The sequence below is a fragment of the Bacillus sp. MN7755 genome (genome assembly GCF_054771475.1).
The window spans coordinates 138,832-369,517 of the sequence record NZ_BTRL01000012.1 but is presented as its reverse complement, the minus strand read 5'-3'; the positions used below and the strand labels follow the sequence as shown (position 1 = coordinate 369,517).

The following is a 230,686-nucleotide window of genomic DNA, read 5'->3' as shown; positions in this document are numbered from 1 at the left end:
AGATAGACAGGAAACGTGGAAGCAAATTGGTTTTACAGTAATGAATATCGTATCTTTTTGGATTATTGCTTCTATCTTAATAGTGAATAACGGAATTCTACAGATTTCACTTATTCAGTGCATTGGCTATAGCTTTACATTGATCGTAGCTGTAATGGGGCCTAATTTTCTACTTCGTAAAATGACCTTCGTAACAAGCTTTACAAAAACATGGTTTTCTATGTGGTTTTTAGTCATGATTGCGCCAATGTTTTTAATAGGAGTTGTTACGATATTAGATGTAATATATCCTACCAAAATGTTTACATTCACCGAAATGCAAAGTTATATATTAGCTGGTGGGATTTTTATTATCACAGTGGCGATAAATATGTATTTTGAAGGATGGTTTAAAAACTTATATTTAATCATTCCGCTTTCGATTATGTTAGTGTTTAAAACATTTACATCAGAAGACCTCGTTCCAATATTATTTCAAATTATATGTTTATACGGAAGTTTGTTTATTTTAATTTTCCTTGAAATTATGATGAAGACAAATAGAAGAGAAGCGGTTAAATAAGGGAGGGGTTATCATGCAGATTTCTAAAGAAGGAGAAAAGTTTTTAATCGATACGAAAGTGTATTTAATAACAAAAGGAATTAAAGAAGAAGATGTGGACGCTTTTATAGAAGATGCAGAACTTCATTTAATAGAAGGCGAAAAAGAGGGAAAGACGGTAAGTGATATATTTGGTGATTCGCCAAAAGAGTATGCGGAAGAATTAGCGAAAGAGATGGAGAAGGATAAAGGCGGGAGTATAAAGAGTATTCTTGCGATGATAATTGGTATTGGTGGGTATTGGATATTAACTCATATTTTATTTAATAATCCGAATCAGCAATTCACACTAACAAATATACAGTTAATCGGCTATCCTATCGTCTTAATCATTACAATTATTGGAACAATTGTTGCATTTAGAATGTCTTCTTTTAAAAATAAGTTTGTAGAGTTCGGGATTATTTACGTAATAGTAATGGTCCCCATCTTATTATTAGTATTATTGATGTTTATTGATAAATGGTACGGTGCACCTATTTTGCAATTGTCGACAATACAAACATATATATTAGCAGCAAGTATCTTTTTATTACTTTTCGTTGGAGAAGTGTACGTTCTTGGTTGGATGGGTGTTTTAGTGCTAATTGTTCCTTTAGCGATTATGTTTATATTTAAAGACTTAGAAGAAAGAAATGTATTTTGGGGAATTGCAAAGATATTATTTATGTATGGAAGTATATATGGATTAATGCGATGGTCTTTAAGAATTGAAGAGAGAAAAAGTGTGAACTAGAAGTTCAATAAAAAGTGGCTGCTCTGGATATGCAAAAAAATTATTTCCAAAGAAATATTATATAGAGATTTTTAGAGTAATTGTATTTATGTTTAGTTGTATATTTGCATCCGTTGCAGCCGGAATTTAGTTTATTGATTGGAATATATTGTTTTAAACAGTAACAATGTCGTTACTGTTTTTTTCTTTGCAATAAAGAGCTTTGTAAAGAGAGTGCTTTTTGTTCGTTCGTTAATAGAGACTGAATATGAACATTTTCTGGGCGCGGGACTATCGGATACATAAGATTTGTTGGAGAAGGATGGTGCTCCGAACCAATTGGGGAATGAGGATCAGCGTGAGTAAGTTTTCCGTGAACACGTCTTGTAAATAAAATATGACCGATTTCGTGAGCGAGCGTATATATATTTTTTATGGGAGCAGCCGAGTTTGTTAAAACGATATACCCTGTAAGTTGCTGCTGTTTTGCTAAAGAGTAAGCACAGGCAATTACTGCTGTTTCTTTAAAATAATCACTGCCAATATAACAAATGTAAAGGTCGCATTCAGGAGCTTCATTTACACATGTTTGGAAAAAGGATGCTAATTTTTCCTGACTTTGAATAGAATTTTTATAACTAATTTCACGGTCAGAAAAACGGAAAAGCTCATTTAAAACAATTACTTCTTGAATTTGAAATGTAATGGGGTGCCAAATTGATTCTGCAACAGCTAAATCTTTTGCAATACGATCATCAGAAATATCGGCGCCTGGAGTAATGCAAATACATATATTGACGTATGGATCCATAAGGAACACCTCAACTGAAAAAATTCTTCCTATAATATATGTGGAAAAAAGGTGCTATGTATGGATAAACGCCTTTTTTATTACATGAATATATAGATGACAAGTCGAAAAATTTTCATAGTTCTATAACATGGTGTAGCTGTCTTTTTGATATAGTAAAGGAAAGGGGGAGAATATATGTATACATTAAAAATCGTTTCAGACAGAGAAGCACTTTATCAATTTGCAAGTTATGTAAGAGTTGTACAAGGGGTTGAAGATGTATATGTAGAGGTGGGAGAACCTTTATATGAACATCCTTTAATGAAGTTTTATGTACATATTAAGCTGAAAGAAACATATGAGCAGCATAAAGTTTTACAGGAAATAGCAAGATTAGTAGAATTAGGTCGTTTTACATATGTCCATTATCGTAATGATGAAATAGAAGAAGCTTTTGAAGCTGTAAAATATGAAAGTTTTAAGAAATAAAGGTAAAAAAAGGAGGCGGAAGCTTCCTTTTTTCTTTAAAATTACATCAACAAAAGGAGAAAAATTTTGTTATGATAAGGGAGGGTGAGGAAAGGAGAGTTTACATATTGGGGTATATTGAAGAGTTACGCAAAGTCGTTGGTACAAGGCCGCTTATTCTAGTAGGGTCAGCAATTATTATCTTAAATGATAATCAAGAAGTATTGCTTCAATATCGTTCAGATACATATGATTGGGGTGTACCTGGCGGGGCGATGGAGTTAGGAGAAACGACAGAAGAAACTGCTCGCAGAGAACTATTTGAAGAGACGGGACTAAATGCGAAAATTATGCAATTTATCGGGGTTCTTTCGGGAAAAGAAGTGTACTTCCAATATCCAAATGGAGATGAAATTTTTAATGTCATTCATCTGTATCAGGGGCATCATGTGAGTGGGGAAGTTAAACTTGATCATGAAGGATTACAGCTTCAATATTTTCCGGTAGATAAGTTACCGAATTTGAATAAAACAACAGAGAAAATTTTACAAAAATTCCTATATGCATTAACAGAATAGAAGGGTAATTCCTTCTATTTTTATTATATTAAATATTTTGATTTTTTAGTATGTTTATAGTATGATAGTTGTAGACATACATCTTATGGAATTTCACCTAAAAACTGACTAGGGTACATAAGAGAGGGGCAAGTGCAAAATGCATAATGTTGTTATTACAGCTGCAGTTCGTTCGCCAATTGGAACTTTTGGAGGAGCGCTAAAAAATGTAACGCCAGTAGAATTAGCGGTTCCTGTACTTCAGGAAGCTGTAAAACGAGGCGGGGTAGAACCACATGAAGTTGATGAAGTGATTTTAGGTCATTGTATTCAAAGAACTGATGAAGCAAATACGGCGAGAACGGCTGCATTAGCGGCAGGATTTCCTGACACAGTTACGGGTTATACAATCCAACGCCAATGTTCTTCAGGTATGCAAGCAATTATGTCAGCTGCAATGCAAATTCAATTAGGTGTAAGTGATGTTGTTATTGCAGGTGGAGTAGAAGCAATGAGTTCAAGCCCTTATGCATTGAAACAGCACCGCTGGGGACAACGTCTACAGCACGGAGAAATTCGTGATACGGTGTGGGAAGTGTTAGAAGATCCGATTCATCATATTATGATGGGGGAGACAGCGGAAAACTTAGTTGACCAATATGAAATTACAAGAGAGGAACAAGATGAAGTTGCGCTTCGCAGTCATACATTGGCACTGCAGGCAATCGAGTCTGGATACTTTGACGATCAGATTGTTCCTATTACGATAAAAGAACGTAGAAAAGAAGTAGTATTTTCGAAGGATGAACATCCACGTGCTGACATTACAGCGGAAAAATTAGCAGGGTTAAAACCAGCTTTCCGTAAAGATGGATCTGTAACGGCAGGGAATGCATCTGGTCTGAATGACGGAAGTGCGGTTCTAGTATTAATGAGCGAAGAAAAAGCGAAAGAAAAAGGCTTACAACCGTTAGCTAGAATTGTTGGCTATTCAGTAGCTGGAGTAGATCCAAAAATTATGGGTATTGGACCAGCACCAGCAATTCGTAAAGGATTAGAAAAAGTAGATTGGTCATTAGAAGATGCAGATTTACTTGAAATTAATGAAGCTTTCGCTGCACAATACCTAGCTGTAGAGAAAGAATTAGGTTTAGACCGTGAGAAAGTAAATGTAAACGGTAGTGGTGTAGGACTTGGGCATCCAATCGGTTGTACAGGAGCTCGTATCACTGTAAGTTTAATTCATGAATTGAAGAGACGCGGGTTAGAAAAAGGAATTGCCTCTCTATGCGTCGGCGGCGGTATTGGGGTAGCATTATTTATAGAAGCACTATAAAAAAGAAGCAGCAATCGCTGCTTCTTTTTTTTTAAGAATCAAATAAATGATGGAATAATCGATCGCGATTTTCAAAGAAAAGTTTCGTCGTTTGGTAATGCTCTGTTTCTTCTAATGTGGATTCGTGAATCCCTTCTTGTGTTAAAGAATATATAGTGGATTCAGGATAAGCCATTAAAATAGGCGAGTGAGTCGCGATAACAAATTGTGAACCTTGTTCCGCTAATTCGTGCATTCGAATGAGCATGGAAAGTTGTCTCATCGGTGATAAAGCTGCCTCAGGCTCATCTAAAATATATAAACCTTGTCCTGAAAAACGGTTCATGAATAATGAAAAGAATGATTCACCGTGTGATTGTTTGTGTAGTGAGATACCACCATAGGAGTTGATAACTGGATTCCCACGTGCTTCTCTATCGGCATCTATTTCATCTATATAAGAAGCAACGTTATAAAATGATTCAGCACGAAGAAAGAAACCGTCGTTTGGTGTATTGAAACTTTTGGAAATTCGAAGGTATTCATGTAAAGATGAATGTGAATCGTTTGTGCTAAAGCGGAAATTCCTCGTTCCACCTTCTGCATTAAATCCTAAAGCGATTGCAATTGCTTCGAGTAATGTTGACTTACCCGTTCCGTTTTCTCCAATAATGAATGTTACATTTGGATGGAAAGCTAGTGACCGTAATGTTCGGATAGCGGGTAAACAGTAAGGATATGCGGAGAAACTAGGGATATTTTCTTTTTTTAATGTGACATTTCTTAAAAAGGGTACGTCAATCAATATAAAAACCTCAATTCATAACGGATTTTGATTGTAACAAAGCAACAAATACAAGGGTAATAATGAAACCGACTAAGTCCGGAATGTATACTACTACTTTAAAATGCTTCCATAGAAAAAAGCCGATGTATGTACTTACATAGAAGATAAACGGAACAGGAAAAAAGACAAGTGTTAAGAATATGCAACGCCTTATTTTCTGAATATTTTATGTGGATTATAACATGTAAACTATCATATTCCAATGTGAAAATAAATATTGCATCAAGATCAATTCTCTCGTTATGATAGATGGTATTCTATTGAAAATATGAAGAGGAGTTACAACATGCCGTTTACATTTGCACATCCAGCAGCAATTCTTCCTTTTGCGAAAAAGCATTCTCAATATATTTCAGTAACGGCTCTTATATTAGGGAGTATGGCGCCTGACTTTGAATATTTTTTACACTTTAGACCGTATGGTGTTATTGGCCATACATGGCTTGGGTTCGTATATTTAAATTTACCGCTCGTATTTTTGTTAACATACATATATCATTACATTTTAAAAAAGCCGTTTATAACGCATTTACCTAAACCATTTGCTGGCTACTATATATATGCAGTAGATGAAAGGTGGGGGCTTCATACATGGAAGGATTTCTTTGTATTTTGCTATTCCGCTTTATTTGGTATGCTTACGCATGTCGTTTGGGATGCGTTTACTCATAACACGGGCTACTTCGTTATGAAAATACCATTTTTACAAAGAGAATTACATAGTATTCCAGTGTATAAATATATGCAGCACGGGAGTACATGTGTTGGTTTATTATTACTAGTATACGTACTATGGAAGTATAAAGATGAAACAGGGAAAGATATTATTATAGCTTCAGAAAAAAGGAAGTATTGGATTTCGGCAATCATTGTGGCAACTATTACATTTATCGTTCACGCGTTCGTAAATCCCTATTTTCATATTTTCCAAATAGGGGGTATAATAGTATCTGGACTGACAAGTTCGTTTTGTGGACTTCTTATTGTTTCTATAGTTTACAAGGCTAGGGACTAATTTTATATTAATGAATGATAGTGTTAGGAGAAATTAAATGATGAAAGCATGGAAAAGTATTTTTGTTTTATGTAGTTTTCTTCTTATGTTAAGTGGTTGCTTCCATCAAGAAGAAAAGAAAGTTGAACCGAAGAAGAAAGAATCTATTCCTGAGACGAAAGAATATGGTGGGCGTGAGCTGAAAAAAGTAGGACAAAAAGTGAAAGAAACAGGATGGGGTACTTTTAAGTTAGAGCAGATTCATTCTGTAAATCAAACATTTGAAGTAGCACCAATGAAAATTCATGTACAAGAGGTGAAAGTAATCTCTTTATCACAGATGAGTGAAAAGGCAAAAAATACATTAAAAGTATATACGGCATTAACTCCTGAAGAAGTAAAGCGTAGATTAGGAGATAAAGTAAGTCAAGAAGATGCAGAATTATATGCATCGCTAAGTGGAACAGAGATTAGTGATACGATTCGTTACGTTGAAATTACATATAAGGTGGAAAATAGCGGGAATAAAAATATGCAATTTTTCTCTATGAATGATGTTGTGATTAACGATAAGCAACATTTTAAAGTAGCGACTCAAAACTTTTTATATGATGAGGATACGCTAGTTGGTACGAAAAATGTATCAAGAGAAGACTATAAGCCTGGTGAAACAAGAGATGGTATTGTCGGTTTAATACTTGATGATGGAAAAGAAAAGGTAAAGGATATTAAGTTTACAACAGATGGTGCAGTGGCAGGAGATACAGAAACACAAGATGTTGTAAAAGAGCCAGAAACTTTTAACATCTCACTTTCTGAGTAAAATGTTTTTAAAAACATGTAAGAAAAAACAGTCAGCACTTAAAATGTTATGCTGACTGTTTTTTCTGTTCTTTTATGTATGAATCTACATTTTGAAAAGGTACCTTAATTTTAAACGCATCTTTTTGTTCATTAAATTGCTTTTCATTATAGGGGCCGAAACGTTTATTATGCTTTACGTCAATAATCCAATAATGCTCACTTTTTTTATTTGCAATTGCAGCGTCAGGGTTATTCGGATCTGACTTTTCCTCGGTTTGTTTTGCAATAATGTATTTATCATCCCAAGCAATGTCTGTAATTTTTGCAGGAATGTATTGTGTGGCATATACAGCATCTTGCGATGGGAAAAGTTCAAATGCATTTCCAGAAGTACGTATGAGTTCGTATTCATCGTTAATCGTATAAGTTATATGATTTGTATTTCCAGCACAACCGGCTAATAGGAATGCGACGAATAGGATTATCCATTTTTTCAATATGGGAACCTCCTTTACAATGCTGTTGTAACACATTGTACAAGAAAAGTAAGAGAAACGCTAGTTTACAATGTTTTTTAGAAGTGGTACGATGAGACGGGTAAAGAAGGATATGAAGGAGTCGACATAAAAATGAAGTTAAAGATGCATCGTCCAGCGCTTGTAATGAATCGCATAGGTGCTTCCCTAATTGACATGTTTTTAATCTCGGTTATGTATGGTGCAGTAGTAGCTATTATGACCGGAAATTATAGTGCTATTTTTAATCGCTTTAATATTAGTTTTGGTGATTATAGATATGATCTTGCAGTAGTTTTTATATTAATGGCGATATATTTTATTTTGCTACCCTTTATTTGGAACGGTGTTACACTTGGTAAAAAGGTAACGAGAATAAAATTAATTTCATTGAAGAGTGAAAAGTTAACATTACAAACATTAACAATACGATTTTTTGTATTGTTATTACCAAACATATTACTACTTGGAATTCCGATATTATGTAACGTATATATGATGTTATTCCGCAAAGATAATTGTGGTTTTCAGGATTTAATTACAAAAACGAAAGTAATAAGTCTTGTATAACAAAAAAGAGACCTTTTTATATATAAAATAAGAAGGTCTTTCTTTATTATACAAATATATTTTAATTGATATATAATAAGGAAAAAGTTAATCCATATCATTTTTGAATTTAATAGATTGAAAATTAAGAAAATGTTATAATAATTGAAATAATATCTTTATATAATAAGGGGGAAATCGAAATGACTGGAGGTAGCGTAATCTTTTGGGGGATTTTAATTTTCATCGGTTTAGTTTTCGATCAGCGTAATAGTAAGAAAAAAGAAGGAGCAAAAGAGTAATCGCTTACAAATGGATGCGCAACTTTTCTTGCTTGCAGACTAATCTCATAAAGGAGTATACTGAATGACGGTAAGACTTATAGAAGGGGTAATGAGAATGAAGCTTGCAGGAAAAGTTGCCATCGTAACTGGCGGCGGCATCGGTATTGGACGTAATACAGCTCTTTTGTTGGCTAAACAAGGCGCAAAAGTAATTGTGACGGACATTGATCAAGAAAGTGGACAAGCAACAGTGGAGGAAATTACGAATCTAGGCGGAGAAGCACTTTTTGTATCCTATGATATGGGAAAGCAAGGAGATTGGCAACGCGTTATCAGTATTACTTTGAATGCATTCAGCCGTATTGATATGCTTTTTCAAAATGCTGGTCTATATAAAATAGATTCTATTTTTTCACGCCAACAAGAGAACGATTCCAATGTACTTTGTATTAATGACGTATGGATAGAGATAAAACAATTAACGTCATCTTTTATGAAACAGCAAGAAGAAGTGGTGCTAAGTGATTTACCGATATTCGGCATTATTAGCACGAAAGGACAATCATTTCATACAGTTGAAGCCCTAGTATAATAATGAAAACCGCCCTCAGTATAAATGTGGACGGTTTTTTTGTGTGTTATTGTAGAAGGAAATTATTTTTTAACGAATACGTTGTTCAGTTTGACTATCAAAGAAATGCGCTTTATTCATATCGAATGCTAGTTTAATTTGGTCACCAGGTGAAAATGTATGTCTTGCATCAACACGTGCTGCAAAGTCTTGGTCTCCAAGTTTCATATATAAAATAGATTCAGCACCTAATAATTCAGCAACTTCGATTTTTGTTGTGAAAACAGTAGATTGTGAAGCTTCTAAAAATAATAGTTCATCATGAATGTCCTCAGGACGAATACCTAAAACGATGTCCTTATTTACATAGCCTTGTTCACGTAATAGTTTCATTTTTCCTTCAGTTACTTTGATTTTTATTACATTGTCTATAACGAAATCGGTTTCAGTTAATTTACCACGGAAGAAATTCATCGCTGGAGAGCCGATAAATCCACCAACGAAAATGTTTTCAGGTGTTTCATATACTTCTTTTGGAGTACCGATTTGCTGAATCTTTCCGTCTTTCATAACAACAAGTCGAGAAGCCATTGTCATTGCTTCAGTTTGATCATGCGTTACATAAATTGTTGTCGTTCCAAGGCGGTGGTGTAACTTAGAAATTTCTGATCGCATTGCAACACGGAGTTTTGCATCTAAGTTTGATAATGGCTCATCCATTAAGAACACTTTCGCGTCTCGAACAATTGCTCTACCTAACGCAACACGTTGACGTTGTCCACCCGATAACGCCTTCGGTTTTCTATCTAAATATTGTTCCAGTCCTAAAATTTTTGCTGCATCTTTCACACGACGATCGATTTCATCTTTTGGTATTTTTCTAAGTTTTAATCCAAACGCCATATTATCATACACACTCATATGTGGATATAGAGCATAGTTTTGGAAGACCATTGCGATATCGCGATCTTTTGGAGGGACATCATTCATTAGCTTACCATCAATTGAAAACTCTCCTTTTGAAATATCTTCAAGTCCAGCTACCATTCGTAATGTTGTAGATTTTCCGCATCCAGAAGGACCGACAAATACGATAAACTCTTTATCTTGAATGTGTAAATTGAAGTCTGTTACAGCTGTTACGTTATTATCATATATTTTATAAATGTTTTCTAATTTCAGTTCTGCCATGGTATTTCCTCCTAGAAATAATTATGCAAACGTTTTCTTTGAGTTCATTATAAACTAATAGATTCAAAAAATAAACAAAAAAATAAAACGTTTTCATACATTAGAAGAATATTAGTAAATTTCTTATGTTTTCTTAGAAAAATAAGAATAAAAGTTGTAAGCGCTATTTTAAATTAAGATAGAATCTGTTATCATTCATTAATGAAAACGTTTGCGCCTTAAAAAAGAGAAAATCGAATTATTAATGAAATGGGGTAGCATAATGGAAAAACAGTGGTGGAAAGAAAGTGTAGTATATCAAATTTATCCTCGTAGCTTTATGGATAGCAACGGTGATGGTATTGGTGATCTTCGCGGTATTATTTCAAAGTTAGATTACTTAAAAGAATTAGGGATTGATGTAATTTGGTTATCGCCAGTCTATGAATCTCCAAATGACGATAATGGTTATGATATAAGTGATTATTGTAAAATTATGAATGAGTTCGGAACAATGGACGATTGGGATAAGCTATTACATGAAATGCATGAACGTAATATGAAACTTATGATGGACTTAGTTGTTAATCATACTTCTGATGAACATAATTGGTTTATTGAATCACGTAAATCAAAAGATAATAAATATAGAGATTACTATATATGGCGCCCTGGAAAAGAAGGAAAAGAGCCGAATAACTGGGGAGCAGCCTTTAGTGGATCAGCATGGCAGTATGATGAGATGACAGATGAATATTATTTACATCTGTTTTCTAAAAAACAGCCAGATTTAAATTGGGATAATGAAAAGGTAAGACAAGATGTTTATGAAATGATGAAGTTTTGGTTAGAAAAAGGAATTGATGGCTTCCGCATGGATGTTATTAATTTTATTTCTAAAGAAGAGGGGTTACCTGCTGTTGAAACAGAAGAAGAGGGGTATGTTTCAGGTCATAAGCATTTTATGAACGGTCCAAACATTCATAAATACTTACATGAAATGAATGAAGAAGTATTGTCTCATTATGATATTATGACGGTGGGTGAAATGCCTGGTGTAACGACAGAAGAAGCGAAATTGTATACCGGGGAAGAACGAAAAGAACTGCAGATGGTATTCCAATTTGAACATATGGATTTAGATTCAGGAGAAGGCGGAAAATGGGATGTAAAACCATGTTCACTCCTTACTTTAAAAGAGAATTTAACGAAGTGGCAAAAAGCATTAGAGCATGCAGGATGGAATAGTCTGTATTGGAATAACCATGATCAGCCTCGCGTTGTATCTCGTTTTGGTAATGATGGAATCTATCGTACTGAATCAGCAAAAATGTTAGCGACAGTTCTCCATATGATGAAGGGAACGCCATATATTTATCAAGGAGAAGAAATTGGAATGACGAACGTTCGATTCGAATCAATTGATGAATATCGAGATATTGAAACATTAAATATGTATAAAGAAAAAGTGATAGACCATGGTGAAGATATAGAAAAAGTAATGGAATCTATTTATATAAAGGGTCGTGATAATGCTAGAACTCCGATGCAGTGGGATGATCAGAAACACGCTGGATTTACAACAAGTGAACCTTGGATTACTGTAAATCCTAACTATAAAGAGATTAATGTGAAACAAGCACTCCAAGACGAAGATTCAATTTTTTATTACTATAAGAAATTAATTGAGCTACGCAAAAATAATGAAATAGTTGTGTATGGATCATATGATTTAATATTAGAGAATAGTCCTTCTATTTTTGCATACGTAAGAACATATGGAGAAGAAAAACTTCTTGTTATTGCAAACTTTACTGCGGATGAATGTGTATTTGAATTACCTAAGGACATTGTTTATAGTGAATTAGAGTTATTAATACACAATTACGATGTAGAGAATGGACCGGTAGAAAGCATACCATTACGCCCGTATGAAGCAATGGTATTCAAATTGAAATAAGAAAAATCCTTATACCACTTCGGTATAAGGATTTTTTGGTTACCATTTTAATATGGAGAATCCATATGGAGGAAGTGTAACTTGTAATACACTTGCTTCCGCTGAAAATTCTTCGTCTGTATAAATGTTAATGATTTTCTTTCCAGTAACATGGAGAGGTAGTGAAGTTGTAATATCACTACCAGTCGGATTTAAAACGAAAAAGATAGTTTCATCTTCATATGTTTTCGTATAAGAAATATAATTATGTTCATCATTTGCTTCGATAAATTGGAAAGTACCATGTCCGCCAAATGCTTTATATTGCTTTCGTAATGAAATTAATGTTTGTACATGTGTAAATAATAGATGGTCTTGTTCTTTCGTGTCCCAAATCATACATTTGCGGCAATCTGGGTCCATACCGCCGTCCATACCAATTTCGTCTCCATAATAAATACAAGGAGAGCCGATGAAAGAAAGGTGGAATATATAAAGTAACTTTAACTTGTTTTTATCTCCATTACATGTTGTCAATATTCTCGGTGTATCATGACTGTCTAATAAATGAAATGCTGCTTCATTTACATTCATAGAGTAGGAATGTAGAGATTCTGTAATTTGTTTCATAAATTCATTTGCTTTAATGGAATCGTTAGCAAAGTAAGACAGTAGAGCATTTGTAACAGGATAGCTCATTACAGCATCAAATTGATCCCCTTGTAGCCATGGAAGTGCATCGTGCCAAATTTCGCCTAAAATATATACTTCAGGATTTAATGCCTTAATCTCACTCCGGAATTCTCTCCAAAAGCTATGGTCGACTTCATTTGCCACATCAAGGCGCCAACCGTCTATATTGAATTCTCTTACCCAATAACGCCCAACTTCAAGTAAGTATTCTTTTACATCCGGGTGTGCTGTATTTAATTTAGGCATATACGGTGTAAACGCGAAAGTATCATAATTCGGAAGTGGCTCAGTTCTAATTGGGAACTCATGAATATGGAACCACTCTTTATATGCTGACTGCTCACCATTTTCTAGTACGTCTTGAAATTTATCGAAAAAGTATCCACTATGATTAAATACGGCATCGAGCATTACTTTTATACCGTGTTTATGACATGCCTGAACGAGTTCTTTGAAAGTTTCTTTTGTGCCAAATTGTGGGTCGATTTCCATGTAGTCGATTGTGTCATACTTATGGTTTGAATGTGCTTTGAAAATAGGTGTGAAATATATTCCAGAAATTCCAAGCTTAACAAGGTAATCAAGGTTTTGGATAATACCAGCAAAATCTCCTCCGAAAAAATTAGTTGGAGTTGGTTCAGTGCTGCCCCAAGGGAGGGTATTTTCTGGATTTAGTATACGATCTCCATTTGCAAATCGTTCTGGGAAAATTTGATACCAAACAGTATCTTTAATCCAGGAAGGCGCTTTGAATACATCATTTGCATGAATAAATGGAAAACAGAAAAAGTTACCAACGTCATCATTTGGAATGGTAGAAAAAAATCCTCGCTCTGCATAAATAAGAGTGTCTGCATCGTTTTTTAATTCGAATCCATAACGTAAGCGCTTAAATTTTGGCTCAATGGAAATGGACCAATAATCAAACAATGTAGTAGAACCAGTTTTTTTCATCGGTGTACTTGATGTAATCCATTTCCCGTCTTTCCATTCATAAGGATCACCGTAAATAAGAGTGGCGCTTTGAACATCGTCTTTTTTAGTACGTATTCGGATGTGAATCGTTTTTTCATCGTAAGCGTATGCATAATTATCTTTTGGCCTATGATAAATGGCTTCTTTAAGCATATAGAAAATCCCCCTTTACTATCTCCATGCATATTGTTCCCTTAAGTATAATAATAAAGTATATGTTGCAAACGATTGCTTTTTGCATAACTTTAATATTGCTTATAAGAGTAGTATTCATTTCATATAAAGTCAATGTATAAAGAGTATAGTAAATAATATTTTTAAATTAATATTTGCAAAATGAATAAAAGAATGTATAATGATAGACAAATAGCGCAAACGTTTTCATAGATTGAGATATTGTTTGCGCTTCTATTAAACTATTCAATGCAAACGTTTTCAATTATTAAGGTACATATACAATTTAGGGAGGTTTTTGGGATGAAGAAAGCATTATCATTATTAACGGTTTCGGCATTATCAATTGGTATGTTATCTGCATGTGGGCCGAAAGATTCGGGGAAAAAAGAGGAAAGTAAAGCGAAGAAAGACTATGATCTTCTTGTTTGGGAAGATGATAAAAAAGGCGTTGGTTTAGAACCAGCAGTAAAAAGCTTTGAGGAAAAATATAAAGTAAAAGTAAAAGTTGTTGAAATGCAAATGACGGATCAAGTGAAGAAGTTACGTCTTGATGGACCAGCGGGGACGGGACCAGATGTTGTAACATTACCACATGATCAAATCGGAAACGCAGTAACAGAAGGTTTACTTTCTGAAGTGAAAGCTGATGATGCTGTAAAGAGTAAATTTACTGATTTATCAATACAAGCACAGACATATAACGGAAAATTATATGGTTTACCAAAAGCAATTGAGACACCAATCTTTATTTACAATAAAAAATTAATGCCAAAAGCACCAGAAACGATGGACGAGCTGTTTAACTTCTCAAAAGAATTTACGAAGGATGGCAAGTACGGATTTTTAACATTAGGAGATAACTTCTACTTTGCTAATGCATTCATGGCAGGTATGGGTGGTTATGTGTTTGGTGAAAAAGATGGAAAGCCAAATGCAAGTGATGTTGGATTAAATAATAGCGGAGCAGTGCAAGGTGCTGAATACCTTCAAAAATGGTACAAAGAAAAGTTATTCCCGAAAGGTATTATCGGTGAATCTGGTGGACCTGCTGCTGATGGACTATTCAATGAAGGGAAAGCAGCATCTATTATGAATGGACCATGGGCATTCCAAGCGATGGAAAAGAACGGAATTGATTATGGGGTTGCTCCAATGCCGAAATTACCAAATGGTCAACCAATGAAAACGTTTGTTGGGGTTAAAGGATGGCATGTAACAAGTTTCTCTAAAGAAAATGATTTAGCTACAAAATTCACTGAATGGGTAACGAATGAAGAAAACGCAAAAATTCGATTTGAGAAAACAAAAGAAATTCCTCCAGTAAAAGCAGTAATGGAAGATCCAATTATTAAAGATAATGAAGCTGCAAAAGCAGTTGCGACACAATCTGAAAATGGGATTCCAATGCCGAACATTCCAGAAATGCAAGAAGTATGGAAACCAGCTGGAGATGCGCTTCAATTAGTTGTTACGGATAAAGAGGCACCAAAAGCAGCGCTTGATAATGCAGTGAAGCAAATTAAAGGTAATATTGAGGCAAATCATAGTAAGAAAAAATAAGGTGAAATTCGTGCCTCTAATATGAGGGGCACGAATTCTCTCCCAGAAAAAAGGGGGAAGGAACATGCAAACATCTATGGAACCAGCAAACGGCTTAAATGGTTCAAAGCATAGGAAAATGGCAACCATGTTATCTATCATTCCAGGCGTGGGCCAAATGTATAATAAACAATTTGTAAAAGGTCTTATTTTTCTAGTATTAACAGGTTCATTTATTGTAGCCTTTGCTGATTTATTAAATATGGGATTATGGGGAATTGTAACGCTTGGTACAGAAGTTCCACGTGACCATTCTGTCTTTCTATTAGTAGAAGGAATCTTAGCACTCATCGTCATCGTGTTTGGCCTCGGAATATATGGGTTTAATTTATATGATGCATACCAAAACGGGAAGAAACGTGATATAGGAACACCGTTAAACTCTGTAAAAGAGCAATACCGTAATTTACTAGATCAAGGTTTTCCATATTTAATGGTTTCACCAGGTTTTCTATTACTTATCTTTGTAGTTGTATTCCCAATCATTTTCGTAATTTTAATTGGATTTACGAACTATGATTTATATCATTCTCCTCCAGCTAAACTAGTAGATTGGGTAGGGTTTAAAAACTTTATTGATATCTTTACATTACCGATGTGGAGAGAGACGTTTTTAAGTGTATTTTCTTGGACTGTCATTTGGACATTCGTTGCAACGACATTACAAGTTGCGCTTGGTATTTTCTTAGCGATTATCGTAAATCAGCCTGGTATTAAAGGGAAGGCAATTATTCGAACAATCTTCATTTTACCGTGGGCGGTCCCAGCATTCGTATCTATTCTTGTTTTCTCTGGTATGTTTAATGAGACATTTGGAGCAATTAACAATCAAGTATTGGCTTTATTCGGAATTGAAAAGATTGCTTGGATGACAGATCCATTTTGGGCGAAGGTAGCTTTAATTATGATTCAAACGTGGCTTGGATTCCCGTTCGTCTTTGCAATGACGACAGGTATATTGCAATCGATTCCAGGAGAATTATATGAAGCTGCTACAGTAGACGGAGCTACAGCTTGGCAACAGTTTCGAAAAATTACATTGCCACTTGTTCTATATGCAACAGCACCAATATTAATTACGCAATATACGTTTAACTTTAATAACTTTAGTATCATCTATCTATTTAACGGCGGAGGTCCTGCTGTAGCTGGACAAGACGCAGGTGGAACGGATATTTTAATTTCATGGATTTATAAGTTAACGATGACTTCAGCGCAGTATGGGAAAGCAGCAGCTCTTACAATGATATTATCGTTAATCGTTATTACAGTTGCGTTATGGCAATTTAAGAGAACAAAATCATTCCAAGAAGAGGATATGATGTAAATGAATATTAAAAGACAAAAGATGTTACGTCTCTCATTAAGTTATTTCGTTATTTTCGTAATGTGTGCCATCATTTTCTATCCATTATTATGGATTATTGGCTCATCGTTTAATCCGGGTGATAGTTTATCTGGATCAAGTATTATCCCACAAAATGCAACGTTAGATCATTATCGTAAGTTATTAGATTTAGAGAATAGTAATTATTTACTATGGTATAAAAACACATTAAAAGTAAGTGTTTTAACGATGATTTTCTCAGTGTTAGCAATTAGCTTTACTGCTTATGCATTTTCAAGATACCGTTTTGTAGGAAGAAAAAATGGTTTATTAACATTTTTAATTCTGCAAATGATTCCAAACTTTGCAGCGTTAATCGCTCTATATGTATTAGCGCAGTTAACAGGATTAATTGATACGCACCTTGCATTAATTTTAATTTATGTAGGCGGGGCAATCCCAATGAATACATGGCTTATGAAGGGATATTTTGATACAATTCCGAAAGAATTGGATGAGTCAGCTCGTATGGATGGGGCAGGACATTTCCGTATTTTTTGGCAAATCATTATGCCACTTGCAAAGCCAATCGTAGCAGTTGTAGCGCTATTCACTTTCATCGGTCCATTTACAGATTTCATTTTAGCGAGTATTATTTTGCGCACACCAGAAAATTATACTTTAGCAGTTGGATTATATGAAATGGTAGCGAAGAAATTTGGTAATGAATTTACAACGTTTGCAGCGGGTTCAGTATTGATTGCAATCCCAATTTCAATTTTATTCCTATCACTACAAAAATACTTTATCTCTGGTTTAACTGCTGGAGGTACGAAAGGATGAAAAATGGGACATTACGTCCCATTTTTCTTTTCATCTCCCTATAAAATATTTTATAGGGAGATGAAAAGAGATTTGACATCATATGTGAAAAGAAGTGAAATAAATAGTATATTATAGTATAGGAAAAAAGAGCTATATCCCTTACAATACATGGAGAGGGAGAATATGATAGGTTTTGCAAGATAGAATCAATGAAAGTTTATGACTTCTCCTATAACTTGCAACGGGTGCAAGATAAAAATATATGAAAAATGGCAGAGAATTGAGAGGAGGGGGATTTTTATGACAGTTACAATTAAAGATGTGGCGAAGAAGGCGAATGTAGCACCATCTACCGTTTCTCGTGTAATTGCTGATAATCCAAGTATAAGTGAAAAAACAAAGCGTCGTGTTCGGAAAGTAATGAGTGAACTAGGGTATCATCCCAATTTAAACGCAAGAAACCTAGCTAACCAAACAACAAAAACACTTGGTCTTGTGATGCCAAGTTCTGCAAGTAAAGCTTTTCAAAATCCGTTTTTCCCAGAAGTTATAAGAGGGATTAGTTCATTTGCACATGTGGAAGGGTATGCACTTTATATGTCGACAGGTGAAACGGAAGATGAAATTTTTAATGGTGTTGTAAAGATGGTGCAGGGGCGCCAAATTGGTGGCATTATTCTTTTATATTCAAGAGAGAATGATCGGATTATTCAATATTTGCATAAACAAAATTTCCCGTTTGTATTAATTGGGAAACCATATGATCGAAAAGAAGAAATTACATATGTAGATAATGACAATTATACAGCTGCAAGAGAAGTAGCAGAATATTTGATTTCATTAGGTCATAAACAAATCGCGTTCATCGGCGGTGGATCTGATTTACTTGTAACGAGAGATCGTTTGGCTGGAATGAGTGATGCTTTGAAATTAGCTGATATTATATTGCCGAAAGAGTATATTTTACATTTTGATTTTTCAAGAGAAAGTGGTCAACAAGCCGTGGAGGAATTAATGGGGCTGAAGCAACCGCCGACAGCAATTATCGCAACGGATGACTTGATTGGACTTGGTGTGTTAAGTGCACTTTCTAAAAAAGGCTTCGTTGTACCGAAGGATGTCTCTATTGTAAGCTTCAACAATGCTTTATTATCAGAAATTGCGAGTCCGCCACTTTCGACAGTTGATGTGAATATATATCAACTAGGATATGAAGCAGCAAAAGCTTTAGTTGATAAAGTAGAGAATGCAGAATCTACTGCAAAGTGTATTATTATTCCGCATAAATTACTGAAGCGTCAAACTTGTGATCATTATGCATAAAAAAGCTAAGAGTTTAACTCTTAGCTTTTTGTTGTAGGAAGGCTTCTAAACGGTCACAGCCTTCTTTTAAAGTTTCGATACTATACGCATAGGATAAGCGAAGATAACCCTCACCATATTCAGAAAATGCTGTTCCAGGAACGACGGCGAGTCCAGCTTCTTTGACAAGGTCAAGTGCAAAATCAAATGATGAAGATGTTAAATGTCCAACATATGGGAATAAGTAAAATGCACCTGTTGGCTTTTCAACTGTTAAGCCCATTTGGATGAGTCTATTATATACGTAATCACGGCGTTTTTTGTATTGGTGGCACATCATTTTTGGTGCATCTTTAGCAGCTGTTAATGCTTCAATTGCAGCATATTGAGCAATTGAAGTAGCGCACGTTACGTTGTATTGATGAACTTTTAATATATGTCCAGCTAAATAGCTTGGTGCGAATAATAGACCGATACGCCAGCCAGTCATAGAGTGAGATTTTGATAAACCGTTAATGACGATAGTCTTTTCACGCATTTCTGGGAAATGAGCAATAGATGTATGCGTTTGTTCATATACAAGTTCGCTATAAATTTCATCAGAAAGGACGAAAATGTTTTTATCTTTTAAAACATCTACAATATCTTGCAGTTCTTCTTTCGATAAAGTTACACCAGTTGGATTAGAAGGATACGGCAGTACGACGCATCTTGTTTTTTCAGTAATAGCATTTTCTAGTGCTTCGGCTGTTAAACGGAAGCCAGTTTCACGAACATCGATAAAAATAGGTGTAGCGCCGCATAAGCGAATAATCGGTTCGTATCCTGGATAAATAGGGGCAGGTAAAATGACTTCTGTTCCTGGCTCTAAAATCGTTCGAAATGCAACATCAATTGCTTCACTGGCACCGATTGTAACGATGGTTTCGTTTTCAGGTGAATAATGTAAATCGTAGTTATCTTTTACAAAGTTACAAGCTGCCTTGCGCAATTCTAGTAAACCAGCGTTATGTGTATAGCTTGTATAATTTTCTGTAATAGCCCGTTTTGCCGCTTCTTTTACAAGAGAAGGTGTAGGAAAATCAGGTTGACCAATTGTTAAAGAGATAAGATTATCATAGTTTTGAATCATGTTAGAGAATTGACGGATTCCAGAAATTTGGATGTCCTTCACTCTAGGGTTAATGAATTGTTCCATTGTATCTCCCTTTCTTCCGTTTGAAAATTAAGTCCATTTTATCATATTTTCTATAATTTCGCTTGCGTATATGTTATGTAGAAAGAGAGGGATAATAGAAAAAAAGCCGCTGTAAGCGACTTTTTAATATCCGTACTCCCAATCTATTTCATCTTCATTCCAAAGTACAGAGGATACTTTGCCAAGGTGAACAACGGATTCATTAACAGCACATGTGCAATTTTCTTCTCCTGTTTTATGCTGTAACTCTTCATATACTGATTTTTCAACATTTTCTAGAACGACCAAATTTTCTTCTTTTAAAACAAGCGTAGTACCCGCCATATTTATCTTCCTCCTACTAAAATAATGATCACTTATTTGTAAACATAGATAGTATGGATTATATGCTGTATTTTGCTATAGTTGTCCGTCTCATGAAGTATTTTTTATTTTCTTTGTAATCCGTATTCATTGTATACTGCCGGGCAGAAATTTGGTACAGGGTTTACATTCATTTCGAAAATCTGTAACAATTATTATGTGTTGTTAACAAAGAATTAACAAATATGTTAAGAAAAATCAAAATTTTAAAACAAATAAACCCGTAAAATGATATAATCATATCAAAATACATATAGGGGATGAAAGGCTATGGAGCTGATCCGTGATCTAATGATCCAAATTGCCATCATTATTTTGCCGCTATTTTTATATGAAGCGATTCGTTTAAATCGTTATCAAGAAATGCCTCCGAAGCCTAACCGCTACTTTATTATGTTTTTATCCAGTATTACACTCGTTCTCTCCATGACATACTCTATTTGTTTTGGTGACGTTTGTGGGTATAACTTTCACCCAATCCCGATTGTTAGTGGTTTTCTATATGGTGGGATTGTTGGTTTAGTCCCGGCCGTTATTTTTGTTGCATATGAATGGGCGCTAAAGGGAATGAGCCTTCTTCCAATCATAGAAGTAATATTTCTATTGATAGTTCCATTATTTTTATCAAAGAAATGGTCTCTATTTTCAAGGGAGAAGAAACTAATTTTTGCATTTATGATTTCATCATTGTACGTACTTGTTTCTTTAGTAATTGGAATGATTACCGTTCTGTTAGAAACGGGGTTTACACCGTATATTTCGCACCTATATAGCGGATATATATTTGCTTCGCTTATTATGGTTATGACAATGGTATTTCAGGTGTACTTAACAGAATATTTAAATGAAAATGCAATACTACGTACAGAGATGCAAAAGTCAGAAAAGCTTAATATTGTAAGTGAGTTAGCAGCAAGTGTTGCACATGAGGTTCGAAACCCGCTCACTGTTGTTCGTGGTTTTATTCAATTGCTAGAAAGTACGGAAGATGTGAAGAATAAGGATTATATGCGTCTCGTATTAGCCGAATTGGACCGGGCAGAACAAATTATTTCAGATTATTTGAATTTAGCAAGGCCACAAATTGAGAAAAAGGAACACATTTGTTTATCAGCACAATTAATAGAAATGACTACACTTATGTCATCATTTGCAGCGATGCAAGGTGTATATTTGCAAGTTGAGATTTCTGAAAGCCTTTATACGATTGGTGATAAGGCGAAATTAAAGCAAGCAATTATGAATGTTGTTAAAAATGGTATTGAAGCAATTCAAGGAAATAAAGGATATTTAAAAGTAACGGCTATTCAAAAAGATGAAACGATTGTAATAAGGGTTAAAGATAGTGGTGTTGGAATGACGAAAGAACAGTTAGCAAGGCTGGGACAACCGTATTATTCTTTAAAAGAAAAAGGAACAGGATTAGGGCTTATGGTAACTTTTAGTATTTTACAAGCGCATAATGGTACGCTGGAATATAAAAGCGAAAGTGGGAAAGGCACTGAAGCGATTATTATATTGCCAGCTGTAAGAAATAAGGAATAAAAGTTACCGTTGAAAGGTAACTTTTTATTTTATATTGTTTATTCATTTGTTTTTTCTTGTTTTGTTCGGCTAAATAAGCTTCTAAATGATTGCAAGAATCCTTGCTCTTTTGAGGCAGCAACCATTCTTTTTGTTTCTTGAATTTCACGAATAACTTGCATAAGTTGTGCATCACGATTACTATCTTTGTTATAAATTTGATTTACGAGTTTATTCATTTTTTCTTCTTGCTTAGATTCTCGTTTATACATATGATTCATTAATAAGTCCATCTTTTCTTTCTGCAGGGCATCTGTTTGAGCAGCATGATCCACTAATTCTTGTAGCATTTTTTCTTGAGAGCCTTCTTTTACATAAACTTGTTGCATTAATTCATCTAGCTTTTCATCTTTTAAACGATTTTGGGTAATAAGGGTAGAATTTTGATGAATAATTGCTTCATTTAATTGAGCGAGCATTTCAAGTTTTAACATGAACTCCTCAAAGTTACGCCCATCTTCTTTTTCTTTCGGTTGTATTTCTTGCTTATCTTGTATAACTGGTACAGGTGGGGCCTCTTTTTCTTTTAAAATAATTGGTATCGTTTCTGAAATATCTTCTTGCAATGTAGCAGCTCTTTCATGTATAGATTTCAATAGTTTTAAATCATCCAGTTTATAAATACGGGCATCAGCTGTTTTGGAAATCATATAACCATGTTCCTCTAACAGTTGACTATATTTGCGAACTATATGTTTTGGGATGCCTGTTTTATTCGTGACATCTTTCGTTTTATAGATAGCTTCCATGATATTTCCTCCCCAAAAAGTATCGTATATATCATTTCAATCTTTTATGAGGACTTCCTTTGAAAAAGAATGTCGGAAGGTTATTAGTTTTCTACAGCATTAGTGAAAAGGTGAAGAAAAATGAGAGTTTTTGGCGGAATAGCGGAGAAGAGCTAAAATAATGTCTGAAAACATATACGGGAGAAGTTTGTTATAATAACTGAGGAAAAGAAACTGGTAGAATCATGGAGGTATACATGAAGCAATTAAAAGGTATTATCATTTCAATTATTGCAATTCTTTCTATTGTAGTAGCGGTTTATGAAGTACTTATTCCAGAGGAAACAAGTACAAAAAAAACAAATGCGTATGATCAAGTTCTAGAATTTCCGAAAGAGAGATATCCAGAAACCGGGAAACATATTACGGATGCGATAAAAGAAGGACATTCAGAAGTTTGTACAATCGACCGTGGTGGTGCTGCGGATAGAAGAAAATTATCGTTAGCTCCATACCCATCAAAAAAAGGGTATGATCGTGATGAATGGCCAATGGCGATGTGTAAAGAAGGCGGAAAAGGAGCACATATCGAATATATAAGTCCAGCAGATAACCGCGGAGCAGGGTCTTGGGTAGGGAATAAGCTAGATAAATACCCAGATGGTACGCGTGTGAAATTTGACGTAAAGTAGTAGTTGTATATTTCATAATGAAGGAGAAGGGGAATGATGGAGTTAACAATTTCGTATTCGCAATTAATGTTGATGAACTATGACGGTGAGCAGCCTTATGTTGACTGGACGGATGAAGATTTTGAAAGAGGTTATGCGAAGGCGGATGGAACTGTTATTTTTGAAGCACTTTCTGATTATACTTGTGAAATAAAAGTAACTTGCGGGAAACATATTGAGAAAGAAGAAGTGGTTAGAACGGTTACAGTTCCTTTTACAGTTGAAAATGAATGTATCGTTGTAACAAGTATTCTTTCAAATAAATTTCAAATCCCTATTCCAAATGGTGAGTATACAGTTGTCTTACAAGCAACTCCTCTTGAAGAACCAATGGATGATGAATTATATAAAATACAATACGAATTCTTTTTTGAAAGTAAAGAATAAAAAATGGGTTATCCTTTTTGAGGATAACCCATTTTTGTTATGCGTTTGTTTTTAGTAGGGAACGAGCATCTTTTGCTGCTTGCACCATATGTTCTAGAGCTGGAATAACTTCTTCTGTTCTTCTCGTTTTTAAACCACAATCAGGATTAATCCAGAAATATTTAGGATCGCATACTTTTAAAGATTGTTCTACGATTTTATACATTTCATCTTTGCTTGGTACACGTGGGCTATGAATATCATATACACCTAGACCGATGCCTTTTTCATATGTTGTATGTTTTAATGTATCAATAAATTCGCCGTGGCTTCTTGATGTTTCAATAGAAATCACATCTGCATCTAATGCGCGAATCGCGTCAACAATATCTTCAAAGTTACTGTAACACATATGAGTATGAATTTGTGTTTCATTTGCTACAGAAGAAGTTGCTAAAAGGAAGGATTGTACTGCCCATGTAATATAAGCGTCCCAATCTTTTTCTTTTAGTGGCATTCCTTCACGAAGTGCTGGCTCATCGACCTGGATTACTCGAATTCCGGAAGATTCAAGTAGTTCAATTTCATGACGAAGAGCTAATGCGATTTGATACGAAACTTCTTTTCTTGGAATGTCATTTCGAACGAAGGACCAATTTAAAATCGTAACAGGTCCAGTTAACATTCCTTTTACAACTTTCTCTGTTAAGCTTTGTGCATAAACAGTTTCCTTAATAGTCATTCCGTTAATAAAGGCTACATCACCATAAATAACAGGTGGTTTTACGCAGCGGGAACCGTATGATTGTACCCAACCGTTTTTAGTGAATGAGAAACCAGCAAGGCGCTCGCCGAAATATTCAACCATGTCAGTTCTTTCAAACTCGCCATGAACAAGAACATCAAGACCAATTTCTTCTTGGTAACGAATCCATTTTTCTGTCTCTTTTTCAATAAATTGTTCATATTGTTCATTTGAAATAACACCGTTACGCCATTCTTTTCGCGTTTGACGAACTTCAGTTGTTTGCGGGAAGCTACCGATAGTTGTCGTTGGTAACAACGGTAACTCTAGGGCAACTTGTTGTAATTCATATCGTTTTTCAAATGGAAGAGGACGTGAAAAATCTTCTTCTTTTAGTGCTGTTCGTGCTGCTTTAACATCTTCTCGGTTACGTGCAGCAGATGAACGAATTGTATGATGTACGTTTCGATATGTTTCCAGCTCATTACTAATGCTTTCTATACCTTGAGTCAGAGCAGAATGAATGAGAACTAGCTCTTCTAATTTTTGATTTGCAAATGCTAACGCATCAAATAGCTCGGTCGATAAGTGAATTTCTTCTGTTTTATCGATTGGTGTATGCAATAAGCTACAAGAAGGCTGAACGATGAAATCTTTCGTTTGGACTTGTTTTTGTAACGTTGTAAATAACGTAAGAACTTCATCAAGGTCAGCTCTCCAAATGTTACGGCCATCTATACAACCGACAGCTAAAGTTTTATCAGCTGGGAATCCATATTTTGAAATAGCATGTAGATTTCCTTCTTTACCATGAATGAAATCTAATCCAATACCTGATACTGGGAATGTAATAATTTCTTCATAGTTTTCTTCTACACTATCAAAATATGTTTGTAAAAGAAGAGTCGCATTTGGAACTTCTTTACGAATAGCTTCATAAATTTCTTTTGCTTGTTGAATTTCTTCTTTCGTTAAAGAAGCGAAAATTGGTTCATCAACTTGAATGACTTGTGCACCAGCTGCATGTAGTTCTGAAAGCAGTTGTACGTAAGGTGCAACTAACTGTTTTAAAATAGTAGCAAATTGTTCTTGTGTATAACCTTTAGCTAATTTCAAGAAAGTATATGGTCCTAAAATAACAGGCTTTCCATCTACTCCTAATTCTTGTTTTGCCTCTTCGTATAAGCGAAGTGGACGGTTATCTTTTAAAGAGATTTGTAATCCCTCTTCATATTCAGGAACGATATAATGATAGTTTGTATTAAACCATTTTGTCATTTCGGAAGCTACGTGATCTTTAGAGCCACGCGCCATTGCAAAATATACATCAAGGTAAGATGTAAACTCAGAAAAACGTGATGGGATAAATCCTAGCATATAAGCAGTATCCAAAACGTGATCATAATATGTAAAATCGCCAATTGGAATGAGTTCAATCCCTTTTTCCTGCTGTACTTTTACGTGTTGAAGGCGAATTTCTTTCATCGTTGTTAAAAATTGTTCTTTATCAATTTTATTGGACCAAAAAGCTTCCAATGTTTTTTTCCACTCTCGTTGTAGTCCGATACGTGGATAACCTAAGTTACTTGTTTGAATTGCCATTTCAAATTCCTCCCTAATTGAAAGTAAGCATTTCCGTTTACTAGGAAATACCTATAACAAAAAGTACAAAGGCACAGAAAATAAGCCTTCCTTTTTGTTTTAACACCTCATCATCATCCGTGAATCTATCAGTGTTGTTAAAACAGGCAGGTCTCCTGACTTATGCGTCATATAATTTCTTTCACCTTCCCGTTTTCACAGTGGCTCTAAAAAAGAAATCTCAGCATTTACAGTGGCGGGACCGTGTTGGAGTTTCACCAAGCTTCCCTTTTAAACACGAAACGAAATGTTCGTGTACCTATTTTCCTTTTGAAAGGAAGTTAACAAGCAATATGATATTGAAACAAATTCTAACACAATTTTTGGAATTTTGTCTACTGTTTTGAAATAAGAAAATTCTAAAGTTTTTCATTTTTATTTTTCTGATTAATGAAGAGGAGTGGATTGGATTAAACTTATAAAAAAGTGTGTACTTGTACAGAGGTAAGACGCTGGTTGTGTTGTTTAACAATTAGTCCGTATTCTGGAATAAGGAAGAGGATTGGATGGTTCATTTCGAAATAGTATCTTATATCGAAAATTAAACAATAATATGATAACCCCGTCCTAAATTAGAACGGGGTTATGCTTATTTTAGGTTTTAAAATTAAATAACCTTATTGTCTTTTTACAGCTTTTTCTTTATCTTCATCTATATCAATTTCTGAAAGCCGCCCTGCAACTGCATCTGTAAGGAGGGTGTTTAACCATTGCAATTCAACTGTAATATGTTCAATAACGCTTTGTAAAATATATAATTGAGCACGTGGAATTTGTCCTTTGCTACAATCATAAATAGTTTGCATATTATGTAAATATTGAATGGTATCATTTTTCTTCTTTTCTAAAATAGGAACTAACTCTTGATCGTCACCAAAATGAGCGAAAGAGAGTGCTGAATAAATTGGTTTATATATTTGATTTTTTGCTTCGAATTGCTTTAATAGTAACGTGTGAAATAACCGTTTACCTTCTTCTGTTATATGAAAGATTGTTTTATCTGGTCTATTCGTATCTCGAACAATAGTTGTAATACTAATTGCACCTTGCTTTTCTAATTGCTCGAAGGCGTAGTAAAGTGATCCTTTTGCATATTTAATATAACAATCCATTTGTCTTTCTTTCATGATGTGTTGCACTTCATATGGATGTTTATCCCCTTCGAGTAGCAAGCCGAGAATGACTAATTTCATGCTCATTCTGTTTCAACTCCTGTATATAGAAACTTTATCCCGATTGGTGAGGGATAATAATCAGTGGGAATGGTTCCTTACTGATTAAAGATTTACTTTATATATTATAAACGGCATACCCTTTTTCATAAAGGATATGCCGTTTCTTTTTTCTATACTAACTTACCTGCTTTTGTTTTTGTTTCGTTTTTGGACCTGTAAAGAGGCGTTCATTTCCCATAAGTAAAATACAAATAATGCTTAGTACAGCCGGGATAAGTGCCCAGAAGAATGTACTGGCAATAGATGTAGCGAGAGCTTCTTTAATACCAGTTAATATTTCAGCTGGTATTTTATCGGTAGCACCTGGTGATAATAAGAAACTTGTGTCTCCGCCCTTTGGTGCTAATTTAGCTAGTTCAGGAGGGAACAAAGTGTTTAGTTTATCTGTAAAAATATGATTTTGAATTGTACCGAAAATCGTTACACCAAGAGTCATACCGAGTGAACGGAAGAATGAGTTTGTTGATGTAGCAGAACCACGGTCTCTCATTTCTAATTTGTGGATAGAAGACATACTTAAAACTGAGAATGAGAAACCAACTCCAAGTCCAGCGAGAACCATAAATAGCGTTACGAGTAGACGTGGTGTGTCCATTGTTAAAGTACTTAGTAAATAAATACCAAGAACGAAGAAAACGCCAGATGCCATCATGATGTTACGATAACTTGTTCGAGAAGCTAACTGTCCACCTGTTTGACTTCCAATTACAGAGCCGACCATCATAGGTGTTAAAATCAATCCAGCATTTGAGGCTGAACCGCCGAGAACACCTTGAACGAAGATCGGAATATATACGGTACAGATGATAAAAGCGGCGCCATAGAAAAAGGCAACTCCTTGGCTAGCTGCGAATAAAGGTTTTTTAAATAGATGGAACGAAATGATAGGCTCAGTTGCTTTTCGTTCGACGAAGAAGAAAATAATAAGCATAATAACAACTGTTGTAAATAAACCGATAATTACAGTGGAATTCCATGCGTATTCTTTACCACCAAGTTCTAAGGCGAACATTAAGCAAACGATACTAATAACAAGTGTAATAGCGCCGGCCCAATCAATTTTTTGTTTTCTAAATTCTAGAGATTCACTGTAGTATTTCGTAATGAAGAAGAAGGAGATAAGTCCTAATGGAATATTAATATAGAAGACCCAATGCCAACCTATATAGTCTGTAATATAAGCACCTAATAAAGGTCCAAATACACTAGATGTCCCAAAAACCGCACCGAATAGCCCTGTCATTTTTCCACGCTTTTCTGGTGGGAATATATCGTACATAATTGTGAAGGCGATAGGCATAAGAGCGCCGCCACCAATCCCTTGAATTGCTCTATAAATACTTAGCTGCTCAATACTAGATGCTGTTCCGCAAAGTGCAGAACCGAATAAGAAAAGAATGAGGCCACCAATATAAAAACGTTTCCGTCCGTACATATCAGAAAGTTTTCCAAAGATTGGCATCCCTGCCATTGTTGCTACCATATATGCAGACGTTACCCAAACGAACTTGTCAAATCCTCCTAGGTCTCCAACAATCGTTGCCATTGCTGTTGCAACGATTGTATTATCCATTGCCGCCATTAAAATACCAAGTAGTAAACCAGCAACAACAAATTTTGTCTTGTTGGAGTCTTTTTTTGATAATTGAGATTCCAAATATAACCCTCCTTTAATAATAAGTAAACTATATTAAGTTTTGAGTGCAGTGCATAAAAAATTAATATAGTTCTTTCAAATCAATTGCCACAAGTGCACTGACAAAGCCATAAAGAATATTATAGTCAAATTTGACTAAAAGGCAAACTTTTTCTTCCGTCAAAATATTCTGTTGTATGGGCAGCGAAAGAGTGAGTAATACTTATTATTGGTATAAAGTGAAACTTTAATCAGTGGAGGTTTTGTTCATCCCCCACCTAGCTTCTTTACTTTCTCTGAGTTTTGAGATGGGGTCTTACTGCCCGGCAAATAGTGGGATAAAGTCAATGAAGGAAATTGTAAAAAAATATTTCAGTAAGAATACCTTCTGTTAACAGAGGAAAAATGGTTTTTTCTTTATATTGTCGAATAGGATAAAAGGAAGAGTAATAACTATATACAATTTGTAACAAGCTTTATTAATATCGTGTAGAGAGGCAGAATAAGGTCGTATGGATGATGCATCTGAAATGAGGTGAATATTATTATGAAAATATGGAAACGAATTTCGGATCAAGGAAGGCGTTCAATACCGCTACAACCGGTATTATGGATTGATGGCTCAAAAAAGGAAAACGAATGTCCTAATCTAGCAGTTACATTACAAATCCGTAGTATGTATAAAGAAAAATTTTCATATGAACTGACCTATGATGTAAACGACATACTTATTATTCGAATTGAAGTCGAAAATAAAGGGATGGAAATGATTTCACGAGTTGTAGTAAGTCATATGATTCGAGATTATTTTGCCTATATTCCAAATTCATTAAAGGTTGATAAGGGGATGAGCGAGTTTCTGTTCCAGCTTGTAAGGTGGCGAATCGATAATTTATTACCGAATGAGAAGGTAGAACTAATTTGTAAAATAAAAGCAAATAAAGATAAAGCACTCAAAAACGCATTATTTCAGGCTACATATACATTTCAATATAAAGGATTATCATATGGTCCGCTGCAAACCAATGAAGTTGTTGTGCGGCAATGATAAAAAGGAACCTGTATGAAAGGTTCCTTTTTTAGTGAAGGTTGTGCTTTTTGAGTACTTTTTTTTGCTCGATTCCTTTTTTTCCTACATAATTATTTTTATAACCAAAATATAGAATGAAAAGGAAGGAAGCAACATTTACAATAGCGTCAATTTGATCGTTTGTAATAAAGTTTATTCCGAAAGAGTTAAATAGTAATTTTAATGATAACAGAAAACCTGCTAGTAAACGCATAATATCTGATAGATTTTCTTTTTGCAGCATATAGGTCACCCCTTTCTAAAAATGATATATAGTATATATATGAAATAGAATAGAAATGGTAGACAAGTTTAAGCGAAAATGTACACCCAATATGTACATTTTTTATTTTGTAGAAAAACATAATTGCTATAGAAACATATATTGGTATAGAAGGGAGGAGAAGTATGAAACATAAAGGAAAAATTAGTGGATTACTACTTGGGAATACAGTGGCAGTTACAGAATGGATTGCACTTCAGGATGTAATTACAAAACTGGATTCGCGATCGTTTTATACCGTCTTTATTATTTATATATTGCAAATGATACTCAGCTATTATTTTGGACATTGGTATGATAAAAGAGCGAGTGGGCGCATGGATACGGAAGTAGGGGGAATGGCGAGTAATGATTTTGTAGTTGATTTCTTTGAGAAAGTAGCTGCGTTATCAGAACGGGATTCTCATAATATTACAGTGTACATTCTTTCTGTGAAAGAATGGAAAGAACTAAAAGAAACAGTGCAAGAAAAAAAATTGGAGGTGTTAGTACAAAAATTGGAGAGTACGATTGTAAAGACAATTCGTAAAGGGGATGTCGTTACTAGGTGGGATGAAAATAAGTATGTTATTGTGGCGATTGATAACGGACATGAAAAGTCGACAATAACAAATCGTTTAATGAAAAATATTGAAAGTGAAATAGAAAATGGCTTGTTAAGTATGACCCTATTATTTGGAGCAGCTAGTTATCCAATAGAAGGAAAAACTTTTGAAGAATTGTTAAGAAAGGCACAAAATCAATTGTACCAGCATAGGAATTTGTAAGGAAATAAGAAAAACTTCGATTTAAAGAAATATGAAATGAAGAAGTTTTGAATGTAACATTTTTTTGACTTTTATTACAAAAACAACTTTTTTTGTAATAAAAGTCTTTAAAAATATATGGAATAAGCATATAATTATGATGGATGTGTCAATGCATTTTGCACAATGTGTTTCATTTTAAAAGTGTAGAGGAAAACATACTCTACACTTTTCCTTTTTAGGGAATGACAAGAGTAATTGTAAGTTGTTGCAAGATAGCGTTTATACTGTGTAAAATGAACGAAGAGATTATTTGATAGAAAGCGGGAAAGGGAATGATAGAATGATAGACGTGAGAGAACAACGATCATCTTTTATCAGGTGAATGATTACTGTTGTTCTTCAAATTATGATGGCTGTGATGAATTCCGTTGTACTTTTATGTAATACATAGTATGAACAGGTTTTAAAAAGTGCCTAGTAAAAGATGGATATGAAACTGCTATTGAGTTCAAAAACGTAAAATGTAATTTTAAGTAATACAATTTGTACAAGCATTACAAACAATATAAATGATTTTCGTAAAAAAGGTGCGAGTGTGGAGTTTATAGAAGGATATATAATTTCATAGCTTTTTACACGATGATCGTATATAAGTAGGAGGAAAAAGATGTTGAAATATAGTAAATTAGCAATTGTAACTGCATTATCAATGACTTTACTAGCAGGTTGTTTCGGACCGAAACCAGAAGAGGAATTATATGTTGCTTTTGAAAATGCTGCAAAGCAAGAAAAAACAATGTTTGAAGATGCAAAGAAACTTGAAACTTTAGAAAAAGAGGGACAAGAATTATATAACCAGATTGTTCAAGAAGGAAAAGATAATAATCAAACTGTTAAGGAAAAATTGAACCAAGCAGTGAAAAATACAGATGAACGAGAAAAAGTGCTTAAAAAAGAAAAAGAATCTTTAAATAAGGCACAAGAAGAAGTGAAATCAGCAGATAAATATGTGAAGAAAATTGAAGATAAGAAATTGAAAGAGCAAGCGGATAAAGTGAAAAGCACATATGAGAAACGACACGATTCATTTAACAAGATGTATGATAGTTATAATAAATCGTTAAAACAAGAAAAAGAATTATATACAATGTTACAAGATAAAGGTACAAAATTAAAAGATATAAGTGAAAAAGTAAAAGTAGTAAATCAATCTTATAAGGATATTGAATCAGAAAAAGATAAGTTTAATGAATTCACGAAATCTTATAATACAGAAAAAATAGCTTTTTATAAACAAGCAAATATTAAAATTAAAGAAGAGAAAAAATAAAACAGTTTGGCCTACAATGGGCCAAACTGTTTTATTTTTTTGTATAAGTACGACTATACCATGGAACAGGTTCACTTAATTTTTTTTCTTGTTTCAGTGCTTCAGGACCAATGTAATCTTGAAGTGTCTTTTTTGCTACTGTTAAAGATAAGGTTGTTTTCGGATTTCGATAGGAGGATTCAAGATGGCCAAGATGTGGTAGGATTCGAAAATCTTCTTTTGTAGGAGGAATATGGAAAAAATAATCACCTAAACGTATAAGAACATCAGATTGTTGTTGGCTAAAACGTGGATTTCTAGAAAAATGCAATCCTTCTTTAATAGCTTTTTTTTCAGCAATTAAGCGTTCTAAAGCAGTCTTTTTTAACCAGTATAAATACTTCGGGTTAGTTGCAGCTTTAGCATGACGATTCACAACGAAAATAGATTGAGCTAGTCGATTAATAGAATGTTGGTTTTGTAATTGAGATTGTGGTTGTGAAGGTTTCATATTGAATCTCCTTTCAATTTTTCATTATTATACCATAAATAAAATAGGTTTTTATTATATGCAAAAAGTGATTGTATATATTTTCAATATTAAAGCAATATTGTTACAAAAAACAACTATTTTGTATAATAGTAATAGAATGTGTTTTAGAAATTTGATAATGAAAGAGTGAGAAGTTTGAAAGAAATATTAAAACAACAATATGCCATTATAGATATTGGATCTAATACAATGCGTTTAGTTATTTATGAAAAGCAAAACGGAGGTTTTTATAAAGAGATTGAAAATACGAAAGTGGTCGCTCGGTTAAGAAATTACTTAGTCGATGGTATGTTAATTGAAGAAGGAATAGAAGTATTGTTACAAACATTATTTCAATTTCAAGAAAGTACACGATTCCATCAGTTGCATCATGTACTTTGTGTTGCAACAGCGACAATTAGACAGGCTGAGAACCAAGATGCAATTAAAAAACTTGTTGAAGGACAAACAGACTTTACTCTTAGAGTATTATCAGAATATGAAGAAGCACGTTACGGCTATTTAGCAGTTATGAATTCAACTTCGTTCTCTGAAGGAATTACAGTAGATATTGGTGGAGGGAGTACGGAAGTTACATACTTTCGTAATAGAGAGATTTTAGAGTATCATAGCTTTCCTTTTGGGGCACTTTCTTTAAAGCAACAATTTATTAAAGAGGATATACCTACTGAAGAAGAGTTGGAAAAGATTCAAACGTACTTAGAACATCAATTTCGAACATTACCATGGTTAATTGATAAGAAATTGCCTCTTATTGCAATTGGTGGTAGTGCGAGGAACTTAGTAAAAATTCATCAAAATTTAATTTGTTATCCTATAGCAGGGGTACATTTATACAAGATGAAAGAAGAAGATATTAAAAATGTGAAAGAAGAATTGGAAGCATTGTCGTTCATAGAACTTCAAAAAATGGAAGGATTGGCAAAAGATCGAGCAGATACAATTATTCCAGCAGTCGAAGTATTTCATACGCTTGTTAATGTTATAAAGGCACCAGCATTTGTATTAAGTAGAAAAGGGTTACGAGAAGGTGTTTTCTATGAAGAGTTGACAAAAGATTTGGGGATTTCATATTATCCGAACGTAGTTGAAGAAAGTTTGTATTTATTATCACATGAATATGAAATGGATATGGAATTTGTAATGCAGCTTATAAAGCAGGGAAGATTGATTTGTCAACAGCTTGAAGAAACAGGATTGATTTCAATGTCGGTAAAAGACTGGGAAGTATTCCATCAAGCAGCGAAAGTATTTAATATAGGTAAATATATAGACGAAGAAGCGAGCCGCTTACATACGTTTTATTTATTAGCGAATAAAACAATTGATGGTATGATGCATAAAGAGCGAGTTAGATTAGCGCTTATTGCGTCTTATAAATCAAAAATGCTATTCAAACAACATTTGTCTCCATTTGAAGGATGGTTTGATAAAAACGAACAAAAGAAAATTCGCCTATTAGGGGCTGTTTTACAATTTTCAGCAGCTCTAAATATAAGACAAAGATCACTTGTGGAATCAATATCTATAACAGAAAATAAAGAAGGATTAACATTTAAAATTGTATGTGAGCAATCAGCATTAGCGGAAAAAGTGCAAGCTGAAAAGCAAAAAAAGCAGCTAGAAAGAGTATTGAAAACGACTATTAACTTATCCTTCGAATCAAAACGTTAAGTTGTACGGATGTCTTTACGAAAAATTAACACTTTGGAATATTGTAATTTGCTAAAATAAAAGTAACTAAATTATAGTAAAAAAGTTTCAAGGGGAAGTGTGAAGGGGATGGAATTATTGAAGGGGAATACAGTAAATTTAAATGATACAGCTTATTACAATAATAGAGAATTAAGTTGGTTAGCATTTAATGAACGTGTACTACAAGAAGCACAAGATGAAACGAATCCGCTCTTAGAAAGGTTAAAGTTTATTAGCATTTTCAGCTCAAATTTAGATGAATTCTTTATGGTACGCGTGGCAGGATTGAAGGATCAAGTGAGTGCTGGGTTTAACCAACCAGAAAATAAGGCCGGCTTAACACCAAAAAAGCAATTAAATAAAATTGCGATAAAAGCACATGAATTAATGACCGTACAATATGGTACGTTTAAAAATTATGTGTTGCCAGCGTTGGAGCTAGAGGGGATTGAGCGTTTAACGTTCCATGATTTGACGAAAGAACAGAGAGAATTTATAGAAGAGTATTTTGATGAACAAATTTTCCCAGTCTTAACACCTGTGGCTATCGATGCATATCGTCCATTTCCGATGTTATTAAATAAAAGTTTAAATTTAGCTACTCTTTTATATGATGAGAAACAAGTGGAAGAAGAAAACCGCACGAAGTTAGGAATTGTACAAGTTCCTTCACTACTTGAACGTTTCATATTTTTACCGAGTGAAGGGCAAAAGCATAAATTTATTTTATTAGAAGACGTAATTAGTAGTTTTACTCATAAATTATTTACAGGATATAAAGTATCATCTGTTACTCGTTTCCGTATTACACGCAATGCGGATTTAACAATTCACGAAGAAGGTGCGAGAGATTTATTAAAGGTAATTGAAAAAGAATTAAAAAAGCGTAAGTGGGGAGCTGCTGTACGTTTAGAAGTTGGCAAAGAGCATATTGATGAAAGAGTATTAGCATTATTATATGAGGTGTTGGAAGTAAAGGATGAAGATGTGTATATAATGGATGGACCGTTAGATTTAACATGTCTATTTTCTTTATATAAAAAACTAGCTCCTTTATATGAACATCTAGTATATCCGGCTCTTATTCCGCAACGGCCTCAAGACTTAGGTGATGCGGAAGATGTATTTGAAAAAGCGATTGAGCATGATATTTTATTACATCATCCTTTTGAATCGTTTCAGCCAGTAGTTGATTTTGTCCGTGATGCGGCAGACGATCCGAATGTACTTGCAATTAAACAAACATTATATCGAGTAAGTGGGGATTCGCCGATTATTCAGGCGCTAAAGGTAGCGGCTGAAAAAGGGAAGCAAGTGACAGTATTAGTTGAATTAAAGGCAAGATTTGATGAAGAAAATAATGTGCATTGGGCTAAAGAGTTAGAAAAGGCAGGCTGTCATGTTATTTACGGTGTAAGTCATTTGAAAACACATAGTAAAATTACGCTAGTTGTAAGAAGAAAAAACGGAAAAATTGAAAGGTTCGTACATCTTGGGACCGGAAATTATAATGATGCAACCGCAAAGCTATATACTGATTTTGGCTATATTACATCACGAAAAGACTTTGGGGTCGATGCAACAAATTTCTTTAATTATTTGAGTGGTTATACAACAAAACCGCATTTTCATCATTTATCGGTTGCGCCATTTGATATAAGAGAGCAATTTATGGATTTAATAGATGAGGAAATCCGTTACCATAGACAATATGGAAATGGATATATTATCGCTAAGATGAATTCGTTAACTGATAAACCACTCATTAAAAAAATGTATGAAGCATCACAAGCTGGAGTAAAGGTTGAACTCATCGTTCGAGGAACATGTTGTTTAAGACCTGGTATTCCAAATGTAAGTGAAAATATTCGGGTAGTTAGTGTTGTCGGGAGATATTTAGAACATAGCCGAATTTATTATTTCCATCATAATGGGGAAGAGAAAATATACTTATCTTCAGCTGACTGGATGACGCGGAATATGGAGAAGCGCGTAGAAATATCTTTCCCGATATTAGATATTGAAATGAAGGCGCGAATTAAGGCGATTTTACAGCTTACTTTAGCTGATAATGTGAAAACACGTGAACAAAATAAAGACGGTGACTATTATTATGTTATTAATAATGGTGCAGAAGAGATTGATAGCCAAGTGAAGTTGTTTAAGATGGCGTATCAAAACACAGATGCTGAATAATGAGAACGAAGTAAAAACCTCTTTTTAAAAAGAGGTTTTTACTTCGTTCTCTACTTATTGTATGTTCTCAAAATAGAAGCATGAGTAGAGAGAATAGTTTTTATTGTAAGCATGTTAATGGATTATGAATCGGTTAAGAGAGGGAATAACATTGGTAGAATTGTTGCGGTACATTAATAATAGTATGGTTGTTGACAAGGTCCACCATAACAAGGATAAGGTGCTGGCGGTGGGAAAGGTGGTGGATATGGTGGGTAATACGGTCTAGGACCGAAAGCTAATGCTCCGCCGAGCAGTCCACCAGCAATGCCAGCTAGAAATGGAACGCCAAAAAACGGAAAGAAGCGTGAGTCGCCTACTGGACCAATAGGTGCTGAACGGACTGGGATTGGTTGATAATATGGATACATGAACAAACCTCCTTTATTGGACTCACTTTTATCATATGGTAAATGAAACGTGGATGAGCGCGTACAAGAAAGGATATGTAAGAAAATAGGCGAATTATTACGAATGTTGGAGCGTGAAAATCGTAATTTCAGGTTTTGACATAAATCGGAATGGGACACGTGTTCTTCCAAGGCCTCGATTGACATAGAGAGTTAAATCTTGAATCGTATAGAAACCTTCAACATAGTTTTTAGCAAGTGCTGGGGTAATAATAGCGCCTAAAAAAGGAATTTGTACTTGTCCGCCATGGCTATGACCAGAAAGTTGTAAGTTAACTGGATAGTTAGCAATTTGCGGTGCAATATCTGGCTCGTGAACAAGAACAATGTTATAAGTGTTTTGCCTCGCGTGTTGTAGTGTCTCCTCTATTTTTGGTTTGCCTAGTAGTATATCATCAAGACCGAAAATTGAAATTTCACTATTATCCAGTAGACGAATTCTCTTTTCGCCATTTAGTAATAGTTCAAATCCAGATTCACGCATGATGTGTTCGTAGTATTCTGTTCCATATCCGCCGTGATCATGGTTACCATAAATATAAAATTTACCGAAGGGTCCTTGTATATTCTTTAAAATGGATGCAACGAAAGGAGTGTCAGTATATGTTTGATAATTATCAATGAGATCACCAGTGAAAAGAACAATATCGGGCTTTACAGCATTAATTTTAGAAACGATTTGAGATAAATGGTGGAGAGAGAAATAGTATCCGAGATGTAAATCGCTGAATTGAAGAATCTTCATACCGTGAAAACTTTTTGGTATGAGTTGTGATTTAAGTGTATGCTCTGTAAAAGAGAGTAGATGTGGCTCAATATATTTAGCGTAATAGTATCCGATGCTAGTGGTTATAAGTGAATATAGAAAAGTGCGCATTCCAGTTTTTAAAAAATCTCTTCTTGTAATTTTCTTCATAAAAATATGAGTATACCTATTTGATTTATAGCACATGCTTTTGTTACATATACAGGTTACTCAAATCTCCTTTCAGTTTATTAAAAATATATTTTAAATAATAAAAAAGTAGTATAGATTACGAAAAAAATGAATGAAAAGACACCTCTTTACGTTAAAATATCAGAAAAGTTTAAAAATATAAAGATTTCTATTAAATAAAATGATAAAATGAATGTGTATTCATTTTTTGGAGGGGATGTATGTGAAAGAAAAGGTAGTTATTATAACAGGTGGATCAAGCGGAATGGGAAAAGGAATGGCGACTCGCTTTGCAAAAGAAGGGGCACGAGTAGTTATTACAGGACGTACAAAGGAAAAACTAGAAGAAACAAAGTTGGAAATTGAACAATTTCCAGGACAAATATTACCTGTACAAATGGATGTAAGAAATACGGAAGATATTCAGAAAATGATTGAACAGATTGATGAGAAGTTTGGGCGAATTGATATTTTAATAAATAATGCAGCTGGAAACTTTATTTGTCCAGCAGAAGATTTATCCGTGAATGGCTGGAATTCGGTAATTAATATTGTGTTAAATGGTACATTTTACTGTAGCCAAGCTGTCGGGAAATATTGGATTGAAAAAGGTATAAAAGGGAATATCATTAACATGGTAGCAACATATGCATGGGATGCAGGTCCGGGAGTTATTCATTCGGCTGCAGCGAAGGCTGGAGTGTTAGCAATGACGAAGACGCTTGCTGTTGAGTGGGGACGTAAATATGGAATACGAGTTAACGCTATCGCGCCAGGACCAATTGAACGTACGGGTGGTGCTGATAAATTATGGATTTCAGAAGAAATGGCTAAGCGTACGATACAAAGTGTTCCGCTTGGAAGGCTGGGTACGCCAGAAGAAATCGCAGGTCTAGCTTATTATTTATGTTCAGATGAAGCTGCCTACATAAATGGAACTTGCATGACAATGGATGGAGGACAACATTTGCATCAATATCCATTTTAAAAGGGGTAAAAAAATGAATGTTTGATTCATTTTTTTACGGTTAAATGTGACGGAATTGTGACATATGAAAGAAAAGTATTTACAAGAGGTCATATGTACGTTATATTTAAGACCTCTTTTTTCTTCATAGTAGAATTGCTAATTCCCCTTAGCATTTTACCCCTCTAATCCCTTCAGGAAAACTGAAGGGATTTTTTATTATTTTTCCGTAAATATCATGTTATAATTTTTGAAAAGTAAAGGGAGGGAAGCACGTTGATAGATGCATTAGATGTAATGAGTAACTTGGATAAAGTCCTTCCTTATTATCAAGCTATTTTTAGTGCTGATGAGCATACTGTAATTGGATATGAAGTAGTAGGACGTATTCAAACAGAAGAGGGCATACAAAGTTTAGCTTCTTTCTTTCATGATGATTCTATTCCGAGTGAGTTTCAACTGGAAGCCGATAACATTATAGTAGAAAAAGCTTTAAATCGTTATTTAGAAAGTGATCAAAAATTATTATTATTTATACATCGGAATGCTAACGTATTAATGAACGATGATGATGAAAGTTTGCTTCAACTTTTATTGATGTATGAAGAGCAAGGTTTAAATTTGAAACACATTGTTTTAGAGATTACAGAACATGAATGTAAAGAAGATATAGAGCAATTTAATCATTTACTTATGTATTATCGTACATATGGTATTCAAATTTCGATTAATAAAGTCGGAACGGGTACAAGTAATTTAGAACGTATTAGCGTGTTAGCACCGGATATTTTAAAAGTAGATTTAACAAACTTAAGGCAAACTGCACTTTTACAATCTTATCAAGATATTTTATATTCTTTATCATTACTTGCTAGAAGAATTGGTGCGACATTGTTATATGAAGAAATAGATGCTTTTTATCAACTACAATATGCTTGGAAAAACGGTGGCAGATACTATCAAGGGAATTATTTGAAAGAATGCTTGCCTGATTTTATTGAAACGAACGTTTTGAAAGAACGACTTGGTAATGAGTGTCATCAATTTATTCAACATGAGAAGAAGAAGTTACAAAAAATTTATAATTTAACAGAAATGTTACGCGATCGAATTGGTGATGTTCTAGCCAAACAGAAAAAGAATGAAGATATAAACGATTGGTTATTACAATTTAGCCAAAGTGTATCACAGTGTAGTTTTCGCATATTTATTTGTAACGAAGATGGTTTCCAACAATCAGGAAACGTTATGAAAAAAGATGGGGAATGGATTGTGATGCCTGAGTATTATATGAAGAACTGGAGTTGGCGTCCGTATTTTCTAGAAAATATTATGAAAATGCGTTTTGAGAATAAGGCAAGACTATCAGATTTATATGCTGATATTGAAACTGGTGAGATGGTACGAACATTTTCTTTCCCAATTGATGATGAAAACTTTTTATTTATAGATTTATCGTATGAATATTTATATGAAGAAGATGTTTTATTTTAATGCACGAAGAAATTCGTGCATTTTTTGTTTGTTTTTATCATAAATTGGAAATAGTGAAAATGGTGATGAAAATGCTGTCTATCGTTGTAAAGATTTTACGAACGAAACCAGCCCTGTCTGTGCATAATCATTGTTACAATGAATACTACAAAGACAAGTTTTCTTAAAAGGAAGGTGAGAAAATGAGGAAATATGGAATATGGTTAGTTCTATTTGTATGCATTGCCTTTCTAGTTGGTTATAGTGTTACAACTGTTTTAGGAAAAGAGGAAGTGAAGGTCGATCGGAAAGAAGTGTTTACAACGATACAAAATGGCTATGAAACCCAATTTTCAATTCGTGGGAAGCATTGGCCGATGAATAAGATGATAGAAACGTTATCACCGTATTTTACAGAGAATTTCCTTCAAGTATTTACAGATGAAAATAGTAGAAGTGATAAACAAAGTGGTGAATATTTACTTCCAGCAAAAGAAGCGCCGTTTTCTTTTAATTCAGAAACGAAAATGTCATATGATGAAGAGCATAAAATTTTATATGTATATGAGCGGGCGAAAAGTGGACAATATCAAATTGTAACATTGCAAAGAGATCAAGGGAAATGGAAATTGGCCGGATATCATGAGAGCCAAGAACTTTTAACTGAAATAAAAAGATTACAACAATTATAAAGTGAAACTTTAATCAGTGGGGTTCATCTCCCGCTGATTATTATCCTGCCTCAATCGGGTGTTTATTTTCCGAAAATAGCGGGATAAGAATAGGAATAGGTCTTTACACCTATTCCTATTCTATATTGAGTAGCTGTTGTAATTTTTCAATTTGAAAACCAGCAACAACTTCGCCATCAATTACAACTGTTGGAGTTGAATAAGAATCATAGTCATATAAAAGACGATTGCGTGCAGCGGCGTCTTTTTTTACGTCAAATTCTTCATATACAACATTATTATGCTTTAAAAATTCTTTCACAATGACACATGGCGGACAATCAGGTTGTGTGTAAACCTCAATTTTTTTCATTGTAATTCCTCCTTTTTTCTGTTTTTTATTATATTCTTCCAGTATAAAAATCGCAATAAAGAAGGGAAAAGATGTTCTTTCTGTTTTTTTCCTTTGTATTTCGACAAATTTTTAGTTGAGTTTCTGGCCAATAACCTTTATCCTAGAGTGTGGAACATTTTTTCTGTTATGACGGATAGAATGAGTATAGCTGTAAAACCTATTGTTAGGAAGATCAGAGAAAGGAGAGATTTCATGTCTCTACTCCAAGGAATTTTAACTCGACTTGTTAGTCTACAAGAACAAGCTGAAAGCGGTGAAGTAGCACAACGCTATTTTGAAGTGAACGGTGAGCGCAAATGTAGCGTGAAATTTTTCGATAAAAGTGAAATGTATGAGTTAGAAGTGTATCAACAAGGTGAAAAACCTCAAGTGTATCAATTCGATAATATCGATATGGTTGCAATTGAGATTTACGATATCATTTCTTGATACATATAAAAAAGGTGTTGCCATATGGCAGCACCTTTTTTAGTTCTATTACTTTTTAGTATATATGTATAGGGATTTTTAATTTTTCCTACAATGGTAATAAAGTGAAATTGTAATCAGTGGAGAATCTTCGTCCTATAATGTTTATTAGCCATCACTAATGGGATAGTAAATAGAGGGATGAAAATAATGAGGAGGTGTGCTGTATGGAACGTTTACCAGTGGTGATTTGTCCTAATTGTCACAATTCTACTGAGATTATTCATGTATTAACGGCTCAATCTAATCAAAATGTAATTTATACGTGCCAGGTTTGCCATTATGTAATTCGGAATATTGAAACGAATAAAGGGTAGGAAGTTATAATTTTTGTTTTTGTCCCATACAATGAGAATACGAAAAGTCTGTCTAATTGAAAGGACGTGACTATGTGGCCGGGGAACATAAATTTTATAATGTTTCAGAGAGACATTTAAATTTTGATATGGTCTTTACCCGTATTTGTAATTTCATTGAAAAGGATCCACGAAATTTATATCGCTTATCCATTGGGACAGACTCACAAGCACATCAAAAGGATACGAGGTTTATTACGGCAATTCATATTCATCGCGTTGGAAAAGGAGCTTGGGGGTGCTTACACCATAAATCAGTAAAAGATAAGCCAGCAACTTTACGTGAGAAAATATATTTAGAGACGCAATTTAGTCAAGAAATCGCATGTCTATTTACTCCAAACCATATACAAACAATATGGGATTTATTGCATCCATATGCGCAAGATGGTGCTGGATTTATAATGGAAATTCACTTGGATATCGGAAATGATGGTTTAACAAAAGAATTTATTCTAGATATGACAACGAAAATTCAAGCGATGGGATTAACTGCAAAAATTAAGCCGGATGCTTACGCGGCATTTAGTTATGCAAATCGATATACGAAATAAAAACAATTTTTATATATCTTTCACTAAAAACTGAATATTACATCTATTAAATAGGCTGGAAATTTTATATAATAAGAGTAACGATGCGAGTATAAGGAGAGGGGTATATGAAAAGGGAATTTGTTTTAACTGAAGAAGAGGAAAGTTTGTTACTAGATATTTTATTTCAGCAAAATTATGCGAGTGAAATTTTATCTGTGGAACTTACAGATATTGAGAATGGTTTAAAAAAGACAGATGTGATGCAATATAAAAAAATCACAAGGTTATTTTACAGATTAAAAAATAAAGGGTATTAAGCGCTACCGAAATGGTAGTCTTTTTTTTGTGTTGTATGCTAAAATAGCTGTGTAATTTTGTTTTTATTGAAATAATGTAAGGACAAAATAATAATATGAAAACGCTGTCATAAAATATGGATAGAGCCGGTGATTATAAGCAGGAAAAAGGAAAAATGGGGGATGTAACATGATTAGTATTCCGAAAGACGAGTTTCAACAAATTTTTGTGAAAGATTTAATCATTTCATCAGAAAAAGTAGCACATGTCCAAATAGGGAATGGTTTAGAGCATGCGTTACTCGTACTTGTGAAATCTGGATATTCGGCGATACCTGTTTTGGACCCGATGTATAAATTGCACGGATTAATTAGTACTGCTATGATTTTAGACGGTATGTTAGGGCTAGAACGCATTGAGTTTGAAAGACTTGAAGAAATGAAAGTAGAACAGGTGATGAAGGAAGACATTCCGGTACTTAAGTTAGAAGATTCGTTTGCAAAAGCTTTAGAAATGACAATTGATCATCCTTTTATTTGCGCTGTCAACGAAGAGGGGTATTTTGAGGGGATTTTAACACGTCGAGCTATTTTAAAATTGTTGAATAAAAAAGTAAGGCAACATAATCGATAATGTGAGAAAAGTGACTTCATAGAAACTGAGAAGTCACTTTTTTTTCGTGCATATCAGTTGTGTATGTATTATATTTAAAAAGATAAAAAATATAAGAGTATGTAGTTAAATTAAGGATGAAAAGCTTATTGAGATAAGGTGTATGGAAGCTAAGGAAAGAGGGAGAAAGTTGCAAATTGATGATTTTCAAATGATGGTTGTGTTAGCTCAGGAATCAAATATGAGAAAAGCGGCGGAACGTTTATTTGTTTCACAACCTGCGCTTAGTCAACGATTACAATCTATGGAGAAACAATGGGGAATGAAGTTTTTTATTCGCTCGCAAAAAGGATTGACAATTACACCTGAAGGGGAAAAAGTCGCAAATTATGCAAAAGAAATGTTACAAAGGGAAGAGGATATTAAAAGTGAGCTAGCTGTTTTTAGAACAGAAACTCACGGAACGTTAAAAATAGCTGTTGCATCAGTTATTGGTCAATATTGGCTTCCTCCTGTTTTGAAGAAGTTTGTGCATAAATATCCTTCTGTGAAAATATCGCTGTTTACTGGCTGGAGTAGTGAAGTGCAAAAGCAATTTTATGAAGGAGACGTTCATGTTGCTATATTGAGAGGAACACAAGAATATAAAGGTCAGAAGCAACAATTATTTGAAGATGAACTTTATTTAGTGGATAAAGAAATAAAAGATATTTCGATGTTAAAAGAAACAAATAGACCATTTATTCAATTTAAAAGTGATTCGACTTATTATGGACAAATACAAAATTGGTGGTATGGTTTATTTTCTAATCCACCTAAGAGAACAATTGTCGTTGATCAAATTGAGACGTGCAAACAACTCGTTTTAAATGGTATAGGTTATGCCCTTTTACCCTCTACTGTTTTAAAAGAGGTACAGGAAAATATGTATAAAACACCTGTTCAATTAACGAGAGAAACATGGTTATTGACGAGTGAATCAGCTAGACAATTAAAGCAAGTACAAGCATTTTTAGAAATTATAGAAGAAATTCAAATGGAAAAATAGGATTATTATCTTGCTACTCGCTCTATCGTTTGGTAGAGTAACATTATAAATGGATTTAGGAGGCAACAAGAATGAAAATGATGGACGCTAACGAAATTATTTCGTTTATACAAAAAAGTGAAAAGAAAACTCCTGTAAAGGTATACATAAAAGGGGATTTAAAAGAAGTAACATTCCCTGAAACGGTACAAGCATTTGTAAATAAAAAGTCTGGTGTATTATTTGGAGAATGGTCTGAAATTAAGACAATTCTTGATGAAAATAGCAAGAACATCGTTGATTACGTTGTTGAAAATGACCGTCGTAATTCTGCAATTCCAATGCTTGATTTAAAAGGTATTAAAGCTCGTATTGAGCCAGGCGCGATTATTCGTGACCACGTTGAAATCGGCGACAACGCTGTTATTATGATGAATGCAACAATTAATATTGGTGCTGTAATTGGTGAAGGTTCTATGATTGACATGAACGCGGTACTTGGTGGACGTGCAACTGTTGGTAAGAACTGTCACGTAGGTGCAGGTGCAGTACTTGCAGGTGTTATTGAGCCACCTTCAGCAAAACCAGTTATCGTTGAAGACGATGTTGTAATTGGTGCTAACGTAGTTGTGTTAGAGGGAGTTACAGTAGGTAAAGGTGCAGTTGTAGCAGCAGGAGCTGTTGTAACAGAAGATGTACCTCCATATACAGTTGTTGCGGGTACTCCAGCACGCGTAATTAAAGAGATTGATGAGAAGACAAAAGCAAAAACTGAAATTAAACAAGAGCTTCGTCAATTAAACCCAGAGAAATAAAAACAAAAAAGCGTAAGAGCATAAAAGGGCTCTTACGCTTTTTATAGATAGAGGTGCAAAAATGGCAGTAAGCAAATTCATTCAAATTCGTAGAGACCTACACAAAATACCGGAAATTGGATTTAAAGAGTGGAAAACACAACAGTATATTTTAGATTACATAGGAACGCTTTCGAATGAAAATGTGGAAGTGAAAGTATGGAAAACGGGTGTCATTGTTAAAGTAAATGGGAAAAATCCAGAAAAAATTATAGGTTATCGAGCAGATATAGACGGTTTGCCAATTACAGAAGAAACTGGATATGAATTTGCTTCTATTCATGAAGGAATGATGCACGCATGTGGACACGATCTGCATACAACAATCGGTTTAGGCCTTCTGACAGCAGCTGTAACAGAAAGAATAGATGATGACCTTGTGTTTCTATTCCAACCAGCTGAAGAAGGACCAGGAGGGGCTCTTCCTATGTTAGAGAGTGAAGAGTTAAAAGAATGGAAGCCGAATATCATCCTTGGTCTTCATATTGCACCGGAATACGCTGTAGGAACAATTGCGACAAAAGAGGGGCTATTATTTGCGAATACATCTGAGTTATATGTTGATTTAAAAGGGAAAGGTGGACATGCAGCCTATCCGCATACTGCAAATGATATGATTGTTGCAGCAAGTCACCTTGTTACACAACTTCAATCCGTTATTAGTCGTAATGTGAATCCTCTTGATAGTGCAGTGATTACAATCGGAAAAATAACAGGCGGTACAGTTCAAAATATCATAGCAGAAAAGTCTCGGTTAGAAGGAACGATCCGAACATTATCAGTGGAATCAATGAGTCGTGTTAAAAGTAGGATTGAGGCGATTGTTGCAGGTATAGAAGCTTCTTTCCAATGTGAAGCGGTTATTGACTACGGAGCAATGTATCATCAAGTATATAACCATGAAGCATTAACGAGAGAGTTTATGCAATTTGTAAGTGAACAAACTGATATGAATGTAATTACATGTACTGAGGCAATGACAGGTGAAGATTTTGGTTATATGCTTCAAGAGATTCCTGGATTTATGTTTTGGCTTGGGGTAAATTCAGAATATGGTTTACACCACGCAAAATTAAAACCAGATGAAGAGGCAATTGAGAAAGCTATCGTATTTTTAGATCAATATGTGAAGTGGAAAGGAACTAGAAAGTGAACTTGCTCACTAACTTTGCAAAAATTTAAAGTGGGTACGTGTTAGTTTCAAGGCGAAAACATCTTTCATATTTGCTTCGCATAGACATCGGCATACAAATGGATAAAATAATGAGCAGTGGTTTTGAGCCGCTGCTCATTCTTCATTATCGCTTATTGAGAAGATGATTAGTTAACTAGCTTATATATGTTTACATTTCGTGTGGAAAATGTGTAAAATCAAGGTGAAACATAGAAAAAAGGGTGGGGAATTACGTGCAAATTAGCAGTGCAATGTTGTGTTTCGTCTTATATGCGTATGTTATTATTGCGGCGGTGTATTTTGGGATAAGTTTTTATGCCTACCGTTTAGTAGATAATCATGAATATGACGAAACATATAAATGGGTGAAGAGATATTTATCACCTGTATTAGAAATTATGAATGGATTTGTTCTCTTTTTATTTATTGGATTAATTGCTTTCTCAACGAGCTTAGTAGGGAATAAAACGACATTATTTGTACTAGGTATCATTATTTTTATGTTGTTAGGAATACGGATTGGTAACACGGTATTTTGGAATGAAAGAAAAGTAGATGGTTGGACGGGAATGCTAATACCGTGTATGCTAGCTGCTATCGTGACGAATATAGAACATGAATATTATCAGTTGCATTTTTGGCTCATAATTGTTTTAACAATTTTCTCTGTTTTGTATATAAGTACTGTCGTGCTAACATACATTGCAAATGAAAAGGGAGATGTAAAAGGTACGCAATTTTTTAGAGGGCGTGCATTGTTATGGAGTGTGCCAACGATGGCTGTTATAGGAATTATTGCAATATTAGTGAATGGATATCAATTTACTAATTGGCAACTGTTTTTAGAAAGTTGGTGGATTTTCATCATTTCGTTTATCGCTTTTTTAGGCGCAACGCATTATTTATTCCATCAACATCATTATATATTGGCATTGCTATTCGCATTTATACAACTATTGTTTGCTTTCTTCGGACAAGAAACGTTATTATTCGTTTTTGAAACATTTAGTTCATTTGGAAACATATTTGTATTTGGAATGTTAATTTTCAGTATCGCATTTTATTTACAACAGTATTTTTATATGCAAAAACAAAAATAAGCATGATATACAGGTTTTTGTAGCAAATATAAAGTATGTTACAATAAAAATACATAGTATTCGATGTTATTGGAGGAATTCCTGTGGGTGAAAAAGAGAAAGAATTTGCTGTCATTGGGCTTGGACGTTTTGGTGGAAGTATTTGCCGGGAACTCGCTCAATTAGGTATGGAAGTAATGGCAATTGATTCAGATGAGGATAAAATTAATGAGTTTGCAAATATAGCTTCGCATGCTGTAATTGCAGATTCAACAGATGAGATGGTATTAAAAAGTCTTGGTATTCGTAATTTTGATCATGTAGTCGTTGCTATTGGAGATAATTTAAATTCAAGTATTTTAACAACGTTAATTCTGAAAGAGTTAGGGGTAAAAAATATTACTGTAAAAGCTCAGAATGATTATCATGAAAAAGTTTTGAGTAAAATAGGTGCAGATCACATTGTGCATCCAGAGCGTGATATGGGAAAAAGGATTGCTAATAATATTGCATCAAGTAATGTATTAGACTATCTTGAGCTTTCAGATGAGCATAGTATTGTAGAGATTATTGCAAATAAAAAAATTGATGGTCATTCTTTAATCGAATTAGATATTCGTGCGAAGTTTGGATTGAATATTGTAGCAATTAAACGTGGTAAAGAAGTTATTGTATCTCCTCGAGCTACGGAAAATATTCAAGCGGGAGATATATTAATTGTAATTGGTCATGATGATGAAGTGGATCGTTTTAAACACTTTTTAAGATAAGAGAAAAGGACAATACCATGAAGGTATTGTCCTTTTTCTTATATTTCCATAATGATTGGTAAAATCATTGGGCGACGCTTCGTTTTTTCGTATAGGAATGGTGCTAATGTATCTGTAATTTCATTTTTAATTTCAGACCACTGTGTTGTTTTGCGTTCCATTACTTTTTCTAAATGAGTTGTAATTAATGTTTGAGCATCGTTAATTAAATCACTACTTTCGCGCATATAAACGAAACCACGTGAGATAATATCAGGTCCTGCTGCAACTTTAAACTCTTTCATATCAATGCTTACAACTACAATAACAAGTCCTTCTTCAGAAAGAATACGACGATCGCGTAATACGATATTACCGATATCTCCAATACCATTTCCGTCAATATAGACAGATCCAGATGGTATTTTACCAGCTACACTTGCTTCATCAGAACGCAAGGCAAGAACATCTCCATTATCCATGATGAAACAGTTTTCTTCTGGAATACCACAATCATTTGCTAACTTCATATGCATACGTTGCATACGATATTCACCATGAATTGGCATGAAATACTTTGGTTTAATTAGACGAAGCATTAGCTTTTGTTCTTCTTGTCCGCCATGTCCACTCGTATGAATGTTTGACAGTTTTCCGTGGATTACATCGGCACCAGCACGATACAACATGTTAATTGTACGGCTTACGCTAATTGTATTACCAGGGATTGGTGAAGAAGAGAAAACAACTGTGTCGCCAGGAATGATTTGAATTTGACGATGAGTACCATTAGCAATACGTGAAAGTGCTGCCATTGGTTCGCCTTGACTACCTGTACATAAAATAACAACTTTATTAGCTGGTAGGCGGTTTAGTTGGGAAGTATCTATGAATGTATCTTTTGGACAGCGAATATAACCGAGGTTTTGTCCAATTTCAATAGCTGCTTCCATACTTCGACCAAATACAGCCACTTTACGATTATTTTCAACTGCTGCTTCAACAACTTGTTGTAGACGATGGATATTTGATGCAAAGGTTGCGAAGATAATACGTCCTTCTACTTTGCGGAAAATATCTTGAATACTCTCACCAACACGGCGCTCAGACATTGTAAAGTTTGGAACTTCACTGTTTGTACTGTCAGATAAGAGACAAAGCACACCGTCTTTTCCAATTTCAGCCATTTTTGTTAAGTCCGCTGGTTCACCAACTGGAGTGAAATCAAATTTGAAATCGCCAGTATGAACCACTTGTCCTTGAGGTGTTTTCACAACAACTCCGTATGAATCTGGGATACTGTGAGTTGTACGGAAGAAGGAAACAGATGTCTTTTTAAATTTAATAACATCATCTTCTTGAATTTCATAAAGTTTTGCTTTACGAAGTAATCCGTGCTCTTCTAATTTGTTTTTGATTAGTGCAATTGCTAATTTTCCGCCATAAATCGGAATGTTCACTTGACGTAATAGGTAAGGAATTCCACCAATATGATCTTCGTGACCATGTGTAATGAATAATCCTTTAATTTTATCTTCGTTTCGCACAAAATAAGTGTAATCTGGTATTACATAATCGATTCCGAGGAGTTCGTCTTCTGGAAACTTAATTCCAGCGTCAATTATAATAATTTCATCTTGAAATTGAACAGCATATGTATTTTTACCGATTTCACCAAGTCCACCTAAAGCAAAAACGGCAGCCTGATCATTCTTTAGAAATTTCATATGACTATACGATTTCCGCTAATATTAAATCAGCGTTTTGTTTTTCATATTCAAGATGATTACCAGTAACAGACTGAACAAACTCAATATTATATGCGAACTTATTTAATTTTTTACGAACATCCTTTTGAGACGTAGCCTCTAAGTATAAAACTTTTGTATTTTCACGTACTGGAACCTCAGTTAATTTTTCTTGATAAAATACTTTAAAAATCATTTGGAAAACCTCTCCTTGTCTATGTTTTGCATTATCTGTTACTTATTATAAAGCAAACAGTCACGATTTTCATGTTTTTTCGAATGAGAATGAAGAAAAAGCCCGAAATGGGCACAATTTAAGCGATTGTCTTTTTACGGACTAGATCATTTAAATAACGCTTGAGCTTTTTCTTCAGCTTCTTCAGCATGATTACTCCTTCCTTTCCTTATTTTAAACATGCATATTACTAGTGAAAACTCCGTCTCTGATATAAGAAAGAGGACAAAAGTGAATGTTGAATCTTGTCCTTTCTCATACAGGGAAAGTTATTCTATAGTAACGATTAGTAGCCGTTAGTTATAGGTATAGTATGAGAAAGAATAGAAAAGAAAATTCATACGAACAAGTATCCACATTTTTTACTAATATATATATGCAGGTTTCGTAAATAAGGTCAGAAAGTGAACGCTTTCTTCACAGATGTTTAATATGTTATACTTTTTTTTAGCATTTGAAAAGCGATAATCAAAATAGGAATATAGAGTAACAGAAAGGATTTTGAAAAATGAATGATAAAATTGTTTTTTTTGATATTGATGGAACATTATTAGATCATGATAAAAAAATTCCGCAATCTACACGAGATGCAGTAAGACATTTACAAGAAAAAGGTGTGCATGTAGCAATTGCGACAGGACGTGCGCCATTTATGTTTGAAGATATTCGTAAGGAACTTAATATACATAATTATGTTAGTTTTAATGGACAATACGTTGTATTTGAGGATGAGGTAGTATTTAATAATCCGTTACATCCGGCTGCCCTGCATAAGTTTACTCAGTTTGCAAAACAAGAAGGATATCCACTTGTATATCTTGATCATCAAGAAATGAGAGCGTCAGTAGAATATCATGATTATGTGAAAGAAGGTTTTGGGAGTTTAAACTTTGAACATCCGGCATATGAACCTGATTTTTATGAGGAGCGTAATATTTATCAAACTCTGCTTTTCTGTGAAGTCAATGAAGAGGAAAAGTTTATTAATGAGTACCCGGACTTTCATTTTATTCGCTGGCATGCGTATTCAATGGATATCATTCCAAATGGTGGATCTAAGGCAAAAGGGATTGAGAAATTCATTGAGAAGTTAGGGTTTAACCGTGACCAAGTGTATGCATTTGGAGATGGCTTAAATGATTTAGAAATGATTGAAGCAGTTGGGACAGGTATTGTCATGGGGAATGGTCATGAGGACTTAAAAAAACTGGCAAATCACGTGACAAAGGATGTTAGTGAAGACGGCATATATCATGGATTAAAATGGGCTGGATTGTTATAAATGAATATGAAACCCATTTCATATAAAAAAGGCGGAAGATTAACTCCGCCTTTTTTTATTATCGCTCCAGAGGTTTTGAATCGTCAGGAGCAGCAAATGGATTTTCTTTATTAATGTGGTCATAGAACATAACACCGTTTAAATGGTCAATTTCATGCTGGAATACGATTGCTGGTAAACCTTTTAAACGTAATTTTACTTCTTCACCGCTGATAGATGTTGCTTTCACTGTAATTCTTGTATAACGAGGGACATAACCAGGTACTTCACGGTCTACAGATAGACAGCCTTCACCACTTTGTAAATATGTACGTTCAACAGAATGACTAATGATTTTTGGGTTGAATAATGCATGACTATATAACGTACCGTCCGTATCTGTTACATGAACCGCAATCATTTTCTTTGAAATACCGATTTGTGGAGCTGCTAATCCGATTCCAGGGCGTAAACTATATTTTTCAGCCATTTCAGGATCTTGGCTATTTATTACAAATTCAATCATTTCTTTAAGTGTATTTGAATCTTCTTCGCTCGCTGGCATTACTACCTCTTCTGCAACGTTTCGCAAAATAGGATCTCCTTCGCGAATTACATCTTTCATTGTAAGCATATGTAATCTCTCCTTTCCCCCTTAGTCTACCAAAGGAGATGGAAAAAGTCATCGGCAAGTAAGGGGAAGCGCTTTGGAAAGCGTTCTACTATAGAATATGTATGTAATAAAAAGAAAAGACGGCAAAGCCGTCTGTTTCTTTCCATAGTTGTTTCGTTTTACATTAGCGAATGCAAGCAGCACCAACGATAATTAAAAGAATAAACAACACAACAATTAAGGCGAAGCCGCGTCCAGACCCGCCACAAGAACCGCCATAACCGTAGGAAGGATATGAACAAGTTGGATAGCAATAAGAGTATCCGTACATGAGATGACCTCCTTTATCATTTCCCGCTAATACTGCGGTTACTATAATGTATGGAGGGAAAGGGAGAAATGTATGGGTAATTACCTATAAAAGGAAGAAGAGTTTGTATATTTTTGTTAAGAAGAGAGAAAAACTAAAGAGAATTAAATCGTTTACATATTATTCTAAGAGAAAAAACAAGTTAAAAAGGGAATAATATAACAGTAGGTCAATGCTTACTAATACAGATGTGAAAAATAAAAACACGTTTGTGTAGAAGAAACCTGCAGATTATTTATAAAAAAACGTATTCAAAGTAATTGACATCGTAATTAGAATAGTTGTAAACTAAAAAACGTGATCAAGATTGTATTAATATGTTTCTGAAAAAACATTAGTACAGATTGTTAGGTACACAAAATTATTCTCAACCGACAAATAAATTTGTTGGTTTACATTGTTGCGTTTTCAGTCTAGCTAATAGATAGTGAAAGCGTTTCAGAATATGGTTCAAGAGAGGAAGAGGTGAACGGAATGGGTACTAAAACAAAAAAGACCCTATTTAATGTTGATGAGCAAATGAAAGCTATCGCAGCTCAATTTGAAACATTACAAATTTTAAATGAAAAAGGCGAAGTTGTGAATGAAGCAGCTATGCCTGAATTATCTGATGATCAATTAAAAGAATTAATGCGCCGTATGGTGTATACTCGCGTACTAGATCAACGTTCTATTTCTTTAAACCGTCAAGGACGTTTAGGTTTCTACGCACCAACAGCTGGACAAGAGGCTTCTCAATTAGCAAGTCATTTCGCACTTGAAGCAGAAGATTTCATCTTACCAGGATATCGTGATGTGCCACAATTAGTATGGCACGGTTTACCATTATACCAAGCATTCTTATTCTCTCGTGGACATTTTATGGGTAACCAAATGCCTGAGAACGTAAATGCACTTGCTCCACAAATCATTATCGGTGCGCAAATCATCCAAACTGCTGGTGTTGCGTTAGGTATGAAACTACGTGGTAAAAAATCTGTTGCAATTACTTACACTGGTGACGGTGGTGCTTCACAAGGTGACTTCTACGAAGGTATGAACTTTGCGGGTGCATTCAAAGCTCCAGCAATCTTCGTTGTACAAAACAACCGTTATGCAATCTCTACTCCAGTAGAAAAGCAATCTGCAGCTAAAACTGTAGCTCAAAAAGCAGTAGCAGCAGGTATTTACGGAATTCAAGTAGACGGTATGGATCCATTAGCTGTATACGCAGCAACTGCTTTCGCTCGTGAGCGCGCAGTAAATGGTGAAGGTCCTACTTTAATCGAGACTTTAACATTCCGTTACGGTCCACATACAATGGCTGGTGATGACCCAACTCGTTACCGTACAAAAGATATCGAAAACGAATGGGAACAAAAAGATCCAATCGTACGTTTCCGTGCTTTCTTAGAAAACAAAGGCCTATGGTCTCAAGAAGTTGAAGAGAAAGTAATCGAAGAAGCGAAAGAAGATATCAAACAAGCAATCGCTAAGGCTGACCAAGCTCCAAAACAAAAAGTTACTGATTTAATGGAAATCATGTACGAAAAAATGCCTTACAACTTAGCTGAACAATATGAAATTTACAAAGAAAAGGAGTCGAAGTAAGCCATGGCTCAAATGACAATGATTCAAGCAATCACTGATGCTTTACGCGTTGAAATGAAAAATGATCCTAACGTACTTGTGTTTGGTGAAGACGTTGGTGTAAACGGCGGTGTATTCCGTGCTACTGAAGGTTTACAAGCTGAATTCGGTGAAGATCGTGTAATGGATACTCCACTTGCAGAGTCTGGTATTGGTGGACTTGCAGTTGGACTTGCACTTGAAGGATTCCGTCCAGTTCCAGAAATCCAATTCTTCGGTTTCGTTTATGAAGTAATGGATTCAATTTCTGGTCAATTAGCTCGTATGCGTTACCGTTCTGGTGGACGTTGGACTGCTCCAGTAACAGTTCGTTCTCCATTCGGTGGCGGCGTTCATACTCCTGAACTACATGCTGATAGCTTAGAAGGATTAGTGGCTCAACAACCTGGTCTAAAAGTTGTTATTCCATCAACTCCATACGATGCAAAAGGTCTTTTAATCTCTGCGATTCGTGACAACGATCCAGTTATCTACTTAGAGCATATGAAATTGTACCGTTCATTCCGTCAAGATGTACCAGAAGGCGAATACACAATTGATTTAGGCAAAGCTGATATCAAACGTGAAGGTACAGATGTATCTGTTATCGCTTACGGTGCTATGGTTCACGCTGCATTAAAAGCTGCTGAAGAACTTGAAAAAGAAGGTATCTCTTTAGAGGTTGTTGACTTACGTACAGTTCAACCATTAGATATCGAAACAATCATCGCTTCTGTTGAAAAAACAGGCCGCGTAGTTGTAGTTCAAGAAGCACAAAAACAAGCTGGTATTGCAGCTAACGTTGTAGCGGAAATTAACGACCGTGCAATCTTAAACTTAGAAGCTCCAGTTGTACGTGTTGCAGCTGCTGATACAGTATTCCCATTCTCTCAAGCTGAGAGTGTATGGTTACCAAACCATAAAGATATTGTTGAAGCTGTTAACAAAGTAATGAACTTCTAATTTTTAGCTTTTCATGTGCAAAAGAAATCAGCACATGCTGGTTTCTTTTGCACATATTCCATAATAATGAAATGAATCAGGGGGCTGAATTCCGTGGCATTTGAATTTAAACTACCAGATATCGGTGAAGGTATCCACGAAGGTGAAATCGTAAAATGGTTTATTAAACCAGGCGATGAAGTAAACGAAGACGATGTACTTCTTGAAGTACAAAATGATAAAGCAGTAGTAGAAATCCCTTCTCCTGTTAAAGGTAAAGTACTTGAAGTACTTGTAGAAGAAGGAACAGTTGCAATTGTAGGAGATACATTAATTAAATTTGATGCTCCTGGATACGAAAACCTTAAATTTAAAGGTGACGACCATGATGCAGCTCCAAAAGCTGAAGAAGCAGCAGTAGAAGCTCCAGCAACGGAAGCTACTCCAGCAGCAACTGCAGAAGTAGTAAATGAGCGCGTAATCGCTATGCCATCTGTTCGTAAATATGCTCGTGAAAAAGGTGTAGACATTCATACAGTAGCTGGTTCTGGTAAGAACGGTCGTATCGTAAAAGCTGACATCGATGCATTTGCAAATGGTGGACAAGCAGTAGCAGCAACTGAGGCTCCAGCAGCAGTAGAAGCTACTCCAGCAGCAGCGAAAGAAGAAGCACCAAAAGCACAACCAATCCCAGCTGGTGAATATCCAGAAACTCGTGAGAAAATGAGTGGTATCCGTAAAGCAATTGCGAAAGCAATGGTTAACTCTAAACACACAGCTCCTCACGTAACATTAATGGATGAAGTAGATGTAACAGAACTTGTTGCTCACCGTAAGAAGTTCAAAGCTGTTGCAGCTGACAAAGGTATTAAATTAACTTACCTTCCATACGTTGTTAAAGCTTTAACATCTGCATTACGTGAATACCCAATGTTAAACACTTCTTTAGATGATGCTTCTCAAGAAGTAGTTCATAAACATTACTTCAACATCGGTATCGCAGCTGATACAGACAAAGGTCTATTAGTACCAGTTGTTAAAGATACAGATCGCAAGTCTATCTTCACAATTTCTAACGAGATCAATGATCTTGCTGGTAAAGCACGTGAAGGTCGTTTAGCTCCTGCTGAAATGAAAGGCGCTTCTTGCACAATTACAAACATTGGTTCTGCAGGTGGACAATGGTTCACTCCAGTTATCAACCACCCAGAAGTAGCAATCCTTGGTATCGGCCGTATCGCTGAGAAACCAGTTGTGAAAAACGGTGAGATCGTTGCAGCTCCAGTATTAGCATTATCTCTAAGCTTTGACCATCGTTTAATTGACGGCGCAACTGCTCAAAAAGCATTAAACCAAATTAAACGTCTATTGAATGACCCACAATTATTAGTAATGGAGGCGTAATAACAATGGTAGTAGGAGATTTCCCAATTGAATTAGATACAGTCGTTGTTGGTGCAGGTCCTGGTGGATACGTTGCGGCAATTCGTGCAGCACAATTAGGTCAAAAGGTAGCAATCATTGAAAAAGCTAACCTTGGTGGCGTATGCTTAAACGTTGGATGTATTCCTTCAAAAGCGTTAATCAATGCAGGTCATCGTTATGAGAATGCAATGCATTCTGATGACATGGGTATCACTGCAGAGAACGTAAAAGTTGACTTTACAAAAGTTCAAGAATGGAAAAACGGCGTAGTTAAGAAATTAACTGGCGGTGTTGAAGGCCTTCTTAAAGGTAACAAAGTTGAAATCATTCGCGGTGAAGCTTACTTCGTAGATGCTAACACATTACGCGTAATGACTGAAGATGCAGCTCAAACTTATACGTTTAAAAATGCTGTTCTTGCAACTGGTTCTACACCAATCGAAATTCCAGGATTCAAATACTCTAAACGTGTTATCAACTCTACAGGCGCTTTAAGCTTACCTGAAATTCCAAAAAAACTTGTTGTAATCGGCGGCGGTTACATCGGTATGGAATTAGGTACTGCATATGCTAACTTCGGTACAGAAGTTACTGTAGTAGAAGCTGGCGACGAAATCTTAGCTGGTTTCGAAAAAGCTATGAGCTCTGTTGTTAAACGTGCTCTTCAAAAGAAAGGTAACGTAAATATCCATACAAAAGCTATGGCTAAAGGCGTTGAAGAAACAGAAACTGGCGTAAAAGTTAGCTTCGAAGTTAAAGGTGAAATCCAAACTGTAGAAGCAGATTACGTATTAGTAACTGTAGGTCGTCGTCCAAACACTCAAGAAATCGGTCTTGAGCAAGTTGGAGTTAAAATGACTGACCGCGGCATCATCGAAATCGATGAGCAATGTCGTACAAACGTACCAAACATCTATGCAATCGGTGATATCGTTCCTGGACCACCATTAGCTCACAAAGCTTCTTACGAAGGTAAAGTAGCTGTTGAAGCAATTAGTGGCCATGCATCAGCAATCGATTACATCGGAATTCCTGCAGTATGCTTCACTGATCCAGAATTAGCATCTGTTGGTTACACTAAGAAACAAGCTGAAGAAGCAGGAATGACAGTATCTGTATCTAAGTTCCCATTCGCTGCAAACGGTCGTGCGTTATCATTAAACAGCACTGACGGTTTCTTACAACTTGTAACACGTAAAGAAGACGGTCTTCTTGTAGGTGCTCAAGTTGCAGGTGCAGGCGCTTCTGATATTATTTCTGAGATTGGTTTAGCTATCGAAGCTGGAATGACAGCAGAAGATATCGCTCAAACAATCCACGCTCACCCAACATTAGGTGAAATCACAATGGAAGCAGCTGAAGTTGCTCTTGGAATGCCAATTCACATTGTAAAATAATTTAAGTAATGAAAATAGCCCATCTCTTATTTAAAGAGATGGGCTATTTTTTATTTTAATAAAATGGCTTGCAAGGTCTTTATATGTACTTGTCGAATGAATATATAATACTTTAAATGAATCGTTAGAACATATATTAATCTAAAAGCTGTATATATGCTTTCGTATAATATGTAATTGATTCAAACTTAATCCCATATATTAATAAAATAGAGCATGTCAAAGGAGAAGGTTCCATGAGAATATTACATGTTATATTTTATCATTTTTTATTATGGAGTGGTTTTTCCGTTGTATTAACGTTATCGAATGGTGATAAGTTTCATTATAAAGTTATTCTTTTTTTCGTATTCCTTTACTTAGCATATGTGATAGCATGTTTTGTATTACACATAAGGAAGCAAGCTTTATTTCTTACATGTTCGAATTGTATACTCTTTTTAATAATATTTTCTATTTTTTAAATTAACGTTTATAGAAATACATTGTTCTTCCATTAAATAGTTGTAACTCTCCTTCTAATTTCTTCGCTAGAAAACGGCAAAATTCATTTGCTTTTCCTTTATCACCAAATGTTGCATTAGGTGGTAAAGAAATCTGAATAAAAGATTGTTCCTTTTCTATACCAACACCAACATACATGGAGTCATATCGATCGTGAGTAGATTGTAGTTTTAATGTTGTTGCTGATGTATCTAAAATTTCATAAGGAAAAGCGGTATTTGTATAAGTGTAATTAATTTGAACACCAGTTTTGGAAGTAACTGTTTTATAATAATGAAAAAGTTGTTTTATATCATCTATTGAAACAGATTGTTGATTGGATTTAGGTACAAGCGTAATAAAGGCATGTTGCATATAAGTTCCCCCTAACTTAGTAGAATACTATTATTTTACATCCTACTGAATTTTTTGACAATTAAAAGGAGTATTCCTTTTTTTGTTTAATATACTAATGAAAGGTGATGTGGAAAGGTGGAAACCAATGTTTGAAAAATTGTATGATGAGCATGAAAGTGTGAAGGTACGATTTTTGGGGTTTATGACACATGATACTCGTTATGATTTTGGTATTATTTATACAAATATGTTTTTTGGAAAGCCACTCATTGTTTGCATGCAAACAGGAAGATCTACTTTACTTGGACGAGATGATGTAGAGAATGTTCAATATTTGCAGGAAATTTTCAAATTAGGATCAGAAGGTGAAGCGGCGGAATTAGCTCAGTTTTTCTCATTCCTAGTTCCATCTACTTCTTTGCATGCGGAATATGAAGAATAATTAATGTAAAACAGTCGTACGTATAAATATGGCTGTTTTTTTATTTTAATATCGCATACTAATTAAAAAATAAAATATTTAATGTGTTATACTAAAAACCTATTGACGTAAAAAGTATAACATATTAAAATAAAGGCAGAAAGTTAAGCGGTTACAAAAGTTTTTGGGATTATAAACTTAGGGGGAAATGAAAAATGGGAACGATCGTATGTCAAGAATGTGAAGGTACAATTGCGCACTTCGAGGATGAAAAAGTAACGGTACTTTACGGGAAATGTGGATCTTGCGGATGTGATCACACAGAGCATACAAAAGCCCAATAATGGATAGGAAATGGACAGCTAAAAGTTTTTAGGACCATAAACTTAGGGGGAAATGAAAAATGGGAACAATCGTATGCCAAGTATGTGAAGGAACAATCGGACATTTTGAGGATGAGAAAACGACAGTACTTTACGGAAAATGTGGAACAAATTGTGACTGTGCTAATAGAGATAATGCGAAAGCTTAATGATAAATAAGTAGATTACTATAAAAACTCAGGGGGAAATGAAAAATGGGAACAATCGTATGCCAAGTATGTGAAGGAACAATTGGACATTTTGAAGATGAAAAATCAACAGTGCTATACGGGAAATGCGGATCTCATTGCGACTGTACCCATAAAGAACATACAAAAGCTTAATAATAAGAAAAAAAGCGCCTACATGTGTAGGTGCTTTTTTTAATAAATTGTAGTCGTATGACCTACTGTTGCAACGATTGCATCATCTCTAATCGGAATAAATCCTATGGATGTCTGTGGAGTGCTAGGAGAGGTGTAGTGGCTCATGAGACGGCTATCAATACGGGTGATAGTATCTGTCAAGAAAGCCGAAATAAAAGCATAAGGGACTCGTCGTTCATTTAACGAGTATATAATTTCCTCTTTTGTTTTTACACCTACGCCATGTCCGTAAAAAAAGAAATTTCCTAGATAGATTGTATTTTCTCCTTGCCACTCAATTGTAGCTGGATTCACTTGTGGATTTTTAAAATAAACGAGATCACCTGGGACAAGATCGCCACCCATTTTTGTTATGAGCTTTAAATCTTGGTCGTAGTCCCACGTATAAAGTAAAAGATTTGCAAAGAGACGATTGAAAGTTTCTTCCTCATACAATGAGAGTAAAGCTTTGTAAAAAATAATGATCATAGCGGTGGCGCATTCAGTTCCATATAGTTTTCCGTTTTTGAAAATATCTTGTATGGCAATGGAAGGGGGTATGTTTGGAAGGAGCTCGAATCCTCCAAGGGACGTTCTTTTCCAATACTGAGGGTTGCAAAAGGATTGCTGAAATGTGCGAAACTGAAATCCACTTTGAAAAAGTTCTAATGCAGAAGTAATAATATTAACTCGTAAATTTAGGTCAAAGCTGAGTTCATCAGATGTTCGGAAGGAATAAATTTCTTGATTTCCTGCCATTATAGATAAAATTTGTTGTTTCTCAGCTGCAAATGGCTCATATTCATTTGTGATATAAGGATGTACAATAGAACGGCCTATTACAATCATAATAGTATCCCCACCTATACATTACATTACTCAATATCGTATGAGAAAAGGGAAAAAGGGTGAAAGAAAAGCCTATCAACTGATAGGCTTGTACTCTTTAATCACACGTAATGTTTGTAATGTCATATCTTCAGGACCTTGTACAGGTAAACCCGCTTCTAAGTTTTTACGAATATACTCTAAGTTATCTTGTGTAATAATTTCCCCCGGAGTAAAGATTGGAATCCCTGGCGGATAAACCATAACGAAATCAGCTATAATACGACCTGCTGCATTTTCAAATGGGATGACTTCTGTTTCTGAATAAAAAGCATCTCGAGGAGAAAGTGCTAGCACTGGTATTTCTGGAATTTCTACTTGTATTTGAACACCTTTATCAGCTTTATTTCTAAATGTTGCTGCTAAATCTTGTAATGCTGCAATAAGTGTATTTGTCTCACTTTCTGTATCCCCGAAAGTGACAAGACATAGTATGTTGTATAAATCTGAGAGTTCTACTTCAATGTTATATTGCTCTCTAAGCCATACTTCAGCCTGATGGCCTGTAATACCTAAATCTTTCACAGATACAATTATCTTTGTAGGATCATAGTTAAAAGTAGCATCCGTACCTAGCATTTCCTTACCAGGACAGTAAAGATGCTCAATAGCATTTATAGCATCACGAACTTGTTCCGCTAATTGTATTGTTTGTTCTATGAGTGCCGTTCCTTCTGTAGCAAGACGTTTTCTAGCAACATCTAGGGATGCTAACAAGATGTAAGAAGTTGATGTAGTCGTAAGCATGCTAATAATAGATTGAACATGTTTTACGTTTACAAGACCTTCTTTTACATTAAGAATAGAACTTTGAGTTAAAGATCCACCTAATTTATGAACACTTGTTGCTGCCATATCTGCACCGGCTTGCATCGCTGACATCGGTAGTTCATCGTGAAAATGAATGTGAACACCATGTGCCTCATCAACTAGTACAGGGATATCGTAAGAATGTGCTAATTGTACAATCTGTTCTAAGTCTGCAGCAAAGCCAAAGTATGTTGGATTAATAACAAGTAAGCCTTTCGCATCTGAGTGCTCTTCAAGTGCCTTTTTGACAGATTGAATTGTGATTCCATGTGAAATACCAAGTTTTGGATCGATTTCAGGATGCATGAAAATAGGTTTTGCACCTGAGAAAATAATAGCTGACATTACTGATTTATGCACGTTTCGTGGCACTAGTATTTTGTCACCAGGACCGCAAACGCTCATCACCATTGTCATTATTGCGCCACTTGTACCTTGAATAGAAAAGAAAGTATGATCCGCACCAAATGCAGCGGCTGCTAAATCTTGTGCTTCTTTAATCATACCTTTTGGATGATGTAAATCATCGAGCGGCGCAATATTAATTAAATCAATTGCTAATGCATTATGCCCAATAAATTCGCGAAATTCAGGATCCATGCCCTGTCCTTTTTTATGACCTGGAATATGGAATTGAATTGGATTTCGCTTACTGTGCTCAACTAAAGCGGTAAACAATGGTGTTTCGTATTGGGACAATCTATACACCCCTTCTTTTTTTTATATTTATTAGAGTTTGTTTTATATAATCTTGTTCTAAAAAAGTTAAGTTCTTTTTTAGAATGAGACTTGTTTTTCTGCCATTCACAAAAGCTTTTCTGAGATGGGAGCTTCACTTTATTTTCTATAAAACAAAAGCATTATATCACCAATAATTATAGATGTATAGCAAAAAATATTTTTACGGTGAGTATGTTAAATAGTTGTTCCCTACTAACTTCTAGAGGAAGACAATTCCATTAGAATGAATAAATAGTGTATAATGCAAAGTGGCTATAGTGAAGAAGAAAAAATCTCTTTAAAATAGCGTATTGAAATAAGAAGAAATGATAAATGAGGTGCAAAATGGAATATCAATATCCGTTAGATTATGATTGGTCAAATGAGGAAATGGTTGCAATTGTGAAGTTTTATGAAGCGATTGAGAAAGCATATGAAAAAGGAATTATAAGAGAAGAGTTAATGGGATTATATCGTCGTTTTAAAGAGATTGTTCCATCGAAAGCAGAAGAAAAGAAAATTGATAAAGAGTTTCAAGAAGTAAGTGGGTATTCTATATACCGTGCGATTCAAAGGGCTAAAGAAATCGAAGAACAAAAGCTTGTAAAAATGTAAAAATATTTTGAAAAATAAAAACTGAAGTGATATAATGTGATAACAACTAAAAACGGACAATATAAATTGTCCGTTTTCTACTATCGATTACAAAGTGCATATAAAGGAAGGAGTGATTGCATCGTAGATTCAATCTTAGCAAGGAATTGTTCGTTGGTCATTGCTGAAAACTCCTCTGGTGATATATGAATACCAACTAATAATTCTGCTTTTTTCACAGTAGCTAGACGCTCAACCATCTTTTGTAAGTCTTCTGTTTCAAGTGTTTTATGTAATTTTACACTTGGTTTAGTATGGTCAATGGACCAAACGAAGTCATTTGGAATATTTGTTTTTAAATCATTTAAATGTTCTAAGAAGGCGTGAGCCGTCTCCACTTTTTGTGGACACTCATAGATTAAACCAAAGTATATGAAGGCATGAGTACCCCATAGTCCAATTTGGAAATGTGGTAGCATTTTATATCCGCGTTTATTTGTTGAAAAAGCAACCCAAGTATCGTTTGGTGGATTGACTTTGCGACGTGCATGTTTTGCTACATGATAAAAAAAGTTCTCATCAGTTTGTTTGGATAAATACGTTGCAAACTGTTCCCCTAAAGCTTCTAGCTTAGGATGAATGTTCGTTTTAATTGCACTCATTCGTTCTTCGAGACCATCAACTGTAAAGACCTCAAAATCAGTTGATTTGAATGTTTCTAGTGTCATGATTGTTCCTCCAACTCCTATTTTGCTTTTATTTTAGCATAGCTTGTACTATTCATAAAAAGAACAGCACAAAAAAATTTAAATAAAAAAATATAATTTTGTTGCATAGATGATTTCTCCAACATAGTATAGTATAAAACAAAAAATCAGAAAATTAAATCAATTCTAGTCCGAGGGCAGACGAATATTGGGAGGAGGCAAATAATATGAGACAGGTGATTAATGCGTTAAAGAGAACAGATGCTGAAAAGAGAATACCGGTGCTACGTTTGGAGCTAGATTATGAATTAGCGACTTTATACGATGCGATGATGGAAAATGATAAACAGAAAAAAGAAGAGTGTGTACAAAAGTTAGAAGTGTTAAGACTTGAAATGATTCGTTTAGAAGCGTAATAATAGTATATGTATAAAAAATTAGTTGGTGCGAACCTTATAAAGGGTTCGTTTTTTCTGTGAACAGTATAGATCGGAGTGTTTAAACATGCAAGAAGTATGGAAAGACATCGATGCACACGCCAAGCAGTGGATTCGAGATGCGGGAGAGCGTTTAATGGCATCAATGAAAAAAGCACTTATTATAGAAACGAAATCCAATGCAGCTGATTTAGTAACAAATATGGATCGAGAAATAGAACAGTTTTTAATTGGGAAAATTAAAGAAACATTCCCGAATCATAGTATTTTAGGGGAAGAAGGTTATGGAGATGAGGTAACTTCTTCTGATGGGGTTGTTTGGTTAATTGATCCAATTGATGGCACAATGAACTTTGTTCATCAAAAGAGAAATTTTGCAATTTCAATTGGAATTTATGAGAACGGTATCGGAAAGATTGGACTTATTTATGATCCAGTTCATGATGAATTATATCATGCGTTAAAGGGGACTGGAGCATTTTGTAATGAAGTACCAATAACTTTATTGGAAAAAGGGACTGTAGAGCAAGGTATTGTAGCTTTAAATGCGATATGGCTTACCGATAATCCATTGCTTAATATGGAAAATATGATGGCACTTGTTAAGAAAGCAAGAGGCACGAGATCATATGGCTGTGCAGCGTTAGAGATGGTATACGTTGCAACAGGAAGAATAGATGCATATGTAACGCCGAGATTATCACCGTGGGATTTTGGCGGGGGACAGATAATTGTAGAGGAAGTTGGGGGCAAGGTGACAACATTTTCTGGAGCCCCGCTTTCTATCGTAGAGAAAAGCAGCGTATTAGTTGCAAAACCAGGGGTGTATGAAGAGGTGTTACGATTTATATCTAAGTAACAAAAAAAGTAAGAGGCTGTATACACGCTTCTTACTTTTTGACGTTATTGCGATTTACGCATTTTTCTTTTTGTTACAAAACCGTATCCAACTGTAACAAATGTACCGATAATGCAAATAATAATACCGATGGGACTATTTTCAGCAACCATAATGCCGATACCGATTAAGAAAATAACACCGATAATTGCAGTTAATAAAAAGCGATATTGAATGTGTTCCATTTCTTCACCCTCCAATCTCATTTTACTTTCACAAAAGTAAGAATACAACTATATTTTCATTCTTGATTTTATTTTAATTGCTATTGTATCCCCTTCGCTCTTATAATAGAGAAGGATTAAAAAGACATTAGGAGTTGGACATGTTGAAAAAACGACAAGATTTACGTAATATAGCAATTATTGCCCACGTTGACCATGGTAAAACAACACTTGTTGACCAGTTATTACGTCAAGCGGGGACTTTCCGTGCGAACGAACATATTGAAGAACGCGCAATGGACTCAAACGATCTAGAAAGAGAACGTGGTATTACAATTTTAGCGAAGAATACTGCGATTCACTATGAAGATAAACGAATTAACATTTTAGATACACCTGGTCACGCTGACTTCGGTGGAGAAGTAGAACGTATCATGAAAATGGTTGATGGTGTTCTACTTGTTGTTGATGCATATGAAGGCTGTATGCCACAAACACGATTTGTTTTAAAGAAAGCTCTTGAGCAAAACTTAACTCCAATCGTTGTTGTAAACAAAATTGACCGTGACTTCGCTCGCCCTGATGAAGTAGTTGATGAAGTAGTTGACTTATTCATCGAACTTGGTGCAAACGAAGATCAATTAGAGTTCCCAGTTGTATTTGCATCAGCAATGAACGGAACAGCAAGCTTAGATTCAAATCCAGCAAATCAAGAAGAGAATATGAAATCATTGTTTGACACAATTATTGAACATATTCCAGCACCAGTTGATAACAGCGAAGAGCCACTTCAATTCCAAGTAGCACTTCTTGATTACAATGACTATGTTGGTCGTATCGGGGTTGGCCGCGTATTCCGTGGTACAATGAAAGTAGGACAACAAGTTGCATTAATGAAAGTTGACGGAAGTGTAAAACAATTCCGCGTAACGAAATTATTTGGTTACATTGGATTAAAACGTCAAGAAATTGAAGAAGCAAAAGCTGGAGATTTAGTAGCTGTTTCAGGTATGGAAGACATTAACGTAGGTGAAACGGTATGTCCGGTTGAGCATGAAGAGGCTTTACCATTATTACGTATTGATGAGCCAACACTACAAATGACATTCCTTGTAAATAACAGCCCATTTGCAGGTCGTGAAGGTAAATTCATTACATCTCGTAAAATTGAAGAGCGCCTTCGTTCACAGTTAGAAACAGATGTAAGTTTACGTGTAGATAATACAGATTCTCCTGATGCATGGATCGTATCTGGACGTGGGGAACTACATTTATCTATCTTAATTGAAAACATGCGTCGTGAAGGTTATGAGTTACAAGTATCTAAACCAGAAGTAATCATTAAAGAAGTTGATGGCGTAAGATGTGAGCCTGTAGAGCGCGTACAAATCGATGTACCTGAAGAATACACTGGCTCTATTATGGAATCTATGGGTGCACGTAAAGGTGAAATGTTAGATATGGTGAATAATGGAAACGGTCAAGTTCGCCTTACTTTCATGGTTCCAGCACGTGGTTTAATTGGTTACACAACAGAATTCTTAACATTAACTCGTGGTTACGGTATTTTAAACCATACATTCGATTGCTACCAACCAGTACACGCTGGACAAGTTGGTGGACGTCGCCAAGGTGTTCTAGTTTCACTTGAAACAGGAAAAGCATCTCAATACGGTATTATGCAAGTTGAAGACCGTGGTGTAATCTTCGTTGAACCAGGTACAGAAGTATATGCTGGTATGATCGTAGGAGAACACACTCGTGAGAACGACTTAACAGTTAACGTTGTGAAAATGAAACAACAAACTAACATTCGTTCTGCAACGAAAGATCAAACTTCAACAATGAAAAAACCACGCTTAATGACTTTAGAAGAGTCATTAGAGTACTTAAACGATGACGAGTTCTGTGAAGTAACTCCAGAATCAATTCGTTTACGTAAAAAGATTCTTGATAAGAGCGAGCGTGAAAGAGCTGCTAAGAAAAAGAAATCTGTAGAAGCGTAAAAAATAGAACAGCTACCTTAAATTAAGGTAGCTGTTTTTTCGTATTTATTTTTAGAATATTTACTCTTTTTAGTGGACAGTATTTTTTTCGCGGGTTACTCTTGTATTAAGTACATAAAGAAATTTTGTTTTTTATGAGAAGGGGGATAAATAGTGTTAGAAAGAATGTCATTTTTTGCGAAATTATGTAAAGTTGATGAAAACCCAGAACTAGGGATGTGGTTACTGTATGGCATCATTATTATATTAAGTGCACTTGTGTATAATTTAGGTTTTGCAAGAAAACTATCAATAATAAAAAATATAGTGATATATATATCGTTAGCGATAGGGTGTACAGTGTTAACTTTCTTTGCAGTTTTTTTACCTGTTGGGGAGGGGCTTGTTGTAGCGGCAATTGTACTTGGGATTTATAGGTTGCGTTTACATCAAGCAAGACAACAAAAAGCAGGATGAGGGGGCGAAGTTTTATGCGTTCAGTACAAGATGCATTATATAATTGGTTAACAATTAAAACAGTTGCAGAAGCACGTCCGGATGATAGTGCTGCAAAAGAAACGTATTTGTTATTTCAAAATATGATATATGAAGAACACAAATTGAGGAATGTGGAAGTTAAAAAGAACGAGGAAATGTATTTGATTACATATGAAATGAATGGAGAAAGAAAATCTGCAAGGTTTCCGTTAGAAGCTATTGATTGTTTCTTGGATCAGATGAATCGTGAGCCTGAAAAATATAAATAAGTCCTTATCTATATGATTAAGGACTTATTTATATTTTACCAATCGTCTTCGACTTTTTTATCACGGTATAATCGGAAACTACCACTTGCATGACGTTCCATCGTACGTTCTGCAATTCGTTCCGAACATTCCATGCACATATATGTATGAATAGGGCGATTACGCAGTTTTTTTGCCATAGGATTTTCATCATCTAACATATCTTTTTTATCACAAATCATACATTTGACTCTCATGTCGTCACCTCAATACGAATTCTATCAGTATAAGTATATCATGGAAGTGTAATGTTTTTGAATAATAGCGGGAAAAAATAATATTTTCGCAATTCGAAAAATAAGTTATGATAAGGATATATTAAGTATATTTGGAGGTGGAAATATGGCGAATGTAGTAGAGCCTACATTAACAGATGATTTAGTACAATCGTTACGTAAAGAGTGTATTGTTATGGTAGCAACAACAGATTTTGAAAAACAAGTTCCTAACGTAAGTGCTATTTCTTGGGTGTATGCAGTGAGTAAAACTAGTATTCGATTTGCAGTAGATCAACGTTCACGTATTGTGGAAAATATGCGGCATAGTACAGGGGTGGTATTGACTATAATGGCGAATGATTCCGTATTTTCCATAAGTGGTGCAGGTGAAATTTTGACTGATAGAATGGAAGGCATTCCTCTAAAATTAACTGTAATAGAAGTAAATGTACAAGAAGTACGTGATGTTATGTTTTATGGTGCAAAACTTGCAACTGAACCAACATATGAAAAAACATATGATCTTCGGGCAGCAAAAAAGCTCGATAACCAAGTGTTAGTAGGAATGAAAGAATTATAAATGTGATAAATAAGAAAGCCAGTTAGTAACTTTTGTAATTAGTTATTGTGATTTTATGTTAATAATTATAATTAAAAGTAATATATTGAATAGAAATGAATAAAAAATAAATAAAAGGTTTAATGGCTATAAATTTCGATTCTACCTCGTTTATACGGTACATATAATTATAACAATGGTTCGTCCATATTTTTTGGATGAAACCCTTGTTCTACAAATTTAAAAGTGGAGTCAGGGGGTAACAGGTTGGATAAAATTTATGTGTTAGATACGAATGTACTTTTGCAGGATCCTTTATCTATTTTTTCATTTGAAACCAATGAAGTAGTGATTCCAGCAGTTGTATTAGAAGAGGTTGATTCGAAAAAACGTTATATGGATGAAGTAGGACGAAACGCTCGTTATGTATCTAAGTTAATAGACAAATTTCGTGAAATAGGAAAGCTGCATGAAAGTATTCCGCTAGAAAACGGCGGTACATTTCGTATTGAATTAAATCATCGTTCATTTGTTCAACTACAAGATATTTTTGTAGAAAAAACAAATGATAATCGAATTTTAGCTGTAGCAAAAAATCTATCTTTAGAAGAACAAGAAAAAGAGGACGGGAAGTCTGTTATTTTAGTAAGTAAAGACGTGCTCGTAAGGGTAAAAGCTGATGCAATTGGTTTGAAGGCGGAAGATTATTTAAGTGATCGTGTAATTGAAGTAGATAATATATATTCAGGATTTTTAGAAGGGTATATATCAAAAGAGCAATTGGATTATTTTTATGAAAAAGGTGAATTGCCTTTATCTGAAATTGCAAATCATCCTTTTTATCCAAATCAGTTTGTAGTAATGAAAGATGCATTAGGGGGATCTAGTTCAGCACTTGGCATTGTGGATCACTTAGGTAAGAAGGTAAAGAAACTTATTTTTCACAATGAACAAGTATGGGGGATACGACCACGAAATGTGCAGCAAATTATGGGATTAGAATTATTACTTCGTGAAGATATTCCGCTAGTAACATTAACAGGGAAAGCTGGTACAGGAAAAACATTACTAGCGTTAGCTTCGGGGCTTATGCAAACGGAAGATTTAGGACTATACAAAAAACTACTCGTTGCAAGGCCAATTGTTCCAGTCGGAAAAGATATCGGTTATTTACCAGGAGAAAAAGAAGAAAAGTTAAGACCGTGGATGCAACCGATTTTTGATAATCTAGAGTATTTATTTAATACGAAAAAGCCAGGAGAGTTAGATGCTATTTTAGCTGGAATGGGTTCGATTGAAGTAGAAGCTCTTACGTATATACGCGGAAGAAGTATTCCAGATCAGTTCATAATAATTGACGAAGCGCAAAATTTAACGAAGCATGAAGTGAAAACGATATTAACAAGGGTAGGAGAAAAAAGTAAGATCGTATTAATGGGAGATCCTCAGCAAATTGATCATCCGTATTTGGATGAATATAATAACGGTTTAACATATGTTGTAGAGAAGTTTAAAGAGCAACGTATTAGTGGTCATGTAAAGTTTGTTAAAGGGGAGCGATCTAATTTAGCTCAACTAGCTGCAGATTTATTATAAAAAGGAGTGAGCCGAGGCTCACTCCTTTTTTCTTTCAAGTATACACTTTAAATAATTGTAAATTTACGGATGTTACGGATTGGATTTTGTCTATTAGATCCATCATTGTAATATAAATGAACAGGTCCATCTTCTTTTAATGGTTTTCCTTCTTTTGAAAAACCAAGAATAGCATCTTTGACAGTTTCTAGTGGAAGCGTTATTGTATGATCTACTGTTTCAATCTCGACTTGCGTAGCGTCATCTGAAATTTCGGCGTTAGCAAGAAAAGGATGGAATGGTATACCGAACGTTCCAGTAATTAACTGTTCTTTTTTATATTTCTTTACACTTTGTTGTATCGGCGGGAAGGCAGCACCATCACGGATTTCGCGATCCCAATGTTCTGAAGTGTTTTTTAAATAAGCTTCTAGTTCTGAAGTGTTTTCTCTCGTTTCATCAAAGTAAGTTGTCAAATCTACTTTTCGATCATCAAAGATCCAAACGGTTGGATCGATAGTGATTGGAAAACGAACTTTTCCATTGATAAATAAAATTTCGCTCATTGTTGTTCCCCCATTTGTGTTATACTCCCACTTTTCAGTATAATAGTATTAGACACTATTGTCACAAAAAATGTTTCTATTGCAATTTATTAAAACTATCGCTAATATTAATAGATAGGAGAGAGTAGGACGGAAACGGAGGGAATCAATTTGGCGTCTGAGACAGTATCAAATCATCAGGAAAAGGCACTAGCCCTTCTACAAGCGGATGCGGAGAAGATTTTAAGACTTATTAAGGTGCAAATGGACCATCTTACAATGCCGCAATGTCCATTATATGAAGAAGTGTTAGACACACAAATGTTTGGACTATCCCGCGAAGTCGATTTTGCAGTTCGCCTTGGTCTTATTGCAGAAGAACAAGGGAAAGCAATGTTAGGAGAGCTTGAACGTGAGTTATCTGCACTTCATGAAGCATTTACAAACAAACAACAATAACGGGTTCAAATAAGGGGGCTCAAACTGAAAAAGTTTGGGCTTTTTATTTGTATAATAAAGCAGGAAGAATCAATGTACATATGGAATACAACAATAATTAAATTGAAACAGAGAGAGGAAATGAAATGAAAAGAGTATGGAAATCAATGGATTATTCATTATTACTTCCTCTTGTTATCTTATGTGTGTTGGGAGTTATAATGGTATATAGTTCTAGTTCCATTGTCGCGATTTCGTCGAAAAATAACTGGCCAGCAGATCACTTTTTTAAAAAACAATTAGTTGCTCTTGCTATTGGAACGGTAATACTTGTGATTGTAGTTATAATCCCTTACAAATTGTGGAGGAAAAAAATAGTTCTTGCAGCGATGGGGTTAGGAAGTATTGGTTTACTAACAGCAGCTTTCCTTTTCGGTAAGGTAATCAATGGTGCAAAAGGATGGATACTAGGTATACAGCCAGCTGAGTTTGTAAAAATAGCAGTTATTATTACGCTAGCAAGTTTTTTTGCTAAGAAACAAGAGAGGCAAACCCCTTTTTTTCAAGGGATAATACCTCCCTTATTTGTTGTCGGTGGATCGATGGTATTAATTTTATTACAAAATGACTTAGGGACTGACATATTAATAGGTGGAACAGTGTTAATTATGTTCTTCTGTTCAGGAGTTAATGTTAACTTGTGGATAAAAAGATTTTTATTAACATCTGTCGTGTGGATTCCAGCGTTGTATTTTATTGGAAACTATAAATTGAGTCAATACCAAAAAGCGCGATTTTCAGTTTTCCTTGATCCATTTAGTGATCCACAAAAGGATGGATTTCAATTAATAAATTCATTTGTTGGAATTGCCTCAGGTGGGTTAAATGGTAGAGGATTAGGAAATAGTATACAAAAGTATGGCTACTTACCAGAGCCGCAAACGGATTTTATTATGGCGATTATATCTGAAGAACTGGGTTTTATAGGTGTAGCTATCATTTTAATCTGTTTACTACTTATTATCATTCGTTCGTTTAGAGTGGCACAAAAATGTAAAGATCCATTTGGAAGTTTAATTGCAATCGGAATTGCAAGTTTAATTGGAATACAAACATTTGTTAATGTTGGTGGTATGTCCGGATTAATACCACTTACAGGAGTGCCTTTGCCGTTTATTAGTTATGGCGGTAGTTCCTTGTTAGCTAATCTAATCGCGATGGGTATATTATTAAATATTGCTAGTCATGTAAAACGACAAGAGAAACAGCAAAATGAGGAAATGAAAGAAAGAGAACAAGATGGACCACGTCTTGTAGTTGTAAAATAAAAAACACATTGTGCTTTAGAGCGCGATGTGTTTTTTATTTTTTAGAAATATTAAATATGATATATTAATTGGTATTTATAATAAAAAATATATCACATTAAATCAAATGTGATATACAATTAAGTTGTTAGAAAAGGAAGAGGTATGCTATACTATTTTTGTGAAACAAATTAATCAGAAAACTTATCATTTGTTAAAAAATAAGGTATGATGGATAAAAATAAAGTGAAGCTTTCTAAGTATAATATAATGTAGAAAGTGAAGAACTTCACGCTCTTTAGGGTGTGTATATATTTTATCTCTAGAGTGGTAGGAAAGTAGAGGGGGAAAATCATGACAAAGCTGCAACGTATTCAAAAAGTATTGGTAGCTAACCGTGGAGAGATTGCAATTCGTGTGTTTCGAGCTTGTTCGGAACTTGGATTAAAAACAGTTGCAATCTATTCTAAAGAGGATAGTGGTTCTTATCATCGTTATAAAGCCGATGAATCCTATTTAGTTGGGGAAGGGAAAAAGCCAATTGATGCTTATCTAGATATTGAGGGCATTATTGAGATTGCGAAAAGTAATCATGTAGATGCAATTCACCCTGGATATGGTTTCTTGTCAGAAAATATTCAATTCGCAAAACGTTGTGAAGAAGAAGGAATTATCTTTATAGGTCCAAAAAGTAAGCATTTAGATATGTTTGGAGATAAAGTGAAAGCAAGAACACAAGCGCAGCTAGCACAAATTCCAGTTATTCCTGGTAGTGATGGTCCAGTAGATTCGGTAGAAGAAGTTAAAGAATTTGCTGAAAAGTATGATTACCCGATTATAATTAAAGCTTCCCTTGGTGGTGGCGGCCGTGGTATGCGTATTGTACGTACTAGTGAAGAATTAAGAGAATCGTATAATCGAGCGAAGTCAGAAGCGAAAGCAGCCTTTGGTAATGATGAAGTATACGTTGAAAAATTCGTTGAAAAACCTAAACATATAGAAGTTCAAATTTTAGCAGATGAAGAGGGAAATGTTGTTCATTTATACGAGCGAGATTGTTCTGTACAACGTCGTCATCAAAAAGTTGTAGAAATAGCACCAAGTGTATCACTTTCAGATGATTTACGTCAGCGTATTTGTGATGCTGCTGTTAAGTTAACGAAAAATGTAAATTATTTAAACGCAGGAACAGTTGAATTCCTTGTGAAAGATGATAATTTCTATTTCATTGAAGTAAATCCGCGTGTTCAAGTAGAACATACAATTACAGAAATGATTACAGGAGTTGACATCGTTCAATCACAAATTTTAATAGCTGATGGACATGCATTACATAGCAAATTGGTAGGTGTTCCAAAGCAAGAGGAAGTTGTTGTACATGGATTTGCAATACAATCTCGTGTAACGACTGAGGATCCACTAAATAATTTCATGCCGGATACTGGAAAAATTATGGCATATCGATCAGGTGGTGGCTTTGGAGTTCGTCTTGATACAGGTAATAGTTTCCAAGGTGCTGTTATTACACCGTACTATGATTCTTTACTTGTAAAAGTTACAACATGGGCGCTTACTTTTGAACAAGCTGCTGCAAAAATGGAACGTAACTTAAAAGAATTCCGTATTCGTGGTATTAAAACTAATATTCCATTCCTAGAGAATGTAGTAAAACATAAAAACTTCTTATCAGGGGAATATGACACTTCATTTATTGATGCGTCACCTGAATTATTCTTGTTCCCGAAACGTAAAGACCGCGGAACGAAAATGTTAAATTACATCGGGACAGTAACAGTAAATGGCTTCCCAGGAGTAGGGAAAAAAGAGAAACCAATTTTCCCGGATGCTCGTATACCGAATGTATTACACTCAGAGCCGATCCAAAATGGAACGAAACAAATTTTGGATGAGCGTGGAGCAGACGGATTAGTAAAATGGGTACAAGATCAAAAACGTGTACTTTTAACGGATACAACATTCCGGGATGCGCATCAGTCATTACTTGCAACGCGTATTCGTACAAAAGATTTACATCAAATTGCAGAGCCGACAGCGAGAATGTTACCGAATTTATTCTCAGCGGAAATGTGGGGCGGTGCAACGTTTGATGTTGCATATCGTTTCTTAAAAGAAGATCCATGGGAACGATTACTAGATCTTCGTGAAAAAATGCCAAATGTTTTATTCCAAATGTTACTTCGTTCTTCAAACGCAGTTGGTTACAAAAACTATCCGGATAATTTAATTCAAAAGTTTGTGGAGTGTTCTGCTCAAGCTGGAATTGATGTGTTCCGTATTTTTGATAGCTTAAACTGGGTAGAAGGTATGAGAGTTGCAATTGATGCTGTACGAGATACTGGTAAAATTGCAGAAGCAACGATGTGCTACACAGGGGATATTCATGATCCGTTACGTAGTAAATATGATTTAAATTACTATAAAAATTTAGCAAAAGAATTAGAAGCATCAGGAGCTCACATTTTAGGTATTAAAGATATGGCGGGCTTACTAAAACCAAACGCAGCATATGATTTAGTTTCAGCATTAAAAGAGACGGTATCGATTCCGATTCACCTGCACACACACGATACGAGTGGAAATGGTATATTAACGTATACGAAAGCAATTGAAGCAGGTGTTGACATTGTCGATGTAGCAGTAAGTTCTATGGCTGGGCAAACGTCACAGCCAAGTGCGAACACGCTATACTATGCGTTAGGTGGAAACGAAAGACAGCCAGATGTTAATATAGATTCATTAGAAAAACTATCTCATTACTGGGAAGATGTACGTAAATACTACGCACCGTTTGAAAGTGGTATGAATGCTCCTCATACAGAGGTATATATGCACGAAATGCCAGGCGGACAGTATAGTAATTTACAACAACAAGCGAAAGCGGTTGGCTTAGGAGATCGATTCGATGAAGTGAAAGTAATGTACCGCCGTGTGAATGACATGTTTGGTGATATTGTTAAAGTAACGCCATCATCTAAAGTTGTCGGTGATATGGCATTATTTATGGTTCAAAATCACTTAACAGAACAAGATGTTTTAGAGCGTGGGCATTCTATGGACTTCCCAGGGTCTGTCGTTGAAATGTTCTCAGGAGATTTGGGGCAGCCATACGGTGGTTTCCCGAAAAAGTTACAAGAAATTATTTTAAAAGGGAAAGAACCATTAACAGTAAGACCAGGTGAATTATTAGAGCCAGTAGATTTGGATGCGTTAAAAGAAGAGCTATTCCATAAACTTGGGCGCGAAGTGACGATTTTTGATGTCGTTGCATATGCATTATATCCAAAAGTATTTATGGATTACGAAAAAGTTGCTGAGCTTTATGGAAGTGTATCTGTGCTTGATACACCGACATTCTTCTATGGTATGAGACTTGGTGAAGAAATCGATGTGGAAATTGAGCAAGGTAAAACATTGATGGTTAAACTAGTGTCAATCGGAGAGCCTCAGGCAGATGGAAATCGTATTCTTTACTTGGAGTTTAATGGTCAACCACGTGAGATTGTTGTGAAAGACGAAAGTGTGAAAGCAACAGTTGCACAACGTGTGAAAGGAAACCGTGAAAATCCAAACCACATTAGTGCAACAATGCCAGGAACGGTTATTAAAGTCGTTGTAAAAGAAGGCGATGAAGTGAAAAAAGGCGATTCTATGGCAATTACTGAAGCGATGAAAATGGAAACGACAGTTCAAGCGCCGTTCAATGGTAAAGTGAAAAAAGTATATGTTAACGATGGAGATGCAATTCAAACGGGTGACTTACTCATTGAATTAGATCACTAAAATAGAAAAGAGCTGTGGAAATGCAGCTCTTTTTCTTTATTGTAAAAAAATACCTTGCCAATTCGGCAAGGTATTTTAATTTATTTTGTTTGTTTAGAAGTTGATTCAGCTTCTTTTGCATTCACTTTACTTCTTGTTCCTAACATAACTAAATAGCATAGTACAGCAAACAAGCAAGAAATGAATAGGGAATGTAATAATGCCATTGCTAAACTAGCATTTGTAAATACGACTAAAATTCCTACTATGGCTTGAAGTGTAACAAGGATAAATGAAATGATCCATCCCCAGTATACGACAGGCTGCTGCTTGTAATGGCGAATAGCGAGAATCATCGCGTATAGTATCCAAACAAAGATTAACATGGCTGCCAATCTATGTCCCATTTGAACCCACTCATGTAGTTGAGTCGGCATAGGTCTATTTTTGCTACATAAAGGGAAGTCTGGACAGGCTAAGCTAGCTCGTTCGTGACGTACTAAAGCTCCTGTGTAGACAACGAGATAACAGTAAATTGTTACACCATAAATATGAAATTTCATTTTTTTGTCCATAATAAGTGAACGTGCATCAAATTTCTGGTCAATTTCAAAGATGAGACACGTTAATAAAATGACAGAAGCAAATGAAATTAAGGAAATACCAAAATGGATAGCAAGTACAGCTGGCATTTGCCCCCAGACAACTGCAGCGGCTCCCATTAATGCTTGTGCAACTAAAAATACGAAGGATAAAATTGCTAACGTTTTTGTTTCGCGCACATGTTTATAATATTTCCAGGACAAAATACAAAGGAGAGTGACAAGAATTCCTGCTGATCCTGATGTAAGGCGGTGACTTAGTTCAATAATAGTTTCCATTGATAAATTAGATGGAACAAATTCACCGTTACAAAGTGGCCATGATTTACCGCAGCCTTGGCCGGAACCTGTTTTTGTAACTAAAGCGCCTCCTAATAAAACTATTAATAAATCAAGACTTGTAATGACTGCTAACCATTTAATAAAGCGTTGCAATCTCTTTCACCATCTTTCTGCTATGAAGTTATTGCGAAATATTTTCATTCCATTATGTATAGAATAAAACGCGCTAGTTCCTATGATATATAAAAAATAATAAAATAGCAAAGAAATGGCGGGGGTAGACAGGGGAGAGAAAATCGGTGTGGAAATAGAATGTATAAGGGGATTTTTGGTTGAAAAACAGGCTATTTTGAAAAGAAATGGGGAGAATACGTGTTAAATATGACAAAAAAGTTTATTATAGAAGGTAACATCATGTTATGATAAGGGTAAGTCAGAATTCAGTTTTTTATATTCGACACAAAAAGTTCATGTTTTCTTCACAAAATGTTCGGGAAATATGATTTAATATATTGGAGTATGGGCGTAGATTAGTAGTAGAATGGGTTAACAATATTTCTACTGTAATAATATTGCTATATAAAAGCGAATTATTTCATTCGAAATAGACGCAAAAAAGAAAGATGAAAGTTTTAAGAGGGGGTTAAAGTGATGAACCATGCAACAACTGAGCTGCATGATGAGTCTGCTGTTACAAGCGTACCGGAAACAACTCGGCTACAAGATTTAAAAGCACTCGTTAAAATGGGGATTGTAAACTCAAATACACTTACTGTATTTACAGGATTTTGGTTGGCGTTACACTTTAATGGATTAAGTGTAATGGATAATCTGGATAAGCTATTTTTTACAATCGTTGGTTCTGGATTAGTTATGGCAGGGGTATGTTGTTTAAACAACTACATTGATCGAGACATCGATCCATTAATGGAAAGAACAAAGACCCGTCCAACGGTTACTGGAAAGTATAAACCAGGATTTGCACTTACATTTGGATTAGTTATATTACTTCTTGGGTTTGTATTTTTATTATTAACAACACCAATGGCAGTGTTAATGGGATTTATTGGTGCTTTCACATATGTTGTTCTATATACTTTATGGACAAAGAGAAAGTATACACTAAATACTGTTGTAGGTAGTATATCTGGGGCAGTTCCACCTTTAATTGGATGGGCAGCAATCGATCCATCTTTAGGCCATCCAATTGCTTGGATGCTATTTTTAATTATGTTTATTTGGCAAATCCCACATTTCCTTGCATTAGCGATGAAACGTGTTGATGAATATCGAAATGCAGGAATTCCAATGCTTCCTGTAGTTCATGGATTTGAAATTACGAAACGCCAAATTATGATTTGGACAGTATGTTTATTACCACTACCATTTTATATGAGTGGACTAGGGATAACATTTATGGTAATTGCAACATTGCTTAACATCGGTTGGATCGTTTTAGGATTTTATGGCTTCCGTAAGCAAGATGACATCAAATGGTCTGTACAAATGTTTGTTTATTCCCTAAATTATTTAACAATCTTATTTGTATTAATGATTGTAGTTACATTCTTCTAAGACAACGACATAATTGGATTTCTTTACGTTGAGATTTACTTTACTTAACTATAAAGTACAATCTAATTCACAAGGAAAGTGGGGGTTGTTTGTATGAAGAAACAGTGGCGACTGCTTTCGTTCGTTTCACTGCTGGCTTTACTGTTAGGGGGATGCGGTAAAGCCTTTCAATCTACTTTAATTCCGCAAGGAGAAGTAGCAAAAATGCAATATGATTTGCTCTTATTAGCGAGTGCAATCATGGTAGGAGTAGTACTAGTAGTTACTATTATTTTCTTGTATGTAATTGTGCGTTTCCGACAAAAGAAAGGTCAGGAAGATTATATTCCAGAGCAAGTTGAAGGGAATCACAAGCTAGAAATTATATGGACAGTTATTCCGATTATTCTTTTACTAATCTTAGCTGTTCCGACGGTTACATATACATTCAAACTTGCTGATGTAAGTGCGATGGAGAAAAAGAATATTGATAAAGATACTATCGTTGTTGATGTAACAGCGAATCTTTATTGGTGGGAATTTTCTTATAAATCAGAAAAAATAGTAACTTCTCAAGATTTAGTCATCCCCACAGGTAAGAAAGTGTATTTGAATTTGAAGGGTGCCGATATTAAACACTCATTTTGGGTTCCGTCTTTAGCTGGAAAAATGGATACAAATACAGACAATGTGAACAAAATGTGGTTAAAGGCAGATAAATCGGGCACTTATAATGGTTTTTGTACAGAATTTTGCGGCCCATCACATTCTTTAATGCAATTCAAAGTGAAAGCTTTAGATGAAAGCGAGTACAAAAAGTGGCTTGCTGATATGAAGAAGATTGATGGGAAGAAAGAAGTAGCTTCAACAAAGGCGCAAGAGGGCCAAGAAATATTTAATAAAAGCTGTATTGGTTGTCACGCAGTTGGATCTAATGATAGTAGACCACCTTCCGCTCGTATCGCACCAAACTTAGCAAACTTTGCGGATCGCGATACAGTTGCCGGCATTGCCGAAAACAATGAAGAAAACTTAAAAAAATGGCTGAAAGATCCTGAAAATATGAAACCAGGAAATAAAATGACTGGTAAATATGGCAACTTAACGGATGATCAAATTGATGCATTAAATGCATACTTACAAACGTTAAAAGTTGAAAAGTAAAGAGGGATTATTCGCGAAGGGGAGGTTGAAAACGTGAGTTCTGTAGCAAAAAAACAGGGGATGGGTGCTGTCATATGGGATTATTTAACGACAGTAGACCATAAAAAGATTGCCATTCTCTATTTAATTGCAGGTGGATTGTTTTTTATAATAGGCGGAATAGAAGCTTTATTTATTCGCCTTCAATTAGCGATTCCTAACAACGCTTTTCTTGTTGGGGATGCTTATAATCAAGTATTAACCATGCACGGTACAACAATGATTTTCCTCGCAGCTATGCCACTCGTGTTTGCATTTATGAACGCCGCTGTACCACTTCAAATTGGTGCACGTGATGTAGCGTTCCCGTTTTTGAATTCACTCGGATTTTGGTTATTTTTCTTTGGTGGAGTATTTTTAAATTTAAGTTGGTTTTTAGGTGGAGCACCTGATGCAGGATGGACATCTTATGCATCTTTAGCTTTAGCCTCTAAAGGCCATGGTGTTGATTTTTATGTACTCGGCTTGCAAATCTCCGGTATAGGTACATTAATTGGAGGTATTAACTTCCTTGTAACCATTATTAATATGCGTGCGCCAGGGATGACATATATGCGTATGCCGATGTTTACATGGACGACATTTGTAACATCTTCACTAATATTATTCGCTTTTCCGCCGTTAACTGTAGGATTAGGACTTTTAATGTTAGATCGTTTATTTGGAACAAGTTTCTTTAATCCAGCACTGGGCGGGAATACAATTATATGGGAGCATTTATTCTGGATTTTCGGTCATCCAGAAGTATACATTCTTATACTCCCAGCTTTCGGAATATTCTCAGAAATCTTTGCCACATTTTCGAAAAAACGATTATTTGGTTATTCGTCAATGGTGTTTGCGACAGTATTAATTGGATTCTTAGGATTTATGGTATGGGCGCATCATATGTTTACTGTTGGGCTGGGTCCAGTTGCGAATGCTATTTTCTCAGTTGCAACAATGGCGATTGCGGTTCCGACCGGTATTAAAATATTCAACTGGCTCTTTACAATGTGGGGCGGAAGTATACGTTTTACGACACCGATGATGTGGGCAGTAGCTTTCATTCCATCATTCGTAATGGGGGGAGTTACAGGTGTTATGCTAGCATCTGCACCAGCTGATTATCAATTTCATGATAACTATTTCGTAGTAGCTCATTTTCATTATGTAATCGTCGGCGGTGTTGTATTTGGTTTACTTGCAGGAGCTCATTATTATTGGCCACTCATGTTTAATAAAGTATTAAATGAAACGTTAGGAAAGATAACATTTTGGCTATTCTTTATCGGTTTCCATTTAACGTTCTTCATTCAGCATTTCCTTGGGTTGATCGGTATGCCGCGTCGTTACTACACATACCTTGAAGGTCAAGGGTTGGAAATGGGGAATATGATTAGTTCTATTGGAGCGGTGTTTATGGCTCTTGGAACGATTGTTCTTCTATTCAATGTAATTAAAACAACAGTATCAAAAGAAAAGGCTGGTCGTGATCCATGGGATGCACGAACGTTAGAATGGACGATGCCAGCACCTACACCAGAATATAACTTTAAACAATTACCATTTGTTCGCGGGTTAGATCCGTTTTGGATTGAAAAACGTGAAGGAAATAAAGAGATGACAGCGGCGGAACCAGTTGGTGATATTCATATGCCAAATCCATCATTTTCACCATTTATCATTTCTTTAGGATTGTTTATAGCGGCATTCGGTGCAATGTATATGCAGGGTGGAAAAGATAAGTTTTGGTTATTAGTAGCAATTATTGGTTTAATTATCACATTTGGCGCAATGTTCCTACGTTCAGTAATCGATGATCATGGATATCATATTCATAAGGAAGATTTAGAAGATAAGGGGGGCAAGGCATAATGCATGTAGATGAAAAATTAACGAATGAAACATTTCCAGCAGAGCCTGAAAAAGCAACCCTTGAGGGAAAAAATAAGTTTGTCGGTTTTTGGTTATTTCTTGGAGGCGAAACAGTATTGTTCGCTTCCTTATTTGGCACATATTTAGCGTTAAAGAATTCTACAAATGGTGGACCAACATCTCAAGAGATGTTCCAAATGCCACTTGTTTTCATTATGACGATGCTTTTATTAACGAGTAGCTTAACGAGCGTATATGCGATGTATCATATGAAAAACTTTAACTTTAAGAAAATGCAACTTTGGCTGTTAGTAACAGTGTTGCTAGGTTTAGGGTTTTTAGGGTTTGAGATATATGAGTTTTATCATTATACGCATGAATTTAAGCATACTATGAGAAGTAGTGCGTTTGGTTCCGCGTTTTATGCTCTTGTTGGTACACATGGACTCCACGTATTGTTTGGGTTGTGTTGGATTTTAACATTAATCTTTAGAAATGCGAAGAGGGGTCTAAATTTATACAATGCACCGAAGTTTTATGTTGCATCGATTTATTGGCACTTTATTGACGTAGTTTGGGTGTTTATTTTCACTGTAGTATATTTAATGGGAATGGTGGGATAAACAAATGGCGATAAAGCAAACGAATAATCCTAAAGTTGATCTTGTTTATCGGAAGAGGAAAAGTGCAGAGGAAATGAAGCATCAAGTTATTACATTTGCATTAATGATTTTTTTAACATTAGTTGCGTTTGTAGCAGTAGCATATCCGAAAACGTTTAGTCCGACTTTCTCAGTACCATTTATTTTACTATTAGCAGTGGTACAAGTAATTTTTCAATTGTATTATTTTATGCATATGAGTCATAAAGGACATGAAGCGGCAAGTTTCTTTCTTTATTCTGGTCTGTTAATCGGGTTAATTACAATTTTAGCTTTTATGACAATTGTGTGGATTTGAAAAGTGAAGAATAAGGGAGCTTGTGTTGTCACAGCTCCCTCTTCATATTATGTGAAAGGATAACCTTAAGAAGGTAGGTGTGACAATGAGTAACTTGTGGATATTTGGTTTTCAAGCTCTATGGAGTCCAATCTTTTTATTATTTATGCTTTCGATCCTTATTGGGTACTTTTTAATTATTGGGCCATATAGAATGCGATTTGAACAAGCGACGAAGGTAAGTAAGAAGCAAGTTTTCTATTTTACGACCGGTATTGTTCTTTTGTATTTTGTAAAGGGAGGGCCTATTGATTTAATTGGTCATATTATATTTAGTGCACATATGTTTGAAATGGCAGTTATGTATATTGCAGTTCCGCCGTTATTGTTGCTTGGTATACCAGTTTGGTTATATCGTTATATTACTTCCTTTAAGTTCGTTCAAATTATATTAAAGGTATTTGCTAAGCCACTTATTGCATTGTTTGTATTTAATGGCCTGTTTTCTTTTTATCATTTACCAGTTGTTTTTGATACAGTAAAACAAAGTCAAATTGCTCATCCTATTTGTCTAGCTATATTGTTCTTTACGGCGATCATGATGTGGTGGCCGATGCTAAATCCATTACCAGAATATCAAACGTTAAGTGATATAAAGAAACTTGGTTATATGTTTGCTAATGGTATATTATTAACGCCAGCTTGCGCGTTAATCATTTTTGCGACTGCACCGTTGTTTGCAACATATACGGATCCGGCTGCTTGGATGAAGGCGATGGAATTATGTGTACCAGCAGGAACTTTATCAGATTTAAATATAACTGGACCAGAATTTTTACACTGGATGCCAGTTGTACAAGATCAACAAACAGGCGGCATCATCATGAAAATTGTCCAGGAAATAGTGTATGGTACAATTATCGGCTATGTATTCTTTCGATGGGCGCGTCGAGAGCGTGAAAAGGATAAAGAGCAGTTGCAGCAATTACCGCCGTATTTACAAACGAAATAAAAGTGAGTGCATCAATATGATGCACTCACTTTTATTTTATTCAATGATTTGGAATTCTTTTAACTCTTTTTCGATATTTTGTAGGAGCTGTTCACTTTTTTGAAGTACATTCGTTGGGAAAGTTTCGCCATCACCATATTCAACGCCGTGAGGATAATAATGTTTACCTAATAAGGGAGGAAGTAGCTTTATTTCAGCGTGTCTACTACCAATGTCACCTTCAACAGCTAAACCTTGTACACGCAAATAATAAACATCATTTAATATTTCAAATTTATAATCGTATGTAACTCGTTCATAATCCCACTGTCCAGCAAGTACAAAATGGTTCTTTTCCATAATCTCTGTTAATAGTGTTAAATCAACGACTGCCCCATTAAATTTCGTATTTGTAAATTGCATATAATACCTCCTCTTTTAATGTTACATCATTATTTTTATAATAGTATGAATAATAAGAAAGTGCAATTCATATTGAGAGAAAAGGGATAATCCAGACTTTTTTTGCGAAAATATGATATAGTGAAAAGAGTACGGTACACACAAAAAAGGAAAGAAAAGGATTTGTGTATATCTCAATTTTATGTTTTGTGCAGGAGGTATATCGATTGAAGAAATTATTGCGTATCGTAATGATTACATTTTTAATTTTAGCTGTTGATTTATACGGGAAATTACTCGTTTCACAATATATATTAACCCCATCTCAATTAAAGCAAGAAAATAAAATTGTGAAAAAGAAAAAACAAGTAAATGAAGACTCTTCCGATACTGTTTTAAATATGATTGGTGGGGACTCTGAAAATTTATTAGCAAAATGGGGCGAACCTTCTCGAATAGAGCCATCTGCTTACGGATATGAATGGTGGGTATACAGTCAAGATTTAGCTCAGTATGTTCAATTTGGGGTTGCTGAACGTAAAGTTGTAACGGCGTATGTTGCTGGTGAGCAAGTTAAGGTGCCGCCTTATTATATAAATGAAAAGTATGAAGACGTGTATAAAAAGAATCCACTCTCTCATGAGATTTCGTTAAAAAGAGGGAAAAATAGTTATCAATTTGAGTTATCTGATACCGAAGTGATGGAACAACCATTAATACCTGTAGAAGATGGCTGGGCACAATTATATTTTGATCATTTTACACATGAGCTTGTTGGTGTTCGTTATATGGATGACGAAACATTATTACGTCAAAGACCGTATCAGCTTGTTTATTCAGGTGAATTACTAGCAGAGCAACCATTGACTCCAGATAAACTGAAACAAATAGAGAATGGGAATATGCAACAAATTTTTGATTTAACAAATATTATTCGAAGCCGTCATAAGTTACCGTTGTTAGCTTGGGATCAACAAACAGCAGATGTGGCAATTGGTCATAGTAAAGATATGAAGGATAATAATTACTTTTCACATGATTCACCTACATTAGGTACGTTAGGAGATCGTTTGCAGCGCGGGAAAGTAGGATTTCAACTTGCTGGTGAGAACATAGCGGCGCAACATAGTGATGGAATTGCGGCGTTGCAAGGTTGGTTAAATAGTGAGGGACATAGAAAGAATTTATTGAATGAACAATTTACAGGATTAGGTGTTGGTGTATACGATAAGTTTTATACACAAAACTTTATTCGGAAGTAAAGTGAAATTGTAAGTTGTGGCTGGGACACCTCCCGGATAATTACTTTGTATTCAATGAATTGTAGGTGCGAAACTTATCCTATGCAAATAGAAGAATAAAAAGGTGCATGAATCGTCTAAAAATAGGCGAACCATGCGCCTTTTTTTTCTTACTATATAGTAGATATACATGAAGAGGTGAGGATTATGCCAACAACAAAAGGACCGTTACATCCATCGGTTCAACAGTTTAAAGAGTTTGTAAACCATCACCCTAAAATGGTTCATGAAGTTAGAAGTGGTCACAAAACTTGGCAACAGTTTTATGAGGAATGGTACTTACTTGGTGAAGAAGATCCGATATGGGCAACTTTTAGACCTGATGGAGCCCCTGCTTTTTCTTCGGTAAAAGAAAATAAAAAAGAAAAAGAAAAAGAAAAAGAAAAAGATAATCGAACTGAAGAGGAAAAAACTGCTGATGTGATGGGACAAATGCTTTCTTTCTTTAAAAAGCTAGATGTAGAACAAATGCAACACCATTTAGCCAATGTAACGAGTGCTATTGGTAGTGTGCAACAAGTTTTTCAACAATTTCAAGGAAAGCGCACACAGCAAGAAAAAAGTACTTCCGAAAATAATCCATTTTTCTTTCAGAAGGATTAGGGGGAAAGCGGATGAGAGCAGAAATTATGGAGTTTATAAAGGCTGATGAGGATTTATCTCGCTATATTAGGGAGCAACCGTACTGGTATAGAAAACTAACGCGAAACCCTGAAGAAAAAGAGGCATTTGAGTTAGCGGCCATGCAACATTTCAAAAAAACGATACCAGATAAAGTTGAGAAATTTCAAAATCAATTGGCAGTTGCTTCCATTATGATCGATATGTTTCAGTATATGAAGCAGCAAAATACAACATAATTGGAAGGGAAAACTATGTCCGTCATGCAGAACTTTTGATACAATAGAAGCGGATTATTTAAAAAGGAGTTGCAGCATGAGCATGACGGAAATTTGTTTAGTACGACATGGGCAAACTGATTGGAATTTTCAAGAGATTATTCAGGGACGTGAAGATATTCCACTTAATGAAGTAGGGAAGAAGCAAGCGAGCCAAAGTGCGGCTGCTTTGCAAGCAGAGGCATGGGATATAATTATAAGTAGCCCATTAATTAGAGCGCAAGAAACAGCTAAGGAAATTGCAGGGGCTACTGGGTTACAATCGATTTTATTAGATGAGCGATTTGTTGAACGTAATTTTGGTGAAGCTTCTGGGAAGCCGGTTGCGACTGTTAGGGAATTAATTGCAGAAGGTAAAGTAGAAGGTATGGAGCAAGATGAAGAGATTGTAGCTCGTTGTTTTGCTGCGGTAAAAGATGTTGCAGAAACTCATTCTGGCAAACGTATTATCATTGTAGCCCATTCACATGCGATAAAAGCAATTTTACATGCAATTGCACCAGAAGATATTACGTTTAAAACACCGTTAAAAAACGCATGTATTAGTTATGTGAACGAAAATAGTGGGAAATGGGATGTTCTTAAATATAATATTGCGGAACATATTAACGTATAAGTGTGTGCTGACATTATATAAAAAATAGTTAGAATGATATCTTTCTATTTAGTGAGACACTTCAATTAGTAGTTCTATTCTAAATGTGGTATGATGAATACTCGGAGGTGTCTCTCATGATTGTAGCGACGCTAGAAAGCGTATTAATATTAGATAAGGCAGAGCAGCTTGCAAAAGCGATCATCTGTTCAGATATAGCAGAAGATTATCGTAAGTGTTATAAAGAATTGCATGAAGATATGGAAGTTCAGACGTTAATTCAGCAATTTACAGCGATGAAAGAACGATATGAAGAAGTGCAACGTTTCGGTAAATACCATCCTGACTATACTTTTGTTTCGACGAAAATGAGGGAGTTAAAGCGTTCTGTAGACTTACATGATAAGATTGCAGCTTTTAAACGAGTAGAAACGGCTTTGCAAAAGTTGTTAGATGAAGTTAGTGTAGCAATCGGTTCTGAGGTGTCTTCTTCCATCAAAGTTCCAACAGGAAATCCATTTTTTGATGCTGGTGGCTGTGGTGGCGGTTGTGGTACCGGCGGAGGTTGCGGCTGTAAAAAAACGGGGTAATTTACCCCGTTTTTTAGAAGATAGAAGAAAACGTATACAGAGTTTGTCCTGTAATGTCATAAATCTCTGATTGGTTTTCATAAAATATAAAATATATGTTTTTAAAAGGAGAAGATGGAGAAGATTATGTTCGGGCAACGACAAAGTATGATTGTTTATTTACATTCATTGAAACATGCCAAGATTTTAAGGAAATATGGTAACATACATTACATATCAAAACGCTTAAAATACGCAGTAGTATATTGTGATATGGAACAAATTGAGCATATGATGCAAAAGTTGAATAAACTTCCTTTTGTGAAAAAGATAGAACAGTCGTACCGCCCGTATTTAAAAACGGAATTTGAAAATTCACGTCCTGATCGGGCAAAGGAATACGATTATAGCTAATAGAAAAAATCCCCTGCTAATTTTAGTGGGGGATTTTTCACTTGAAATAACACTTTATTTCATTGGAGGAATGAAATTATTCATTCGTAAAATACCAATTAAATGGTTGAAAAACAGTTCTTTTTCTGGGAAAGTTGTGGATGGTTTTACCGTAAAGGTAGTTACTTTTTTCCCTAGTTGTTCTGCCGTTTCTTCAAATAAAATGACGCGTTTACTTTTTTTATTTTCAAGTACAGGAATGCCTTCACGACATATGTATAATGGTTGGAAATCACCAGTAGTAGTTGGTTTTAATATTACAACAAGTGAGCACACTTTTTTTTCATTTTTAATCGTTTCAAATTGTAACATATGTGCTATACGTTCTTGATTTGCTTTGGCAATTTCAAGTAATTCATATAAATCAGAGTAGCCTTCTCCGAGTTCTATAAAGCGTTGAATCATATTTTTTCCTCCTCTTTCTTTTACTGTATCATCTCGCTTTTTAAATGAAAAGTAGACAAATAAAAAAAACCCTGCAAAGCAGGGCCCTTCTTATACTAGCATGTACTAGTAAGAAGGCAAAGGGAGAGGAGAAACCGGAGGAAGAACTTATGGGGAAACGTAAGTCTTCTCCGCGGTTGGCAACAACATCGAAGGTGATGTTGTTATAATTATTTATGTCCAATCTAAATGAAGATATACATCATCAAATTAAATTTTATGTTGGGCTTTTTATTTTTCTTTTTTTTATTTTATGATAGGATAAAAAAGGTAAAGTGAAACTTTAATCGACGGGGTATTCCTTGCTGATTATTAGCCTTCACCAATTGGGCGTTAACGCGGGATAAAGTGAAACGAATATACATAATGGATTCGTGTTAGCGAATGGTGAGATGAATACATAAAAATGCAGAGCGGTTATTTTAAGCTAAGTTCTCTTAGTGTTCGTTGAAAGATGAACAGACTAGTATGGTTTGGTAGCGGTTACTGAATGGAGAAGGGTTTTCTATAATTGCTCGTTAGATTGAAATAAAGGTAGTGACAACAGATGAGAGTAGTTTCAGGAAAATGTAAAGGGCACCCACTTAAAGCGGTGCCAGGTAATACAACACGTCCAACGACAGATAAAGTAAAAGAATCAATTTTTAATATGATAGGTCCTTATTTTGATGGTGGTACCGCTCTTGATTTATTTGGCGGTAGTGGTGGTCTTGGAATCGAAGCGATAAGTAGAGGGATTGATAAAGCGATCTTTGTTGATCGAGATAATAAAGCGATAAAGGTCATTCATCAAAATTTAGAAAGTTGCAGAATACAGGAACAAGCTGAAGTATATCGAAATGATGCAGAGCGTGCGGTCAAAGCGCTCATAAAGCGTGAAATGTCATTCGACCTTATACTAATAGATCCTCCATATAAAGATCAAAAAATTGTATCTTTAATTAGTGTGATGGATCAACATGGATTGCTACATAGAGATGGATTAATTATGTCAGAGCACGGTAATGATGTGGTTTTACCTGATTCTATAGGTAATCTTGTAAAAGTAAGAGCTGAAAATTATGGGATTACAGCAATATCGATTTATAAGTATGAAGGTGAGGAGACAGAATGACAAGTATAGCTATTTCTTCAGGGAGTTTTGATCCAATTACCCTTGGACATCTGGATATTATTAAAAGGGGAGCGAAAGTGTTTGATGAAGTGTACGTAGTCGTTTTAAACAATTCATCAAAAAAACCGTTCTTTTCGGTTGAAGAACGCCTAGATTTAATTCGTGAAGCAACAAAGGATATCCCGAATGTAAAAGTAGATTCACATAGTGGACTACTAGTGGAGTATGCAAAAATGCGTAATGCAAACGCGATTTTACGTGGGTTGCGAGCGGTTTCTGATTTTGAATATGAGATGCAAATTACTTCTATGAATCGAAAATTAGATGAAAACATTGAAACATTTTTCATTATGACAAACAACCAATATTCATTTTTAAGCTCGAGCATTGTGAAAGAAGTTGCGAGATATGGAGGAAGCGTAGTAGATCTTGTGCCTCCTGTTGTAGAACGTGCTTTAAAAGAAAAGTTTCAAACCCCGTTAAAGTGAACGGGGTTTTTCTTTGTGGCTACGAAAAAATAATAAGATAACATATACATATAAACAAAATAATGTAAATATCGGTCCATAGTGTATAAAAGATGTCCAAATTTCATGCAGTATAGAAGAATGATTCGATAAAAAGACGGGGATATCTTTTTGCATAGGTGAAAAAGAGCTTACTTTTTCATAAAATGGTTTCCAAAATATAAAAGTAAAAATAGGGGCAAGAATACTTTGGATAATTCGTGCGAAAAAATAGGGCTTAAATCGGATATCTGTTTCAGCTAATATGCTAGCAACTTGTGCCTGAATAGAAAGGCCACTAAATGCTAAAATAAAGCTTGTTACCATAGCTTGCTGCAGGAGGGGTGTTTCATTTATTTGACTAATCATTTGGCTTCCGAGAGTCATTTCAAAAATGCCGGATAATATCGGAATACTAAATTCGGTAGTTAGTTGGAAGAATGATAAAATATGTTGCATAATAAAAGAGAGGGCTGCTGTAATATGAAATACAGTAATCATTTTATTTAAAACAGAGAATAAAATAATAAATCCACCAATCATAAGTAGCGTTTGAATAGAAGAAACGATAGCGTCCCCAAGTAATTTTCCTATTGGCCTTTTTTCTTGCATGCGTGTCTCGTGTAGGATTGAAAAAGGGTTTTGAAAAGGGCGTTTTTTAGTAGTATGTTGATCATTCTTGGAAATGTTGTTATTGCCGTAAAAACGCATCAGTAACCCAACGGCAAAGTTACTTAAATAATGTGCAGCAGCTAATACGATTCCTAATTTCGGATTATTGAAAAAACCGATAGAAACAGCTCCAAAAATAAAAAGTGGATTAGATGAGTTTGTAAAAGACACAAGGCGCTCTGCTTCGATTTGTGTTAGTTGATTGCTTTTACGCAGTCTAGCGCTTAATTTGGCGCCAGCAGGGAATCCTGAAGCCATTCCCATTGCCCAAACAAATCCACCTATCCCTGGAACGCGAAAAAGTGGTCGCATGAGTGGTTCTAATATAACGCCTATAAATTTTACAACACCAATACTAATTAGAAGTTCCGCAATGATGAAAAAAGGTAAAAGTGAAGGGAATACAACTTCCCACCATATATTTAACCCTCGAATGGAAGCTTGCAAAGCAGCTTGGGGGTGGAGTACAAGAGAAAAGGTTAAAAACAATGTTGATATGGTAAGGAAAGCCGTTTTCCATTTTTCATACATGTAAGTAAATCCCCCTTTGTCCCAAAAAACGTTCATTTCAGTATACGTGGATACGTAGTGAATTTAGACCATAAGTATGAAAAAGGAATGAAAAAAATTAAAGGGTGAGAAAAATGAAAGAACCGAAAATTGGCTTAGCTCTTGGATCTGGGGGCGCAAAAGGGTTTGCTCATATTGGTGTTATAAAAGTTTTAAGAGAAAATGGTATACCGATTCACATGATTGCAGGAAGTAGTATGGGGGCTTTAGTAGGTACATTTTATGCAGCGAGCTCAAACGTTGAAAGACTGTATAAACTGGCAAATGTTTTTAAGAGGAAATATTATTTAGACTTTACGGTTCCGAAAATGGGATTTATTGCTGGAAAACGTGTCAAAGATATGATTAAAATGTTTACATATAATAAAAATTTAGAAGAGTTAGATATCCCGACGGCTGTTGTGGCTACTGACATCTTGAAGGGGGAAAAAGTAGTTTTTACAAGTGGTCCTGTTGCAGAGGCGGTGAGAGCTAGCATATCTGTACCTGGAGTGTTTGTACCAGAGAAAATAGATGGACGGTTATTGGTGGATGGCGGAGTGATTGATCGTATTCCAGTATCGGTTGTGAAAGAGTTAGGTGCCGATATTGTAATTGCTGTTGATGTATCCCCAATTGAAGTAAATGGAGAGGTTACGTCTATTTATGATGTGATTATGCAGAGTATTGAAATTATGCAACATGAGCTTGTGATGAATCGGCAAATTGCATCTGATTTAATGATGCGACCAGCTGTAGAACAGTTTAGTTCACGTGCTTTTACAAACATTGAAGACATTATTCGAGTTGGAGAGGTAGAAGCAGAAAAACATGTTGCAAATATTTATTTATTAATTGAGCAGTGGAAGGAGAAACATAATGTTTAAGCGTTTTCGGTTTATATATGCAATTTTAATAGGGGTTATATTGGCGATGTTACTTGTTTACGTACGCCTGCCGTATTATGTAACAAAACCAGGAATGGCTGCCAAACTAGAGCCTTACGTTCAAGTTGAGGGGGGAACAAAAGAATCTGGTGATTTTATGCTTGTTACGGTTTCAATGGGACCGGCAAATGTAGTGAATTTAATAGCGGCACAGTTTAATAAATATACACATATTTCGAAAGCGGAAGAAATATTGCAAAAAGGTGAGAGTGATGAAGAATATCAATTCCGCCAAAATTATGCGATGAAAGATTCGCAAAATGCAGCGATCTATAATGCCTATAAACGTGCAAATCGTACTGTTTCTTTTGAAAATCAAGGTGTATTGGTTGCTGGTGTAGCGAAAGGGATGCCGTCAGAAGGAAAGCTTAAACTTGGAGATGTTATCATAGCTGTTGACGGAAAAGCATTTGAAAAAACAGAGCAATTTATTGAATATATGAAAGGGAAAAAAGAAGGAGACACAGTAAATATTGAGTACAAGAGGAATGGAAAACAATTAAAAGAAAATTTAAATGTAAAGACCATTCCAAATGGAAATGGACGTGTTGGTATAGGTGTTTCTATCGTTACGGAAAGAGAATTAGTGGTAGATCCGAAAGTGAAAATTGATTCTCATGAAATAGGCGGACCATCGGCAGGCCTAATGTTTACATTAGAAATATATAATCAACTTGTGGAAGAAGATTTAACAAGAGGGCATGAAATAGCTGGAACAGGTACGATTAATGAAAAAGGAGAAATTGGCCCGATTGGTGGTATTCAGCAAAAAGTAGTTGCCGCAAGTGACGCTGGTGCTGAAGTGTTCTTTGCACCAAATGAAAAAGGTGCGGAGAAATCGAATTATAAAGATGCGCTTGAGGCTGCGAAAGATATTAAAACAAAAATGAAAGTTGTGCCAGTTGATACACTGGATGATGCATTGAAGTATTTGGAAAAAATGGGTGAGAAAAAATAAACCTCTCTGAAAAAGAGAGGTTTTTTTATAGGAATTTTGCAGTTGTTTCATCATAACGAATTGGATGATGTGTTGCATCTTGTTTTAGTAGTTGTGTTCGTAATGGTTCTTGCATGATGGAGAAATATACAGAATTGGCTTTTCGCTCTATGTGTAAAGTAGGATGATCAAATGTTTTTGTATGGGTAAGGATTGGGAGCCCTATTTTTTTCTTGTTTTTTGAAAGGTAAGTTTGTCCTTTTTGTGACATGCCTAGTAGACGAATGTACGGTGCATGCTGTTCTGTATTTGCGCTATGTATTTCTTCTTTTGTTGTATTTGTTAAAATGTGTGTACAAGCTCTTTGTAATCTAGTCCACGTATAACGTTTCGTTTTTAATGCTTCCATGAATGAATGGAAGGAGGAGCTGGTTTGTATTTTTGATAAAATACGATGCTCTAAACCTTCCTCTATTTCATATATATGTCGTAAATCCCCTGGAGACATCGTCATGAGTTTGTATTTAAAAAATGAAAAGTATTGTTCCCAATTATGTAATATACCGTAGTTTTGTTTGTAACTTGCTAAAAGAGAAGCAGTCGCTTTTGGGATAAAAGGCTCAATTTCTGTAAAGGAACTATTTTCGCTAAAAAGTTGTTTGCGAATACTTGTTGCACTTGCAATATGTTGGTCGTTAAATGTTTCATCATGATAATGAGATGCGAATCTTTTTATCGTTTGTGCCTGCATAGAACTATTTTGCATCAGAATTGCTTTCATGTATTGGAAGCCTAAAATATTATTCGGTTGTGACATATCTATGTTTTTTTCAGAAGGTAAAATGTGTAGAAAAGCTTCAGAAGTAGCCTTTGCGTAACTATTACCTGCGTTCATAAATTGCTTTACAAGACGATTAAAAGTCTCTTCTTCAGTTTGTTGCACAGAGATGGTGTTATAAAAATTTTCGATTTGTCCATCTTCACTACCGAAACAAATTTCAGAAACGTGCAGGGCGTTTAAAATAGAAATAGCACCATTTGCAAAGGTTTCAGCCTTTTGTGTTGAAAAGGCATATGGAAGCTCTACAACAAGGTCTACACCGCATGCTAAGGCCATTTTGGTGCGATACCATTTGGATATGAGTGCCGGCTCACCACGCTGCAAAAAAGGGCCACTCATAACAGCGATTGTAATATCAGATTGTGTTAACTTTTTTGTTTGTTGCACATGATAATCATGACCGTTATGAAAAGGGTTATATTCAACAACAATACCACTGGCTTTTATGGGAATCTCTCCTTTCGATGTAGCATCTTTTTGGAAAACGTGATACTCTATATATTATTTACTATGATGACTTCATTATAGTGTAAAGAAAAAACATTGACAAATATAAAATGGCTAGCTATAATTTTGTTTGTTGCCTTGAGGTGATATGATATGAAATGGTCCATCCATCAATTGAATAAATTGAGAAATAAAGGATTGACACTGGATGAGATGGTAGATGTAAGTGAGCTAAAAGAGGTCGAGAAAGATATTCGTGAAATTAATCCTGTTCATGTAACAGGAAGAGTTGATTTTGGCTCCGGCAAGTTTACGTTCCATCTACATATAACTGGAAGCATGGTTTTACCATGTTCTCGCTCTTTAGTAGATGTGACATTACCATTTGACATTAAAACAACTGAGGTGTTCCAAACTTCACAAGAAGAATTTGAAACTGAAGCTGAAATTCATTGTTTAGAAGGAGAAGTACTTGACTTACTGCCCGTAATCAAGGAAAATATACTTTTGGAGATTCCAATGCAAATTTTCAGTGATGATGTTTCTGGTGGAGCACCGATGCAAGGTCAAGACTGGCAAGTGATTTCGGAAGAAAACAAAGAAAAGACTGTTGATCCAAGATTGGCAGGACTTGCGAAGTTTTTTGACAAATAATCGGAAGACTGGTTCAGGCCTTCATATGAAAATAACTATTTCTTTTAAGGAGGTGGGAAGAATGGCTGTACCTTTTAGAAGAACTTCTAAAACAGTAAAAAGAAAGCGTCGTACGCATTTCAAATTATCAGTACCTGGTATGGTAGAGTGCCCAAGCTGTGGTGAAGCGAAATTAGCTCACCGTGTATGTAAAGCATGCGGTACTTACAAAGGTAAAGAAGTAATCAGCAAGTAATTGCGGGAAAATAAACGTAGAAGATATCTTCTACGTTTATTTTTTTTTTGTCTTATTCTTTATTTGTTGTATTCTATCTTTTCTAGTAACTGCATATGCTTAATAAAAAATGCATAGGGAGGACTAGAGAGATGGCGACAACAAGACAAGATGCTTGGACTGATGATGAAGATTTGCTTCTGGCAGAAGTAGTACTCCGGCATATTCAAGAAGGCGGAACGCAATTATCTGCCTTTAAAGAAGTGGGAAGACATTTATCTCGTACACCAGCAGCATGTGGCTTTAGGTGGAATTCTTATGTTAGAAAGCAATACAAAGAACGTATTGAAGAAGCGAAGCAACTGCGTAAAGTAGAAAATTATGAAGTGAAAGAGACGAAGGTATTGGAGCCTACGTCAATTACATTAAATGATGTTATTGATTTCTTGCAAAATTATAAAGATGAAAACTCTTTACTGGTGTTGCAACAGCAAATTGAATCGTTACAAACAGAGAAAGAGCGTCTTTTGGAGCGATTATCAGTATATGAGGAAGAATATAGAACATTGCTCGATTATATCGATCAAAAAAGAAGTGTAATAGTAGCAGAAAGAAATAGTGTTCGGTCAAATGGGAAATTAGAGAAGTTAAAGAAATAAAAAAACAGCTGCTATGTAGCTGTTTTTTTTATTTCTTATGCAGATTCTTCATTTGTAACCGCATTCAAATTTGTTTCTGGTTGCCAAACATAAAAATCACCATCAGGTACTGATATAGGTTGGAAATTTAATTTATCCCAAAAACCAGCTGAATGGATACGTGCGATCGTTTTAATCGGGAATTGTAGCCCCTTCGCATAATTTACAAGCATTTCTCCGAATCCTTGTTTTTGGAAAGTTGGTAACACTTCAAGTTTATAGAGTTCTAGGTAAGTACCTGTAATTTCGAATGGTTCCCCGCCGTTCCTTTTCATATATAAACTCATACGTGCAATTAGTGATCCACCATAATAAATACCGTAAAATGGAGATTCACTATCGTTTTCGATAATGTTTGCTTGTAATTCTTCTAACATGGATAGTTCTTGAGCTCCGCAACCTTTAAATTTTTTAAATTCGTCTAATGTTTTATAATTGATGAGCAAGCGCTCAACTTTTGGGAATCCCATAACATCACATCCTTTTCTTGTCTCGTTGAATGCAGAAAAGTAAAAATATTTATAATTATATTATAACTCATTTTTTTATTTTTATGAAGATGATAGTATATTTCTTTTATTATTTTTTTGAGGATTTGTTAAACTAAGAGTAGAAGCATATTAATAAGTAGTATATACATATTGAAAGATGAGATTGCATTTGTTTAGTAAAGAGCAATGAAGTTGTAAACTGTGTTAATGTAATTTAGGAAGATAAAGTAAAACTTTCATAGGTGGAATTTGTTTGTCCTTAGTTAAATTATTATTCCGCACCAAGTGGACGTTTGCGTGATAAAAAGGGGGAGGGAAAGGGACTTATATATCGTGTTCATATGAGTTCCTTGTGTGAAAATGAAAATCGGAGTTGTGGGACCAGGAGCTATCGGTCTATTGTATGCATTTTATTTACAAAAAAGTAATCAAGATGTTACGTTGTTTACAAGGACAGCTAAACAGGCTGAGGAATTGAATGCAACGGGTATAACTTGTATTAGGGAGGGGAAACGTGAAACGGTATTCCCGCCTGTTTTATCAATAGAAAGCATGCTAGACCAGCAGCTAGATTATATATTTATTGCTGTTAAGCAATATCATATAACTGACATACTACCTTTTGTACGAGGGGAATCCTCATTAATCTTTTTACAAAACGGAATGTCGCACCTTCATGCTATGCAGAAAATAGGGAATGAAAATATTGCAGTTGGAATTGTAGAGCATGGTGCAAAAAAAGAAGAAAGACATACCGTTTATCATACAGGGATAGGTGTAACGAAGTTTGGAATCGTGCACGGCCGGTCTATACATTTTGAAAAAATATTTAATTGCTTTCCTTTTCCTCATTTTCCGATTCGAATAGAAGATGATTGGAAGGATGTTATGCATAAAAAATTAGTAGTTAATGTATGTATCAATCCGTTGACAGCATTATTACAAGTCCAGAACGGAGAGCTGATTACGAACCCATTTTTTCATCGGATGATGGAGCAAGTGTTTCAGGAAGTCGTTTTTCTTGTTAAAGAAGAAAAAGAAATGGTATGGGAAATGGTACGTCACGTATGTGAAAGAACGTCTCATAATACATCGTCTATGCTAGCGGATGTAAGAGCGAATAGACAAACGGAAATTGGTGCGATTGTTGGATATGTATTAGAAGAAGCTAAGAAACAACAACAATCCGTTCCGACACTTCAATTTTTATTCGATGCAATAAAAGGATTAGAAGTAAAAGTATAAGTGTAATTCTTTGCTTTTACGTGAAACATTGACTACAATGTGGATTGGTGAGAGAACAGGATACGAAAGGAAGAATTATATGGAGATAAAAGAAATCTCTGTTCCGCAACAAGGTGTTGTAGCGGACTATATGAACGGTAAAAAAGAGATACAGTCGTGTTTTGATTATATGTTAACAGAAGATGCTTTTAAACAGCGTGTACAAGATTTGCGTGAGAGGGAGTTTTTCCGCCAAGATTTAGTAGCGCATTTATTAGAATATAATACAAAATTACAAGCGGGAGAAGCTACAATTCAAAATGTAAAAGCGCTTGGAGATGAAAATACATATGTTGTTATAGCTGGACAACAAGCCGGGTTATTAACTGGACCACTTTATACAATTCATAAAATTATTTCAGTTTTACAGCTTGCGAGGGAAAAGGAAGAAAGTTTAGGTGTTAAAGTTGTTCCTGTTTTCTGGATTGCTGGTGAAGACCATGATATGGATGAAATTAATCATACTTTTGTAACGAAGAATAAAAAAATAAAAAAGACTATTTTTCATGATCGTAATCCGAAAAAAGCGAGTGCTTCAGAGTCCGAGCTTTCTCTGGAAGACTGTAGAAAGTGGATTGAAGAAATTTTCAAAACATACCCTGAAACGAATTTTACAAAGGATGTACTGCAATTTATTGATGATTCTTTGGGGAAATCGAATACGTATGTAGATTTCTTTGCTCATCTTATTATGCAAATGTTCGTGAATTCTGGTTTAATTCTTGTCGATTCGCATCATCCAGAATTAAGAAAATTAGAATTGCCGTTTTTCAAACAAATTGTAGGTAAGTATAAAGAAGTGCAAGAGGGGCTTCATAACCAACAGGAAGTAATTAAAGAATTAGGATATAAACCGATTATTGAAACGAAGTCTAATGCAGTGCATATATTCATGGAAATTGATGACGAGCGAGTGTTACTTGAAGACGATCAAGGGAAGTTTGTTGGGAAAGATGGAGCGTATTCCTTTTCGTATGAAGAATTGATTGAAGAGATGGAAAGAAGCCCGGAACGTTTTAGTAATAATGTTGTAACGCGCCCTCTTATGCAAGAGTATGTATTCCCTACGCTGGCGTTTATTGGAGGTCCGGGGGAATTAGCTTATTGGAGTGAATTGCAACAAGTCTTCCATACTATCGGTTTCCGAATGCCACCTGTCGTTCCGCGTATTACAATCACTTATATAGAGAGGGATATAGCGACAGATTTACACGATTTACAATTGCAAGAGAGTGATCCGTTTGTAAATAACATAGATAATTTGCGTGAAAACTGGCTATCTAATCAAATAGAGGAACCGATAGATGAACGATTTGTAGAGGCGAAAAAAGAAATAATGGATATTCATGCGTCATTACAACAGTTTGTGAAGAAAATAGATCCGGGGTTAAGTGGGTTTGCAGGGAAAAATGAATTCAAAATTAATGAACAAATTGAGCTGTTGGAAAGAATGTTGAAAAGAAATGTTGAGAAAAAACATGAAGTACAGCTAAATAAATTCCGCCGCATACAATTTGCACTTCGTCCATTAGAAGCGCCGCAAGAGCGAGTGTGGAATGTATGTTACTATTTAAATCAGTTCGGCTTGGATTTCATTGATCGTGTAATGGAAAAAACGTTTTCTTGGGATGGAAAACATCATGTGATAAAACTATAGAATCTTGCTCTTCGGAGCAGGATTTTATTTTTATCTCGTTGAATTTACTGTGAAGTGAAATTTTTCTGAATTATCAATCTGAAAATGGTGAATATCGTAATTATGCAGGATACTTAAATATATGACAAAATAGCACAAAATGTAAACGTATTATTATCTTTTTCGACAGTTTTTTGTTTAAATTCCCGCAAAAGATGATAAAATTTAGTATATAATAAAAGAAAATAGCGATTTGTATAGTATGCTGCCTTTGTAGGCAAGTTAAATGAGTCGTTCTTTCATAGTATGTCGTTCTCTAATCGTGAAATATGCGTTTAGAGGAGGAGATGCATTCAACATAATTAATTGGAAAAAGAGTAGGTGCAACAATGTTTAAACACGTAACAGTGCTTTTGAAGGAAACAGTAGACGGCTTAGATATAAAGCCAGATGGTACATATGTAGATTGTACACTGGGGGGAGGAGGACATAGTTCTTATTTATTATCCCAATTAACTGAAGGTGGAAAATTAATCGCGTTTGATCAAGATGAGATAGCAATTCAAAATGCGAAAGAAAAATTTTCTTCATACGGTGAGCAATTCATAACAGTAAAGAGTAATTTTCGTTATTTATCTGAAAAACTACACGAATTAGGTATAACAGAAGTAGACGGTATTTTATTTGATTTAGGAGTTTCATCTCCACAATTAGATACACCAGAGCGTGGCTTTAGCTATCATCATGATGCACCGTTAGATATGCGAATGGATCAAGATGCCCCATTAACAGCATATGATGTTGTAAATAGCTGGTCATATGAACAACTTGTAAGAATTTTCTTCCAGTATGGTGAAGAGAAATTTTCAAAACAAATAGCAAGAAAAATTGAAGCATATCGTGAGAATAAAGCTATTGAAACGACAGGAGAATTAGTAGAACTAATTAAAGAGGGGATTCCAGCTCCTGCTCGTAGAACGGGCGGACATCCTGCGAAGCGAGTGTTCCAAGCAATCCGTATTGCTGTAAATGATGAATTGAAAGTATTTGAGGAAGCGTTGGAATCTGCAATTGAGATGGTTAAGCCAGGTGGAAGGGTTAGTGTTATAACATTCCATTCTTTAGAAGATCGTATTTGTAAAACAACGTTTAAGAGAAATAGTACAACGCCACAATTGCCGCCAGGATTACCAATTATTCCTGATGAATTTAAACCGAAATTAAAGCTTATTACAAGAAAACCGATTTTACCTTCTGATATAGAGTTAGAAGAAAATAATCGAGCGCGTTCTGCGAAATTGAGAATCGCTGAAAAACGATAAAAAGGGGAGAGAGGTATGAGTAACTTAGCTGTAAAGTACAAACAACAAGCGCAAGAAGAGGTACAGATTCAAACGCCCCCACAGCAGATGGCCCAGCCAAAAGCTAAAGCGAAGATTACAAGAATCGAAAAACTGTTGTATGTAGCGTTTATTGGCTTTTTATTGTATGCCTGTGTAGCGTTTATTGGAAATAAAGCAGGCCTTTATCAAGTTAATGTAGAAGCAGCGACGATAGAACAAAAAATTGTGCAGCAACAAAAAGAAAATCAAGAATTACAGGCTGAAGTAGAGAAGTTAAGTCGTTATGAACGAATCGCTGAAGTTGCAAAAAAACATGGGCTAGAAATTAATGCGAATAATGTGAAAGGCCTCAAATAAGGCAATAGGTGTGAAGGGAAAATGAATAGAAATATGACTAAATTTCATACCAATAAGGGAGCAGGGTATTTTATGATTTTATTCCTCCTGCTCTTTTTGCTGTTATTAGCCCGATTTTTTTACATACAAGCGACAGGAACAGTGCATAATCAGGATTTGAATGAACTTGCTAAGCAAAAACATAGTAAAACAGGAGTACTGGAAGCAAACCGCGGGACGATTTATGATCAAAACGGTCATGTGTTAGCGCAAGATGCAAACTCTTATAAACTTGTAGCGGAACTAAAAGGTGCGAAGCCGGTTGAGAATAAAGAGGACACTGCAAAGAAAATTGCGGGAGTACTCGGAAAAGATGAAGAGAAGATTTTAGCTACATTAAATAAAAAAGATAAAAGTCAAGTCGAATTTGGAACGCTAGGTAAAGATTTGACGAAAGAACAGAAAGAACAAATAGAAGCATTGAAATTACCGGGAATATCTTTTATTACTGAAAATGCAAGAGTGTATCCAAACGGTGATTTTGCATCTTACGTTATAGGTCATGCGAAGCCGAATGAAAAGGGAACCTCGGTAGGTCAATTTGGCTTAGAACAAAGTTTGGATAAATATTTAAGTGCTTCTAACGGGAAAGTAGCTTATACAGGGGATCGTAAGGGTGTATCGCTAGATGGTGGAAAAGTGAACGTAGAGGCACCTAAAAACGGAGATAACGCGTATTTAACGATAGATCAACGTATTCAAAGTTATTTAGAAGATGCGATGAAAGAAGCGAGTAAACATTATGAACCAGAAAATTTAATAGGGATTGTTGCGGATCCAAAAACAGGAAAAATATTAGGGATGTCTAGTAAACCTAGTTATGATCCAAATGATCGTCAAATTGAATATTTCTTCAATGACGCAATTGCAAATGCATTTGAACCTGGATCAACAATGAAAATTTTCACGCTAGCAGCAGCTATTAATGAAGGTGTGTATAAGGGACAAGATTATTATCAGTCTGGTACATATCCTGTCGGGAACCGAAAAATAAAAGATCATAACGGCGGTGCTGGATGGGGATCTATCACGTTTGATGAAGGGGTAGAGCGTTCTTCCAACGTAGCGTTTGCAATTTTAGGGGATCAAAAACTTGGTCCAGAACGTTTCCGGAAATATATTCATAGCTTTGGATTAGATGAAAAAACGAATATTGATTTACCTGGTGAAGGTTCAAATACCATTGTATTCGAGCAGCAAATACAGCAGGTAACAACAGCTTTTGGACAAGGTTCTACTGTAACACCAATTCAGCTTGTACAAGCTGCAACTGCTATTGCAAATGATGGGAAAATGATGAAGCCTTATACAATTGATAAAATTGTAGATCCAATAACAGGAGAAGTAAAATTAGAACATAAGCCAGAAGAAGTGGGAAAACCTGTTACAAAAGAAACAGCAGCGCAAGTAAGACAGTTATTAGAACGCGTTGTTACATCGCCGAAAGGAACAGGAACCGCTTATAAAGTCGATGGATATTCAGTTGGTGGTAAAACGGGGACAGCACAAATTCCGGATGGAAAAGGTGGCTATATGACAGGAAGAGAGAATTATATATTCTCATTCTTAGGGATGGCACCTATGGACGATCCACAACTTGTTGTGTATGTAGCTGTTAAACAGCCAAAATTGAAAGATGATGAGAATGGCGCACAGCCTTTAGCTGATATTTTTAAATATGTAACAAAAAATAGTTTAGAGTATTTAAAGATTAAGCCTAATGAAGTGAAAGATCCGAAGAAATATGTGAAAGAGCAGCAAACTGCTGTTCCGGATGTAACAGAAAAAACGATGGAAGAAGCGAAAAAAGCCATTGAAAAGGCAAAACTTCGTCCAATCGTATTAGGTGAAGGGAAAGTACAGCAACAAGTACCGAAAGCGACTGAGCAAACATTGAAGGGTGACCGAGTTTTCTTAGTAGGAGATAAACCTACAATGCCAAATATACAAGGCTGGGCACTGCGTGATGTTATGAATTTAGCAAAAACATTAAAGCTTAACCTAAAACCTACTGGTACCGGATATGTAACCGAACAAAGTGTGGCAGAAGGAACATTGTTACAACCTGGTACAGAGTTAGGGGTAACACTTGTACCGCCACTTGAACCACAACAAGAAGCAGAAAAACCGTAATGGTAAAAGAGAAGAAGTTCTAATTAAATAAGTACAAGCATATATTTGGAACAAGCTAGGCGTAAGGGAGGCTTGTTCCAATATGCGTGTATCAAATGTAACAGTTAGAAAACGACTTATTTTTATACTCATATCAGGTATACTTATTTTCACTATCATCGATATTCGTCTTGGATATGTGCAATTTTTTCTTGGCAATATGTTAACGGATCGTGCGAAGGATTCATGGAGTCGTAATATTACTTTTGAACCTGAACGTGGGAAAATTTTAGACCGAAATGGTGTGGAACTTGCCACAAATAAAAGTGCCCCAACTGTCTTTGTTGTACCGAGGCAAATTGAAAAACCAGCAGAGACTGCAGAGAAGTTAGCTGCAGTATTAGGTGTGGAAAAAGATGAGGTTTATAAGCGAATTACAAAAAAAGAATCGATTGTAAGGTTAGATAAAGGCGGAAGGAAAATATCACATGATAAAGCGAAAGAGGTACGAGGATTAAGTTTGAAAGGTGTTTATATCGCAGAGGACTCTATCCGGTACTATCCATTTGGAAACTTTCTATCACACGTATTAGGGTTTGCAGGTAGTGATAACCAAGGTCTTATGGGACTAGAAAAATATTATGATAAAGAGCTAAATGGTGATGATGGTCATGTGCGTTTTTTTGCGGATGCAAAAGGACAAAGGATGCCTAATGTTGGCGATGATTTCAAAAAACCAGAAGCTGGTTTGAATTTAGGTTTAACAATTGATGCACGTATTAATAGAATTATGGAAAGAGAAATGAATATTGCAGAGTCGACATATAATCCAGATGGTATGATTGCGATCGCAATGAATCCGAAAAATGGTGAAATTTTAGGTATGTCGAGTCGGCCGAGCTTTGATCCAGCGGATTTTCAAAGTGTTTCTCCAGAAGTGTATAATAGAAATTTACCGGTATGGAGTACGTATGAGCCTGGTTCAACATTTAAGATCATTACGTTAGCCGCAGCCTTGAATGAAAATTTAGTAGACTTAGAGAAAGATACGTTTTATGATGATGGAGCAGCTGAAGTTGGTGGAGCTAGATTGAAATGCTGGAAAGCGGGAGGCCATGGTAGCCAAACGTTTTTAGAAGTAGTTCAAAACTCTTGTAACCCGGGATTTATTGAACTGGGTGATCGTCTTGGTAAAGACCGATTGTTTAAATACATTCGTAATTTCGGTTTTGGGCAGAAAACCGGAATCGATTTGCAAGGTGAAGGTAGTGGGATTTTATTTAATTTAGATAAAGTCGGTCCGGTCGAACAAGCAACCACTTCATTCGGTCAAGGCGTTTCTGTAACACCAATTCAACAAGTAGCAGCAGTAGCAGCGGCTGTAAATGGTGGAACATTGTATCAACCGTATATAGCTAAAGAATTTATTGATCCGAAAAATAATCAAGTTGTAAGTAAAAAGACACCTGTGGAAAAAAGAAAAGTTATTTCCAAGGAAACTTCAGAAAAAGTTCGGTATGCATTAGAGAATGTTGTAGCAAAGGGATCTGGTAAAGGTGCTTTCATTGATGGGTATCGTGTAGGTGGAAAAACAGGTACGGCTCAAAAGGTGAAAGATGGTAAATATTTAGAGAATAATTATATAGTATCTTTTATCGGCTTTGCTCCAGCAGATGATCCGGAAATTGTTGTCTATGTTGCTGTTGATAATCCGAAAGGTGTAACGCAATTTGGTGGAGTAGTAGCAGCTCCAATTGTTGGGAATATTCTTCGGGATGCACTTCCTGTTATGGGAGTGAAACCGAGAAAAGAACAAGTTGAGAGAGAATATAAATGGGGCGATATACCAACTGTGGAAGTTCCGAATTTAATTGGTATGAAAAAGAAAGACTTACAGACGCAACTCGTCGATTTGAAGCTTGATATAAGTGGAGATGGAGAGAAAGTCATTAAACAATCCCCAGAAGCAGGAGCTAAAGTGAAAGAAGGCTCAAAAATTAGAATTTACTTCGGGAATTAAAGGTAACCTAGTACGTTTTATGGTACAATTGGTGGAAGTGAGTTCTTTATAGAAGAGTTACTTAATTTGAGGCCGTAAGGGTTTCAGTTATAAATAGGTCTATTTATTAGACACAGTAGCACCTACCTCCTATTTCACATAATTAGGAGGTAGCGTGTTGCTTATTAAAAAAAGAGATAAATACACAATGTAGAGAGGGTTTAGTGAAATGAAGTTGCATACACTTGTATCATGTTTGCATGATTTTCCAGTTGTTCCAAAAGAAAATCCAGAAATTACATCTATAGAAGCTGATTCACGTAAAGTGAAAGAAGGAAGCTTATTTGTATGTATGAAAGGGTATACGGTTGATAGCCATGATTTTGCTAAGCAAGCAGCGGCACAAGGAGCGGCTGCTATTGTTGCGGAAAGACCAATTGATGTTGACGTTCCAGTTGTACTTGTGAAAAATACTTTTCGTTCGTTAGCGGTTTTAGCTGATTATTTTTATGGTCAACCAACGCACAAGTTACATTTAATCGGAATTACAGGTACAAATGGAAAGACAACAACATCGCATATTATGGATGAGATTATGCGCGCACATGGTCATAAAACAGGGCTAATTGGAACGATTAATATGAAAATCGGTGATGAAACATTTGAGGTGAAAAATACAACGCCAGATGCACTAACACTTCAACAGACGTTTTCAAAAATGGTTGAACACAGTGTGGATAGCACAGTAATGGAAGTTTCGTCGCATGCTTTAGATCTTGGTCGTGTACACGGATGTGATTACGATGTAGCAGTGTTTACAAATTTAACACAAGATCATTTAGACTATCATAAAACGATGGAAGAATATAAACATGCAAAAGGGTTGTTATTTGCACAACTTGGCAATAGTTATAACCATAATCGTGAAAAGTACGCGGTACTGAATAACGATGATGCTGTAACAGAGGAGTACATGAGAAGTACTGCAGCAACTGTTGTAACGTATGGAATTGATACAACAAGTGATATTATGGCCAAAGATATCGTTATGACGAGTGGTGGAACTACGTTTACGCTTGTAACACCGTATGAAAGTGTAAATGTTACGATGAAATTGATTGGGAAATTTAATGTATATAACGTACTAGCGGCAACAGCGGCAGGACTTGTTTCCGGTGTAAGTTTAGAAACGGTCATTGATGTGATAAAGAATCTAGCTGGAGTTCCAGGACGTTTTGAAGTGGTTGATGGTGGACAAAATTATACAGTTATTGTTGATTATGCACATACGCCAGATAGCTTAGAGAATGTATTGAAAACAGCAAAACAGTTTGCAAAAGGTGACGTATATTGTATCGTCGGTTGTGGCGGTGATAGAGATCGTACAAAGAGACCAATCATGGCAAGTGTCGCAACAAAATATGCAACTCATGCAATTTACACTTCAGATAATCCAAGAAGTGAAGAGCCGGGGGCTATTTTAGATGATATGGTACAGGGTGCAAATGGGAATAATTATGAAGTGATTATTGATAGAAAAGAAGCGATATACCATGCAATTGCTAACGCGAAAGCTGAAGACATCATTATTATTGCTGGTAAAGGTCATGAAACGTATCAAATTATTGGAAAAGACGTTCATCATTTTGACGATCGTGAAGTCGCTAAAGAAGCAATTACAGAGCGTTTAAACAACGAAGAGTAACAACATGAGAGGAGGACTACATGTGCTTGAGCAAGGTTTATTAGTAACGGCTGGGGTAGCATTCTTAATTTCTGTTGCCCTTTCGCCATTGTTTATTCCATTTTTAAGGAAATTAAAGTTCGGACAGAGCATTCGTGATGAGGGACCAAAGTCACATCAAAAAAAATCAGGGACTCCAACAATGGGTGGTATTGTCATATATGTATCTATGATGGTAACTTCACTTATTATGGCGATTAAGTTTAATCATTTAGGTGCAGAGGTTTCGTTATTATTATTAGTGACATTTGGTTACGGATTAATTGGATTTTTAGATGACTACATAAAGGTAGTTAAGAAGAGAAACCTTGGTTTAACATCAAAACAAAAATTAGTAGGTCAGCTTGTTATTGCTATTGCATTCTTTTTAATTGGAAAAGGGCAAGCGTTCCACACATACATCATGATTCCGGGAACGGATGTTAAGTTTGAATTAGGTTGGGCTTATTTTGTACTTGTACTATTTATGCTTATTGGTGGATCAAATGCAGTTAACTTAACTGACGGTTTAGATGGTTTATTATCAGGAACAGCGGCTATTGCATTTGGAGCGTTTAGTATTATTGCTGTAGCACAAGAGCAGTTTGGAGTAGCGATATTCTGTATGGCAGTTGTAGGAGCTGTACTTGGATTTTTAGTATTTAATGCAAATCCAGCGAAAGTGTTTATGGGAGATACAGGTTCCTTAGCTTTAGGGGGAGCCATTGCAGCTGTAGCAATTTTATTAAAACAAGAATTGCTACTTGTAATTATTGGTGGCGTATTCGTAATGGAAACTTTATCTGTTATTATTCAGGTTATTTCGTTTAAAACAACAGGAAAACGTGTCTTTAAAATGAGTCCATTACACCATCATTATGAATTATGTGGTTGGTCAGAGTGGCGTGTTGTTGTGACGTTTTGGTCTGTAGGATTTTTATTAGCTGTGTTAGGAATTTATATCGGGGTGTGGATGTAATTGAAAACTGTAACTGAATTTCAAAATAAAAATATTCTTGTATTAGGCATTGCAAAAAGTGGTTATGCAGCAGCTACGTTGTTACAAAAATTAGGGGCAAATGTTATTGTAAATGACGGAAAGCCTTTAGCAGAAAATGTACTTGCTGCAGAATTACAAGCAAAAGGAATGGACGTTGTATGCGGTGGTCATCCTTTAGAGTTATTAGAGAGAAATATTTCTCTTGTAGTAAAAAATCCAGGAATCCCGTATTCTAATCCAATATTAGTTGCTGCGAAAGAAAAGCAAATTCCAATTGTTACGGAAGTTGAATTAGCATATCGTATCGCAGAAGCGCCATTTGTTGGGATTACGGGATCTAACGGTAAAACGACGACGACAATGCTTACATTTGAAATGCTAAAAGAAGGACAAAAGCATCCTGTAATTGCAGGGAACATTGGAACTGTAGCGTGTGAAGTAGCACAGGATGCAAAAGAAAATGAAGTTGTAGTTACAGAACTTTCATCGTTCCAATTGATGGGAGTAGAATTGTTCCAACCTAAAATTGCTGCGTTTTTAAATTTATTTGAGGCCCACTTAGATTATCATGGGACGAAGAAGGAATATGGTTTAGCGAAAGCAAATATTTTTAAAAACCAAACAGAAAATGATTATAGTGTAATAAATGCAGATGATGCAGATGTGATGGCTCTATCTGCTTATAGTAAAGGTCAAAAAGTACTATTCTCGACAACGAAAGAAATTGAAGATGGTGCGTGTATAAAAGATAATGCTCTTTATTTTAAAGGTGAAAAAGTTGTTGAAGTAGGCGATATCGTTTTACCTGGTCAGCATAATTTAGAAAATATTTTAGCGGCGATGAGTATCGCAAAATTACTGGGTGTTTCTAATGAAGCGATTACGGCGGTGTTAAAACGTTTTACAGGTGTAAAACATCGTTTAGAATATGTAACAACTCTTAACAACCGTAAGTTTTATAATGACTCAAAAGCAACGAATATGTTAGCGACTGAGAAAGCTTTATCTGCGTTTACACAACCGATTGTGTTATTAGCAGGTGGGCTTGATCGTGGAAATGAATTCGATGATTTAATTCCGTATTTCAAAAATGTAAAAGCAATTGTAACATTTGGACAAACAGCTCCAAAATTAGTAAGAGCTGCAGAAAAAGCGGGATTAGGTACAATTGAAAGTGTCGATACTTTAGATGAAGCGGTAGTAAAAGCTTATGCTCATTCTACAGATGGCGATGTAATTCTTCTTTCTCCAGCATGTGCAAGCTGGGATCAATTTAAAACATTTGAAGAAAGAGGAGACATTTTTATACAAGCTGTGCATAAACTTATATAAAGTAAATCAAAACATCAGTAGGCTAACACCTACTGATGTTTTGTTACATAGGGCAAAAGTTTCTGCCTAAAGAGGTGGTGTTTATGGGTAATGAAGAAAACGCCTGATTTTATTCTCATCATCGTTACACTTGCGTTGTTAACAATCGGAATGATTATGGTGTATAGTGCGAGTGCGGTTTGGGCCTCTTATAAAATGGGGGACTCATTCTTTTTTGCAAAAAGGCAATTGTTATTTGCAAGTCTTGGTGTAATGGCTATGTTTTTTATCATGAAAATTGATTATTGGGTGTGGCGCACGTATTCAAAAGTAATTTTGCTAGTTTGCTTCATTCTTCTTATTCTTGTTCTTATTCCAGGGGTAGGACTTGTCCGAGGAGGAGCGCGAAGTTGGATTGGAATCGGAGCATTTTCCATTCAACCGTCAGAATTTATGAAGTTTGCGATGATTATTTTCTTAGCAAAATTTTTAGCGGAACGACAAAAATTAATTACCTCTTTTAAACGTGGTTTACTACCAGCTCTTGGTTTTGTATTTCTTGCTTTTGGGATGATTATGTTACAGCCAGATCTTGGTACAGGAACGGTAATGGTTGGGACATGTATCATTATGATATTTATCTCGGGAGCAAGGGTCTTTCACTTTGCAATGTTTGGTTTGCTAGGTATAGCAGGATTTGTAGGGCTAATTGCATCAGCACCGTATCGAATGAAACGTATTACATCATATTTAGATCCGTGGTCAGATCCGCTTGGAAGTGGATTTCAAATTATTCAATCGTTACTCGCAATTGGGCCTGGTGGATTATTTGGGCTCGGACTTGGACAAAGTAGACAAAAGTTTCTTTATTTACCTGAACCACAAACAGACTTTATATTTGCAATCTTATCCGAGGAATTAGGTTTTATTGGTGGTTCATTTGTGTTATTATTATTTAGTCTATTATTATGGCGTGGGATTCGTATAGCTTTAGGAGCGCCAGATTTATATGGTACGTTTTTAGCAGTAGGTATTGTGGCGATGATTGCGATTCAAGTAATGATTAATGTGGGTGTTGTAACAGGATTGATGCCTGTTACGGGTATTACTTTGCCGTTTTTAAGTTATGGTGGATCGAGTTTGACATTAATGTTAATGGCAGTAGGTGTATTATTAAATATAAGTCGCCATTCTCGCTACTAAACCCTGTTTTATAAGACAGGGTTTTTCGTATGTGCGCGAAGAAACATGATGTATATAGAAATAAATACGACTGAAATAAGAAAAGAGAAGCGGAGGAGTTAGTAGTGCGAGTATTAGTAAGTGGTGGGGGCACTGGAGGTCATATTTATCCGGCTCTTGCTTTAATAAGAGAAATAAAAAAGTTAAATCCGGAAGCAAGGTTTTTATATATTGGTACGGAGAATGGATTAGAGAGCACAATCGTTCCAAAAGCAGGTATACCGTTTCAATCGATTGTTATAAGTGGATTTAAGCGTAAAATATCGTTAGATAACGTGAAAACGGTGATGCGTTTCCTAAAGGGTGTACAAGATAGTAAACGATATATTCGTCGTTTTAATCCGGATATTGTGATTGGAACGGGTGGATATGTATGTGGACCAGTTGTATATGCTGCGGCAAAATTAGGTATTCCAACTATTGTACATGAACAAAATAGTGTACCTGGTGTAACGAATAAATTTTTAAGTCGCTATGTTGATAAAGTTGCGGTGTGTTTTGAAGCGGCTGCAGAACATTTTCCACAGTCAAAAGTTGTCATGACAGGAAATCCACGAGCATCAGAAGTAATGGATCAGAATGGAATGAAAGGAAAACGTTCAGTAGGTTTATCTCTTCCTAAAAAATCCGTACTTATTTTTGGGGGAAGCCGTGGGGCTAGACCGATTAACGATGCTTTCGTAGAAGCAATTGAACAGTTTGGAAATAAAAGTTACGAAATATTGTATGTAACAGGTGAAGTTCATTATGACAAAGTAATGGAAGCAGTGAAGCAAAAAGGGAATCCGAATAATGTGATTATTAAACCTTTCATTCATAATATGCCAGAGGTACTTACAGGGGTAGATCTTGTTGTTTCAAGAGCTGGGGCAACAACACTTGCAGAATTAACCGCATTAGGAAAGCCAAGTGTGTTAATTCCGAGTCCTTACGTAACAAATAACCATCAGGAAAAAAATGCACGTTCTGTTGTCGATAAAGGGGCAGCAAAAATGTTGCTTGAAAAAGATTTAACAGCTGAAACGCTTATTCGTGATATTGATGAGATTTTATTAGATGCACAAACATTACAAAATATGAAGCTAGCTGCTACACAATTAGGTATTCCAGATGCAGCAAATAAGCTGTATGAAGTAATGAATAAGCTTGTAAAAAAATAACGTTAGGTGAACGCCCTGCATACTACTGTAATAAGGATACTTAGTATGGGGGAGATTGTTTATGGAGCAATTAGTAAATGAGCTTATAGAAGCAAATGTTGGTCGCGTGTTAGTGAATGAACCGTTAGCGCGTTATACCACTATGAAAATAGGTGGACCAGCTGATATTTTAATTGTGCCAAAGCATATTGCCGGTATTGAAAAAACTTTGCAGTTAGTAAAAAAATATAAAACAAAGTGGATTGTAATTGGTCGCGGTTCGAACCTTCTTGTATCTGATCTAGGTATAGAAGGTGTCGTTATTCGTTTAGGAGAAGGATTAGACCATTTAGAAGTCGAAAAACATAGAGTAAGAGTTGGTGGTGGGTATCCCCTTATTAAATTGTCAACTTTACTGAGTCGTCAAGGGTTAGCCGGTCTGGAATTTGCAAGTGGTATTCCAGGAAGTGTTGGTGGTGCAGTGTATATGAATGCAGGAGCACATAAATCGGATATAGCACACATATTATCAAAAGCTCTTATTTTGTTTGAAAACGGAACAATTGACTGGTTAACGCATGGAGAAATGGAGTTTTCCTATCGTACATCTATATTACAAACGAAACGTCCTGGTATTGTTTTGGAAGCTGAGTTTCAATTACAGATAGGAGAGCGTGAGGGAATCGTAAGTCTCATGCAAAAGAATAAAGATTACCGCCGTGAAACACAGCCATGGAATCATCCTTGTGCAGGAAGTGTATTTCGGAATCCAATTCCATACTTTGCAGGAGATTTAATAGAAAAGGCCGGGCTTCGTGGTTATCAAATAGGTGGAGCTCAAATTTCTGAAATGCATGGGAATTTTATTATTAATACTGGGGGAGCCAGCGCGCAAGATGTCTTATCTTTAATTGCATTAATAAAACAAACAATCAAGGATAAATTTAGCGTAGAAATGCATACAGAAGTAGAAATCATTGGAAGATAACGGTTATTCGTTCCGCTCATTATCATTTATGTTATAATAAGAAGATAAGAACGGCATGAGGAACATGCCGTTCTTTATGTTACGTAGGGGGATCGTACATGAAAAATAGTAAAGTGATTAAACTACAGGATCGTGTACCAAAGTTAAAAAATCAGCAGAAAAAAAACAAAAAAAATGTTAATCATCGGTTGATTTTATACATATCAATTTTATTTTTATTAGTGCTCTTTTTAATTTATTTTCGGTCTCCGCTTAGCAATATTAAAAAGATAAGTGTGTTTGGAAATCATTATATGACAGATGAGCAAGTGATGAAGGAATCAGGTGTGACGTATGATACAAGTTATTTCCGAGTGACAGCACATAAAGCAGAAGAAAACCTAACGAAACGAAAAGAAATTAAAGCAGTAAATGTAAAAAAACGTTTTCCAAATAAAATTGATGTTCATATTGAAGAATATTTAACGATTGGTTATATAAACAAAGATGGGAAATTACAACCGCTATTAGAGAACGGGAAAACACTTGATGTCCTCCCGAACGGAAAACTTCCTGTTGCAGCGCCAATTTTTGAACCTTTTAAAGAGGAGAAAATGAAGGAGTTAATTGCTGAGCTTGAAAAATTAACACCAACTATTTTAAGGTCTATTTCTGAAATTCGTTATTCACCGACGAATGCGAATGAAGACCATCTTACTTTATATATGAATGAAGGGTATGAAGTGAGCACTACGATTCAAAATTTCGCAAAACGTATGGAAACCTATCCGCTTATTTTAAAAACAATTGAGCCAGGCAAAAAGGTATTAATTGACTTAGAAGTAGGGGCATATACGAAAGAATTAGAAGCGGAAGAAAAAAAAGAATAGAACGATAGTTTTCACTGCGTTATCGTAGAAAAAACAAAACGAACGTTCTGCTTGATGCGTCTAAATTTACTAGAATGGTTCATTTGATGAAAAAGATGTAAAAATTCTTAGATTCATACTAGGATTGGTACAAGTTTCACTTTTCTATGAGTACATCTTAGTGTAGACTTATACTTGGCGGTAATCTTTACACTTGAAATAGAATTATTTCAAGATAAGCAGTTATTCACAGTTTACTGCGATATTCTTAAATGAATGTTAAATAAAAATAAGAAAAATATAGGGTTAAAAAAGGGAAACGTATAAAGACGTTGAATATTTTTCTTATAAATAGTAAAGTTGCGATTGTTGTTCCATATATTGAGTTGTATGGTATAAATAAAGAAGGAGGTGCCAAAGAATGAACAGCAATGAAATATATGTTAGTCTTGACATCGGTACATCCAATGTTAAAGTCATCATTGGTGAAATGGTTAATGACAGCTTAAACATTATTGGTGTTGGAAATGTAAAATCAAATGGTTTAAAGAAGGGATCGATAGTTGATATAGACGAGACTGTTCGATCAATTAAAAAAGCAATTGAACAAGCTGAGCGCATGGTGGGGATCCACATTGAGCAAGTTGTAGTAGGTGTCAATGCAAACCAGGTACAGCTACTTCCTTGTCACGGAGTAGTCGCTGTTTCAAATGAAGATCGTGAAATCGGGAATGAAGATGTCTTACGCGTTCTAGATGCAGCACAAGTTGTGTCAATTGCTCCAGAACGTGAGTTTATTGATGTGGTACCTCGACAGTTCATCGTAGACGGTCTTGACGAGATTAACGATCCACGCGGGATGATCGGTGTAAGATTAGAAATGGAAGGTACACTTATTACAGGCTCGAGAACTTTACTACATAACCTACTTCGTTGTGTAGAAAAAGCAGGTCTTGAAATTGTTGATATTTGTCTTCAACCTTTAGCGGCTGCAACAGTTGCTATATCTTCAGATGAAAAAAATAGAGGAGTAGCCCTTGTTGATATGGGGGGAGGATCTACAACTTTATCTATTTTTAAAGATGGAGAGTTACAAGCGACGAGCGTATTACCATTAGGTGGAGACCATATAACGAAGGATATTGCGATTGGGTTGAAAACTTCAACAGAAAATGCAGATCAAATTAAGTTGAAATATGGACATGCTTTTTATGATACAGCATCTGAAGAAGAGATGTTTACGGTTCCTATTATGGGAAGCGATCAAACAGAACAATATTCTCAGTTGGAATTATCGGATATAATAGAGGCTCGTGTAGAGGAAATTTTAATGTTTGTTCAAGATGAAGTGCGTAAGCTAGGAGTAAAGCAAGTAGCTTCTGGTTATGTGCTAACTGGTGGAATTGCTTCTATGCCAGGTGTCCTTGATCTTGCATATGATATTTTACATGAAAATGTTCGTATAGCAACTCCTGATTATATTGGTGTGCGTGAGCCCCAATATACAAGTGGAGTGGGATTAATTAAACATTCTTATCAAAAAGCTAAATTACGTGGGAAAAATGTGCAGGAAAAGCAAGAGCATTTTGAACCAGTACCAGCTCCAGCACCAACGCCGGTACAACAGCAACCTGCGAAACAAAAAACTCGTAATCAAAACAATAATAATCAAAATGATGACCGTATGATGTCAAAAGTAAAACGTGTATTCCGTTATTTATGGGATTAAAATTGGACACGAAAAATGAGGTTCTAGGGGGATTTCGACATGTTAGAGTTTGATACTACTCAAGATCAATTAGCGAATATAAAAGTTATCGGTGTCGGCGGTGGCGGAAACAATGCTGTAAACCGTATGATTGAACACGGTGTACAAGGTGTAGACTTTATCGCTGTGAATACTGATGCACAAGCATTAAATCTATCAAAAGCTGAAACAAAAATGCAAATTGGTGGAAAATTAACACGTGGACTTGGTGCAGGTGCAAACCCTGAAGTAGGGAAAAAAGCTGCAGAAGAAAGTAAAGAACAGATCCAAGAAGCACTTCGTGGTGCAGATATGGTCTTCGTAACTGCTGGTATGGGCGGCGGAACTGGAACTGGTGCAGCTCCAGTTGTTGCTCAAGTTGCAAAAGAATTAGGTGCATTAACAGTTGGTGTTGTAACACGTCCATTTACATTTGAAGGACGTAAGCGTGCAACACAAGCAGCATCTGGTATTGCGGCATTTAAAGAAAATGTAGATACACTTATTGTAATTCCAAACGATCGCTTATTAGAGATTGTTGATAAAAATACGCCGATGTTAGAAGCGTTCCGTGAAGCAGATAACGTATTACGTCAAGGTGTTCAAGGTATTTCTGATTTAATTGCAACACCAGGTTTAATTAACTTAGACTTCGCAGACGTAAAGACAATTATGTCTAATAGAGGTTCTGCTTTAATGGGTATTGGTTCTGGTAATGGAGAAAATCGTGCTGCTGAAGCTGCGAAAAAAGCGATTTCTAGTCCATTATTAGAAACATCTATTGATGGAGCTCAAGGTGTTATCATGAATATTACGGGTGGAGCTAACTTAAGCTTATATGAAGTACAAGAAGCGGCAGACATTGTAGCTTCAGCTTCAGATCCAGAAGTAAATATGATCTTCGGTTCGGTTATTAATGAAGGATTAAAAGATGATATCGTTGTAACTGTAATTGCAACTGGTTTTGATGATAGCATTGCAACTCAACCACCAAAACCAATTATCCGTCCAAATGCGAATCACACGCAACAACAGCAACAGCCAGTAGCTCAACCTTCAAAACAACGTGAAGTAAAACGTGAAATGAAGCGTGAAGAGCCGGTTGTACATGAACGTCATTCAGATTCAGATGATATCGATATTCCAGCATTCTTACGTAATCGTCGTAGACGATAAAAGAAAAGGAGCTTTTATGCTCCTTTTTTGTTTTATATAGGGAAAAGATCTGCTAAGCAGGTCTTTTTTTATTTTATATATCTTAATTTTTAAGTTGCAGGAAATCATTTATATGTAAGTAGAACAGTATATGATTCTATGAAAAATATACTTTTATTTTTTAACGACAGATTATGTCTAGAAATCACAAAATAACAAAAAAACACCTCCGCAAATTGACACACTTTCCTATTGGATATGCATTATACTAGTCTCAACTTAAATAAAGAGGTGAATTGTTTGGTTGTTTACGCCGACGTTGTTTGGTTGTTAAACGCCTGCATTGATTTTCTTTTACTTTTATTAACAGCCACCGTGTTAAAAAAGAAGATCAAAAGATGGAGGCTTGTGTTAGGGGCATTTATAGGTTCAACCATTGTTATTTTTGCCTTTACTCCTTTTGCTTCTATGATGACACATCCAATTATGAAACTACTGTACTCGTTACTTATTGTGTATACAGCATTTGGGTTTACAACGTTTAGAAATTATACACAAACTGTTTTTACTTTTTACTTTGTCACCTTTATGGTTGGCGGAGGGTTAATTGGCACTCATTTCTTTTTGCAAACGAATGAAATGGTAAGTGGATTGGTCCAATCTCAATCAATTTCTTACGGTGATCCAATTAGCTGGTTGTTTGTTGTTTTTGGTTTTCCGGTAATTTATTATTTTTCTAAAAAGCGTATTGAAAGCGTAGAGGTTACAAAAATACACTATGATCAAATTGTGAAATTGAAAATTCAATTAGCTGAAGAGGAACTAGAACTCGCAGGTTTAATTGATAGTGGGAACCAACTTTACGACCCGTTAACGAAAACACCCGTTATGATTATGCATATTTCATCATTAGAACATTGCTTACCAGCTTGGTTAACAGAACAAATTTATTCCAAAACAGAGATTCCTCAAATACCAGAAAATGATTCTGGGTGGGCGACAAAATTACGCTTAATTCCTTTCCGAGCAGTAGGAGTAGAGAATCAATTTTTATGGGCAATTAAGCCAGACAGTGTGCAAATTTATCATGAAGGTAGTTCTATTGCCGTGAACAAAGTATTGATTGGATTAAATACACAACAGTTGTCAACCAATGGAGAGTATCAATGTATTGTGCATCCGAAAATGTTAATTTCGCAAAAAATGGTAATTGCTTAATAATGGGAGGCGGGATAATATGATGAAATTAAAATTTTATTTAGTATATCTTTGGTATAAAGTATTGTTGAAATTAGGAATTAAGACCGATGAAATTTATTATATTGGTGGAAGTGAAGCGTTGCCACCGCCGTTAACGAAAGAAGAAGAGGAAGTTCTTTTGAATAAATTGCCAAAAGGCGATCAGGCAGCAAGATCATTACTAATTGAACGCAACTTACGGCTAGTTGTATATATAGCAAGAAAGTTTGAAAATACAGGGATAAATATTGAAGATTTAATTAGTATAGGAACAATTGGTCTTATTAAAGCAGTCAATACATTTAATCCAGAAAAGAAAATAAAATTAGCAACATATGCCTCACGTTGTATAGAAAATGAAATTTTAATGCATTTGCGCCGAAATAACAAAAATCGTTCAGAAGTTTCTTTTGATGAACCGCTTAACATTGATTGGGATGGGAATGAACTTTTGTTATCTGATGTATTAGGTACAGACGATGATATTATTACAAAAGATTTAGAAGCTACTGTTGATCGTCATCTTCTAATGAAAGCATTACATCAATTAAATGATCGTGAAAAACAAATTATGGAACTTCGATTTGGGCTTGCTGGAGGAGAGGAAAAGACGCAAAAAGATGTGGCGGATATGCTTGGGATTTCACAGTCATACATTTCGCGTTTAGAAAAAAGAATCATAAAAAGATTACGAAAAGAATTTAATAAAATGGTGTAAAGAATAAGACCAGCCGTTATCTAGGCTGGTCTTATTCTCTTTAGTTGTATGAGGAGAGAAAACTAAAATGAAAAATGAAGAGAAAACCGCATGCATAAAATCCCCTTCAAAGGAAATACTTTACACTGTACAGCAACTCCCGATAGGAGGGAACACTTTGACGAGAAACAAAGTAGAAATTTGCGGTGTTGATACAGCTAAACTTCCCGTACTAAAAAATGATGAAATGCGTAAATTATTTCGTGAAATGCAAAGTGGAGAGATAAGCGCAAGAGAGAAATTAGTGAATGGAAACTTACGTCTTGTACTGAGCGTCATCCAAAGATTTAATAACAGAGGAGAATATGTTGACGATTTATTTCAAGTTGGTTGCATTGGACTTATGAAATCCATTGATAACTTTGATTTAGGCCAAAATGTAAAATTTTCAACGTATGCTGTGCCGATGATTATTGGGGAAATACGCAGATATTTGCGTGATAACAATCCAATTCGCGTATCTCGCTCATTACGAGATATTGCGTATAAAGCGTTACAAGTAAGAGAAAAGTTGATTGCAGAAAATTCAAAAGAACCAACAGCAATGGATATTGCAAAAGTGCTTGAAGTGACTCATGAAGAAATTGTTTTTGCTTTAGATGCGATTCAAGATCCAGTTTCATTATTTGAGCCGATTTATAACGATGGAGGAGATCCTATCTTTGTTATGGATCAGTTAAGTGATGAAAAACAAAAGGACGAGCAGTGGGTTGAAGAATTAGCACTAAAAGAAGGAATGAAGCGTTTAAATGATCGTGAGAAAATGATTATTCGAAAACGTTTCTTCCAAGGAAAAACGCAAATGGAAGTTGCAGAAGAAATTGGGATTTCTCAAGCACAAGTGTCACGTTTAGAGAAATCAGCTATTAAACAAATGAATAAGACGATTCAAGGATAAGGTTTCACCATTTATGGTGAGACCTTTTTATATGTCATATAGTTTGTTTACGCTCATAGTAGGGTAGCTGTGTTCATATAATGAAAATAGTATGGAATTAGTAGAGGGTGCTTCCTGTTAATTTGAGAAACAGTATTTTTTTATTCGTCATATATAAGGGAGGGGATGAAAGTGATACGAATTTCGGAGTTGCAGATGAAAGACATAATAAATGTGTCAGATGGAAAAAGGCTTGGAAATATTGGAGATATCGAAATCGATATGAACACAGGGAAGATTAAATCTATTATCATTTCCAAACAGGCACGTATGTTAGGGATTTTTGGGAAAGGTGTAGAAATTGTAATTCCTTGGGAGGAAATTATGATAATTGGGGAAGATGTCATACTTGTTAGAGTAAATCCTGTTAATTCTGTAACAGAATCAATACAAACACCGACAATTTCATAAAGAATATTACAAATTCCTCTTTTTTTTCTGTTAGGATTATGAAAAAATAAAAGTATGGTAAAATAGACAGGAAGTACCATGCTTTTTTCTGTTATTTTAATTAAAAGGAGCATCTTTATGAGAGAACCATTTAAATATGTGGACGGTATACTGTATTTACAAGCGTGGAAAGAACTTGGAAACATTACTGCTGGATTTACGACAAAAGATGGTGGGATAAGTACCGGCTCCTTTCATGCGATGAATTTAGGATTACATGTGAATGATATCGTGGAGAACGTTCATGAAAACAGACGCATTTTAGCTAATAAGTTACAAAAACCATTAGAAAACTGGATTTGCTCTGAACAAGTTCATGATCATCATGTTGAAAAAGTAGGACAACAGGAAAAAGGAAGCGGCGTCTATTCATATGAAGACGGCATTTCAAAAACAGATGGCATTTATACGACTAATAATGATGTTCTTCTAACATCTTGTTACGCGGATTGTGTTCCACTCTATTTTTATGCACCATCACATGGTATGATAGGACTTGCACATGCTGGATGGAAAGGGACTGTAAAAGAGATTGCAAAAGAAATGATTCAAAAATGGAATGCAGAAGGGATTTCAAGTGATGAAATTCATGTTGCAATTGGACCAGCAATTGGATCTTGTTGTTACGTTGTTGATGATCGAGTGTTAACAGCGGCAGAACAAGTAGTAAACGGTTCTGTCCCTTATAAAAAAATTTCTGATGGGCAGTATGCAATTAATTTAAAAGAAATTAATCGTATATTATGTGTACAAGCAGGCATAAAAGAAGAGAATATTGTAATGTCATCTCTTTGTACAAGCTGTGAAGAACAACTATTTTTCTCTCATCGTCGTGATCAGGGTAAGACGGGGAGAATGTTGAGTTTCATAGGTTTTAAGGAGGAAGAAAGCAAGTGACAGTACAAAAAAATTTAACAACTGTAAACGAAGCAATTAAACAATCTTGCGCACGAGCGGGACGTTCGTTGCAAGATATTAAACTCGTTGCGGTTACAAAAACGGTAGGAATTGAAAAAACAAACGAAGTAATTGAAGCTGGAATTATCGATTTAGGTGAAAATAGAAATGAAGGTTTCTTACAGAAGTACGAGCATTTCGGTTCAAAAGTGAATTGGCATTTTATTGGATCATTACAAACGAGAAAAGTAAAAGAAATCATTAATGAAATCGATTATTTACATTCGTTAGATCGTCTTTCACTTGCAAAAGAAATTCAAAAACGTGCGGATAAGAAAGTGAAATGTTTTATTCAAGTGAAAACATCATCTGAAGAATCAAAGCAAGGGTTGGCAATAGAAGAAACCATTTCTTTTATTCAAAGTTTGCAAGAATTGGATAAGATTGAAGTGGTGGGACTAATGACAATGGCTCCGTTTACAGAAGAAGAGGAAGAAATCAGACGCTGTTTTAAGGAGTTACGTATGCTACAAACAGAGGTGCAGGAGCTAGAATTATTACATGCGCCATGTAAAGAATTATCAATGGGAATGTCTAATGATTACACGATTGCGATTGAAGAAGGTGCTACATATATTCGTTTGGGGACGATTTTAGTAGGAAAAGCGTAAAAGGAAGGAGAATCTTATTATGAGTTGGTCAAAAGTAAAGTACTTCTTTTTTGATACACCGGAAGAAAAAGAAGCAGCTCAATATAGTTATGAAAAGGAGCAAACAGACATGAAGAAGCAGCAAGATCCGCCAGAACAACAAGATGTTACGTTTCCAAAAGCGCAACCGAAACAAAATGTTGTGAGCATTGAAACAGCAAAGCAATCTTCAAAAGTTGTTTTATTAGAACCACGCACATATTCGGAAGCGCAAGGGATTGCGGACCATTTAAAAGGTAGACGAGCTGTTGTGATTAATTTACAACGAATGTCTACTGATCAAGCTGTACGTATCGTTGACTTTTTAAGTGGTACTGTATACGCTATAGGCGGGGACATTCAAAAAATAGGACCGAAAACATTTATGTGTACGCCTGAAAATGTAGATATTGTTGGTGCAATTTCAGAGTTATTCGGTGAAGAAGAAGACACAAATATAAAGAGGTGGTAATACGCCATGGTAACAGTTTTAAACGTTTTAATTACTGCTATCGAGATTTACTCGTGGGCACTTATTATTTACATTCTCCTATCATGGTTCCCGGGTGCAAAGGAATCAACTTTCGGAGATTTTCTTGCGCGTATTTGTGAACCGTATTTAGAACCATTTCGCAGATTTATTCCGCCGCTTGGTATGATTGATATCTCTCCACTCGTTGCGATTTTTGCGTTAAAGCTTGCTACGAATGGTTTAGTAAGTATATTCCGCTATTTCTTATAGTAAGAGGTTAAATACATGAGCATCTATGAACATTTCAGACCCAATGAAGAGGTCTTTGTGGATAAGGTGTTAGAGTGGAAGCGAGCAGCGGAGTACCATCAAGTGAAACTAACAGATTTCCTTGATCCAAGACAACAACAAATTGTCAATATGGTAATAGGACAAGGGGATGTTGCTGTACAGTTTGATGGTGCAACGCCTCATGCAGAGCGTAAAAGAGCACTCATTTATCCGGACTATCTAGTAGTAAATGAAGAGGAATTTCAAGTAGAGGTATTAGAAATTGACTATCCTTCCAAGTTTTATACGCTAGAACATAGGCAAATATTAGGTACATTTATGTCTCTTGGTTTAACGAGAGAAAAATGTGGAGATATTTTGCTTCAAGAAAATCGTGCCCAAATTGTAGTCGCGAAAGAAGTTGTATCTTATATTGAGATGAACTTACAATCGATAGGGAAAGTGAAAGTCTCCTTATCATCAGTGCAAGGAGAAAAAATTCTACAGATGCAAGAAACGTGGGGAGAGAAATCTGGAACGGTTTCTTCACTTCGTTTAGATGTTATGTTAGCTGAAATGTTACATATATCCAGACAGAAAGTACAACCTTTCATAAAAAATGGACTAGTAAAAGTGAATTGGAAAACAGTGGAGCAAACCTCTTATGAATGTTATCCAGGAGATGTTTTTTCAGTGAGAGGATATGGACGAAGTAAATTGTTTTCTGTAGAAGGTAGAACAAAGCGCGACAAATGGAGAATTTTGTATGGTATACTAAAATGATTGGTTTTTTAGAAGGAAATTCTCCTATTTTGTCGAAGAAAAGATATAATTGAAAGAGGAAATTTAGATAACTACTTGGAGGTGGCGTTGTGCCGTTAACACCATTAGATATTCATAACAAAGAATTTGGTCGCGGATTCCGTGGCTATGATGAGGATCAAGTAAATGAGTTTCTTGATCAAATTATCAAAGATTATGAATTAGTCATTCGTGAGAAGAAAGCTTTAGAAGAAAAAGTTGCGCAATTAGAAGGAAAGTTAGATCATTTTTCTAATATTGAAGATACGTTAAACAAATCTATCGTTGTTGCACAAGAAGCGGCGGAAGAAGTAAAACGTAATGCGCAAAAAGAAGCAAAATTAATCGTACGTGAAGCGGAAAAGAATGCAGACCGTATTATTAACGAAGCATTAGTAAAATCAAGAAAGGTTGCTTTTGATATTGAAGAGCTGAAGAAACAAGCGAAAGTATTCCGCACTCGTTTCCGTATGTTATTAGAAACACAGCTTGAAATGTTAAACAACGATGATTGGGATAAATTAATTGAGTTAGAAGACGAAGTAGATGAGCTGTTGAAAAAAGAAGAAACAGTGTAAGCTTGACGTTTTTCTCATTATTACATATAATTTTAAACAACATATTGATTAAGAAAAACGAAGATAGGGATAAGTACCTTTTTCATACCTTATATAGCGAACTGAGGATGGTGTAAGCTCAGGATAAGGAGATAATGGGAATATCACCCTGGAGTTCCGCGCTGAACAAATAGAGTAAGCGTAGGCGTATATTCGCGTTAAGAATATAAAGAGGATTGTATACATACGTATAGGATCTACTAGGGTGGTACCGCGGGAGACTTTCTCGTCCCTTTTTGGGATGAGAAAGTCTCTTTTTTATTCCGTTTTTTAAGTCTTTCTTTTATACATGTAAGGAGGAATTGAGCATGGAGTACAAAAATACATTACTAATGCCAAAAACAGAGTTCCCAATGCGTGGGAATTTACCAAAACGTGAGCCTGCAATGCAAGAACAGTGGGCTGAAATGAATATTTATGAAAAGGTACAAGAACATACAAAAGGTCGTCCTTTATTCGTACTGCATGATGGACCTCCATATGCAAATGGTGACATTCATATGGGACATGCATTAAATAAAGTATTAAAAGACTTTATTGTTCGTTATAAATCAATGACTGGTTACTGTGCACCATATGTTCCAGGTTGGGATACGCACGGTTTACCAATTGAGCAAGCTTTAACAAATAAAGGTGTAAAGCGTAAAGAAATGACAGTTGCTGAGTTCCGTAAGTTATGTGCAGAGTATGCATATGAACAAGTAGAACGTCAACGTGAACAATTTAAGCGTTTAGGTGTACATGCTGATTGGGATAACCCATATATTACTTTAGAGCCAGCTTATGAAGCACAACAAATTAAAGTGTTTGGTGATATGGCGAAAAAAGGTTATATCTATAAAGGGCAAAAACCAGTTTACTGGTCTCCAACGAGTGAATCAGCTTTAGCAGAAGCTGAAATTGAATACCAAGATAAAAAATCAGCATCTATTTACGTAGCATTCCCTGTTAAAGATGGAAAGAACGTATTAGAAGGTGATGAGAAATTCATTATCTGGACAACAACACCTTGGACGTTACCTGCAAACTTAGGTATTTCTGTTCACCCAGAACTTGAATACAGCATTGTAAAAGTAAATGATGAAAAGTATATTATTGCTTCTGAACTATTTGAGCCAGTTGCAAAAACATTAGAGTGGGAAAATGCTGAAGTTGTGAAAACTGTAAAAGGTAGCGAACTTGAGTATACAGTTGCAAAACATCCATTCTACGATCGTGATTCATTAGTTATGCTAGGAGATCACGTAACAACAGATGCAGGTACAGGGTGTGTTCATACAGCACCAGGACACGGGGAAGATGACTTCGTTGTTGGTAAAAAATATGGATTAGAAGTACTTTGCCCAGTTGATGATAAAGGTGTATTAACAGAGGAAGCACCTGGATTTGAAGGCCTATTCTATGATAAAGCTAACAAGCCAATTACAGAAAAATTAGAAGAAGTAGGCGCGTTACTGAAACTAACATTCATTACGCATTCATACCCACATGATTGGAGAACGAAAAAACCAATTATTTTCCGTGCGACAGCTCAGTGGTTTGCATCTATTGAAGCATTCCGTAAAGAGTTATTAGAAGCTGTTGCGGAAACAAAATGGGTACCAGCATGGGGCGAAACTCGTCTTCATAACATGGTTCGTGACCGTGGTGACTGGTGTATTTCTCGTCAGCGTGCATGGGGTGTGCCAATTCCTGTATTCTATGCTGAGAATGGTGATCCAATTATTACAGATGAAACAATTAACCATGTAGCAGATTTATTCCGTGAACACGGTTCTAACGTATGGTTCGAGCGTGAAGCGAAAGATCTATTACCAGAAGGATTTACACATCCAGGTAGCCCAAATGGTGAATTCCGTAAAGAAACAGACATCATGGATGTATGGTTCGACTCAGGTTCTTCTCACCAAGCGGTATTAGAAGAGCGCGAAGACTTACAACGTCCAGCTGATTTATATTTAGAAGGATCTGACCAATATCGTGGTTGGTTTAACTCTTCATTATCAACAGCAGTTGCTGTAACAGGTAAAGCTCCATATAAAGGCGTACTAAGCCATGGTTTCGTATTAGATGGTGAAGGACGTAAAATGAGTAAGTCGATTGGAAACATTGTCGTACCGAAGAAAATTATGGATCAATTAGGCGGGGACATTTTACGCTTATGGGTATCTTCTGTTGACTATCAATCTGATGTACGTATTTCAGATGATATTTTAAAACAAGTAGCAGAAGTGTATCGTAAGATCCGTAACACATTCCGTTTCTTATTAGGAAACTTAGATGACTTTAAGCCAAGTGAAAATACAGTAGCGGTAGCTGAACTTCGTGAAGTAGATCGTTACATGTTAGTGAAATTAAATGACTTAATTACAAAAGTAAAAGAAGCATATGAAACATACGACTTCGCTGCTGTATATCATGCAATTCATAACTTCTGTACAATTGATTTAAGTTCATTCTACTTAGACTTTGCAAAAGACATTTTATACATTGAAGGTGCAAACCATGAAGATCGTCGTGCAATTCAAACGGTATTATATGATGTTCTTGTTGCATTGACAAAACTTGTAACACCAATCTTACCGCATACAGCTGACGAAGTATGGCCATATGTTCCAGGTGTAACAGAAGAAAGCGTACAATTAACTGATATGCCAGAAGCTGTACAATTAGATGGTGCGGAAGCATTGAAAACAAAATGGGATGCATTCATGACATTACGTGATGACGTATTAAAAGCGTTAGAAGTAGCACGTAATGAAAAAGTAATCGGTAAGTCATTAAATGCAAGCATTACGTTATATCCAACTGCAGAAATGAAAGCTATGCTAGAGTCTATTAGCGAAGACTTAAAGCAATTATTCATCGTTTCTGAGTATAAGCTTGGTGGTCTGATGGAAGAAGCGCCAGCAGATGCGCCTAAGTATGAACATACAGCGGTTGTTGTTGCTCAAGCAACTGGTGAAACATGTGAACGTTGTTGGGTAGTTTCAGAAACAATTGGTAAAGATGCTGAACATGAAACATTATGTGAGCGTTGTGCAACAGTTGTTAAAGAAAATTATGTAAAATAATAAAAATGACTGCACGTAAAGTGCAGTCATTTTTATGTTGATGGTATATCGAAATAACTTTCACTCTCTTTCCTATGAAGGAAAAATGTGTGAGAGGTAAGCATATAAATTTCGGACACACTAATCGTACATTGCAGCTGGGAGGAATGTACACGTGAATGAAATGTATATGGAAATAAAAGAAGAATTGCAATTGATGAGAAAAGAATTGCAAGAGAGACTAGCTAAAGAGGTCATGCACAAATATGATACAGAGTTTAGCGAAGAGCTTGGATATGAAATTAAGGAAGAGATAAAGAAAAAACTGCTATTACATGATATAAAAGAGGATTTAAAAGATGTAGAACGTGCATTATTTAAAATGGAAATAGATATGTATGGTATTTGTGAAGAAACAGGGAGAGTAATTTCGGTAAAACAAATGAAAACGATGCCGACTGCCCGTACTATCCATGAATTTTTCTATGAAAAAGTAAATGTATGAATGTGCACAACGATATTATATTACCTTTTTTTAATTTATTTTATTCTTCTATAAAGGTTCATTGTGAAAAGGTTGCAGCTATGCTAAAATTTTGAGGTACACTGTCTTTGTGGGGGAAATGAAAATGATATATTATGTAATAGCGTTATTCGTCATTGCCATCGATCAAATATCGAAATGGCTAATTGTAAAAAACATGGAATTGGGTACGAGCATTCCGATTATCGATAATGTATTATACATAACATCACATCGAAATAGAGGAGCTGCCTGGGGGATTTTAGAAAATAAAATGTGGTTCTTCTACATTATTACAGTCATTTTTGTAGTATTTATCGTATTTTATATGAAAAAATATGCGAAAACAGACAAGCTTCTAGGAATTTCATTAGGTCTAATATTAGGCGGAGCAATTGGTAACTTTATTGATCGTGTATTTAGACAAGAAGTAGTGGATTTCATTCACGTGTATATTTTCTCGTACAACTATCCAGTATTTAATATAGCTGATTCAGCATTATGTATTGGTGTTGTATTAATTATTATTCAAACATTATTAGAAGGCAAGAAAGCGAAGGAGTAATTGAATGAGTGAAGTAGTACAAGTAACAGTTGCAGAAGAGCAAAAAAATGAGCGAATTGATAAATTCGTTGCAGAAATAAACAGTGAATGGTCACGTTCACAAGTACAGCAATGGATTAAAGATGATGTTGTAACAGTTAATGGGAAATCGGTAAAAGTAAATTATAAAGTTAAAGAAAATGATGAAATTACAGTAACGATTCCTGAGCCAGAAGCGTTAGATATTCAAGCAGAAGATATGAACTTAGAAATTTATTATGAAGATGCAGATGTGCTTGTTGTAAATAAGCCACGTGGTATGGTTGTACATCCAGCACCAGGTCATACAAGTGGTACACTTGTAAATGGTCTTATGCATCATTGTACAGATTTATCAGGCATTAACGGTGTAATGCGTCCTGGTATCGTGCATCGTATTGATAAGGATACATCTGGCCTATTAATGGTTGCTAAAAATGATATGGCACACGAATCACTTGTAAATCAACTTGTAGCAAAAACAGTAACAAGACGTTACAAAGCGATTGTACACGGTGTTATCCCGCATGATAAGGGAACGATTGATGCTCCGATTGGTCGCGATAAGAAAGAGCGTCAAAGTATGACAGTTGATGAAAACGGTAAGAACGCTGTTACTCACTTCCAAGTGTTAGAGCGTTTCAAAGATTTTACACTTGTAGAATGTCGCTTAGAAACAGGACGCACGCACCAAATTCGTGTTCATATGAAATATATTGGCTATCCACTTGCAGGAGATCCAAAGTATGGACCAAAGAAAACATTAGACATGAATGGACAAGCACTTCATGCAGGTATTTTAGGATTTGACCACCCTCGTACTGGTGAATATATTCAGTTTGAGGCACCGATTCCAGAAGTGTTTGAAGATGCATTAAATATTTTACGGAAATAGTATTGACAAATCATAAGAAAACTGAGATACTGACAACAGTTAAATAATGATCCTTTAACACAGCCCCGTGAGGTTGAGAAGGTAACGGTTTGAAATACTTAGGGTATGCTGTACCCTTTTTTCAAAAGTCCTCTCGCACACGCTGAGAGGACTTTTTTTATACCATTACTCTCACGCAAGAAAAAAAGCTTGGAGGTGTAGAGCATGCAAGAGAAAGCTGTCGTTTTAGATGACCAAATGATTCGCCGCGCTTTAACACGAATTAGTCATGAAATCGTGGAACGAAATAAAGGTGTCGATAATTGTGTTCTTGTCGGAATTAAAACTCGTGGAATTTTTATTGCACAACGTTTGGCAGAACGAATTGGTCAAATTGAAGGAAAAGAAATGGAAGTTGGAGAGTTAGATATTACGTTATACCGTGATGATCTAACGCTACAATCGAAAAATGAAGAACCACTTGTAAAAGGTTCTGATATCCCTGTAGATATTACGAAGAAAAAAGTTATCCTTGTGGATGATGTATTATATACAGGCAGAACAGTTCGAGCAGCAATGGATGCTCTTATGGATTTAGGTAGACCATCACAAATCCAACTAGCAGTTCTTGTTGATAGAGGTCATCGTGAACTACCAATTCGCGCTGATTATGTAGGAAAGAACATTCCAACATCAAGTGAAGAGCGTATCGAAGTTGATTTGCAAGAGACAGATCAACAAGATCGAGTAAGCATATACGATAAGTAAAGCCCTTTTAAATGTAGTCCTGTGAGGCTGCCAAAGGGTCTTGGCTTTCATATGTCAAATTTGGCATACGAAAGTGTAGGACTCTTTGTGCACAGGCACAAAGAGTTTTTTTATTGCAAAGAATTAAACTGAAGGAGGATGTAACAATGGAACAAAAGCCAGTGTTAGATGTTAATGAAGTACCGAAACCGGGAAAATGGTTATTTTTAAGTATACAACATTTGTTCGCGATGTTTGGATCAACAGTGCTTGTTCCGTTTTTAACAGGATTGAATCCGTCAGTAGCATTAATATCAAGTGGATTAGGAACGTTAGCGTTTCTTCTTATAACGAAAGGTCAAGTACCGGCCTACCTAGGATCATCATTCGCCTTTATCGCACCGATTATTACAGCGAAAACAGCAGGGGGACCTGGAGCAGCAATGCTCGGTGGTTTGCTAGCAGGACTTGTGTACATCTTAATCTCACTCGGAATTAAGAAATCAGGATCAGAGTGGATTATGAAATTACTTCCGCCAATCGTAGTTGGTCCAGTAGTAATGGTAATCGGTCTAGCTTTAGCACATACAGCAGTGAACATGGCGATGAACGGTGCGGATGGCAAATATAGCTTTACACACTTTTCAGTAGCATTAGTAACATTAGCAATTACAATTATATGCTCGATATTCGGAAGAGGATTTTTCAGTATCATACCAGTGTTACTTGGCATTATCGGCGGATATATCTTCGCTTACTTCCAAGGGCTAGTAGACTTAAAGCCGGTAGCTGAGGCGAAATGGTTTGTTGTACCAGATTTCACAGTACCATTTGTAACATACACACCAGAGTTTTCATGGAAGATTGTACTCTTGATGGTACCAGTTGCACTAGTAACAATTTCAGAACATATCGGACATCAAATTGTACTAGGAAATGTTATTAAAAGAGATTTAATTGAAAAACCAGGTTTACACCGTTCAATCTTCGGTGATGGGATAGCAACATTAATCGCATCACTAATCGGTGGGCCACCGAATACAACGTATGGTGAAAACATCGGTGTGCTAGCAATTACGAGAGCGTACAGTGTATACTTATTCATCGGTTCAGCAGTATTCGCAATCATGTTCGGATTTATCGGTAAGATTTCTGCACTGATTCATTCGATCCCAACACCAGTTATGGGTGGTGTATCAATCTTACTATTCGGTGTAATCGCATCAAGCGGATTACGCATGATGGTAGACGATAAAACAGATTTAAGTGACAAACGAAACTTAATGATTGCATCAGTAATACTAGTAATCGGTATTGGTGGAGCGGTACTTCACGTAGGGGAATCATTCCAAGTAGAAGGAATGGCACTAGCAGCAATTGTAGGTGTGCTGTTAAATCTACTACTACCGGAAACAAAACAAATAAAACAATCTAAGCAGATTGCTTCATAATAATAACCTTTTAATTCAGTCCTGTGAGACTGGAAAGGGTGGCTTCTTTCTTGCACCCTAGTCTCACATGACTAGGGTATTTTTATGCAAAGGTTGTTATAAAAATACAAAAGTGGTAACATAAAAACCAGAAAGATGAGGGATGACGATGAGCCATTTGTTAACGATGAGTGAATTATCGGAAGTAGAAATTTCAGAAATCCTAAAAGACGCAGAAGATTTCGCGAATGGGAAAGAGAGCAAAACGACAGAGCAAACTTTTGTTGCGAACTTGTTCTTTGAGAATAGTACGAGAACGAGATTTAGCTTTGAAGTTGCTGAGAAGAGATTAGGACTTGATGTTTTAAACTTTTCAGCTGATGCATCTAGCGTACAAAAAGGAGAAACTTTATACGATACGATAAGAACACTAGAATCAATCGGAACAAAAGCAGTGGTCATCCGTCACGAGCAAGATCGCTACTTCGATGAACTAAAAGAACAGGTGAATATTCCAATCTTAAACGCTGGAGATGGATGTGGAAACCACCCAACACAGTGCCTACTCGACCTTCTTACAATTAAACAAGAGTTTGGAAGATTTGAAGGTTTGAAGATTGCAATAGTAGGAGATGTTCGTCATAGCCGAGTAGCACGTTCTAATGCAGAAGCATTAACGAAGCTGGGTGCAACAATTTACTTTGCAAGTCCAGAAGAGTGGAAAGATGAAGACAACACATTTGGAACATACAAACCATTAGATGAACTTGTTCCAGAAGTGGATGTAATGATGTTACTTCGTGTACAACATGAGCGTCATGATCATTATGAAACAGACATTATGAAAGAGTATCGTGAGAACCACGGATTAACAGTGGAAAGAGAAAAGCGTATGAAAGAAGGAAGCATTATTATGCATCCAGCTCCTGTAAACCGTGGTGTTGAAATTGCAAGTGAACTTGTTGAGTGTGAGCGTTCACGCATATTTAAACAAATGGAAAATGGAGTTTACGTAAGAATGGCTGTACTAAAACGCGCCTTACCAAATGTATTAGGAGGAATGAAACATGAATTATTTGTTTAAAAATGGTCGTTATATGAATGAAGAAGGAAAAATCGTAGCAACGGATCTTCTCGTACAAGACGGTAAAATCGCTAAGGTAGCAGAAAATATTACGGCAGATAATGCTGAAGTAATCGATGTGAACGGAAAGTTAATCGCACCTGGATTAGTAGATGTACACGTACACCTTCGCGAACCAGGTGGTGAACATAAAGAAACAATTGAAACAGGTACACTAGCAGCGGCAAAAGGTGGATTCACTACAATTTGTGCAATGCCAAATACACGCCCAGTACCAGATTGCAGAGAACATATGGAAGACTTGCAAAATCGTATTAAAGAAAAAGCGCATGTCAACGTACTACCATATGGAGCAATTACAGTACGTCAAGCGGGTTCTGAAATGACAGATTTCGAAACGTTAAAAGAACTTGGAGCATTTGCTTTCACAGATGACGGTGTAGGCGTACAAGATGCTAGCATGATGTTAGCTGCTATGAAGCGTGCAGCGAAATTAAATATGGCAGTAGTTGCGCACTGTGAAGAGAATACTCTTATTAATAAAGGTTGTGTACATGAAGGGAAGTTTTCTGAGAAACACGGATTAAACGGTATCCCATCAGTATGTGAATCTGTACATATTGCAAGGGATATACTGCTTGCTGAAGCGGCAGATTGTCACTATCACGTATGTCACGTAAGTACAAAAGGATCAGTACGTGTAATTCGTGATGCGAAACGCGCTGGAATTAAAGTAACAGCAGAGGTAACACCTCATCACCTAGTGTTATGTGAAGATGATATCCCATCAGCTGATCCTAACTTTAAAATGAACCCACCGCTTCGTGGAAAAGAAGATCACGCAGCACTAATTGAAGGTTTATTAGATGGAACGATCGATATGATCGCAACTGATCATGCACCGCATACAGCGGAAGAGAAAGCACAAGGAATTGAAAGAGCACCATTCGGAATTACTGGTTTTGAAACAGCATTCCCACTTCTTTACACAAACCTTGTGAAAAAAGGAATCATTACACTAGAGCAGTTAATTCAATTCTTAACAGAAAAGCCAGCTGATACATTTGGCTTAGAAGCAGGTCGCCTGAAAGAAGGTAGAACAGCTGATATTACAATCATTGATTTAGAACAAGAAGAAGAGATTGACCCAACAACATTCTTATCAAAAGGAAAAAATACACCATTCGCAGGTTGGAAATGCCAAGGATGGCCGGTAATGACAATCGTTGGTGGTAAGATCGCATGGCAAAAGGAGAGTGCATTAGTATGAAAAGACAACTTATCTTAGAAGATGGAACAGTATTAATTGGAAAAGGTTTCGGAGGAGAAATTGAAAAGTCAGGTGAGGTTGTATTCACAACAGGAATGACTGGATATCAAGAAACATTATCTGATCCATCATATTGCGGTCAAATCGTAACATTCACGTACCCATTAATCGGAAACTACGGCATTAACCGTGACGATTTTGAATCGATTCACCCATCTGTAAATGGTTTAATCGTAAACGAAATTTGTGATCACCCATCAAACTTCCGTAATGAAATTTCGTTAAATGATTACTTAAAAGAAAGAAACATCCCAGGCTTAGCAGGAATTGATACAAGAAAATTAACGAGAAAAATTCGTCAATACGGTACATTACGTGGACGTCTATGTAACATGGATGCAGATGTAGAATACATCGTGAGCCAATTAAAAGCGACAGTATTTACAGATCACGTGAAACGCGTATCAACGAAAGATCCATACCCAAGCCCAGGCCGTGGACATCGCGTTGTACTTGTGGACTTTGGAATGAAACATGGTATTTTACGAGAATTAAATAAACGTGACTGCGATGTAATTGTAGTACCTTACAATACAACAGCAGAAGAGATTTTACGCCTTAGCCCAGATGGAATTATGTTAAGTAACGGACCTGGAGATCCAAAAGATGTACCAGAAGCGATTGAAATGTTAAAAGACATTATCGGTAAAGTTCCTTTATTCGGAATTTGCTTAGGACATCAACTATTCGCTCTAGCATCTGGTGCGAATACAAGTAAGTTAAAATTTGGTCACCGTGGTTTAAACCATCCAGTAAAACATCTTGCAACTGGAAAAGTAGCAATTACATCTCAAAACCATGGTTATGCAGTAGAAGAAGAATCAGTTAAAAATACAGAACTTGAAATTACACATGTCGCTTTAAATGATGGAACAGTAGAAGGTCTTCGTCATACGAAGTTCCCAGCATTTACAGTACAGTATCATCCAGAAGCTTCAGCAGGACCAGAAGATGCAAATGATTTATTCGAAGATTTCTTAGAAATGATTGAAAACTTCAAGAAAGAAGGGGAAGAGTTATGCCAAAACGCCTAGACATTAACACAATTTTAGTAATCGGATCAGGACCAATTGTAATTGGGCAAGCAGCAGAGTTTGATTACTCTGGTACACAAGCTTGTCAATCTCTTAGAGAAGAAGGTTACAAAGTAATCCTTGTTAACTCTAACCCAGCAACAATTATGACAGATACTGCAACAGCAGATAAAGTATATATAGAACCATTAACACTAGAATTCGTAAGCCGTATCATTCGTAAAGAACGTCCAGATGCAATCCTGCCAACATTAGGTGGCCAAACAGGTTTAAATATGGCTGTCGAACTTGCGAAATCAGGCATACTTGAAGAATGTGGAGTTGAAATTTTAGGAACAAAATTATCAGCAATTGAGCAAGCAGAAGATCGTGATTTATTCCGTACATTAATGCAGGAATTAAATGAACCAATTCCATCTAGTACCATTATTCATACGCTAGAAGAAGCACATGAATTTGTAAAAGAAATTGGTTATCCAGTTATTGTTCGCCCAGCATTTACAATGGGTGGAACAGGTGGCGGAATCTGTAGTAATGAAGAAGAATTAATTGAAATTGTATCAGGTGGTTTAAAACATAGTCCAGTGACACAATGTTTATTAGAGAAAAGTATTGCTGGCTGTAAGGAAATTGAATATGAAGTAATGCGTGACTCGAATGATAATGCGATTGTAGTATGTAATATGGAAAATATCGATCCAGTTGGGGTTCATACAGGTGATTCTATCGTTGTAGCGCCGAGCCAAACGTTAAGTGACCGTGAGTATCAAATGTTACGGAACACTTCATTACGAATTATTCGTGCATTAGGAATTGAAGGTGGATGTAACGTTCAGCTTGCACTTGATCCACATAGCTTCCAGTACTATGTAATCGAAGTAAACCCACGTGTAAGTCGTTCATCTGCACTAGCATCTAAAGCAACTGGTTATCCAATTGCGAAATTAGCAGCGAAAATTGCAGTAGGCTTAACGTTAGATGAAATTATAAACCCAGTAACACAAAAAACATACGCTTGCTTCGAGCCAGCATTAGACTATGTTGTTTCAAAAATACCACGCTGGCCATTTGATAAGTTTGAATCAGCAAACAGAACACTTGGTACGCAAATGAAGGCAACTGGTGAAGTTATGTCAATCGGACGTAACTTAGAACAATCATTATTAAAAGCGGTTCGTTCTTTAGAACTTGGTGTTTATCACTTAGAATTAGAGCATTTAAAAGAACTTGATAAAGAAACAATGAAAAAACGCATTATAAAAGCTGATGATGAGCGACTGTTTATTGTAGCAGAAGCAATTCGTCAAGGTGTAACGAAAGAAGAAATTAACGATTGGTGTGAAATGGACTTCTTCTTCTTACAAAAAGTTGAAAACATCGTAAATATGGAACGTGAAGTAAAAGCGAATGTAGGAAATATGGAAGTACTACAAACTGCGAAAGAAATGGGTTTCAGCGATCACTACATTGCAGCAGCTTGGAACAAAACAGAGCGTGAAATTTACGATATGCGTAAAGAAAGCAATATCACTCCTGTTTATAAAATGGTAGATACTTGTGCGGCAGAGTTTGAATCTGCAACACCATACTACTACAGCACATATGGTGACGAGAATGAATCGGTTAGAACAGATCGTAAGAGTGTTGTTGTACTAGGGTCTGGTCCAATCCGTATCGGTCAAGGGGTTGAGTTTGACTACGCAACAGTTCACTCTGTATGGGCAATTAAAGAAGCTGGCTATGAGGCAATCATTGTTAATAACAATCCAGAAACAGTTTCAACAGACTTCAGTATTTCTGATAAATTATACTTTGAACCATTAACAATCGAAGATGTAATGCACATTATCGATTTAGAAAAGCCAGAAGGTGTTATCGTCCAATTCGGTGGACAAACGGCAATTAACTTAGCTGCTAAATTAGAGGCTCATGGTGTGAAAATCTTAGGAACATCACTTGAAGATTTAGACCGTGCAGAAGATCGTGATAAGTTTGAGGCAGCTCTAACACAGCTTGGTATCCCGCAACCAGTTGGTAAAACGGCAACGACTGTAGAGCAAGCGGTAGCAATCGCTGACAAAATTGGTTATCCAGTATTAGTAAGACCATCTTACGTACTAGGTGGACGTGCGATGGAAATCGTATATCGTCAAGAAGAACTGTTGCACTACATGAAAAATGCGGTTAAAGTTCACGCTGATCACCCAGTATTAATCGACCGATACATGGTTGGTAAAGAAATTGAAGTAGATGCAATTTCAGACGGTGAGAATGTATTCATTCCAGGTATTATGGAACATATTGAACGCGCTGGAGTTCACTCTGGTGACTCAATCGGAGTATATCCACCACAAAGCTTATCTGCAAAACTGAAAGAACAAATTATTGAGCATACAATTGCACTTGGAAAAGGTTTAAACATTGTTGGATTACTAAACATTCAGTTTGTAGTATTCAAAGATGAAGTGTATGTAATTGAAGTAAATCCACGTGCGAGCCGTACAGTACCATTCTTAAGTAAAATTACAGGCGTACCGATGGCGAATGTTGCAACGAAAGTTATTTTAGGTCAAGATCTTGTAGAACAAGGATATGGAACTGGTTATCACCCAGAAGAGAAAGAAGTGTATGTAAAAGCACCGGTATTCTCATTTGCGAAGCTACGTTCAGTTGATACAACATTAGGACCTGAAATGAAATCAACAGGGGAAGTAATGGGGAAAGACTTAACACTTGAAAAAGCATTATACAAAGGGTTAGTTGCTTCAGGAATTAACATCCCAACGCACGGATCAGTAATCATCACTGTAGCGGATAAAGATAAAGAAGAAGCAATGGAAATTGCAAAACGTTTCCACGAAATCGGCTATAACTTATTAGCAACAGCTGGAACAGCACAATCGTTAGCAGAGCAAAACATTCCAGTGCAAGTTGTTAATAAAATTGATTCTGAAGAATACAACTTACTTGATATTATCCGTCAAGGAAAAGCACAGTTTGTAATCAATACATTAACAAAAGGCAAACAACCAGCGCGTGATGGTTTCCGCATTCGCCGTGAATCAGTAGAAAATGGTGTGGCTTGCTTAACATCACTTGATACAACGAGAGCAATCTTACGAGTATTAGAATCTATGACATTCTCAGCTCATTCAATGAAAGAAATTACGCAAACAAAGCGTCACGAGGTGGTACATGCATGATGCAAAAGCAAAATATGATCGTCGTTAATCAAAAAGAAATCGCAAAAAACATTTACGAATTAGTGCTTCAAGGAACTTTAGTACAGCAAATGAACGAACCAGGGCAGTTTGTGCACATTAAGGTAGCAGAGGGCATTGCGCCCCTTCTGCGCCGCCCGATTAGTATTTGTAATGTAGATCAAGAGAAGAACGAATTTACAATGCTATATCGTGCAGAAGGACAAGGGACAAAAACATTAGCAACTAGAAAACAAGGTGAAATGGTAGACGTACTAGGACCATTAGGACACGGTTTTCCTGTAGAAGAAGCAGAAGCTGGTCAAACAGCTTTACTAGTAGGCGGGGGAATTGGTGTACCACCACTTTATGAATTATCACAGCGCCTCGTTGCAAAAGGTGTACGCGTAATTCACATCTTAGGTTTTCAAACGAAAGATGTTGTTTTCTATGAAGAAAAATTTGCAGAACTTGGTGATACGTACGTTGCGACAGTAGACGGTACACACGGTACAAAAGGATTTGTCACAGATGTAATTGATAATTACGGAATTGACTTTGATATTCTTTATTCATGTGGTCCGTTAGCGATGCTTCGTGCATTAGAAGGACGTTACAAAGAGAAAAAAGCCTATATTTCATTAGAAGAACGTATGGGCTGTGGTATTGGAGCTTGTTTCGCATGTGTATGCCACTTACAAGAAGATCCAAGTGGACATTCTTACAAGAAGGTGTGTAGCGACGGACCAGTATTTCCAATCGGGGAGGTTGTACTATGAACAGATTGCAAGTTGAATTACCAGGATTATCATTGAAAAATCCAATTATACCGGCATCTGGATGCTTTGGATTTGGTCGTGAATATGCACAGTTTTACGATTTAAGTGTACTAGGATCAATCATGATCAAAGCGACGACAGAACAACCACGCTATGGAAATCCGACGCCTCGTGTTGCTGAAACACCGGGCGGCATGTTAAATGCAATCGGACTTCAAAACCCAGGATTAGAAAAAGTAATGAATTCTGAATTACCTTTTCTCGAACAATTTGATCTTCCAATCATTGCGAACGTTGCAGGCTCACAAGCTGAGGATTACGTGGCGGTTGCAAAGGAAATTTCTAAAGCGCCTAATGTCCATGCGCTAGAATTAAACATTTCTTGTCCGAACGTAAAAACAGGTGGTATCGCCTTTGGTACAAATCCTGAAATTGCTGCTGATTTAACGAAGCGAGTAAAAGAGGTTTCTGAAGTACCTGTATATGTGAAGTTGTCACCGAACGTGGCAAACATTGTGGAAATTGCAAAAGCGATTGAAAATGCAGGTGCAGATGGTTTAACGATGATTAATACATTGCTTGGTATGCGTCTAGATTTAAAAACAGCTAAACCAATTTTAGCAAACCGTACAGGCGGATTATCAGGTCCTGCGATTAAGCCAGTAGCAATTCGTATGGTACATGAAGTAAGCCAAGCGGTTAACATTCCAATTATCGGAATGGGTGGTATTGAAACAGCGGAAGATGTAATTGAATTCTTCTACGCTGGCGCAAGCGCAGTTGCAGTTGGTACAGCGAACTTTATCGATCCGTTCGTATGTCCGACAATTATTGAAGAGTTACCAGCATTACTAGATGAATTAGGATTTGATCACATTTCGGAATGTCAAGGAAGGAGCTGGAAGCAAACATGTCACAGTCGTTAATCGTTGCACTAGATTTTCCGGGGAAACAAGATGTAGAACAATTCTTGCGCCACTTTGAAGGGGAAGAGTTATTTGTCAAAGTTGGTATGGAGTTATTTTACAAAGAAGGCCCTGCGATTATTACGTACTTAAAAGAAAAAGGGCATAAGATCTTTCTAGATTTAAAACTTCATGATATTCCAAATACGGTAAAAAGCGCTATGCGTAGCCTAGCTAGTCTAGATGTTGATATGGTAAATGTTCATGCTGCTGGGGGAAGCAGTATGATGAAAGCTGCGATTGAGGGATTAGAGGAAGGTAAGCAAGAAGGAAAAGAGAGACCGATTTGTATTGCAGTTACACAACTAACAAGCACTTCGGAAGCTATGATGAAAAAAGAGATCGGCATTGAGAAAACGTTAGAAGAAGCGGTTGCTCATTATGCAAAATTAACGAAAGAAAGTGGACTGGATGGCGTTGTTTGCTCAACGCTTGAAGTTCCAAAATTACGTGAAGTATGCGGAAATGAATTTGTAACAGTAACACCGGGGATTCGTCTTGCAAGCGATGATGTAAATGACCAGGTGCGCGTAGCAACACCGAAACGTGCGAGGGAACTTGGCTCAAGCTACATCGTAGTTGGACGTAGTATTACAAAAGCAGAAAATCCGCTTGAAGCGTATAAAACAGTAAAACAACAGTGGGAAGGTGTAACAGTATGAAAAAAGAAATCGCATCGCATTTATTAGAAATTGGAGCAGTATTTTTACAACCGAATGATCCATTCACATGGTCCTCAGGTATGAAATCACCAATTTATTGTGATAACCGTTTAACTTTATCCTATCCAAAAGTACGTCAAGCGATTGCAGCTGGATTAGAAGAGTTAATTAAAGAGCACTTTCCAACTGTAGAAGTTATTGCAGGAACAGCAACAGCTGGTATTGCGCACGCTGCATGGGTAAGCGATCGTATGGATTTACCAATGTGCTACGTACGTAGTAAAGCAAAAGGTCACGGTAAAGGGAACCAAATCGAAGGAAAAGCTGAAAAAGGTCAAAAAGTAGTAGTAGTAGAAGACTTAATTTCAACTGGCGGTAGTGCAATTACATGTGTAGAAGCACTTCGCGAAGCTGGCTGTGAAGTATTAGGAATCGTATCAATCTTCACATACGAGCTTGAAGCAGGAAAAGAAAAACTAGAAGCAGCGAACGTAGCATCATATTCTTTAAGTGATTATAGTGCATTAACTGAAGTTGCAGCAGAAAAAGGTATGATCGGACAAGCTGAAACGAAAAAATTACAAGAGTGGCGTAAAAATCCAGCTAATGAAGCTTGGATCACAGCGTAACACGAAAAAAGACGACCGCGGGGGAACGTGGTCGTCTTTTTATATCATTGTTATAATTTCATGTAACGAACAGATAGTAGGAACATCACATTTGAGTTGCAAGTTATCCCGATTTAACCATATCCCTTGCATTCCAGCTACTGTACTACTAATTGCATCTGTTTCTAATCGATCACCAATATAATAGCAATCTTTCATTTCAAGATTCAATTGTAATACAGTTCTTTGAAAAATTTCAGGGTCTGGTTTCGATACACCAATTTCACTAGAAGTAGATATGTAATTGAAATATTGTAGAATGTTTAGAGCAGTTAATTTTTCGACTTGTTGTTCATAGTCACCATTACTAATGATACCTAATGAGTGCCCTTCTTGCTTTAAGGTCTGTAATGTATAGTGTACATCTTCAAACGCGGCCCAGTTGTTCTTATATAGTTCTATATATTGATTGAATCTGTGCTGAGACTCCTCGGGTGATAAGTTTATTCCATATGTTTTAAATAAATGGTATATTCGCATCCCTTGTTGTTCTTGAAAAGATAATTCCTTGGATAAAAATTTGTTGAAATATTCTTCGGATAATTCATGCCAGACTTTCGTGGCCTCTAATTCATTACCTGAAAAAATAGTACTATATACTTGAAAGAAATCTATAATACCATTTCTTTCAGCGGCCTCATAATCAAGTGAAGTTCCATCGACATCAAAGAAAATCATATGACAATCTCCTCGTTAATAGCTATTTAGCGTTTTCCGCAACCTCATATCCTCTCACAAACAAGAGCGTCATGTAAGAAACGATAAATGAGAAGATGCTGTACATGCCAACCCAAAAGAAAAATTTTGGAGTAAAGGCGATAACACCTATTATTAAAAAACTAGCAAACGTTACAACCGGCATTACGTAATACGTTTTCGTTCTACGTGTTCCAATAACAGAAACGATAAAGATAAGTAATGGACAAATTAATAAGACGAAAATCAATTCATTCATAGTTATGTCCCCTTTTCTAATTGCAGTAATCTGTTTCTCGTAAACGTTTTGAAATAATTACTCTCCTAATATAATTTCGCTAAGTAATAACGAATCCCTCTTGAAAACGAGTAATTCATGATGAATTTTACAAGAAAAAACGTAAGAAAGAGAATACTTGCCTACGTTATAGAATAAACATCGCAACGATCGTGGTGACAATTAAGCCAATCACAACTGGTAAAAAGTTTCGGCGTGCAAGTTCAAATGGATCTACCTTGCAAATGGCAGCAGCAGGAATAAGCGCCCAAGGGATTAACGTCCCGCCCCCGGTCCATATTGCTGCAATTTGTCCGAGTGCTGTTAATGTAGCTGTTCCATGACCAAGTGCTGTGCCGAAAAGATTTGCAATTGAACCAGCAAGTGATATACCTGAAAAACCAGATCCATCTAAGCCGGTAATGACACCAACAATAGTTAATGTCCCTGCCGATACATATTGATTTAAAGGAACAGTTTGAGATAAGGCGATTCCTAAGTCGTTAATGATTCCGTGGGAACCTTTCGGTAAATAGTCCCCGATAATTTTCACAAAGCCGCTATCTCCTAAATAAAAAAGTGCAGCAATTGGAATAACAGGTCCGAAAATTTTAAATCCAAATTGAAGCCCTTCTATGAAATAATCGGTCGTTTTATTTAATCCATTTCCTTTGTAGGCGATGAGAGAAATAATGATAATCATAATAACAGTCGTTCCACCGATAAGTGCAGTTGCATCGCTTCCTTGTAGTTTAAATTGAATCATACAAAGAATATCAAGGGTATATATGATAGGGATACATATGGCGAGCCATTTCTTTATGTGAGGAGATAATAAAATAGTAGTTTTAGATGGTTCAGTTGATGAAGAGGAATCTTGCAAGGATAGTCCTGTATGAAATTCTTTTCGTAAGAAGAAAAATGCGACGGAAGTTGTCACAATGCCCATAACAATTACGAGCGGAATACTGGCAGAAACAACGCTAGAAACAGGAAGACCAGCAGCGTCTGCGGTTAATTTTGGTGCGCCTTGTATAACGAAGTCGCCGGATAAAGCAATCCCATGACCGAATAAGTTCATAGCAATTGCCACTCCAATTGGCGGAAGACCGACGCGTACAGCGACGGGTAATAAAATAGCTCCCATTAAGGCGACAGCTGGAGAAGGCCAAAAGAAGAAAGAAATTGTCATCATCAAAAGGCCGATAATCCAGTAGGCGAGGGTAGGTGTACGAATCATCTTTGTAAATGGTGAAATCATCGTATCATTTATGCCGGTATGAACGAGTAGATTGCTCATGGATACGATAATGGAGATGATTAATATAGTTGGTAATAGCTCAGTGATGGCGTAAATGAAACTTTGAAAAATACCGCTAATAGCAAGAGGGATAGAGCTTGTAGCGGTTAATGCTAATAAAAAGATAAAAACGATACAAATAATAGTCGTATCTTTTCGGAGAATAAAAAAGGTAATAATAGTGAGTAAACAAAGAATATAGAGAGCGTGCAACAGCGTTAATTCAACTCCCATAACATTCACATCCTTTAGGCATTCGTGTAGTTTATTGTATGAAAGCAGTGAAAGTATGTGAGTTTAGGAAAAAGAAAAAAATGAAATTTCATGTACTGTAATGGTAAGGAGAGAAAATGGATGTTACAATACAATTAATCCTAAAAATGGAATTTAAGGAGGGTTTATGCGCAAAAAAATTGGATTTTGGGGATTCATCATATCTTGTAGTCTATTAATCATTTTAAATCTGTTTACAAACAATGAATGGATAAGTATCTTACCAGTTTTCGGATTTGTTTTTGTTCTGTTATATAACTGGGATGATATAAAACAATATAGCAAGAAAAGTATTGGGATTATGATAGGTATCATTGTTGTTTGCTCATTTTTCATAGGGTTTATTTTAATAGAAGGGCAGAAACAGATGGAGAAAATGTCTATTTTTCAAGAATGGATGTCTTCTGCAAAAGGTCTTTATATTGTAATTGTAGTTGTTATTTTTCTAAGAATTGTTATAAGCATAGCAAGTTAAATATTAAAGGCGAAGTAGAATGGGGGAGGAGTACGTATGAGAGAGAAAATAGGGTATTATGGTGTGCTCGTTTGTTTACTATTATCAGTTATTTCAGGGCAATTTCTTAAAAGTGAATGGGTACCAGTTATATTATGTATAGGAGTATTGATTTTTGCTTCTATGTATCGCTGGGATGAGTGGAAAGCATGTAGTCGAAAAAAGAAAATTGTTTTCAGCATCGAGTTCGTCATTATAATTAGCACGATTCCGTTTTTGTTATTGAAAGGAAATGAAATAATAGATGGCATTGTAATGTTTCAAGGGGGGGTATTTATTGTAAGATTGCTATATTTAATATGCATTTTAATTTCGATAGCGGTAGTCGCTAAAAAAGTAAACGAGAAGTTATTCGTTAATGAATAAAAGAAAATGCCACCTTATTCGGTGGCATTTTCTTACTTTACTGAATGAGCTTTTTGCATCTTTTTAATTAAACGAATTTGTCCACGATGATTGATTTCATCTTCAAAAACATGAAACCATTTAAAGTAGTTGTTGGCTGGTTTATCATACCAAAAGTCTGTCGTTTTAAATAACCATTCATCAGGTAACGATTGAAAAGTCTCGATCGTTTTGGAACGTACTTCTTGTAATGTGTTTATGTAAAATTCTATCGAGTTTCCTTTTATTTTCTCGCGGCCAAGATCTCCTAACTTAATAGCAGGTAACCAACGTTCCAATTCAACTTCCGTTGGTTCACGGTCTTCAAAAGTATGAATCTGGTAGTAAAATTCAATAGCGGCCATATGGTATAATAACATGCCAATTGAATTTGCTTCCTCATCATATAAATAATCAAGTTCTTCCATTGTTAAACCTTCCACCGCTTGCATTGTTGTATAGCGTGCGTAATTCATCATGGAAACAAGTTTGGAAAATTCAACTTGTAAACCATCTATCTTGTCGATTACAAAATTCAATTAAAATTCCCCCCCCTCTTTAAACGATGACTCCAGAGAAAGAATTCTATGTGTAGAGAAAAACTCCTTTTAAAAAGGGGCATGATTTTAACAAGGAATAACAATTAGTTCCCGATTTGATTTTGTAATAACCTCATAGCCATCTTTTGTAATGACGATATCATCTTCAATTCTACAACCGCCCCAGTTTGGTATGTAAATACCTGGTTCAACTGTAACAACCATACCTTCTTTTAGAGTAGCCTTACTTTCTTGGGATAGGCGAAGAGGTTCGTGTATTTCTAAACCAAGACCATGCCCAGTAGAGTGGCCAAAATATTGACCATATCCACGCTCTGTAATGTAATCTCTTGTTATATCATCGATACTTTTCGCAGTCTCTCCAGGTTTAATTGCTTCCGTTCCACGTTTTAATGCTTCAAGTACAACACTGTATATCTTTTTGAATTTTTCCGATGGTTCCCCAATCGCTACAGTACGAGTTATATCGGAACAGTATCCGTCGTAAAGTGCACCGAAATCTAATGTAACGATGTCTCCTCGTTCAATTATTTTATTTGATGCAACTCCATGAGGAAGAGAAGAACGAACGCCAGAAGCTACAATAATTTGAAATGATGAGGATGTAGCCCCTTTTTTTCGCATGAAAAATTCTAACTCATCTCGTACATCATTTTCACTTAGTCCTGGTTTTAGAAACGTAAGGACGTGGTGAAATGCTTCGTCAGCGATATTAGCAGCGATTTTCATTGTTTCTATTTCAGGAGTGTCTTTAATAATACGAATATTTTCGATAATTTCGCACACTTGAACCATTTCCGCCTGTACGTATTTTTGTAAGTTTTTATATTGTTGCAATGTCATGTTGTTTTCTTCAATTCCTAGTTTTTGAATGTTTAATTTCGATACTTGATTTGCAATTTCTTTTTCTAAATTTCCTTTATGCATAATGATTTCCACATCTTTTATTTGTGACTTCGCTTGATCTACATAGCGAAAATCAGTTATAAAAACAGCTGTATCCGCAGAGATTAAGACGACGCCAGCACTACCAGTAAAGCCTGTTGCATATTGGCGATTTTCTTTTTTGGTAATGAGTAATCCGTCAATTCCGTAATTATGTAGTTGATTTTGGATTTTATTAATTTTTAAAGTCATGTTAATTCCCCCTATTCACAGTATTGAATAAAGCAAATAGTGTGCCAAAAAAATGTTTTTAGAGAAAAGATAGCAGAAATTGCATGTATTTTAGCTAGGAAATTTAACTTGCTATTTGTGGGTGGAGGGGTGCTCGTGAAATACAGATTATTTCAATTATCAGTGGGAGAATGAGAAAAATATCGATCTAAATTTCACTTTCTTTGCAAGTTGTCAAAAAATTTATACAAATTCGAAATAGCACTGTCAGTTTTTTTGACAATATGGAAGAACAGGATAAGAGATTTTTTAGTATATATATTTTGAAAGTATGTCCTTTGTTTTGTTCTAATATAAAATTTAATATACAAATAAATAATTGTTATTGATATAATAGGTAATTGTTGGATTTCTCTCGAAGATAGGGAAACGTAACGAATATGAAGGAATAAGGATTGTGAGTACATGAAGAAACTAAGTAAAGTAATGTCATTTTGCTTGGCTGCTAGTATGCTAGTTGTAACAGGGTGTGAAAAAGATGAAAACAAAGTTCAAGTAAATGAAACAATTGAACAGCTTGATGAAGCGCCAGAAGTGACAGAAAAAGAAGTGAAAAAGATTGTAAGAAAGAGTGTAGATGCAATAGCAGATGCATTTAGTGAGATGGAAAAAGAAAATGGATGGAGCCGAAATAATCCTGGAGATTTAGGTACCGCTAAAAAAGGCGTTAAGGGATTAGTTTCAGATAAGTTTGTGGACAAGGAGCTTCCAGGATTGCTTGATACATTTAATAAATCAAGGGAAACTGATATGTTACCATTTCCGATTCATATTGAGCCGGACGTGAGGACAACTTATTCACAGAAAAATGATGTTTTAAAGATTGAGACGCTTACTCTTGCAAATGATATGGGGAATGAAGCGGAGATGTGGGAATTTGTTTTAGTGTATACCGATGGAAAATGGTTAATGGATAGATGGTCATCAAATACGCCAGTAGATTTAAAGTTAACTAAAGAAGAAGCTAAAGAACTTCTTAGAGTACAAGGGTTCAAGAATGTTTCTTTCGTTAGAGAAGAGAATAGTGGAAATAAGAAATATATTTTTAAAGAAAGTAACGGAGTAGTTGCTATCGACGCCCAAACCTCAGTTATTACTCCAAATGTAGATGATGAAGAGCAAGAAAAGATAACGAAAAAAGATTATATTCAAGAGCAAGAAACAGTTAAGGGAAATGATTCTAGTACGTATACGAATTCAAAAAAAGAAAATTCGTCAGCGGTAGGTAAAACTAAAGTTCTAAATGAATTATCCGCTCTAGAAAACCAAGAAAAGCATACAAATGTCATGTCAACAAATGATATAGTAAATGAAATAGAAGGAAATTATCAACTGTGGGATAATAAACTAAATGAAATTTACAGTACATTAAAAACTACGATGTCTCCTGATGCATTCCAGTCGTTAAAAACGAAACAAATTGCGTGGGTGAAAGAAAAGGAAAGTAAGGTTAAAGCAATTGCTACGGATAAAAATAATGGTACGATGAAATATATTGAAGCTGCAGATGAAAAATATAAAATGACAAAAGAAAGATGTTATGAATTAGTGAATGGGTATATGAACTAGTCTGAACGAATACAAAAATGCGTTGCTTATGAGCAACGCATTTTTGTATTTACGCTTTTAATTTCATTACAGTATCAACATCCGGTGTTACATATACGGTTTGCTGATTGTCGTACGTAACAAAACCAAGTTTTGCACCACTCGGTTTTTTGACATGGCGTATTTTGGTGAAATCAACAGGTACAGAGCTAGACTCTTTTGCTTTACTATAATAGGCAGCAATTTTTGCAGCTTCTAGTAAAGTTTCTTCAGCAGGCTCTAAAGAACGAATGACAACATGAGAACCAGGTATGTCTTTCGTATGTAGCCAAATTTCATCGCGGCGGGCAAATTTCGTTGTTAAATAATCATTTTGTTTATTATTTTTACCAACGAAAATCTCTGTGCCATCACTTGCTACATATTTATCTAATACTGGTTTAGTAGGCTTTTTCTTTGCGTTTTTCGTTTTACGATTGCGCATATAACCTTCTTCAGCTAATTCCTCACGAATTTCTTCAATATCTTTTGAAGAAGCAGCTTCCATTTGTTGAAGTAGGCTATCAAAGTAAAGAATTTCTTCATTTGTTTTTTCGATTTGCTTTTCTACAACAACAACTGAATTTTTCGCTTTTTGGTACTTTTGGAAATAGCGTTGCGCATTGTCAGATGGCGTTTTTAAAGGATCTAATGTGATTTTTACAGTTCCGCCATTTTCATCGTAATAGTTAACGACTTCAATATCTTTATCACCTTTTTTCAAAGCGTACATATTGGCTGTAAGTAGTTCTCCAAATAGTTGATATTTATCTGCTTTTCCGGCATCTTGTAATGTTTTTTCTAGTTTAATGAGTTTTTTCTCATTTTTATTTTTTTCGTTTTGCATAAAGCGTTCTAAATCATGAGCTTGTTGTTTTACACGGTCGCGCTCTGCTTTTCCGAAAAAGAAACGGTCTAGCAATTCACTAACAGATGAGAACGTCTTGTTTTCACCTTGCAAGTGTGCAAGAGGGAAAAGATAAAAGAATTCTTTCCCATTTGAAGTAGTCATCGTTGGTGAATATGTATGAGTTAATAATGGTTTTTGTATGGAGAAAAATGCGTCCGCCAATGCTTTTTCATTTACCATGCCAGCTTTTTTCACGACTTCTTTTGCGAATAACGGCGATATTCCCGTAAAGGTGCCGACAAGCTGTTTATCCATGTTCCCAGATAAAAAGTCTAGCGGTCTAATAAATTCCTCATTTGTTTCAATCTGAAGTGGGTTAATTTTATGTTGTGCTGGTGGCGCAACATATTCAGCTCCAGCGTATACAGTTCGATGTCGGTTTACTGCTAAAGAAACGTGTTTTAAGCTATCTAAAATATTGTTTGTTTTTGTGTCTACTAAAATGATGTTACTATGTCGTCCCATTATTTCAATTACTAATGTTTTTAGCGATTCATCACCAATTTCATTTCTGCTGCGAACTGTGATTTGAATAATACGCTCTAAATCAATTTGTTCAATTTTTTCAATGAATCCACCTTCTAGATGTTTACGGAGAAGCATACAAAACATTGGCGGAAGTGCAGGTGAATCGTAATTTTGATTTGTTAAGTGTAAACGTGCATATGTCGGATGAGCGGAAAGAATCAGTTTTTGATTTTTTCCGTTTGCTCGAATATGTAATAAAATCTCATATTTTGAAGGTTGATATATTTTGGAAATTCTCCCCGTGTAAAGAGAATTTGCAATTTCATGTGTAATTGCTCTTGTAAATAATCCATCGAATGCCATAAAAACACTCCTTTCTAACTAAAAGTTAATTATAGCATTTTTTTGGACGAGGCTGAATAAGCTTTCAATAGAGTATGTCTGGAATCAGGAGGTCGATAGCAGGATGAACTGGTATGGAATGCGCGCACATGAAGTGGAAGAAAGAACGAATACGAATGTGAAGGTTGGACTTACAGAGAAAGAAGCAGAAGGGCGAATAAAGAAATTTGGTACAAATGAATTAGATGAAGCAAAAAGGCCTTCTGCACTAATGGTCTTTTTAGCGCAATTTAAAGATTTCATGGTACTTGTTTTGTTTGGTGCAACAATCGTTTCGGCTTTTTTAGGGGAATACATTGATTCGATTGCGATTGTTGCAATTGTTATTATCAACGGTATTCTCGGATTTTTCCAAGAAAGAAAGGCTGAAAAGTCATTGGAAGCTTTAAAAGAGCTAGCCGCCCCGCAAGTTACTGTACTGCGGAATGGAAAGTGGGTAAAGGCACCGTCTAAAGCACTCGTTTTGGGTGATGTTATTAAATTTTCTAGTGGCGATCGTATTGGAGCTGATGTACGTCTTGTTGAGGCATCGAGTTTATATATCGAAGAATCAGCTTTGACAGGGGAGTCAGTACCGGTGCAGAAAAAGGTAGAAGCATTGCAAGGGCAAGATGTTTCAATTGGTGATCAAAAAAATATGGCTTTTATGGGTACGATGATTACACGAGGAGCTGGAACAGGGGTCGTTGTAGCAACTGGTATGAATACAGCGATGGGCCAAATTGCAAATATGTTACAAAACGCAGAGCAAATGGAAACACCACTGCAACGAAGATTAGAACAACTCGGAAAAATATTAATTATTGTGGCACTTGTTTTGACAGCGCTTGTTGTATTAGCCGGTGTGTATCAAGGGAATGAAGTATATCATATGTTTTTAGCTGGCGTGTCGCTAGCTGTTGCTGCTATTCCAGAAGGATTGCCAGCAATTGTTACAGTAGCTTTATCGCTTGGTGTACAGCGTATGATAAAAAAGAGAGCGATTGTAAGGAAATTACCAGCGGTAGAAACGTTAGGTTGTGCTTCTGTTATATGCTCTGATAAAACAGGGACGATGACGCAAAACAAAATGATGGTAACACATATGTGGTCAGGTGGAGAGTTGTGGAAAGTGACAGGTCAAGGGTATGAACCTAATGGATCCTTTCTGAAAGGTGAAAAAGAAGTTGATCCAGCTAAGACGAAAGCACTATATCAACTACTCACATTTGGTTCACTATGTAACAATGCAAATATTATTCAAAAGAAAAAGGCGTATGTATTAGATGGAGATCCAACAGAGGGGGCGCTTGTAGCTGCAGCAATGAAAGCGGGGATAACGCGTGAGGCACTGAAAGGGAAATTTGAAATCATTCGTGAATTTCCGTTTGATTCAACTCGAAAAATGATGAGTGTTATTGTACGAGATAGAGAAGGGAAAAAGTTTGTCGTTACGAAGGGAGCACCAGATGTCCTTCTGCAAATGAGTCAAACGATTTTATGGGGAGATAAGCAGCAACCAATAAGTGAATTGTATAGAAAAGAAGTACAGGCGGCTATTCATAGTTTAGGTAGTCAAGCGCTGCGAACAATTGCAGTTGCATTTAAACCATTAAAAGTAACAGATTCTACCGAACATGAAAGAGACGTTGAAAAGGATTTTATGTTAGTTGGGATACAAGGTATGATTGATCCACCAAGACCAGAAGTAGAGCAGGCTGTAAAAGAGTGCAGAGAAGCTGGTATTCGAACAGTGATGATTACAGGTGATCATAAAGTGACAGCAATGGCGATTGCGGAACAATTAGGGGTTTTACCACAAGGTGGACACGTTGTTGAAGGAGTAGAACTCGCAAATATGGATGTAGAAGAACTAGAAAATGTTGTAGAAGATACGTATGTATTTGCTCGTGTATCACCAGAACATAAATTGAAAATTGTTAAGGCTTTGCAAAATAAAGGACATATAGTAGCGATGACAGGTGATGGGGTGAACGATGCTCCAGCTATAAAAACAGCGGATATTGGGATTGCGATGGGAATTACAGGGACAGACGTTGCGAAAGAAGCATCATCTCTTGTCTTGCTGGACGATAATTTTGCTACGATTAAATCAGCAATTAAAGAAGGTAGAAATATATACGAGAATATACGTAAGTTTATTCGTTATTTATTAGCATCGAACGTAGGAGAAATTTTAGTCATGTTATTTGCGATGTTACTTGCATTGCCGCTGCCGATGGTTCCAATCCAAATTTTATGGGTGAACTTAGTTACTGACGGTTTACCGGCGATGGCACTAGGTTTGGATAAGGCTGAAGGAGACGTGATGAAGAGAACGCCGCGTCATCCGAAAGAAGGGGTATTTGCTAGAGGGCTTGCATGGAAAATTTTAAGCCGTGGCTTTCTAATTGGAGCAGTGACGTTAGTGGCGTTTATTATTGCATATAATCAACATCCAAATGAACTGAAATATGCACAAACTGTAGCATTCGCAACGTTGGTACTTGCTCAGCTTATTCATGTATTTGATTGCCGAAGTGAGCATTCTGTTTTTCACCGCAATCCATTTGGAAATGTGTATTTAGTAGGGGCGGTTATCATTTCATTACTACTCATGCTCGTCGTTATATATTACCCACCGTTACAACCGATTTTTAGCACGATGCCAATACAAGCAAGAGATTGGTTGTTAATTGGAGGTTTGTCATCAATTCCGACCTTCTTATTAGTAGGTTCTTTATTAACAGGGAAAAAGGGGAAGAAAGAAAAGCCAGTATTATATAAGAAGGGATTAAACTTGAAATAGTCAATGATATGAAAATGTGATATAATTTACAGAAGGTAGTAGAGCCTTGTCTCTATTACCTTTTTCATTGAGTTATTTCATGGCTTGGATGTGATAAAAATGATTTGTAGTATGACAGGATTTGGAAGGTCGAAAGTGGAAAATGGTACTTTTCAAATTACAGTAGAAATGAAATCAGTGAACCACCGTTTTCTAGAGATGAGTATTCGACTTCCGAAGCAAATGATGGTATTTGAAGACAAAATTCGTAAAATAATTGCACAGCAAGTTCGACGTGGACGCATTGAAGTGTCTATTAGTATAACGGGTGAAGGGCTTGTTGAAAGAAAATTAAGTGTGAATTGGTCGCTTCTTGAGCAGTACCAATCGATTATGGAAGATATAAAAGGAAAATTTCAATTACAAGATTCTATTACACTCGGGCAATTAATGGCAATGCCAGAAGTAACAGCGATTGAAGAAGCTGAAAATGTAAATGAACAATTTGAGAACAGTTTATATGAGGCTGTTCGCCAAGCTGCTCATATGTTAAAAACGATGAGAGATGGCGAAGGAGAACGATTACATAAAGATATAGCGTATCGTTTACAAGAGATTCACAATTGTGTAAATGCAGTTATTCCGCATGCACCGATTGTTACACAAAAATATCGTGAACGATTAGAAAATCGCTTAAAAGAATTACATAATCAAGATCTAGATGAACAAAGATTGTTAACAGAAGTCGCAATCTTTGCAGAACGTTGTGATATTCACGAAGAGTTAGTTCGTTTGCAAAGTCATTTAGAGCAATTTCGTGAAACACTGCAGATTGAAGAACCTGTTGGAAGAAAAATGGATTTCATCGTGCAAGAGATGCATAGAGAAATTAATACGATTGGTTCTAAGGCAAATGACTTAACAATTTCAAAATATGTTGTAGAAATGAAAAATAACCTTGAAAAAATTCGTGAACAAGTACAAAATATTGAGTAGCTTTCAAAAAATATATAAAGTTATACGTGGTGGAGAAATCGGATAGACTTACTAGGAGGCGCAAACTATGGCCATGCGGTTTTTAAATATTGGATACGGAAATATTGTATCTGCTCATCGAATTATTGCTATTGTAAGTCCGGAGTCAGCTCCTATTAAACGAACAGTACAGGAAGCACGCGAACATAATGCTTTACTTGATGCTACGTATGGGAGAAAAACAAGGGCGGTTATTGTTATGGATGATGGGCATGTTGTATTAAGTCCAATTCAGCCAGAGACGATTGCACATCGTTTGAATAATAAAGAAGATTTAAGTGAGGAAGGGTAGGTTTTACATATTTATGAGAAGTAGAAGAGGATTGCTCATCGTTCTTTCAGGACCTTCTGGGGTTGGTAAAGGAACGGTTCGAAAAGAGCTGTTTAGTCATGAGGATACACGTTTTCAGTACTCCATTTCAGTAACGACACGTAAGCCACGTGAAGGTGAAGTGGATGGTGTGGATTATTTCTTTAAAGAGAGAGAAGAATTTGAGGAAATGATTCGTAATGAAAAATTACTTGAGTGGGCTGAGTTCGTAGGTAATTATTACGGAACACCGATTGACTATGTTGAAAAAACATTACAAGAAGGAAAAGATGTATTCTTAGAAATTGAAGTGCAAGGAGCAATTCAAGTTAAGAAAGCTTTCCCAGAAGGTGTATTTATTTTCTTAGCACCCCCAAGTTTATCTGAACTAAAGAACCGTATTGTCGGCCGTGGTACAGAAACTGAAGATGTTATTGAAAATCGTTTAACGGTAGCGAAAGAAGAAATCGAAATGATGGACGCTTACGACTATGTTGTAGAAAACGATCAAGTTGAATTAGCTTGTGAAAGAATTAAAGCAATTGTGGTTGGTGAACATTGCCGCCGCGAAAGAGTAGCAAAATATTATAAAGAAATGACGGAGGGTCTATAATTATGTTAAATCCATCAATTGATTCATTATTAACAAAAATCGATTCTAAATATACACTTGTAACAGTAGCTGCAAAGCGTGCACGTGAAATGCAACTTGCGGACAATTGTGTTATTGAAAAGCCTGTTTCTCATAAATGTGTGGGTAAATCATTAGAAGAAATCGATGCAGAAGTATTAAAATATGTACCAAGTGAAGGCAAAATAATTGATTAAGACCTTCTTTTCGACAAATTAAAACATAGACTTTATAATTTTCTATGTAACGGTAACAACCTATTTACAAGTAGGTTGTTATTTTTTTACGGTAGGAAAGAAATATTGGTACTGACGAGCTGAGAATTTTGTTTCAGTATTATAAGTTTGAAAAAGAAAGAGGACGAGCCATATGCTAAAAGGGAAAAAGATACTTTTATGTGTAACAGGAGGCATTGCAGTCTTTAAAGGGGCTGCATTAACGAGTAAATTGACACAAGCTGGTGCTATTGTAAAAGTAATGATGAGTGAGTCGGCAATGAAGTTTGTTACACCTCTTACATTCCAAGCGCTTTCTCGCCATGATGTATATACGGATACATTCGATGAGAAAGACTCAGCTGTTATTGCTCATATCGATTTAGCAGATTGGGCAGATGTTGTACTTGTTGCACCAGCTACAGCTAATTGTATTGGAAAGTTAGCTAACGGTATTGCAGATGATATGATTACAACTACTTTGTTAGCTACTACAGCCCCAGTGTGGATTGCACCTGCTATGAATGTGCATATGTATGAAAATAAAATTGTTCAAAAAAATATGATGACGTTAAAAACGTTAGGATATATATTTATTGAGCCTGGAGAAGGTTTTTTAGCTTGTGGTTATGTAGCGAAGGGAAGATTAGAAGAACCAGAAGCGATTATTGCACGGTTAGAAGAGGCCTTTTCAGAAAAAAAAACATTGCAAGGAAAAAAGATATTAATAACTGCTGGTCCAACTCGTGAAAAGATTGATCCAGTTCGTTTTATGACCAATTTTTCTTCTGGAAAAATGGGATATGCGCTTGCAGAAGTGGCAGCGAACTTAGGTGCTGATGTCATACTCGTTTCGGGACCGACAGCAATAAATCCACCAGTACATGTAACGACAGTGCAAGTGGAATCTGCACAAGATATGTTAGAGGCAGTACTTCAACATTATCAGAACGTAGATGTTGTCATTAAAACAGCAGCAGTTGCAGATTATCGCCCGAAATATGTTCATGATAATAAAATGAAAAAGAAAAATGGTGATGCTGTAATTGAACTAGAGAGAACAGTAGATATTTTAAAAACGTTAGGTGAAAAGAAAGACCAACAGTTACTTATTGGTTTTGCGGCTGAAACGACAAATGTAGAAGAATACGCAACGAGAAAATTGCGTGAAAAAAATGCAAATATGATTGTTGCGAATGATGTAAAAGCGCAAGGAGCTGGATTTGGTACAGATACGAATATTGTAACAATGTATAGAAAAGATGGAGAGATTATCGAGTTACCACTTTTAACGAAGAAAGAAGTTGCGCGTGAAATATTAAAGCAAATTGAAATGATGTTAGAAGATGGTCGTCTATGAAATTTGCAAGTGTAATTGTTGATGTACCTGCACGTCAGACAGATCGACCATTTGATTATATTATCCCTAAAAAATGGGAAGATATTGTCCAGACAGGCATGCGTGTAGTAGTTCCATTTGGCCCAAGGAAATTGCAAGGTTTTATTATTGGGATCAAAGATTCGGCTGAAGTAGAAAGCAAGAAGTTAAAGACAATCCATGAAATATTAGATGTAACGCCGGTTTTGAACGAGGAATTATTAAAACTTGGATATTGGCTTACAAGTGAAACGTTATGTTATATGATTTCAGCTTTTCAAGTCATGCTTCCAACAGCGATAAAAGCAACATATAAAAAGCGTCTACAACTTCGTAAACAAGAAGAAGTAGCGCCTGAACTACTGTTTTTATTTCAGAATAAAGAGGCGATAGAATGGGAAGCGATTGAGACGCAGCCGCATTTATACCGCACAATTCAACAAGAAATTAAAAATGGTACGATTGAAGTTGTTTATCAGGTAAAAGATAAAGTGCAAAAGAAGAAACAAAGAGTTGTTCAACCGGAGTTGCCAGAAGATAAATTAGAATTAGCAGCATTTGAACTGAAAAGTAAAAAACAACAAGATGTACTCTATTATTTTGTGGAAAATTATAAAAGTGTGCCGTTGAAAGTGATAACAGAAGAGTTGCAAATAACAGATGCTCCGATTAAAGCACTTGTTAAAAAGGGGCTAATCTCAGAAAAGTATGTGGAAGTATATCGGAATCCATATGACGATGATGATTTTGAACAAACGAAACCATTCCCACTTACGGAGGAACAAGAGCGAGTTATTGCACCAATTTTATCATCAATTGCAAATGAAACTTACAATCCATTTTTACTATATGGTGTTACAGGAAGCGGAAAGACAGAAGTATATTTACAATCTATAGCAGAGGTGCTCGAGAAAGGAAAAGAAGCGATTGTGCTTGTTCCTGAAATTGCACTAACACCTCAGATGGTAGATCGTTTCAAAGGTAGATTTGGCTCGCAAGTTGCGGTTCTTCATAGTGCGCTGTCTGTTGGAGAAAAATATGATGAATGGCGTAAGATTTTAAGAAAAGAAGTGAAAGTCGTAGTTGGTGCACGTTCAGCTGTATTTGCTCCTTTTGAAAATTTAGGGATTATTATTATTGATGAGGAGCATGAATCGAGCTATAAGCAGGAAGATAATCCGAGGTATCATGCAAGGGATGTAGCTGTGTGGAGGGGACAGTATCATAAATGTCCTATCGTTCTTGGTAGTGCGACACCGACACTTGAATCGTTTGCAAGAGCGAAAAAAGGTGTGTACGAATTACTAACGATGGAAAAGCGTATGAACGAACAAGCCTTACCGACAGTAGAAATTGTTGATATGCGTGAAGAACTTCGTGACGGGAATCGTTCCATGTTTTCGAAGGCACTGCATGAAAAAATAGCAGATCGATTAGAAAAGAAAGAACAAATGGTGCTCTTTTTAAATAGAAGAGGTCATTCTACATTTGTTATGTGCCGGGATTGCGGGTATGTTGTACAATGTCCGCATTGTGATATCTCGCTCACATATCATAAAATGAACCATCGTTTAAAATGTCATTATTGCAGTTACGAAGAGAATATGCCGACTGCGTGTCCTGCTTGTCAAAGTACATATATTCGTTTCTTTGGTACAGGTACACAAAAGGTAGAAGAAGAAATTACAAAACTATTTCCAGAAGCACGAGTCATTCGGATGGATGTAGATACGACAAGTCGCAAAGGAATGCATGAAAAATTATTAAAGGCGTTCGGGGAAGAAAAAGCAGATATATTACTTGGAACGCAAATGATTGCGAAAGGATTAGATTTTCCTAAAGTAACACTCGTCGGAGTTTTAACTGCAGATACGATGCTTCACTTACCAGATTTTCGGGCGAGTGAAAAGACTTATCAGTTGTTGACGCAAGTAAGTGGACGAGCAGGCAGACATGAATTACCAGGGGAAGTTATAATTCAAACGTATACGCCAGAACATTACAGTATAGAGTTAGCAAAGAACCAACAATATGATGTGTTTTTTGACCAAGAAATGCAGATGAGACGAACGAGACAATATCCACCTTATTACTATGTTGTACTTGTGACGGTATCTCACCCGGAATTATTAAAGGCAGTACAAGTGACGGAAAAAATTGTCGGTCATTTACGGTCACACTGCACAGAGCAAACAATGGTGTTAGGACCGGTTGCTTCAGCAATTCCAAGGATAAAAGATAGATATCGTTATCAATGCATGATAAAATACAAACGGGAACCAAACTTAAAGAACGTGCTCAAAATGGTAAATGAACATTATCAAGCAGAAATGCAAAAAGAGCTACAAATCTCAATTGATTTTAATCCAACAATGTTAATGTAGCGGAGGGAAATATGGCAGTTTTAGAAATAGTAAAGCATCCAAATGAAGTGTTAGAAGCACCGTGTGAAAGAGTAATTAACTTTGATAAAAAGTTAGTGAAATTGTTGAAAGATATGCATGAAACAATGTTAATTGCGGACGGAGTCGGTTTAGCTGCGCCTCAAGTAGGTGTAAGCTTGCAAGTTGCGGTAGTTGATATCGGTGATGATACTGGAAAGATTGAGTTAATCAATCCGTCGATATTAGAAAAACGTGGTGAACAAGTAGGTCCCGAAGGCTGTTTAAGCTTCCCGGGACTTTATGGTGAAGTGGAACGTGCGGATTATATTAAAGTACGTGCACAAAATCGCCGAGGTAAAGTGTTTTTACTAGAAGCAGAAGGGTTTTTAGCGCGTGCAATTCAACATGAAATCGATCATTTACACGGTGTGTTATTTACATCGAAAGTGACAAGATACTATGAGGAAAACGAATTAGAATAGGTGTTAAAAGGAGCGGTTTTTAAATGATAAAAGTAGTATTTATGGGAACACCGGACTTTTCAGTGCCGGTGCTTCGTCGTCTTATTGAAGATGGCTATGATGTAATAGGTGTTGTGACGCAACCAGATCGTCCAGTAGGGAGAAAAAAAGTATTAACACCAACACCTGTTAAAGTTGAAGCAGAAAAACACGGTATTCCAGTGTTACAACCGCTAAGAATTCGTGAAAAAGATGAATATGAAAAAGTATTGGCATTAGAGCCAGATTTAATTGTAACAGCTGCGTTCGGTCAGATTGTACCAAATGAAATTTTAGAAGCACCGAAGTACGGATGTATAAATGTCCACGCTTCTTTACTTCCAGAGCTTCGTGGTGGTGCACCAATCCATTATGCAATTATGGAAGGTAAAGAAAAAACGGGTATTACAATTATGTATATGGTAGAAAAATTGGATGCTGGTGATATCTTAACGCAAGTAGAAGTGGAAATTGAAGAGCGTGAAACGACAGGCTCGTTATTCGATAAGTTAAGTGAAGCGGGAGCACACCTTCTATCTAAAACAGTACCTTTATTAATTCAAGGTAAGTTAGAACCAATTAAACAAAATGAAGAAGAAGTAACGTTTGCGTATAATATAAAACGTGAGCAAGAGAAAATTGATTGGACAAAAACAGGTGAAGAAGTATACAATCACATTCGCGGATTGAATCCATGGCCAGTTGCTTATACAACTTTAGCAGGACAAGTTGTGAAAGTATGGTGGGGAGAAAAAGTACCTGTAACGAAAGCGGCTGAAGCTGGTACGATTGTTGCGATCGAAGAAGATGGCTTTGTTGTAGCAACTGGTAATGAAACAGGTGTTAAAATTACTGAATTGCAACCTTCTGGTAAAAAGCGTATGAGTTGTTCGCAATTTTTACGTGGCACAAAACCTGAAATTGGAACGAAGTTAGGAGAAAATGCATGAGACAAAATGTTCGTGAATTAGCTCTTGATGGTTTAATTCAAGTAGAAAAAAGTGGTGCATACAGTAACTTACTTTTAAATAATCTAATTGAAAAAAATGAAATTGATAGAAAAGATATTGGTTTATTAACTGAAATTGTATATGGAACGATTCAACGCCGTGACACATTAGATTATTATTTACAGCCCTTTTTAAAAAAGAAGGTTGAGGCGTGGGTAAGAGTATTGCTTCGCTTATCTTTATATCAAATGATTTATTTAGACAGAGTGCCCGAAAGAGCGGCTATTCATGAAGCGGTTGAGATTGCAAAGCGTCGCGGGCATAAAGGAATTGCTGGTATGGTAAATGGTGTACTACGTTCGATTCAGAGAGAAGGGGTACCTTCTGTAGATGAAATCAAGGATCCAGTAGAACGTCTGGCAATTGCAACAAGTCATCCAGTTTGGCTTGTCCAAGAGTGGACTTCAGAATTTGGTTTAGAAATTGCAGAGAAAATGTGTGAAGTGAACATGTTACCACCTGTACCAACAGCACGTGTAAATGTTGATAAAATAACAGTAGAAGAAGCAATTGAGTTGCTGGCTAGTGAAGGTATAGAAGCGAAGCGTGGCGATTTGTCAGATGATGCAATTCAAATTGAAAGAGGGAATGTAGCGCATACAGATGCGTTCAAAAAAGGTTTTCTTTCTATTCAAGATGAAAGTTCTATGCTGGTAGCACGCGCTTTAGAACCGAATGAGGGAGATGTAGTTCTTGATAGCTGTGCTGCTCCGGGCGGAAAAACAACGCACATCGCAGAGCGATTAAAAGGAACTGGTAAAGTTATGTCTCTTGATTTACATGCGCACAAAGTACGTTTAATTAAACAACAAGCAGAGCGACTTGGTCTAGAAAATGTCGAAACAAAAGCACTAGATGCTAGAAAAGTGCAAGAACACTTTGCGAATGAAACGTTTGATAAAATATTAGTAGATGCACCATGTTCTGGATTTGGTGTAATTAGACGTAAGCCTGATATTAAGTTAGGTAAAGATAAAGGCGATAGTGAAAGATTATCGACGATTCAACTTGCAATACTAGAAAAAATAGCACCGTTATTAAAACAAGGTGGTCGCCTTGTTTATAGTACGTGCACAATTGAGAAAATAGAAAATGAACAAGTAATAGAACGATTTTTACAAGAGCATCCTGAATTTGAGTGGGATACTACGATAAAAGAGCGTATGCCAGAAAAGTTAAGTCAGTATATTGATGAAGGTCAAGTACAAATTTTACCGCATTATTTTGCAACAGATGGCTTTTATATTGCTTGTTTAAGGAAGAAGGTGTAGCATCGTGGAAACGACTGTGAGAAAACAAAAGAAAAATTTAGAAACGAAAAAACCATCAATTTACTCTTTACAACTCCATGAAATGCAAGATTGGTTAAAGGAACAAGGAGAACCAAAATTCCGTGCTGGACAAATTTTTGATTGGTTATATAAAAAACGTGTAAAAAATTATGAGGATATGTCAAACCTTTCTAAAGGATTGCGTGATAAATTGTCGAATTCCTTTGATATTACTACTTTAAACACGTTAGTAAAACAAACGTCTTCGGATGGAACAATTAAATTCTTATTCCAATTATATGATGGATATTCTATTGAAACGGTATTAATGCGACATGAATATGGAAATTCCATTTGTGTAACAACGCAAGTGGGTTGTCGTATTGGTTGTACGTTCTGTGCTTCGACGCTTGGCGGTTTAAAGCGAAACCTAGAAGCTGGAGAAATTGTAGCACAAGTAGTAGAAGTGCAGCGTGCACTTGATGAATCAGAAGAACGTGTAAGTTCTCTTGTTGTTATGGGAATTGGAGAACCATTTGATAACTACGATAATTTAATGGGATTCTTACGCATCATTAACCATGAGAAAGGGCTTCATATTGGTGCAAGACATATGACAGTTTCGACGAGTGGAATTATCCCGAAAATTTATAAGTTCGCTGAAGAAGACTTACAAATTAATTTTGCGATTTCATTGCATGCTCCAAACTCAGAATTACGTTCAAAATTAATGCCGATTAACCGTGCTTATAAGCTGCCTGATTTAATGGAAGCTATTAAATACTATGTAAATAGAACAGGGCGTCGTATTACTTTTGAATATGGACTATTTGGAGGCGAAAATGACCAAGTTGAGCACGCTGAAGAGCTTGCTGTACTCTTAAAAGGTGTAAAATGTCATGTGAACTTAATTCCGGTAAACTACGTACCTGAACGTGATTATGTACGTACGCCACGTGAACAAATTTTCTTGTTTGAAAAAACGTTAAAAGATCGTGGAGTGAATGTAACAATTCGCCGTGAACAAGGTCATGATATTGATGCAGCCTGCGGTCAGTTGCGTGCGAAGGAGCGTAAAGAAGAGACGAGGTGACGAGATGAAGGCCGTGTTTCTATCAGATAAAGGAAAAGTTCGTCAACATAATGAAGATAGTGCAGGAGTTTTTCACAATTTAGATGGAAATATTTTAGCGGTAGTAGCAGATGGAATGGGAGGTCATCGAGCTGGTGATGTAGCTAGCTCGATGACCATTCAATTATTCCATGATTATTGGAAGCAAACGCATAATATGAATGAGCCAAAAAAAGTAGAAGAGTGGTTACATACTAGTGTTGGGATTATTAATGAGCGTATATATGAGTACTCCAAGCAACATGTAGAATGTAATGGCATGGGAACAACACTTATAATAGCGATTTGTACGCCGAATTTTGTGACAATAGGTCATATAGGAGATAGTCGTTGTTATATGGTATCAGAAGGGGAAATCTCGCTTGTAACGGAAGATCACTCACTTGTGAATGAACTTGTGAGACATGGTGAAATTTCAAAAGAAGACGCAGAATATCACCCAAAAAAGAATGTTTTGTTAAGAGCATTAGGAACAGAAGAAAAAGTCGGATTAGATGTTAAAACATTGGTGCTTGAGGAAGATGATCAGTTACTTCTTTGCTCTGATGGATTATCTAATAAAGTTTCTATCGCTGATATGCAACAAGTTTTACAGTTAAATGAACAGCTTGAAACTAAGGGACAACGTCTCATTCAATTGGCGAATGATCGTGGCGGGGAAGATAATATCACCCTTGTTCTTATTGATTATGCGGGTTCGACAAACGAAAGTAGGTGAAGTGCAACGTGCTGATTGGAAAACGCTTAAATGACCGTTATAAGCTGCTGAAAATGATAGGTGGCGGTGGAATGGCCAATGTGTATTTAGCTCATGATGATATACTGGGCCGGGATGTAGCGGTAAAAATATTAAGACTCGACTATTCAAATAACGAAGAGTTTATTAAACGTTTCCATCGAGAAGCGCAGTCTGTTACAACGTTGTCGCATCCAAATATTGTGAATATGTATGATGTCGGAGAAGAAGATGGTATATATTATCTTGTAATGGAGTATGTACCAGGACAAACATTGAAGCAATACATAATTGAGCGAGGGATGTTACCGATAGGAGAAGCTCTTGATATAATGGAGCAGTTAACATCCGCCATGGCACACGCCCATCATTTTGAAATTGTGCATCGTGATATTAAACCGCACAATATTTTAATTCGAGCTGATGGAGTAATAAAAGTAACAGATTTTGGAATTGCGACAGCTACAAGTGCAACAACAATTACACATACAAATTCGGTACTCGGTTCGGTGCATTACTTATCACCAGAACAAGCACGCGGCGGGATAGCAAATAAACAATCAGATATTTATTCCCTAGGGATTGTTATGTTTGAATTGTTAACAGGAAGACAACCGTTTTCTGGCGAATCTGCTGTTGCTATAGCTTTAAAACATTTACAAAGTGAAATTCCGTCACCAAAAAGATGGAATGAAAATATTCCGCAAAGTGTCGAGAATATTATATTAAAGGCAACTGCGAAAGATCCGTTTCATCGATATCAATCTGCTAATGCGATGAAACGAGATATTGAAACTGCGCTATATCCAGAGAGGATAAATGAGCAGCCATTTTACATACCGGAAGATATGGAAGCGACAAAAGCGATTCCGATTATTCAACAGGAACAATTATTCGAAAATGTAACTGATGAAACAATTGTTTTAAAAGGAAGTAAAGTGGATGAACAGAAAAGAAAAGAAGAAACTGATTTAAATAAGAAGAAAAAACGAAGTAATAAATGGCTTAAAGTTTTAATTACGACATTTTTACTTTTAGCGATTGGAATAACGTTAGCGCTTACTGTTATTCCGGGATTCTTTATTCCAAAAGATGTGAAGGTTCCTGATGTGGCTGGTATGAAATATACGACAGCAGTAAATACATTAGTTGAAAAGGGTTTTGAGGTTACGGAACCTAATATTGTATATACTGATGATGTTGAAACCGGTGATGTGATAAAAACAGACCCTGTGGCAGGAAGAGTCGTGAAAGAAAACTCTAAAATTACTATCTATCAATCAGGTGGAAAAAAGAAAAGTAAGATGAGTGATTTCACAGGAAAAGATTTTGAGAGCATAAAGTCTGAATTAGAAGAAAAATATAAACAAGTTACAATAAATTATATTGAAAATGATAGACCAAAAGGTGAAATCGTTGAGCAAATTCCGACGCCGGATCAAATGGTAGTAGAAGCGGAACAAGAACTGAAAATTTGGGTAAGTAAAGGTCCTTATCAAATTAGACCAGGTGATTTTTCAGGATGGACTGAAAATAGTGTAAATGGTTATTTGAATGAGAGAAAACTAACTCCAGATATAAAACGAGAGTATTCCGATACTGTTGATAAAGGACTTGTAATTTCGCAATCTCCAAAACCAGGAACGCCGTTAAAAGAAGGAGATAAAGTGACGATTATCATCTCAGAGGGTCCTAAGCCGAAAGTAACGAAAACTGTGAAAGTAGATAATATTTCTATTCCGTATGAGTCTTCTATAATAGGTGAGAAAAAACCGCAAACGATAGAAATTTATAAAGAAGATATGCAACAAAAAATGGATAGACCAATTGAAACTAGAACAATTTCAGAGGCGGCAACTATTTCATTAGAATTTGTAATTCAAGAAGGTACAAAAGGACACTATAAAATTGTACGAGATGGTGTAACGATTATCGACAAAGAAGTACCATACCCAACTCAATAATAATGAATTCCATTTTCTTTTTAGAGAGGATGGAATTCATTACTCTTGCCTGTTATGCTGTCTACATATAGTGGACTGTATAACAGGCAAAAATATATGATTCAAAAAGCTATAAAAGTGATACTGTTATAAATAATATTTTAAATTTGATGGTAGATTAAATATATTACCTTGTATATATGACGGGTTTTGAAATCATTATTTAAAGAATTCTAATCCATTCCATATTACATCCCATATTAATTACAGCTTCACTTTATACAAAATAAAGGAGAATTATATGCCAGAAGGAAAAATTGTAAAAGCTCTAAGCGGGTTTTATTATGTACAGCATGAAGAAGGGATTACACAATGTCGCGGGCGTGGTGTGTTTAGAAAAAATAAAATTACACCACTGGTAGGAGACCAAGTTGTCTTTCAAGCTGATAATCCAAGTGAAGGATACGTGCTTGAAGTATTCGATCGAAAAAATGAACTTGTTAGGCCTCCTATTGCTAATGTTGATCAAGCAATTCTTGTTTTCTCTGCAGTAGAACCAGATTTTAATCCGGGACTGTTAGATCGATTTTTAGTGCTGATTGAATATCATAACATTAAGCCGATTATTTGCATTAGTAAGATGGATTTAGTGGATGAAAAAATGAGAGAGACTGTTGAATCTTATGCAAATGATTATCGTGAGATGGGATATGATGTATTATTTACTTCTATAAATACATCGGAAAGTATTGATATTTTAAAACCATTCTTAGAAGGTTGTGTTTCTGTCGTTGCAGGGCAATCTGGTGTTGGAAAATCTTCTATGCTTAACGTTTTACGTCCAGAGTTAGAACTGAAAACGAATGATATTTCCTCGCATTTAGGGCGCGGGAAACATACGACAAGACACGTGGAATTAATTGCGATTGGAAGCGGACTAGTTGCAGATACACCTGGTTTTAGTTCACTTGATTTCATAGATATAGAAGTAGAAGATCTTACATATTGTTTTCCAGAGTTGAAAGAAGCGAGCCAATACTGTAAATTTAGAGGGTGTACACATCTTTCTGAACCGAAATGTGCTGTGAAGGCAGCGATTGAAGAAGGGAAGATTACAGAATATCGTTATAAGAATTACAAACAATTCGTAGAAGAAATTAGAGAGAGAAAGCCGAGGTATTAGTTATGATTAAAATTGCACCATCGATCTTATCAGCAGATTTTTCAAAATTAGGGGAAGAGATTAAAGATGTAGAGAAAGGCGGAGCAGATTACATTCACGTCGATGTAATGGATGGACATTTCGTACCGAACATTACGATTGGACCATTAATTGTAGAAGCGATCCGTCCGATTACATCGTTACCATTAGATGTGCATTTAATGATTCAAAATCCTGATAACTATATCCCGACTTTCGCAAAAGCGGGAGCGGATATTATTACTGTTCATGTAGAGGCATGCCCTCATCTGCATCGTACAATTCAGTTAATTAAATCTCATGGCATTAAAGCGGGAGTTGTATTAAATCCGCATACGCCAGTTTCAACGATTGAGCATGTATTAGAAGATATCGATATGGTATTACTTATGACAGTAAACCCTGGATTTGGTGGACAGAAATTTATCCATTCTGTATTACCGAAAATTAAACAAGTTGCAGAAATGGTTAAAGAGCGCAATCTAGAAGTAGAAATTGAAGTTGATGGTGGTGTAAACGCTGAAACAGCACGACTTTGTGTTGAAGCAGGAGCAAATGTACTTGTAGCTGGATCAGCAGTATACAATCAAAAAGATCGCGGTGAAGCGATTCGTGTCATTCGTGGATAATGAATGAACGAGTCTTTATCCCAGTGAATCTTCTAGTGTAGTAAGTTTTCACTAATTTATAAAGGATAGAGAAAAAATATGTAAAAAGGCAATCTACCGAATGGCAGATTGCCTTTTTACAATAGAAGGGGAAGGAAACATGATTATTCATATTTTAGCGGGTGGACCTGCGGAATATTGTGCAGATTTTTCTCGATATGAAAATGAGAAAGTAGTGTGGGCTGCAGTTGATAGAGGTGTATATCGTTTATTAAAAGGAGGAATTACTCCAACTGTTGCGTTTGGAGATTACGATTCGGTTACTGAAGAGGAATTAGTATGGATGGGGCAGCAAACAAATGACTTACATATTGTTCCTCGTGAAAAAGATCAAACAGATTTAGAAATTGCGATTAACTGGGCCTTAGAACAAAATCCAACATTGATTCGTATTTTTGGTGCTACTGGCGGAAGGTTGGATCACGGTTTAGCGAATATCCAGATGCTTTTAAAAGGGTTAGAAGTAGGGATAGAAATGTGTATTGTAGACAATAAAAATGAAATAAGCGTGAAAAAAGTGGGTACACATATAATTGAAGAAAATAAAGATTTCCCTTATGTATCTTTTGTACCGGTTACTGAAATAGTGGAAGGGATTACATTACTTGGTTTTAAGTATCCTCTAACTAATAAAACAATAGAATGGGGATCAACACTTTGTATTAGTAATGAACTCGTTAAGGAAAAAGGTACTTTTTCATTTACTTCTGGCATATTAATGGTGATAAGAAGCACTGATTGAAGAAACAATTTTGCTCCTTACATCATATAGTGAACAAGTGGAGTAATGGGGATTAGGAGGGAAACCATGAGATTTTATACAATTAAGTTACCTAAATTTCTTGGTGGAATTGTTCGTGCCATGTTAAATACCTTCAAAAAAGATTAAAAAAAGCACCTATTACCGGTGCTTTTTCCATTGTCATAGTAAAAAAAGAGCCTAGCGGCTCTTTTTTTTATTATTAAACACGTTCGATTTTGCCAGATTTTAATGCTCTAGCAGAAACGTAAACACGTTGAACTTTTCCGTCGATGCGTACGCGAACTTTTTGAAGGTTAGCGCCCCATTTACGTTTTGTAGCGTTCATTGCGTGAGAACGAGAGTTACCAGAACGAGCTTTTCTTCCAGTGATAGCACAAACACGAGCCATTTATATTTCCCTCCCTTGATACCTTACCATACGTAATTTTTCAATGTTAGTCTTTTTTGCGATGCTAAAAACACTACTATAATTTAACACAACTAAAAAGAGAATGCAACACCGTAGAAAAAAGAAATCAAGAAAAATTACTTGACACTATATGTTGATGATGAAAAGTTGAAATCAAGAAAAATTGCTTGACATATTATAGTGGTACATGTTGTATAATAACAATGGACTATTTTGCTCATCATAAAAAATGTGATTTAAAACATAAAATATGAGAGTGAAAAGAAAGAACGATGGAATTTTCTTTAAAAAGATTATATGATAGTAACTAAAGTAGTCTAGCTCACTTTCACCATTTATGAAGGGGGAAACGAGATGTCAATTGAAATTAAAACGAAGTATGGTCAAATTGATATTAGTACAGATGTAATTGCAACAATTGCTGGAGGTGCCGCAGTAGATTGCTACGGTATCGTAGGTATGGCATCAAAAAATCAGTTAAAAGATGGTTTAACAGACATTTTACGAAAAGAAAACTTCACTAGAGGTGTTATTGTTCGTAAAGATGAAGATGAAGTACATATTGATATGTATATTATTGTGAGCTATGGTACGAAAATTTCAGAAGTAGCACATAACGTGCAGACGAAAGTGAAATATACATTAGATCAAACTGTAGGACTAGCAGTAGATTCTGTAAACATCTACGTACAAGGAGTTAAAGTAATAAACTTGTAATGTGCATTAAGGAGGAAAATCTGTGTCAATTCAAAAAATTGATGGGAAACGTTTATCACAAATGATCATGCAAGGAGCGAATAATTTAACAAATAATGTTCAGCTTGTTGATGCATTAAACGTATTTCCAGTTCCAGATGGCGATACCGGTACAAACATGAACTTATCAATGACTTCAGGCGCACGTGAAGTGAAAGCAAATCCTTCACAGCACGCTGGTAAAGTTGGTGTAAGTTTAGCCAAAGGATTATTAATGGGAGCCCGTGGTAACTCTGGTGTTATTTTATCTCAGTTATTCCGTGGTTTCTCTAAATCCATTGAACAAAAAGAAGAATTAACAACAGTTGATTTTGCTGCAGCTTTAGATGCTGGGGTAGAAGCGGCTTACAAAGCGGTTATGAAACCGATTGAAGGAACGATTTTAACGGTTGCAAGAGAAACGGGTAAATATGCAGTGACAGTTGCGAAAAAACAGCGCGACTTTGTTTTGTTTATGGAAGACGTTGTGAAAGAAGCGAATGCATCGTTAAATCGTACGCCAGATTTATTACCTGTATTAAAACAAGTTGGCGTTGTAGATAGCGGTGGTAAAGGTCTTGTTGTTGTATATGAAGGATTTTTAGCTGACTTAAAAGGAGAAACGATTTCTTCTAATGTGTCTGCCCAACCATCTATGAATGACATGGTACGCGCAGAACATCACCGTAGTGTACAAAGCCAATTGAGTACAGAAGATATAAAGTATGGATATTGTACGGAATTCATGGTGAAATTAGAGCCTGAAAAAATGAAGGAACATAATTTCTCTGAACAAAAATTCCGTGAAGATATTAGTGTATACGGAGATTCACTACTTGTTGTATCAGATGATGAGGTTGTTAAGGTTCATATTCATGCGGAACATCCTGGAGATCCTATGAACTACGGACAACGCTATGGTAGTTTAATTAAAATTAAAGTAGAAAATATGCGTGAACAGCATACTGCTTTATTAGATGAGCCTGCTATGATGCCTGAACCAACTAGCCAGTCTAAAGAGAAACAACCGTACGGGATCGTAACTGTAGCTATGGGATCTGGTATCAAAACTTTATTTGAGAGCATTGGCGCGACGAAAGTTATCGAAGGTGGCCAAACGATGAATCCAAGTACAGAGGATATTGTGAAGGCGATTGAAGAAGCGAATGCTGAAAAAATCATTATTTTACCGAACAACGGAAATATTGTGATGGCAGCAGAACAAGCGGCATCAGTTGTGGATCAAGAAGTGATTGTAATTCGTTCAAAAACAGTTCCTCAAGGTATGGCTGCAATGTTAGCATTTAATCCAGTTGGAACGTTAGAAGAGAATGAAGAAAACATGAAAGAAGCTTTATCTCATGTGAAAACCGGTCAAATTACGTATGCTGTACGTGATACGGAAATTGATGGTGTAGCAATTCAAAAAGATGATTTCATGTGTATCGCAGATGGAAAAATCGTATCAACAAATGCTGAAAAAGTAGGAGCTGCGAAGCAATTACTAGAAGCACTTATTGATGAAGATTCTGAAATCGTAACGATTCTACAAGGTGAAGATGCAACTGACGAAGAAGTAGCTGCGCTAGTTGAATTTGTAGAAGAGAATTTTGAAGATGCAGAAGTAGAAGTACATGCTGGAAACCAACCGGTGTATTCTTTCATCTTCTCTGTAGAATAAGAAAAAATTCGTTTTGAAAATAAATGGATTACTTACTTGCTAATGGATAAGAAGTAGTAATATGAAGTTTATTACTAGTTTTTATTCAAAAGGCTAGCATATTGAAGATAAAAAAGAGCCTTGCTGCTAAAAGTGAGGCTCTTTTCTTTCGTGTTGCTTATGAGGGATTTGAGTAGTTTCTCTTAGAATGCCTATGATAGAATATATAGGGTGAAAGAGAGCGATTACAGATGTCAATCATGTTAATGGATAATGAATGGAATGAATCAAAGAAAATAATGTGACGGAGCGTGAGAATCTTGAATGAAGTTGTACAAGTTCCTGTTACGGATGTAAAGGGAATCGGAGGAGAAACATCTGAATTACTACACGAGATGGGAATTTATACAGTTTCTCATCTATTAGAACATTTTCCGTACCGTTATGAAGATTATGCGATGAAAGATCTTGCTGAAGTAAAGCATGATGAACGTGTAACAGTTGAGGGGAAAGTTCATAGTGCTCCTTTGCTGCAATATTATGGGAAGAAGAAGTCGCGTCTTACGGTTCGTGTTCTCGTCGGTCGTTATTTAATTACAGCTGTATGTTTTAATAGGCCGTACTATAAGCAGAAATTAAATTTAGATGAAACGGTAACGATTACTGGTAAATGGGATCAGCACCGTCAAACGATTGCGGTATCAGAGCTTCATTTTGGACCAGTAGTACGTCAACAAGAAGTAGAGCCTGTATACTCAGTGAAAGGGAAACTTACAGTAAAACAGATGCGCCGTTTTATTGCACAAGCGTTTAAGGAGTATGGAGACTCTATAGTTGAAGTGTTACCTGATGGATTGCTAAGTCGATATAAATTATTGCCGCGTTATGAAGCGCTTCGGGCGTTGCATTTTCCGGCAGGACAGGAAGATTTGAAACAAGCACGTCGCCGTTTTGTATATGAGGAGTTTTTCTTATTTCAGCTGAAAATGCAAACATTACGGAAAATGGAGAGGGAAAATTCGAAAGGGACGAAAAAAGAAATCCCTTTAGCAGAATTGCAAGAGTTTATCGATGCACTTCCGTTTCCATTAACTGGCGCGCAACGCCGGGTTGTAGATGAAATTATGAACGATATGACATCTCCTTATCGGATGAATCGTCTGTTGCAAGGTGATGTAGGTTCCGGGAAAACAGTTGTTGCAGCCATTGGCCTTTATGCAGCGAAATTAGCACATTATCAAGGTGCTTTAATGGTTCCTACAGAAATTTTAGCAGAACAACATTATCAATCGCTCGCAGAGACGTTCTCGCATTTTGGTATGAAGGTTGAATTGTTAACAAGTTCTGTTAAAGGCGCGAGACGTCGGGAAATTTTGGCGAAATTAGAACAAGGAGAAATAGATATCCTTGTTGGAACACATGCTTTAATTCAAGATGAAGTTATCTTTCATAGGTTAGGTCTCGTTATTACTGATGAACAACATCGATTTGGTGTAGCACAGCGACGAGTTTTAAGGGAGAAAGGTGAAAGTCCAGACGTATTATTTATGACGGCGACCCCAATTCCGCGTACGTTAGCAATTACTGCATTTGGAGAGATGGATGTTTCTATAATCGATGAGATGCCAGCTGGTAGAAAGGTAATTGAAACATACTGGGCAAAACATGATATGTTAGACCGTGTTCTCGGTTTTGTGGAGAAGGAGATAAAAAAAGGAAGACAAGCATATGTAATTTGTCCCCTTATTGAAGAATCTGAGAAACTTGATGTACAAAATGCTATCGATTTACATAGTATGCTGACTCATCATTATCAAGGGAAATGTCAAGTCGGATTAATGCATGGAAGATTATCATCTCAAGAAAAAGAAGAGATAATGGGACAATTTAGTGAAAATAAAGTGCAAATTCTTGTGTCGACAACAGTTGTTGAAGTAGGTGTGAACGTACCGAATGCGACTGTAATGGTTATTTATGACGCAGAGCGTTTCGGTTTATCGCAGCTCCATCAGCTTAGGGGGCGTGTTGGGCGTGGTAGTGAACAATCATATTGTTTATTAATCGCGGATCCAAAATCGGAAACGGGAAAAGAACGAATGCGTATTATGACCGAAACGAATGATGGATTTGTATTGTCAGAAAAAGATTTAGAGTTAAGAGGTCCTGGAGATTTCTTTGGAAGTAAGCAAAGTGGTTTACCAGAATTTAAGGTTGCTGATATGGTACATGATTATCGAGCGTTAGAAACAGCTAGACAAGATGCGGCGTTACTAGTAGATTCAGAAGCTTTTTGGCATAATGATCAATATGCTTCGCTGCGTACGTATCTTGACGGGACAGGTGTGTTCCAGGGAGAGAAGCTCGATTAAAGGGAGGCAACAAAAGTTTTTGTTGCATTCTACTTTTATTGATTATATACTACTGTTAGTACCTAGTCATAAAAATGGATGGTGCGGTATGAAAAAAAGAAGAAGTAAAAAAGAAAGACAAGAATTATTACAACAAACTATAGAAACGAATCCTTTTATTACGGATGAAGATTTAGCAGAAAAATTTCAAGTGAGTATACAAACCGTACGTCTTGATCGTATGGAATTATCTATTCCTGAATTAAGAGAAAGAATTAAACATGTAGCTACAAAGCAACATGAAGAAGATGTGAAATCTTTACCGTTAGAAGAGGTTGTCGGAGAAATTATTGATATAGAATTAGATAGACACGCGATTTCTATCTTTGAAGTGAAGATAGAACACGTATTTAAAAGAAATCAAATTGCCCGTGGGCATCACTTGTTTGCCCAAGCCAACTCACTAGCTGTTGCGGTTATTGATGAAGAATTAGCTTTAACTGCAAAGTCTACCATTCGATACATTCGTCCTGTAAAATTAGGAGAGCGTGTTGTTGCAAAAGTGCGCGTTGAAGATGTAGAGAATGATAAAGGACGGACGGTTGTCAAAGTGCGTAGCTTCGTTGGAGAAGAACTTGTTTTTACAGGCACTTTTGAAATGTATCGATCTAGTAATTACAGTGAGGAAGGTAACAACTTATGAAAATCGCAATAGATGCAATGGGCGGCGATCATGCTCCAAAGGCGGTCGTATTAGGAGCAATGAAAGCTATTAAGGAATACTCTGATTTACATATTACGTTAGTAGGGAAAGAAGAGGAAATTCGTCAATACTTAACGAGTGAAGAACGAATTACTATACTTCATACAGATGAAAAAATTGAATCGACAGATGAACCAGTAAGAGCGGTTCGTCGAAAAAAACAAGCTTCAATGGTACTAGCAGCGCAGCAAGTGAAAGACGGCGTAGCGGATGCTTGTATATCAGCTGGTAGTACAGGAGCTTTAATGGCGGCAGGATTGTTTGTTGTAGGTCGTATGGAAGGAATTGAGCGACCAGCTTTATCCCCTACAATGCCAACCGTTGATGGAGAAGGTTTTGTTATGTTAGATGTTGGAGCAAACGTTGATGCAAAACCAATTCATTTATATCAATATGCAGTAATGGGATCTGTATACGCTGAGAAAGTAAGGGGAATTAAAAATCCTCGCGTTGGCCTTTTAAACGTTGGAACAGAGGATGGAAAAGGGAACGAGCTTTCCAAACAAGTCTTTACAATGCTTAAGGATGCCCCAATTAATTTCGTTGGGAACGTTGAATCAAGAGATTTATTACAAGGTGTAGCAGATGTTGTTGTATGTGATGGTTTTACAGGGAATGTAGCGCTGAAATCATTAGAAGGAACAGCGCTCGCATTATTCTCTATGTTAAAAGAGCAGTTAATGAGTTCGTTTACGAGCAAATTAGCAGCAGCGGTATTAAAGCCGAAACTTATGGTATTAAAAGATAAAATGGATTATTCGGAGTATGGAGGAGCGGCATTATTTGGGTTGAAAGCCCCTGTCATTAAGGCTCACGGTTCTTCCAATGAACAATCGATATTTAGTGCGATTCGTCAAACGAGAGAAATGGTAGCGAAAGAAGTTATTCCTACTATTTCAAGCGTAATGGAGAAAGAGCCACTCCAATAAGAGGAGGATTTGAAATGGGAAAAATAGCATTTCTTTTTCCGGGCCAAGGTTCACAGGCAGTTGGAATGGGTAAACAGTTAGCAGAGAATAATAAAGAGGTTGCAAATGTGTTTGCAAAAGCAGATGAGGTGTTGCAAGATTCACTTTCAGAAGTGATTTTTGAAGGACCACAGGAGAAGCTTACGTTAACGACGAACGCGCAGCCAGCCTTATTAACAACGAGTTTTGCTATTTTGACAGCTTTAAAAGAGTATGATATTACACCAGACTTTGTCGCAGGGCATAGTTTAGGTGAATATAGCGCTCTTGTAGCAGCGGGGGCATTAACTTTTGAAGACGCTGTATATGCTGTAAGAAAACGTGGGGAATATATGGAAGAAGCTGTTCCTGGCGGAGAAGGTGCAATGGCGGCTATTTTAGGTGCTGATCCACATATGCTGAAACAAGTTACAGAAGAAGTAACAATTGAAGGATATGCAGTACAAATCGCTAATATGAATAGCACGAAGCAAATTGTGATTTCTGGAACAAAACAAGGAGTAGAGATTGCTTCTCAAAGAGCGAAAGAAAATGGTGCAAAGAGAGCAATTCCGCTTAAGGTAAGTGGACCGTTCCACTCTTCGTTAATGAAGCCAGCGGCGGAGAAATTCCAAAGTGTCTTAAATGAAATTACAATTCAAGATACGAATATTCCGGTTATTGCAAATGTAACAGCAGACGTTATTACAAGTGGTGCACATATTCAAGAAAAGCTAATCGAACAGCTCTATTCGCCTGTCTTATGGTACCCATCCATTGAATACATGGTGAATCAAGGGGTGGACACATTTATTGAGATTGGACCTGGGAAAGTGCTTGCTGGACTTATGAAGTCGATTGATTCATCGGTGAAAGCATATGCGATATACGATGAAGAGACATTAAAAGATACCATTTCAAATTTGAGAGGAGAAAACTGATGTTAAAAGGGAAAGTAGCATTAGTAACCGGCGCTTCACGTGGAATTGGCCGTGCGATTGCGATTGATTTAGCGAAACAAGGGGCAAATGTTGTAGTAAATTATGCTGGTAATGAGCAAAAGGCAAATGAAGTAGTTGATGAAATAAAGAAATTAGGTTCGGATGCAATTGCAGTAAGAGCAGATGTTGCAAATGCTGAAGACGTTACAAATATGGTGAAACAAACTGTAGATGTATTTGGACAAGTTGATATTCTTGTAAACAATGCAGGTGTAACGAAAGATAATTTATTAATGCGTATGAAAGAAGAAGAATGGGATACAGTTATTAATACAAATCTAAAAGGTGTATTCTTATGTACGAAGGCAGTATCTCGATATATGATGCGTCAACGTCATGGACGTATTATTAATATCGCTTCTGTTGTTGGAGTAACAGGTAATCCAGGACAAGCAAACTATGTTGCTGCTAAAGCGGGTGTAATTGGATTAACAAAAACATCAGCAAAAGAGTTAGCGAGCCGTAATATTACTGTAAATGCACTTGCTCCTGGGTTTATTGCGACAGATATGACAGATGTATTGGATGAAAATATAAAAGCTGAGATGTTAAAATTAATTCCAGCAGCTCAGTTTGGTGAAGCGCAAGATATCGCAAATGCTGTAACGTTTTTTGCTTCTGATCAAAGCAAATATATTACAGGTCAAACGTTAAATGTTGATGGCGGTATGGTAATGTAATAAAAGAATCGATTTCAGCTAGTTTTTTGGGACAATATTTAATATAATATTTGAGGGGAGGTGAATGGAATGGCAGATGTTTTAGAGCGTGTAACAAAAATCATCGTTGATCGTTTAGGAGTAGAAGAGACTGAAGTAGTACCAGCTGCAAGCTTCAAGGAAGATTTAGGAGCAGACTCCCTAGATGTAGTAGAACTTGTAATGCAATTAGAAGACGAATTCGAAATGGAAATTTCTGATGAAGATGCTGAAAAGATTGCTACTGTTGGCGATGCTGTGACTTACATAGAGAGTCATCTATAATGCTTGAATGAAGTCCCGTTTTTTAGCGGGGCTTCTCGGCTTATATCTGGAGGGACCTATGCCGTACCGAAAATATAGAGAAAAAAAATACGAAACAAAATATCGTGAAGCGTTTAAAGTATTTCAAGAAAAGATAGGTATTACGTTTACAGATGAAAAATTATTGACTCAAGCATTTACGCATTCATCGTATGTGAATGAGCATCGAAAAAAACCGCATGAAGACAATGAGCGTCTCGAATTTCTTGGAGATGCAGTATTGGAACTTACTGTATCGCAGTATCTGTTTCAAAAATATCCGACAATGAGCGAAGGAGAGTTAACAAAACTACGTGCAGCTATTGTATGTGAACCATCTCTTGTTCGTTTTGCAAATGAGTTGTCATTTGGTAGCCTTGTTTTATTAGGAAAAGGTGAGGAAATGACAGGTGGACGTGAACGACCAGCTTTATTAGCGGATGTCTTTGAAGCGTTTATTGGTGCCCTTTATCTTGATCAAGGGCTAGAAACAGTATGGGGATTCTTAAAAGAAATTGTATACCCTAAAATTAATGAAGGTGCTTTTTCTCATGTGATGGATTATAAGAGTCAATTACAAGAGTTGATTCAGCGTGATGGTAGTGGCAATATTGAGTATCAAATTTTGCAAGAAAAAGGACCGGCCCACAATCGAGAATTTGTGTCACGTGTTACGTTAAATAACGTGGCTTTAGGTCTTGGTAGTGGCAAGTCGAAAAAAGAAGCAGAGCAACAAGCTGCTGCAGAAGCGTTGAAAAAGTTAAAAGAGCAACGATAAGGAATCCCCCTTTGAATGAGGGGGATTCCTTGTGTATAGAATGAAACTTTCCTTTCATTTGTAAATGAAAGGAAAGTGAATCCGTATAATAGCTTGTTTTTGTATAAACAACATTTATAGTAACGGAGAATAGGAGGAAGGCCTTTCGTGTTTTTAAAAAGATTAGAAATAGCAGGATTTAAGTCTTTTGCTGAGCGTGTATCTGTTGATTTTGTCCCAGGTGTAACGTCTGTAGTAGGACCTAATGGAAGCGGGAAAAGTAATATTACTGATGCCATTCGCTGGGTACTTGGTGAACAATCTGCAAAATCATTACGTGGTGCAAAGATGGAAGATATTATTTTTGCAGGCAGTGATACGAGAAGAGCAGTTAATGTTGCTGAAGTAACAATAACTTTAAATAATGAAGATCAACGTTTACCGATTGAATATAATGAGGTGTGTGTAACACGTCGTGTATCTCGTTCTGGTGATAGTGATTTTTATATTAATAAACAATCATGTAGATTGAAAGATATTATTGATTTATTTATGGACTCTGGTATGGGAAGAGAAGCTTTTTCGATTATTAGCCAGGGTAAAGTTGAAGAGATTTTAAGTAGTAAATCAGAAGAACGTCGTGGTGTATTTGAAGAAGCTGCGGGAGTACTGAAATACAAACTTCGTAAAAAGAAAGCTGAAGGAAAATTAGCAGACACACAAGAAAACTTAAATCGTGTACAAGATATAATTCACGAATTAAGTAGTCAAGTAGAACCTTTAGAAAGACAAGCTTCTATTGCGAAAGATTATCTCGAGAAAAAAGAAGAATTAGAGAAAGTAGAAGCGGCGCTTATTGTACATGAAATTGAAGAATTACATGAGAAATGGGAAGCGCTTCGAAATCAGTTTGGGCATAATAAAAACGAAGAAGCTAAAATGTCAACGGATTTACAAAAAGGTGAAGAAGAGCTTGAGGAATTACGAGGACAATTACAAGCGGTAGATGAGTCTGTAGATTCCTTACAAGAAGTACTTCTTCTTTCTAGTAAAGAACTAGAAAAGTTAGAGGGACAGCGTGAGCTATTAAAAGAGAGAAAGCAAAATGCAACGACGCATTGTGCGCAACTCGAACAGTTAATTGTTGAATTGACAGAGAAAGCTACAAGTTATGATGGTGAAATTGAATCAAGTACAGAAGTGTTGATGCAATTTGTAAATCAAGTGAAAGATTTGGAGACAAAATTGCATGATAATGAGCGATTACTTGCAACTTTTGCTGACAATTTAGAGGAACAAATTGAGAATTTAAAAGGTGACTATATTGAACTTTTAAATCAACAAGCTAGTCATCGTAATGAATTATCTATGATTGAAGAACAATCTAAACAACAAAACTCTAAAAATGAACGCCTTGATGAAGAAAATGCGAAATATGTAGAAATACGTATGGAAATTACAGCGAAAAAGACGAAACTTGTGGAAAGTTATGAACAAGTGAAAGAAAAGGTAGCTGGTATCCTTTCGAATATACAAAAGACAGAAGCGGCACTTGGGAAATGCAAGGCGCAGTATAGTGAAAATGAAACAAAACTGTACCAAGCGTATCAATTTGTACAACAGGCACGTTCTCGAAAAGAAATGTTAGAAGAGATGCAAGAAGACTACTCCGGTTTCTATCAAGGGGTACGTGAAGTATTAAAAGCTAGAGAAAATAAGTTGCAAGGTATCGAGGGGGCTGTTGCAGAACTGCTAACGGTACCGAAAGAATATGAAATTGCAATGGAAATTGCTCTAGGTGCAGCGATGCAGCATATTGTTGTACAAAAAGAAGAACATGCTCGTAATGCAATTGCGTTTTTAAAACAAAATAAACATGGACGAGCAACGTTTTTACCGCAAGCTGTTATTAAAAGTAGATCGTTATCATTTGAGCAATTACGTATTGTAAATCAACACCCATCGTTTGTAGGTGTGGCGGCAGAACTTGTGCAATATAACAATAAATATGAAAGTGTAGTTTCAAATTTATTAGGTACTGTTATTGTTGCAAAAGATTTACGTGGTGCAAATGAGTTGGCGAAACAACTGCAATATCGTTATCGCATTGTAACAATCGAAGGTGATGTAGTGAACCCTGGTGGTTCTATGACAGGTGGAGCGGTAAAACAGGCGAAATCTTCTTTATTAGGACGTCAACGTGAACTAGAAGAGTGGACGAAAAAGTTAACTGATATGGAAGAAAAAACAACGAAGTTAGAGAACTTTGTTAAAGCCGTAAAACAAGAGATTCAAGAAAAAGAAGTGCAAATACGCGAACTAAGGCAAAGTGTAGAAGCAGAGCGTATAGATGAGCAGAAATTAAGAGAAGAAATTAATCGTTTAGAATTAGAAGAACACCGTATTAATGATCGCTTATCTATTTACGATTTAGAGATTGAAGGCTTCTTACAAGACCAAGTGAAAATACAAGGGCGTAAAGAAGAGCTAGAAAAGATTTTAGCGACTCTTCAAGCAGAGATTACAGAATTAGATAGCAAAATCGCAGCTTTAACAAAACAAAAAAGTGAGCAGCATTCTTCGAAAGAGAAAGTTCAAAAAGAAATGACTGAATTAAAAGTGTTAGCGGCTGAAAAGCAACAACGCTTATCTAATCAGAAAGAAAAAGTTGAACGATTGACGAAGGAAAAAGAAGAAACGGATGCAACGCTTGTCAAAACGAAAGAGGATTTAGCATTCTTAAAACAAGAAATGACATCGAATTCAAGTGGTGAAGAACAAATTACGAATATGATTGAGAAGAAAGCATATGATCGTAATCAAACTTCAGAGTTAATTCGCTCTCGTCGTGAACAACGTGTATCTTTACAAGAGAGAGTAGAACATTTAGAGCGTAATCTGAAAGAAACAACAGGTAAACATAAATACATTCTTGAGATGTTGAAAGATCAAGAAGTAAAAATAAACCGACTTGATGTAGAATTAGAAAATAGATTACAACATTTACGTGAAACATATACGATTTCATTTGAAGCAGCAAAACTGAAGTATACAATGACGATGCCTGCTGAGGATGCACGTAAAAAGGTGAAACTAATTAAACTATCCATCGAAGAGCTAGGAACAGTAAACATAGGAGCAATTGAAGAGTATGAGCGTGTAGCAGAGCGTCATACATTCTTATTAGAGCAAAAAGATGACCTAGAAGAAGCGAAAGCGACATTGCACCAACTAATTACTGAAATGGATGAAGAAATGAAAAAACGCTTTTCTACTACGTTTGAAGGAATTCGAATGGAGTTTCAATCGGTATTCTCTGAATTATTTGGAGGCGGTAGAGCGGATTTAGTCATGACGAATCCAGAAGACTTATTAAATACGGGTATTGATATTGTAGCGCAACCACCAGGGAAGAAACTGCAAAACTTAGGTTTATTGTCAGGTGGAGAGCGTGCTTTAACAGCAATTGCGCTGTTATTTGGTATTTTAAAAGTGCGCCCAGTCCCATTCTGTGTACTAGATGAGGTAGAGGCGGCTCTTGATGAGGCCAATGTTGCCCGTTTTGCCCAGTATTTAAAGAAATTTAGTGATGAGACACAGTTTATTGTAATTACACATAGAAAAGGTACAATGGAAGAGTCTGACGTATTGTACGGTGTAACAATGCAAGAGTCAGGGGTATCTAAACTTGTTTCGGTTCGTTTAGATGATGGAGAAGAACTAGTTGCAAGCAAATAGGAAGGATGGGACAGTATGAGCTTTTTTAAAAAGTTAAAAGAAAAAATTTCAAAACAAACAGATACGGTAACAGAGAAGTTTAAAAACGGATTAGAAAAAACGAGAAATTCGTTTGCAGATAAAGTAAATGATTTAGTGTTTCGTTACCGTAAAGTAGATGAAGATTTTTTCGAAGAATTAGAAGAAATCTTAATCGGTGCGGATGTTGGCGTTTCGACAGTAATGGAATTGATTGATCAATTGAAAGAAGAAGTGCAACGTCGTAACATTCAAGATCCAAAAGAAGTACAAGCTGTTATTTCAGAAAAGTTAGTAGGAATTTACAAAGGTGACAGTGACTTTAGTAACGAAATTAATATGCAAGAGGATCAATTAACAGTTGTTTTATTTGTCGGTGTTAACGGTGTAGGAAAAACGACGACAATTGGTAAACTAGCACATAAATTTAAATCGGAAGGTAAATCTGTCCTATTGGCGGCAGGAGATACATTCCGTGCTGGAGCGATTGAACAATTAGAAGTATGGGGCGATCGCGTTGGTGTAGAAGTGATTAAACAAGGATCAGGGTCTGATCCAGCAGCGGTGATGTATGATGCTGTACAAGCTGCAAAAGCACGTAAAGTAGACGTATTACTATGTGATACAGCAGGACGTTTACAAAATAAAGTGAACTTAATGAAAGAGTTAGAGAAAGTAAAGCGTGTAATTGAGCGCGAAGTACCAGGAGCTCCTCATGAGGTATTACTTGTAATTGATGCTACAACAGGACAAAACGGTTTAAGTCAAGCGAAAACATTCCGTGAAGCAACGAATGTTACTGGTATTGTTTTAACGAAGTTAGATGGTACTGCTAAAGGTGGTATTGTATTAGCGATTCGAAACGAAATGGATGTACCGGTGAAATTCGTTGGATTAGGGGAGCAAATGGATGATCTGCAACAGTTTGATCCAGAACAATATGTGTATGGTTTATTTGCGAACTTAGTAGAAACAGAAGAAGTATAAGTGAAAGAAGCGGTATTTCCCGCTTCTTTTTCTATAAAAATATGTGATGTTAAGAAAAAAACTTGACACTCTTTTGTACTCCATGTAAACTAATTGATGTAAAGGGAAATCACTTAACAAAGGATGATCCAACATGCTCGAAAAAACAACGAGAATGAACTATTTATTTGATTTTTATCAATCGTTGTTAACGCAAAAACAGAGAAGTTATATGTCGCTTTATTATCTAGATGATTTATCTCTTGGTGAAATTGCGGAAGAATTTGATGTAAGTCGCCAAGCCGTGTATGATAACATTAAACGGACTGAAGCGATGCTTGAAGAATATGAAGATAAATTAGTATTACTTCAAAAGTTTCAAGAGCGACAGCGACTTGTTGCAAAGCTAAAACAGCTAATCAGCGAAGAAGAGCATGTGAATGAAGAAATGAAACAAGTTGTTGAAGCTATCGAAAAATTAGATTAGGAGGGCGGCAATATGGCATTTGAAGGATTAGCCGACCGACTTCAACAGACAATGCAAAAAATCCGCGGCAAAGGAAAAGTTTCTGAAGCCGATGTGAAAGAAATGATGAGAGAAGTTCGTCTAGCTCTTTTAGAAGCGGACGTTAACTTTAAAGTAGTAAAAGATTTTGTAAAGCGTGTGTCTGAACGTGCTGTCGGACAAGATGTAATGAAAAGTTTGACACCTGGACAACAAGTAATTAAAGTTGTACAGGAAGAACTTACAGAACTTATGGGCGGAGAGCAAAGTAAAATTGCTGTTGCTAATAAGCCACCGACTGTTATAATGATGGTTGGTCTGCAAGGTGCAGGTAAAACGACAACAACAGGTAAACTTGCGAATTTACTGCGTAAAAAGCATAATCGTAAACCAATGCTTGTTGCAGCGGATATTTACCGTCCAGCAGCGATTAAACAGCTTGAAACATTAGGGAAGCAATTGGACATGCCTGTTTTCTCTTTAGGAGATCAAGTTAGTCCAGTTGAAATTGCGAAACAAGCGATTGCAAAAGCAAAAGAAGATCATCACGATTATGTTTTAATTGATACAGCAGGTCGTCTGCATATTGATGAAGAACTAATGGATGAATTAGCGAAAGTGAAAGAAGTTGCGAAACCGGATGAAATTTTCCTAGTTGTCGATGCGATGACGGGACAAGACGCGGTAAATGTAGCACAAAGTTTCCATGAGCAGTTAGGTTTAACTGGTGTTGTATTAACGAAATTAGATGGTGATACGCGCGGTGGTGCGGCATTATCTATTAAGGCTGTAACAAACACACCTATTAAATTTGCTGGTATGGGTGAAAAACTAGATGCAATTGAAGCGTTCCATCCAGAACGTATGGCATCCCGTATTTTAGGGATGGGAGACGTCTTAACATTAATTGAAAAAGCGCAAGCTACAGTTGATGAAGAGAAAGCAAAAGAACTTGAGCAAAAAATGCGTACGCTTTCGTTTACGCTTGACGATTTCCTAGAACAACTTGGACAAGTACGTCAACTTGGACCGCTTGACGAATTGTTAGGAATGCTTCCTGGTGCAAATAAAATTAAAGGGCTGAAAAATGCACAAGTTGATGAAAAACAAATTGGGCATATTGAGGCAATTATTCGTTCTATGACTAAATTAGAGCGAGAACAACCGGAAATAATCAATGCTAGTCGCAAAAAGCGCATTGCCAAAGGTAGCGGTACAACGGTACAAGAAATCAATCGTCTAATCAAGCAATTTGATGATATGAAAAAAATGATGAAGACGATGACGGGAATGCAAAAAGGTAAGAAAAAGGGACTAGGTGGATTGAAGTTTCCATTCATGTAAGGAAAAAAGATGGCTCTGTTAAGAAAAAATACTTTACAAAGCAATAGTCTTTTTGCTAATATAATTATCTGTGTGAAATAAATTCGGAGGTGCTTTATAAATGGCAGTTAAAATTCGTTTAAAACGTATGGGAGCTAAAAAAACTCCTTTCTATCGTGTAGTTGTTGCAGATTCTCGTTCTCCTCGTGACGGACGTTTCATTGAGGAAATCGGTACTTACAATCCGGTTGCTCAACCAGCTGAAGTTAAGATCAACGAAGAAGCAGCATTAAAATGGTTAGGAAATGGTGCTAAACCATCTGATACAGTTCGTAACTTATTCTCTAACCAAGGTATCATGGAGAAATTCCACTTATCTAAACAAGGTAAGTAATTGAGGCAATGACTATGAAGAAGTTAGTCGAGACGATTGTCAAGCCTCTTGTCGATCATCCTGAAGATGTAAAAGTTACACAGGAACTTTACAACGGAGAGATAAAGTATCGATTAACTGTACATCCTGAGGATGTTGGAAAAGTCATTGGAAAGCAAGGGACAGTTGCGAAAGCAATTCGAATGCTCTTGTATTCAGTGGGACATCATAATAATGAAAAAGTAACACTGGAAATTCAATAAACGTAAAAAGGGCGAGGAGTTATATCCTCTCCCTTTTTTAACATTTAAAGAGAAATTGCATGTTCCATACGTGAAATGGAAATGCTTAATTTATATGGAAACCAGGGGTGACATACTATTTATGACAAAATGGTTTAATGTAGGAAAAATTGTAAATACTCATGGCGTAAGAGGAGAAATTCGTGTGATTTCTCGTACTGATTTTCCGGAAGAGCGATATAAAGTAGGAAACACTTTATACATATCGAATGAGAAAAGTACAGATTATCTTCCGGTGAAAGTAACTTCTCATCGTCAACATAAGACATTTGATTTATTAACATTTGAAGGATACAACAATGTAGATGAAGTAGAGAAATTTAAAGGTTCTTTAATAAAAGTACCAGAAGAGCAGTTAGGTGAACTAGCTGAAGGTGAATACTACTATCATGAAATTATTGGTTGTAACGTTGTAACAGAAGAGGGAGAGGCATTAGGAACGATCAAAGAAATCTTATCACCTGGTGCGAATGATGTTTGGGTAATTAAACGTCCAAAAGGTCAAGATCTGTTAATTCCCTATATTGATGATGTTGTACTTCAAGTTAACATTGAGAATAAATTAGTAACCATTCATGTAATGGAAGGGTTGCTATAATGAAAATTGACATTTTAACATTGTTTCCAGATATGTTTACAGGTGTGTTTGGATCTTCAATTTTAAAGAAAGCACAAGAAAAAGAAGCGGTAGAGCTTCGTGTTGTCAATTTCCGCGATTATACAACGAGTAAGCATAATAGCGTAGATGATTATCCGTATGGCGGTGGCGCTGGGATGGTATTGACCCCTCAGCCTATTTTTGATGCTGTAGAAGATTTAACAAAAGAGACAGAGCGTAAGCCGAGAGTTGTCTTAATGTGTCCGCAGGGTGAAAGATTCAATCAGAAGAAAGCGGAAGAGCTTGCAGAGGAAGAACATTTAATCTTTGTATGTGGGCATTATGAAGGATATGACGAACGAATTCGTGAACATCTCGTAACAGATGAAATTTCTATTGGTGACTATGTATTAACCGGTGGAGAGTTAGCTTCTATGGTTATTACTGATAGTGTTGTACGTCTCCTGCCAGGAGTACTAGGGAATCATGCTTCGCAAGTCGAGGATTCGTTTAGTACAGGTTTATTAGAGCATCCTCATTATACACGTCCAGCTGATTTTCGTGGTATGAAGGTGCCGGATGTATTAATGTCGGGAAATCATAAAAATATTGATGAATGGCGACATAAAGAATCACTACGTCGTACGTACACGCGTAGACCGGATTTATTGGGAGAACGAGAGTTATCTAAGCAAGAAGAGAAATGGTTAGAACAGATTAAAGAAGGCAAATAAGGACTTGATATATTTGCTATTGCAACAGTTCTAGCAATATGCTATTATAACACTTGTGCTGCTGAAATCAGTAGCCGTATTAACGATGTTCCGCTGTAATTTATTTAGACTTTATAAGAGCATCTGTTTAAAGGAGAGAATTTAATATGCAACAATTAATCGCAGAAATTACAAAAGGCCAATTAAAAACTGACCTTCCTTCATTCCGTCCTGGAGACACTTTACGTGTACACGTAAAAGTAGTTGAGGGAACTCGTGAAAGAATTCAGCTTTTCGAAGGTGTTGTAATCAAACGTCGTGGTGGCGGAATCAGTGAAACATTCACAGTTCGTAAGATTTCTTACGGTGTAGGTGTTGAGCGTACATTCCCAGTTCACACGCCAAGAATCGCGAAAATCGAAGTACTTCGCCGTGGTAAAGTACGTCGTGCTAAGTTATACTACTTACGTAACCTTCGCGGTAAAAAAGCACGTATTAAAGAAATTCGATAAGACATGTATGGGAGCTTGTAAATGCACAAGCTCCCTTTTTCCAATCTATATAAAATTTTGATATAATACGAGCAGCTTACATAATCGTGGAGGGGAAATGCATGAAAAAAGAAAAGAGTTCACTTTGGGAATGGATCAAGGCAATTTTAATTGCTGTTGTATTAGCGGGTGTTATTAGACAGTTTTTCTTTGCGCCAATTCTCGTAGATGGGGTATCGATGGCGTCTACTTTACATGATCGCGATCGAATGATTGTCAATAAAATTGGTTATCACATAGGAGATCCGAAACGATTTGATATTATTGTATTCCGAGCAACGGAAGATAAAGATTATATTAAACGCATTATCGGCCTGCCAGGCGATGAAATAGAGTATCGTAATGATAAACTATATGTTAACGGAAAGCCTTATGAGGAGCCGTATTTAGACAAGCAGAAAAAACAAATTGCTGACGGACCGCTTACATATGATTTTACTCTTGAAGAAATGACAGGGAAGAAAACTGTTCCAGAAGGTCAATTATTTGTTTTAGGCGATAATCGTCGTTTTAGTAAAGATAGTCGTTCAATTGGTACAATTTCAATGGACCAAGTAATTGGAAAAGCAAATATACTATATTGGCCGTTAAAAGATGCACGCATTGTGAAATAAAAGAAAAAGAAGGTGGCAACATGGTAATTCAATGGTTCCCGGGACATATGGCAAAGGCTAGACGCCAAGTAACAGAAAAATTAAAGTTAATTGATGTTGTAATTGAGCTTGTAGATGCTCGATTACCTTTATCTTCTCGAAATCCAATGATCGATGAGATTATTACACATAAACCGAGGCTTGTTGTTTTAAATAAAGCGGATATGGCAGATGATCATTTAACGAAGCAATGGATCGCATATTTTAAAGAAAAAGGCCATATGGCAATTTCAATTAACGCACAAGCTGGACAAGGTATGAAGGAAATTGCAGCAGCTTGTAAAGTGTTGGTGAAAGAAAAATTTGATAAAATGGTTGCAAAAGGTATTAGACCAAGAGCGATTCGTGCATTAATTGTAGGTATACCGAATGTTGGTAAATCCACGTTGATTAATAAATTGGCGAAGAAAAATATTGCTAAAACAGGAGATCGCCCTGGTGTGACAACAGCTCAGCAATGGATTAAAGTTGGGAAGGAAATGGAATTATTGGATACACCCGGTATTTTATGGCCTAAATTTGAAGATCAATTAGTGGGTCTTCGTTTAGCGACAACGGGTGCAATTAAAGATTCTATTTTAAATCTGCAAGATGTAGCTATTTATGCGTTACGTTTTATGGAGAAACATTATCCGGAACGTTTGAAAGAGCGCTATAATTTAAATGACATTCCAGAAGAGATTGTGGAGTTATTTGATGCGATTGGAAAAAACAGAGGTTGCTTAATGGGCGGCGGAATGATTGATTATGATAAAACATCTGAACTTGTACTTCGTGAGCTTCGTGGTGGCAAACTTGGAAAAATGACGTTTGAAACACCAGAAGAGTTTGCAGAGCAGACAGAAGATGCAGAAAAAGTAGAAGAAGTATAAGACGTGCGTTTGTACGTCTTTTCTTTTTTGTATATACAGGGAGTGGCATAAATGCAAAAAGTGACGATTCAAGAAGCGGAATATTTACTGCAAGAAATTATGAGTGAAGAGGACGACCGCTTTCAAGTATTAATGAAGGATGAGCGAAAAGGGGTACAAAAACTCATTTTGAGGTGGTATAAACAAAAAGAGTTAGCACAAAAGGAAAAAGAAAAATTTCTAGAAATGTCTAAGTATGAAAATGCGTTACGTGAAAAAGGCCTCACATATATTGCAGGTATAGATGAAGTAGGTCGTGGACCACTAGCTGGGCCTGTTGTGACGGCAGCTGTTGTCCTCCCGGAAGATTTTTATATTCCAGGGTTAAATGATTCGAAAAAGCTAAGTGAGGCAAAGCGAGAGCGTTTTTATGATGAAATCAAAGCACAAGCAATTGCGATTGGAGTTGGAATTGTATCACCACAAGTTATTGATGAGATAAATATTTATCAAGCGACGAAACAAGCGATGTTAGATGCTGTTGCGAATTTATCTTGTACACCAGAACATCTATTAATTGATGCGATGAAACTTCCTACACCAATTCCGCAAACATCCATCATTAAAGGTGATGCGAAAAGTATTTCTATTTCAGCTGCATCTATTATTGCGAAAGTAACGAGAGATCGTATGATGAAAGAGCTTGGAGAAAAGTATCCTGCATATGGATTTGAACAACATATGGGATATGGCACGAAACAACATTTAGAAGCGATTGAAGTGCATGGAGTATTAGAAGAACATCGGAAATCGTTTGCACCAATTAAAGATATGATTCAAAAATAAGCTGTATTTTTGCAGCTTATTTTTTATTTTGACATATAAACATTACTATTTTCGAAAAAGAATAAAGCGATTTCAGTTTTCTGACACTTTATTGTAGACAGCGTGCCAATCATCTTATACAATGGCAATGTAATGTTTTTTAAACATTAAAAAACTTTTCGAGTAAAACAGGAAAACAGGGGAGGATGGGACCATGAATATCCATGAGTACCAAGGTAAGGCAGTCCTTAGAAGCTATGGGGTTAGCGTTCCGAACGGGAAGGTTGCATTTACAGTAGAAGAAGCTGTAGAAGCAGCGAAAGAATTAGGAACGGATGTATGTGTAGTAAAAGCACAAATTCACGCTGGTGGACGCGGCAAAGCTGGCGGAGTAAAAGTTGCAAAAAATTTAGATGAAGTTCGTACATATGCAGAGAGCATTTTAGGAACTACACTTGTGACACATCAAACAGGTCCTGAAGGTAAGGAAGTAAAACGCTTACTTATCGAAGAAGGTTGCGATATTAAAAAAGAATATTATGTAGGTCTTGTGTTAGATCGCGCAACTTCTCAAGTTGTTTTAATGGCGTCTGAAGAAGGCGGAACAGAAATTGAGGAAGTAGCAGAAAAAACACCTGAAAAAATCTTTAAAGAATATATTGATCCAGCAGTAGGCTTACAAGGCTTCCAAGCGCGCCGAATCGCATTTAACATCAATATTCCAAAAGAGCTTGTAGGACAAGCTGTGAAGTTTATGATGGGCTTATACCGTGCGTTTATCGAAAAAGATTGCTCTATCGCTGAGATTAATCCACTTGTTACAACAGGTGATGGTAAAGTTATGGCATTAGATGCGAAATTAAACTTTGATTCTAATGCATTATATCGCCATAAAGACATTTTAGAACTTCGTGATCTTGAAGAAGAAGATGCAAAAGAAATTGAAGCTTCTAAATATGACTTAAACTACATTCCTTTAGATGGAAATATCGGTTGTATGGTTAATGGTGCAGGTTTAGCGATGGCTACAATGGATATCATTAAACATTACCATGGTGATCCAGCTAACTTCTTAGATGTTGGTGGCGGTGCGACAGCTGAAAAAGTTACAGAAGCATTCAAAATTATCCTTTCTGACAAAAATGTAAAAGGTATCTTCGTTAACATTTTTGGTGGCATCATGAAGTGTGATGTTATCGCAGAAGGTGTTATTGAAGCGACAAAGCAAGTTGGCCTTGAGTTGCCTTTAGTTGTACGTCTTGAAGGTACAAACGTAGAGTTAGGTAAGAAAATTTTAAATGAGTCTGGCTTAAATATTGTTGCAGCAGAATCTATGGCAGACGGTGCACAAAAAATTGTTTCACTAGTGGGCTAATAGAAAGCGGGGGAGAAAAATGAGCGTATTAGTTAATAAAGATACAAAAGTTATTGTTCAAGGTATTACAGGTTCTCAAGGGTTATTCCACACAAAGCAAATGATTGAATACGGTACGAAAATTGTCGGTGGTGTAACACCAGGTAAAGGTGGCACTGATATTGAAGGTGTACCAGTATTTGATACAGTAGAAGATGCAGTGAAGGCAACAGGCGCAAATGCTTCAGTTGTATACGTTCCACCCGCTTTTGCGGCTGATGCAATTATGGAAGCAGTTGATGCAGAAATTGATTTAGTAGTATGTATTACTGAAGGAATTCCTGTATTAGATATGGTAAACGTAAAGAGATATATGGCGGGTAAACATACACGTTTACTTGGACCAAACTGCCCGGGTGTTATTACGCCTGATGAATGTAAAATCGGTATTATGCCAGGATACATTCATAAAAAAGGCCATGTAGGTATCGTATCTCGCTCTGGTACATTAACGTATGAGGCTGTACATCAGTTAACACAAGAAGGTATTGGCCAATCTACTGCTGTAGGTATCGGCGGGGACCCTGTTAACGGTACAGACTTTATTGATGCGTTAAAAGCATTTAATGAAGATGAAGAAACACATGCTGTAATTATGATTGGTGAAATCGGTGGTACAGCGGAAGAAGAAGCAGCTGAATGGGTAAAAGCTAATATGACAAAACCTGTTGTAGGCTTCATTGGTGGTCAAACTGCGCCTGAAGGCAAACGTATGGGCCATGCTGGGGCAATCATTTCTGGTGGTAAAGGAACTGCTGCAGAAAAGATTAAAACAATGGAAGCTTGTGGTATTAAAGTAGCGGAAACTCCAGCGGTTATGGGTGAAACGCTAATCTCTGTCTTAAAAGAAAAAGGTCTATTTGAGACTTGTAAAAACTATTAATCTTTTGAAAGACACCTTCTTGCTTGAAGGTGTCTTTTTACACAATTCTTGTTTACATAATAAAAATTATGGGTAAGGAGATTTGAGATGAAAAGAGAACGATTATTACATCTTCATTACTTGTTAGCAGATCATTGGAAGGTGATGGAAAGAATATTATATGTCGATCCAGAATTGAAAGGAATATACGCTTTTAATGCAAAGCAAATTGAATATTATACTGGAATATCCTCGCAAAAATCTTCAGAATTAGTAAATTTTCTTCAAAGTTCAAGTCTCCCACAATATATATCTTATTTAAAGAAAAACCGAATCTTTTATATGACTATATGGGATGAAGATTATCCACAACTTTTACGTGAAATACAAGATCCCCCCTTTGTGTTATATGGAAAAGGAAAGAAGGATTTTCTCAATAAATCGAATAAATTAGCGGTTGTTGGAACGAGAGAACCGACTTTATATGGACAGGAGAGTTTAGAATTTATTTTACACCCATTATTAGAAAGAGGATGGCTTATTGTAAGTGGTTTTGCAAGAGGGATAGATACGATGTCTCATGAGATTACAGTAAGACTACATTGCCCAACTATTGCGATACTAGGACATGGATTATCGTATATATATCCAAAAGAGAATCGATATTTATATGAGGCGTGGAATGAATATATATTGTTATTAACAGAGTATCCTCCACACTATGCACCGAAAAAATGGTATTTTCCAAAAAGGAACCGAATTATTAGTGGTATAAGTAAAGGAGTTTTAGTTGTAGAAGCGAAATCAAGAAGTGGAACACTTATTACTGCGGATCTTGCTTTAGAGCAAAATAGAGAGGTATTTGCACTTCCTGGACCTATATTTATAGAGAGTGCATCAGGAACGAATCATCTAATTCAACAAGGAGCGAAACTAGTAAGAAATGCAGAAGATATCCTAGAAGAGATGTTAAATTAACCTTATATTTTTATGTTTTTATTAAACAATTATTGACAAATGGTAGATAGGCGCTGTATGGTATATTCATTCTTGATTGACAAAAACAAGAGAAATCAATAAGATTAATGAAGACTTGAATCCACCTCTTAAGGAGGCACTAGCATGTCAGATTACCTCGTAATCGTGGAGTCGCCTTCTAAGGCGAAGACCATTGAGAAATATTTAGGGAAAAAATACAAAGTTGTCGCGTCTATGGGACACGTTCGCGATTTACCTAAAAGCCAAATGGGGATAGAAGTAAAGAACAACTTCACCCCGAAATATATTACCATTCGTGGTAAAGGTCCCGTCTTAAAAGACTTAAAATCAGCGGCAAAAAAAGCAAAGAAAGTCTATCTCGCGGCCGATCCAGACCGCGAAGGAGAAGCAATTGCTTGGCATTTAGCAAATACGTTAAATGTGGACGTTGAATCAGATTGTCGAGTTGTGTTTAATGAGATTACAAAAGATGCAATAAAAGAATCATTTAAACATCCTCGTGCGATTAATATGGATTTAGTAGATGCACAACAAGCAAGACGTATACTAGATCGTCTTGTTGGTTACAATATTAGTCCTTTATTATGGAAGAAAGTAAAAAAAGGATTAAGTGCAGGACGCGTACAATCTGTAGCAGTTCGTTTAATTATCGAACGTGAAAGAGAAATTCAAAGCTTTGAACCTGAAGAATTCTGGACAATTAAGACAGAATTTGTAAAAGGGAAAGACACATTTGAAGCAAGCTTTTACGGTGTAGATGGAGAAAAAGTTCAATTAACGAATGAAACGCAAGTGAATGAAATAATTGAACAGTTGAAAGAAAATGCGTTTTCAGTTGAAAATGTAACGCGAAAAGAGCGAAAACGTAATCCTGCATTACCATTTACAACATCTTCCTTGCAACAAGAGGCAGCGCGTAAGTTAAACATGCGAGCAAAGAAAACAATGATGCTTGCGCAGCAACTGTATGAAGGAATTGATCTTGGAAAACAAGGAACTGTAGGTCTTATTACGTATATGAGAACCGATTCAACTCGTATCTCAGAAACGGCTCAAACAGAGGCTCGTACTTACATTACTGAGGCGTATGGTACGGAATACATAGGAACAGGAACAGAAAAGAAGAAAGAAACGAAAAAATCAAATGCACAAGATGCGCATGAGGCGATTCGTCCTACTTCGGTAATGAGAAAGCCAGAGGAACTAAAGAGTTTCTTAGGTCGTGACCAACTTAGGTTGTATAAATTGATTTGGGAGCGATTTGTTGCAAGTCAAATGGCGTCTGCTATAATGGATACTGTGACAGCGAGACTCATTAATAATAATGTTCAGTTCCGTGCAAGTGGATCAGTTGTAAAGTTCCCAGGGTTTATGAAAGTGTATGTAGAATCGAAAGATGACGGGGCTGAAGAAAAGGATAAGATGTTACCACCTTTAGAAGTAGGGGAAACAGTATTTTCTAAGGATTTAGAACCGAAACAACACTTTACACAACCTCCGCCGCGCTATACAGAGGCTCGTCTAGTAAGAACACTTGAAGAGCTTGGAATTGGGAGACCGTCGACTTACGTACCGACACTTGAAACGATTCAAAAACGTGGATACGTAGGTTTGGATAATAAACGCTTCGTTCCAACTGAACTTGGTGAAATAGTAATTGAACTTATTTTAGAGTTTTTCCCAGAAATTATTAACATTGAATTTACTGCTAACATGGAGCAAAGTCTTGATGAAGTAGAAGAAGGAAATGCGAATTGGGTAAAAATTGTTGATGATTTCTACGTAGGCTTTGAACCGCGTTTAGAAAAAGCGGAAAAAGAAATGCGTGAAGTGGAAATTAAAGATGAACCAGCTGGGGAAGACTGTGAATTATGTGATCACCCAATGGTCTTTAAAATGGGTAAATACGGGAAATTTATGGCTTGCTCGAATTTCCCAGATTGTCGTAATACAAAACCGATTGTGAAAGAAATCGGTGTTACTTGTCCGAAATGTGATAAAGGTCAAATTATTGAACGTCGTAGTAATAAAAAGAAACGTCTTTTCTATGGGTGCGGTACGTATCCAGAATGTGACTTTGTATCTTGGGATAAGCCGATTGGCCGTAAATGTCCGAAGTGCGAAGGTATGCTTGTAGAGAAGAAGTTGAAAAAAGGCGTGCAAGTACAATGTATTTCGTGTGATTATGAAGAAGAACAACAAATGTGAGCGTAACTGCTCACATTTTTTTCGGGAAGAAAAGGAAAGGTGATATATATATGACAACACAAGTAGTAAACGTCATTGGCGCAGGTCTTGCAGGAAGTGAAGCAGCTTACCAAATTGCAAAACGTGGTGTCCAAGTAAGATTATACGAAATGAGACCGGTAAGGCAAACACCAGCTCATCACACAGATAAATTTGCAGAGTTAGTATGTAGTAACTCGCTTCGAGCGAACACATTAACTAACGCTGTTGGTGTTATTAAAGAAGAAATGCGCTTAATGGATTCTGTTATTATTCGTGCAGCTGATGAGTGCTCTGTACCAGCAGGAGGGGCTTTAGCTGTAGATCGTCATGAATTTGCGGCAAAAGTAACGGAATATGTGAAAAACCATCCGAATGTAACTGTGATGAATGAAGAAATCACTGAAATTCCAGAAGGGCCTACTGTTATCGCGACAGGTCCACTTACATCTCCTGATCTTGCTGCGCAATTAAAAGAATTAACAGGTGAAGACTATTTTTATTTCTATGATGCTGCAGCACCGATTGTTGAGAAAGACAGCATTGATATGAATAAAGTGTATTTAAAATCTCGTTATGATAAAGGTGAAGCGGCATATTTAAACTGCCCGATGACAGAAGAGGAATTTGACCGTTTTTACGAGGCTTTAATCGCTGCTGAAACAGTACCTTTAAAAGAATTTGAAAAAGAAATTTTCTTTGAAGGTTGTATGCCGGTAGAAGTTATGGCAAGTAGAGGAAGACAGACACTAGTATTTGGACCGATGAAACCTGTTGGACTAGAAGATCCGAAAACAGGGAAAACGCCATATGCTGTTGTTCAGTTACGTCAAGATGATGCAGCGGGAACGCTATACAATATCGTAGGTTTCCAAACGCATTTAAAGTGGGGACCACAAAAAGAAGTGTTACAGTTGATTCCAGGGCTGGAAAACGCAGAGATTGTACGTTATGGTGTAATGCATCGCAATACGTTTATTAATTCACCTAACTTGCTTCGTCCAACATATCAATATAAACAACGTGATGATTTATTCTTCGCTGGTCAAATGACTGGAGTAGAGGGATATGTTGAATCGGCGGCGTCAGGATTACTAGCAGGTATTAATGCTGCTCGACTTGTGAAAGGTGAAGAGCCAGTTGTATTACCGCCTGTAACTGCAATGGGAAGTATGGCAAATTATATTACTGCGACAAACGCGAAAAACTTCCAACCAATGAATGCAAACTTCGGTCTGTTTGCACCGTTAGAGAAGAAAATTAAAAGGAAAGCAGAACGTAATGAAGCCTATGCAACACGCGCTTTAGAAACGATTCAAAATTTTGTAAATATTTAGTTAAATTTCTTGCAAAGGCTACTAAGTTGTGATACGATTTAGTAGCCTTTATTGAGGTGAATTGTGTGAATGTGAAGAAATTGTTACAATTATTCGTTGGATATTTACAAATTGAAAGAAATTATTCAAAATATACAATTGCAAGTTATCAAAATGATTTAGAACATTTTGTGCAATTTATGGAGCGAGAAGGCATATCCTCTTTTTTAGATATTACATACGCGGATGTTCGTTTGTACTTAACGACGTTGCACGATGAAAAGTTAGCCCGTAAATCTGTCGCAAGAAAAGTATCAAGCTTACGAAGTTTATATCGTTTTTTGATGCGTGAAGGTTATCGGAAAGATAATCCGTTTGCACTTGCGTCACTCCCCAAAAAAGAATTGTCAATCCCAAAGTTTTTATATGCTGAAGAATTAGAGGAATTATTTGAAGTTTCTGACACGGAAACGCCGCTAGGTCAAAGGAATCAAGCTTTATTAGAGTTGATGTATGCGACTGGGATCCGTGTGAGTGAATGTGTCAATTTACAACTTACCGATATTGACTTCGCGGTGGGAACAATTTTAGTAATGGGAAAAGGAAAAAAACAAAGATATATTCCGTTCGGGAGTTATGCACACGATGCTTTAATTACTTATATAGAGAACGGGAGAAAACAGTTAGCTCAAAAAACTGAAGAACACTCTCATATGGTATTTTTAAATGCGAAAGGCACGCCGCTGACAAGTCGAGGGGTACGTTATGTATTAAATGAACTCATTAAGAAGGCTTCACTGACAATGCGGATAAGTCCCCATATGTTAAGGCATACATTTGCTACACACATGTTAGATGAAGGGGCAGATTTACGTACTGTACAGGAGCTACTCGGTCATGAGAATTTGTCGACGACACAAATTTATACGCATGTCTCTAAAGAAAGATTGCGTTCTGTCTACATGAAGCATCACCCACGGGCATAAATTGCTTTTAAAGCTATAAAAACATATAAAGGAGTTTTTTCTATGGGGAATTTCCACGCTACAACGATATTTGCAGTTCATCATAATGGAGAATGTGCAATGGCTGGAGATGGCCAGGTGACAATGGGAAATGCGGTTGTAATGAAACATACAGCTCGTAAAGTCCGTAAACTTTTCCAAGGGAAAGTTTTAGCTGGTTTTGCAGGTTCCGTTGCTGACGCATTTACTCTTTTTGAAATGTTTGAAGGGAAATTAGAAGAGTACAATGGGAACTTGCAGCGTGCTGCAGTTGAGATGGCAAAACAATGGCGTGGCGACAAAATGTTACGTCAGCTAGAAGCGATGCTCATTGTAATGGATAAAACAACTATGCTTCTTGTTTCAGGTACAGGAGAAGTGATTGAACCAGATGATGGTATTTTAGCAATTGGATCTGGCGGGAATTATGCGCTTTCTGCAGGTCGTGCTTTAAAGCAATATGCAAGTGAACATTTAACAGCAAAGCAAATTGCGAAAGCGAGTTTAGATATTGCTGGCGATATTTGTGTTTATACAAACCACAATATAATTGTGGAAGAATTGTAGAATCGTAAGGGAGGCATTTTATATGCATTTACATTTTACTCCGCGTCAAATTGTGGAAAAATTAGATCAATACATTATCGGTCAAAAAGATGCGAAGAAAGCGGTTGCTGTAGCTTTAAGAAATCGTTACCGCCGAAGTAAATTAGCTGAAAATCTACGTGATGAAATTGCACCTAAAAATATTTTAATGATTGGACCGACAGGTGTTGGTAAAACGGAGGTCGCACGACGAATGGCAAAACTCGTTGGAGCACCTTTTATTAAGGTTGAAGCTACGAAGTTTACAGAAGTTGGATATGTAGGTAGAGATGTAGAATCGATGGTACGTGACCTTGTAGAAACGTCAGTTCGTATCGTGAAAGAAGAAATGGTAATTAAAGTACAAGACAAAGCAGAAGAGCAAGCGAACCAACGTCTTGTTGAAATTTTAGTGCCGAGTCCGGAGAAACAATCTGGATTTAAAAACCCATTAGAAATGCTATTTGGCGGTTCTCAAAATTCGAATCAAACATCTGACGAACAGGAAGATGTTGAAATTGAAAAGAAACGTCAAGATGTAGAAAGAAAGCTTGCTGCAGGACTTCTTGAAGATGAGATTGTATCGATTGAAGTGACTGAGCAACAGTCTTCCATGTTCGATATGTTACAAGGAACTGGCATGGAACAAATGGGAATGAATTTCCAAGATGCATTAGGAAGTTTTATGCCGAAAAAAACAAAAAAACGTAAACTTTCTGTGAAAGAAGCAAGAAAACTCTTGACAAATGAGGAAGCACAGCGCTTAATTGATATGGATGAAGTTACACAAGAGGCTGTTTATCGTGCTGAACAGCTCGGGATTATTTTTATCGATGAAATTGACAAAATTGCTGGTAAGCAGTCGAATAGCGTAGATGTATCACGTGAAGGTGTGCAACGTGACATTTTACCAATTGTAGAAGGATCGAATGTTGCGACAAAATACGGATCAGTAAAAACGGATTATATTTTATTCGTTGCAGCTGGAGCGTTTCATATGTCTAAACCGTCGGATTTAATTCCGGAACTGCAAGGGAGATTTCCGATTCGAGTAGAATTAACAAAATTATCTACAGATGATTTTGTTAAAATATTAATCGAGCCTGACAATGCGTTAATTAAACAATATATGGCTTTATTAGCGACTGAAGGTATAGAAATTGAATTTTCAGACGAAGCTATTCGTAAGATTGCTGAGATTGCTTATCAAGTTAATCAGGATACAGATAATATTGGAGCAAGAAGACTTCATACGATTATGGAGAAGCTCCTTGAAGATTTATCGTTTGAAGCATCTGAAATTACGTTAGAGAAAATAACGATAACACCTCAATACGTTGAGGAGAAATTAGCAACGATTGCTAAAAATAAAGATGTGAGCCAGTTTATTTTGTAATTGTGTCATCAGGTGACTCGCCCTAGTTTCCAAGTGATGAAAAAATATGTGAGTAACATGTAGGAGGAACTTTTGAAATGGAATTATTAGCAAAAACAAGAAAATTAAATGCGTTATTACAGAGCGCAGCAGGAAAGCCTGTAAACTTTAGAGAAATGTCTGACACAATGTGTGAAGTAATCGAAGCGAACGTATTCGTAGTAAGCCGTCGTGGTAAATTACTAGGTTATGCAATTCACCAACAAATTGAGAATGAGCGTATGAAACAAATGCTTGCAGAGCGTCAATTCCCGGAAGAATACACACAAAGCTTATTCAACATTACAGAAACATCTTCTAACTTAGATGTAAACAGTGCTTACACAGCATTCCCGGTAGAAAATAGAGAATTATTCGGTCAAGGTTTAACTACAATCGTACCAATCGTTGGTGGCGGTGAGCGTCTAGGCACATTAGTGTTAGCTCGTCTTGGTCAAGAGTTCTTAGACGATGATTTAATCCTTGCTGAATACAGTTCAACTGTAGTAGGTATGGAAATCTTACGTGAAAAAGCAGAAGAAATTGAAGAGGAAGCACGTAGTAAAGCTGTTGTTCAAATGGCGATTAGTTCATTGTCTTACAGTGAGTTAGAAGCAATCGAGCATATCTTCGAAGAATTAAATGGAACAGAAGGATTACTTGTTGCAAGTAAAATTGCTGATCGCGTAGGAATTACTCGTTCTGTAATCGTAAATGCACTACGTAAATTAGAAAGTGCTGGTGTTATTGAGTCGCGCTCTTTAGGTATGAAAGGAACATACATTAAAGTGCTAAACGACAAGTTTCTACAAGAACTTGCTAAATTAAAAACAAACTAATTTATAAAAACTCTCCTCCCTTGAGGAGAGTTTTTTTTGTATATAAGAGGTTGATGTTGTTTGTGAACAGCGCCATAATCATGTTTTTTAGAAACTATTATTTGAATTTCACTTTTTTGCTTAAAAGAAATACAGGTTGGTAATACTAGAATTCGAGTGTGAATAAAGAAAGTTTTACATTGTTCGCATTTTCGACTTGATTGTAATATTTCAGTATGATATAGTAAGCAGTGGTGTCAGTACAAAGTACACACGTTTACTGATTTAAGTGTTGGTGCTACGTTTGTAGTTTCGCTTAGAGATGAAGTAAACGGAGGATATCAAAAACCATTTAGGAGGAACTATATTATGTCAGTAATTTCTATGAAGCAATTGCTTGAAGCTGGTGTTCATTTCGGACATCAAACTCGTCGTTGGAACCCAAAAATGAAGCGTTACATTTTCACAGAGCGTAACGGTATCTACATCATCGACTTACAAAAAACTGTGAAAAAAGTTGAGGAAGCTTACAGAACGATGCGTGACATCGCTGCTGAAGGTGGAGACATCTTATTCGTAGGTACTAAAAAACAAGCACAAGAAGCTATTAAAGAAGAAGCAACTCGTGCTGGTATGTACTTCGTTAACCAACGTTGGTTAGGTGGAACTTTAACAAACTTCCAAACAATCCAAAAGCGTATCAAGCGTCTTAAAGACATCGAAAGAATGCAAGAAGATGGTACTTTCGAAGTACTTCCTAAGAAAGAAGTTGTTCAACTTAAAAAAGAGTTAGAGCGTCTTGAGAAATTCTTAGGCGGTATTAAAGATATGAAAGGTCTTCCAAGTGCATTATTCGTAGTAGACCCTCGTAAAGAGCGTATTGCAGTTGCTGAAGCACGCAAATTACACATTCCAATCATCGGTATCGTTGATACAAACTGTGATCCAGACGAAATCGATCACGTTATCCCAGCAAACGATGATGCAATTCGTGCTGTAAAACTTCTTACATCTAAAATGGCAGACGCGATCCTTGAAGCAAAACAAGGTGAAGAAACTGTTACTGCGTAACAAATTTGGAAAGGTGATAAGGGGTTCGGCCTTTTATCACCTTTTTTAAGGTATAAACACCTTTATAAAAGGTATAAATACATATTTTAGGAGGATGAAAAATATGGCAATCACTGCACAAATGGTAAAAGAACTTCGTGAAAAAACAGGCGCAGGTATGATGGACTGCAAAAAAGCTTTAACTGAAACTAATGGCGACATGGAGAAAGCAATTGACTTCTTACGTGAAAAAGGTATTGCAAAAGCTGCTAAAAAAGCAGACCGCATCGCTGCTGAAGGTTTAACTTTCATCGAAACAAACGGTAACGAAGGTTTAATCTTAGAATTAAACTCTGAAACTGATTTCGTTGCGAAAAACGAAGGTTTCCAAGCGTTAATTAAAGAATTAGCTGCTCACTTATTAGCTAACAAACCAGCTAACATTGAAGAAGCTATGGCTCAAACAATCGAAGGCGGCAAAACAGTAGAAGAGCACATCAATGAAGCAATCGCTAAAATTGGTGAAAAACTTACACTTCGTCGTTTCGAAATCGTATCAAAAACTGATGCTGATGCATTCGGCGCTTACCTACACATGGGTGGACGTATTGGTGTATTAACAGTTCTTGAAGGTTCTACTGACGAAGCTGCTGCTAAAGATGTAGCAATGCACATCGCAGCAGTTAACCCTAAATACATCGACCGCGATGCTGTAACTGCTGAAGAAGTTGAGCATGAGCGTCAAGTATTAACACAACAAGCTTTAAACGAAGGCAAGCCTGAAAAAATCGTTGCAAAAATGGTTGAAGGCCGTCTAGGTAAATTCTTCGAAGAGATTTGCTTACTTGACCAAGCATTCGTTAAAAACCCTGATATGAAAGTTCGTCAGTTCGTTGAGTCTAAAGGCGGAACATTAAAAGGATTCGTTCGCTACGCTGTTGGTGAAGGTATTGAAAAACGCGAAGACAACTTTGCTGAAGAAGTAATGAACCAAGTAAAAGGTAGCAACTAATAAAGATTAGGGAACACATTGTGTTCCCTTTTTTAAAATAAAGATGTAAGCAATTGGAGGTTCATTATGAGTAAACCGAAATATAATCGTGTCGTATTAAAGCTAAGCGGAGAAGCGTTAGCTGGGGAACAAGGATTTGGAATTAACCCATCTGTTATAAAATCAGTTGCGGAACAAGTGAAAGAAATTGCAGAACTTGATGTAGAAGTTGCTGTTGTTGTTGGTGGCGGAAACATTTGGCGTGGAAAAATCGGAAGTGAAATGGGAATGGATCGTGCTGGAGCAGATTACATGGGTATGTTAGCAACAGTTATGAACTCATTAGCTCTTCAAGATAGCTTAGAGAACATTGGAATTCAAACTCGCGTTCAAACTTCAATCGAAATGCGTCAAGTAGCAGAGCCTTACATTCGTCGTAAAGCAGTTCGTCACTTAGAGAAGAAACGTGTTGTTATCTTTGCAGCAGGTACAGGTAACCCATATTTCTCTACAGATACAACGGCAGCACTACGTGCAGCGGAAATCGAAGCAGACGTTATCTTAATGGCGAAAAACAATGTAGATGGCGTATATAATGCAGATCCATCTCTTGACCCAACAGCTACGAAATACGAAACACTTACTTACTTAGATGTATTAAAAGAAGGTTTAGGTGTAATGGATTCAACAGCTTCTTCTTTATGTATGGACAATGATATTCCATTAATTGTATTCTCGGTTATGGAAAAAGGTAACATTAAACGTGCCGTTTTAGGCGAAAATATTGGAACAGTTGTAAGGGGGAAATAAATATGGGACAACAAGTATTGAAGTCTTCAAATGAAAAAATGGAAAAAGCAGTTGCTGCTTACTCTCGTGAATTAGCAACAGTTCGCGCAGGTCGTGCAAGCTCGTCTGTATTAGATAAGGTACAAGTTGATTACTATGGTGCACCAACACCTGTTGTGCAATTAGCGAACATTACAGTTCCAGAAGCACGTTTACTTGTAATTCAACCTTATGATAAAACTTCTATCGGTGATATTGAAAAAGCAATCTTAAAAGCAGATTTAGGTTTAAATCCTTCTAATGATGGAACTGTAATTCGTATTGCATTCCCTGCATTAACAGAAGAGCGTCGTCGTGATCTTGTAAAAGTTGTGAAAAAATATGCTGAAGAAGCAAAAGTTGCTGTTCGTAACGTACGTCGTGACGGTAATGATGATCTTAAGAAGCTTGAAAAAGCTGGCGATATTACAGAAGATGATTTAAGAGGATATACTGAAGATATCCAAAAAGAAACAGATAAATATATTGCAAAAGTTGACGAAATCGCAAAAAACAAAGAAAAAGAAATCATGGAAGTGTAATAGCGATACTTTCGCAAATATGACCCTCTTCTTAAGGGGGTCTTTTTACACTTTTAGGCATATGTCTGCTTGCTGGAGGGTATGAATGATGTTTAAAAACTTTCCTTTTTTTAAAAGTAAAAAGGTCGCATCGTTTGATCATCTCGTTGAAGAAGTGAAAAAAGGATACATCCCAGAACATATTGCCATTATTATGGATGGTAATGGAAGATGGGCAAAGAGGAGAGCGATGCCTCGTATTGCGGGACATCATGAAGGCATGCAAGTTGTAAAGAAAATCACAAAATTTGCAAGCAAACTTAATGTGAAAGTATTAACTCTTTATGCTTTTTCAACTGAGAACTGGAAAAGACCGAAAAAGGAAGTTGACTATTTAATGAGACTTCCAGAAGAATTTCTAGGTACATTTTTACCAGAATTGATTGAAGAGAACGTACAAGTCCGAGTAATAGGGCAACAAGATCGTCTTCCTACGCACACACGCAGAGCGATGGAGAAGGCCATGGAAGATACAAAAGAGAATACGGGATTAATTCTTAATTTCGCGTTAAACTATGGAAGTCGAGATGAAATCGTTTCTGCTGTGCAACATATGATGAAAGATAGTGAGGAAGGAAAGGTTCGTATTGAAGATGTAAGTGAAGAAATGCTTTCTTCCTACTTAATGACGAGCTCGTTACCTGATCCTGAGTTGTTAATCCGTACAAGTGGAGAGTTACGTATTAGTAATTTCATGTTATGGCAAATTGCATATTCGGAATTTTGGTTTACAGATGTGTATTGGCCAGACTTTACGGAAGAACATTTGCTAAATGCGATCACAGACTTTCAACATAGAGGGCGCAGATTCGGAGGCGTGTAGAAAGAGAGGGTTTGGTAGTGAAACAGAGAATTATTACTGGAGTGGTTGCTGCCGCGCTATTCATTCCCATCGTAATTTACGGTGGCGTGCCTTTTACGGTTTTAGTGTATGCACTGGCTTCTATAGGTTTATATGAATTAATTCGTATGAATAAGCTTACGCTTATTTCAGTACCAACAGTTTTAGCTGTAGTATTATTATGGGTTATTTTAATTCCAAGTAGTGCATCAGAACTGTTTACTTGGATTGGATTAGGTAAATTAGAAATCACATTTGTGATTGTTTTATTACTTTTATCATATACAGTCCTTTCTAAGAATACATTTACTTTTGACAATGCTTCATTTTTACTAATGGCAACAACATATGTTGCAATGGGATTCCTATATTTGAATGAAACGAGAATATTAGGAATTAAATATGTGTTTTGCGCATTATTTGTTATATGGGCTACTGATTCAGGCGCATATTTCATAGGAAAAGCATTAGGAAAAAGAAAATTATGGCCAGAAATTAGTCCGAATAAAACGATTGAAGGCTCATTAGGCGGCATCGTTTGTGGAATTGTTGTGGCACTTGTTTACAATATTTTCTTCCCAGTTGAGGCTAATGTAGGAATTTTAATTGTGTTGACAATTATCATTTCTATTTTTGGACAAATTGGTGATTTAGTACAATCCGCATTTAAACGTCATTATGGTGTAAAAGATTCAGGTACAATTTTACCTGGCCATGGTGGTATATTAGATCGAACAGATAGTTGGTTATTCGTTTTACCAATTCTCTACTTCTTATTACAATATAATTAATGAATGAACGAGGGGTTGGAGTAATGAAAAACATTAGTTTATTAGGTGCAAGCGGATCAATTGGTACACAAACTATAGATGTATTACGCTCGCACCCAGACCAATTCCGTCTCGTTGCTTTTTCTGTAGGGAAAAATATTGACTACGCAGTAAAGGTAATTCAAGAATTTTCTCCGCAAATCGTCTCTGTGCAAAGAGAGGAAGATGTTCTAAAACTACAAGCTGTTTCTGGTAATACAAAAATTGTATATGGTAGTGAAGGACTTTTAGAAGTAGCATTACATCCAGATGCGGAGATTGTAGTAAACGCTGTTGTAGGTAGCGTAGGGTTGTTACCAACACTACGTGCAATTGAGGCGAAAAAAACAATTGGAATTGCAAACAAAGAAACGTTAGTGACTGCAGGGCATCTTGTAATGGAAGCAGCGCGAAAACATAATGTTTCGTTACTTCCAGTAGATAGTGAACATTCAGCTATTTTTCAATGCTTGAATGGTGAAAATGAAAAAAGAATTTCTCGATTAATTATTACGGCTTCTGGTGGAAGTTTTCGTGATAAAACGAGAGATGAATTGCATCATGTGACCGTAGAAGATGCGCTTCGACATCCAAACTGGTCAATGGGTTCGAAAATTACAATTGATTCTGCTACAATGATGAATAAGGGACTAGAAGTAATTGAAGCACATTGGCTTTTTGGTATCCCTTATGAGCAAATCGATGTTGTTTTACATAAAGAAAGTATTATTCATTCTATGGTTGAATTTGAAGATCGTAGTGTGATGGCACAGCTTGGCTCACCTGATATGCGAGTACCAATTCAATACGCGCTTACATATCCTGATCGATTACCGCTTTCTGACACAAAGCAGTTAAATTTATGGGAAATCGGCACATTGCATTTTGAGAAAATGAACCAAGAACGTTTCCGCTGCCTGCGTTTTGCGTATGAAGCTGGAAAAGCAGGTGGAAGTATGCCGGCTGTAATGAATGCAGCGAATGAAGTAGCTGTTGAAGCTTTTTTACAAAAGAGAATTGGTTTCTTAACAGTGGAAGACCTCATTGAAAAAGCAATGAACCATCACAATGTCATTGCACGTCCGAGCCTAGAGGAAATTCTGGAAATTGATGCAGCCACAAGACGGTTTGTGATGGAACAAATTTAGCAAAGGTGGTTATGGAATTGAATACAGCGATTGCCTTTATATTAATTTTCGGTGCACTCGTATTTTTCCATGAGCTAGGGCATCTATATTTCGCAAAAAGAGCAGGTATTTTATGCCGCGAGTTTGCGATTGGTTTTGGTCCGAAAATATTCTCATTTGAAAAGAATGAAACGGTGTATACGATTCGATTACTGCCTCTTGGTGGCTATGTAAGAATGGCTGGCGAGGATGCAGACACAGTGGAGTTAAAGCCAGGGAAAAAGGTTGGCCTTGTATTAAATGAAAAAGACGAAGTTGCAAAATTAGTTTTTGATGGATATGAAAAGTATCCAAATGTTCGTGTCATTGAAGTCGAACAAGCTGATTTAGAACATAATCTAACAATTTCGGGCTATGAAGAGTATGAGGAAGAGTTGCAAACATTCCGAGTGAATGAAAAGGCTCGTATCATTACTGCTGGTGAAGAAATTCAAATTGCTCCGTATAATAGGCAGTTTGGCTCTAAGAAATTGGGTCAACGTGCTTTAACGATCTTTGCGGGTCCTGCAATGAACTTCATTTTAGCTTTTGTTATTTTTGTGATTCTTGGATTTGTACAAGGGGTTCCTATTGACAAGCCAATGGTCGGAAAAGTAATGGAGAATAGTGCTGCAGAGCAAGCTGGATTAAAAGAAAATGATACAATTCAAGCAATTGATGGGAAAAACACAAGCACATGGAAAGATGTTGTTACCATTGTACGTGAAAACCCGAATAAAGAGATTACATTACAAGTAAAGCGTGATAGTGAACAGTTTAATGTGAAAGTAACGCCAACGCTCGATAAAGAAGGTAAAGAAGAAGTTGGTAGAATTGGTGTTTACTCTCCAGTAGAGAAAACAGTAATGGGTTCTATTAAATCAGGTTTTGAACAAACATACCAATGGACGAAACTAATTTTTGAGTCTCTTGTGAAATTAGTAACTGGTCAATTTTCTATTAATGAGTTGTCAGGTCCAGTAGGGATTTATAATCTAACAGATCAAGTTGTAGATTATGGATTTACGCGTGTATTAAGTTTAGCAGCAGTATTAAGTATTAACCTTGGTTTATTTAATTTATTACCAGTTCCAGCTTTAGACGGTGGACGTTTGTTCTTCTTCTTAATTGAAGCATTGCGCGGGAAACCAATTGACCGTCAAAAAGAAGGAATGGTTCACTTTATTGGTTTTGCATTATTAATGTTACTTATGTTAGTTGTAACTTGGAATGACATTCGTAAGTTTTTCTTGTAAAATAAAGTGAAACTTATAATGAAATAGAGCCCGTAGAATAAAATCCCTCACCTAACTCGAGGTGAGGGGTTTTACTGCGTGTAAGAGTAAAATGAAGAGGTGCGAATAAATGAAACAAAGTATGGTATTCAGTCCTACATTACGTGAAGTTCCAGCTGATGCGGAGATTAAGAGTCATCAGTTATTACTTCGCGCAGGTTTTATGCGTCAAAATGCTTCTGGTATTTATAGTTTTCTACCATTTGGATTAAAAGTACTACACAAAGTAGAACGAATCGTTCGAGAAGAAATGGAACGCGCAGGCGCGGTAGAATTATTAATGCCAGCAATGCAAGCTGCAGAATTATGGCAAGAGTCAGGTCGTTGGTATTCTTACGGATCTGAATTAATGCGTATGAAAGATCGTAACGCTCGTGAATTCGCATTAGGAGCGACACATGAGGAAGTAATTACGGATCTTGTGCGTGATGAAGTGAAATCATATAAAAAATTGCCGTTAACATTATACCAAATTCAAACAAAATTCCGTGATGAGCAAAGACCTCGTTTCGGTTTATTACGTGGAAGAGAGTTTCTAATGAAAGATGCATACTCTTTCCATGCTACACAAGAGAGCTTAGATGAAGTATACGGTCGCTTATACAAAGCATACTCTAACATTTTTGCTCGTTGTGGTTTGAATTTCCGTGCGGTTATTGCTGATTCTGGAGCAATGGGCGGAAAAGATACACATGAATTTATGGTATTATCTGATGTTGGTGAAGATACAATTGCATACTCTGATACATCTAATTATGCAGCGAACATCGAAATGGCTCCTGTTGTAGCTACGTATACGAAGAGTGATGAAGAAGAGAAAGCACTTGAAAAAGTAGCAACACCAGACCAAAAAGCAATTGAAGAAGTATCTACATTCTTAAACATTGCAGCTGACAAGTGCATTAAGTCTATGGTATTTAAAGTAGATGAGAAATTAGTAGTTGTACTTGTTCGTGGTGATCACGAAGTAAACGATGTGAAAGTGAAAAATGTATACGGCGCTTCAGTTGTTGAGCTTGCTTCTCATGAAGAAGTAAAAGAATTATTAAATTGTGAAGTTGGTTCATTAGGACCGATTGGTGTAGCAGGTGATATCGAAATTATTGCTGATCACGCTGTAGCATCAATTGTTAACGGATGTTCAGGAGCGAACAAAGAAGGATTCCATTATGTAAATGTAAATCCAGAACGTGACTTTAAAGTAAGTCAATATACAGATTTACGCTTCATTCAAGAAGGAGACCAATCTCCAGACGGAAACGGAACAATTCTTTTCGCACGCGGAATTGAAGTTGGTCATGTATTCAAATTAGGAACTCGTTATAGTGAAGCAATGAACGCAACATTCCTAGATGAAAATGGAAAAACACAACCACTTATTATGGGGTGTTACGGCATTGGTGTATCTCGTACAGTGGCAGCAATTGCAGAGCAGTTTAATGATGAGAACGGTTTAGTTTGGCCGAAAGCTGTTGCACCGTTCCATGTGCATGTAATTCCAGTAAATATGAAATCTGATGCACAACGTGAAATGGGTGAAAACATCTATAACTCATTACAAGAGCAAGGATATGAAGTATTACTAGATGATCGTGCAGAACGTGCAGGTGTTAAATTTGCAGATGCAGATTTATTCGGCCTTCCAGTTCGCGTTACAGTTGGTAAAAAAGCAGACGAAGGTATTGTAGAAGTGAAAGTACGTGCTACAGGCGAGTCTGAAGAAGTAAAAGTAGAAGAACTTCAAACATATATTGCTAATATTTTAAAATAAGAAGAGGTACCTCGTAATGGGGTACCTTCTCTTTCTTTGTAAACGTATTTTGTAAAAGAAGAAGGAAGAAATCTTTCTTTGTAGTACGTTTCAATTTATAATAGCAAATGGAAGGAGAGTGCTTATGTCTTTAACAAATGAACAACAAGAGCGATTTCAAATTTTGCTCCAGCAGTTGCAAATACCAGACGACCTTATAAATCAATATTTACAAGGCGGTGGTATTGAAAGGCTCGTTATCGATAAAGCGAATAAAAGTTGGCATTTTGATTTACAAGTGCCACGTATTTTGCCTACAGAATTATATGAATTGCTAGAAACAAAGATTAAGCAATCATTTTCTCATATTGCAAGCACAACATTTGCATTAGAAACAGAGAATAAACAATTTACAGAAGAAGAAGTGAGGGCGTATTGGCCACTTTGTACGGAACGAATTACATTTTCACCTATGTTTGCTTACTTAAAGAAACAGCTTCCACAGGTGAATGGAGTGAAGTTGCTAATAAATGTGAATAACGATCTAGAATCTACTGCTTTAAAGAAAAACGTTGCGAAACCAGTAGGGGATCAATACGAAGCTTTTGGATTCCCGCGTTTCCAGCTAGACACACATATACAGCAAAATACAGAAGAAATGCAAAAGTTTCGTGAGCAAACGCAGCAAGAAGACCGTGAGCGTGTTATACAAGCTATGGAAGAAATGGCGAAGAAGCAAGCTGAAGAAAGCAGCGTTGTGCATGAAGGACCGATCACACTCGGGTATCTTATTAAGCCAGATGAAGAGATTACACCGATGCGAGAAATTCAAGATGAAGAAAGAAGAAAAACGGTTCAAGGATATGTCTTCCATGTGGAGACAAAAGAGCTTCGTAGTGGGCGTACGTTATTAACTTTAAAAATAACGGATTATACAGATTCTATTATGATCAAAATGTTCTCACGTGATAAAGAAGATATTCCAATGCTACAATCCTTGAAAAAAGGAATGTGGGTGAAGGCTCGTGGTTCTGTCCAAAATGATACATTCGTTCGAGATTTAGTAATGATTGCAAATGATATTAATGAAATAACAGGACCGTCTCGTAAAGATAAAGCGCCAGAAGGTGAAAAACGAGTAGAACTTCATCTTCATACTCCGATGAGCCAAATGGATGCTGTTACTCCTGTTTCTAGACTTGTTGCCCAAGCAGGTAAATGGGGGCATGAGGCTATTGCGATTACAGACCATGCTGTGGCTCAGTCGTTCCCGGAAGCATATTCTGCGGGGAAAAAGGCTGGAGTTAAAGTTATATACGGTGTAGAAGCGAATTTAGTTAATGACGGTGTACCAATAGCGTATAACGAAGCGCATCGTTTACTTGCAGAGGAAACGTATGTTGTTTTCGACGTTGAGACGACAGGTTTATCAGCTGTATACGATACAGTCATTGAGTTGGCTGCCGTAAAAGTAAAGGGTGGCGAAATCATTGATCGCTTTGAATCTTTCGCAAATCCACATCAACCATTATCAGCGACGATTATTGAATTAACGGGTATTACAGATGATATGTTAACGGATGCACCAGAAGTAGACGAAGTGTTTAAAAAGTTTGAAGAATGGATGGGCGACCATACACTTGTTGCTCATAACGCAAGTTTCGATATGGGCTTCATTAACGTAGGTTTTAAGAAGGCTGGACTAGAAAAAACGAATAACCCAGTTATTGATACGTTAGAACTTGCACGATTCTTATTCCCGGAAATGAAAAATCATCGATTAAATACGATGTGTAAAAAGCTTGATATTGAATTAACGCAGCATCACCGTGCGATTTATGATACAGAAGCAACGGGATATTTACTAGTGAAAATGTTAAAAGATGTGATTGAAAAAGGATTTGAATACCATGATCAATTAAACGATAGCATGGGACAAGGAGATGCGTATAAGCGCGGACGTCCAAGTCATATGACATTACTTGCTACATCAGATGTTGGATTGAAAAATTTATATAAACTTGTTTCATATTCTCACCTGAATTACTTTTACCGTGTACCACGTGTACCGAGATCACTATTAAAAAAATATCGTGAAGGAATTTTAGTAGGAACGGCTTGTGATAAAGGTGAAGTGTTTGAGGCGATGATGCAAAAAGCTCCTGAAGAGGTAGAAGAAATTGCACAGTTCTATGATTACATTGAAGTAATGCCTCCAGAGGTGTTGCGTCATTTAGTAGAGCGTGAACTTGTTCGAGATGAGGGGCAATTAAAAACAATTATCTCTAACTTAGTAAAACTAGGTGAGACGTTAGATAAACCAGTTGTCGCTACAGGGAACGTGCATTACTTAGATCCAGAAGATGCAATGTATCGTAAAATTTTAGTTAGTTCACAGGGCGGAGCAAACCCGTTAAACCGACATTCATTACCGCCTGTACATTTTCGTACAACGGATGAAATGCTAGAGTGTTTCTCATTTTTAGGTGAAGATACAGCGAAAGAAATTGTTGTAACGAATACGCAAAAGGTTGCATCATTAATTGGCGATGTTCATCCAGTAAAAGATGATCTATATACACCGAAAATTGAAGGTGCGGATGATGAAACACGTGATATGAGTTATAAAATGGCCCGTAGCATTTATGGTGAAGAGTTACCTGAAATTGTAGAAGCGCGTTTAGAAAAAGAATTGAAAAGTATTATTGGGCATGGATTTGCCGTAATTTATTTAATTTCACATAAACTCGTAAAAAAATCATTAGTAGACGGTTATCTAGTAGGTTCGCGTGGATCGGTAGGTTCATCATTCGTTGCAACGATGATGGAAATTACAGAAGTAAATCCATTACCACCACATTATGTATGTCCGAATTGTAAGCAATCCGAGTTCTTTAATGACGGTTCGGTAGGTTCTGGTTTCGACTTACCAGACAAAGAATGTCCGACATGTAATATTCCGTATGTGAAAGACGGACATGATATTCCGTTCGAAACGTTCCTTGGATTTAAAGGAGATAAGGTACCCGATATCGATTTGAACTTCTCCGGGGAATACCAACCACGTGCCCATAACTATACGAAAGTACTGTTCGGTGAAGATTATGTATATCGTGCTGGGACGATTGGTACAGTTGCGGAAAAAACTGCTTATGGATATGTAAAAGGTTATGCAAATGATCATAATTTAACGATTCGAAATGCAGAGATTGACCGCTTAGTAGCAGGATGTACCGGTGTAAAACGTACAACTGGACAGCATCCAGGTGGTATTATCGTTGTGCCAGATTACATGGACATCTTTGATTTTTCACCAATACAGTTTCCAGCAGATTCAATAGGAGCTGAGTGGAGAACAACACACTTTGATTTCCACTCGATTCATGATAATTTATTGAAACTTGATATACTAGGACACGATGATCCGACTGTTATTCGTATGTTACAAGATTTAAGTGGTATTGATCCGAAAACAATCCCAACGGACGATCCAGAAGTAATGAAAATTTTCTCCGGACCAGAATCGTTAGGTGTAACGGAAGAACAAATTAACTGTAAAACAGGTACACTTGGTATACCGGAGTTTGGTACGAAATTCGTAAGGCAGATGTTAGAAGAGACGAAACCTACGACATTCTCTGAGTTAGTCCAAATTTCTGGATTATCACATGGTACGGACGTATGGCTTGGTAATGCAAACGAGTTAATTTATAACGGTACATGTACGCTGAGTGAAGTTATCGGTTGTCGTGATGACATCATGGTTTATTTAATCTATCAAGGTTTAGATCCATCATTAGCCTTCAAAATCATGGAATCGGTACGTAAAGGTAAAGGTGTACCAGAAGAATGGGAAGAGGACATGAAAAGTAATAACGTCCCAGGTTGGTATATTGATTCATGTAAGAAAATCAAGTACATGTTCCCTAAAGCCCATGCGGCTGCTTACGTACTTATGGCCGTACGTATCGCATACTTTAAAGTGCATTTCGCGCTTCTGTTCTATGCGGCATACTTTACGGTTCGTGCAGATGACTTTGACGTGGAGGCAATGGCGAAAGGTTCAGCATCTATACGTGTAAGAATTGATGAAATTGCGCAAAAAGGTTTGGATGCAGCGCCGAAAGAGAAGAGTTTATTAACGGTACTAGAAATGACACTTGAAATGTGTGAGCGTGGATACTCATTCCAAAAGGTTGATTTGTATCGCTCGCATGCAACAGACTTTATTATTGATGGAGACTCATTAATACCGCCATTTAATGCCGTGCCTGGTCTTGGTACAAACGCAGCTTTAAGCATTGTAGAAGCGCGCAAAAATGGAGACTTCTTATCCAAAGAAGACTTGCAGCAGCGCAGTAAGGTTTCGAAAACAATTATTGAGTATTTAGATAGTCAAGGTTGTTTAGGAGATTTGCCGGATCAAAACCAGTTATCACTGTTCTAATAGGTAGGAAAAGTCTTTGCAAATCAATATTTGCTATGGTATACTATTAACCGAGATAACCATGTCATGTATATTGTGTGAAAAAAAGAGTGGGGAAACCCACTCTTTCGTGTTACTCTCTACATTTTATTGATGTAGAGAGGTAAGAAATTTCTGTCGTATATACATATTTTGTTACAAGTTTTACTTCTTAAATTTGGTAATACTAAGACAGATATTCCCTGCTTAACCGGCAGGGGCTTTTGTTAGCTAACGAGAAAGAATAAGATAGACCGTTCTGTGGACGGGGTCTTTTCTTGTAAATGGTACATGGCGGCAGGAAGGAGGCTGTTTATGGATAAGAAAGTCACAGAAGTTGTAGAAGCATTTGCACAGCCAATCGTTGAAGAGTTAAATCTTGAACTTGTAGATGTAGAGTATGTGAAAGAAGGACAAGACTGGTTCTTACGCGTATTCATCGATTCTGAAAAGGGAGTCGACATTGAAGAATGCGGTGCGGTAAGTGAACGTTTAAGCGAAGCTTTAGATAAAGAGGATCCAATTCCTCATCTTTACTTTTTGGATGTATCATCTCCTGGAGCGGAACGCCCATTAAAGAAAGAGAAAGACTTCCAGCAAGCGGTAGGAAAACAAGTGGCAATTAAAACATATGAGCCGATTGATGGTGAAAAGATGTTTGAAGGAAAGCTACTTTCCTACGATGGTACTACAATTACACTATTATTAACAATTAAAACACGTAAAAAAGAAATCCAAATTTCAATGGACAAAGTTGCAAATGCGCGACTTGCTGTTACGTTTTAGTTAGAAGGGGGATCTTCATGAGCACTGAGTTGTTAGATGCCTTGCTCGTATTAGAGTCAGAAAAAGGAATTAGCAAAGATATTATTATTGATGCGATTGAAGCAGCGTTAATCTCTGCTTATAAACGCAATTTTAACCAAGCACAAAACGTTCGTGTGAGCTTTAACCCAGAAGTGGGAACAATCCAAGTTTTAGCACGTAAGGACGTTGTTGATAATGTGTTTGATCCACGTCTTGAAATCTCTGTAGAAGAGGCAAGACAAATTAATCCAAACTACCAAGATGGCGACGTACTAGAAATTGAAGTAACGCCAAAAGATTTTGGTCGTATTGCAGCGCAAACTGCAAAACAAGTTGTAACACAACGAGTTCGTGAAGCAGAACGTGGTGTTATTTACTCAGAATTTAGTGATCGTGAAGAAGACATTATGGTTGGTATTGTACAACGCCAAGATGCTCGTTTCATCTACGTAAGCTTAGGCAAAGTAGAAGCTTTATTACCTGTAAGTGAGCAAATGCCGAATGAGCAATATAAGCCACATGATCGTATTCGCGTATTTATTACAAAAGTAGAAAAGACAACAAAAGGACCACAAATTTACGTATCACGTACACATCCTGGTCTTTTAAAACGTTTATTCGAAATGGAAGTTCCAGAAATTTATGATGGAACTGTAGAAATCCGCTCTGTAGCGCGCGAAGCAGGAGATCGTTCTAAAATCTCTGTGCATGCAGAAAACATTGATGTTGATCCAGTGGGTTCTTGTGTAGGACCGAAAGGACAACGTGTACAACGCGTTGTAGATGAACTAAAAGGTGAAAAGATTGACATCGTTCGCTGGTCAAATGATCCAGTTGAATATGTTGCAAATGCTTTAAGCCCATCACAAGTTGTTAAAGTACTTGTAGATGAAGATGAAAAAGCAACAACTGTTGTTGTTCCAGACCACCAGCTGTCATTAGCAATTGGTAAGCGTGGACAAAATGCGCGTCTTGCAGCTAAATTAACAGGTTGGAAAATTGATATTAAAAGTGAGTCTGATGCGAAACAACTTGGAATTGTGACAGAAGAAGATAGCGTAATCGCATTCGGATTCGATTCAGTTGAAGACGAAATCGAATAGAGGTGATGAGTATGAGCAATCGAAAAGTTCCGTTACGAAAATGTATTGCGACGCAAGAGATGAAATCAAAACGAGAGCTCGTTCGCATTGTTCGTTCCAAAGAAGGCGAAGTGTCTATTGATTTATCTGGAAAAAAATCAGGACGAGGTGCATATTTGTCAAAAGATAAAGAATGCATTATGCAAGCCCAAAAGAAAAACATTTTGGAACATCATCTAAAAGCGAAAATCGACAGTTCTCTGTACGAAGAGCTTCTCGAGCTTGTTGAGAAGGAGTCGAAATAAGTGTCCGATTGGAAATCGTTTTTAGGACTAGCAAATCGCGCTCGAAAAATCATTTCGGGTGAAGAACTCGTTTTAAAAGAAGTACGAAGTGGTAAAGCAAAGCTCGTATTGCTTTCTGAAGATGCGTCAGCGAACACTACTAAACGTATCACTGATAAAACGACGTACTACAATGTACCAATGAAAAAAGTCGAAAATCGACAACAATTAGGGCATGCGATTGGGAGAGACGAGCGAGTCGTTGTAGCTGTGTTAGATGAAGGCTTTGCGAAAAAGCTACGTAGCATGCTCGATACAAATTACCGGGGGTGAAGGTATGAGTAAAATTCGAGTACATGAATATGCAAAAAAAAATAATATCTCAAGTAAAGATCTTATGACAAAACTTAAAGAGATGAATATCGAGGTTTCGAATCATATGACAATGTTAGAAGATGAAGTAGTAAACAAATTAGATAATGAATACCAAACTGAAAAACCTTCTGTTGCAGATGAGTTTGAAGTAGAAGAAAAAGTTGTTCGTAGTAAAAAGAACAGCAATAAGAAAAAGAAAAAAGGCAAAGGAAATGAAGACAAACGTCAGGATAACTTTGCTGGAAGACAACAAACGCAAATAGTAGAAACACCAGATAAAATTACTTTCTCTGGAAGCCTTACTGTAGGCGAGCTTGCTAAAAAATTAAGCAAAGAGCCATCTGAAATTATTAAGAAGCTCTTCATGCTTGGAATTATGGCAACAATTAACCAAGATTTAGATAAAGATACAATTGAGTTAATTGCTACTGATTACGGTATTGAAGTAGAAGAAGAAGTAGTTGTAAGTGAAACTGAATTTGAAACATTCATCGATGAGCAAGATGATGAAGAGAACTTAAAAGAACGTCCAGCTGTAGTTACAATCATGGGACACGTTGACCATGGTAAAACAACATTACTTGACTCTATCCGTAACTCAAAAGTAACTGCAGGCGAAGCAGGTGGAATTACTCAGCATATTGGTGCATACCAAGTTGAAGTAAATGATAAGAAGATTACATTCTTAGATACACCTGGTCACGCGGCATTTACAACGATGCGTGCTCGTGGTGCGCAAGTAACGGATATTACAATCCTTGTTGTTGCAGCTGATGACGGCGTTATGCCACAAACAGTTGAAGCGATTAGCCATGCGAAAGCAGCGGGAGTACCAATTATTGTTGCTGTGAATAAAATGGATAAACCAGCGGCAAATCCTGATCGCGTAATGCAAGAATTAACAGAATATGAATTAGTTCCAGAAGCATGGGGTGGAGATACAATCTTCGTACCAATTTCTGCAATTCAAGGTGAAGGAATTGACAACTTACTAGAAATGATTCTTCTTGTAAGTGAAGTAGAAGAATATAAAGCAAATCCAAATCGCTATGCAACTGGTACTGTAATTGAAGCACAACTTGATAAAGGTAAAGGAACTATCGCGACGTTACTTGTTCAAAACGGTACACTTCGAGTTGGAGATCCAATTGTTGTTGGAACTTCATTCGGACGTGTTCGTGCAATGGTAAGTGATATTGGTCGTCGTGTAAAAGTTGCTGGTCCATCAACTCCTGTTGAAATTACAGGTTTAAATGAAGTACCACAGGCTGGAGATCGTTTCATGGCATTCGCTGATGAGAAGAAAGCTCGTCAAATCGGTGAATCACGTGCACAAGAAGCGTTAGTTGCACAACGTGGTGAGAAATCTAAATTAAGCCTTGAAGATTTATTCCAACAAATCCAAGAGAGCGATGTAAAAGAAATCAACTTAATTGTAAAAGCAGATGTACAAGGTTCTGTTGAAGCGATGGCAGCATCACTTCGTAAAATTGATGTTGAAGGCGTAAAAGTTAAAATCATTCACACTGGTGTAGGTGCGATTACAGAATCTGATATTATTTTAGCTTCTGCATCTAATGCAATTGTAATTGGATTTAACGTACGTCCAGATGTGAACGCGAAGCGTACAGCTGAATTAGAGAACGTTGATGTTCGCTTACACCGCATTATCTATAAAGTAATCGAAGAAATTGAATTAGCAATGCAAGGTATGCTTGATCCAGAATTCGAAGAAAAAGTAATCGGTCAAGCGGAAGTTCGTCAAACATTCAAGGTAACAAAAGTGGGAACAATCGCAGGTTGTTACGTAATAGACGGTAAAATTACACGTGATAGTGGCGTTCGTATTATCCGTGATGGTATAGTAATTTTCGAAGGTCAACTTGATACGTTAAAACGTTTCAAAGACGACGTAAAAGAAGTTGCACAAAACTATGAGTGTGGTATTACAATTGAGAGATATAATGATCTTAAAGAAGGGGACATCATTGAAGCGTACATTATGGAAGAAGTGAAGCGATGATTATCGCTTCACTCTCATTCGAGTGTATGATTTACGATGTGCATTCTTTAAAAGAGAAACGAGCAATTTTGCAAAGGGTGCTAACTCGTGTGAAGCAACGTTATAACGTTGCTGTTTCAGAAGTAGGGCATCAAGATGTATGGCAACGTACAGAAATTGCAATTGTTTCCGTATCCTCAAATCGTGTTATTTGTGAAAAAGAAATGAATCGTGTACTTGAGTACATCGATTCATTTCCTGAAATTGAACGTACGATAACACAATTGGAATGGTACTGAATGAGGTGAAGAGTTATGAAATTACGTGCAAACCGTGTAGGCGAGCAAATGAAAAAAGAATTAGGCGACATTATCAGTCGTAAAATTAAAGATCCACGTGTTGGATTTGTTACAGTAACAGATGTACAAGTGAGTGGAGATTTACAAATTGCTACAGTATATATTTCTGTTTTAGGTGACGAAGAACAGAAAGAAAGTACATTAAAAGGTTTAGCGAAGGCAAAAGGCTTCATTCGTTCAGAAATTGGCCAACGTATTCGTCTTCGTAAAACACCAGAAATTTCCTTTGAATTTGATGAGTCTATTGGGTACGGTCATCGAATTGATACACTTTTACATGAAATTAATAAAGAAGGTAAACGTGAAGAATAATGGATAGACAATTGTCTATCCATTTTTTCAATGCAAAATAAGTTTTGGATATTTATTATGAAAGAATTATGATGAGGTGAACATATATGGAAGGTGTAGTATTATTACATAAACCAAAAGGCATGACATCACATGATTGTGTATTTAAACTAAGAAAGATATTGCGTGAGAAACGAATTGGTCATACAGGAACATTAGATCCAGATGTAACAGGAGTATTACCTATTTGTGTTGGACGAGCAACGAAAATTGCACAATTTTTAACAAGTGAAACGAAAACATATGAAGGCGAAGTGACATTAGGTTTTTCAACAACAACTGAAGATGCTTCTGGTGAAGTTGTGGAAATGAAACATGTAGATCGTGTTATTACTCGTAAGGAAGTGGAAGAGGTTCTTGCGGCATTAACAGGTACGATTGAGCAAATGCCTCCAATGTTTTCGGCTGTAAAAGTTAACGGAAAAAAATTATATGAATATGCAAGAGCAGGACAAGAGGTTGAACGTCCAGTTCGTACAATTACAATTCATGAATTTGTATTATTAGACGATAGAGAAGTATTTGAAGGAGAAAATATTTCATTCCGTTTCCGCGTAACGTGTAGTAAAGGAACATATGTAAGAACGCTAGCAGTAATGATTGGTGAAAAACTTGGTTTTCCATCACATATGTCTCACCTTGTAAGAACGGCTTCTGGTGAATTTATATTAGAAGATTGCATATCATTTGAAGAAATTGAAGAAAACGTGCAAAATGGAACAGTAGAGTCTATCTTCATTTCAATTGATGAAGCATTAAGTAAGTTCCCGAAAATGGTTGTAGATGAAAAGCAAGCAGAGAAAATAAAGAATGGTATGTTTTTAAAAAATGAATTGCAAATAACAGCGCCATTTATAACAGTGTTTGATAAAAATGATCGCTGTCTTGCAATTTATGAGCACCATCCAAAACACCCTGGTATGCTAAAGCCGATGAAAGTACTTGTGAATAATCAAGAACTAAAGCTATAATGAATTATTGGAAGGATTATTACAGAAAAAGGTGAATTCAAGCGTGAAACTTATTCATTTAACTCATCCACATGAACAAAATAAATTAGAATTGCCACCTACTGTAATGGCATTGGGATTTTTTGATGGCATTCATTTAGGGCATCAATGTGTGATTCGAACTGCGAAAAAAATAGCGGATGAACGAGGATATAAAAGTGCAGTTATGACATTTTACCCGCATCCATCTGTTGTTTTAGGTAAAAAAGAAGCGCATGCCGAGTATATTACACCAATGTGTGATAAAGAAAAAATAGTCGAAAACCTAGGTATCGATATATTATATGTTGTTAAATTTGAAGAATCATTTGCAGGCTTATTGCCACAACAATTTGTAGATGATTATATTATTGGTTTAAATGTAAAGCATGTAGTAGCAGGATTTGATTATTCATATGGACGTTTAGGAAAAGGAAAGATGGAGACTTTACCATTTCATGCAAGAGGGGAGTTTACACAGACTGTGATTGAAAAAGTTGAATTTCAAGAAGAGAAAGTAAGTTCTACAGCATTACGAAAATTAATTCGAAATGGCGAAATGGAACAAATTCCATCTATTTTAGGTAGAGCATATACAGTAGGGGGAACGGTTGTACACGGTGATAAACGTGGACGTCAAATTGGTTTTCCGACAGCTAATGTAGGTTTAAGTGATGAGTATCTATTACCACCTGTAGGTGTTTATGCAGTGAGATTAAAAGTTCACGATGAATGGTACGACGGTGTATGTAATATTGGATATAAACCAACGTTTAAAGAAGATGAGCGTCAATTATCTATTGAGGTGCATTTATTTGAATTTAACAACGACATATATGATCAAAATGTTACGGTAGAGTGGCATATGCGTATAAGAGAAGAGAAGAAATTCAATGGCATTGATGAGTTAGTTGAACAAATCGCAAAAGATAAGAAAACAGCACAAGAATATTTTGCGAACGGAAAGAATATACTTGCTTTTTCAAATGAAAAGTAGTATTCTATGTTATGTACTTTATGACAACCATTGCTTGGCATTGCGACTCACCGACGCTTGCTAGGTAATTGGGGGTTTAATTAATAGGAGGTGAAATAGGATGGCTTTAACACAAGAGCGTAAAAATGAAATCATTGCACAATTTAGAACTCATGAGACTGATACTGGTTCTCCAGAGGTTCAAATTGCTGTCCTAACGGAGCAAATTAACACTCTAAACGAGCACTTACGTACTCACAAGAAAGATCATCATTCACGTCGTGGTCTATTAAAGATGGTTGGTAAACGTCGTAACTTACTAACTTACCTTCGTAATAGCGATATCACACGTTACCGTGAATTAATCACAAAGCTTGGCTTACGTCGATAGTCAAAGAAGCGGGAATATTCCCGCTTTTTTGTTAGGTAAAAATATATCTTCTACTCTTTATAGCTTACTTCATTTTCGGTAATACTAGAGGTAGAATATTGTGATATACTATCCATTTACATAGAAGAATTGAATACTTTAAATTGAGAGGGGTACTTAAATGAGTCAAGAAAAGCAAGTCTTCTCGATAGATTTAGCTGGTCGTCAGCTAACAGTTGAAACAGGTCAGCTTGCGAAGCAAGCAAACGGAGCAGTATTAGTAAGATATGGCGATACAGCGGTTCTATCTACAGCAACTGCATCAAAAGAAGCAAAAAATGTAGATTTCTTCCCACTTACAGTAAACTATGAAGAGCGTTTATATGCAGTCGGAAAAATTCCTGGCGGTTTCATTAAACGTGAAGGTCGTCCAAGTGAAAAAGCAATTTTGGCAAGTCGTTTAATCGACCGTCCAATTCGTCCACTTTTCGCAGATGGTTTCCGTAACGAAGTACAAGTTGTCAGCATTGTAATGAGTGTTGATCAAGATTGTTCTTCTGAAATGGCAGCAATGCTTGGTTCTTCATTAGCGTTATCGATTTCAGATATTCCATTTGAAGGTCCAATCGCGGGTGCAACAGTTGGTCGTATTAACGGTGAATTCGTTATCAACCCAACGGTAGAACAGCAAGAACAAAGTGATATTCACCTTGTTGTAGCTGGTACGAAAGATGCAATTAACATGGTTGAAGCAGGAGCAGATCAAGTGCCTGAAGAAACAATGTTAGAAGCAATTATGTTTGGTCATGACGAAATTAAACGTCTAATTGCATTCCAAGAAGAGATTGTACAAGCTGTAGGTAAAGAGAAATCAGAAGTGAAACTTTATGAAGTTGACGCTGATCTTAACCAAGCTGTACGTGAAATGGCTGAGAAGGATATGCATTCTGCAATTCAAGTACATGAGAAACATGCACGTGAAAATGCAATTAACGAAGTGAAAAAGCGTGTAATTGAGCATTATGAAGCGCAGGAAGCTGACGCTGATACATTAGGACAAGTAAGTGAGATTTTATATAAAATTGTAAAAGAAGAAGTACGTCGTCTTATTACAGTTGAAAAAATCCGCCCAGATGGCCGTAAAGGTGACGAAATTCGTCCATTAGCATCAGAGGTTGGCATTTTATCTCGTACACACGGTTCTGGTCTATTCACTCGTGGACAAACACAAGCATTAAGTATTTGTACATTAGGTGCATTAGGCGATGTGCAAATTTTAGATGGTCTTGGTGTGGAAGAATCAAAACGCTTTATGCACCATTACAATTTCCCATCATTTAGTGTTGGTGAAACAAGACCGATGCGTGGACCAGGTCGTCGTGAAATTGGTCACGGTGCACTAGGAGAACGTGCTCTTGAGCCTGTAATTCCATCTGAAAAAGATTTCCCATATACAGTACGTCTTGTATCTGAAGTTTTAGAATCAAATGGTTCTACTTCACAAGCAAGTATTTGTGGTAGTACTTTAGCAATGATGGATGCTGGTGTTCCACTTAAAGCTCCAGTTGCAGGTATTGCAATGGGTCTAGTTAAAACTGGTGAGCATTACACAATTTTATCTGATATTCAAGGTATGGAAGATCATCTAGGTGATATGGACTTTAAAGTAGCAGGTACAGCGCAAGGTGTAACTGCACTACAAATGGACATTAAAATCGATGGTCTATCTCGTGAAATTTTAGAAGAGGCATTACAACAAGCGAAAGTTGGTCGTGTGCACATTCTAAATCATATGTTATCTGTTATTGGAGAGCCGCGTACTGAATTATCAGCGTACGCTCCAAAGATTATTACAATGACAATTAATCCAGATAAAATCCGTGACGTTATCGGACCGAGCGGTAAACAAATCAATAAAATTATTGAAGAAACTGGCGTTAAAATTGACATCGAGCAAGATGGTACAGTATTCATTTCTTCAATAAATCAAGAAATGAATGACAAAGCTAAGAAAATTATCGAAGATATCGTTCGCGAAGTACAAGTAGGTGAAATCTACGAAGGAAAAGTGAAACGTGTTGAGAAATTCGGTGCTTTCGTTGAATTATTCAGCGGTAAAGATGGATTAGTTCACATTTCTGAACTTGCACTAGAGCGTGTAGGTAAAGTAGAAGACGTTGTGAAAATCGGTGATGTGATTACAGTTAAAGTTATCGAGATTGACAAGCAAGGTCGTGTGAATCTATCTAGAAAAGTATTGCTAAAAGAAGAGCAAGAAAAAGAAGCTGCTAAAGAAGAAAACAAACAAGAGCAGCAATAAGTAAAAGCCAGTTTAACTGGCTTTTTTTGTTATGTAAAAAATATGATTTATATATATTTTTATGTCAGTATAGGTATAGTTTTCATTATAACGCTCAAATTAACAAAGATAAGAAGAAAAATGTTTTTATATAGTTAATGGGAGGGTTTATATGAAAGCTCGTATATTGGCATACATATGTATATTCTTTTTATATATCAGTGTAGGCTCTTATTCCGTTTTTGCACAAGATAACTTGTATGAAGAAATTCAAAAACATGCAAAACAATATGAGATTGCACCTCAAAATGCGATGATTGATAAGATATGGAAAGCAACACCGGGATATAATGGGAGACAAGTTGATATTGAAGCATCCTATAATAATATGAAGAAACTAAAGGGATTTAATCAAAAACATCTTGAATTCAAGGAAGTATCACCGAGTGTCCACTTAGAAGATTTAGCACCAGCACCAATTTATAGGGGACATCCAAATAAAAAAATGGTAGGATTAACAATAAATGTGGCATGGGGAAACGAGTATTTGCCTCGTATATTAGAGATATTGAAAAAACATGATGTGAAGGCGACGTTCTTTTTGGAAGGACGTTGGGTGAAAGAAAATTTGCGATTTGCAAAAATGATTGTCGATGCAAAGCAAGAAGTCGGAAATCATTCTTACACACATCCGAATATGAAAACGCTATCGTCTGATGAAATACGAGATCAGTTACAAAAAACAAATCGGATGATCGAAGCAGCTACGAATCAAAAGGTGAGATGGTTTGCACCGCCGAGTGGAAGTTTTCGGGATGAAGTCGTGAAAATTGCAGATGATTACCAAATGGGAACGATTATGTGGACTGTCGATACAATCGATTGGAAGCGACCAGAGCCAGATGTACTATTGCAGAGAGTAATGAGAAAAATACATCCAGGTGCTATCGTATTAATGCATCCTACGTCATCTACATCAGAAGCATTAGATACAATGATTACAAAATTGAAGGAACAAGGATATAAAGTAGGGAATATAACAGAATTACTGGATGAAAAACGTGTGGATTAAATACATTTGCATGACATTCATCCTTAAACTTGTTATCATTAAATAATAGCATTTATTTAGAGAAACTGGCAGTAGGAGGAAAGTTTTTGATTAAAAAATATACTTGTAAAAATGGTGTAAGAATAGTTATGGAGAATATACCAACTGTAAGATCGGTTGCGATTGGTATTTGGATCCATGCGGGATCAAGAAATGAAAATGAAAAAAATAACGGGATTTCTCACTTTTTAGAGCATATGTTCTTTAAAGGGACGGAAACACGTAGTGCACGCGAAATTGCAGAATCATTTGATAGCATTGGTGGGCAAGTGAATGCTTTTACTTCAAAAGAATATACTTGTTACTATGCAAAAGTGCTAGATGAGCATGCTAAATATGCTTTAGATGTATTAGCAGATATGTTCTTTAATTCAACATTTGATGAGGAAGAACTGAAAAAAGAAAAGAATGTCGTATGTGAAGAAATTAAAATGTACGAAGATGCTCCAGATGATATTGTGCATGATATGTTAACGAAAGCAACATATGAAACGCATCCGCTTGGATATCCTATTTTAGGAACAGAAGAAACGCTTAATACGTTTACAGGTGATACACTACGCCAATATATAAAGGATCATTACACACCTGAAAATGTAGTTGTTTCAGTTGCAGGAAATATTGATGAAGCCTTCTTACAAACGGTAGAGCAATATTTCGGTAGTTACGAAGGAACAACAAACCGTGAACAAGTACATAGCCCAATTTTCCATTTTAATAAGGTAGCACGTAAAAAGGAAACAGAACAAGCTCATTTATGTTTAGGATATAAAGGCTTACAAATGGGACACGAAGATATTTATAACTTAATTGTATTAAATAACGTTTTAGGCGGCAGTATGAGTAGTCGTTTATTCCAAGAAGTACGTGAGCAACGCGGGTTAGCCTACTCAGTATTTTCTTACCATTCTTCTTATGAAGATACAGGTATGTTAACACTGTATGGTGGAACAGGTAGCCAACAATTAGATACACTGTATGAAACAATGCAAGAAACACTAGAAACATTGAAAAATACAGGTATTACAGAAAAAGAGCTTGTTAATAGTAAAGAGCAATTAAAAGGAAACTTAATGTTAAGTTTAGAAAGTACAAATAGTCGCATGAGCCGTAATGGTAAAAATGAATTGCTACTTCGTAAGCATCGTTCACTTGATGAGATTATTGAAAGTGTAAACACTGTAACAAAAGAAAATGTAGATGAGTTAATTCGTAACATGTTTACAGATGAATTCTCTGCAGCATTAATTAGTCCAGATGGAAAACTTCCAAAAGGAATAAAACTATAATTGCTTTATATGATGTAAAAATAACCGTATCTCTTTTAAATGAGATACGGTCATTTTTTTGGGATATACAGAATAGGTACTAATTATGGATAACTTAAATGAATAATTTCGGTAGGGGGAGAGTATATGCGATTAAGTGAATTAAGTGGTAAAGAGATTGTAAATCTAGAAAGAGCAGAAAAAATGGGAGTTTTAGGTTATGTGGATTTAGAGATTGATGAGAAGGATGGTCAAATAGAGGCTCTTATCATACCTGCCGGGAAATGGGGAGGTTTTAAAAAGGAACCACAAGAAGTAAGAGTAGCGTGGAGCCAAATTAAGAAAGTCGGGCATGATATGATCCTTTGTGATATTACAGATCGTCTAAATTCGAAGTGAAAGATGGCCATTTTGGTCATCTTTTTTTGTTCATTCTACACTGAGTAAAAGCATGCATGAATCGATGTTTTCCTGGAAATCAAAATCCAGCATAAAGTTCTCTCATATATCGAATTTTGAGGTGGGGGCCTTCCTGCATACAAATAGCGGGATAAATGATGGGTGCTTTTTGTTTTTCAATCACCTAAAACTCGTACATTACATATGATGTGGAGGAAAAAGAAAAAGTAGGCACTTTTCTTATAAATGAAAGAAAAAGAAGGTGAATTAGGGAATGTTGACTGAGATGCATATTGCTGTCATAGGAGGAGATGCAAGACAGCTAGAAGTAATCCGTAAGCTAGTTGAATTGGATGCGAAACTTTCATTGATAGGGTTTGATCAGTTAGATCATGGCTTCACAGGGGCAGCAAAAGAAAGTATACAAAATTTAGATTTCACTTCTTTAGATGCAATTATTTTGCCAGTTGCAGGTACAAATGCCAAGGGAGAAGTAGATACTATTTTTTCAAACGAAAAAGTTTCTATAACGAAAGAACAAATTGAAAATACACCAGAACATTTTACTATATATTCAGGTATTGGTACGCCTTACTTGGAAAATCTCGTATCTACTACAAACCGCAAACTTATTAAATTATTTGATCGTGATGATGTGGCAATCTACAATTCTATTCCAACTGTAGAAGGTACATTAATGATGGTAATTCAACATACCGACTATACAATTCATGGTTCCAATGTAATGGTTTTAGGATTTGGTAGAACAGGGATGAGTGTTGCCAGAGCGTTTCAATCATTAGGAGCCCATGTCAAAGTTGGAGCAAGACGATCGGAACATATTGCACGTATTACAGAAATGATGTTTTCTCCTTTTCATATGCAGGACATTGAGAAAGAAGTAGGGACTATCGATATTGTCATTAATACAATTCCGCATCTTGTTGTGACAGCGAATGTCATTTCAAAAATGCCAGCTCATACGTTAGTAATTGATTTAGCTTCTAAACCAGGCGGTACCGACTTTAGATATGCGGAAAAAAGAGGAGTCAAAGCGCTATTAGCACCAGGATTACCCGGTATTGTTGCACCAAAAACAGCAGGACAAATTTTAGCGAACGTTCTTTCTCAGTTACTGGCAGAAGAAGTAATAGCAAGAAAGGAGAATGGGGAATGAATTTAAAAGGGAAAAGAATAGGATTTGGTTTTACGGGTTCACATTGTACGTACGAAGAAGTAATGCCTCATTTAGAAAAATTAATTGCTGAGGGAGCAGAAGTACGTCCCATTGTTTCTTACACTGTTCAATCAACAAATACGAGATTTGGTGAGGGAGCAGAGTGGATTAAAAAGATTGAAGAAGTAACAGGATTTAAAGCGATTAATTCAATCGTTGGTGCGGAACCATTAGGACCTAAAATCCCACTAGATTGTATGGTAATTGCACCATTAACAGGAAATTCTATGAGTAAATTTGCAAATGCAATGACAGACTCTCCGGTATTAATGGCAGCGAAAGCGACGCTAAGAAATGGCAAGCCTGTCGTATTGGCTGTTTCGACGAATGATGCTTTAGGACTTAATGGAGTAAATCTAATTACACCAACAAGGTGACAACAAAGCGCGAACGCTTATATGTCGCCATCTTGAGGGAGCTTAGGGTAAAGCACAAGTTCGAAATCATCGAGTCTTTGCCACTTTTCTTTCTTATAAACAGCCTTTTCTAAAACGGACTTTAGGAGGCTGTTTTTCTTTTTGGGATCATCTGTTTTAAAATACAGGTCAAGAACATGCTCCACTTGAGGTATTGTATCTTTCTTCACTTTTTCCTTCTTAATTTCTGTTTTAATTTCTTTCTTTAAGTTTTCCATCGTGGAAGTAATTTCAGTAATGCGATCAGAAATTACATTCGAACGTTCTAAAAACATATCGACTGTGTAAACACCACGTTCTAATAAATCATGTAAATTATTTTTTTGTTTTTGGACATCCACCAATTCTTTATCAAGCTTGCGTAATGCAGCTTCATTCATTTGAATAACTTGTGTCTCTTTTAATTTGTCATCTTGCTTATGTTTTTCAAAATCAGCTTTATAATTGATATACCATTCTTTTAAAGCCTCGAGTAAACGCTTCTCGATTAATTCAGTGTAGCTTGATTTGTTTTCACAGCCACGGTGTTTACAATCCATAGTTTCTTTTCGGTTCTTAGGATAACGTTGGACCATACTATAACCACATTTAGCGCATTTAATAATACCAGCTAGAGGGTTTTTAATGCCGTTCGTGTTGTAAGGAACGTGATATCTTGAGTTTAATTTTTCTTGCACTTGTTCAAACAAGCTTTCAGGTATGATTGGCTCATGTTTTCCATCAGCAATAATCCAATCTGATTTATCTTGACGGGCACAACTTCTTTTTATAGCGTCAGGACGTTTTACTTCTTTTCGTTTTTGCCACGTCACTTTTCCGATGTACACATTGTTCTTTAATATATCTAAGATACTATAAGGATTCCAATCATTCCCTAACTTACTTTTGTAGCCAAGTTCATTTAACTTGTTTCTGATTGCACTCGCACCCATATCCTCATTTGCATACCAATCAAATATCATTCTTACAACAGAAGCCTCTTCTGAATTAATTGTTAAAGTACGTTCTCGTTTATTTAAACGGTGGATGTCATAACCATAAGGAGCATGAGTCCCGAGGTAATTACCAGCCTCTACACTAGCAACACGGCCTCGTTGCATACGACGTGTAATAATCTTTAGCTCCTTACGAGCCATAAACGCTTCAAATTCACTGTATTCTTCATCCCACTCATCATTAAGGTCATAAGTCTTCCTAGGTGTCATAATCTTCGTATTCGAGCGTTTAAACGTTTCTAAAATAATTCCTTGTTCTTTCATACCACCACGACCTAAACGATCCATATCCATACAAAGAACAACATCATATTTATTATCTTCAATTTCTTCAAGCAGTGCTAACATCTCAGGGCGTTTCACTAAGCTCTCACCAGAAACGATTTCCTCACGAACAGATAAAACATTTAAGTTCATTTCCTTGGCAATTTTTAGCAGGGTAGAGCGGTGTTTTGCTAACGTTTCGCCTTCACCGCGTGCTTCGGCTTCGAGATCGGCACGGGATTTCCTTAGATAGATTGCGGTTTTCATAATTTGGCCTCCTTGTTAGTAGTTATTATATAGAAAGTAAAAATATTAAAGAAGTAAATGTAACTAATAAAATATAAAGCCCCAAGAAGGGACTTTATAGGAATACATATTTATGAAGTTATGTATTTTCTCCTTCACTTGATAAAATGAAAAGAGGAGGCTTTTTTATGAATCAATTTTTTAATGATTATATTAATTTAACTCAAGGACAATTGTTAGTTAAATATTGGTGGTTATGGTTAATTATAATTTGTGGCACTATTTTTGTTGCGTATTTAAGGTTTGATAGAAATGGTTAATCCTTTTTTAAGCAAAATTGTACAAATTTTATTCCATAATCAGTAATTTTAACATAGGTATCATGAGTCATTTTACCTGTGAAATCTGTCTTGAATCGCTCTCCCATTTCAATAAAACCGTATGATTGCAAACGGTGCATTGCACCTAGTTTTTCATAATTACTCGTTGCACCCGAGATAACGGAATCTACAATTACTCTTTCATATTGATTGAAAAGGTATAAGATACTGTGGCACTCTATTAAAGTCATCTTTGCTAAAGTATCTAAAAAGAATTTTTTGTTATCATAGTTAACTTGTTTTTGATGTAAGACGTTATTTATGAAATAAGTTTTAAAATAGTTCCGTTTTTCTTCAACATGTTCACGTTCAACTTTTTCATTTAAATCTTCAATGATACTTAGTAGTTCATCCATATCAAGAGTTGTCGACGAATTTTGTTCGAAAGTTTTTAGGGTAATCATTTCTTCTGATAGCTCATTATAAAAAGACTCAAGTCGCTTAAGTTTCTTTTCTTTTTGATAACCATAGAAAGATGTTGAAATAGCCCCACCAATAGTTGGAATTAGTTGTAAGCAGGCTTCTATGCCTAGATGTACTTTTTCTTTTGGAGTTAATTTAACGTCGTTAGGATTCATTATAATCACTTCTTTCGTTTATATTTTCTCTAATAAAAAATTCATTGGCTAGGAAGGCGATTTTATAAAAATGATATTTTATTGAACTGTAACAAATTTCTTAAAGAATACTTTACGCTTTGTTTTATCATAAACGTATGGATCGTTAAACTTTTTAACCCAAGACTTGTCTTCAACTTTTAAATCTTCAATCTTAAATCCAAGGTATGTATTCAAACTATTTCTATCTAAGCTAGTAGTATATGTTTTTCCATCGAACGGCAGAGTCATTTTTACCGTATTTAAATCTGGGAATTGTCTTAGTAATCTCGCAGGTTCACTTACAAACATTTTCTCGATAGCATCTCCAGTTGAGAAATATTGTTTATATTGTTCTTCAGTAACGTTGCTATCTGGTTTTGTTGATTTATAAGATGCAAACGAATCATAGAATGTAATTTCAGCATCTTTATTATTGAGCTTCATATCTTTAATGAAATTTCCACCTCTGATGTTTTGGGCATAGGAAATAAACTCTTTTTGTTTTTCTTCAGTCTTTTTTTGTTCCTCAGCTAATTTCTTTTCTTCAGCTTTTTGTTTCTCTTCAGCATCTTTTTGTTCTGTGGCTTTTTGTTTCTCTTCGGCTTTC

233 protein-coding genes, 3 pseudogenes, 1 riboswitch and 1 other annotated feature (1 of these 238 cut by a window edge) are annotated in these 230,686 nt (G+C 36.2%); of the genes and pseudogenes, 193 read left to right on the top strand and 43 right to left on the bottom strand.

Annotation, left to right across the window (positions count from 1 at the left end):
• From ACYVEC_RS13985 to ACYVEC_RS13975, 3 genes and pseudogenes are all read left to right on the top strand, one after another.
• A protein-coding gene (locus ACYVEC_RS13985) for a DUF1129 domain-containing protein (RefSeq protein ID WP_063223108.1) crosses the window boundary here: on the top strand, window positions 1–562 show its 3' portion. Its footprint begins 206 nt before the window's first position; only the last 562 of its 768 coding nucleotides appear in the window; its start codon lies beyond the left edge, outside the window; the stop codon is at window positions 560–562.
• A 13-nt stretch (window positions 563–575) separates the two neighbouring features.
• On the top strand, window positions 576–1,337 hold the full coding sequence (locus ACYVEC_RS13980) for a DUF1129 domain-containing protein (protein WP_063223109.1): 762 nt from the start codon (window positions 576–578) through the stop codon (window positions 1,335–1,337).
• Between the two features lie 12 nt (window positions 1,338–1,349).
• Window positions 1,350–1,467 (top strand): annotated as a pseudogene (locus tag ACYVEC_RS13975) (DNA-binding protein); the annotation flags it as partial.
• Window positions 1,468–1,509: 42 nt separating this feature from the next.
• Here the strand turns inward: ACYVEC_RS13975 and ACYVEC_RS13970 are convergent.
• Entirely contained in the window at window positions 1,510–2,127 is a 618-nt protein-coding gene (locus ACYVEC_RS13970; RefSeq protein ID WP_063223110.1) for an ImmA/IrrE family metallo-endopeptidase, read from the bottom strand.
• A 177-nt stretch (window positions 2,128–2,304) separates the two neighbouring features.
• Between ACYVEC_RS13970 and ACYVEC_RS13965 the strand changes: the two genes are divergently transcribed.
• The 3 genes from ACYVEC_RS13965 (at window position 2,305) to ACYVEC_RS13955 (ending at window position 4,470) form a co-directional block, all read left to right on the top strand.
• Window positions 2,305–2,598, top strand: coding sequence for a DUF3928 family protein (locus tag ACYVEC_RS13965; protein ID WP_000288331.1), 294 nt, complete (start codon window positions 2,305–2,307; stop codon window positions 2,596–2,598).
• Between the two features lie 107 nt (window positions 2,599–2,705).
• Window positions 2,706–3,155 (top strand): NUDIX hydrolase, encoded by a 450-nt coding sequence (locus tag ACYVEC_RS13960; protein ID WP_063223111.1) that lies wholly within the window; start codon window positions 2,706–2,708, stop codon window positions 3,153–3,155.
• Between the two features lie 139 nt (window positions 3,156–3,294).
• Entirely contained in the window at window positions 3,295–4,470 is a 1,176-nt protein-coding gene (locus tag ACYVEC_RS13955; RefSeq protein ID WP_063223112.1) for an acetyl-CoA C-acetyltransferase, read from the top strand.
• Window positions 4,471–4,501: 31 nt separating this feature from the next.
• On the opposite strand, the gene ACYVEC_RS13950 is transcribed toward ACYVEC_RS13955, so the two are convergent.
• A complete protein-coding gene (locus tag ACYVEC_RS13950; RefSeq protein WP_063223113.1) occupies window positions 4,502–5,254 on the bottom strand; it encodes an AAA family ATPase in 753 nt (250 codons plus the stop codon).
• Window positions 5,255–5,582: 328 nt separating this feature from the next.
• Here ACYVEC_RS13950 and ACYVEC_RS13945 point away from each other — a divergent pair, with 328 nt between their 5' ends.
• Together ACYVEC_RS13945 and ACYVEC_RS13940 are read left to right on the top strand one after the other, a co-directional pair.
• The gene (locus tag ACYVEC_RS13945; RefSeq protein WP_063223114.1) at window positions 5,583–6,311 is read left to right on the top strand and encodes a DUF4184 family protein; all 729 of its coding nucleotides are present in this window, start codon (window positions 5,583–5,585) and stop codon (window positions 6,309–6,311) included.
• Between the two features lie 37 nt (window positions 6,312–6,348).
• Window positions 6,349–7,113, top strand: a complete 765-nt coding sequence (locus ACYVEC_RS13940) for a hypothetical protein (protein WP_275719481.1) — start codon at window positions 6,349–6,351, stop codon at window positions 7,111–7,113.
• A gap of 46 nt (window positions 7,114–7,159) precedes the next feature.
• Here the strand turns inward: ACYVEC_RS13940 and ACYVEC_RS13935 are convergent, their stop codons facing one another.
• Complete coding sequence (locus ACYVEC_RS13935; protein ID WP_063223116.1) at window positions 7,160–7,591, bottom strand: DUF3997 domain-containing protein; 432 nt, start codon at window positions 7,589–7,591, stop codon at window positions 7,160–7,162.
• Between the two features lie 132 nt (window positions 7,592–7,723).
• On the opposite strand from ACYVEC_RS13935, the gene ACYVEC_RS13930 reads away from it, so the two are divergent.
• From ACYVEC_RS13930 to ACYVEC_RS13920, 3 genes are all read left to right on the top strand, one after another.
• Window positions 7,724–8,179, top strand: a complete 456-nt coding sequence (locus ACYVEC_RS13930; RefSeq protein ID WP_063223117.1) for an RDD family protein — start codon at window positions 7,724–7,726, stop codon at window positions 8,177–8,179.
• 182 nt (window positions 8,180–8,361) lie between these two features.
• The gene (locus ACYVEC_RS13925; RefSeq protein WP_063223118.1) at window positions 8,362–8,460 is read left to right on the top strand and encodes a hypothetical protein; all 99 of its coding nucleotides are present in this window, start codon (window positions 8,362–8,364) and stop codon (window positions 8,458–8,460) included.
• Window positions 8,461–8,524: 64 nt separating this feature from the next.
• A complete protein-coding gene (locus ACYVEC_RS13920; protein WP_063223119.1) occupies window positions 8,525–9,034 on the top strand; it encodes an SDR family NAD(P)-dependent oxidoreductase in 510 nt (169 codons plus the stop codon).
• A 69-nt stretch (window positions 9,035–9,103) separates the two neighbouring features.
• Here the strand turns inward: ACYVEC_RS13920 and ACYVEC_RS13915 are convergent, their stop codons facing one another.
• The gene (locus ACYVEC_RS13915; protein ID WP_063223120.1) at window positions 9,104–10,204 is read right to left on the bottom strand and encodes an ABC transporter ATP-binding protein; all 1,101 of its coding nucleotides are present in this window, start codon (window positions 10,202–10,204) and stop codon (window positions 9,104–9,106) included.
• 262 nt (window positions 10,205–10,466) lie between these two features.
• On the opposite strand from ACYVEC_RS13915, the gene malL reads away from it, so the two are divergent.
• Window positions 10,467–12,143, top strand: coding sequence for an oligo-1,6-glucosidase (gene malL, locus ACYVEC_RS13910; protein ID WP_199677476.1), 1,677 nt, complete (start codon window positions 10,467–10,469; stop codon window positions 12,141–12,143).
• Window positions 12,144–12,182: 39 nt separating this feature from the next.
• On the opposite strand, the gene ACYVEC_RS13905 is transcribed toward malL, so the two are convergent.
• Window positions 12,183–13,943 carry an alpha-glycosidase gene (locus tag ACYVEC_RS13905; RefSeq protein WP_199677475.1) on the bottom strand — a complete coding sequence of 587 codons (1,761 nt, stop codon included), beginning with the start codon at window positions 13,941–13,943 and terminating at the stop codon, window positions 12,183–12,185.
• Between the two features lie 324 nt (window positions 13,944–14,267).
• On the opposite strand from ACYVEC_RS13905, the gene ACYVEC_RS13900 reads away from it, so the two are divergent.
• From ACYVEC_RS13900 to malR, 4 genes are all read left to right on the top strand, one after another.
• The gene (locus ACYVEC_RS13900; protein ID WP_063223123.1) at window positions 14,268–15,527 is read left to right on the top strand and encodes an extracellular solute-binding protein; all 1,260 of its coding nucleotides are present in this window, start codon (window positions 14,268–14,270) and stop codon (window positions 15,525–15,527) included.
• A gap of 64 nt (window positions 15,528–15,591) precedes the next feature.
• Window positions 15,592–16,893, top strand: coding sequence for a maltosaccharide ABC transporter permease MalC (gene malC / locus ACYVEC_RS13895; protein WP_063223124.1), 1,302 nt, complete (start codon window positions 15,592–15,594; stop codon window positions 16,891–16,893).
• Window positions 16,894–17,736, top strand: a complete 843-nt coding sequence (gene malD / locus ACYVEC_RS13890; RefSeq protein WP_001022595.1) for a maltosaccharide ABC transporter permease MalD — start codon at window positions 16,894–16,896, stop codon at window positions 17,734–17,736. It begins immediately after the preceding gene.
• 282 nt (window positions 17,737–18,018) lie between these two features.
• Window positions 18,019–19,041, top strand: coding sequence for a maltose operon transcriptional repressor MalR (malR, locus tag ACYVEC_RS13885; RefSeq protein WP_063223125.1), 1,023 nt, complete (start codon window positions 18,019–18,021; stop codon window positions 19,039–19,041).
• Window positions 19,042–19,054: 13 nt separating this feature from the next.
• On the opposite strand, the gene ACYVEC_RS13880 is transcribed toward malR, so the two are convergent.
• The gene (locus ACYVEC_RS13880; protein WP_063223126.1) at window positions 19,055–20,218 is read right to left on the bottom strand and encodes an aminotransferase A; all 1,164 of its coding nucleotides are present in this window, start codon (window positions 20,216–20,218) and stop codon (window positions 19,055–19,057) included.
• A gap of 123 nt (window positions 20,219–20,341) precedes the next feature.
• Complete coding sequence (locus ACYVEC_RS13875; RefSeq protein ID WP_000929285.1) at window positions 20,342–20,542, bottom strand: hypothetical protein; 201 nt, start codon at window positions 20,540–20,542, stop codon at window positions 20,342–20,344.
• Window positions 20,543–20,851: 309 nt separating this feature from the next.
• Here ACYVEC_RS13875 and kinB point away from each other — a divergent pair, with 309 nt between their 5' ends.
• Window positions 20,852–22,126, top strand: coding sequence for a sporulation sensor histidine kinase KinB (gene kinB, locus ACYVEC_RS13870; protein WP_460506940.1), 1,275 nt, complete (start codon window positions 20,852–20,854; stop codon window positions 22,124–22,126).
• A 38-nt stretch (window positions 22,127–22,164) separates the two neighbouring features.
• On the opposite strand, the gene ACYVEC_RS13865 is transcribed toward kinB, so the two are convergent.
• On the bottom strand, window positions 22,165–22,914 hold the full coding sequence (locus ACYVEC_RS13865; RefSeq protein ID WP_098555055.1) for a DUF3967 domain-containing protein: 750 nt from the start codon (window positions 22,912–22,914) through the stop codon (window positions 22,165–22,167).
• Between the two features lie 236 nt (window positions 22,915–23,150).
• Between ACYVEC_RS13865 and nucA the strand changes: the two genes are divergently transcribed.
• Together nucA and comJ are read left to right on the top strand one after the other, a co-directional pair.
• A complete protein-coding gene (gene nucA / locus ACYVEC_RS13860) occupies window positions 23,151–23,585 on the top strand; it encodes a DNA-entry nuclease (protein WP_063223129.1) in 435 nt (144 codons plus the stop codon).
• 36 nt (window positions 23,586–23,621) lie between these two features.
• Entirely contained in the window at window positions 23,622–24,011 is a 390-nt protein-coding gene (comJ, locus tag ACYVEC_RS13855) for a competence protein ComJ (RefSeq protein ID WP_098555056.1), read from the top strand.
• A gap of 37 nt (window positions 24,012–24,048) precedes the next feature.
• On the opposite strand, the gene metE is transcribed toward comJ, so the two are convergent.
• From metE to ACYVEC_RS13840, 3 genes are all read right to left on the bottom strand, one after another.
• Window positions 24,049–26,337: a 5-methyltetrahydropteroyltriglutamate--homocysteine S-methyltransferase gene (gene metE, locus ACYVEC_RS13850; RefSeq protein WP_063223130.1), complete on the bottom strand. Its 2,289-nt coding sequence runs from the start codon at window positions 26,335–26,337 to the stop codon at window positions 24,049–24,051.
• 128 nt (window positions 26,338–26,465) lie between these two features.
• Window positions 26,466–26,654: riboswitch (cobalamin riboswitch) on the bottom strand.
• Between the two features lie 339 nt (window positions 26,655–26,993).
• Window positions 26,994–27,575 carry a PadR family transcriptional regulator gene (locus ACYVEC_RS13845; protein WP_063223131.1) on the bottom strand — a complete coding sequence of 194 codons (582 nt, stop codon included), beginning with the start codon at window positions 27,573–27,575 and terminating at the stop codon, window positions 26,994–26,996.
• Between the two features lie 151 nt (window positions 27,576–27,726).
• Complete coding sequence (locus ACYVEC_RS13840; RefSeq protein WP_063223132.1) at window positions 27,727–29,268, bottom strand: MDR family MFS transporter; 1,542 nt, start codon at window positions 29,266–29,268, stop codon at window positions 27,727–27,729.
• A 526-nt stretch (window positions 29,269–29,794) separates the two neighbouring features.
• Here ACYVEC_RS13840 and ACYVEC_RS13835 point away from each other — a divergent pair.
• Complete coding sequence (locus ACYVEC_RS13835) at window positions 29,795–30,295, top strand: hypothetical protein (protein ID WP_063223133.1); 501 nt, start codon at window positions 29,795–29,797, stop codon at window positions 30,293–30,295.
• A 31-nt stretch (window positions 30,296–30,326) separates the two neighbouring features.
• Here ACYVEC_RS13835 and ACYVEC_RS13830 read toward each other — a convergent pair whose 3' ends face one another.
• Window positions 30,327–30,560 (bottom strand): SPP1 phage holin family protein, encoded by a 234-nt coding sequence (locus ACYVEC_RS13830; protein ID WP_063223134.1) that lies wholly within the window; start codon window positions 30,558–30,560, stop codon window positions 30,327–30,329.
• Between the two features lie 164 nt (window positions 30,561–30,724).
• Between ACYVEC_RS13830 and ACYVEC_RS13825 the strand changes: the two genes are divergently transcribed.
• The gene (locus ACYVEC_RS13825) at window positions 30,725–31,366 is read left to right on the top strand and encodes a diguanylate cyclase domain-containing protein (RefSeq protein ID WP_063223135.1); all 642 of its coding nucleotides are present in this window, start codon (window positions 30,725–30,727) and stop codon (window positions 31,364–31,366) included.
• Between the two features lie 649 nt (window positions 31,367–32,015).
• Complete coding sequence (locus ACYVEC_RS13820; protein WP_063223136.1) at window positions 32,016–32,678, top strand: YkyA family protein; 663 nt, start codon at window positions 32,016–32,018, stop codon at window positions 32,676–32,678.
• Window positions 32,679–32,709: 31 nt separating this feature from the next.
• Here ACYVEC_RS13820 and ACYVEC_RS13815 read toward each other — a convergent pair whose 3' ends face one another.
• Entirely contained in the window at window positions 32,710–33,168 is a 459-nt protein-coding gene (locus ACYVEC_RS13815) for a YkyB family protein (RefSeq protein WP_000804864.1), read from the bottom strand.
• 177 nt (window positions 33,169–33,345) lie between these two features.
• On the opposite strand from ACYVEC_RS13815, the gene ppx reads away from it, so the two are divergent.
• Window positions 33,346–34,884: an exopolyphosphatase gene (ppx, locus tag ACYVEC_RS13810; RefSeq protein WP_063223137.1), complete on the top strand. Its 1,539-nt coding sequence runs from the start codon at window positions 33,346–33,348 to the stop codon at window positions 34,882–34,884.
• Between the two features lie 108 nt (window positions 34,885–34,992).
• Entirely contained in the window at window positions 34,993–37,101 is a 2,109-nt protein-coding gene (locus ACYVEC_RS13805; protein WP_063223138.1) for a polyphosphate kinase, read from the top strand.
• A gap of 173 nt (window positions 37,102–37,274) precedes the next feature.
• On the opposite strand, the gene ACYVEC_RS13800 is transcribed toward ACYVEC_RS13805, so the two are convergent.
• Both ACYVEC_RS13800 and ACYVEC_RS13795 read right to left on the bottom strand, forming a co-directional pair.
• The gene (locus ACYVEC_RS13800; protein ID WP_000283743.1) at window positions 37,275–37,511 is read right to left on the bottom strand and encodes a hypothetical protein; all 237 of its coding nucleotides are present in this window, start codon (window positions 37,509–37,511) and stop codon (window positions 37,275–37,277) included.
• 97 nt (window positions 37,512–37,608) lie between these two features.
• A complete protein-coding gene (locus tag ACYVEC_RS13795) occupies window positions 37,609–38,466 on the bottom strand; it encodes a metallophosphoesterase (RefSeq protein ID WP_199677474.1) in 858 nt (285 codons plus the stop codon).
• Between the two features lie 244 nt (window positions 38,467–38,710).
• Here ACYVEC_RS13795 and fadH point away from each other — a divergent pair, with 244 nt between their 5' ends.
• The 3 genes from fadH (at window position 38,711) to ACYVEC_RS13780 (ending at window position 41,619) form a co-directional block, all read left to right on the top strand.
• On the top strand, window positions 38,711–39,475 hold the full coding sequence (fadH, locus tag ACYVEC_RS13790) for a 2,4-dienoyl-CoA reductase (protein WP_060632088.1): 765 nt from the start codon (window positions 38,711–38,713) through the stop codon (window positions 39,473–39,475).
• A gap of 255 nt (window positions 39,476–39,730) precedes the next feature.
• Entirely contained in the window at window positions 39,731–40,948 is a 1,218-nt protein-coding gene (locus ACYVEC_RS13785; protein WP_000564300.1) for an EAL domain-containing protein, read from the top strand.
• 182 nt (window positions 40,949–41,130) lie between these two features.
• On the top strand, window positions 41,131–41,619 hold the full coding sequence (locus ACYVEC_RS13780) for a DUF3993 domain-containing protein (protein ID WP_063223139.1): 489 nt from the start codon (window positions 41,131–41,133) through the stop codon (window positions 41,617–41,619).
• Between the two features lie 115 nt (window positions 41,620–41,734).
• On the opposite strand, the gene ACYVEC_RS13775 is transcribed toward ACYVEC_RS13780, so the two are convergent.
• On the bottom strand, window positions 41,735–41,971 hold the full coding sequence (locus ACYVEC_RS13775; protein WP_000717880.1) for a glutaredoxin family protein: 237 nt from the start codon (window positions 41,969–41,971) through the stop codon (window positions 41,735–41,737).
• 234 nt (window positions 41,972–42,205) lie between these two features.
• On the opposite strand from ACYVEC_RS13775, the gene ACYVEC_RS13770 reads away from it, so the two are divergent.
• From ACYVEC_RS13770 to ACYVEC_RS13725, 10 genes are all read left to right on the top strand, one after another.
• Window positions 42,206–42,442 carry a YkuJ family protein gene (locus tag ACYVEC_RS13770; protein WP_000055151.1) on the top strand — a complete coding sequence of 79 codons (237 nt, stop codon included), beginning with the start codon at window positions 42,206–42,208 and terminating at the stop codon, window positions 42,440–42,442.
• Window positions 42,443–42,648: 206 nt separating this feature from the next.
• Complete coding sequence (locus ACYVEC_RS13765; protein ID WP_063223140.1) at window positions 42,649–42,798, top strand: hypothetical protein; 150 nt, start codon at window positions 42,649–42,651, stop codon at window positions 42,796–42,798.
• Between the two features lie 74 nt (window positions 42,799–42,872).
• Window positions 42,873–43,391 carry a ribonuclease H-like YkuK family protein gene (locus ACYVEC_RS13760; protein ID WP_063223141.1) on the top strand — a complete coding sequence of 173 codons (519 nt, stop codon included), beginning with the start codon at window positions 42,873–42,875 and terminating at the stop codon, window positions 43,389–43,391.
• Window positions 43,392–43,498: 107 nt separating this feature from the next.
• Entirely contained in the window at window positions 43,499–43,690 is a 192-nt protein-coding gene (gene abbA / locus ACYVEC_RS13755) for an antirepressor AbbA (protein ID WP_063223142.1), read from the top strand.
• Between the two features lie 169 nt (window positions 43,691–43,859).
• A complete protein-coding gene (gene cbpB, locus ACYVEC_RS13750) occupies window positions 43,860–44,303 on the top strand; it encodes a cyclic-di-AMP-binding protein CbpB (RefSeq protein WP_063223143.1) in 444 nt (147 codons plus the stop codon).
• Between the two features lie 142 nt (window positions 44,304–44,445).
• A complete protein-coding gene (locus tag ACYVEC_RS13745; protein WP_001984809.1) occupies window positions 44,446–45,330 on the top strand; it encodes a LysR family transcriptional regulator in 885 nt (294 codons plus the stop codon).
• Between the two features lie 71 nt (window positions 45,331–45,401).
• Window positions 45,402–46,124, top strand: a complete 723-nt coding sequence (gene dapD, locus ACYVEC_RS13740) for a 2,3,4,5-tetrahydropyridine-2,6-dicarboxylate N-acetyltransferase (protein ID WP_060632086.1) — start codon at window positions 45,402–45,404, stop codon at window positions 46,122–46,124.
• Window positions 46,125–46,185: 61 nt separating this feature from the next.
• Complete coding sequence (locus tag ACYVEC_RS13735) at window positions 46,186–47,316, top strand: N-acetyldiaminopimelate deacetylase (RefSeq protein WP_063223144.1); 1,131 nt, start codon at window positions 46,186–46,188, stop codon at window positions 47,314–47,316.
• A 254-nt stretch (window positions 47,317–47,570) separates the two neighbouring features.
• Window positions 47,571–48,437, top strand: a complete 867-nt coding sequence (locus ACYVEC_RS13730; RefSeq protein ID WP_063223145.1) for a hypothetical protein — start codon at window positions 47,571–47,573, stop codon at window positions 48,435–48,437.
• Between the two features lie 83 nt (window positions 48,438–48,520).
• Window positions 48,521–49,186 (top strand): potassium channel family protein, encoded by a 666-nt coding sequence (locus ACYVEC_RS13725; RefSeq protein ID WP_000504032.1) that lies wholly within the window; start codon window positions 48,521–48,523, stop codon window positions 49,184–49,186.
• Window positions 49,187–49,224: 38 nt separating this feature from the next.
• On the opposite strand, the gene rnjA is transcribed toward ACYVEC_RS13725, so the two are convergent.
• Window positions 49,225–50,892, bottom strand: a complete 1,668-nt coding sequence (rnjA, locus tag ACYVEC_RS13720) for a ribonuclease J1 (RefSeq protein WP_060632083.1) — start codon at window positions 50,890–50,892, stop codon at window positions 49,225–49,227.
• Between the two features lie 4 nt (window positions 50,893–50,896).
• Window positions 50,897–51,109, bottom strand: coding sequence for a DNA-dependent RNA polymerase subunit epsilon (locus tag ACYVEC_RS13715; protein WP_060632082.1), 213 nt, complete (start codon window positions 51,107–51,109; stop codon window positions 50,897–50,899).
• A gap of 547 nt (window positions 51,110–51,656) precedes the next feature.
• Here ACYVEC_RS13715 and ACYVEC_RS13710 point away from each other — a divergent pair.
• Window positions 51,657–52,430: a Cof-type HAD-IIB family hydrolase gene (locus ACYVEC_RS13710; protein WP_063223146.1), complete on the top strand. Its 774-nt coding sequence runs from the start codon at window positions 51,657–51,659 to the stop codon at window positions 52,428–52,430.
• A gap of 58 nt (window positions 52,431–52,488) precedes the next feature.
• Here ACYVEC_RS13710 and def (ACYVEC_RS13705) read toward each other — a convergent pair whose 3' ends face one another.
• Both def (ACYVEC_RS13705) and ACYVEC_RS13700 read right to left on the bottom strand, forming a co-directional pair.
• A complete protein-coding gene (gene def, locus ACYVEC_RS13705) occupies window positions 52,489–53,043 on the bottom strand; it encodes a peptide deformylase (protein WP_063223147.1) in 555 nt (184 codons plus the stop codon).
• Between the two features lie 163 nt (window positions 53,044–53,206).
• Entirely contained in the window at window positions 53,207–53,353 is a 147-nt protein-coding gene (locus tag ACYVEC_RS13700; protein ID WP_000274562.1) for a YjcZ family sporulation protein, read from the bottom strand.
• 513 nt (window positions 53,354–53,866) lie between these two features.
• Here ACYVEC_RS13700 and pdhA point away from each other — a divergent pair.
• The 5 genes from pdhA to ACYVEC_RS13675 all read left to right on the top strand — a co-directional run bounded on the left by pdhA (window position 53,867) and on the right by ACYVEC_RS13675 (window position 59,228).
• On the top strand, window positions 53,867–54,982 hold the full coding sequence (gene pdhA, locus ACYVEC_RS13695) for a pyruvate dehydrogenase E1 component subunit alpha (RefSeq protein ID WP_000536893.1): 1,116 nt from the start codon (window positions 53,867–53,869) through the stop codon (window positions 54,980–54,982).
• Window positions 54,983–54,985: 3 nt separating this feature from the next.
• Window positions 54,986–55,963 carry a pyruvate dehydrogenase complex E1 component subunit beta gene (gene pdhB / locus ACYVEC_RS13690; RefSeq protein ID WP_000068166.1) on the top strand — a complete coding sequence of 326 codons (978 nt, stop codon included), beginning with the start codon at window positions 54,986–54,988 and terminating at the stop codon, window positions 55,961–55,963.
• A gap of 93 nt (window positions 55,964–56,056) precedes the next feature.
• On the top strand, window positions 56,057–57,346 hold the full coding sequence (gene pdhC, locus ACYVEC_RS13685; RefSeq protein ID WP_063223148.1) for a pyruvate dehydrogenase complex dihydrolipoyllysine-residue acetyltransferase: 1,290 nt from the start codon (window positions 56,057–56,059) through the stop codon (window positions 57,344–57,346).
• Between the two features lie 5 nt (window positions 57,347–57,351).
• Complete coding sequence (gene lpdA, locus ACYVEC_RS13680) at window positions 57,352–58,764, top strand: dihydrolipoyl dehydrogenase (protein WP_063223149.1); 1,413 nt, start codon at window positions 57,352–57,354, stop codon at window positions 58,762–58,764.
• 236 nt (window positions 58,765–59,000) lie between these two features.
• A complete protein-coding gene (locus ACYVEC_RS13675; RefSeq protein ID WP_063223150.1) occupies window positions 59,001–59,228 on the top strand; it encodes a hypothetical protein in 228 nt (75 codons plus the stop codon).
• Between the two features lies 1 nt (window position 59,229).
• Here the strand turns inward: ACYVEC_RS13675 and ACYVEC_RS13670 are convergent, their stop codons facing one another.
• A complete protein-coding gene (locus tag ACYVEC_RS13670; RefSeq protein ID WP_063223151.1) occupies window positions 59,230–59,622 on the bottom strand; it encodes a DUF1885 family protein in 393 nt (130 codons plus the stop codon).
• A 127-nt stretch (window positions 59,623–59,749) separates the two neighbouring features.
• Between ACYVEC_RS13670 and ACYVEC_RS13665 the strand changes: the two genes are divergently transcribed.
• From ACYVEC_RS13665 to ACYVEC_RS13650, 4 genes are all read left to right on the top strand, one after another.
• A complete protein-coding gene (locus ACYVEC_RS13665; protein WP_060632076.1) occupies window positions 59,750–60,046 on the top strand; it encodes a DUF3055 domain-containing protein in 297 nt (98 codons plus the stop codon).
• A 194-nt stretch (window positions 60,047–60,240) separates the two neighbouring features.
• Complete coding sequence (locus ACYVEC_RS13660; protein WP_060632075.1) at window positions 60,241–60,369, top strand: GapA-binding peptide SR1P; 129 nt, start codon at window positions 60,241–60,243, stop codon at window positions 60,367–60,369.
• Between the two features lie 59 nt (window positions 60,370–60,428).
• Complete coding sequence (locus ACYVEC_RS13655) at window positions 60,429–60,557, top strand: GapA-binding peptide SR1P (protein ID WP_060632074.1); 129 nt, start codon at window positions 60,429–60,431, stop codon at window positions 60,555–60,557.
• 45 nt (window positions 60,558–60,602) lie between these two features.
• Window positions 60,603–60,731 carry a GapA-binding peptide SR1P gene (locus ACYVEC_RS13650; protein ID WP_063223152.1) on the top strand — a complete coding sequence of 43 codons (129 nt, stop codon included), beginning with the start codon at window positions 60,603–60,605 and terminating at the stop codon, window positions 60,729–60,731.
• Window positions 60,732–60,770: 39 nt separating this feature from the next.
• Here ACYVEC_RS13650 and ACYVEC_RS13645 read toward each other — a convergent pair whose 3' ends face one another.
• Window positions 60,771–61,601: a protein-glutamine gamma-glutamyltransferase gene (locus ACYVEC_RS13645; protein ID WP_063223153.1), complete on the bottom strand. Its 831-nt coding sequence runs from the start codon at window positions 61,599–61,601 to the stop codon at window positions 60,771–60,773.
• 75 nt (window positions 61,602–61,676) lie between these two features.
• On the bottom strand, window positions 61,677–63,149 hold the full coding sequence (gene speA / locus ACYVEC_RS13640) for an arginine decarboxylase (protein ID WP_063223154.1): 1,473 nt from the start codon (window positions 63,147–63,149) through the stop codon (window positions 61,677–61,679).
• 366 nt (window positions 63,150–63,515) lie between these two features.
• On the opposite strand from speA, the gene ACYVEC_RS13635 reads away from it, so the two are divergent.
• A complete protein-coding gene (locus ACYVEC_RS13635; protein WP_063223155.1) occupies window positions 63,516–63,785 on the top strand; it encodes a UPF0223 family protein in 270 nt (89 codons plus the stop codon).
• An 80-nt stretch (window positions 63,786–63,865) separates the two neighbouring features.
• Here the strand turns inward: ACYVEC_RS13635 and ACYVEC_RS13630 are convergent, their stop codons facing one another.
• The gene (locus ACYVEC_RS13630) at window positions 63,866–64,492 is read right to left on the bottom strand and encodes a YktB family protein (protein WP_063223156.1); all 627 of its coding nucleotides are present in this window, start codon (window positions 64,490–64,492) and stop codon (window positions 63,866–63,868) included.
• A gap of 206 nt (window positions 64,493–64,698) precedes the next feature.
• Here ACYVEC_RS13630 and ACYVEC_RS13625 point away from each other — a divergent pair, with 206 nt between their 5' ends.
• Together ACYVEC_RS13625 and ACYVEC_RS13620 are read left to right on the top strand one after the other, a co-directional pair.
• Window positions 64,699–64,887: a hypothetical protein gene (locus tag ACYVEC_RS13625; RefSeq protein ID WP_001250168.1), complete on the top strand. Its 189-nt coding sequence runs from the start codon at window positions 64,699–64,701 to the stop codon at window positions 64,885–64,887.
• Between the two features lie 88 nt (window positions 64,888–64,975).
• Window positions 64,976–65,767, top strand: coding sequence for an inositol monophosphatase family protein (locus ACYVEC_RS13620; RefSeq protein WP_098555036.1), 792 nt, complete (start codon window positions 64,976–64,978; stop codon window positions 65,765–65,767).
• Between the two features lie 44 nt (window positions 65,768–65,811).
• On the opposite strand, the gene ACYVEC_RS13615 is transcribed toward ACYVEC_RS13620, so the two are convergent.
• On the bottom strand, window positions 65,812–65,991 hold the full coding sequence (locus ACYVEC_RS13615) for a DUF5325 family protein (protein WP_000400129.1): 180 nt from the start codon (window positions 65,989–65,991) through the stop codon (window positions 65,812–65,814).
• Window positions 65,992–66,131: 140 nt separating this feature from the next.
• On the opposite strand from ACYVEC_RS13615, the gene typA reads away from it, so the two are divergent.
• From typA to ACYVEC_RS13600, 3 genes are all read left to right on the top strand, one after another.
• Window positions 66,132–67,976: a translational GTPase TypA gene (gene typA / locus ACYVEC_RS13610; protein ID WP_063223158.1), complete on the top strand. Its 1,845-nt coding sequence runs from the start codon at window positions 66,132–66,134 to the stop codon at window positions 67,974–67,976.
• 153 nt (window positions 67,977–68,129) lie between these two features.
• The gene (locus tag ACYVEC_RS13605; protein ID WP_063223159.1) at window positions 68,130–68,432 is read left to right on the top strand and encodes a YlaH-like family protein; all 303 of its coding nucleotides are present in this window, start codon (window positions 68,130–68,132) and stop codon (window positions 68,430–68,432) included.
• A gap of 14 nt (window positions 68,433–68,446) precedes the next feature.
• A complete protein-coding gene (locus ACYVEC_RS13600; protein ID WP_063223160.1) occupies window positions 68,447–68,722 on the top strand; it encodes a hypothetical protein in 276 nt (91 codons plus the stop codon).
• 35 nt (window positions 68,723–68,757) lie between these two features.
• Here ACYVEC_RS13600 and ACYVEC_RS13595 read toward each other — a convergent pair whose 3' ends face one another.
• Window positions 68,758–68,958: a YlaI family protein gene (locus ACYVEC_RS13595; RefSeq protein WP_060632065.1), complete on the bottom strand. Its 201-nt coding sequence runs from the start codon at window positions 68,956–68,958 to the stop codon at window positions 68,758–68,760.
• Window positions 68,959–69,103: 145 nt separating this feature from the next.
• Between ACYVEC_RS13595 and ACYVEC_RS13590 the strand changes: the two genes are divergently transcribed.
• A complete protein-coding gene (locus tag ACYVEC_RS13590; protein ID WP_063223161.1) occupies window positions 69,104–69,559 on the top strand; it encodes a PNPOx family protein in 456 nt (151 codons plus the stop codon).
• Window positions 69,560–69,805: 246 nt separating this feature from the next.
• The gene (locus tag ACYVEC_RS13585; protein ID WP_000358079.1) at window positions 69,806–71,134 is read left to right on the top strand and encodes a PhoH family protein; all 1,329 of its coding nucleotides are present in this window, start codon (window positions 69,806–69,808) and stop codon (window positions 71,132–71,134) included.
• 47 nt (window positions 71,135–71,181) lie between these two features.
• Here ACYVEC_RS13585 and ACYVEC_RS13580 read toward each other — a convergent pair whose 3' ends face one another.
• Window positions 71,182–71,679, bottom strand: a complete 498-nt coding sequence (locus ACYVEC_RS13580; RefSeq protein WP_063223162.1) for a molybdopterin-binding protein — start codon at window positions 71,677–71,679, stop codon at window positions 71,182–71,184.
• 150 nt (window positions 71,680–71,829) lie between these two features.
• Between ACYVEC_RS13580 and ACYVEC_RS13575 the strand changes: the two genes are divergently transcribed.
• The 3 genes from ACYVEC_RS13575 to pyc all read left to right on the top strand — a co-directional run bounded on the left by ACYVEC_RS13575 (window position 71,830) and on the right by pyc (window position 77,204).
• Entirely contained in the window at window positions 71,830–72,117 is a 288-nt protein-coding gene (locus tag ACYVEC_RS13575) for an Fpa/YlaN family protein (protein WP_000135695.1), read from the top strand.
• A gap of 125 nt (window positions 72,118–72,242) precedes the next feature.
• On the top strand, window positions 72,243–73,424 hold the full coding sequence (ftsW, locus tag ACYVEC_RS13570) for a putative lipid II flippase FtsW (RefSeq protein WP_063223163.1): 1,182 nt from the start codon (window positions 72,243–72,245) through the stop codon (window positions 73,422–73,424).
• A gap of 333 nt (window positions 73,425–73,757) precedes the next feature.
• Window positions 73,758–77,204: a pyruvate carboxylase gene (gene pyc / locus ACYVEC_RS13565; RefSeq protein ID WP_063223164.1), complete on the top strand. Its 3,447-nt coding sequence runs from the start codon at window positions 73,758–73,760 to the stop codon at window positions 77,202–77,204.
• Between the two features lie 80 nt (window positions 77,205–77,284).
• Here the strand turns inward: pyc and ctaA are convergent, their stop codons facing one another.
• Window positions 77,285–78,220, bottom strand: coding sequence for a heme A synthase (ctaA, locus tag ACYVEC_RS13560; protein WP_063221194.1), 936 nt, complete (start codon window positions 78,218–78,220; stop codon window positions 77,285–77,287).
• 498 nt (window positions 78,221–78,718) lie between these two features.
• On the opposite strand from ctaA, the gene ctaB reads away from it, so the two are divergent.
• The 6 genes from ctaB to ctaG all read left to right on the top strand — a co-directional run bounded on the left by ctaB (window position 78,719) and on the right by ctaG (window position 84,632).
• A complete protein-coding gene (ctaB, locus tag ACYVEC_RS13555; protein WP_063221193.1) occupies window positions 78,719–79,642 on the top strand; it encodes a protoheme IX farnesyltransferase in 924 nt (307 codons plus the stop codon).
• Window positions 79,643–79,735: 93 nt separating this feature from the next.
• Window positions 79,736–80,785 (top strand): cytochrome c oxidase subunit II, encoded by a 1,050-nt coding sequence (coxB, locus tag ACYVEC_RS13550; RefSeq protein WP_000745271.1) that lies wholly within the window; start codon window positions 79,736–79,738, stop codon window positions 80,783–80,785.
• 60 nt (window positions 80,786–80,845) lie between these two features.
• Window positions 80,846–82,681: a cytochrome c oxidase subunit I gene (gene ctaD / locus ACYVEC_RS13545; RefSeq protein WP_179958627.1), complete on the top strand. Its 1,836-nt coding sequence runs from the start codon at window positions 80,846–80,848 to the stop codon at window positions 82,679–82,681.
• Window positions 82,681–83,304: a cytochrome c oxidase subunit III gene (gene ctaE / locus ACYVEC_RS13540; protein ID WP_000557861.1), complete on the top strand. Its 624-nt coding sequence runs from the start codon at window positions 82,681–82,683 to the stop codon at window positions 83,302–83,304. The genes ctaD and ctaE overlap by 1 nt, the downstream gene beginning before the upstream one ends.
• 4 nt (window positions 83,305–83,308) lie before the next feature.
• Window positions 83,309–83,641, top strand: coding sequence for a cytochrome c oxidase subunit IVB (ctaF, locus tag ACYVEC_RS13535; protein WP_000985703.1), 333 nt, complete (start codon window positions 83,309–83,311; stop codon window positions 83,639–83,641).
• 85 nt (window positions 83,642–83,726) lie between these two features.
• Window positions 83,727–84,632 carry a cytochrome c oxidase assembly factor CtaG gene (gene ctaG, locus ACYVEC_RS13530; protein ID WP_063221191.1) on the top strand — a complete coding sequence of 302 codons (906 nt, stop codon included), beginning with the start codon at window positions 83,727–83,729 and terminating at the stop codon, window positions 84,630–84,632.
• Window positions 84,633–84,668: 36 nt separating this feature from the next.
• Here ctaG and ACYVEC_RS13525 read toward each other — a convergent pair whose 3' ends face one another.
• Window positions 84,669–85,034, bottom strand: a complete 366-nt coding sequence (locus ACYVEC_RS13525; RefSeq protein WP_063221190.1) for a YugN family protein — start codon at window positions 85,032–85,034, stop codon at window positions 84,669–84,671.
• 206 nt (window positions 85,035–85,240) lie between these two features.
• Between ACYVEC_RS13525 and ACYVEC_RS13520 the strand changes: the two genes are divergently transcribed.
• From ACYVEC_RS13520 to ACYVEC_RS13495, 6 genes are all read left to right on the top strand, one after another.
• A complete protein-coding gene (locus tag ACYVEC_RS13520) occupies window positions 85,241–86,275 on the top strand; it encodes a CAP domain-containing protein (protein WP_063221189.1) in 1,035 nt (344 codons plus the stop codon).
• Between the two features lie 186 nt (window positions 86,276–86,461).
• Entirely contained in the window at window positions 86,462–86,917 is a 456-nt protein-coding gene (ylbD, locus tag ACYVEC_RS13515; RefSeq protein ID WP_275718957.1) for a YlbD family protein, read from the top strand.
• An 11-nt stretch (window positions 86,918–86,928) separates the two neighbouring features.
• A complete protein-coding gene (locus tag ACYVEC_RS13510) occupies window positions 86,929–87,174 on the top strand; it encodes a YlbE-like family protein (protein ID WP_001200991.1) in 246 nt (81 codons plus the stop codon).
• 82 nt (window positions 87,175–87,256) lie between these two features.
• Window positions 87,257–87,829: a histidine phosphatase family protein gene (locus tag ACYVEC_RS13505; RefSeq protein ID WP_060633175.1), complete on the top strand. Its 573-nt coding sequence runs from the start codon at window positions 87,257–87,259 to the stop codon at window positions 87,827–87,829.
• Between the two features lie 116 nt (window positions 87,830–87,945).
• The gene (locus tag ACYVEC_RS13500) at window positions 87,946–88,398 is read left to right on the top strand and encodes a YlbF/YmcA family competence regulator (RefSeq protein ID WP_000634353.1); all 453 of its coding nucleotides are present in this window, start codon (window positions 87,946–87,948) and stop codon (window positions 88,396–88,398) included.
• 126 nt (window positions 88,399–88,524) lie between these two features.
• Window positions 88,525–88,791 carry a YlbG family protein gene (locus ACYVEC_RS13495; protein ID WP_002080814.1) on the top strand — a complete coding sequence of 89 codons (267 nt, stop codon included), beginning with the start codon at window positions 88,525–88,527 and terminating at the stop codon, window positions 88,789–88,791.
• Window positions 88,792–88,845: 54 nt separating this feature from the next.
• Here ACYVEC_RS13495 and ACYVEC_RS13490 read toward each other — a convergent pair whose 3' ends face one another.
• Entirely contained in the window at window positions 88,846–89,235 is a 390-nt protein-coding gene (locus tag ACYVEC_RS13490) for a DUF7147 family protein (protein ID WP_001972633.1), read from the bottom strand.
• Between the two features lie 586 nt (window positions 89,236–89,821).
• On the opposite strand from ACYVEC_RS13490, the gene rsmD reads away from it, so the two are divergent.
• Both rsmD and coaD read left to right on the top strand, forming a co-directional pair.
• Complete coding sequence (rsmD, locus tag ACYVEC_RS13485) at window positions 89,822–90,388, top strand: 16S rRNA (guanine(966)-N(2))-methyltransferase RsmD (protein ID WP_063221187.1); 567 nt, start codon at window positions 89,822–89,824, stop codon at window positions 90,386–90,388.
• Complete coding sequence (coaD, locus tag ACYVEC_RS13480; protein WP_000200598.1) at window positions 90,385–90,876, top strand: pantetheine-phosphate adenylyltransferase; 492 nt, start codon at window positions 90,385–90,387, stop codon at window positions 90,874–90,876. The genes rsmD and coaD overlap by 4 nt, the downstream gene beginning before the upstream one ends.
• Here the strand turns inward: coaD and ylbJ are convergent.
• A complete protein-coding gene (gene ylbJ / locus ACYVEC_RS13475) occupies window positions 90,868–92,097 on the bottom strand; it encodes a sporulation integral membrane protein YlbJ (protein ID WP_098555031.1) in 1,230 nt (409 codons plus the stop codon). The two genes, coaD and ylbJ, sit on opposite strands and share 9 nt — an antisense overlap.
• 113 nt (window positions 92,098–92,210) lie before the next feature.
• Here ylbJ and ACYVEC_RS13470 point away from each other — a divergent pair, with 113 nt between their 5' ends.
• Both ACYVEC_RS13470 and ACYVEC_RS13465 read left to right on the top strand, forming a co-directional pair.
• On the top strand, window positions 92,211–93,002 hold the full coding sequence (locus tag ACYVEC_RS13470; protein ID WP_063221185.1) for a patatin-like phospholipase family protein: 792 nt from the start codon (window positions 92,211–92,213) through the stop codon (window positions 93,000–93,002).
• Window positions 92,995–94,020, top strand: a complete 1,026-nt coding sequence (locus ACYVEC_RS13465; RefSeq protein ID WP_063221184.1) for a SepM family pheromone-processing serine protease — start codon at window positions 92,995–92,997, stop codon at window positions 94,018–94,020. The genes ACYVEC_RS13470 and ACYVEC_RS13465 overlap by 8 nt, the downstream gene beginning before the upstream one ends.
• 25 nt (window positions 94,021–94,045) lie before the next feature.
• On the opposite strand, the gene ACYVEC_RS13460 is transcribed toward ACYVEC_RS13465, so the two are convergent.
• Entirely contained in the window at window positions 94,046–95,287 is a 1,242-nt protein-coding gene (locus ACYVEC_RS13460; RefSeq protein WP_180230790.1) for a nucleotidyltransferase, read from the bottom strand.
• A gap of 153 nt (window positions 95,288–95,440) precedes the next feature.
• Here ACYVEC_RS13460 and ACYVEC_RS13455 point away from each other — a divergent pair, with 153 nt between their 5' ends.
• The 3 genes from ACYVEC_RS13455 (at window position 95,441) to ACYVEC_RS13445 (ending at window position 96,814) form a co-directional block, all read left to right on the top strand.
• A complete protein-coding gene (locus tag ACYVEC_RS13455; protein ID WP_000872144.1) occupies window positions 95,441–95,941 on the top strand; it encodes a YceD family protein in 501 nt (166 codons plus the stop codon).
• A gap of 61 nt (window positions 95,942–96,002) precedes the next feature.
• Complete coding sequence (gene rpmF, locus ACYVEC_RS13450) at window positions 96,003–96,176, top strand: 50S ribosomal protein L32 (RefSeq protein WP_001984764.1); 174 nt, start codon at window positions 96,003–96,005, stop codon at window positions 96,174–96,176.
• A gap of 131 nt (window positions 96,177–96,307) precedes the next feature.
• Window positions 96,308–96,814, top strand: a complete 507-nt coding sequence (locus ACYVEC_RS13445; protein ID WP_063221182.1) for an RsfA family transcriptional regulator — start codon at window positions 96,308–96,310, stop codon at window positions 96,812–96,814.
• 35 nt (window positions 96,815–96,849) lie between these two features.
• Here the strand turns inward: ACYVEC_RS13445 and ACYVEC_RS13440 are convergent, their stop codons facing one another.
• Complete coding sequence (locus ACYVEC_RS13440; RefSeq protein ID WP_063221181.1) at window positions 96,850–97,323, bottom strand: N-acetyltransferase; 474 nt, start codon at window positions 97,321–97,323, stop codon at window positions 96,850–96,852.
• A 375-nt stretch (window positions 97,324–97,698) separates the two neighbouring features.
• On the opposite strand from ACYVEC_RS13440, the gene panE reads away from it, so the two are divergent.
• The 39 genes from panE to pyrE all read left to right on the top strand — a co-directional run bounded on the left by panE (window position 97,699) and on the right by pyrE (window position 141,289).
• On the top strand, window positions 97,699–98,589 hold the full coding sequence (panE, locus tag ACYVEC_RS13435; RefSeq protein ID WP_080468262.1) for a 2-dehydropantoate 2-reductase: 891 nt from the start codon (window positions 97,699–97,701) through the stop codon (window positions 98,587–98,589).
• A 79-nt stretch (window positions 98,590–98,668) separates the two neighbouring features.
• A complete protein-coding gene (gene bshC, locus ACYVEC_RS13430) occupies window positions 98,669–100,285 on the top strand; it encodes a bacillithiol biosynthesis cysteine-adding enzyme BshC (protein WP_098555028.1) in 1,617 nt (538 codons plus the stop codon).
• A gap of 368 nt (window positions 100,286–100,653) precedes the next feature.
• Window positions 100,654–101,586: a 16S rRNA (cytosine(1402)-N(4))-methyltransferase RsmH gene (gene rsmH / locus ACYVEC_RS13425; protein ID WP_063221179.1), complete on the top strand. Its 933-nt coding sequence runs from the start codon at window positions 100,654–100,656 to the stop codon at window positions 101,584–101,586.
• Window positions 101,587–101,601: 15 nt separating this feature from the next.
• Window positions 101,602–101,964 (top strand): cell division protein FtsL, encoded by a 363-nt coding sequence (ftsL, locus tag ACYVEC_RS13420; protein ID WP_063221178.1) that lies wholly within the window; start codon window positions 101,602–101,604, stop codon window positions 101,962–101,964.
• 21 nt (window positions 101,965–101,985) lie between these two features.
• Entirely contained in the window at window positions 101,986–104,136 is a 2,151-nt protein-coding gene (locus ACYVEC_RS13415) for a penicillin-binding protein (RefSeq protein WP_080468261.1), read from the top strand.
• A gap of 82 nt (window positions 104,137–104,218) precedes the next feature.
• Window positions 104,219–106,135: a stage V sporulation protein D gene (locus ACYVEC_RS13410; RefSeq protein ID WP_063221176.1), complete on the top strand. Its 1,917-nt coding sequence runs from the start codon at window positions 104,219–104,221 to the stop codon at window positions 106,133–106,135.
• A 208-nt stretch (window positions 106,136–106,343) separates the two neighbouring features.
• Complete coding sequence (gene murE / locus ACYVEC_RS13405) at window positions 106,344–107,819, top strand: UDP-N-acetylmuramoyl-L-alanyl-D-glutamate--2,6-diaminopimelate ligase (protein WP_063221175.1); 1,476 nt, start codon at window positions 106,344–106,346, stop codon at window positions 107,817–107,819.
• 22 nt (window positions 107,820–107,841) lie between these two features.
• Window positions 107,842–108,816 carry a phospho-N-acetylmuramoyl-pentapeptide-transferase gene (mraY, locus tag ACYVEC_RS13400; RefSeq protein ID WP_000893058.1) on the top strand — a complete coding sequence of 325 codons (975 nt, stop codon included), beginning with the start codon at window positions 107,842–107,844 and terminating at the stop codon, window positions 108,814–108,816.
• Window positions 108,817–110,169 carry a UDP-N-acetylmuramoyl-L-alanine--D-glutamate ligase gene (murD, locus tag ACYVEC_RS13395; protein WP_063221174.1) on the top strand — a complete coding sequence of 451 codons (1,353 nt, stop codon included), beginning with the start codon at window positions 108,817–108,819 and terminating at the stop codon, window positions 110,167–110,169.
• 90 nt (window positions 110,170–110,259) lie between these two features.
• Window positions 110,260–111,351 (top strand): stage V sporulation protein E, encoded by a 1,092-nt coding sequence (spoVE, locus tag ACYVEC_RS13390; protein WP_060632038.1) that lies wholly within the window; start codon window positions 110,260–110,262, stop codon window positions 111,349–111,351.
• Window positions 111,352–111,455: 104 nt separating this feature from the next.
• Window positions 111,456–112,550, top strand: a complete 1,095-nt coding sequence (murG, locus tag ACYVEC_RS13385; RefSeq protein ID WP_016086554.1) for an undecaprenyldiphospho-muramoylpentapeptide beta-N-acetylglucosaminyltransferase — start codon at window positions 111,456–111,458, stop codon at window positions 112,548–112,550.
• A 61-nt stretch (window positions 112,551–112,611) separates the two neighbouring features.
• A complete protein-coding gene (gene murB, locus ACYVEC_RS13380; protein WP_063221173.1) occupies window positions 112,612–113,517 on the top strand; it encodes a UDP-N-acetylmuramate dehydrogenase in 906 nt (301 codons plus the stop codon).
• A gap of 98 nt (window positions 113,518–113,615) precedes the next feature.
• Window positions 113,616–114,386, top strand: a complete 771-nt coding sequence (divIB, locus tag ACYVEC_RS13375) for a cell division protein DivIB (protein WP_063221172.1) — start codon at window positions 113,616–113,618, stop codon at window positions 114,384–114,386.
• Between the two features lie 400 nt (window positions 114,387–114,786).
• Window positions 114,787–116,094 (top strand): cell division protein FtsA, encoded by a 1,308-nt coding sequence (gene ftsA, locus ACYVEC_RS13370; RefSeq protein ID WP_001087553.1) that lies wholly within the window; start codon window positions 114,787–114,789, stop codon window positions 116,092–116,094.
• 39 nt (window positions 116,095–116,133) lie between these two features.
• Window positions 116,134–117,288, top strand: coding sequence for a cell division protein FtsZ (gene ftsZ / locus ACYVEC_RS13365; protein ID WP_000888984.1), 1,155 nt, complete (start codon window positions 116,134–116,136; stop codon window positions 117,286–117,288).
• Between the two features lie 279 nt (window positions 117,289–117,567).
• Window positions 117,568–118,485 carry a sigma-E processing peptidase SpoIIGA gene (gene spoIIGA, locus ACYVEC_RS13360; RefSeq protein ID WP_060632034.1) on the top strand — a complete coding sequence of 306 codons (918 nt, stop codon included), beginning with the start codon at window positions 117,568–117,570 and terminating at the stop codon, window positions 118,483–118,485.
• Window positions 118,486–118,504: 19 nt separating this feature from the next.
• On the top strand, window positions 118,505–119,224 hold the full coding sequence (gene sigE / locus ACYVEC_RS13355) for an RNA polymerase sporulation sigma factor SigE (RefSeq protein ID WP_000976948.1): 720 nt from the start codon (window positions 118,505–118,507) through the stop codon (window positions 119,222–119,224).
• Between the two features lie 157 nt (window positions 119,225–119,381).
• Window positions 119,382–120,161 carry an RNA polymerase sporulation sigma factor SigG gene (sigG, locus tag ACYVEC_RS13350; protein ID WP_000197753.1) on the top strand — a complete coding sequence of 260 codons (780 nt, stop codon included), beginning with the start codon at window positions 119,382–119,384 and terminating at the stop codon, window positions 120,159–120,161.
• Between the two features lie 165 nt (window positions 120,162–120,326).
• A complete protein-coding gene (locus ACYVEC_RS13345; protein WP_080468259.1) occupies window positions 120,327–120,611 on the top strand; it encodes a YlmC/YmxH family sporulation protein in 285 nt (94 codons plus the stop codon).
• 117 nt (window positions 120,612–120,728) lie between these two features.
• Window positions 120,729–121,547: a peptidoglycan editing factor PgeF gene (gene pgeF, locus ACYVEC_RS13340; RefSeq protein WP_063221170.1), complete on the top strand. Its 819-nt coding sequence runs from the start codon at window positions 120,729–120,731 to the stop codon at window positions 121,545–121,547.
• The gene (locus ACYVEC_RS13335; RefSeq protein ID WP_063221169.1) at window positions 121,544–122,218 is read left to right on the top strand and encodes a YggS family pyridoxal phosphate-dependent enzyme; all 675 of its coding nucleotides are present in this window, start codon (window positions 121,544–121,546) and stop codon (window positions 122,216–122,218) included. The genes pgeF and ACYVEC_RS13335 overlap by 4 nt, the downstream gene beginning before the upstream one ends.
• 19 nt (window positions 122,219–122,237) lie before the next feature.
• A complete protein-coding gene (locus ACYVEC_RS13330) occupies window positions 122,238–122,708 on the top strand; it encodes a cell division protein SepF (RefSeq protein ID WP_000119136.1) in 471 nt (156 codons plus the stop codon).
• Between the two features lie 6 nt (window positions 122,709–122,714).
• Window positions 122,715–122,978, top strand: a complete 264-nt coding sequence (locus ACYVEC_RS13325; RefSeq protein ID WP_060632029.1) for a YggT family protein — start codon at window positions 122,715–122,717, stop codon at window positions 122,976–122,978.
• 15 nt (window positions 122,979–122,993) lie between these two features.
• Window positions 122,994–123,761 carry a YlmH family RNA-binding protein gene (locus tag ACYVEC_RS13320; RefSeq protein ID WP_063221168.1) on the top strand — a complete coding sequence of 256 codons (768 nt, stop codon included), beginning with the start codon at window positions 122,994–122,996 and terminating at the stop codon, window positions 123,759–123,761.
• Between the two features lie 89 nt (window positions 123,762–123,850).
• Window positions 123,851–124,357 (top strand): septum site-determining protein DivIVA, encoded by a 507-nt coding sequence (gene divIVA, locus ACYVEC_RS13315; RefSeq protein ID WP_001131611.1) that lies wholly within the window; start codon window positions 123,851–123,853, stop codon window positions 124,355–124,357.
• 51 nt (window positions 124,358–124,408) lie between these two features.
• Window positions 124,409–124,633 (top strand) — a binding site (T-box leader).
• Window positions 124,634–124,704: 71 nt separating this feature from the next.
• A complete protein-coding gene (gene ileS2, locus ACYVEC_RS13310; protein WP_460506869.1) occupies window positions 124,705–127,470 on the top strand; it encodes an isoleucine--tRNA ligase in 2,766 nt (921 codons plus the stop codon).
• A 154-nt stretch (window positions 127,471–127,624) separates the two neighbouring features.
• Window positions 127,625–127,954: a TraR/DksA C4-type zinc finger protein gene (locus ACYVEC_RS13305; RefSeq protein WP_001004659.1), complete on the top strand. Its 330-nt coding sequence runs from the start codon at window positions 127,625–127,627 to the stop codon at window positions 127,952–127,954.
• Window positions 127,955–128,078: 124 nt separating this feature from the next.
• The gene (lspA, locus tag ACYVEC_RS13300) at window positions 128,079–128,537 is read left to right on the top strand and encodes a lipoprotein signal peptidase LspA (protein WP_063221166.1); all 459 of its coding nucleotides are present in this window, start codon (window positions 128,079–128,081) and stop codon (window positions 128,535–128,537) included.
• A gap of 4 nt (window positions 128,538–128,541) precedes the next feature.
• A complete protein-coding gene (locus tag ACYVEC_RS13295) occupies window positions 128,542–129,450 on the top strand; it encodes an RluA family pseudouridine synthase (RefSeq protein WP_063221165.1) in 909 nt (302 codons plus the stop codon).
• Between the two features lie 204 nt (window positions 129,451–129,654).
• Window positions 129,655–130,197: a bifunctional pyrimidine operon transcriptional regulator/uracil phosphoribosyltransferase gene (pyrR, locus tag ACYVEC_RS13290; RefSeq protein WP_001156490.1), complete on the top strand. Its 543-nt coding sequence runs from the start codon at window positions 129,655–129,657 to the stop codon at window positions 130,195–130,197.
• Between the two features lie 146 nt (window positions 130,198–130,343).
• Window positions 130,344–131,627, top strand: coding sequence for a uracil permease (gene uraA / locus ACYVEC_RS13285; RefSeq protein WP_025148300.1), 1,284 nt, complete (start codon window positions 130,344–130,346; stop codon window positions 131,625–131,627).
• A gap of 148 nt (window positions 131,628–131,775) precedes the next feature.
• Entirely contained in the window at window positions 131,776–132,690 is a 915-nt protein-coding gene (gene pyrB / locus ACYVEC_RS13280) for an aspartate carbamoyltransferase (RefSeq protein WP_063221164.1), read from the top strand.
• Entirely contained in the window at window positions 132,674–133,960 is a 1,287-nt protein-coding gene (gene pyrC, locus ACYVEC_RS13275; protein WP_001108374.1) for a dihydroorotase, read from the top strand. Before pyrB ends, pyrC begins: the two co-directional genes overlap by 17 nt.
• A complete protein-coding gene (locus ACYVEC_RS13270) occupies window positions 133,957–135,054 on the top strand; it encodes a carbamoyl phosphate synthase small subunit (RefSeq protein ID WP_000828669.1) in 1,098 nt (365 codons plus the stop codon). Before pyrC ends, ACYVEC_RS13270 begins: the two co-directional genes overlap by 4 nt.
• Window positions 135,039–138,257 carry a carbamoyl-phosphate synthase large subunit gene (gene carB / locus ACYVEC_RS13265; RefSeq protein ID WP_063221163.1) on the top strand — a complete coding sequence of 1,073 codons (3,219 nt, stop codon included), beginning with the start codon at window positions 135,039–135,041 and terminating at the stop codon, window positions 138,255–138,257. The genes ACYVEC_RS13270 and carB overlap by 16 nt, the downstream gene beginning before the upstream one ends.
• Window positions 138,254–139,033 (top strand): dihydroorotate oxidase B electron transfer subunit, encoded by a 780-nt coding sequence (gene pyrK / locus ACYVEC_RS13260; RefSeq protein WP_000983359.1) that lies wholly within the window; start codon window positions 138,254–138,256, stop codon window positions 139,031–139,033. Before carB ends, pyrK begins: the two co-directional genes overlap by 4 nt.
• Window positions 139,030–139,959 carry a dihydroorotate oxidase B catalytic subunit gene (gene pyrD / locus ACYVEC_RS13255; RefSeq protein WP_001081053.1) on the top strand — a complete coding sequence of 310 codons (930 nt, stop codon included), beginning with the start codon at window positions 139,030–139,032 and terminating at the stop codon, window positions 139,957–139,959. The genes pyrK and pyrD overlap by 4 nt, the downstream gene beginning before the upstream one ends.
• Window positions 139,944–140,660: an orotidine-5'-phosphate decarboxylase gene (gene pyrF, locus ACYVEC_RS13250; protein WP_000083496.1), complete on the top strand. Its 717-nt coding sequence runs from the start codon at window positions 139,944–139,946 to the stop codon at window positions 140,658–140,660. Before pyrD ends, pyrF begins: the two co-directional genes overlap by 16 nt.
• Window positions 140,657–141,289, top strand: a complete 633-nt coding sequence (gene pyrE, locus ACYVEC_RS13245) for an orotate phosphoribosyltransferase (RefSeq protein WP_000711449.1) — start codon at window positions 140,657–140,659, stop codon at window positions 141,287–141,289. Before pyrF ends, pyrE begins: the two co-directional genes overlap by 4 nt.
• 39 nt (window positions 141,290–141,328) lie before the next feature.
• On the opposite strand, the gene ACYVEC_RS13240 is transcribed toward pyrE, so the two are convergent.
• The 3 genes from ACYVEC_RS13240 to ACYVEC_RS13230 form a co-directional block, all read right to left on the bottom strand.
• Window positions 141,329–142,006, bottom strand: coding sequence for an HAD family hydrolase (locus tag ACYVEC_RS13240; RefSeq protein ID WP_098555021.1), 678 nt, complete (start codon window positions 142,004–142,006; stop codon window positions 141,329–141,331).
• Window positions 142,007–142,028: 22 nt separating this feature from the next.
• Complete coding sequence (locus ACYVEC_RS13235; RefSeq protein WP_063221160.1) at window positions 142,029–142,283, bottom strand: YbeF family protein; 255 nt, start codon at window positions 142,281–142,283, stop codon at window positions 142,029–142,031.
• A 166-nt stretch (window positions 142,284–142,449) separates the two neighbouring features.
• On the bottom strand, window positions 142,450–143,835 hold the full coding sequence (locus ACYVEC_RS13230) for a hypothetical protein (protein WP_063221159.1): 1,386 nt from the start codon (window positions 143,833–143,835) through the stop codon (window positions 142,450–142,452).
• 166 nt (window positions 143,836–144,001) lie between these two features.
• On the opposite strand from ACYVEC_RS13230, the gene ACYVEC_RS13225 reads away from it, so the two are divergent.
• Both ACYVEC_RS13225 and ACYVEC_RS13220 read left to right on the top strand, forming a co-directional pair.
• Complete coding sequence (locus ACYVEC_RS13225; RefSeq protein WP_063221158.1) at window positions 144,002–144,349, top strand: YoqO family protein; 348 nt, start codon at window positions 144,002–144,004, stop codon at window positions 144,347–144,349.
• Between the two features lie 36 nt (window positions 144,350–144,385).
• Entirely contained in the window at window positions 144,386–144,754 is a 369-nt protein-coding gene (locus tag ACYVEC_RS13220; RefSeq protein WP_063221157.1) for a YoqO family protein, read from the top strand.
• Between the two features lie 32 nt (window positions 144,755–144,786).
• On the opposite strand, the gene ACYVEC_RS13215 is transcribed toward ACYVEC_RS13220, so the two are convergent.
• The gene (locus tag ACYVEC_RS13215) at window positions 144,787–145,311 is read right to left on the bottom strand and encodes a DinB family protein (protein ID WP_063221156.1); all 525 of its coding nucleotides are present in this window, start codon (window positions 145,309–145,311) and stop codon (window positions 144,787–144,789) included.
• Window positions 145,312–145,398: 87 nt separating this feature from the next.
• Window positions 145,399–146,469 carry a M24 family metallopeptidase gene (locus tag ACYVEC_RS13210; RefSeq protein ID WP_063221155.1) on the bottom strand — a complete coding sequence of 357 codons (1,071 nt, stop codon included), beginning with the start codon at window positions 146,467–146,469 and terminating at the stop codon, window positions 145,399–145,401.
• Between the two features lie 444 nt (window positions 146,470–146,913).
• On the opposite strand from ACYVEC_RS13210, the gene ACYVEC_RS13205 reads away from it, so the two are divergent.
• On the top strand, window positions 146,914–148,077 hold the full coding sequence (locus tag ACYVEC_RS13205) for a lysozyme inhibitor LprI family protein (RefSeq protein ID WP_063221153.1): 1,164 nt from the start codon (window positions 146,914–146,916) through the stop codon (window positions 148,075–148,077).
• 49 nt (window positions 148,078–148,126) lie between these two features.
• Here ACYVEC_RS13205 and ACYVEC_RS13200 read toward each other — a convergent pair whose 3' ends face one another.
• Window positions 148,127–149,836 (bottom strand): Rqc2 family fibronectin-binding protein, encoded by a 1,710-nt coding sequence (locus ACYVEC_RS13200; RefSeq protein WP_063221152.1) that lies wholly within the window; start codon window positions 149,834–149,836, stop codon window positions 148,127–148,129.
• Window positions 149,837–149,939: 103 nt separating this feature from the next.
• Here ACYVEC_RS13200 and ACYVEC_RS13195 point away from each other — a divergent pair, with 103 nt between their 5' ends.
• From ACYVEC_RS13195 to spoVM, 17 genes are all read left to right on the top strand, one after another.
• Window positions 149,940–152,663 carry a calcium-translocating P-type ATPase, SERCA-type gene (locus tag ACYVEC_RS13195; protein ID WP_098555018.1) on the top strand — a complete coding sequence of 908 codons (2,724 nt, stop codon included), beginning with the start codon at window positions 149,940–149,942 and terminating at the stop codon, window positions 152,661–152,663.
• 99 nt (window positions 152,664–152,762) lie between these two features.
• A complete protein-coding gene (locus tag ACYVEC_RS13190; protein WP_098555016.1) occupies window positions 152,763–153,638 on the top strand; it encodes a YicC/YloC family endoribonuclease in 876 nt (291 codons plus the stop codon).
• A 67-nt stretch (window positions 153,639–153,705) separates the two neighbouring features.
• Window positions 153,706–153,969 carry an extracellular matrix/biofilm regulator RemA gene (gene remA, locus ACYVEC_RS13185; RefSeq protein WP_001251456.1) on the top strand — a complete coding sequence of 88 codons (264 nt, stop codon included), beginning with the start codon at window positions 153,706–153,708 and terminating at the stop codon, window positions 153,967–153,969.
• Between the two features lie 13 nt (window positions 153,970–153,982).
• On the top strand, window positions 153,983–154,600 hold the full coding sequence (gene gmk, locus ACYVEC_RS13180; RefSeq protein WP_001257740.1) for a guanylate kinase: 618 nt from the start codon (window positions 153,983–153,985) through the stop codon (window positions 154,598–154,600).
• Window positions 154,601–154,602: 2 nt separating this feature from the next.
• Window positions 154,603–154,815: a DNA-directed RNA polymerase subunit omega gene (gene rpoZ, locus ACYVEC_RS13175; protein ID WP_060632012.1), complete on the top strand. Its 213-nt coding sequence runs from the start codon at window positions 154,603–154,605 to the stop codon at window positions 154,813–154,815.
• Between the two features lie 172 nt (window positions 154,816–154,987).
• Window positions 154,988–156,193 carry a bifunctional phosphopantothenoylcysteine decarboxylase/phosphopantothenate--cysteine ligase CoaBC gene (coaBC, locus tag ACYVEC_RS13170; protein WP_275718956.1) on the top strand — a complete coding sequence of 402 codons (1,206 nt, stop codon included), beginning with the start codon at window positions 154,988–154,990 and terminating at the stop codon, window positions 156,191–156,193.
• Window positions 156,190–158,595, top strand: coding sequence for a primosomal protein N' (priA, locus tag ACYVEC_RS13165; protein WP_063221147.1), 2,406 nt, complete (start codon window positions 156,190–156,192; stop codon window positions 158,593–158,595). The genes coaBC and priA overlap by 4 nt, the downstream gene beginning before the upstream one ends.
• 11 nt (window positions 158,596–158,606) lie before the next feature.
• A complete protein-coding gene (gene def / locus ACYVEC_RS13160; RefSeq protein ID WP_060632009.1) occupies window positions 158,607–159,077 on the top strand; it encodes a peptide deformylase in 471 nt (156 codons plus the stop codon).
• A gap of 23 nt (window positions 159,078–159,100) precedes the next feature.
• Window positions 159,101–160,045, top strand: coding sequence for a methionyl-tRNA formyltransferase (gene fmt / locus ACYVEC_RS13155; protein WP_063221146.1), 945 nt, complete (start codon window positions 159,101–159,103; stop codon window positions 160,043–160,045).
• Window positions 160,042–161,376 carry a 16S rRNA (cytosine(967)-C(5))-methyltransferase RsmB gene (rsmB, locus tag ACYVEC_RS13150; protein ID WP_275718955.1) on the top strand — a complete coding sequence of 445 codons (1,335 nt, stop codon included), beginning with the start codon at window positions 160,042–160,044 and terminating at the stop codon, window positions 161,374–161,376. Before fmt ends, rsmB begins: the two co-directional genes overlap by 4 nt.
• 4 nt (window positions 161,377–161,380) lie before the next feature.
• Complete coding sequence (gene rlmN / locus ACYVEC_RS13145; protein ID WP_063221144.1) at window positions 161,381–162,469, top strand: dual-specificity RNA methyltransferase RlmN; 1,089 nt, start codon at window positions 161,381–161,383, stop codon at window positions 162,467–162,469.
• A gap of 4 nt (window positions 162,470–162,473) precedes the next feature.
• Window positions 162,474–163,226, top strand: a complete 753-nt coding sequence (locus ACYVEC_RS13140) for a Stp1/IreP family PP2C-type Ser/Thr phosphatase (RefSeq protein WP_000648696.1) — start codon at window positions 162,474–162,476, stop codon at window positions 163,224–163,226.
• 8 nt (window positions 163,227–163,234) lie between these two features.
• Complete coding sequence (gene prkC / locus ACYVEC_RS13135; protein WP_460506842.1) at window positions 163,235–165,208, top strand: serine/threonine protein kinase PrkC; 1,974 nt, start codon at window positions 163,235–163,237, stop codon at window positions 165,206–165,208.
• A gap of 280 nt (window positions 165,209–165,488) precedes the next feature.
• Window positions 165,489–166,370, top strand: coding sequence for a ribosome small subunit-dependent GTPase A (gene rsgA / locus ACYVEC_RS13130; RefSeq protein ID WP_063221142.1), 882 nt, complete (start codon window positions 165,489–165,491; stop codon window positions 166,368–166,370).
• Between the two features lie 2 nt (window positions 166,371–166,372).
• On the top strand, window positions 166,373–167,017 hold the full coding sequence (gene rpe / locus ACYVEC_RS13125) for a ribulose-phosphate 3-epimerase (RefSeq protein WP_060632004.1): 645 nt from the start codon (window positions 166,373–166,375) through the stop codon (window positions 167,015–167,017).
• A gap of 100 nt (window positions 167,018–167,117) precedes the next feature.
• Entirely contained in the window at window positions 167,118–167,798 is a 681-nt protein-coding gene (locus ACYVEC_RS13120; RefSeq protein ID WP_142332664.1) for a thiamine diphosphokinase, read from the top strand.
• Between the two features lie 66 nt (window positions 167,799–167,864).
• Window positions 167,865–167,945 carry a stage V sporulation protein SpoVM gene (gene spoVM / locus ACYVEC_RS13115; protein WP_001213599.1) on the top strand — a complete coding sequence of 27 codons (81 nt, stop codon included), beginning with the start codon at window positions 167,865–167,867 and terminating at the stop codon, window positions 167,943–167,945.
• Between the two features lie 73 nt (window positions 167,946–168,018).
• Here the strand turns inward: spoVM and rpmB are convergent, their stop codons facing one another.
• Window positions 168,019–168,207, bottom strand: coding sequence for a 50S ribosomal protein L28 (gene rpmB / locus ACYVEC_RS13110; RefSeq protein WP_000124776.1), 189 nt, complete (start codon window positions 168,205–168,207; stop codon window positions 168,019–168,021).
• Between the two features lie 375 nt (window positions 168,208–168,582).
• Between rpmB and ACYVEC_RS13105 the strand changes: the two genes are divergently transcribed.
• The 56 genes and pseudogenes from ACYVEC_RS13105 to dpaB form a co-directional block, all read left to right on the top strand.
• On the top strand, window positions 168,583–168,945 hold the full coding sequence (locus ACYVEC_RS13105; protein WP_000021109.1) for an Asp23/Gls24 family envelope stress response protein: 363 nt from the start codon (window positions 168,583–168,585) through the stop codon (window positions 168,943–168,945).
• Window positions 168,946–168,967: 22 nt separating this feature from the next.
• A complete protein-coding gene (locus ACYVEC_RS13100) occupies window positions 168,968–170,644 on the top strand; it encodes a DAK2 domain-containing protein (protein WP_063221140.1) in 1,677 nt (558 codons plus the stop codon).
• 299 nt (window positions 170,645–170,943) lie between these two features.
• Window positions 170,944–172,992, top strand: a complete 2,049-nt coding sequence (gene recG, locus ACYVEC_RS13095; RefSeq protein WP_063221139.1) for an ATP-dependent DNA helicase RecG — start codon at window positions 170,944–170,946, stop codon at window positions 172,990–172,992.
• A gap of 88 nt (window positions 172,993–173,080) precedes the next feature.
• The gene (gene fapR / locus ACYVEC_RS13090) at window positions 173,081–173,674 is read left to right on the top strand and encodes a transcription factor FapR (protein WP_063221198.1); all 594 of its coding nucleotides are present in this window, start codon (window positions 173,081–173,083) and stop codon (window positions 173,672–173,674) included.
• Window positions 173,671–174,663: a phosphate acyltransferase PlsX gene (gene plsX, locus ACYVEC_RS13085; protein ID WP_063221138.1), complete on the top strand. Its 993-nt coding sequence runs from the start codon at window positions 173,671–173,673 to the stop codon at window positions 174,661–174,663. The genes fapR and plsX overlap by 4 nt, the downstream gene beginning before the upstream one ends.
• A 14-nt stretch (window positions 174,664–174,677) precedes the next feature.
• A complete protein-coding gene (gene fabD / locus ACYVEC_RS13080) occupies window positions 174,678–175,622 on the top strand; it encodes an ACP S-malonyltransferase (protein ID WP_063221137.1) in 945 nt (314 codons plus the stop codon).
• A complete protein-coding gene (gene fabG, locus ACYVEC_RS13075) occupies window positions 175,622–176,362 on the top strand; it encodes a 3-oxoacyl-[acyl-carrier-protein] reductase (protein WP_063221136.1) in 741 nt (246 codons plus the stop codon). The genes fabD and fabG overlap by 1 nt, the downstream gene beginning before the upstream one ends.
• Window positions 176,363–176,431: 69 nt before the next feature.
• The gene (gene acpP, locus ACYVEC_RS13070) at window positions 176,432–176,665 is read left to right on the top strand and encodes an acyl carrier protein (protein ID WP_000786062.1); all 234 of its coding nucleotides are present in this window, start codon (window positions 176,432–176,434) and stop codon (window positions 176,663–176,665) included.
• A gap of 58 nt (window positions 176,666–176,723) precedes the next feature.
• The gene (gene rncS / locus ACYVEC_RS13065; RefSeq protein ID WP_060631998.1) at window positions 176,724–177,461 is read left to right on the top strand and encodes a ribonuclease III; all 738 of its coding nucleotides are present in this window, start codon (window positions 176,724–176,726) and stop codon (window positions 177,459–177,461) included.
• 147 nt (window positions 177,462–177,608) lie between these two features.
• On the top strand, window positions 177,609–181,178 hold the full coding sequence (gene smc / locus ACYVEC_RS13060; RefSeq protein WP_063221135.1) for a chromosome segregation protein SMC: 3,570 nt from the start codon (window positions 177,609–177,611) through the stop codon (window positions 181,176–181,178).
• 15 nt (window positions 181,179–181,193) lie between these two features.
• Window positions 181,194–182,183, top strand: coding sequence for a signal recognition particle-docking protein FtsY (gene ftsY / locus ACYVEC_RS13055; RefSeq protein ID WP_063221134.1), 990 nt, complete (start codon window positions 181,194–181,196; stop codon window positions 182,181–182,183).
• A 133-nt stretch (window positions 182,184–182,316) separates the two neighbouring features.
• Window positions 182,317–182,649 carry a putative DNA-binding protein gene (locus ACYVEC_RS13050; RefSeq protein ID WP_000891061.1) on the top strand — a complete coding sequence of 111 codons (333 nt, stop codon included), beginning with the start codon at window positions 182,317–182,319 and terminating at the stop codon, window positions 182,647–182,649.
• Window positions 182,650–182,661: 12 nt separating this feature from the next.
• Window positions 182,662–184,011 carry a signal recognition particle protein gene (gene ffh, locus ACYVEC_RS13045; RefSeq protein WP_000863460.1) on the top strand — a complete coding sequence of 450 codons (1,350 nt, stop codon included), beginning with the start codon at window positions 182,662–182,664 and terminating at the stop codon, window positions 184,009–184,011.
• A 100-nt stretch (window positions 184,012–184,111) separates the two neighbouring features.
• Window positions 184,112–184,384, top strand: coding sequence for a 30S ribosomal protein S16 (gene rpsP / locus ACYVEC_RS13040; protein ID WP_000268750.1), 273 nt, complete (start codon window positions 184,112–184,114; stop codon window positions 184,382–184,384).
• 14 nt (window positions 184,385–184,398) lie between these two features.
• Window positions 184,399–184,626, top strand: a complete 228-nt coding sequence (locus tag ACYVEC_RS13035; RefSeq protein ID WP_063221133.1) for a KH domain-containing protein — start codon at window positions 184,399–184,401, stop codon at window positions 184,624–184,626.
• A gap of 121 nt (window positions 184,627–184,747) precedes the next feature.
• A complete protein-coding gene (gene rimM, locus ACYVEC_RS13030; RefSeq protein WP_060631994.1) occupies window positions 184,748–185,263 on the top strand; it encodes a ribosome maturation factor RimM in 516 nt (171 codons plus the stop codon).
• Window positions 185,263–185,997, top strand: a complete 735-nt coding sequence (gene trmD / locus ACYVEC_RS13025) for a tRNA (guanosine(37)-N1)-methyltransferase TrmD (RefSeq protein ID WP_098555011.1) — start codon at window positions 185,263–185,265, stop codon at window positions 185,995–185,997. Before rimM ends, trmD begins: the two co-directional genes overlap by 1 nt.
• Before the next feature lie 146 nt (window positions 185,998–186,143).
• Window positions 186,144–186,488 (top strand): 50S ribosomal protein L19, encoded by a 345-nt coding sequence (gene rplS / locus ACYVEC_RS13020; protein ID WP_001186516.1) that lies wholly within the window; start codon window positions 186,144–186,146, stop codon window positions 186,486–186,488.
• A gap of 101 nt (window positions 186,489–186,589) precedes the next feature.
• Complete coding sequence (gene lepB, locus ACYVEC_RS13015; protein WP_060631992.1) at window positions 186,590–187,141, top strand: signal peptidase I; 552 nt, start codon at window positions 186,590–186,592, stop codon at window positions 187,139–187,141.
• Window positions 187,142–187,161: 20 nt separating this feature from the next.
• Window positions 187,162–188,052, top strand: coding sequence for a ribosome biogenesis GTPase YlqF (gene ylqF / locus ACYVEC_RS13010; RefSeq protein WP_063221131.1), 891 nt, complete (start codon window positions 187,162–187,164; stop codon window positions 188,050–188,052).
• A 51-nt stretch (window positions 188,053–188,103) separates the two neighbouring features.
• On the top strand, window positions 188,104–188,877 hold the full coding sequence (rnhB, locus tag ACYVEC_RS13005) for a ribonuclease HII (protein ID WP_063221130.1): 774 nt from the start codon (window positions 188,104–188,106) through the stop codon (window positions 188,875–188,877).
• 193 nt (window positions 188,878–189,070) lie between these two features.
• Window positions 189,071–190,231, top strand: coding sequence for an ADP-forming succinate--CoA ligase subunit beta (gene sucC / locus ACYVEC_RS13000; protein ID WP_001020788.1), 1,161 nt, complete (start codon window positions 189,071–189,073; stop codon window positions 190,229–190,231).
• Between the two features lie 19 nt (window positions 190,232–190,250).
• A complete protein-coding gene (gene sucD, locus ACYVEC_RS12995) occupies window positions 190,251–191,153 on the top strand; it encodes a succinate--CoA ligase subunit alpha (protein ID WP_000115179.1) in 903 nt (300 codons plus the stop codon).
• A gap of 87 nt (window positions 191,154–191,240) precedes the next feature.
• Window positions 191,241–192,110, top strand: coding sequence for a DNA-processing protein DprA (gene dprA, locus ACYVEC_RS12990; RefSeq protein ID WP_063221129.1), 870 nt, complete (start codon window positions 191,241–191,243; stop codon window positions 192,108–192,110).
• Between the two features lie 144 nt (window positions 192,111–192,254).
• On the top strand, window positions 192,255–194,339 hold the full coding sequence (gene topA, locus ACYVEC_RS12985; RefSeq protein WP_060631988.1) for a type I DNA topoisomerase: 2,085 nt from the start codon (window positions 192,255–192,257) through the stop codon (window positions 194,337–194,339).
• Window positions 194,340–194,389: 50 nt separating this feature from the next.
• On the top strand, window positions 194,390–195,694 hold the full coding sequence (gene trmFO, locus ACYVEC_RS12980; protein ID WP_060631987.1) for an FADH(2)-oxidizing methylenetetrahydrofolate--tRNA-(uracil(54)-C(5))-methyltransferase TrmFO: 1,305 nt from the start codon (window positions 194,390–194,392) through the stop codon (window positions 195,692–195,694).
• A gap of 65 nt (window positions 195,695–195,759) precedes the next feature.
• Window positions 195,760–196,659: a tyrosine recombinase XerC gene (xerC, locus tag ACYVEC_RS12975; RefSeq protein ID WP_063221128.1), complete on the top strand. Its 900-nt coding sequence runs from the start codon at window positions 195,760–195,762 to the stop codon at window positions 196,657–196,659.
• A 42-nt stretch (window positions 196,660–196,701) separates the two neighbouring features.
• Entirely contained in the window at window positions 196,702–197,244 is a 543-nt protein-coding gene (gene hslV / locus ACYVEC_RS12970) for an ATP-dependent protease proteolytic subunit HslV (protein WP_000526271.1), read from the top strand.
• A 22-nt stretch (window positions 197,245–197,266) separates the two neighbouring features.
• Window positions 197,267–198,658, top strand: a complete 1,392-nt coding sequence (gene hslU, locus ACYVEC_RS12965; RefSeq protein WP_098555008.1) for an ATP-dependent protease ATPase subunit HslU — start codon at window positions 197,267–197,269, stop codon at window positions 198,656–198,658.
• A gap of 77 nt (window positions 198,659–198,735) precedes the next feature.
• Window positions 198,736–199,515 carry a GTP-sensing pleiotropic transcriptional regulator CodY gene (codY, locus tag ACYVEC_RS12960; protein WP_000421290.1) on the top strand — a complete coding sequence of 260 codons (780 nt, stop codon included), beginning with the start codon at window positions 198,736–198,738 and terminating at the stop codon, window positions 199,513–199,515.
• Between the two features lie 348 nt (window positions 199,516–199,863).
• Window positions 199,864–200,565, top strand: coding sequence for a 30S ribosomal protein S2 (gene rpsB, locus ACYVEC_RS12955; protein ID WP_000111485.1), 702 nt, complete (start codon window positions 199,864–199,866; stop codon window positions 200,563–200,565).
• A 103-nt stretch (window positions 200,566–200,668) separates the two neighbouring features.
• Entirely contained in the window at window positions 200,669–201,556 is an 888-nt protein-coding gene (gene tsf / locus ACYVEC_RS12950; protein WP_001018584.1) for a translation elongation factor Ts, read from the top strand.
• Window positions 201,557–201,622: 66 nt separating this feature from the next.
• Complete coding sequence (gene pyrH / locus ACYVEC_RS12945; RefSeq protein ID WP_000042667.1) at window positions 201,623–202,345, top strand: UMP kinase; 723 nt, start codon at window positions 201,623–201,625, stop codon at window positions 202,343–202,345.
• 2 nt (window positions 202,346–202,347) lie between these two features.
• The gene (gene frr, locus ACYVEC_RS12940) at window positions 202,348–202,905 is read left to right on the top strand and encodes a ribosome recycling factor (protein WP_000531504.1); all 558 of its coding nucleotides are present in this window, start codon (window positions 202,348–202,350) and stop codon (window positions 202,903–202,905) included.
• A gap of 85 nt (window positions 202,906–202,990) precedes the next feature.
• The gene (gene uppS, locus ACYVEC_RS12935; protein ID WP_060631982.1) at window positions 202,991–203,767 is read left to right on the top strand and encodes an isoprenyl transferase; all 777 of its coding nucleotides are present in this window, start codon (window positions 202,991–202,993) and stop codon (window positions 203,765–203,767) included.
• 17 nt (window positions 203,768–203,784) lie between these two features.
• The gene (gene cdsA / locus ACYVEC_RS12930; RefSeq protein ID WP_063221125.1) at window positions 203,785–204,576 is read left to right on the top strand and encodes a phosphatidate cytidylyltransferase; all 792 of its coding nucleotides are present in this window, start codon (window positions 203,785–203,787) and stop codon (window positions 204,574–204,576) included.
• A 23-nt stretch (window positions 204,577–204,599) separates the two neighbouring features.
• A complete protein-coding gene (gene dxr / locus ACYVEC_RS12925) occupies window positions 204,600–205,742 on the top strand; it encodes a 1-deoxy-D-xylulose-5-phosphate reductoisomerase (RefSeq protein WP_063221124.1) in 1,143 nt (380 codons plus the stop codon).
• Window positions 205,743–205,759: 17 nt separating this feature from the next.
• Window positions 205,760–207,016 (top strand): RIP metalloprotease RseP, encoded by a 1,257-nt coding sequence (gene rseP / locus ACYVEC_RS12920; RefSeq protein ID WP_063221123.1) that lies wholly within the window; start codon window positions 205,760–205,762, stop codon window positions 207,014–207,016.
• 109 nt (window positions 207,017–207,125) lie between these two features.
• Window positions 207,126–208,826, top strand: a complete 1,701-nt coding sequence (locus tag ACYVEC_RS12915) for a proline--tRNA ligase (protein WP_275718951.1) — start codon at window positions 207,126–207,128, stop codon at window positions 208,824–208,826.
• A 124-nt stretch (window positions 208,827–208,950) separates the two neighbouring features.
• Window positions 208,951–213,252, top strand: coding sequence for a PolC-type DNA polymerase III (locus ACYVEC_RS12910; RefSeq protein WP_275718950.1), 4,302 nt, complete (start codon window positions 208,951–208,953; stop codon window positions 213,250–213,252).
• A 333-nt stretch (window positions 213,253–213,585) separates the two neighbouring features.
• Window positions 213,586–214,056 carry a ribosome maturation factor RimP gene (rimP, locus tag ACYVEC_RS12905; RefSeq protein ID WP_000359096.1) on the top strand — a complete coding sequence of 157 codons (471 nt, stop codon included), beginning with the start codon at window positions 213,586–213,588 and terminating at the stop codon, window positions 214,054–214,056.
• Window positions 214,057–214,073: 17 nt separating this feature from the next.
• The gene (gene nusA / locus ACYVEC_RS12900) at window positions 214,074–215,180 is read left to right on the top strand and encodes a transcription termination factor NusA (RefSeq protein ID WP_000102598.1); all 1,107 of its coding nucleotides are present in this window, start codon (window positions 214,074–214,076) and stop codon (window positions 215,178–215,180) included.
• An 11-nt stretch (window positions 215,181–215,191) separates the two neighbouring features.
• Window positions 215,192–215,464 (top strand): RNase P modulator RnpM, encoded by a 273-nt coding sequence (gene rnpM, locus ACYVEC_RS12895; protein WP_000071125.1) that lies wholly within the window; start codon window positions 215,192–215,194, stop codon window positions 215,462–215,464.
• Window positions 215,465–215,776, top strand: a complete 312-nt coding sequence (locus ACYVEC_RS12890; RefSeq protein WP_001286522.1) for a YlxQ family RNA-binding protein — start codon at window positions 215,465–215,467, stop codon at window positions 215,774–215,776.
• A 4-nt stretch (window positions 215,777–215,780) separates the two neighbouring features.
• Window positions 215,781–217,841 (top strand): translation initiation factor IF-2, encoded by a 2,061-nt coding sequence (infB, locus tag ACYVEC_RS12885; RefSeq protein WP_063221120.1) that lies wholly within the window; start codon window positions 215,781–215,783, stop codon window positions 217,839–217,841.
• Window positions 217,838–218,119, top strand: a complete 282-nt coding sequence (locus tag ACYVEC_RS12880) for a DUF503 domain-containing protein (RefSeq protein WP_000582364.1) — start codon at window positions 217,838–217,840, stop codon at window positions 218,117–218,119. The genes infB and ACYVEC_RS12880 overlap by 4 nt, the downstream gene beginning before the upstream one ends.
• A 15-nt stretch (window positions 218,120–218,134) precedes the next feature.
• Window positions 218,135–218,491 (top strand): 30S ribosome-binding factor RbfA, encoded by a 357-nt coding sequence (rbfA, locus tag ACYVEC_RS12875; RefSeq protein WP_000776443.1) that lies wholly within the window; start codon window positions 218,135–218,137, stop codon window positions 218,489–218,491.
• Window positions 218,492–218,577: 86 nt separating this feature from the next.
• Window positions 218,578–219,501, top strand: coding sequence for a tRNA pseudouridine(55) synthase TruB (truB, locus tag ACYVEC_RS12870; RefSeq protein ID WP_275718948.1), 924 nt, complete (start codon window positions 218,578–218,580; stop codon window positions 219,499–219,501).
• A 43-nt stretch (window positions 219,502–219,544) separates the two neighbouring features.
• Window positions 219,545–220,516 (top strand): bifunctional riboflavin kinase/FAD synthetase, encoded by a 972-nt coding sequence (ribF, locus tag ACYVEC_RS12865; RefSeq protein ID WP_275718946.1) that lies wholly within the window; start codon window positions 219,545–219,547, stop codon window positions 220,514–220,516.
• Between the two features lie 100 nt (window positions 220,517–220,616).
• Window positions 220,617–220,886, top strand: coding sequence for a 30S ribosomal protein S15 (gene rpsO / locus ACYVEC_RS12860; protein ID WP_001229392.1), 270 nt, complete (start codon window positions 220,617–220,619; stop codon window positions 220,884–220,886).
• Between the two features lie 160 nt (window positions 220,887–221,046).
• A complete protein-coding gene (gene pnp / locus ACYVEC_RS12855) occupies window positions 221,047–223,185 on the top strand; it encodes a polyribonucleotide nucleotidyltransferase (protein WP_063221117.1) in 2,139 nt (712 codons plus the stop codon).
• A 151-nt stretch (window positions 223,186–223,336) separates the two neighbouring features.
• Window positions 223,337–224,236: a polysaccharide deacetylase family protein gene (locus ACYVEC_RS12850; protein ID WP_063221116.1), complete on the top strand. Its 900-nt coding sequence runs from the start codon at window positions 223,337–223,339 to the stop codon at window positions 224,234–224,236.
• 86 nt (window positions 224,237–224,322) lie between these two features.
• Window positions 224,323–225,564, top strand: a complete 1,242-nt coding sequence (locus ACYVEC_RS12845; protein WP_063221115.1) for a M16 family metallopeptidase — start codon at window positions 224,323–224,325, stop codon at window positions 225,562–225,564.
• 126 nt (window positions 225,565–225,690) lie between these two features.
• Complete coding sequence (locus tag ACYVEC_RS12840) at window positions 225,691–225,942, top strand: YlmC/YmxH family sporulation protein (protein WP_063221114.1); 252 nt, start codon at window positions 225,691–225,693, stop codon at window positions 225,940–225,942.
• A gap of 274 nt (window positions 225,943–226,216) precedes the next feature.
• Window positions 226,217–227,119, top strand: coding sequence for a dipicolinic acid synthetase subunit A (dpaA, locus tag ACYVEC_RS12835; protein ID WP_063221113.1), 903 nt, complete (start codon window positions 226,217–226,219; stop codon window positions 227,117–227,119).
• Window positions 227,116–227,541, top strand: a pseudogene (gene dpaB, locus ACYVEC_RS12830) (dipicolinate synthase subunit B); the annotation flags it as partial. The gene dpaA and the pseudogene dpaB, both read left to right, overlap by 4 nt.
• Before the next feature lie 32 nt (window positions 227,542–227,573).
• On the opposite strand, the gene ACYVEC_RS12825 reads toward dpaB, so the two are convergent.
• Window positions 227,574–229,121 (bottom strand): recombinase family protein, encoded by a 1,548-nt coding sequence (locus ACYVEC_RS12825; RefSeq protein ID WP_460506806.1) that lies wholly within the window; start codon window positions 229,119–229,121, stop codon window positions 227,574–227,576.
• A gap of 167 nt (window positions 229,122–229,288) precedes the next feature.
• On the opposite strand from ACYVEC_RS12825, the gene ACYVEC_RS12820 reads away from it, so the two are divergent.
• Window positions 229,289–229,420, top strand: coding sequence for a hypothetical protein (locus tag ACYVEC_RS12820; protein ID WP_257128000.1), 132 nt, complete (start codon window positions 229,289–229,291; stop codon window positions 229,418–229,420).
• On the opposite strand, the gene ACYVEC_RS12815 is transcribed toward ACYVEC_RS12820, so the two are convergent.
• Together ACYVEC_RS12815 and ACYVEC_RS12810 are read right to left on the bottom strand one after the other, a co-directional pair.
• Window positions 229,417–230,058 (bottom strand): hypothetical protein, encoded by a 642-nt coding sequence (locus ACYVEC_RS12815; protein WP_460506802.1) that lies wholly within the window; start codon window positions 230,056–230,058, stop codon window positions 229,417–229,419. The two genes, ACYVEC_RS12820 and ACYVEC_RS12815, sit on opposite strands and share 4 nt — an antisense overlap.
• A gap of 78 nt (window positions 230,059–230,136) precedes the next feature.
• Window positions 230,137–230,686, bottom strand: a pseudogene (locus tag ACYVEC_RS12810) (hypothetical protein); the annotation flags it as partial.

Excerpts from the sequence above, each read along its gene's own strand:
- ACYVEC_RS13700 (WP_000274562.1), bottom strand. The coding sequence starts at position 53,353 with ATGTACGGATACTCTTATTGCTATCCAACTTGTTCATATCCTTCCTAC.
- plsX (WP_063221138.1), top strand. The coding sequence starts at position 173,671 with ATGAAAATCGCAATAGATGCAATGGGCGGCGATCATGCTCCAAAGGCG.
- rpsB (WP_000111485.1), top strand. The coding sequence starts at position 199,864 with ATGTCAGTAATTTCTATGAAGCAATTGCTTGAAGCTGGTGTTCATTTC.
- ACYVEC_RS13845 (WP_063223131.1), bottom strand. The coding sequence starts at position 27,575 with ATGAGCATGAAATTAGTCATTCTCGGCTTGCTACTCGAAGGGGATAAA.
- def (WP_060632009.1), top strand. The coding sequence starts at position 158,607 with ATGGCAGTTTTAGAAATAGTAAAGCATCCAAATGAAGTGTTAGAAGCA.
- dprA (WP_063221129.1), top strand. The coding sequence starts at position 191,241 with ATGAAAAGAGAACGATTATTACATCTTCATTACTTGTTAGCAGATCAT.
- rpsO (WP_001229392.1), top strand. The coding sequence starts at position 220,617 with ATGGCTTTAACACAAGAGCGTAAAAATGAAATCATTGCACAATTTAGA.
- ACYVEC_RS13525 (WP_063221190.1), bottom strand. The coding sequence starts at position 85,034 with ATGCAATTTACAAATACGAAATTTAATGGGGCAGTCGTTGATTTAACA.
- rncS (WP_060631998.1), top strand. The coding sequence starts at position 176,724 with ATGCCGTACCGAAAATATAGAGAAAAAAAATACGAAACAAAATATCGT.
- ACYVEC_RS13820 (WP_063223136.1), top strand. The coding sequence starts at position 32,016 with ATGTTGAAATATAGTAAATTAGCAATTGTAACTGCATTATCAATGACT.
- ACYVEC_RS13745 (WP_001984809.1), top strand. The coding sequence starts at position 44,446 with ATGGAAGCTAAGGAAAGAGGGAGAAAGTTGCAAATTGATGATTTTCAA.
- ACYVEC_RS13225 (WP_063221158.1), top strand. The coding sequence starts at position 144,002 with ATGCGCAAAAAAATTGGATTTTGGGGATTCATCATATCTTGTAGTCTA.
- ACYVEC_RS13590 (WP_063223161.1), top strand. The coding sequence starts at position 69,104 with ATGGCGAATGTAGTAGAGCCTACATTAACAGATGATTTAGTACAATCG.
- ACYVEC_RS13220 (WP_063221157.1), top strand. The coding sequence starts at position 144,386 with ATGAGAGAGAAAATAGGGTATTATGGTGTGCTCGTTTGTTTACTATTA.
- rsmB (WP_275718955.1), top strand. The coding sequence starts at position 160,042 with ATGAGACAAAATGTTCGTGAATTAGCTCTTGATGGTTTAATTCAAGTA.
- ACYVEC_RS13715 (WP_060632082.1), bottom strand. The coding sequence starts at position 51,109 with ATGATTTTTAAAGTATTTTATCAAGAAAAATTAACTGAGGTTCCAGTA.
- pyrH (WP_000042667.1), top strand. The coding sequence starts at position 201,623 with ATGAGTAAACCGAAATATAATCGTGTCGTATTAAAGCTAAGCGGAGAA.
- ACYVEC_RS13735 (WP_063223144.1), top strand. The coding sequence starts at position 46,186 with ATGGCAGTAAGCAAATTCATTCAAATTCGTAGAGACCTACACAAAATA.
- rnpM (WP_000071125.1), top strand. The coding sequence starts at position 215,192 with ATGAGCAATCGAAAAGTTCCGTTACGAAAATGTATTGCGACGCAAGAG.
- ACYVEC_RS13945 (WP_063223114.1), top strand. The coding sequence starts at position 5,583 with ATGCCGTTTACATTTGCACATCCAGCAGCAATTCTTCCTTTTGCGAAA.
- ACYVEC_RS13230 (WP_063221159.1), bottom strand. The coding sequence starts at position 143,835 with ATGGGAGTTGAATTAACGCTGTTGCACGCTCTCTATATTCTTTGTTTA.
- pyrK (WP_000983359.1), top strand. The coding sequence starts at position 138,254 with ATGATGCAAAAGCAAAATATGATCGTCGTTAATCAAAAAGAAATCGCA.
- lepB (WP_060631992.1), top strand. The coding sequence starts at position 186,590 with ATGAAAAAAGAAAAGAGTTCACTTTGGGAATGGATCAAGGCAATTTTA.
- ylbD (WP_275718957.1), top strand. The coding sequence starts at position 86,462 with ATGCCAACAACAAAAGGACCGTTACATCCATCGGTTCAACAGTTTAAA.
- ACYVEC_RS13710 (WP_063223146.1), top strand. The coding sequence starts at position 51,657 with ATGAATGATAAAATTGTTTTTTTTGATATTGATGGAACATTATTAGAT.
- abbA (WP_063223142.1), top strand. The coding sequence starts at position 43,499 with ATGAAAAGGGAATTTGTTTTAACTGAAGAAGAGGAAAGTTTGTTACTA.
- pyrF (WP_000083496.1), top strand. The coding sequence starts at position 139,944 with ATGTCACAGTCGTTAATCGTTGCACTAGATTTTCCGGGGAAACAAGAT.
- trmFO (WP_060631987.1), top strand. The coding sequence starts at position 194,390 with ATGACAACACAAGTAGTAAACGTCATTGGCGCAGGTCTTGCAGGAAGT.
- lpdA (WP_063223149.1), top strand. The coding sequence starts at position 57,352 with ATGGTAGTAGGAGATTTCCCAATTGAATTAGATACAGTCGTTGTTGGT.
- ACYVEC_RS13120 (WP_142332664.1), top strand. The coding sequence starts at position 167,118 with ATGGCAGATTGCCTTTTTACAATAGAAGGGGAAGGAAACATGATTATT.
- ACYVEC_RS13930 (WP_063223117.1), top strand. The coding sequence starts at position 7,724 with ATGAAGTTAAAGATGCATCGTCCAGCGCTTGTAATGAATCGCATAGGT.
- ACYVEC_RS13240 (WP_098555021.1), bottom strand. The coding sequence starts at position 142,006 with ATGATTTTCTTTGATGTCGATGGAACTTCACTTGATTATGAGGCCGCT.
- frr (WP_000531504.1), top strand. The coding sequence starts at position 202,348 with ATGGGACAACAAGTATTGAAGTCTTCAAATGAAAAAATGGAAAAAGCA.
- ACYVEC_RS12825 (WP_460506806.1), bottom strand. The coding sequence starts at position 229,121 with ATGAAAACCGCAATCTATCTAAGGAAATCCCGTGCCGATCTCGAAGCC.
- pyc (WP_063223164.1), top strand. The coding sequence starts at position 73,758 with ATGACAAAGCTGCAACGTATTCAAAAAGTATTGGTAGCTAACCGTGGA.
- dapD (WP_060632086.1), top strand. The coding sequence starts at position 45,402 with ATGAAAATGATGGACGCTAACGAAATTATTTCGTTTATACAAAAAAGT.
- remA (WP_001251456.1), top strand. The coding sequence starts at position 153,706 with ATGGCCATGCGGTTTTTAAATATTGGATACGGAAATATTGTATCTGCT.
- hslV (WP_000526271.1), top strand. The coding sequence starts at position 196,702 with ATGGGGAATTTCCACGCTACAACGATATTTGCAGTTCATCATAATGGA.
- ACYVEC_RS13505 (WP_060633175.1), top strand. The coding sequence starts at position 87,257 with ATGACGGAAATTTGTTTAGTACGACATGGGCAAACTGATTGGAATTTT.
- rnjA (WP_060632083.1), bottom strand. The coding sequence starts at position 50,892 with ATGAAATTTCTAAAGAATGATCAGGCTGCCGTTTTTGCTTTAGGTGGA.
- tsf (WP_001018584.1), top strand. The coding sequence starts at position 200,669 with ATGGCAATCACTGCACAAATGGTAAAAGAACTTCGTGAAAAAACAGGC.
- ACYVEC_RS13445 (WP_063221182.1), top strand. The coding sequence starts at position 96,308 with ATGGCGACAACAAGACAAGATGCTTGGACTGATGATGAAGATTTGCTT.
- ACYVEC_RS13770 (WP_000055151.1), top strand. The coding sequence starts at position 42,206 with ATGTCTCTACTCCAAGGAATTTTAACTCGACTTGTTAGTCTACAAGAA.
- pdhA (WP_000536893.1), top strand. The coding sequence starts at position 53,867 with ATGGGTACTAAAACAAAAAAGACCCTATTTAATGTTGATGAGCAAATG.
- dpaA (WP_063221113.1), top strand. The coding sequence starts at position 226,217 with ATGTTGACTGAGATGCATATTGCTGTCATAGGAGGAGATGCAAGACAG.
- rpmF (WP_001984764.1), top strand. The coding sequence starts at position 96,003 with ATGGCTGTACCTTTTAGAAGAACTTCTAAAACAGTAAAAAGAAAGCGT.
- ACYVEC_RS13490 (WP_001972633.1), bottom strand. The coding sequence starts at position 89,235 with ATGATTCAACGCTTTATAGAACTCGGAGAAGGCTACTCTGATTTATAT.
- ACYVEC_RS13140 (WP_000648696.1), top strand. The coding sequence starts at position 162,474 with ATGAAGGCCGTGTTTCTATCAGATAAAGGAAAAGTTCGTCAACATAAT.
- ACYVEC_RS13625 (WP_001250168.1), top strand. The coding sequence starts at position 64,699 with ATGAGACAGGTGATTAATGCGTTAAAGAGAACAGATGCTGAAAAGAGA.
- topA (WP_060631988.1), top strand. The coding sequence starts at position 192,255 with ATGTCAGATTACCTCGTAATCGTGGAGTCGCCTTCTAAGGCGAAGACC.
- ACYVEC_RS13830 (WP_063223134.1), bottom strand. The coding sequence starts at position 30,560 with ATGCTGCAAAAAGAAAATCTATCAGATATTATGCGTTTACTAGCAGGT.
- rpe (WP_060632004.1), top strand. The coding sequence starts at position 166,373 with ATGATTAAAATTGCACCATCGATCTTATCAGCAGATTTTTCAAAATTA.
- rpmB (WP_000124776.1), bottom strand. The coding sequence starts at position 168,207 with ATGGCTCGTGTTTGTGCTATCACTGGAAGAAAAGCTCGTTCTGGTAAC.
- ACYVEC_RS13835 (WP_063223133.1), top strand. The coding sequence starts at position 29,795 with ATGAAAATATGGAAACGAATTTCGGATCAAGGAAGGCGTTCAATACCG.
- coaD (WP_000200598.1), top strand. The coding sequence starts at position 90,385 with ATGACAAGTATAGCTATTTCTTCAGGGAGTTTTGATCCAATTACCCTT.
- coxB (WP_000745271.1), top strand. The coding sequence starts at position 79,736 with ATGAAGAAACAGTGGCGACTGCTTTCGTTCGTTTCACTGCTGGCTTTA.
- ACYVEC_RS13650 (WP_063223152.1), top strand. The coding sequence starts at position 60,603 with ATGGGAACAATCGTATGCCAAGTATGTGAAGGAACAATTGGACATTTT.
- pyrB (WP_063221164.1), top strand. The coding sequence starts at position 131,776 with ATGAGCCATTTGTTAACGATGAGTGAATTATCGGAAGTAGAAATTTCA.
- ACYVEC_RS13905 (WP_199677475.1), bottom strand. The coding sequence starts at position 13,943 with ATGCTTAAAGAAGCCATTTATCATAGGCCAAAAGATAATTATGCATAC.
- ileS2 (WP_460506869.1), top strand. The coding sequence starts at position 124,705 with ATGGAGTACAAAAATACATTACTAATGCCAAAAACAGAGTTCCCAATG.
- malD (WP_001022595.1), top strand. The coding sequence starts at position 16,894 with ATGAATATTAAAAGACAAAAGATGTTACGTCTCTCATTAAGTTATTTC.
- ylqF (WP_063221131.1), top strand. The coding sequence starts at position 187,162 with ATGGTAATTCAATGGTTCCCGGGACATATGGCAAAGGCTAGACGCCAA.
- hslU (WP_098555008.1), top strand. The coding sequence starts at position 197,267 with ATGCATTTACATTTTACTCCGCGTCAAATTGTGGAAAAATTAGATCAA.
- ACYVEC_RS13795 (WP_199677474.1), bottom strand. The coding sequence starts at position 38,466 with ATGAAGAAAATTACAAGAAGAGATTTTTTAAAAACTGGAATGCGCACT.
- typA (WP_063223158.1), top strand. The coding sequence starts at position 66,132 with ATGTTGAAAAAACGACAAGATTTACGTAATATAGCAATTATTGCCCAC.
- ACYVEC_RS13965 (WP_000288331.1), top strand. The coding sequence starts at position 2,305 with ATGTATACATTAAAAATCGTTTCAGACAGAGAAGCACTTTATCAATTT.
- murB (WP_063221173.1), top strand. The coding sequence starts at position 112,612 with ATGGAGCAATTAGTAAATGAGCTTATAGAAGCAAATGTTGGTCGCGTG.
- ACYVEC_RS13200 (WP_063221152.1), bottom strand. The coding sequence starts at position 149,836 with ATGGCATTCGATGGATTATTTACAAGAGCAATTACACATGAAATTGCA.
- truB (WP_275718948.1), top strand. The coding sequence starts at position 218,578 with ATGGAAGGTGTAGTATTATTACATAAACCAAAAGGCATGACATCACAT.
- trmD (WP_098555011.1), top strand. The coding sequence starts at position 185,263 with ATGAAAATTGACATTTTAACATTGTTTCCAGATATGTTTACAGGTGTG.
- ACYVEC_RS13880 (WP_063223126.1), bottom strand. The coding sequence starts at position 20,218 with ATGGAACAATTCATTAACCCTAGAGTGAAGGACATCCAAATTTCTGGA.
- ACYVEC_RS13805 (WP_063223138.1), top strand. The coding sequence starts at position 34,993 with ATGGAATTATTGAAGGGGAATACAGTAAATTTAAATGATACAGCTTAT.
- ACYVEC_RS13865 (WP_098555055.1), bottom strand. The coding sequence starts at position 22,914 with ATGGAAGCTATCTATAAAACGAAAGATGTCACGAATAAAACAGGCATC.
- dxr (WP_063221124.1), top strand. The coding sequence starts at position 204,600 with ATGAAAAACATTAGTTTATTAGGTGCAAGCGGATCAATTGGTACACAA.
- ACYVEC_RS13670 (WP_063223151.1), bottom strand. The coding sequence starts at position 59,622 with ATGCAACATGCCTTTATTACGCTTGTACCTAAATCCAATCAACAATCT.
- ACYVEC_RS13415 (WP_080468261.1), top strand. The coding sequence starts at position 101,986 with ATGAATAGAAATATGACTAAATTTCATACCAATAAGGGAGCAGGGTAT.
- pyrE (WP_000711449.1), top strand. The coding sequence starts at position 140,657 with ATGAAAAAAGAAATCGCATCGCATTTATTAGAAATTGGAGCAGTATTT.
- uraA (WP_025148300.1), top strand. The coding sequence starts at position 130,344 with ATGGAACAAAAGCCAGTGTTAGATGTTAATGAAGTACCGAAACCGGGA.
- ylbJ (WP_098555031.1), bottom strand. The coding sequence starts at position 92,097 with ATGTATGAAAAATGGAAAACGGCTTTCCTTACCATATCAACATTGTTT.
- ACYVEC_RS12820 (WP_257128000.1), top strand. The coding sequence starts at position 229,289 with ATGAATCAATTTTTTAATGATTATATTAATTTAACTCAAGGACAATTG.
- ACYVEC_RS13825 (WP_063223135.1), top strand. The coding sequence starts at position 30,725 with ATGAAACATAAAGGAAAAATTAGTGGATTACTACTTGGGAATACAGTG.
- ffh (WP_000863460.1), top strand. The coding sequence starts at position 182,662 with ATGGCATTTGAAGGATTAGCCGACCGACTTCAACAGACAATGCAAAAA.
- ACYVEC_RS13050 (WP_000891061.1), top strand. The coding sequence starts at position 182,317 with ATGCTCGAAAAAACAACGAGAATGAACTATTTATTTGATTTTTATCAA.
- ACYVEC_RS13205 (WP_063221153.1), top strand. The coding sequence starts at position 146,914 with ATGAAGAAACTAAGTAAAGTAATGTCATTTTGCTTGGCTGCTAGTATG.
- ctaD (WP_179958627.1), top strand. The coding sequence starts at position 80,846 with ATGGGTGCTGTCATATGGGATTATTTAACGACAGTAGACCATAAAAAG.
- ACYVEC_RS13465 (WP_063221184.1), top strand. The coding sequence starts at position 92,995 with ATGTTTAAGCGTTTTCGGTTTATATATGCAATTTTAATAGGGGTTATA.
- coaBC (WP_275718956.1), top strand. The coding sequence starts at position 154,988 with ATGCTAAAAGGGAAAAAGATACTTTTATGTGTAACAGGAGGCATTGCA.
- uppS (WP_060631982.1), top strand. The coding sequence starts at position 202,991 with ATGATGTTTAAAAACTTTCCTTTTTTTAAAAGTAAAAAGGTCGCATCG.
- ACYVEC_RS13780 (WP_063223139.1), top strand. The coding sequence starts at position 41,131 with ATGAGGAAATATGGAATATGGTTAGTTCTATTTGTATGCATTGCCTTT.
- rsmH (WP_063221179.1), top strand. The coding sequence starts at position 100,654 with ATGTTTAAACACGTAACAGTGCTTTTGAAGGAAACAGTAGACGGCTTA.
- nusA (WP_000102598.1), top strand. The coding sequence starts at position 214,074 with ATGAGCACTGAGTTGTTAGATGCCTTGCTCGTATTAGAGTCAGAAAAA.
- sucD (WP_000115179.1), top strand. The coding sequence starts at position 190,251 with ATGAGCGTATTAGTTAATAAAGATACAAAAGTTATTGTTCAAGGTATT.
- ACYVEC_RS13495 (WP_002080814.1), top strand. The coding sequence starts at position 88,525 with ATGTTCGGGCAACGACAAAGTATGATTGTTTATTTACATTCATTGAAA.
- ACYVEC_RS13955 (WP_063223112.1), top strand. The coding sequence starts at position 3,295 with ATGCATAATGTTGTTATTACAGCTGCAGTTCGTTCGCCAATTGGAACT.
- ctaF (WP_000985703.1), top strand. The coding sequence starts at position 83,309 with ATGGCGATAAAGCAAACGAATAATCCTAAAGTTGATCTTGTTTATCGG.
- pyrC (WP_001108374.1), top strand. The coding sequence starts at position 132,674 with ATGAATTATTTGTTTAAAAATGGTCGTTATATGAATGAAGAAGGAAAA.
- murE (WP_063221175.1), top strand. The coding sequence starts at position 106,344 with ATGAAGTTGCATACACTTGTATCATGTTTGCATGATTTTCCAGTTGTT.
- lspA (WP_063221166.1), top strand. The coding sequence starts at position 128,079 with ATGATATATTATGTAATAGCGTTATTCGTCATTGCCATCGATCAAATA.
- ACYVEC_RS13675 (WP_063223150.1), top strand. The coding sequence starts at position 59,001 with ATGAGAATATTACATGTTATATTTTATCATTTTTTATTATGGAGTGGT.
- fabD (WP_063221137.1), top strand. The coding sequence starts at position 174,678 with ATGGGAAAAATAGCATTTCTTTTTCCGGGCCAAGGTTCACAGGCAGTT.
- cbpB (WP_063223143.1), top strand. The coding sequence starts at position 43,860 with ATGATTAGTATTCCGAAAGACGAGTTTCAACAAATTTTTGTGAAAGAT.
- ftsA (WP_001087553.1), top strand. The coding sequence starts at position 114,787 with ATGAACAGCAATGAAATATATGTTAGTCTTGACATCGGTACATCCAAT.
- rplS (WP_001186516.1), top strand. The coding sequence starts at position 186,144 with ATGCAACAATTAATCGCAGAAATTACAAAAGGCCAATTAAAAACTGAC.
- ACYVEC_RS13655 (WP_060632074.1), top strand. The coding sequence starts at position 60,429 with ATGGGAACAATCGTATGCCAAGTATGTGAAGGAACAATCGGACATTTT.
- ACYVEC_RS12910 (WP_275718950.1), top strand. The coding sequence starts at position 208,951 with ATGTCTTTAACAAATGAACAACAAGAGCGATTTCAAATTTTGCTCCAG.
- ACYVEC_RS13295 (WP_063221165.1), top strand. The coding sequence starts at position 128,542 with ATGAGTGAAGTAGTACAAGTAACAGTTGCAGAAGAGCAAAAAAATGAG.
- rnhB (WP_063221130.1), top strand. The coding sequence starts at position 188,104 with ATGCAAAAAGTGACGATTCAAGAAGCGGAATATTTACTGCAAGAAATT.
- ACYVEC_RS13660 (WP_060632075.1), top strand. The coding sequence starts at position 60,241 with ATGGGAACGATCGTATGTCAAGAATGTGAAGGTACAATTGCGCACTTC.
- ACYVEC_RS13580 (WP_063223162.1), bottom strand. The coding sequence starts at position 71,679 with ATGAGCGAAATTTTATTTATCAATGGAAAAGTTCGTTTTCCAATCACT.
- pyrR (WP_001156490.1), top strand. The coding sequence starts at position 129,655 with ATGCAAGAGAAAGCTGTCGTTTTAGATGACCAAATGATTCGCCGCGCT.
- ctaG (WP_063221191.1), top strand. The coding sequence starts at position 83,727 with ATGAGTAACTTGTGGATATTTGGTTTTCAAGCTCTATGGAGTCCAATC.
- ACYVEC_RS13595 (WP_060632065.1), bottom strand. The coding sequence starts at position 68,958 with ATGAGAGTCAAATGTATGATTTGTGATAAAAAAGATATGTTAGATGAT.
- ACYVEC_RS13325 (WP_060632029.1), top strand. The coding sequence starts at position 122,715 with ATGGTAACAGTTTTAAACGTTTTAATTACTGCTATCGAGATTTACTCG.
- ACYVEC_RS13800 (WP_000283743.1), bottom strand. The coding sequence starts at position 37,511 with ATGTATCCATATTATCAACCAATCCCAGTCCGTTCAGCACCTATTGGT.
- ACYVEC_RS13320 (WP_063221168.1), top strand. The coding sequence starts at position 122,994 with ATGAGCATCTATGAACATTTCAGACCCAATGAAGAGGTCTTTGTGGAT.
- pgeF (WP_063221170.1), top strand. The coding sequence starts at position 120,729 with ATGAGAGAACCATTTAAATATGTGGACGGTATACTGTATTTACAAGCG.
- pnp (WP_063221117.1), top strand. The coding sequence starts at position 221,047 with ATGAGTCAAGAAAAGCAAGTCTTCTCGATAGATTTAGCTGGTCGTCAG.
- rsmD (WP_063221187.1), top strand. The coding sequence starts at position 89,822 with ATGAGAGTAGTTTCAGGAAAATGTAAAGGGCACCCACTTAAAGCGGTG.
- codY (WP_000421290.1), top strand. The coding sequence starts at position 198,736 with ATGGAATTATTAGCAAAAACAAGAAAATTAAATGCGTTATTACAGAGC.
- ACYVEC_RS13970 (WP_063223110.1), bottom strand. The coding sequence starts at position 2,127 with ATGGATCCATACGTCAATATATGTATTTGCATTACTCCAGGCGCCGAT.
- sucC (WP_001020788.1), top strand. The coding sequence starts at position 189,071 with ATGAATATCCATGAGTACCAAGGTAAGGCAGTCCTTAGAAGCTATGGG.
- ACYVEC_RS13665 (WP_060632076.1), top strand. The coding sequence starts at position 59,750 with ATGTTTGAAAAATTGTATGATGAGCATGAAAGTGTGAAGGTACGATTT.
- divIB (WP_063221172.1), top strand. The coding sequence starts at position 113,616 with ATGAAAAATAGTAAAGTGATTAAACTACAGGATCGTGTACCAAAGTTA.
- metE (WP_063223130.1), bottom strand. The coding sequence starts at position 26,337 with ATGGCAATTCAAACAAGTAACTTAGGTTATCCACGTATCGGACTACAA.
- rbfA (WP_000776443.1), top strand. The coding sequence starts at position 218,135 with ATGAAATTACGTGCAAACCGTGTAGGCGAGCAAATGAAAAAAGAATTA.
- malL (WP_199677476.1), top strand. The coding sequence starts at position 10,467 with ATGGAAAAACAGTGGTGGAAAGAAAGTGTAGTATATCAAATTTATCCT.
- ACYVEC_RS13035 (WP_063221133.1), top strand. The coding sequence starts at position 184,399 with ATGAAGAAGTTAGTCGAGACGATTGTCAAGCCTCTTGTCGATCATCCT.
- ACYVEC_RS13270 (WP_000828669.1), top strand. The coding sequence starts at position 133,957 with ATGAAAAGACAACTTATCTTAGAAGATGGAACAGTATTAATTGGAAAA.
- ACYVEC_RS13455 (WP_000872144.1), top strand. The coding sequence starts at position 95,441 with ATGAAATGGTCCATCCATCAATTGAATAAATTGAGAAATAAAGGATTG.
- ACYVEC_RS13195 (WP_098555018.1), top strand. The coding sequence starts at position 149,940 with ATGAACTGGTATGGAATGCGCGCACATGAAGTGGAAGAAAGAACGAAT.
- rsgA (WP_063221142.1), top strand. The coding sequence starts at position 165,489 with ATGCCAGAAGGAAAAATTGTAAAAGCTCTAAGCGGGTTTTATTATGTA.
- ACYVEC_RS13190 (WP_098555016.1), top strand. The coding sequence starts at position 152,763 with ATGATTTGTAGTATGACAGGATTTGGAAGGTCGAAAGTGGAAAATGGT.
- fmt (WP_063221146.1), top strand. The coding sequence starts at position 159,101 with ATGATAAAAGTAGTATTTATGGGAACACCGGACTTTTCAGTGCCGGTG.
- kinB (WP_460506940.1), top strand. The coding sequence starts at position 20,852 with ATGGAGCTGATCCGTGATCTAATGATCCAAATTGCCATCATTATTTTG.
- acpP (WP_000786062.1), top strand. The coding sequence starts at position 176,432 with ATGGCAGATGTTTTAGAGCGTGTAACAAAAATCATCGTTGATCGTTTA.
- rimM (WP_060631994.1), top strand. The coding sequence starts at position 184,748 with ATGACAAAATGGTTTAATGTAGGAAAAATTGTAAATACTCATGGCGTA.
- ftsZ (WP_000888984.1), top strand. The coding sequence starts at position 116,134 with ATGTTAGAGTTTGATACTACTCAAGATCAATTAGCGAATATAAAAGTT.
- ACYVEC_RS13105 (WP_000021109.1), top strand. The coding sequence starts at position 168,583 with ATGTCAATTGAAATTAAAACGAAGTATGGTCAAATTGATATTAGTACA.
- ftsL (WP_063221178.1), top strand. The coding sequence starts at position 101,602 with ATGAGTAACTTAGCTGTAAAGTACAAACAACAAGCGCAAGAAGAGGTA.
- ACYVEC_RS13330 (WP_000119136.1), top strand. The coding sequence starts at position 122,238 with ATGAGTTGGTCAAAAGTAAAGTACTTCTTTTTTGATACACCGGAAGAA.
- infB (WP_063221120.1), top strand. The coding sequence starts at position 215,781 with ATGAGTAAAATTCGAGTACATGAATATGCAAAAAAAAATAATATCTCA.
- ACYVEC_RS12880 (WP_000582364.1), top strand. The coding sequence starts at position 217,838 with ATGATTATCGCTTCACTCTCATTCGAGTGTATGATTTACGATGTGCAT.
- carB (WP_063221163.1), top strand. The coding sequence starts at position 135,039 with ATGCCAAAACGCCTAGACATTAACACAATTTTAGTAATCGGATCAGGA.
- nucA (WP_063223129.1), top strand. The coding sequence starts at position 23,151 with ATGAAGCAATTAAAAGGTATTATCATTTCAATTATTGCAATTCTTTCT.
- ACYVEC_RS13440 (WP_063221181.1), bottom strand. The coding sequence starts at position 97,323 with ATGGGATTCCCAAAAGTTGAGCGCTTGCTCATCAATTATAAAACATTA.
- ACYVEC_RS13210 (WP_063221155.1), bottom strand. The coding sequence starts at position 146,469 with ATGACTTTAAAAATTAATAAAATCCAAAATCAACTACATAATTACGGA.
- ftsY (WP_063221134.1), top strand. The coding sequence starts at position 181,194 with ATGAGCTTTTTTAAAAAGTTAAAAGAAAAAATTTCAAAACAAACAGAT.
- ACYVEC_RS13765 (WP_063223140.1), top strand. The coding sequence starts at position 42,649 with ATGGAACGTTTACCAGTGGTGATTTGTCCTAATTGTCACAATTCTACT.
- ACYVEC_RS12915 (WP_275718951.1), top strand. The coding sequence starts at position 207,126 with ATGAAACAAAGTATGGTATTCAGTCCTACATTACGTGAAGTTCCAGCT.
- ACYVEC_RS13875 (WP_000929285.1), bottom strand. The coding sequence starts at position 20,542 with ATGGCGGGTACTACGCTTGTTTTAAAAGAAGAAAATTTGGTCGTTCTA.
- spoVM (WP_001213599.1), top strand. The coding sequence starts at position 167,865 with ATGAGATTTTATACAATTAAGTTACCTAAATTTCTTGGTGGAATTGTT.
- def (WP_063223147.1), bottom strand. The coding sequence starts at position 53,043 with ATGCTTACAATGAAAGATGTAATTCGCGAAGGAGATCCTATTTTGCGA.
- ACYVEC_RS13470 (WP_063221185.1), top strand. The coding sequence starts at position 92,211 with ATGAAAGAACCGAAAATTGGCTTAGCTCTTGGATCTGGGGGCGCAAAA.
- ACYVEC_RS13635 (WP_063223155.1), top strand. The coding sequence starts at position 63,516 with ATGGAATATCAATATCCGTTAGATTATGATTGGTCAAATGAGGAAATG.
- malR (WP_063223125.1), top strand. The coding sequence starts at position 18,019 with ATGACAGTTACAATTAAAGATGTGGCGAAGAAGGCGAATGTAGCACCA.
- ACYVEC_RS13775 (WP_000717880.1), bottom strand. The coding sequence starts at position 41,971 with ATGAAAAAAATTGAGGTTTACACACAACCTGATTGTCCGCCATGTGTC.
- malC (WP_063223124.1), top strand. The coding sequence starts at position 15,592 with ATGCAAACATCTATGGAACCAGCAAACGGCTTAAATGGTTCAAAGCAT.
- bshC (WP_098555028.1), top strand. The coding sequence starts at position 98,669 with ATGGAGATAAAAGAAATCTCTGTTCCGCAACAAGGTGTTGTAGCGGAC.
- ACYVEC_RS13915 (WP_063223120.1), bottom strand. The coding sequence starts at position 10,204 with ATGGCAGAACTGAAATTAGAAAACATTTATAAAATATATGATAATAAC.
- fapR (WP_063221198.1), top strand. The coding sequence starts at position 173,081 with ATGAAAAAAAGAAGAAGTAAAAAAGAAAGACAAGAATTATTACAACAA.
- ctaB (WP_063221193.1), top strand. The coding sequence starts at position 78,719 with ATGAACCATGCAACAACTGAGCTGCATGATGAGTCTGCTGTTACAAGC.
- ACYVEC_RS13235 (WP_063221160.1), bottom strand. The coding sequence starts at position 142,283 with ATGAATGAATTGATTTTCGTCTTATTAATTTGTCCATTACTTATCTTT.
- ctaE (WP_000557861.1), top strand. The coding sequence starts at position 82,681 with ATGCATGTAGATGAAAAATTAACGAATGAAACATTTCCAGCAGAGCCT.
- ACYVEC_RS13645 (WP_063223153.1), bottom strand. The coding sequence starts at position 61,601 with ATGATTGTAATAGGCCGTTCTATTGTACATCCTTATATCACAAATGAA.
- comJ (WP_098555056.1), top strand. The coding sequence starts at position 23,622 with ATGGAGTTAACAATTTCGTATTCGCAATTAATGTTGATGAACTATGAC.
- spoVE (WP_060632038.1), top strand. The coding sequence starts at position 110,260 with ATGAAGAAAACGCCTGATTTTATTCTCATCATCGTTACACTTGCGTTG.
- ACYVEC_RS13920 (WP_063223119.1), top strand. The coding sequence starts at position 8,525 with ATGACGGTAAGACTTATAGAAGGGGTAATGAGAATGAAGCTTGCAGGA.
- rpoZ (WP_060632012.1), top strand. The coding sequence starts at position 154,603 with ATGTTAAATCCATCAATTGATTCATTATTAACAAAAATCGATTCTAAA.
- rpsP (WP_000268750.1), top strand. The coding sequence starts at position 184,112 with ATGGCAGTTAAAATTCGTTTAAAACGTATGGGAGCTAAAAAAACTCCT.
- pyrD (WP_001081053.1), top strand. The coding sequence starts at position 139,030 with ATGAACAGATTGCAAGTTGAATTACCAGGATTATCATTGAAAAATCCA.
- sigE (WP_000976948.1), top strand. The coding sequence starts at position 118,505 with ATGATGAAATTAAAATTTTATTTAGTATATCTTTGGTATAAAGTATTG.
- ACYVEC_RS13500 (WP_000634353.1), top strand. The coding sequence starts at position 87,946 with ATGATTGTAGCGACGCTAGAAAGCGTATTAATATTAGATAAGGCAGAG.
- ACYVEC_RS13900 (WP_063223123.1), top strand. The coding sequence starts at position 14,268 with ATGAAGAAAGCATTATCATTATTAACGGTTTCGGCATTATCAATTGGT.
- ACYVEC_RS13620 (WP_098555036.1), top strand. The coding sequence starts at position 64,976 with ATGCAAGAAGTATGGAAAGACATCGATGCACACGCCAAGCAGTGGATT.
- rimP (WP_000359096.1), top strand. The coding sequence starts at position 213,586 with ATGGATAAGAAAGTCACAGAAGTTGTAGAAGCATTTGCACAGCCAATC.
- fabG (WP_063221136.1), top strand. The coding sequence starts at position 175,622 with ATGTTAAAAGGGAAAGTAGCATTAGTAACCGGCGCTTCACGTGGAATT.
- gmk (WP_001257740.1), top strand. The coding sequence starts at position 153,983 with ATGAGAAGTAGAAGAGGATTGCTCATCGTTCTTTCAGGACCTTCTGGG.
- ACYVEC_RS13615 (WP_000400129.1), bottom strand. The coding sequence starts at position 65,991 with ATGGAACACATTCAATATCGCTTTTTATTAACTGCAATTATCGGTGTT.
- ACYVEC_RS12815 (WP_460506802.1), bottom strand. The coding sequence starts at position 230,058 with ATGAATCCTAACGACGTTAAATTAACTCCAAAAGAAAAAGTACATCTA.
- ACYVEC_RS13600 (WP_063223160.1), top strand. The coding sequence starts at position 68,447 with ATGCGTTCAGTACAAGATGCATTATATAATTGGTTAACAATTAAAACA.
- ACYVEC_RS13410 (WP_063221176.1), top strand. The coding sequence starts at position 104,219 with ATGCGTGTATCAAATGTAACAGTTAGAAAACGACTTATTTTTATACTC.
- priA (WP_063221147.1), top strand. The coding sequence starts at position 156,190 with ATGAAATTTGCAAGTGTAATTGTTGATGTACCTGCACGTCAGACAGAT.
- ACYVEC_RS13510 (WP_001200991.1), top strand. The coding sequence starts at position 86,929 with ATGAGAGCAGAAATTATGGAGTTTATAAAGGCTGATGAGGATTTATCT.
- ACYVEC_RS13345 (WP_080468259.1), top strand. The coding sequence starts at position 120,327 with ATGAAAGTGATACGAATTTCGGAGTTGCAGATGAAAGACATAATAAAT.
- ACYVEC_RS13940 (WP_275719481.1), top strand. The coding sequence starts at position 6,349 with ATGATGAAAGCATGGAAAAGTATTTTTGTTTTATGTAGTTTTCTTCTT.
- ACYVEC_RS13980 (WP_063223109.1), top strand. The coding sequence starts at position 576 with ATGCAGATTTCTAAAGAAGGAGAAAAGTTTTTAATCGATACGAAAGTG.
- ACYVEC_RS12850 (WP_063221116.1), top strand. The coding sequence starts at position 223,337 with ATGAAAGCTCGTATATTGGCATACATATGTATATTCTTTTTATATATC.
- ftsW (WP_063223163.1), top strand. The coding sequence starts at position 72,243 with ATGAAAAGAGTATGGAAATCAATGGATTATTCATTATTACTTCCTCTT.
- ACYVEC_RS13630 (WP_063223156.1), bottom strand. The coding sequence starts at position 64,492 with ATGACACTAGAAACATTCAAATCAACTGATTTTGAGGTCTTTACAGTT.
- ACYVEC_RS12840 (WP_063221114.1), top strand. The coding sequence starts at position 225,691 with ATGCGATTAAGTGAATTAAGTGGTAAAGAGATTGTAAATCTAGAAAGA.
- ACYVEC_RS13925 (WP_063223118.1), top strand. The coding sequence starts at position 8,362 with ATGACTGGAGGTAGCGTAATCTTTTGGGGGATTTTAATTTTCATCGGT.
- pdhB (WP_000068166.1), top strand. The coding sequence starts at position 54,986 with ATGGCTCAAATGACAATGATTCAAGCAATCACTGATGCTTTACGCGTT.
- ACYVEC_RS13815 (WP_000804864.1), bottom strand. The coding sequence starts at position 33,168 with ATGAAACCTTCACAACCACAATCTCAATTACAAAACCAACATTCTATT.